188 protein-coding genes, 4 tRNA genes, 7 pseudogenes and 1 riboswitch are annotated in these 199,942 nt (G+C 70.8%); of the genes and pseudogenes, 95 read left to right on the top strand and 104 right to left on the bottom strand.

Features of this window, described 5'->3' with window-relative positions; all coding sequences use genetic code 11:
* Positions 1-96 precede the first annotated feature (96 nt).
* From ACGFH9_RS04645 to ACGFH9_RS04615, 7 genes are all read left to right on the top strand, one after another.
* Complete coding sequence (locus ACGFH9_RS04645) at positions 97-291, top strand: hypothetical protein (RefSeq protein WP_393215220.1); 195 nt, start codon at positions 97-99, stop codon at positions 289-291.
* A gap of 324 nt (positions 292-615) precedes the next feature.
* Entirely contained in the window at positions 616-2,859 is a 2,244-nt protein-coding gene (locus ACGFH9_RS04640; RefSeq protein ID WP_393215217.1) for a HelD family protein, read from the top strand.
* 135 nt (positions 2,860-2,994) lie between these two features.
* Complete coding sequence (locus ACGFH9_RS04635) at positions 2,995-3,633, top strand: transporter (RefSeq protein ID WP_393215214.1); 639 nt, start codon at positions 2,995-2,997, stop codon at positions 3,631-3,633.
* Complete coding sequence (locus ACGFH9_RS04630; protein ID WP_355235706.1) at positions 3,630-3,956, top strand: transcriptional regulator; 327 nt, start codon at positions 3,630-3,632, stop codon at positions 3,954-3,956. The genes ACGFH9_RS04635 and ACGFH9_RS04630 overlap by 4 nt, the downstream gene beginning before the upstream one ends.
* Entirely contained in the window at positions 3,953-4,876 is a 924-nt protein-coding gene (locus ACGFH9_RS04625; RefSeq protein WP_393215211.1) for an ABC transporter ATP-binding protein, read from the top strand. Before ACGFH9_RS04630 ends, ACGFH9_RS04625 begins: the two co-directional genes overlap by 4 nt.
* An 11-nt stretch (positions 4,877-4,887) precedes the next feature.
* Positions 4,888-5,625 (top strand): ABC transporter permease, encoded by a 738-nt coding sequence (locus ACGFH9_RS04620; RefSeq protein ID WP_393215208.1) that lies wholly within the window; start codon positions 4,888-4,890, stop codon positions 5,623-5,625.
* 94 nt (positions 5,626-5,719) lie between these two features.
* Positions 5,720-6,484 (top strand): VOC family protein, encoded by a 765-nt coding sequence (locus ACGFH9_RS04615; RefSeq protein WP_393215205.1) that lies wholly within the window; start codon positions 5,720-5,722, stop codon positions 6,482-6,484.
* A 14-nt stretch (positions 6,485-6,498) separates the two neighbouring features.
* Here the strand turns inward: ACGFH9_RS04615 and ACGFH9_RS04610 are convergent, their stop codons facing one another.
* The 4 genes from ACGFH9_RS04610 to ACGFH9_RS04595 form a co-directional block, all read right to left on the bottom strand.
* Entirely contained in the window at positions 6,499-7,287 is a 789-nt protein-coding gene (locus ACGFH9_RS04610; protein ID WP_393215202.1) for an ABC transporter ATP-binding protein, read from the bottom strand.
* Complete coding sequence (locus tag ACGFH9_RS04605; RefSeq protein WP_393215287.1) at positions 7,284-8,348, bottom strand: FecCD family ABC transporter permease; 1,065 nt, start codon at positions 8,346-8,348, stop codon at positions 7,284-7,286. Before ACGFH9_RS04605 ends, ACGFH9_RS04610 begins: the two co-directional genes overlap by 4 nt.
* A 154-nt stretch (positions 8,349-8,502) precedes the next feature.
* Entirely contained in the window at positions 8,503-9,432 is a 930-nt protein-coding gene (locus tag ACGFH9_RS04600) for an ABC transporter substrate-binding protein (protein ID WP_393215199.1), read from the bottom strand.
* A gap of 108 nt (positions 9,433-9,540) precedes the next feature.
* A riboswitch (cobalamin riboswitch) is annotated at positions 9,541-9,605 on the bottom strand.
* An 87-nt stretch (positions 9,606-9,692) separates the two neighbouring features.
* Positions 9,693-11,570, bottom strand: coding sequence for a M14 family zinc carboxypeptidase (locus tag ACGFH9_RS04595; protein WP_393215196.1), 1,878 nt, complete (start codon positions 11,568-11,570; stop codon positions 9,693-9,695).
* A 212-nt stretch (positions 11,571-11,782) separates the two neighbouring features.
* Here ACGFH9_RS04595 and ACGFH9_RS04590 point away from each other — a divergent pair, with 212 nt between their 5' ends.
* Positions 11,783-13,120, top strand: a complete 1,338-nt coding sequence (locus ACGFH9_RS04590; protein ID WP_393215193.1) for a C39 family peptidase — start codon at positions 11,783-11,785, stop codon at positions 13,118-13,120.
* A gap of 173 nt (positions 13,121-13,293) precedes the next feature.
* Here ACGFH9_RS04590 and ACGFH9_RS04585 read toward each other — a convergent pair whose 3' ends face one another.
* The 3 genes from ACGFH9_RS04585 to mqnE are packed head-to-tail and all read right to left on the bottom strand — an operon-like array spanning position 13,294 to position 15,258.
* Complete coding sequence (locus ACGFH9_RS04585) at positions 13,294-13,590, bottom strand: DUF4229 domain-containing protein (protein WP_393215190.1); 297 nt, start codon at positions 13,588-13,590, stop codon at positions 13,294-13,296.
* Positions 13,591-13,627: 37 nt separating this feature from the next.
* On the bottom strand, positions 13,628-14,065 hold the full coding sequence (locus tag ACGFH9_RS04580; RefSeq protein ID WP_393215187.1) for a hypothetical protein: 438 nt from the start codon (positions 14,063-14,065) through the stop codon (positions 13,628-13,630).
* A gap of 23 nt (positions 14,066-14,088) precedes the next feature.
* On the bottom strand, positions 14,089-15,258 hold the full coding sequence (gene mqnE, locus ACGFH9_RS04575) for an aminofutalosine synthase MqnE (protein WP_355247966.1): 1,170 nt from the start codon (positions 15,256-15,258) through the stop codon (positions 14,089-14,091).
* A 236-nt stretch (positions 15,259-15,494) separates the two neighbouring features.
* Here mqnE and ACGFH9_RS04570 point away from each other — a divergent pair, with 236 nt between their 5' ends.
* The 4 genes from ACGFH9_RS04570 (at position 15,495) to ACGFH9_RS04555 (ending at position 21,670) form a co-directional block, all read left to right on the top strand.
* Positions 15,495-17,057 (top strand): C40 family peptidase, encoded by a 1,563-nt coding sequence (locus ACGFH9_RS04570; protein ID WP_393215184.1) that lies wholly within the window; start codon positions 15,495-15,497, stop codon positions 17,055-17,057.
* Between the two features lie 112 nt (positions 17,058-17,169).
* Complete coding sequence (locus ACGFH9_RS04565) at positions 17,170-18,864, top strand: hypothetical protein (protein WP_393215181.1); 1,695 nt, start codon at positions 17,170-17,172, stop codon at positions 18,862-18,864.
* Positions 18,865-19,061: 197 nt separating this feature from the next.
* On the top strand, positions 19,062-20,933 hold the full coding sequence (locus tag ACGFH9_RS04560) for a DEAD/DEAH box helicase (RefSeq protein ID WP_393215178.1): 1,872 nt from the start codon (positions 19,062-19,064) through the stop codon (positions 20,931-20,933).
* A gap of 116 nt (positions 20,934-21,049) precedes the next feature.
* On the top strand, positions 21,050-21,670 hold the full coding sequence (locus tag ACGFH9_RS04555; protein WP_393215284.1) for a putative glycolipid-binding domain-containing protein: 621 nt from the start codon (positions 21,050-21,052) through the stop codon (positions 21,668-21,670).
* 12 nt (positions 21,671-21,682) lie between these two features.
* Here ACGFH9_RS04555 and ACGFH9_RS04550 read toward each other — a convergent pair whose 3' ends face one another.
* Positions 21,683-22,774 carry a PLP-dependent cysteine synthase family protein gene (locus ACGFH9_RS04550; RefSeq protein WP_393215175.1) on the bottom strand — a complete coding sequence of 364 codons (1,092 nt, stop codon included), beginning with the start codon at positions 22,772-22,774 and terminating at the stop codon, positions 21,683-21,685.
* Between the two features lie 22 nt (positions 22,775-22,796).
* Positions 22,797-23,255, bottom strand: a complete 459-nt coding sequence (locus tag ACGFH9_RS04545) for an Lrp/AsnC family transcriptional regulator (protein ID WP_393215172.1) — start codon at positions 23,253-23,255, stop codon at positions 22,797-22,799.
* A gap of 269 nt (positions 23,256-23,524) precedes the next feature.
* Between ACGFH9_RS04545 and ACGFH9_RS04540 the strand changes: the two genes are divergently transcribed.
* Positions 23,525-23,791, top strand: a complete 267-nt coding sequence (locus ACGFH9_RS04540; RefSeq protein WP_007454516.1) for a BldC family transcriptional regulator — start codon at positions 23,525-23,527, stop codon at positions 23,789-23,791.
* 94 nt (positions 23,792-23,885) lie between these two features.
* Here ACGFH9_RS04540 and ACGFH9_RS04535 read toward each other — a convergent pair whose 3' ends face one another.
* The gene (locus ACGFH9_RS04535) at positions 23,886-24,515 is read right to left on the bottom strand and encodes a UbiX family flavin prenyltransferase (RefSeq protein ID WP_393215168.1); all 630 of its coding nucleotides are present in this window, start codon (positions 24,513-24,515) and stop codon (positions 23,886-23,888) included.
* A gap of 161 nt (positions 24,516-24,676) precedes the next feature.
* On the opposite strand from ACGFH9_RS04535, the gene ACGFH9_RS04530 reads away from it, so the two are divergent.
* Entirely contained in the window at positions 24,677-25,645 is a 969-nt protein-coding gene (locus tag ACGFH9_RS04530) for a terpene synthase (protein ID WP_393215165.1), read from the top strand.
* On the opposite strand, the gene mqnP is transcribed toward ACGFH9_RS04530, so the two are convergent.
* Entirely contained in the window at positions 25,642-26,616 is a 975-nt protein-coding gene (gene mqnP / locus ACGFH9_RS04525; protein ID WP_393215162.1) for a menaquinone biosynthesis prenyltransferase MqnP, read from the bottom strand. The genes ACGFH9_RS04530 and mqnP overlap by 4 nt on opposite strands.
* Positions 26,616-28,073, bottom strand: coding sequence for a menaquinone biosynthesis decarboxylase (locus ACGFH9_RS04520; protein ID WP_393215159.1), 1,458 nt, complete (start codon positions 28,071-28,073; stop codon positions 26,616-26,618). Before ACGFH9_RS04520 ends, mqnP begins: the two co-directional genes overlap by 1 nt.
* Before the next feature lie 236 nt (positions 28,074-28,309).
* On the opposite strand from ACGFH9_RS04520, the gene ACGFH9_RS04515 reads away from it, so the two are divergent.
* Entirely contained in the window at positions 28,310-29,185 is an 876-nt protein-coding gene (locus ACGFH9_RS04515; RefSeq protein ID WP_393215156.1) for an alpha/beta fold hydrolase, read from the top strand.
* Between the two features lie 16 nt (positions 29,186-29,201).
* Here the strand turns inward: ACGFH9_RS04515 and ACGFH9_RS04510 are convergent, their stop codons facing one another.
* The 4 genes and pseudogenes from ACGFH9_RS04510 to ACGFH9_RS04495 form a co-directional block, all read right to left on the bottom strand.
* Positions 29,202-29,390 carry a DUF397 domain-containing protein gene (locus tag ACGFH9_RS04510; protein WP_393215153.1) on the bottom strand — a complete coding sequence of 63 codons (189 nt, stop codon included), beginning with the start codon at positions 29,388-29,390 and terminating at the stop codon, positions 29,202-29,204.
* Complete coding sequence (locus tag ACGFH9_RS04505) at positions 29,381-29,677, bottom strand: Scr1 family TA system antitoxin-like transcriptional regulator (protein ID WP_393215150.1); 297 nt, start codon at positions 29,675-29,677, stop codon at positions 29,381-29,383. Before ACGFH9_RS04505 ends, ACGFH9_RS04510 begins: the two co-directional genes overlap by 10 nt.
* 104 nt (positions 29,678-29,781) lie before the next feature.
* Positions 29,782-29,886 (bottom strand): annotated as a pseudogene (locus ACGFH9_RS04500) (Scr1 family TA system antitoxin-like transcriptional regulator); the annotation flags it as partial.
* A gap of 111 nt (positions 29,887-29,997) precedes the next feature.
* Positions 29,998-30,552 (bottom strand): carboxymuconolactone decarboxylase family protein, encoded by a 555-nt coding sequence (locus ACGFH9_RS04495; RefSeq protein ID WP_393215147.1) that lies wholly within the window; start codon positions 30,550-30,552, stop codon positions 29,998-30,000.
* 74 nt (positions 30,553-30,626) lie between these two features.
* Between ACGFH9_RS04495 and ACGFH9_RS04490 the strand changes: the two genes are divergently transcribed.
* Both ACGFH9_RS04490 and ACGFH9_RS04485 read left to right on the top strand, forming a co-directional pair.
* Complete coding sequence (locus tag ACGFH9_RS04490) at positions 30,627-31,103, top strand: MarR family winged helix-turn-helix transcriptional regulator (protein ID WP_393215144.1); 477 nt, start codon at positions 30,627-30,629, stop codon at positions 31,101-31,103.
* A 185-nt stretch (positions 31,104-31,288) separates the two neighbouring features.
* Positions 31,289-31,477: a hypothetical protein gene (locus tag ACGFH9_RS04485; RefSeq protein WP_393215141.1), complete on the top strand. Its 189-nt coding sequence runs from the start codon at positions 31,289-31,291 to the stop codon at positions 31,475-31,477.
* 46 nt (positions 31,478-31,523) lie between these two features.
* On the opposite strand, the gene ACGFH9_RS04480 is transcribed toward ACGFH9_RS04485, so the two are convergent.
* From ACGFH9_RS04480 to hemL, 7 genes are all read right to left on the bottom strand, one after another.
* Positions 31,524-33,005, bottom strand: coding sequence for an ATP-binding protein (locus ACGFH9_RS04480; protein WP_393215138.1), 1,482 nt, complete (start codon positions 33,003-33,005; stop codon positions 31,524-31,526).
* A gap of 68 nt (positions 33,006-33,073) precedes the next feature.
* Positions 33,074-34,051, bottom strand: coding sequence for a c-type cytochrome biogenesis protein CcsB (ccsB, locus tag ACGFH9_RS04475; protein ID WP_393215135.1), 978 nt, complete (start codon positions 34,049-34,051; stop codon positions 33,074-33,076).
* A complete protein-coding gene (locus ACGFH9_RS04470; protein ID WP_393215132.1) occupies positions 34,051-35,676 on the bottom strand; it encodes a cytochrome c biogenesis protein ResB in 1,626 nt (541 codons plus the stop codon). Before ACGFH9_RS04470 ends, ccsB begins: the two co-directional genes overlap by 1 nt.
* Positions 35,673-36,503 carry a cytochrome c biogenesis CcdA family protein gene (locus ACGFH9_RS04465; RefSeq protein WP_393215129.1) on the bottom strand — a complete coding sequence of 277 codons (831 nt, stop codon included), beginning with the start codon at positions 36,501-36,503 and terminating at the stop codon, positions 35,673-35,675. The genes ACGFH9_RS04470 and ACGFH9_RS04465 overlap by 4 nt, the downstream gene beginning before the upstream one ends.
* Positions 36,503-37,072, bottom strand: coding sequence for a TlpA family protein disulfide reductase (locus tag ACGFH9_RS04460; RefSeq protein WP_393215126.1), 570 nt, complete (start codon positions 37,070-37,072; stop codon positions 36,503-36,505). Before ACGFH9_RS04460 ends, ACGFH9_RS04465 begins: the two co-directional genes overlap by 1 nt.
* Positions 37,072-37,719, bottom strand: coding sequence for a histidine phosphatase family protein (locus tag ACGFH9_RS04455; protein ID WP_393215123.1), 648 nt, complete (start codon positions 37,717-37,719; stop codon positions 37,072-37,074). The genes ACGFH9_RS04460 and ACGFH9_RS04455 overlap by 1 nt, the downstream gene beginning before the upstream one ends.
* Positions 37,720-37,725: 6 nt before the next feature.
* Positions 37,726-39,063, bottom strand: coding sequence for a glutamate-1-semialdehyde 2,1-aminomutase (hemL, locus tag ACGFH9_RS04450; RefSeq protein WP_393215120.1), 1,338 nt, complete (start codon positions 39,061-39,063; stop codon positions 37,726-37,728).
* A gap of 155 nt (positions 39,064-39,218) precedes the next feature.
* Between hemL and ACGFH9_RS04445 the strand changes: the two genes are divergently transcribed.
* A complete protein-coding gene (locus ACGFH9_RS04445; protein WP_355004798.1) occupies positions 39,219-39,554 on the top strand; it encodes an STAS domain-containing protein in 336 nt (111 codons plus the stop codon).
* A gap of 119 nt (positions 39,555-39,673) precedes the next feature.
* Here ACGFH9_RS04445 and ACGFH9_RS04440 read toward each other — a convergent pair whose 3' ends face one another.
* Both ACGFH9_RS04440 and ACGFH9_RS04435 read right to left on the bottom strand, forming a co-directional pair.
* Positions 39,674-41,287: an ABC transporter permease gene (locus ACGFH9_RS04440; RefSeq protein ID WP_393215117.1), complete on the bottom strand. Its 1,614-nt coding sequence runs from the start codon at positions 41,285-41,287 to the stop codon at positions 39,674-39,676.
* Entirely contained in the window at positions 41,284-42,180 is an 897-nt protein-coding gene (locus ACGFH9_RS04435) for an ATP-binding cassette domain-containing protein (RefSeq protein ID WP_393215115.1), read from the bottom strand. The genes ACGFH9_RS04440 and ACGFH9_RS04435 overlap by 4 nt, the downstream gene beginning before the upstream one ends.
* A gap of 92 nt (positions 42,181-42,272) precedes the next feature.
* On the opposite strand from ACGFH9_RS04435, the gene ACGFH9_RS04430 reads away from it, so the two are divergent.
* Complete coding sequence (locus tag ACGFH9_RS04430) at positions 42,273-42,788, top strand: GbsR/MarR family transcriptional regulator (RefSeq protein WP_393215112.1); 516 nt, start codon at positions 42,273-42,275, stop codon at positions 42,786-42,788.
* Here ACGFH9_RS04430 and ACGFH9_RS04425 read toward each other — a convergent pair.
* Both ACGFH9_RS04425 and ACGFH9_RS04420 read right to left on the bottom strand, forming a co-directional pair.
* Entirely contained in the window at positions 42,780-43,334 is a 555-nt protein-coding gene (locus tag ACGFH9_RS04425) for a two-component system response regulator (protein ID WP_393215109.1), read from the bottom strand. The genes ACGFH9_RS04430 and ACGFH9_RS04425 overlap by 9 nt on opposite strands.
* Positions 43,331-47,698, bottom strand: a complete 4,368-nt coding sequence (locus tag ACGFH9_RS04420; protein WP_393215106.1) for a HAMP domain-containing protein — start codon at positions 47,696-47,698, stop codon at positions 43,331-43,333. The genes ACGFH9_RS04425 and ACGFH9_RS04420 overlap by 4 nt, the downstream gene beginning before the upstream one ends.
* A 292-nt stretch (positions 47,699-47,990) precedes the next feature.
* On the opposite strand from ACGFH9_RS04420, the gene ACGFH9_RS04415 reads away from it, so the two are divergent.
* A complete protein-coding gene (locus ACGFH9_RS04415; protein WP_393215103.1) occupies positions 47,991-50,060 on the top strand; it encodes a SpoIIE family protein phosphatase in 2,070 nt (689 codons plus the stop codon).
* Positions 50,061-50,148: 88 nt separating this feature from the next.
* Positions 50,149-56,637: a hypothetical protein gene (locus tag ACGFH9_RS04410; RefSeq protein ID WP_393215100.1), complete on the top strand. Its 6,489-nt coding sequence runs from the start codon at positions 50,149-50,151 to the stop codon at positions 56,635-56,637.
* A gap of 5 nt (positions 56,638-56,642) precedes the next feature.
* Here the strand turns inward: ACGFH9_RS04410 and ACGFH9_RS04405 are convergent, their stop codons facing one another.
* Positions 56,643-58,001 carry an FAD-binding oxidoreductase gene (locus ACGFH9_RS04405; protein WP_393215097.1) on the bottom strand — a complete coding sequence of 453 codons (1,359 nt, stop codon included), beginning with the start codon at positions 57,999-58,001 and terminating at the stop codon, positions 56,643-56,645.
* A gap of 96 nt (positions 58,002-58,097) precedes the next feature.
* Here ACGFH9_RS04405 and ACGFH9_RS04400 point away from each other — a divergent pair, with 96 nt between their 5' ends.
* Positions 58,098-60,194, top strand: coding sequence for a S9 family peptidase (locus tag ACGFH9_RS04400; RefSeq protein ID WP_393215094.1), 2,097 nt, complete (start codon positions 58,098-58,100; stop codon positions 60,192-60,194).
* Between the two features lie 148 nt (positions 60,195-60,342).
* Positions 60,343-60,528: a hypothetical protein gene (locus ACGFH9_RS04395; RefSeq protein ID WP_393215091.1), complete on the top strand. Its 186-nt coding sequence runs from the start codon at positions 60,343-60,345 to the stop codon at positions 60,526-60,528.
* Between the two features lie 37 nt (positions 60,529-60,565).
* Here ACGFH9_RS04395 and ACGFH9_RS04390 read toward each other — a convergent pair whose 3' ends face one another.
* The 9 genes from ACGFH9_RS04390 to ACGFH9_RS04350 form a co-directional block, all read right to left on the bottom strand.
* Positions 60,566-62,092 (bottom strand): FtsX-like permease family protein, encoded by a 1,527-nt coding sequence (locus ACGFH9_RS04390; protein WP_393215088.1) that lies wholly within the window; start codon positions 62,090-62,092, stop codon positions 60,566-60,568.
* Positions 62,089-62,790: an ABC transporter ATP-binding protein gene (locus ACGFH9_RS04385; protein ID WP_355623673.1), complete on the bottom strand. Its 702-nt coding sequence runs from the start codon at positions 62,788-62,790 to the stop codon at positions 62,089-62,091. The genes ACGFH9_RS04390 and ACGFH9_RS04385 overlap by 4 nt, the downstream gene beginning before the upstream one ends.
* Positions 62,787-63,323, bottom strand: coding sequence for a PadR family transcriptional regulator (locus ACGFH9_RS04380; RefSeq protein WP_393215084.1), 537 nt, complete (start codon positions 63,321-63,323; stop codon positions 62,787-62,789). The genes ACGFH9_RS04385 and ACGFH9_RS04380 overlap by 4 nt, the downstream gene beginning before the upstream one ends.
* A 135-nt stretch (positions 63,324-63,458) precedes the next feature.
* Entirely contained in the window at positions 63,459-64,997 is a 1,539-nt protein-coding gene (locus ACGFH9_RS04375) for a SpoIIE family protein phosphatase (RefSeq protein ID WP_393215281.1), read from the bottom strand.
* A 2-nt stretch (positions 64,998-64,999) separates the two neighbouring features.
* The gene (locus ACGFH9_RS04370) at positions 65,000-66,361 is read right to left on the bottom strand and encodes a sensor histidine kinase (RefSeq protein ID WP_393215081.1); all 1,362 of its coding nucleotides are present in this window, start codon (positions 66,359-66,361) and stop codon (positions 65,000-65,002) included.
* Positions 66,351-67,364, bottom strand: coding sequence for a SpoIIE family protein phosphatase (locus tag ACGFH9_RS04365; RefSeq protein WP_393215078.1), 1,014 nt, complete (start codon positions 67,362-67,364; stop codon positions 66,351-66,353). Before ACGFH9_RS04365 ends, ACGFH9_RS04370 begins: the two co-directional genes overlap by 11 nt.
* Positions 67,361-67,780 carry an anti-sigma regulatory factor gene (locus ACGFH9_RS04360; RefSeq protein WP_393215075.1) on the bottom strand — a complete coding sequence of 140 codons (420 nt, stop codon included), beginning with the start codon at positions 67,778-67,780 and terminating at the stop codon, positions 67,361-67,363. Before ACGFH9_RS04360 ends, ACGFH9_RS04365 begins: the two co-directional genes overlap by 4 nt.
* Positions 67,777-68,187, bottom strand: a complete 411-nt coding sequence (locus ACGFH9_RS04355) for an STAS domain-containing protein (RefSeq protein WP_393215072.1) — start codon at positions 68,185-68,187, stop codon at positions 67,777-67,779. Before ACGFH9_RS04355 ends, ACGFH9_RS04360 begins: the two co-directional genes overlap by 4 nt.
* A complete protein-coding gene (locus ACGFH9_RS04350; protein ID WP_393215069.1) occupies positions 68,187-69,047 on the bottom strand; it encodes an STAS domain-containing protein in 861 nt (286 codons plus the stop codon). Before ACGFH9_RS04350 ends, ACGFH9_RS04355 begins: the two co-directional genes overlap by 1 nt.
* 166 nt (positions 69,048-69,213) lie before the next feature.
* Here ACGFH9_RS04350 and ACGFH9_RS04345 point away from each other — a divergent pair, with 166 nt between their 5' ends.
* Complete coding sequence (locus tag ACGFH9_RS04345; RefSeq protein WP_007454464.1) at positions 69,214-69,570, top strand: STAS domain-containing protein; 357 nt, start codon at positions 69,214-69,216, stop codon at positions 69,568-69,570.
* Positions 69,571-69,583: 13 nt separating this feature from the next.
* Here ACGFH9_RS04345 and ACGFH9_RS04340 read toward each other — a convergent pair whose 3' ends face one another.
* A complete protein-coding gene (locus ACGFH9_RS04340; protein ID WP_393215065.1) occupies positions 69,584-70,870 on the bottom strand; it encodes an MFS transporter in 1,287 nt (428 codons plus the stop codon).
* Positions 70,871-70,920: 50 nt separating this feature from the next.
* Here ACGFH9_RS04340 and ACGFH9_RS04335 point away from each other — a divergent pair, with 50 nt between their 5' ends.
* The 4 genes from ACGFH9_RS04335 (at position 70,921) to ACGFH9_RS04320 (ending at position 72,875) form a co-directional block, all read left to right on the top strand.
* On the top strand, positions 70,921-71,616 hold the full coding sequence (locus ACGFH9_RS04335) for a FadR/GntR family transcriptional regulator (RefSeq protein ID WP_393215062.1): 696 nt from the start codon (positions 70,921-70,923) through the stop codon (positions 71,614-71,616).
* Between the two features lie 39 nt (positions 71,617-71,655).
* Positions 71,656-72,117 (top strand): large conductance mechanosensitive channel protein MscL, encoded by a 462-nt coding sequence (gene mscL / locus ACGFH9_RS04330; RefSeq protein WP_393215059.1) that lies wholly within the window; start codon positions 71,656-71,658, stop codon positions 72,115-72,117.
* Between the two features lie 81 nt (positions 72,118-72,198).
* Positions 72,199-72,450 carry a hypothetical protein gene (locus tag ACGFH9_RS04325; protein ID WP_355247437.1) on the top strand — a complete coding sequence of 84 codons (252 nt, stop codon included), beginning with the start codon at positions 72,199-72,201 and terminating at the stop codon, positions 72,448-72,450.
* Between the two features lie 56 nt (positions 72,451-72,506).
* Positions 72,507-72,875 carry a hypothetical protein gene (locus ACGFH9_RS04320; protein WP_355247434.1) on the top strand — a complete coding sequence of 123 codons (369 nt, stop codon included), beginning with the start codon at positions 72,507-72,509 and terminating at the stop codon, positions 72,873-72,875.
* A 69-nt stretch (positions 72,876-72,944) separates the two neighbouring features.
* On the opposite strand, the gene ACGFH9_RS04315 is transcribed toward ACGFH9_RS04320, so the two are convergent.
* Positions 72,945-74,156: a benzoate/H(+) symporter BenE family transporter gene (locus tag ACGFH9_RS04315; RefSeq protein ID WP_393215054.1), complete on the bottom strand. Its 1,212-nt coding sequence runs from the start codon at positions 74,154-74,156 to the stop codon at positions 72,945-72,947.
* 57 nt (positions 74,157-74,213) lie between these two features.
* On the opposite strand from ACGFH9_RS04315, the gene ACGFH9_RS04310 reads away from it, so the two are divergent.
* Positions 74,214-74,774: an XRE family transcriptional regulator gene (locus ACGFH9_RS04310; RefSeq protein WP_355247428.1), complete on the top strand. Its 561-nt coding sequence runs from the start codon at positions 74,214-74,216 to the stop codon at positions 74,772-74,774.
* Between the two features lie 7 nt (positions 74,775-74,781).
* Here the strand turns inward: ACGFH9_RS04310 and ACGFH9_RS04305 are convergent, their stop codons facing one another.
* Entirely contained in the window at positions 74,782-75,804 is a 1,023-nt protein-coding gene (locus tag ACGFH9_RS04305; RefSeq protein ID WP_393215050.1) for a LuxR C-terminal-related transcriptional regulator, read from the bottom strand.
* Between the two features lie 62 nt (positions 75,805-75,866).
* Between ACGFH9_RS04305 and ACGFH9_RS04300 the strand changes: the two genes are divergently transcribed.
* The 4 genes from ACGFH9_RS04300 to ACGFH9_RS04285 all read left to right on the top strand — a co-directional run bounded on the left by ACGFH9_RS04300 (position 75,867) and on the right by ACGFH9_RS04285 (position 79,876).
* Positions 75,867-76,586, top strand: coding sequence for a protein phosphatase 2C domain-containing protein (locus tag ACGFH9_RS04300; RefSeq protein ID WP_355247422.1), 720 nt, complete (start codon positions 75,867-75,869; stop codon positions 76,584-76,586).
* Positions 76,587-76,640: 54 nt separating this feature from the next.
* The gene (gene eis, locus ACGFH9_RS04295) at positions 76,641-77,831 is read left to right on the top strand and encodes an enhanced intracellular survival protein Eis (RefSeq protein ID WP_393215046.1); all 1,191 of its coding nucleotides are present in this window, start codon (positions 76,641-76,643) and stop codon (positions 77,829-77,831) included.
* A gap of 42 nt (positions 77,832-77,873) precedes the next feature.
* Positions 77,874-78,623 (top strand): ZIP family metal transporter, encoded by a 750-nt coding sequence (locus tag ACGFH9_RS04290; protein WP_393215043.1) that lies wholly within the window; start codon positions 77,874-77,876, stop codon positions 78,621-78,623.
* Between the two features lie 104 nt (positions 78,624-78,727).
* A complete protein-coding gene (locus tag ACGFH9_RS04285; protein WP_393215040.1) occupies positions 78,728-79,876 on the top strand; it encodes a hypothetical protein in 1,149 nt (382 codons plus the stop codon).
* A gap of 89 nt (positions 79,877-79,965) precedes the next feature.
* Here ACGFH9_RS04285 and ACGFH9_RS04280 read toward each other — a convergent pair whose 3' ends face one another.
* Positions 79,966-81,048, bottom strand: a complete 1,083-nt coding sequence (locus tag ACGFH9_RS04280) for an NAD-dependent epimerase/dehydratase family protein (RefSeq protein WP_393215278.1) — start codon at positions 81,046-81,048, stop codon at positions 79,966-79,968.
* A 134-nt stretch (positions 81,049-81,182) separates the two neighbouring features.
* Positions 81,183-81,485, bottom strand: a complete 303-nt coding sequence (locus ACGFH9_RS04275) for a hypothetical protein (protein WP_393215037.1) — start codon at positions 81,483-81,485, stop codon at positions 81,183-81,185.
* A 277-nt stretch (positions 81,486-81,762) separates the two neighbouring features.
* Between ACGFH9_RS04275 and ACGFH9_RS04270 the strand changes: the two genes are divergently transcribed.
* Positions 81,763-81,834, top strand: a tRNA-Lys gene (locus tag ACGFH9_RS04270).
* A 65-nt stretch (positions 81,835-81,899) separates the two neighbouring features.
* Here ACGFH9_RS04270 and ACGFH9_RS04265 read toward each other — a convergent pair.
* The 10 genes from ACGFH9_RS04265 to ACGFH9_RS04220 all read right to left on the bottom strand — a co-directional run bounded on the left by ACGFH9_RS04265 (position 81,900) and on the right by ACGFH9_RS04220 (position 88,639).
* The gene (locus tag ACGFH9_RS04265; protein ID WP_393215034.1) at positions 81,900-83,138 is read right to left on the bottom strand and encodes a tyrosine-type recombinase/integrase; all 1,239 of its coding nucleotides are present in this window, start codon (positions 83,136-83,138) and stop codon (positions 81,900-81,902) included.
* A 1-nt stretch (position 83,139) separates the two neighbouring features.
* Positions 83,140-83,325: a helix-turn-helix transcriptional regulator gene (locus tag ACGFH9_RS04260; protein WP_393215031.1), complete on the bottom strand. Its 186-nt coding sequence runs from the start codon at positions 83,323-83,325 to the stop codon at positions 83,140-83,142.
* Positions 83,322-84,617: a replication initiator gene (locus tag ACGFH9_RS04255; RefSeq protein ID WP_393215275.1), complete on the bottom strand. Its 1,296-nt coding sequence runs from the start codon at positions 84,615-84,617 to the stop codon at positions 83,322-83,324. Before ACGFH9_RS04255 ends, ACGFH9_RS04260 begins: the two co-directional genes overlap by 4 nt.
* A gap of 129 nt (positions 84,618-84,746) precedes the next feature.
* Positions 84,747-84,935, bottom strand: a complete 189-nt coding sequence (locus tag ACGFH9_RS04250) for a hypothetical protein (protein ID WP_393215028.1) — start codon at positions 84,933-84,935, stop codon at positions 84,747-84,749.
* A 90-nt stretch (positions 84,936-85,025) separates the two neighbouring features.
* On the bottom strand, positions 85,026-85,892 hold the full coding sequence (locus ACGFH9_RS04245) for a hypothetical protein (protein WP_393215025.1): 867 nt from the start codon (positions 85,890-85,892) through the stop codon (positions 85,026-85,028).
* A gap of 5 nt (positions 85,893-85,897) precedes the next feature.
* On the bottom strand, positions 85,898-86,986 hold the full coding sequence (locus ACGFH9_RS04240) for an FtsK/SpoIIIE domain-containing protein (RefSeq protein ID WP_393215272.1): 1,089 nt from the start codon (positions 86,984-86,986) through the stop codon (positions 85,898-85,900).
* A 382-nt stretch (positions 86,987-87,368) separates the two neighbouring features.
* On the bottom strand, positions 87,369-87,605 hold the full coding sequence (locus tag ACGFH9_RS04235) for a hypothetical protein (RefSeq protein WP_151488744.1): 237 nt from the start codon (positions 87,603-87,605) through the stop codon (positions 87,369-87,371).
* Complete coding sequence (locus tag ACGFH9_RS04230; protein WP_393215021.1) at positions 87,605-87,880, bottom strand: hypothetical protein; 276 nt, start codon at positions 87,878-87,880, stop codon at positions 87,605-87,607. The genes ACGFH9_RS04235 and ACGFH9_RS04230 overlap by 1 nt, the downstream gene beginning before the upstream one ends.
* Positions 87,881-87,979: 99 nt before the next feature.
* Entirely contained in the window at positions 87,980-88,102 is a 123-nt protein-coding gene (locus ACGFH9_RS04225; protein WP_393215018.1) for a hypothetical protein, read from the bottom strand.
* Positions 88,103-88,297: 195 nt separating this feature from the next.
* Entirely contained in the window at positions 88,298-88,639 is a 342-nt protein-coding gene (locus ACGFH9_RS04220; protein ID WP_393215015.1) for a hypothetical protein, read from the bottom strand.
* A 260-nt stretch (positions 88,640-88,899) separates the two neighbouring features.
* On the opposite strand from ACGFH9_RS04220, the gene ACGFH9_RS04215 reads away from it, so the two are divergent.
* The 3 genes from ACGFH9_RS04215 to ACGFH9_RS04205 all read left to right on the top strand — a co-directional run bounded on the left by ACGFH9_RS04215 (position 88,900) and on the right by ACGFH9_RS04205 (position 91,262).
* Positions 88,900-89,739 carry an AAA family ATPase gene (locus ACGFH9_RS04215; RefSeq protein WP_393215013.1) on the top strand — a complete coding sequence of 280 codons (840 nt, stop codon included), beginning with the start codon at positions 88,900-88,902 and terminating at the stop codon, positions 89,737-89,739.
* Positions 89,736-90,278 carry a kinase gene (locus ACGFH9_RS04210; RefSeq protein ID WP_393215010.1) on the top strand — a complete coding sequence of 181 codons (543 nt, stop codon included), beginning with the start codon at positions 89,736-89,738 and terminating at the stop codon, positions 90,276-90,278. The genes ACGFH9_RS04215 and ACGFH9_RS04210 overlap by 4 nt, the downstream gene beginning before the upstream one ends.
* Positions 90,279-90,731: 453 nt before the next feature.
* Complete coding sequence (locus ACGFH9_RS04205) at positions 90,732-91,262, top strand: hypothetical protein (RefSeq protein ID WP_393215007.1); 531 nt, start codon at positions 90,732-90,734, stop codon at positions 91,260-91,262.
* 320 nt (positions 91,263-91,582) lie between these two features.
* On the opposite strand, the gene ACGFH9_RS04200 is transcribed toward ACGFH9_RS04205, so the two are convergent.
* Entirely contained in the window at positions 91,583-91,852 is a 270-nt protein-coding gene (locus tag ACGFH9_RS04200) for a hypothetical protein (RefSeq protein ID WP_393215004.1), read from the bottom strand.
* 205 nt (positions 91,853-92,057) lie between these two features.
* Between ACGFH9_RS04200 and ACGFH9_RS04195 the strand changes: the two genes are divergently transcribed.
* The 3 genes from ACGFH9_RS04195 to ACGFH9_RS04185 all read left to right on the top strand — a co-directional run bounded on the left by ACGFH9_RS04195 (position 92,058) and on the right by ACGFH9_RS04185 (position 93,216).
* The gene (locus ACGFH9_RS04195; RefSeq protein WP_393215001.1) at positions 92,058-92,315 is read left to right on the top strand and encodes a GntR family transcriptional regulator; all 258 of its coding nucleotides are present in this window, start codon (positions 92,058-92,060) and stop codon (positions 92,313-92,315) included.
* 248 nt (positions 92,316-92,563) lie between these two features.
* Positions 92,564-92,818 (top strand): hypothetical protein, encoded by a 255-nt coding sequence (locus ACGFH9_RS04190; RefSeq protein ID WP_393214998.1) that lies wholly within the window; start codon positions 92,564-92,566, stop codon positions 92,816-92,818.
* A complete protein-coding gene (locus tag ACGFH9_RS04185; protein ID WP_393214993.1) occupies positions 92,800-93,216 on the top strand; it encodes a type II toxin-antitoxin system VapC family toxin in 417 nt (138 codons plus the stop codon). The genes ACGFH9_RS04190 and ACGFH9_RS04185 overlap by 19 nt, the downstream gene beginning before the upstream one ends.
* A 33-nt stretch (positions 93,217-93,249) precedes the next feature.
* Here ACGFH9_RS04185 and ACGFH9_RS04180 read toward each other — a convergent pair whose 3' ends face one another.
* The 5 genes from ACGFH9_RS04180 to ACGFH9_RS04160 are packed head-to-tail and all read right to left on the bottom strand — an operon-like array spanning position 93,250 to position 97,301.
* On the bottom strand, positions 93,250-93,822 hold the full coding sequence (locus tag ACGFH9_RS04180) for a hypothetical protein (protein WP_393214990.1): 573 nt from the start codon (positions 93,820-93,822) through the stop codon (positions 93,250-93,252).
* On the bottom strand, positions 93,819-95,141 hold the full coding sequence (locus ACGFH9_RS04175; RefSeq protein ID WP_393214987.1) for a hypothetical protein: 1,323 nt from the start codon (positions 95,139-95,141) through the stop codon (positions 93,819-93,821). The genes ACGFH9_RS04180 and ACGFH9_RS04175 overlap by 4 nt, the downstream gene beginning before the upstream one ends.
* A complete protein-coding gene (locus ACGFH9_RS04170; RefSeq protein WP_393214984.1) occupies positions 95,138-95,935 on the bottom strand; it encodes an ATP-binding cassette domain-containing protein in 798 nt (265 codons plus the stop codon). The genes ACGFH9_RS04175 and ACGFH9_RS04170 overlap by 4 nt, the downstream gene beginning before the upstream one ends.
* An 11-nt stretch (positions 95,936-95,946) precedes the next feature.
* Positions 95,947-96,753 carry a zf-HC2 domain-containing protein gene (locus tag ACGFH9_RS04165; protein WP_393214981.1) on the bottom strand — a complete coding sequence of 269 codons (807 nt, stop codon included), beginning with the start codon at positions 96,751-96,753 and terminating at the stop codon, positions 95,947-95,949.
* Entirely contained in the window at positions 96,750-97,301 is a 552-nt protein-coding gene (locus ACGFH9_RS04160) for a sigma-70 family RNA polymerase sigma factor (RefSeq protein ID WP_355246403.1), read from the bottom strand. The genes ACGFH9_RS04165 and ACGFH9_RS04160 overlap by 4 nt, the downstream gene beginning before the upstream one ends.
* 211 nt (positions 97,302-97,512) lie before the next feature.
* Here ACGFH9_RS04160 and ACGFH9_RS04155 point away from each other — a divergent pair.
* Positions 97,513-97,773, top strand: a pseudogene (locus ACGFH9_RS04155) (DALR anticodon-binding domain-containing protein); the annotation flags it as partial.
* 40 nt (positions 97,774-97,813) lie between these two features.
* Here the strand turns inward: ACGFH9_RS04155 and ACGFH9_RS04150 are convergent.
* Positions 97,814-99,064: an acyltransferase family protein gene (locus ACGFH9_RS04150; protein WP_393214977.1), complete on the bottom strand. Its 1,251-nt coding sequence runs from the start codon at positions 99,062-99,064 to the stop codon at positions 97,814-97,816.
* A gap of 259 nt (positions 99,065-99,323) precedes the next feature.
* On the opposite strand from ACGFH9_RS04150, the gene ACGFH9_RS04145 reads away from it, so the two are divergent.
* The 3 genes from ACGFH9_RS04145 to ACGFH9_RS04135 all read left to right on the top strand — a co-directional run bounded on the left by ACGFH9_RS04145 (position 99,324) and on the right by ACGFH9_RS04135 (position 103,889).
* Positions 99,324-100,094 carry an IclR family transcriptional regulator gene (locus ACGFH9_RS04145; RefSeq protein ID WP_393214974.1) on the top strand — a complete coding sequence of 257 codons (771 nt, stop codon included), beginning with the start codon at positions 99,324-99,326 and terminating at the stop codon, positions 100,092-100,094.
* Positions 100,095-100,440: 346 nt separating this feature from the next.
* A complete protein-coding gene (locus tag ACGFH9_RS04140; RefSeq protein WP_393215269.1) occupies positions 100,441-101,871 on the top strand; it encodes an extracellular solute-binding protein in 1,431 nt (476 codons plus the stop codon).
* A 101-nt stretch (positions 101,872-101,972) separates the two neighbouring features.
* Positions 101,973-103,889, top strand: a complete 1,917-nt coding sequence (locus ACGFH9_RS04135) for an ABC transporter permease subunit (RefSeq protein ID WP_393214971.1) — start codon at positions 101,973-101,975, stop codon at positions 103,887-103,889.
* Positions 103,890-103,899: 10 nt separating this feature from the next.
* Here the strand turns inward: ACGFH9_RS04135 and ACGFH9_RS04130 are convergent, their stop codons facing one another.
* A complete protein-coding gene (locus ACGFH9_RS04130) occupies positions 103,900-104,043 on the bottom strand; it encodes a hypothetical protein (RefSeq protein WP_393215293.1) in 144 nt (47 codons plus the stop codon).
* A 107-nt stretch (positions 104,044-104,150) separates the two neighbouring features.
* Positions 104,151-104,225: pseudogene (locus ACGFH9_RS04125) on the bottom strand (CDP-diacylglycerol diphosphatase); the annotation flags it as partial.
* A 253-nt stretch (positions 104,226-104,478) separates the two neighbouring features.
* On the opposite strand from ACGFH9_RS04125, the gene ACGFH9_RS04120 reads away from it, so the two are divergent.
* Together ACGFH9_RS04120 and ACGFH9_RS04115 are read left to right on the top strand one after the other, a co-directional pair.
* Complete coding sequence (locus ACGFH9_RS04120) at positions 104,479-104,973, top strand: hypothetical protein (protein WP_393214968.1); 495 nt, start codon at positions 104,479-104,481, stop codon at positions 104,971-104,973.
* A gap of 118 nt (positions 104,974-105,091) precedes the next feature.
* Positions 105,092-105,718, top strand: a complete 627-nt coding sequence (locus tag ACGFH9_RS04115; RefSeq protein ID WP_393214965.1) for a phosphatase PAP2 family protein — start codon at positions 105,092-105,094, stop codon at positions 105,716-105,718.
* 12 nt (positions 105,719-105,730) lie between these two features.
* Here ACGFH9_RS04115 and ACGFH9_RS04110 read toward each other — a convergent pair whose 3' ends face one another.
* Positions 105,731-106,480, bottom strand: a complete 750-nt coding sequence (locus ACGFH9_RS04110; RefSeq protein WP_393215266.1) for a prepilin peptidase — start codon at positions 106,478-106,480, stop codon at positions 105,731-105,733.
* Between the two features lie 631 nt (positions 106,481-107,111).
* Between ACGFH9_RS04110 and ACGFH9_RS04105 the strand changes: the two genes are divergently transcribed.
* From ACGFH9_RS04105 to ACGFH9_RS04050, 12 genes and pseudogenes are all read left to right on the top strand, one after another.
* Positions 107,112-107,678 carry a hypothetical protein gene (locus tag ACGFH9_RS04105; protein ID WP_393214962.1) on the top strand — a complete coding sequence of 189 codons (567 nt, stop codon included), beginning with the start codon at positions 107,112-107,114 and terminating at the stop codon, positions 107,676-107,678.
* 41 nt (positions 107,679-107,719) lie between these two features.
* Positions 107,720-108,589 carry a hypothetical protein gene (locus ACGFH9_RS04100; protein ID WP_393215263.1) on the top strand — a complete coding sequence of 290 codons (870 nt, stop codon included), beginning with the start codon at positions 107,720-107,722 and terminating at the stop codon, positions 108,587-108,589.
* 46 nt (positions 108,590-108,635) lie between these two features.
* Complete coding sequence (locus ACGFH9_RS04095; protein ID WP_393214959.1) at positions 108,636-109,295, top strand: SAF domain-containing protein; 660 nt, start codon at positions 108,636-108,638, stop codon at positions 109,293-109,295.
* 2 nt (positions 109,296-109,297) lie between these two features.
* Positions 109,298-110,098, top strand: coding sequence for a ParA family protein (locus tag ACGFH9_RS04090; RefSeq protein WP_393214956.1), 801 nt, complete (start codon positions 109,298-109,300; stop codon positions 110,096-110,098).
* Positions 110,088-111,629 carry a CpaF family protein gene (locus ACGFH9_RS04085; protein ID WP_393214953.1) on the top strand — a complete coding sequence of 514 codons (1,542 nt, stop codon included), beginning with the start codon at positions 110,088-110,090 and terminating at the stop codon, positions 111,627-111,629. The genes ACGFH9_RS04090 and ACGFH9_RS04085 overlap by 11 nt, the downstream gene beginning before the upstream one ends.
* Positions 111,590-112,536 (top strand): annotated as a pseudogene (locus ACGFH9_RS04080) (type II secretion system F family protein). The gene ACGFH9_RS04085 and the pseudogene ACGFH9_RS04080 overlap by 40 nt, the downstream one beginning before the upstream one ends.
* A 37-nt stretch (positions 112,537-112,573) precedes the next feature.
* Entirely contained in the window at positions 112,574-113,443 is an 870-nt protein-coding gene (locus ACGFH9_RS04075; RefSeq protein WP_393215260.1) for a type II secretion system F family protein, read from the top strand.
* Between the two features lie 29 nt (positions 113,444-113,472).
* Positions 113,473-113,676, top strand: a complete 204-nt coding sequence (locus tag ACGFH9_RS04070) for a hypothetical protein (RefSeq protein WP_393214950.1) — start codon at positions 113,473-113,475, stop codon at positions 113,674-113,676.
* A gap of 5 nt (positions 113,677-113,681) precedes the next feature.
* The gene (locus ACGFH9_RS04065) at positions 113,682-114,128 is read left to right on the top strand and encodes a TadE/TadG family type IV pilus assembly protein (RefSeq protein WP_393214947.1); all 447 of its coding nucleotides are present in this window, start codon (positions 113,682-113,684) and stop codon (positions 114,126-114,128) included.
* Positions 114,125-114,592 (top strand): TadE/TadG family type IV pilus assembly protein, encoded by a 468-nt coding sequence (locus ACGFH9_RS04060; RefSeq protein WP_393214944.1) that lies wholly within the window; start codon positions 114,125-114,127, stop codon positions 114,590-114,592. The genes ACGFH9_RS04065 and ACGFH9_RS04060 overlap by 4 nt, the downstream gene beginning before the upstream one ends.
* A complete protein-coding gene (locus ACGFH9_RS04055; protein ID WP_393214942.1) occupies positions 114,589-115,032 on the top strand; it encodes a pilus assembly protein TadG-related protein in 444 nt (147 codons plus the stop codon). The genes ACGFH9_RS04060 and ACGFH9_RS04055 overlap by 4 nt, the downstream gene beginning before the upstream one ends.
* Before the next feature lie 16 nt (positions 115,033-115,048).
* The gene (locus tag ACGFH9_RS04050) at positions 115,049-116,344 is read left to right on the top strand and encodes a LysM peptidoglycan-binding domain-containing protein (RefSeq protein WP_393214939.1); all 1,296 of its coding nucleotides are present in this window, start codon (positions 115,049-115,051) and stop codon (positions 116,342-116,344) included.
* A 163-nt stretch (positions 116,345-116,507) separates the two neighbouring features.
* Here ACGFH9_RS04050 and ACGFH9_RS04045 read toward each other — a convergent pair whose 3' ends face one another.
* Positions 116,508-117,362 (bottom strand): DUF2231 domain-containing protein, encoded by an 855-nt coding sequence (locus ACGFH9_RS04045; protein WP_393214936.1) that lies wholly within the window; start codon positions 117,360-117,362, stop codon positions 116,508-116,510.
* 186 nt (positions 117,363-117,548) lie between these two features.
* On the opposite strand from ACGFH9_RS04045, the gene ACGFH9_RS04040 reads away from it, so the two are divergent.
* Complete coding sequence (locus ACGFH9_RS04040; RefSeq protein WP_393214933.1) at positions 117,549-118,349, top strand: crotonase/enoyl-CoA hydratase family protein; 801 nt, start codon at positions 117,549-117,551, stop codon at positions 118,347-118,349.
* A gap of 1 nt (position 118,350) precedes the next feature.
* Here ACGFH9_RS04040 and ACGFH9_RS04035 read toward each other — a convergent pair whose 3' ends face one another.
* From ACGFH9_RS04035 to ACGFH9_RS03995, 9 genes and pseudogenes are all read right to left on the bottom strand, one after another.
* Positions 118,351-122,052 carry a discoidin domain-containing protein gene (locus ACGFH9_RS04035; protein WP_393214930.1) on the bottom strand — a complete coding sequence of 1,234 codons (3,702 nt, stop codon included), beginning with the start codon at positions 122,050-122,052 and terminating at the stop codon, positions 118,351-118,353.
* 134 nt (positions 122,053-122,186) lie between these two features.
* Positions 122,187-125,090, bottom strand: a complete 2,904-nt coding sequence (locus ACGFH9_RS04030) for a discoidin domain-containing protein (RefSeq protein ID WP_393214927.1) — start codon at positions 125,088-125,090, stop codon at positions 122,187-122,189.
* A 146-nt stretch (positions 125,091-125,236) separates the two neighbouring features.
* On the bottom strand, positions 125,237-126,895 hold the full coding sequence (locus ACGFH9_RS04025; RefSeq protein WP_393214924.1) for a glycoside hydrolase family 13 protein: 1,659 nt from the start codon (positions 126,893-126,895) through the stop codon (positions 125,237-125,239).
* 98 nt (positions 126,896-126,993) lie between these two features.
* On the bottom strand, positions 126,994-127,881 hold the full coding sequence (locus ACGFH9_RS04020; protein WP_393214921.1) for a carbohydrate ABC transporter permease: 888 nt from the start codon (positions 127,879-127,881) through the stop codon (positions 126,994-126,996).
* Positions 127,882-127,892: 11 nt separating this feature from the next.
* A complete protein-coding gene (locus tag ACGFH9_RS04015) occupies positions 127,893-128,849 on the bottom strand; it encodes a carbohydrate ABC transporter permease (RefSeq protein WP_393214918.1) in 957 nt (318 codons plus the stop codon).
* A gap of 82 nt (positions 128,850-128,931) precedes the next feature.
* Positions 128,932-130,311, bottom strand: a complete 1,380-nt coding sequence (locus ACGFH9_RS04010; RefSeq protein WP_393214915.1) for an ABC transporter substrate-binding protein — start codon at positions 130,309-130,311, stop codon at positions 128,932-128,934.
* A gap of 294 nt (positions 130,312-130,605) precedes the next feature.
* Positions 130,606-131,610: a LacI family DNA-binding transcriptional regulator gene (locus ACGFH9_RS04005; protein ID WP_393214912.1), complete on the bottom strand. Its 1,005-nt coding sequence runs from the start codon at positions 131,608-131,610 to the stop codon at positions 130,606-130,608.
* A gap of 94 nt (positions 131,611-131,704) precedes the next feature.
* Positions 131,705-132,082, bottom strand: a pseudogene (locus ACGFH9_RS04000) (NAD(P)/FAD-dependent oxidoreductase); the annotation flags it as partial.
* Between the two features lie 113 nt (positions 132,083-132,195).
* A pseudogene (locus tag ACGFH9_RS03995) lies at positions 132,196-133,180 on the bottom strand (dihydrolipoyl dehydrogenase family protein); the annotation flags it as partial.
* A gap of 90 nt (positions 133,181-133,270) precedes the next feature.
* Here ACGFH9_RS03995 and ACGFH9_RS03990 point away from each other — a divergent pair.
* Positions 133,271-134,347, top strand: a complete 1,077-nt coding sequence (locus tag ACGFH9_RS03990; RefSeq protein WP_393214909.1) for a serine hydrolase domain-containing protein — start codon at positions 133,271-133,273, stop codon at positions 134,345-134,347.
* Here ACGFH9_RS03990 and ACGFH9_RS03985 read toward each other — a convergent pair whose 3' ends face one another.
* Complete coding sequence (locus ACGFH9_RS03985) at positions 134,348-135,673, bottom strand: cryptochrome/photolyase family protein (RefSeq protein ID WP_393214906.1); 1,326 nt, start codon at positions 135,671-135,673, stop codon at positions 134,348-134,350.
* A complete protein-coding gene (locus ACGFH9_RS03980) occupies positions 135,670-136,593 on the bottom strand; it encodes a phytoene/squalene synthase family protein (protein WP_393214903.1) in 924 nt (307 codons plus the stop codon). Before ACGFH9_RS03980 ends, ACGFH9_RS03985 begins: the two co-directional genes overlap by 4 nt.
* Positions 136,594-136,657: 64 nt before the next feature.
* On the opposite strand from ACGFH9_RS03980, the gene ACGFH9_RS03975 reads away from it, so the two are divergent.
* The 8 genes from ACGFH9_RS03975 (at position 136,658) to ACGFH9_RS03940 (ending at position 142,236) form a co-directional block, all read left to right on the top strand.
* Complete coding sequence (locus tag ACGFH9_RS03975; RefSeq protein ID WP_393214900.1) at positions 136,658-137,800, top strand: polyprenyl synthetase family protein; 1,143 nt, start codon at positions 136,658-136,660, stop codon at positions 137,798-137,800.
* Positions 137,801-137,828: 28 nt separating this feature from the next.
* Positions 137,829-139,310, top strand: coding sequence for a phytoene desaturase family protein (crtI, locus tag ACGFH9_RS03970; RefSeq protein ID WP_393214897.1), 1,482 nt, complete (start codon positions 137,829-137,831; stop codon positions 139,308-139,310).
* Positions 139,307-139,927 (top strand): isopentenyl-diphosphate Delta-isomerase, encoded by a 621-nt coding sequence (gene idi / locus ACGFH9_RS03965; RefSeq protein ID WP_393214894.1) that lies wholly within the window; start codon positions 139,307-139,309, stop codon positions 139,925-139,927. Before crtI ends, idi begins: the two co-directional genes overlap by 4 nt.
* Positions 139,917-140,861 (top strand): MerR family transcriptional regulator, encoded by a 945-nt coding sequence (locus tag ACGFH9_RS03960; protein ID WP_393214891.1) that lies wholly within the window; start codon positions 139,917-139,919, stop codon positions 140,859-140,861. The genes idi and ACGFH9_RS03960 overlap by 11 nt, the downstream gene beginning before the upstream one ends.
* Before the next feature lie 75 nt (positions 140,862-140,936).
* A complete protein-coding gene (locus ACGFH9_RS03955; RefSeq protein WP_393214888.1) occupies positions 140,937-141,731 on the top strand; it encodes a polysaccharide deacetylase family protein in 795 nt (264 codons plus the stop codon).
* A gap of 154 nt (positions 141,732-141,885) precedes the next feature.
* Positions 141,886-141,958: transfer RNA gene (locus ACGFH9_RS03950), tRNA-Glu, on the top strand.
* A gap of 31 nt (positions 141,959-141,989) precedes the next feature.
* A tRNA-Asp gene (locus ACGFH9_RS03945) sits at positions 141,990-142,063 on the top strand.
* Between the two features lie 99 nt (positions 142,064-142,162).
* Positions 142,163-142,236: transfer RNA gene (locus ACGFH9_RS03940), tRNA-Phe, on the top strand.
* A gap of 224 nt (positions 142,237-142,460) precedes the next feature.
* On the opposite strand, the gene ACGFH9_RS03935 is transcribed toward ACGFH9_RS03940, so the two are convergent.
* The gene (locus ACGFH9_RS03935) at positions 142,461-143,453 is read right to left on the bottom strand and encodes a hypothetical protein (protein ID WP_393214885.1); all 993 of its coding nucleotides are present in this window, start codon (positions 143,451-143,453) and stop codon (positions 142,461-142,463) included.
* Positions 143,454-143,619: 166 nt separating this feature from the next.
* On the opposite strand from ACGFH9_RS03935, the gene ACGFH9_RS03930 reads away from it, so the two are divergent.
* The gene (locus ACGFH9_RS03930) at positions 143,620-144,141 is read left to right on the top strand and encodes an SRPBCC family protein (RefSeq protein ID WP_393214882.1); all 522 of its coding nucleotides are present in this window, start codon (positions 143,620-143,622) and stop codon (positions 144,139-144,141) included.
* 17 nt (positions 144,142-144,158) lie between these two features.
* Here ACGFH9_RS03930 and ACGFH9_RS03925 read toward each other — a convergent pair whose 3' ends face one another.
* Positions 144,159-144,863 (bottom strand): DUF2786 domain-containing protein, encoded by a 705-nt coding sequence (locus tag ACGFH9_RS03925; RefSeq protein WP_393214879.1) that lies wholly within the window; start codon positions 144,861-144,863, stop codon positions 144,159-144,161.
* An 87-nt stretch (positions 144,864-144,950) separates the two neighbouring features.
* Entirely contained in the window at positions 144,951-145,340 is a 390-nt protein-coding gene (locus ACGFH9_RS03920; protein WP_355617950.1) for a hypothetical protein, read from the bottom strand.
* Positions 145,341-145,494: 154 nt separating this feature from the next.
* Between ACGFH9_RS03920 and ACGFH9_RS03915 the strand changes: the two genes are divergently transcribed.
* The gene (locus ACGFH9_RS03915; protein ID WP_393214876.1) at positions 145,495-146,838 is read left to right on the top strand and encodes an ABC transporter substrate-binding protein; all 1,344 of its coding nucleotides are present in this window, start codon (positions 145,495-145,497) and stop codon (positions 146,836-146,838) included.
* Between the two features lie 97 nt (positions 146,839-146,935).
* Here the strand turns inward: ACGFH9_RS03915 and ACGFH9_RS03910 are convergent, their stop codons facing one another.
* Positions 146,936-147,679 (bottom strand): enoyl-CoA hydratase/isomerase family protein, encoded by a 744-nt coding sequence (locus ACGFH9_RS03910; protein WP_393214873.1) that lies wholly within the window; start codon positions 147,677-147,679, stop codon positions 146,936-146,938.
* Positions 147,676-148,533 (bottom strand): 3-hydroxyacyl-CoA dehydrogenase family protein, encoded by an 858-nt coding sequence (locus ACGFH9_RS03905; protein WP_393214870.1) that lies wholly within the window; start codon positions 148,531-148,533, stop codon positions 147,676-147,678. Before ACGFH9_RS03905 ends, ACGFH9_RS03910 begins: the two co-directional genes overlap by 4 nt.
* Positions 148,534-148,714: 181 nt before the next feature.
* Here ACGFH9_RS03905 and ACGFH9_RS03900 point away from each other — a divergent pair, with 181 nt between their 5' ends.
* The gene (locus tag ACGFH9_RS03900; protein ID WP_393214867.1) at positions 148,715-149,005 is read left to right on the top strand and encodes a hypothetical protein; all 291 of its coding nucleotides are present in this window, start codon (positions 148,715-148,717) and stop codon (positions 149,003-149,005) included.
* A gap of 45 nt (positions 149,006-149,050) precedes the next feature.
* Here ACGFH9_RS03900 and ACGFH9_RS03895 read toward each other — a convergent pair whose 3' ends face one another.
* Positions 149,051-149,830 (bottom strand): class I SAM-dependent methyltransferase, encoded by a 780-nt coding sequence (locus ACGFH9_RS03895; protein WP_393214864.1) that lies wholly within the window; start codon positions 149,828-149,830, stop codon positions 149,051-149,053.
* A gap of 53 nt (positions 149,831-149,883) precedes the next feature.
* Here ACGFH9_RS03895 and ACGFH9_RS03890 point away from each other — a divergent pair, with 53 nt between their 5' ends.
* The gene (locus ACGFH9_RS03890) at positions 149,884-150,279 is read left to right on the top strand and encodes a PPOX class F420-dependent oxidoreductase (RefSeq protein ID WP_393214861.1); all 396 of its coding nucleotides are present in this window, start codon (positions 149,884-149,886) and stop codon (positions 150,277-150,279) included.
* A gap of 106 nt (positions 150,280-150,385) precedes the next feature.
* On the opposite strand, the gene ACGFH9_RS03885 is transcribed toward ACGFH9_RS03890, so the two are convergent.
* Positions 150,386-150,595 carry a BldC family transcriptional regulator gene (locus tag ACGFH9_RS03885; RefSeq protein WP_007073996.1) on the bottom strand — a complete coding sequence of 70 codons (210 nt, stop codon included), beginning with the start codon at positions 150,593-150,595 and terminating at the stop codon, positions 150,386-150,388.
* Positions 150,596-150,846: 251 nt separating this feature from the next.
* Positions 150,847-151,686 carry a hypothetical protein gene (locus tag ACGFH9_RS03880; protein ID WP_393214858.1) on the bottom strand — a complete coding sequence of 280 codons (840 nt, stop codon included), beginning with the start codon at positions 151,684-151,686 and terminating at the stop codon, positions 150,847-150,849.
* A 193-nt stretch (positions 151,687-151,879) separates the two neighbouring features.
* On the opposite strand from ACGFH9_RS03880, the gene ACGFH9_RS03875 reads away from it, so the two are divergent.
* Positions 151,880-152,962 carry a Glu/Leu/Phe/Val dehydrogenase gene (locus ACGFH9_RS03875; protein ID WP_393214855.1) on the top strand — a complete coding sequence of 361 codons (1,083 nt, stop codon included), beginning with the start codon at positions 151,880-151,882 and terminating at the stop codon, positions 152,960-152,962.
* A 302-nt stretch (positions 152,963-153,264) separates the two neighbouring features.
* On the top strand, positions 153,265-153,480 hold the full coding sequence (locus ACGFH9_RS03870; protein ID WP_007454329.1) for a DUF3073 domain-containing protein: 216 nt from the start codon (positions 153,265-153,267) through the stop codon (positions 153,478-153,480).
* Positions 153,481-153,621: 141 nt separating this feature from the next.
* On the opposite strand, the gene amcA is transcribed toward ACGFH9_RS03870, so the two are convergent.
* The 5 genes from amcA to ACGFH9_RS03845 form a co-directional block, all read right to left on the bottom strand.
* Positions 153,622-153,858: a multiple cyclophane-containing RiPP AmcA gene (amcA, locus tag ACGFH9_RS03865; protein WP_355617941.1), complete on the bottom strand. Its 237-nt coding sequence runs from the start codon at positions 153,856-153,858 to the stop codon at positions 153,622-153,624.
* Complete coding sequence (gene amcB / locus ACGFH9_RS03860) at positions 153,827-154,930, bottom strand: cyclophane-forming radical SAM peptide maturase AmcB (RefSeq protein WP_393215257.1); 1,104 nt, start codon at positions 154,928-154,930, stop codon at positions 153,827-153,829. Before amcB ends, amcA begins: the two co-directional genes overlap by 32 nt.
* A gap of 126 nt (positions 154,931-155,056) precedes the next feature.
* Positions 155,057-156,211: a phosphoribosylformylglycinamidine cyclo-ligase gene (gene purM / locus ACGFH9_RS03855; protein WP_393214850.1), complete on the bottom strand. Its 1,155-nt coding sequence runs from the start codon at positions 156,209-156,211 to the stop codon at positions 155,057-155,059.
* A 62-nt stretch (positions 156,212-156,273) separates the two neighbouring features.
* Complete coding sequence (gene purF, locus ACGFH9_RS03850) at positions 156,274-157,812, bottom strand: amidophosphoribosyltransferase (protein WP_355246570.1); 1,539 nt, start codon at positions 157,810-157,812, stop codon at positions 156,274-156,276.
* Between the two features lie 168 nt (positions 157,813-157,980).
* Positions 157,981-158,334: a sterol carrier family protein gene (locus ACGFH9_RS03845; protein WP_393214847.1), complete on the bottom strand. Its 354-nt coding sequence runs from the start codon at positions 158,332-158,334 to the stop codon at positions 157,981-157,983.
* Positions 158,335-158,494: 160 nt separating this feature from the next.
* On the opposite strand from ACGFH9_RS03845, the gene ACGFH9_RS03840 reads away from it, so the two are divergent.
* Entirely contained in the window at positions 158,495-160,522 is a 2,028-nt protein-coding gene (locus tag ACGFH9_RS03840) for a carboxypeptidase-like regulatory domain-containing protein (protein WP_393214844.1), read from the top strand.
* Between the two features lie 256 nt (positions 160,523-160,778).
* Here the strand turns inward: ACGFH9_RS03840 and ACGFH9_RS03835 are convergent, their stop codons facing one another.
* The 4 genes from ACGFH9_RS03835 to purS are packed head-to-tail and all read right to left on the bottom strand — an operon-like array spanning position 160,779 to position 165,252.
* Entirely contained in the window at positions 160,779-161,534 is a 756-nt protein-coding gene (locus ACGFH9_RS03835; protein WP_393215253.1) for a 2-phosphosulfolactate phosphatase, read from the bottom strand.
* A 4-nt stretch (positions 161,535-161,538) separates the two neighbouring features.
* Positions 161,539-164,262, bottom strand: coding sequence for a phosphoribosylformylglycinamidine synthase subunit PurL (gene purL, locus ACGFH9_RS03830; RefSeq protein ID WP_393214841.1), 2,724 nt, complete (start codon positions 164,260-164,262; stop codon positions 161,539-161,541).
* A 46-nt stretch (positions 164,263-164,308) separates the two neighbouring features.
* Positions 164,309-164,992, bottom strand: a complete 684-nt coding sequence (gene purQ, locus ACGFH9_RS03825; protein ID WP_355245598.1) for a phosphoribosylformylglycinamidine synthase subunit PurQ — start codon at positions 164,990-164,992, stop codon at positions 164,309-164,311.
* Positions 164,989-165,252, bottom strand: coding sequence for a phosphoribosylformylglycinamidine synthase subunit PurS (purS, locus tag ACGFH9_RS03820; RefSeq protein WP_393214838.1), 264 nt, complete (start codon positions 165,250-165,252; stop codon positions 164,989-164,991). The genes purQ and purS overlap by 4 nt, the downstream gene beginning before the upstream one ends.
* Positions 165,253-165,608: 356 nt before the next feature.
* Here purS and ACGFH9_RS03815 point away from each other — a divergent pair, with 356 nt between their 5' ends.
* Both ACGFH9_RS03815 and ACGFH9_RS03810 read left to right on the top strand, forming a co-directional pair.
* The gene (locus ACGFH9_RS03815) at positions 165,609-166,292 is read left to right on the top strand and encodes a S1 family peptidase (protein ID WP_393214835.1); all 684 of its coding nucleotides are present in this window, start codon (positions 165,609-165,611) and stop codon (positions 166,290-166,292) included.
* Positions 166,293-166,315: 23 nt separating this feature from the next.
* Positions 166,316-166,880 (top strand): annotated as a pseudogene (locus tag ACGFH9_RS03810) (YbjQ family protein).
* A 118-nt stretch (positions 166,881-166,998) separates the two neighbouring features.
* Here the strand turns inward: ACGFH9_RS03810 and purB are convergent.
* The 3 genes from purB to ACGFH9_RS03795 all read right to left on the bottom strand — a co-directional run bounded on the left by purB (position 166,999) and on the right by ACGFH9_RS03795 (position 169,880).
* The gene (gene purB / locus ACGFH9_RS03805; RefSeq protein WP_393214832.1) at positions 166,999-168,423 is read right to left on the bottom strand and encodes an adenylosuccinate lyase; all 1,425 of its coding nucleotides are present in this window, start codon (positions 168,421-168,423) and stop codon (positions 166,999-167,001) included.
* A gap of 175 nt (positions 168,424-168,598) precedes the next feature.
* Positions 168,599-169,327 (bottom strand): GntR family transcriptional regulator, encoded by a 729-nt coding sequence (locus tag ACGFH9_RS03800; RefSeq protein ID WP_393214829.1) that lies wholly within the window; start codon positions 169,325-169,327, stop codon positions 168,599-168,601.
* 10 nt (positions 169,328-169,337) lie between these two features.
* Positions 169,338-169,880 (bottom strand): UTRA domain-containing protein, encoded by a 543-nt coding sequence (locus ACGFH9_RS03795; RefSeq protein ID WP_393214826.1) that lies wholly within the window; start codon positions 169,878-169,880, stop codon positions 169,338-169,340.
* Between the two features lie 288 nt (positions 169,881-170,168).
* On the opposite strand from ACGFH9_RS03795, the gene ACGFH9_RS03790 reads away from it, so the two are divergent.
* Entirely contained in the window at positions 170,169-170,627 is a 459-nt protein-coding gene (locus ACGFH9_RS03790; protein WP_393214823.1) for a hypothetical protein, read from the top strand.
* 73 nt (positions 170,628-170,700) lie between these two features.
* Here the strand turns inward: ACGFH9_RS03790 and ACGFH9_RS03785 are convergent, their stop codons facing one another.
* Positions 170,701-171,993, bottom strand: a complete 1,293-nt coding sequence (locus ACGFH9_RS03785) for an acetyl-CoA C-acetyltransferase (protein ID WP_393214820.1) — start codon at positions 171,991-171,993, stop codon at positions 170,701-170,703.
* 55 nt (positions 171,994-172,048) lie between these two features.
* Here ACGFH9_RS03785 and ACGFH9_RS03780 point away from each other — a divergent pair, with 55 nt between their 5' ends.
* The 7 genes from ACGFH9_RS03780 (at position 172,049) to ACGFH9_RS03750 (ending at position 179,196) form a co-directional block, all read left to right on the top strand.
* On the top strand, positions 172,049-173,431 hold the full coding sequence (locus tag ACGFH9_RS03780) for a 3-oxoacyl-ACP reductase (RefSeq protein WP_393214817.1): 1,383 nt from the start codon (positions 172,049-172,051) through the stop codon (positions 173,429-173,431).
* Between the two features lie 233 nt (positions 173,432-173,664).
* On the top strand, positions 173,665-174,480 hold the full coding sequence (locus ACGFH9_RS03775; protein WP_393215250.1) for a MaoC family dehydratase: 816 nt from the start codon (positions 173,665-173,667) through the stop codon (positions 174,478-174,480).
* Positions 174,481-174,576: 96 nt separating this feature from the next.
* Entirely contained in the window at positions 174,577-175,329 is a 753-nt protein-coding gene (locus tag ACGFH9_RS03770; RefSeq protein WP_393214814.1) for an NUDIX domain-containing protein, read from the top strand.
* Positions 175,326-176,291 carry a serine/threonine protein kinase gene (locus ACGFH9_RS03765; protein ID WP_393214811.1) on the top strand — a complete coding sequence of 322 codons (966 nt, stop codon included), beginning with the start codon at positions 175,326-175,328 and terminating at the stop codon, positions 176,289-176,291. The genes ACGFH9_RS03770 and ACGFH9_RS03765 overlap by 4 nt, the downstream gene beginning before the upstream one ends.
* A gap of 10 nt (positions 176,292-176,301) precedes the next feature.
* The gene (locus ACGFH9_RS03760; RefSeq protein ID WP_393214808.1) at positions 176,302-177,261 is read left to right on the top strand and encodes a hypothetical protein; all 960 of its coding nucleotides are present in this window, start codon (positions 176,302-176,304) and stop codon (positions 177,259-177,261) included.
* Positions 177,258-178,520 carry an adenylosuccinate synthetase gene (locus tag ACGFH9_RS03755; RefSeq protein ID WP_393214805.1) on the top strand — a complete coding sequence of 421 codons (1,263 nt, stop codon included), beginning with the start codon at positions 177,258-177,260 and terminating at the stop codon, positions 178,518-178,520. The genes ACGFH9_RS03760 and ACGFH9_RS03755 overlap by 4 nt, the downstream gene beginning before the upstream one ends.
* Positions 178,521-178,575: 55 nt before the next feature.
* Positions 178,576-179,196 carry a DedA family protein gene (locus ACGFH9_RS03750; RefSeq protein WP_393214802.1) on the top strand — a complete coding sequence of 207 codons (621 nt, stop codon included), beginning with the start codon at positions 178,576-178,578 and terminating at the stop codon, positions 179,194-179,196.
* Positions 179,197-179,199: 3 nt separating this feature from the next.
* Here the strand turns inward: ACGFH9_RS03750 and ACGFH9_RS03745 are convergent, their stop codons facing one another.
* On the bottom strand, positions 179,200-179,838 hold the full coding sequence (locus tag ACGFH9_RS03745) for a TetR/AcrR family transcriptional regulator (RefSeq protein WP_393214799.1): 639 nt from the start codon (positions 179,836-179,838) through the stop codon (positions 179,200-179,202).
* A 69-nt stretch (positions 179,839-179,907) separates the two neighbouring features.
* Between ACGFH9_RS03745 and ACGFH9_RS03740 the strand changes: the two genes are divergently transcribed.
* The 6 genes from ACGFH9_RS03740 to ACGFH9_RS03715 all read left to right on the top strand — a co-directional run bounded on the left by ACGFH9_RS03740 (position 179,908) and on the right by ACGFH9_RS03715 (position 185,938).
* Positions 179,908-180,360 (top strand): SCP2 sterol-binding domain-containing protein, encoded by a 453-nt coding sequence (locus tag ACGFH9_RS03740; RefSeq protein ID WP_393214796.1) that lies wholly within the window; start codon positions 179,908-179,910, stop codon positions 180,358-180,360.
* A gap of 1 nt (position 180,361) precedes the next feature.
* Complete coding sequence (locus ACGFH9_RS03735) at positions 180,362-181,576, top strand: acyl-CoA dehydrogenase family protein (protein WP_393214793.1); 1,215 nt, start codon at positions 180,362-180,364, stop codon at positions 181,574-181,576.
* A 179-nt stretch (positions 181,577-181,755) separates the two neighbouring features.
* On the top strand, positions 181,756-181,938 hold the full coding sequence (locus ACGFH9_RS03730) for a hypothetical protein (RefSeq protein ID WP_393214790.1): 183 nt from the start codon (positions 181,756-181,758) through the stop codon (positions 181,936-181,938).
* Between the two features lie 142 nt (positions 181,939-182,080).
* Positions 182,081-183,304 (top strand): tetratricopeptide repeat protein, encoded by a 1,224-nt coding sequence (locus ACGFH9_RS03725; RefSeq protein ID WP_393214788.1) that lies wholly within the window; start codon positions 182,081-182,083, stop codon positions 183,302-183,304.
* A gap of 14 nt (positions 183,305-183,318) precedes the next feature.
* Entirely contained in the window at positions 183,319-184,221 is a 903-nt protein-coding gene (locus ACGFH9_RS03720) for a JmjC domain-containing protein (protein ID WP_393214785.1), read from the top strand.
* A 154-nt stretch (positions 184,222-184,375) separates the two neighbouring features.
* Positions 184,376-185,938 (top strand): AMP-binding protein, encoded by a 1,563-nt coding sequence (locus tag ACGFH9_RS03715; protein WP_393214782.1) that lies wholly within the window; start codon positions 184,376-184,378, stop codon positions 185,936-185,938.
* 46 nt (positions 185,939-185,984) lie between these two features.
* Here ACGFH9_RS03715 and ACGFH9_RS03710 read toward each other — a convergent pair whose 3' ends face one another.
* Positions 185,985-186,626: a response regulator gene (locus ACGFH9_RS03710; RefSeq protein WP_393214779.1), complete on the bottom strand. Its 642-nt coding sequence runs from the start codon at positions 186,624-186,626 to the stop codon at positions 185,985-185,987.
* Complete coding sequence (locus ACGFH9_RS03705) at positions 186,623-187,750, bottom strand: sensor histidine kinase (RefSeq protein ID WP_393214776.1); 1,128 nt, start codon at positions 187,748-187,750, stop codon at positions 186,623-186,625. The genes ACGFH9_RS03710 and ACGFH9_RS03705 overlap by 4 nt, the downstream gene beginning before the upstream one ends.
* Before the next feature lie 146 nt (positions 187,751-187,896).
* On the opposite strand from ACGFH9_RS03705, the gene ACGFH9_RS03700 reads away from it, so the two are divergent.
* A complete protein-coding gene (locus ACGFH9_RS03700) occupies positions 187,897-188,964 on the top strand; it encodes a DUF418 domain-containing protein (RefSeq protein WP_393214773.1) in 1,068 nt (355 codons plus the stop codon).
* Between the two features lie 19 nt (positions 188,965-188,983).
* Here ACGFH9_RS03700 and purD read toward each other — a convergent pair whose 3' ends face one another.
* The 3 genes from purD to ACGFH9_RS03685 all read right to left on the bottom strand — a co-directional run bounded on the left by purD (position 188,984) and on the right by ACGFH9_RS03685 (position 192,836).
* Positions 188,984-190,234: a phosphoribosylamine--glycine ligase gene (gene purD / locus ACGFH9_RS03695; protein ID WP_393214770.1), complete on the bottom strand. Its 1,251-nt coding sequence runs from the start codon at positions 190,232-190,234 to the stop codon at positions 188,984-188,986.
* Between the two features lie 148 nt (positions 190,235-190,382).
* Positions 190,383-191,312: a type IV toxin-antitoxin system AbiEi family antitoxin domain-containing protein gene (locus ACGFH9_RS03690; protein WP_393214767.1), complete on the bottom strand. Its 930-nt coding sequence runs from the start codon at positions 191,310-191,312 to the stop codon at positions 190,383-190,385.
* 234 nt (positions 191,313-191,546) lie between these two features.
* Positions 191,547-192,836 carry an adenylosuccinate synthase gene (locus ACGFH9_RS03685; protein ID WP_393214764.1) on the bottom strand — a complete coding sequence of 430 codons (1,290 nt, stop codon included), beginning with the start codon at positions 192,834-192,836 and terminating at the stop codon, positions 191,547-191,549.
* A gap of 124 nt (positions 192,837-192,960) precedes the next feature.
* Here ACGFH9_RS03685 and ACGFH9_RS03680 point away from each other — a divergent pair, with 124 nt between their 5' ends.
* Positions 192,961-194,061 carry a hypothetical protein gene (locus ACGFH9_RS03680; RefSeq protein ID WP_393214761.1) on the top strand — a complete coding sequence of 367 codons (1,101 nt, stop codon included), beginning with the start codon at positions 192,961-192,963 and terminating at the stop codon, positions 194,059-194,061.
* 71 nt (positions 194,062-194,132) lie between these two features.
* A complete protein-coding gene (locus tag ACGFH9_RS03675; protein ID WP_393214758.1) occupies positions 194,133-196,406 on the top strand; it encodes a chromosome partitioning protein in 2,274 nt (757 codons plus the stop codon).
* 44 nt (positions 196,407-196,450) lie between these two features.
* Here the strand turns inward: ACGFH9_RS03675 and ACGFH9_RS03670 are convergent, their stop codons facing one another.
* Positions 196,451-196,879, bottom strand: a complete 429-nt coding sequence (locus tag ACGFH9_RS03670) for a DUF3151 domain-containing protein (protein WP_393214755.1) — start codon at positions 196,877-196,879, stop codon at positions 196,451-196,453.
* Positions 196,880-197,127: 248 nt separating this feature from the next.
* On the opposite strand from ACGFH9_RS03670, the gene ACGFH9_RS03665 reads away from it, so the two are divergent.
* The gene (locus tag ACGFH9_RS03665; RefSeq protein ID WP_393214752.1) at positions 197,128-198,321 is read left to right on the top strand and encodes an LOG family protein; all 1,194 of its coding nucleotides are present in this window, start codon (positions 197,128-197,130) and stop codon (positions 198,319-198,321) included.
* Positions 198,322-198,372: 51 nt separating this feature from the next.
* Here ACGFH9_RS03665 and fbaA read toward each other — a convergent pair whose 3' ends face one another.
* Together fbaA and ACGFH9_RS03655 are read right to left on the bottom strand one after the other, a co-directional pair.
* The gene (gene fbaA / locus ACGFH9_RS03660; protein ID WP_393214749.1) at positions 198,373-199,398 is read right to left on the bottom strand and encodes a class II fructose-bisphosphate aldolase; all 1,026 of its coding nucleotides are present in this window, start codon (positions 199,396-199,398) and stop codon (positions 198,373-198,375) included.
* Between the two features lie 135 nt (positions 199,399-199,533).
* The gene (locus ACGFH9_RS03655) at positions 199,534-199,917 is read right to left on the bottom strand and encodes a phage holin family protein (RefSeq protein WP_354860252.1); all 384 of its coding nucleotides are present in this window, start codon (positions 199,915-199,917) and stop codon (positions 199,534-199,536) included.
* Between the last annotated feature and the right edge of the window lie 25 nt (positions 199,918-199,942).

The following is a 199,942-nucleotide window of genomic DNA, read 5'->3' as shown; positions in this document are numbered from 1 at the left end:
CCGGTGCGGTGAAAGTCGCACGCCGGGTTCGGAGAGCGGCCCGGGGAAACGGAGCAGCGGCAACGCCGCCACCGCGCCCCGGGCCGACTCAACCATGTGCGCCACTGGGCCGACGGCGGCGCCACGACCCTGGGCAACGCGGTCCTGCTCTGCGGGCATCATCACCGAGTCCTGCACCAGGGCGATTGGGTCGTCCGCATCGCGTCGGACGGCCAGCCCGAATTCCTCCCACCCGCCTGGCTGGACCAGCTGCGCGCCCCACGCCGCAACCTCTACCACCGACGCTGCTGAGCACAAGCGGTTCTCCCGCCACACGTCACGGCACCCACACCGAGGCGACGCTCCCGCTCGCAGCTCGGCCCGGCAGGCGGCCCGGCAGGCGCGCGAGGGCGGGCGAGGTCGCGCGTTGCTGCCACACCGCCCGACGACGCGCGGACTCGTCCGGGTGGTTGGCTCGGTAATTCGGTGGAAGGGGCGGCCGGGAAGGCGTAGGGTTGCAGCCCGCTTGACGGCCGAGGTGAGCTGCACCGGAACGGACGTCGTCGCGCCGGGAGGTCGGCCATCCGCCCCCCGGAAACGCGAGCGAGCAGCAGATGTGAACGATGGGACGTCAGCATGCCCGCACCTGACCTCGACACGGATCTCGCGTCCGAACGCACTCACCTGGCCAACTCCCGCGCGGCCCTACGCCGGATGCGGGAGCGCGCCGAAGCCCTCTTCTCCACCGGTGACCAGGTCGCCGGCGACTCCTACGCGGCGGAGACCCTCGGCCGCACCCTCGCCCGCCGGGTCGCCGAACTGGCCGACGACCCCACCACGCCGCTGTTCTTCGGCCGCCTCGAATTCGGCGGACAGGCACCAGACGAGGACACCGCAACCGGCCTGACGCAGGCAACCAGCAACAGCCCGACCATCAGCAACCCGGCCAGCGCCAGCGCAAGCAGGAGTGCCGGCAGCCCAAGCGAGAGCAGCAGCGCATGCAGGAGTGCCGGCAGCGCGAGCAGCGGCAGCGGCAGCGGCAGCGGCAGCGGCAGCGGCAGCGAGCATGCTGGTCGGCGGTACCACGTCGGGCGGCGGCACGTCACCGACGAGCTTGGCGAGCCGCTGGTGCTGGACTGGCGGGCACCGGTCTCCCGCTCGTTCTACCGGGCCAGTGCTCGCGACCCGCAGGGGGTCGCGGTGCGGCGGCGGTTCGGGTTCAGCAACGGGGTGTTGACCAGTTTCGAGGATGAGCGGCTGGACCGGGGCGAGGAACTGGGCACGGCCAGTCGGATCCTGACGGCCGAGATCGAGCGACCGCGCGTCGGGCCGATGCGCGACATCGTCGCGACCATTCAGCCGGAGCAGGACGAGCTGGTCCGGGCCGACCTGGCGGACTCGATCTGCGTGCAGGGGGCACCGGGCACGGGTAAGACGGCGGTCGGCCTGCACCGGGCCGCGTACCTGCTCTACCTGCACCGGGAGCGGTTGCGGCGGTCAGGTGTGCTGATCGTGGGGCCGAACAGGGCGTTCCTGTCGTACATCGCGGCGGTGCTGCCGGCCCTGGGTGAGGTCGAGGTCGAGCAGGCCACCGTGGAGGAGCTGATCTCGCGGGTGCCGGTCCGGGCGGTGGAGTCGCCGGCCGCCGCCGCGCTGAAGCACGACGCGCGGATGGCGACGGTGCTCCACCGGGCCGTGCAGTCCCGGATCGGCACGCCGACCGACTCGATCACCGTCTCCGACGGCTCGTTCCGGTGGCGGATCGGGTTGGAGCCGCTGCACCGGATCGTCGAGGAGACCCGACGTGAGGGGCTGCCGTACGGCACCGGCCGGGAGCGGGTCAGGGCACGGGTGGTGAGTCTGCTGCAACGGCAGGCCGAGGCACGGCGGGCCGAGTCGCCCGGCGACGCGTGGCTGCGCCGGATGGGCCGGTGCCGGCCGGTGGTGGACTTCCTGGACGCGGTGTGGCCTGCGCTCACTCCGGAGGGGCTGGTGCACGGACTGCTCTCCGACCCGCCCCGGCTGGCCGCCGCAGCGGACGGGCTGCTCAGCGATGCCGAGCAGGAGCTGCTGGTCTGGGCGAAGCCGGCCCGTACGCCGAAGGCCACCCGTTGGACCGCCGCCGACGCCGTGCTCGTCGACGAGGCGGCCGGGCTGTTGGAGCGGCCCTCCGGGTTCGGGCACGTCGTGGTGGACGAGGCGCAGGACCTGTCCCCGATGCAGTGTCGGGCCATCGCGCGCCGCAGTGAGCACGGCTCGGTCACGCTGCTCGGTGACCTCGCGCAGGGCACCGCGCCGTGGGCGGCGACCGACTGGCGGGAGTCCCTGAGGCACCTGGGCAAGCCGGACGCCGTGGTGGTTCCGCTGACCGTCGGTTTCCGGGTGCCCGCCGCAGTCGTCGCGTTCGCCAACCTGCTGCTGCCGGCGCTCGCGGTGGACGTACCCCCGGCAGAGTCGCTGCGGCACGACGGCGGTCTGGATGTGCGTACCGTGGCCGATCTGACCGCGGCGACGGTGGCCGAGGTGCGCGCCGCGCTCGCACACGACGGCTCGGTCGGTGTGATCGCCGCGGACGACGCGGTCGACGGGCTGCGCGCGGCGCTGGCCGCCGACGGCGTCACCACCGCGACCGCCGACGATGTCACGGCCGCCCAGCGGGTCACGGTGGTGCCCGCGACGCTGGTCAAGGGCCTGGAGTACGACCACGTGGTGGTGGTCGAGCCGGCCGCGATAGTCGCGGCCGAGCCGCGTGGGCTGCACCGGCTGTACGTGGTGCTCACCCGCGCGGTGTCCCGGTTGTCGGTGCTGCACACCGAACCGTTGCCCGCGCCGCTGCCGACCGCGCCACAGGCCACACCGCTGGCGCCGGTACCGCTGTAGGTCGCTGTCGGACGTGCCCGGGAGTCGGACACGCAGCCCGGGCACTGTCGACCGGCGAGTGCCTGGCGTCTCTGTCGGCAACCGGGCAGTCGCACGGGGCACACGGCCTCGACTTTGCGCCTTAAAGTACTTTGCATGGGGCCCGACGACGACCTGCCACCCTCCGACGCCGCCACCGCACTCCGACTGATCGACGACCAGCGCGCAGAGACCGTTCGCCGGCTACAGCCCGACGCCCGGCTGCTCTACTGGCCGTGGGGCGTGGCCTGGTTGGTCGGCTTCGGGCTGTTCTTCCTGCGTTCCTCGCCGGGCGGTCGGGTGCTGGTCGCCCTGCCCGACTGGCTGCCCCTGACCGCGCTCTTCGCCCTGCTGATCGTCGCCGGGGCGATCCAGGCGGTGGCCAGTGCGCGGGCGTACGGGCAGGTGACCGGCGACTCGGCGGTGCGCGGCCGCTGGTACGGGTGCGCCTGGGCGCTGGGCTCGGTGAGCGTGTACGCGGCGCTCGGCCGGGTGTCCGAGCACCTGCCGCACGACCTGGCGGGCCTGCTCTGGTCGGCTGCGGCGGTCGGGTTCACCGGCGCGCTGCACATGGCCGGCGGCGCGATCTGGCTCGACCGGGACCTCTTCCGGCTGGGCGTCTGGATCAGCGTGATCAACGTGGTCGGCGCGATCGCCGGGCCCGGTTGGCACGCACTGGTCATCTCGGTGGCCGGTGGCGTCGGAATCCTGGTCGCCGGGACGATCGCCCGACTGCGCCAGCGAGGACGTTCATGACAGAACTCGACCCGGTCATCCACGCCCAGGCACGGCTGCGGGTGGTCGCCGCGCTCTCCGCGCTCGGCGACGGCGACCGGATCGCCTTTCCACGACTTCAGGAACTGCTCGCGATGACCGCCGGCAACCTCTCGGTCCACCTTCGCAAGCTGGAGGACGCCGGGTACGTCGAGATCAGCAAGACCCATCGCGGACGCACCCCGGTCACCCTCATCCGGCTCAGTCGGCGGGGTCGGCTGGCGTTCGAGGAGTACACCGAAGCGATCCGCACCCTGCTCGATCCCTCTCAGCTCGACTCCACAGTGTCGAAGGAGCAGTCATGACCCTCGCCCGCGCCGACCAGGTCAGCCGCCGGTACGGCGACGTCCTCGCCCTCGACCGCGTCGACCTGGAGGTCCGGGCCGGCGAACTGGTCGGCCTACTCGGCCCGAACGGCGCCGGCAAGAGCACCCTGATGAACCTGCTGGTCGGCCTGCGCAGGCCCACCTCCGGCCGGGTCGAGTTGAACGGCCGCGACCCGCGCGACCCGGAGGCTCGGCGGCAGATCGGCGTCACCCCGCAGGAGACCGGCCTTCCGGGCACGCTCCGGGTCGGCGAGGTCGTCGACTTCGTCTCCGCGCACTATCCCGACCCGGTGCCCCGGGGCGAGCTGCTCGACCGTTTCGGTCTGGGCGCCCTCGCCCGGCGGCAGACCGGCGGGCTCTCCGGCGGCCAGCGTCGCCGGCTTGCCGTGGCGCTGGCCTTCGTCGGCCGACCCCGGCTCGTCCTGCTCGACGAGCCGACGACCGGCCTCGACGTCACGGCCCGGCACACCCTGTGGGACGCGATCCGCGCGTTCCACGACGACGGCGGCACCGTCCTGTTGAGCAGCCACTACCTGGAGGAAGTGGAGGCGCTCGCCCGCCGCGTGGTGGTGATCGGGCAGGGCCGGGTGCTCGCCGACGACACCGTGGACGCCGTACGCGGCATCGTCGGCGTACGACGGGTCGGCCTGGTCACCGACGAGCTGCCCGATCTGCCCGGAGTCGTCCGCAGCGAACGGGTCGACGGACGTCTGCACCTGCTCACCACCGACGCCGACGAGCTGGTCCGCGCGCTGGTCCGCTCCCAGGTCGCCTTCACCGACCTGGAGGTCCGGTCCACCTCGCTGGAGGAGGCGTTCCTCGCCCTCACCAGCGGGACCGACACACCGGCTCAGGCCCCACCCGCTGCCGCCGCCAGCGGCCAACCCACCGCCGTCTGAGGAGGCGCACCGTGCAGCTCGCCCTGGTCCACGCCCGCTACCAGCTCCTGGAGATCATCCGGATTCCGGTGGCCGTCTTCGGCAGCGCCTTCTTCCCCGCCGCCGCCATGATCTTCTTCGTGGTCCCGTTCACGGGCGACGATTCGGTCGGCGCCACCTTCGCCACCGCGTCGATGATCACCTTCTCGGTGATGAGCGCCAACATCTTCCAGTACGGCGTCGGCGTCGCCGAGGACCGCGACCAGCCGTGGAATCCGTACACCCGGACCCTGCCGGCCGGGCCAGCGCCCCGGTTCGCTGGCCGGGTGCTGGCCGGTCTCGCGTTGACGTACCTGTCGCTGATCCCGGTCATGGTGATCGGCGCGACGCTGACCCCGGCCCGGGTCACCCCGACGGCGTTCCTGCTGACCGCCGTCATCGTGGCCGTCATCTCGGTGCCGTTCACGCTGATGGGCCTCGCCATCGGCTACTCGCTACCCAGCAAGGCGGCGATCGTGGTGGCGCAGGTCGTCTTCCTGCCGCTCGCGTTCGGCGGCGGGCTGCTCTCCGCCCCGGGGGACGCGCCCGGGTTCATCGAGACGATCGCGCCGTTCCTGCCCACCCGGGGCGCTGCCGAACTGATGTGGTGGGCGGTCGGCGGCTACCGGGTCGAACCGCTGGCGCTGATCATGCTCGGTGTCTGGGTGGTGCTCCTCGCCTCGCTCGCCGCCTGGGCGTACCGGCGGGACGAAGGTCGCCGGTTCAGCTGACGATTCGTCCGTTTCCGCCCCGTGCCACAGCGGGACGGTGCCAGGATTCCCGCAGGGGGCCCGCCCGTGGCCGCCGGCCGAGAGGGGTCTTGACGTGAGCACCGTCCCGCCGGGCACGCCGTGCTGGGCCGACCTGGCCACCCCGGACCTGACCGACGCGCGGCGCTTCTATCCCGAACTGTTCGGCTGGACCGGACGGGTGACCCCGGAGCCCGAGGCGGGCGGCTACACCGTCTTCCTGCTGGACGGCCGCCCGGTGGCCGGTGTGGGTCCGCCCGCCATCGAGGACCAGGTGCCGATCTGGTCCACGTACATCGCCACCGACGACGCCGCACTGGTCGCCGGCCGGGTCGAACGGGCCGGCGGGCAGGTCGTCGTACCGCCGTTCGAGGTGTTCGACAGGGGCTGGATGGCCGTGTTCGCCGACCCGGCGGGCGCCACGTTCAGCGTTTGGCAGCCGCTGGCGATGCCCGGCGCCGAGGTGTTCGACGTGCCCGGCGCGATGAGCTGGAACGAGCTGGTCACCCCCGACCCGGAGGGCGCGAAGGTCTTCTACGAGCTGGTGTTCGGCTGGCAGCCGGACGAGCAGCCGGTGGGCGGCATGACGTACACCGGGTGGCGGCTCGGCGAGCGGATCGTCGCCGGGATGATGCCGCCGCTGGGCGACGGCTACCCGGCCGACCTGCCGGCGTACTGGACGGTGTACTTCGCGGTGACCGACGCGGACGCCGCCGCAGCCCGCGCCTGCGAACTGGGCGGGACCATCCTGGTGCCGCCCCGGGACATCCCGACCGGCCGGTTCGCCGCCCTCCGCGACCCCCAGGGCGCTCTCTTCTCGGTCATCGACCTGGGCACCTGACCCGCAGTGTCCGGCTACGGGCGGGGGCGGACGGGGACCACCAGGGGGCCGTTGGTGCCGGGGACGACCCGGACGCTGGCCCGGTAGTGGGTGGCGAGGAGGTGTTCGGTCAGCACCTCGTGCGGCGTGCCGGTCGCCACCACCCGCCCGTCGGCGAGCATGACCAACCGGTCGGCGTACTCGCCGGCGAGGGAGAGGTCGTGCATGGTGGCGAGCACCGTCAGGCCGTGTGCGCGGCGCAACTGATCGACCAACTCCAGGACGTCCTGCTGATGGCCGATGTCCAGCGCGCTGGTCGGCTCGTCGAGCAGCAGCAGTGTCGCGCCCTGGGCGAGCGCGCGGGCGAGGAAGACCCGCTGTCGCTCGCCCCCGGAGAGGGTGGCCAGCTCACGGCGGTGGAAACCGGTGAGGTCCAGGCGGTCCAGCACGTCGTGGACGGCGTCCACGTCGGCGGCCGACTCACGACCGAGCGGGGGGATGTACGGGGTGCGGCCGAGCAGCACGTAGTCCAGGACCGACATGCCGGGCGGTACGACCGGGGACTGCGTCACCGTCGCCACCACCCGGGCGCGTTCGCGGCGGCGCAGCGCGGCGCTCGGCGTACCGAACAGGGAGATGGCGTCCGGCGCGGGCAGCAGGCCGCCGACGGCGCGCAACAGGGTCGATTTGCCGGCGCCGTTCGGGCCGATGATGGTGACCCACTCGCCGACGGCGACGGTGAGGTCGACGCCGGTGAGGATCGGCGTGCCGTCGAGGCTGACGTGCAGCTCGCGGACCTCGACGGCCGGCACCTCCGGAGTCACGTGAGCACCCGGCGGGCGGTCCGCAGCACGAGGACGAAGAACGGGCCGCCGAGCAGGGCGGTGACCACACCGATGGGCACCTCGGACGGGGCGACGGCGGTACGGGCGACCACGTCGGTCAGGGCCAGGAACGCGCCGCCGAACAGCAGCGACAGTGGCAGGATCACCCGGTAGCTCGATCCGGCGAGCAGTCGGACGGTGTGCGGCACGATGATGCCGACGAAGCCGATGAGACCGGTCGCCGAGACCGCTGCGGCGGTGCCCAGCGACGCGGCGGCGATCAGCAGGTAGCGGGAGCGCTGCGGGTGCAGCCCGAGGCTCCTCGCCTCGTCGTCGCCGACCGCGAGGACGTCCAGCTCACGGCGGTGCAGCAGGACGACCACGGTGGTCAGGGTGGCGTACGGCAGCACCAGCAGCACGTCGTGCCAGCCGGCCGTGGCGAGCCGGCCGAGCAGCCAGGAGTAGACCGGCTGGATGCTGTCCGAGTGCCGTTGCAGCAGGTACGTCTGCCCGGCGGAGAGGAACGCGGAGACCGCCACCCCCGCCAGGATCAGCATCGCCGGTGACCGGACCCGTCCGCCGGCCGCCCCGAGCAGGTAGGTCATCGTCACGGCGAGCAGCGAGCCGACGAACGCGGCAAGCGGAATGGTCAACGGCAGTCCGGAGATCGCGCCCTGCCGCCCGACGCCGCCGAGGGCGATCACCGCGGTGACCGCGAGGCCCGCGCCGGCGGCGACGCCGAGCAGGTACGGGTCGGCCAGCGGGTTGCGGAAGACGCCCTGGTAGCAGCCACCGGCGAGAGCGAGCAGACCGCCGACGAGCAGGCCCAGCACGACCCGGGGGAGCCGCAGTTCGGTGACGATGGCGATTTCCCGCTGGTTCAGTCCACTGTCGAGGTGCACCCCGGGGATCAGGTTGAGCAGTTCGGCGGCGACGCTGCCCGGTGGCAGACTGACCGGCCCGAGCGACACCCCGGCGACGAGCGCGACGAGCACCGCGATGACACCGGCGACCAGCCAGCGTTTACGCAGCCCGGCTGGCCGGGACGCCGCCGGGGGCAGCTCACCGGGCCGGTGCGCGGCGGGGGCCGGGCCACCCGGCCGGCGCGCGGCCGAGGGCGGCCCGGCCGGCCGGGACGAGGATCGCGTCCCGGCCGGCGGGATGTCGGGTGTCGGGGTGGCCACCGGCGGCGTCCCGGTCACCGACGGAGGTCGGTCACGCGGGCACCTTGGCGAACGCGTCGATGATCACCCGGAGCAGGTCCACGACGCGCGGGCCCCAGCGGGAGGCGATGTCGTCGTCCAGCATGACGACCTGGTTGTTCTTCACGGCGGTGAGCCCGGCCCAGCCGCTGCGGGCCTTGACCGAGTCGGCGTTCTGCTGGCAGCACTTGGAGTCGGCGAGGAAGACGAAGTCCGGGTCGGCCTTGACGATGACCTCCTGCGACAGCTGCGGGTAGCCGCCGTTCTTGCCGTCGGCGTCCGCCGGGTCCGCGATGTTGGTCAGGCCGACGAGGCTGTAGATCGAGCCGATGAAGGTCTTGCTCGTCGCGCTGTACAGCTCCGGGCCCAGCTCGTGGTAGTAGGTGAGCTTCTCGGTGCGCTGCGGCAGGTCCTTGACCAGCTTGGCGATGTCGTCCTTCATCCGCTTGGCGACGTCGGCGGCCTGGTCGGCGTGCCCGGTCAGGGTGCCCAGGTCGGTGATCTGCCGGTACGAGTCGTCGAGGGTGGTCGCCGCCGGCGTCAGGTACACCGGGATCTTCAGCTTGCCGAGCTGGTCGACGATCTTGTTGGTGTCGTTGGAGAGCACCACCAGGTCGGGGTTCTTGCCGGCGATCGCCTCGGCGTTCGGCTGAAAGCCGGACAGGTCGGTCTTGGGCGCGTCGGCCGGGTAGTTGGACTGGTCGTCGACGGCGCTCACCTGCGGGCCCGCGCCGATCGCGAAGAGCATCTCGGTGGCGGTGGGCGACAGCGACACGATCTTCTCGGGACGCTTGGCCAGGGTCAGCGCGCCGACCGTCACCGGGTAGCTGGCGGCCGCGGTGCCGGCGGCCGGCTTGTCGTCGGTCTTCTCGGCGCAGGCGCCGAGGGCGAGCGCGGCGACCGCGAGGGTCGCGGCGAACAGCCGAGGGGTACGTCTGAACATGGGGCCTCCTGTCGGTCGAGGAGTGTGGTGCTTCGCCGACAGGACTCGTACGCCCGCCCACGAGGCGCCCTTCCTCGAGAGCGCGTGTCGCGACCCCGCCGCAGGCGACCTGGCTCGTCCCCACCGTCAGGCGGGGCATCACAGTTGCGGGACAGCGCCGGTTTCACACCGGCTTCGCTGCGGAGTGGTCGATAAGACGGTAGCGCAGGCTCAGGAGCGTGTGGTGGGGCCCCGCAGGGGCGGTACGGGGCCCCACCCGCTCAGGAGGCCGTGATGGTGACGTTGTCCACAGCCGCTTCCACCAGACTCGCGCCGGAGGCGTCCGCCGCCTCGACCAGGATGCGGACGGACTGCCCGGCGTACGGGGTGAGGTTGAGGCTCGCCACCGTCCAGCTCCCGTTGCGGTTGGTGGCCGCACCTGCCTGGGTGAGCAGCGCCGTGGTGCCGCCGTTGTGCACCACGCTCACCCGCAGGTAGTCGGCCGACGAGGCGTTCGAGCCGTGCGCCAGGTACCAGGCCAGCGAGAGGGTCAGCGTGCCGGACGACGGCAGGGTCACCGCCGGCGACCGGGCGCTGGTCACGCCGCCGTCGACGTCGTAGTCACCGGCCGCCGACCCGGCGAGCCGGCCGGTGACCAGGTCGTTGGAGCCGGCGTACGCGGTGAGCTGCTTCGCTCCGGAGGAGGTGGTCGCCTGGGCGGCACCCACCTCGAACGCCCCGAGCGTCGCGGTGTCGGTGCCGAACGGGTTGGTCGTCCAGCCGGTGGCGGTCTCGAAGGTGTCCGACCAGACCGTGGTGCCGCCACCACCGCCGCAGTACTGCGACTGCTTGCCGATGGCCCGGTACGGGCAGTCCGCGTACTCGCTGAGCAGGAGAACGGCTTCGCGGTTGCGGGTGGTCTGTGCGGTGATCACCTCGTCGGGCGGGTAGAAGCCCCCGCCGCCGGACGAGCCGGGGTACATCTCGAAGGTGTAGGCCCAGATGTTGTGGGTGGCCCACATCCAGTCGAGGCTGTCCCCGTCGGTGATGTAGAGGTCGCTGGACTGCTCCGGGGTGTAGTTGTTGGTGGCCGCCATCTGCTGGCCGATGGTGGCGAAGGTGTTGTACTGGTCGGCGCTCATCCCGGTGGCGGTGTTCGCGGTGGTGTAGCCGTACGGCCAGAGCACCAGCTCCGAGTAGGTGTGGAAGTCGATGTTGGCTTTGATCTGCTGGGTGCCGCCGACGACACGGCTGTTGACGAAGTTGCGCAGCGCCTGTGTCTCGGGCGCCGAGAAGGCGGACGGGCCACGGTAGGTCTCCGACGACGTCGACCCGGAGGAGCCGCCGCAGCAGCCCCAGTTGTAGCCCCAGTTGCGGTTCAGGTCGGTGCCGACGTTCGACGAGCCGCTGTTGGGCTGGCGGTTCTTGCGCCAGGACCGGTACGACCCGGTGGCGATGTCGTACTCGCTGCCGTCCGGGTTGACGGTCGGCACGATCCAGATCTCCCGGCTGTTGACGATGCCGGTGATCCGGGAGTCGCTGCCGTAGCTGTCGGTGAAGAGGTCGAGCAGGTAGATCGCCATCTCGACGGTCAGGTGCTCACGGGCGTGCTGCTGGGAGTTGAACAGGATCTCCGGCTCGCTCTCGTCGGTGCCGACGTTGTCCGAGATCTTGACGGCCATCAGGTCGCGTCCCTCGTACGACGAACCGATGCTGATCTTGCGGGCGATCGCCGGGTGGTCGGCGACCACCTGGTTCACGACGGCGGTCAGTTCCGCGTAGTCGTGGTAGTTGGAGTCGGCGGGCGGAAACGCCAGCGTGCCCACCTCGCCGGCACCACGCTCGGCGTTGGGCGGTGGGGCGAGCGGCTCCAGCCGGAAGCCGAGCTTGCCGATGGCGGCAGCCTCGGCGGCGGTGGCCGAGACGTGCAGCACCCCGTGCTCGGAGTAGTCGATGGCGGCCCCGGTGCGGGCCACCGCGTTGCGGTCGGCGAGGGTCCGGGGCCCGAGCACCCGGTAGCCGGCGGCGGCCGACTCGGCGGTCCGGTCCGGCGCCGGCTGGGCGGCGACCGGTCCGGCGGCGACGGTGACGATTCCCAGTCCGGTGACGACGGCGAGCACCAGGACGCGGCGGAGAGAGTGAGGTGGGCGGAGGGCCATGGACTACCTCCTCAGAGGGCGGAGGATCCCGCTCGGTGATGCACACTTCACCACCAGTCACATGGTCATCTCAATATTGATCACCGCGAAATCCATCCCAGGTTGACCATCGCGGCGGCAATGATTTTCTATCGCTGAACATCTGGCGAAACTTCCTTGCAAGCGGAACACTGACCAGCGACGATGCCCCCACTCGACACCGCGGAGCACCCATGGCACCCTCCCGCCTGCACGCGGCCGCCCTCGCCGGCGTCAGCGCGCTCACCCTGCTCGCCACCACGGCCCCCGCCGCGGCGGCCCGGCCGGCCTCCCCCGCCCACGACGAGCAGATCACCTTCCAGGACTGGTCCGGACCCGCCGACTGGCACCACGGCAGCCAGGCCGGCACCCGCGTCGTGCCCGGCCCGCACGCCGGCGTCACCCTGAGCCGACCGGCCGGCACCACCGAGTACGCCGACCCGCACACCGGTGCCACCCGCACCTGGGAGTACGGCACCTGGACCTCACCCGTGACCCGGATCGGGTTCGACGCCACCGAGCTGATCGCCTCCTGGAACGCGCAGACCCCCGCCGGCACCTGGATCCAGGTCGAGATGCAGGGCGGCTACACCAACGGCGACCAGACCCCCTGGTACGTCCTGGGCCGCTGGGCCTCCGGCGACACCGACATCAAGCGGACCAGCGTCGACGGGCAGGGCGACCCCTGGTCGACGATCTGGACCGACACCTTCAGCATCGACGACGCCGACGCCGGGGTGCTGCTGCGGTCGTACCAGCTGCGGCTGACCCTCTACCGGGCACCCGGGCAGACCGCCGCCCCGGTGGTGCGGATGCTCGGCGCGATGAGCTCCACCGTGCCGGACCGGTTCACCGTCCCGCCGAGCGCCGGGCACATCGCCTGGGGTGTCGAGCTGCCGGTGCCCCGCTACTCGCAGAACGTCCACAAGGGGCACTACCCCGAGTACGACGGCGGTGGTGAGGCCTGGTGTTCGCCCACCTCCACCGAGATGGTCGTCGAGTACTGGGGACGCAAGCCGTCGGCCGCGGACACCTCCTGGGTGGACCCGACCTACCCCGACCCGACCGTCAACCACGCCGCCCGGATGACGTTCGACTACGCGTACGACGGCGCGGGCAACTGGCCGTTCAACACCGCGTACGCGGCCAGCTTCCCCGGCCTGGAGGGGCGGGTCACCCGGCTGCACTCACTGGACGAACTGGAACGCTTCATCGCCGCCGGCATCCCCGTGGTGACCAGCCAGTCCTTCCTGGCCAGCGAGCTGGACGGAGCGAACTACGGCACCTCCGGGCACCTCTTCGTGGTGGTCGGCTTCACCGCCGACGGCGACGTGATCGTCAACGACCCGGCCTCGTCCAGCAACGACGTCGTCCGCAACGTCTACAAGCGCACCCAGTTCGAGCAGATCTGGCTGCGCACCAAGCGCACCAACGCCAGCGGCGGAACCTCCGGCGGCTCCGGCGGCGTCGCCTACCTCATCAAGCCCGAGTCGAAGCCCTGGCCCAAGGTCCCCGGCTCCACCAACTGGTGACAAACCCCCCAGTGAACGCCGTCGATCCCCAGTGAACGCCGTTGATCATGAAGTTATTGCCCGACCGCTCGGCGTGTCGAGGCAATAACTTCATGATCAACGCTCGGGTTTCGGGGGGGGCGGGGGGCGGGGGCGGGGGGGTACTGCCCTGCGGCAGTGCGCGTCCGCGGGACCTACGGCTGCCGCCGCTCGCTCTCGTCGGACTGCTGGTCCTCGTCGGACTGCTGGTCCTCGCCGGCCAGGGCCGCGCGGAGGCGTTCCTTCTCCGCCTTACGCCGTTCCGTGGCCTCGGCCATCTCCTGGGCCATCTCGTCACGCCAGCCGCGCAGCAGGAAGAAGGAGAGCGCGGCGGAGAACGCCAGCGCCAGGATCAGCTTCAGGAAGACGTCCACGTCGACCAGCCAGAGGGCCGCCAGTACGGCGACGAACAGCCCGATCCGGCCCAGTGTGTACTTGAGCGCCGCGCTCACGTCTGCTCTCCGTTCTCCGCGCCCGTGGGCGGGTCATTCAGCCGGTCCGGCGGGCCAGCCAACGGACGCCGGGGAACCAGATCGTCGCGTACGCCACGGTGAACGCCGCCGCCGCCAACGCGCCGGACAGCAGCGGTGGCAGCCCGGCGCCCAGACCGGCGACCAACAGCCCCACAAGCACCCCGACAGCCGCCGCGACGAGCGCCGCCACCACCCGAGCCGCACCGAACGCCCAGGCCCGGAAGTCGTCCCAGAACAGCCAGGCCGGCAGGATCACCGCCAACCAACCGTTGGTGTGCCCGAAGTCGCCGGCGCCGAACGAGGAGAACGCCCACTCGAACAACACGAGCGCCAGCACGCCGATGACCAGGCCGGCCAGGCACACCCCGAGCAGGTCGCCCAGCGTACGGACGCGCCCCTCGGCATCCCGCCGGGGGAAGCTGCCCTGCTGCTCGGCACCACGTTGCTCGGTCATCGACTGCGAGGGTACGTGGTGCCTCAGGCCCAGACCTGCTGCGGCTCGGCGCGGCGCTCGGCCAGCGACGGCGCTTTGTCGTACTCCCGGACGACGTTGTAACGGGTGTCCCGCTCGACCGGCTGGAAACCGGCGTCCCAGATGAGGTGCAGCAGGTCGTCCCGGTGCATGGTGTTCGGGGTGCCGTACGAGTCGGCGTCGTGGGTGATCTTGTATTCGACCACCGAGCCGTCCAGGTCGTCCACGCCGAAGTTCAGCGAGAGCTGCGCCACCGAGAGGCCGTGCATCACCCAGAAGTTCTTCAGGTGCGGCACGTTGTCAAAGAGCAGCCGGGACACCGCGAACGTCTTCAGCGACTCGGCCGGCGAGGCCATCGTGGTCCGCGCCTGGATCCGGTTACGGATCTTGCCGTCCGCCGAGTCCACGAAGTCGTGCTGGTAGCGCAGCGGGATGAAGACCGCGAAGCCGCCGGTCTCGTCCTGCAACTCGCGCAGGCGCAGCACGTGGTCGACGCGGTGCCGGGGCTCCTCGATGTGGCCGTACAGCATGGTCGCGGGGGTCTTCATGCCCTTGCTGTGCGCCAGGGCGTGGATGCGCGACCAGTCCTCCCAGTGGCAGTTGTGGTCGACGATGTGCTGCCGGACCTCCCAGTCGAAGATCTCCGCGCCGCCACCCGTCAGTGACTCCAGGCCGGCGTCCATCAACTCGTCGAGGATCTCGTCGGCGCTCAGGCCACTGATCTTCTCGAACCACTGCACCTCGGTCGCGGTGAAGCACTTGAGCTTGACGTTCGGCAGGGCGGCCTTCAGCTCGCGCAGCACCTTGGGGTAATAGCGCCAGGGCAGCGTCGGGTGCAGACCGTTGACGATGTGCAGCTCGGTGAGCTGCTCGTCCTCCATCTCCTTGGCCTTGCGGACCGCCTCGTCGATGCGCATCGTGTACGCGTCCTTCTCGCCCGGCTTGCGCTGGAACGAGCAGTACGCACAGGACGCCGAGCAGACGTTGGTCAGGTTGAGGTGCCGGTTGACGTTGAACATCACCCGCTCACCGTTCAACTCGGTGCGCCGGTGGTGCGCCAGCCGCCCCAACCAGGTCAGGTCGTCGCTGTCGTAGAGGGCGATGCCGTCCTCCCGGGTCAGCCGCTCACCGGCGTACACCTTCGCTTCGAGCTCACGCTTGAGTCCGGCGTCCATGGCACGTCCCTTCCACCTGCGGTCCTCCCGAGGGTACGTCGGCCCTCCGGTGACCCCGGCGGCACGGTCGGCGACAGCGACCCACTTCACCGGACTCTCAGCCTCCCGTAACCCGCCGATGCATCGACATCACTGCCCTCGTGCGGTAAGACAAGGTGGGGCGGAACTCACACACTGGTACCGTCCCGACGGCCGCGCCCACCGAGCGCGGCGACGAGCACCGGACGGGGAGCGGAATGGTCGACAGCGGGCGCGGGCGACGGCAGCGACGACGGAGCCCGGTGATCTCGCCGGTGCTGCGCCCGAAGCTCTGGGCCGCCCTGCTCGGCGCGATCGCCGCCGCGGTACTGGCCACTCCCGCGTACGCCGAGCCGACAGTGCCCGCGACGGTGCCGGACACCGGTGCGCGCCCGCCGGCCATCGGCGCCCCGCAGGTGCCCGGCAACCCGCCCGGCGCCGGCGTCCCGGCACCGCCGGTGGTCAACCTTGGCAGCGGCCCGCTGGCCGCCCAGATCGCCGCCGCCGAAAGCCAGGTCGGCCTGCTCGGCGACCAACTACTGCTGACCCGTCAGAAACGGACCGACGCGCAGGCGCAGCTCGTCGCTGCCGGCAAGGTGCTGGCGGCCACGCAGGACGCCCTCCTCCGTGCCCAGCAGGCAGCCGACGCCGCAGCCTCGGACGCGGTCAAGGCAGCCGCCGCCCTGCCCCCGGGTGACTTCGTCGACGACATCCAGGGGCTGAGCCGCCTCCAGCGGATCAACCGGGGCGAGAAGGTCGAGGGCGCCAGCACCGCCGTGACCGGCGAGCTGGCTCGGGCCCGCGCCACCGAGCAGTCCGCCTACCAGGCACACACGGCGGCCAAGGCCGCCGTCGACGCCGCCGAGGCGGAGTTCACCACCGGTGAGAAGGCGCTGCAGACCGCCGAGGCCAGCCTGCTCAAGCTCCGCAGGGACAACGCCACCCAGCTGATCGCGCTCGAACGCCAGCAGGAGGCCGCCGATCAGCAGTTCGGATCGGGCTACGTCGCCGGCCAGAGCAGCAGCGGAATGTCCGCGCACCCGCGGGCGCTGGCTGCCGTCCGGTACGCGCTCGCCCAACTCGGTGACCCCTACAAGTGGTCCGAGGAGGGCCCGAACGAGTTCGACTGTTCGGGCCTGATGTGGGCCGCGTACCGGTCCCCGGGCGCCGACTACTTCGACCTGCCCCGGGTCTCCCGCGACCAGTACGCCGCCACCCGGGCACGCACCGTGCGGCCGACCGAGGCGCTCCCCGGCGACCTGATGTTCTTCGCCTCCGGCAGCAGCTGGACCACGATCCACCACGTCGCCATGTACATCGGCAACGGCAAGATGGTGCAGGCGCCCACCACCGGTGACGTGGTCAAGATCTCGGTGGTCGGCTGGTCCCGGCTCTACGCCGTGACCCGGGTGATCGGCGCGGTGCCCACTCCGAACGTGCCACTCCCGCCCGTGCCGCCGCCCGCCACCACCAAGCCGACGCCGCCCGCGAAGCCGACGACAACCCCCAAGCCGAGCCCCACCGGCAAGCCGACCACGAAGCCGACGCCCCCGCCGACGGGAACGGGTACGCCGACGCCCACCGGCACACCGAAGCCGACCGCTACGCCGAAGCCGACCGGCGGCACCTCGCCAACTCCGACGGGCAACCCGACCAACACGCCGACGACGCTGCCGACGCCGCCGACCACGGCACCGGCCAGCTCGTCGGCATCCGCGGGGTCCACGCCGTCCACCAGTCGGAGCGGGACGAGCAGCGACAGCCCGAGCGCGGGACGCTGATCCGCCACCCGGGCTCCGGCTGTCCGCCTGGGACGATCTGTGGCACGGTGACAACCAGGCACACCCGGTCCGATGTCACGGACCGGGTGCGAGCGTGGCGCGGAGGGCGGAGATGGCCGAGCAGAAAGATCCGGTGGAGGGTGTCGACCGTGACGTCGACCGGGCCGACGCGCCGAGGCTGACGACCTCGGATCCGACGACCGGTGCCGATACCGGCTCGGCGGCCGATGCCCCCAGCGCCGCACAGCCCAGCGCCGCACAGTCCAGCGCCGCACAGTCCAGCGCCGGCACGGACACCGCACCCACTGACGCTGCCGCGTCGGACACCGCGCCCACCGACGCCGCGACGGACAACGCCGCCGCCACGCTGCACACCGATGCCGTCGCGCCGCAGACGGGAGCGGACGCCGCGCAGCTGGAGGACGCCGTCGCCGACTCGGCGGCCGCTCCGGTCCGGGCGCGGGCCAGCGTCGTGACAGCTCCGGCACGCCCCGATGATCTTCCGGCGAGCGCTCCGGCCACCGCGACCACCTACCGTGCGACCGGCTCGGCCAGCACGCCGCCCGCGCAGCGGGACGGCTCGACCGCCAGCGCCAGCGTTCCGGCCTCGACCAGCGCCGCGGCCTCGGCGCGAGCCAGTGCCACGGTGCCCGGCAGCAGCCGGGTCGCGGCCGGCGACGAGGCCACGCCGGAGTCCCGGGCCAGCACGTCGGCCGTCTACCGGTCGGGACCGGTGAGTCCCGAACCGCCCGAGCCGGCACAGCCCCCGGAGCCCGCGCAGCCACCCGCGCCGCCGACCCCGGAGCCGACGCCGCCCGGGCCGGGCGAGCCGGAGCCCGCGCCGAGCCCGGGGCCGTACCCGCCCGGTCCGGCGCCGACGCCGAGCCCCTTCCCCACGCCGCCACCGGACCCGGTACCACCCGTGCCCGGGCCGCCCCTGCCACCACCCTCGCCGCTGCCGCCCGTCCCCGGACCCCCGACGCCACCGGTCCCCGGGCCGCCGATGCCGCCGCCCGGCCCGCCGGTGCCCGCGCCACCGCCGCCGCCCGGCCCGATGCCGGCACCACCGTTCCCGCCGCCTCCGGCGACGATCGGCACGCCGGGCGTACGGGCCAGCGCGTCGGTCTCCGCGCCGCCGGCCAACTCCGCCGGATGGACCGCCGCGTCGTCGGTGCGGGCCGACTCCGACGGGTACGCCCGCAGCACGTCGGCCGACCCGCAGGGGTGGGCCGCCTCGGTCTCGGCACCGCCGTCCGGTTGGCCGTCCGCGACGGACGCGGCACCGCGAACCTCCGGTGCGTCCTTCTCTGCCCCGACCGCCACCCAGCGGACGTCGGATGTCGCACCGCCAGCGCCGGGCAGCGCCTCGACCGCCCCTCCGGTGGTGCCCGCGCCCGCGCTGCCGACCTGGCCCCCGTCCACCACCACCCCACTGACCGGCGGTACGGACCACCGGACGACCACGCCGCCCGGCGGCCCCGAACGGCGGGACACGGTGGCTGGCAGTCGCGCCGGCAGCCGGGCTGGTGGCACCGGCCTGTCGGGCACGGTCTACGCCGGCGGCGACGGGCCGGGCTACACCACGATCGCCCTGCCGCCCAACGCGGCGGTGGAGAACTCCGGCTCGCTGACCGGGCACATCCTCGCTCAGGGCTGGGCGGAGACGCCGGCCGAGAGGTCCCGGAACACCCGCGTGGTGATCGTCCTGGTCGCCGCGTTGGGGCTCCTGATCGGGATCAGCGTGCTGGTCGTCCTCCTCGCCAACAATGCCCTGGACGGTCTGATGGGCAGCGTGCTCAACGGCTGACCCGCCGGCCGGTTGCGATGGTGAGTCCGCCCACTACGGTCGGTCAACCGACTGGCGGCTCCGCCGAACCGCCGTACACTGGTTGAGATCACTGACCTGGCGCGCCCGGTGCGCGCCCATGGGCGATCTTGCGGGCGATCCGGCGGCACAGCCGCGGCAGGCCATCGCGAAGATGCGCCCCGCTCGAAAGGCATTTGTTGACCACCTCTGCTGACCACAGCACCGTTCCGTCCGTTTTCGATTCCGCCCCGGCGGCGATCGACGCCCCCGAGACGTCCGACGCCGCCCCGACCGAGACCGCCGAGACGATCAGCTTCGCCGATCTGGGCCTGCCCGAGCCGTTGGTTCGCGCGCTGGCCCGACAGGGCATCGCCACTCCCTTCCCGATCCAGCAGGCAACCGTTCCGGACGCCCTCGCCGGCCGGGACGTGCTCGGTCGTGGGCAGACCGGGTCGGGCAAGACCCTCGCCTTCGGCCTTCCCCTGCTGGCCCGGGTCGCTGCCGGACGTCCGGCGCGGCCCCTGCGACCGCGCGCCCTGGTCCTCGTACCGACGCGCGAACTGGCCATGCAGGTCAACGACGCGCTCCTGCCGTTGGGCAAGTCGCTCAACGTGTTCCTGAAGACCACCGTCGGCGGCGTTCCGTACGACCGTCAGATCGACGCGCTCCGGCGCGGCGTGGAGATCATCGTGGCCACCCCGGGCCGGCTCGGCGACCTGATCGAGCGGGGCGTCTGCCAGCTCGACGACGTCGAGGTCACAGTGCTCGACGAGGCCGACCAGATGGCCGACATGGGCTTCCTGCCCGAGGTGACCGAGCTGCTGTCGAAGACGCCGGCCGGCAGTCAGCGGCTGCTCTTCTCGGCCACTCTCGACGGCGACGTCGACGCGCTGGTCAAGCGCTTCATGAACGACCCGGTGACGCACTCCACCGCGCCGTCGACCGCCTCGGTGTCCACCATGGACCACCACATGCTGCTGATCCCGCCGCACGACAAGTTCCCGGTGGCCGCCTCGATCGCGGCCCGGGACGGGCGGACCATGGTCTTCGCGCGTACGCAGATGGGCGTCGACCGGCTGGTCGAGCAGCTGGCCGCGGTCGGTGTACGGGCCGGCGGGCTGCACGGCGGCAAGACCCAGCGGATGCGGACCAAGACCCTGGCCGAGTTCCGCGAGGGTCGGATGAACGTCCTGGTCGCCACGGATGTGGCGGCCCGGGGCATCCACGTCGACGGCGTCACCCTGGTGCTGCACGTCGACCCGCCGAAGGACCCGAAGGACTACCTGCACCGCGCCGGTCGCACGGCCCGGGCGGGCGAGTCCGGCGCGGTCGCCACGCTGGTGCTGCCCAAGCAGCGCCGCACCACCCTCGCGATGCTGGAGAAGGCCGGCGTGGCACCGGCCGAGACCCGCGTCCGGGTCGGCGACCCGGTGCTGGCCGAGCTGATCGGCGCCCGTGAGCCCAGTGGCATCCCGGTGCGCGTCGAGGCGGAGCCCCGCGGGTTCGGTGACCGCGGCGGGCGACGGTTCGACGACCGCTCCGGCGGCCCGCGCCGGTTCGGCGACCGGCCGTCCGGCGAGCGGCGCTACGGCGACCGCCCGCAGGGCGAGCGGCGGTACAGCGACCGACCCACCGGCGAGCGACGCTACGGCGACCGCCCGCAGGGTGACCGGCAGTACGGCGACCGCCCGCAGGGCGACCGGCCGCGTTACGGCGACCGGCCCACCGGGGAACGGCGCTACGGCGACCGGCCGCAGACCGACCGGGGTGACCGACCGGCTGGCGAGCGGCGCTACAGCGACCGCCCGCAGGGCGACCGTCCGCGCTACGGGGACCGACCGACCGGTGAGCGCCGCTACGCCGACCGCCCGCAGGATGACCGGCAGTACGGCGATCGCCCCCAGGGCGAGCGGCGCTACGGCGACCGGCCGCAGGCCGACCGGGGTGACCGGCGCTTCGCGGACCGGGACACCCGGGGCGGCTACCGTTCCGAGGGCCGCGGTGGGGACGACCGGCCGCGTGACGACCGGCGGGGCTTCGGCGGGCGGCCGCCGGCGCGTACCCACTGATTCGGTGATCCACTGATCGACCCGGAACGCCGTCGCGGAGCATGTGCTCCGCGACGGCGTTCGCGCATGCCCTGCCGATGACGCGCGGGTCGCGTAACGTCCGGCTCATGGCGACCATGAGCAAGTCGATCTTCTGGTCCCGGACGGACACCGCTGGCAGCGAGCAGGCTCTGCTCGACGACGGCGACACGTTGACGGCGCGGGGCACACTTCTCGCCGTCGATCCGATTCCGTTCACCACCCGCTATCGGCTGACGACAGCGCCCGACCGGAGCACCGCCCGCGTCGAGGTCGAGGTCGAGGGATCAGGTTGGCTTCGCCGGGTGACCCTGGAACGGGCCACGTCCCGGTGGCGGGTGACCACCGCCGAGCAGGGCGACCTGGACGCGGCGCTGATCGCGGCCGGACACCCCCGGGCCGGTCTTCCCGGCACCGACGACCCGGATCGCCTCGCCGACGCGCTCGACGTCGACCTGAGCGGTTCGCCGCTGTTCAACGCCCTCCCGGTACGCCGGCTCGGGCTGACCGGTGGGCCGGCCGACATGCCGCGCCGGATCACCGTGGCGTGGATGCTGCTGCCCGGCCTGGAGGTGGTGCCGGCCGAGCAGATCTACACGGCGTTGGGGCCCGGCCGGGTCCGGTTCGCCAGCGGCACGTTCACGGCCGACATCGACCTGGACGCCGACGGGTACGTGGTGCGCTATCCCGGCCTGGCCGAAAGGATCGACCCGCGCTGAGGTCACACCCGCTCAGGCGGGCCAGGCCCCGGTGGTCAGGAAGCGCTCGACGGTGGCGGTGTGAGCGGCCAGGTCGAGGCCCTGGGCGGCCACCCAGTCGTCGGAGTAGTACGTGTCGGCGTACCGGTCGCCCGCGTCACAGATCAGGCTGACCACCGAGCCGGTCCGCCCCTCAGCCAGCATGTCGGCGATGAGGCCGAACGCGCCCCACAGGTTGGTGCCGGTGGAGCCGCCCACCCGACGGCCGAGCACCGCCGAGCCGGCGCGCATGGCGGCCAGCGAGGCCGCGTCCGGCACCTGGACCATCCGGTCCACGACCGAGGGCAGGAAGGACGCCTCGACGGTGGGGCGGCCGATTCCCTCGATGCGGGAGCCCTTGCCGGTGCGTACGGACCAGTCCGCGGCCACCCAGGCGGGATAGAAGGCGGAGTTCTCCGGGTCCACGACGCAGAGCTTGGTGGACAGGCGGCGGTAGCGGGCGTACCGGCCGATGGTGGCGCTGGTGCCGCCGGTGCCGGCGCCGACCACGATCCAGGCCGGGATGGGGTGCCGTTCCAGCTCCAACTGGGCGTAGATCGACTCGGCGATGTTGTTGTTGCCCCGCCAGTCGGTGGCCCGCTCGGCGTACGTGAACTGGTCCATGAAGTGGCCGCCGGAGTCCTCGGCCAGCCAGCGGGCCTCGACGACGACACCCGCCGGGTCGTCCACCAGGTGGCACCGGCCGCCCTGGAACTCGATCTGCGCGATCTTCTCGGGCGAGGTGGACGCGGGCATCACGGCGATGAACGGCAGTCCGAGCATGCGCGCGAAGTACGCCTCGGAGACCGCCGTGGAACCCGAGGATGCCTCGACGATCGTGGTGTGCGGCCCGATCCACCCGTTGCAGAGGCCGTAGAGGAACAGTGAGCGGGCCAGCCGGTGCTTCAGCGAGCCGGTGGGGTGCGACGACTCGTCCTTGAGGTAGAGGTCGATTCCCCAGGCCCGGGGCAGCGGAAGGGGCAGGAGGTGGGTGTCGGCCGAGCGGTTCGCGTCCGCTTCGACAGTGGCGATCGCTTCGGTCACCCAGCTACGGCTGGCCTCGTCGCACCGGTCGAGATGAGTCACGCTCGGAAACCTAGCAACTAGGTCAGGCGGGCTGCGGACCGACCGGCTGCGGGCGGTTCTCCCACTTGGTGGAGAGGGCGATGGCGGTACGGGTCGAGGCGACACCGGGTGTCCGGTTCAGCCGCACGATGAGCTGTTCCAGCTCGGCGATCGTGCCGACCCTGGCCTTGAGTAGGAACGACTCGACACCCGCCATGAAGTAGCAGGACTCGATCTCGGGCAGCACCCGCAGCGACTCCAGCATGTCGTCGGAGTCCGCGCCGGAGTCCTCGACGATGCCGATGAGCGCGGTGACGCCCAGCCCGATCGCCTCGGGCGCCACGTCCGCCCGGTAGCCCAGCACGACGCCGCTGCTCTCCAGCTTGCCGACGCGTTCGTGCACGGCCGGGGCGGAGAGGCCTACCTGCCGGGCCAGCTCGGCGTACGACAGACGGGCGTTGCCCCGCAGCAGGTCGACGAGGGTCAGGTCGATGGCATCCACGGAGAGTGACCTTAACGCGTTGGGCGTAACGCGAGTCCTTCGGCATCCGTTGGTCAGGACAGTGAGTAACTGTTCACAAACGGACGGTCTAGGTAGGGGTCGCACCAGTACCATTTACTAACTTCCCACTCAGTGCATTTTTCGCGTTTGGCGGACAGGCCAGGTCCCTGGTGCTGTAATTGCCATACGTCCCTCATGACGGCTCTGGGCTCGCACCAGCCGGGGGCAGTGTGTTCAGCCAGGGGCTTCGTCGACGCGAGGAGGGGGCTGTGGACACTGGAGATCGCCTGCTGACACCGGGTGAGGTCGCCGCGCTGTTTCGGGTGGACCCGAAAACTGTGACGAGATGGGCGGCGGCCGGCCGGATAGGAAGCATCCGGACTCCAGGCGGGCATCGCCGGTTTCGGGAATCCGAGGTGCGAGCCCTGCTTGAGGGGGAGGGCATGCTGGACGAGGTGGACGAGGTCGGAAAGCCACGCAACGTGGGTCCGGCCGCCTCCACCGGGCCGGGTCCGGCCAACGCCGGCATGTACTGAACTGGTGCGGACAACGTCAGGCGGACCGGGCGACAGTCCGGTCCGCGCACCACTGGAACATTCCTGACCGTTCAGCGCCGGGCCGCCTGACCGTTCAGCCTCGGGCCGCGCCGAGCTGGCCGGACCAGCGGCGGAACAGGGTGTGTGGCACGCCGAGCGCGTCCAGCACCTTGCCGGCCACGAAGTCGACCAGTTGCTGCGCGCTGGCCGCCGCGCCCGCGCCGTAGAAGCCGGGGCTGGCCGGGAGCACCACCGCGCCGGCGTCGTGCAACGCGATGAGGTGCTCCAGGTGGCTGCGGGTCACCGGGGTCTCCCGGGGCACCACCACCACCGGTCGGCGTTCCTTGAGGTTGACCTCGGCGGCGCGTTGCAGCAGGTCCTTGGAGAGCCCGATCGCGATGCCCGCACAGGCCGCCGTGCTGGCAGGGACCACGGCCATTCCGCGTACCCGGTAGGACCCGCTGCTGGGTCCGGCTGCCAGGTCGCCCGCCGGCCAGTGACGTACGTCCGCGTCGGTCAGGTCCCGGTCGAGCCACGTCGCCAGGTCCTCGGCCCAGTGCGCGTCGCGGAACGAGCGGCCGGTCTCGTCGAGCAGGGTGAGCCGCGCCGCGCGCGACACGATGAGGTCCACCGGTTCGCCCGCGTCGAGCAGCCCGCCGACGACGGCCGCCGCGTACGGCGTACCGGAGGCTCCGGATACGCCGACCACCCATGGTTCCCGCATGCCTCCAGCCTGCCTGGTCCGCGCCGCGTGCCGCTGGGCACCCCCGCGATCCGCCGCGCCGCGCCCGTCCGAGTTGTCCGGCCGGGTACGCGACTGTCCCGCCGACCTGACATGCTGCCGATGGCGATCTGCACTGGGAGCAGTTCGCACGGGAGGCATCGGTGGCGACCGGCGAGGTCCTCTGGGCGCTGCGCGCCGAGTTCCCGATCCCACCCCGGCTCTCGCCACACGCCGACCGGGTCCAGCAGTGGCTCGTCGACGTCCTGCCCGAGCTGGGTATGCCGCTGGACGACGCCGCGCTGCACCGGTTGGCCCGGGGAGGCTTCGCCCGGTACGCGGGACGCCTCTACCCGGACGCCAACGAGGTTGACCTGCGGGTGCTGACCGCCCTGTTCACCTGGTTCTTCCTCGTCGACGACGCCTGCGACGGCCCGAACCGGCTCCACCCGGAGCAGATCCGGGCGCTGCGCGACGGGACGCTGGCACTGCTGCACGACGGTCCCCGGCTCCGGCACGGCGGTTTGACCGGTCCGCTGCGGCGGCTGCTGGTGCTGGCCTGGCGGGAGCCGCGCAGGCGGATGCCGGCGCGGTGGCGGCTGCGCTTCGCCGACGCGGTGGCCCGGCACCTCGACGGCACCTGGCGGGAGGCGGCCAACAAGGAGGCCGACGCCCGTCCCGGCGTCGACGAGTACGTCGAGTTGCGGCGGTCCACCTCGGCGGCCGAGGTGTCGTATCCGCTGGTGGAGTTCGTCAGCGGCCGGTCCCTGCCCGATCCGGTCTACCACCATCCGCTGCTGCGGCAGATCGCCCGCACCGGCAACGACCTGCTCTCCTGGTACAACGACCTGGCCTCGCTCGAGAAGGACCGGGCCACCTCGGGCGGGCACAACCTGGTCGTGGCGACGCAGGCCGAGTTGGGCATCTCGTCGGAGGACGCGGTGCAGCGGGTGGCCGAGCGCTGGCGCGAGTCGATGCGGCGGTTCGTGGCGCTCCGCGCCGCCGTGCCGTCGTTCGGGCCGGCGTTGGACGAGGCCGTCACCGACCATCTCGACGGAGTCGCGTACGCCGTGCGCGGCACCATCGACTGGACCCTGGAGAGCGCCCGCTACCCGACGGCCGCCCAGCTTTAGGGCCGCAGGCCCAGGCGGATCACCAGGTCGAGCAGGGCGAAGACGAACAGCGCGATGCCGACGAACCCGTTGGCGGTGAAGAACGCCCGGTTGACCTTGCTGAGATCGGTCGGGCTGACCACCAGGTGCTGGTAGGCGAACGCGACGGCCGTCAACGCCAGGCCGACCCACCACAGCCAGCCGAACCCGATCAGCACGCCGAACCAGACGAAGAGCCCGAAGGTCACCACGTGCGTCACGGTGGAGGCGTGCAGGGCGAAGCGACGGCCGTACCGGGCGGGCACGCTGTGCACGCCGATCTGCTGGTCGATCTCGGAGTCCTGGCAGGCGTAGATGAGGTCGAAGCCGCCGATCCACAGCCCGACCGCCGCGCCGAGCACCCAGGCCGGCCCGGAGCCGTCCAGGGTGCCGGTGACCGCGAGCCAGGCGCCGACCGGGCCGACCGCCTGGGCGACAGCGAGGATGGCGTGCGGCCAGTTGGTGAACCGCTTGCCGTACGGGTAGACGACCAGCGGCACCACGGCGAGCGGCGCGAGCACCAGGCAGAGCGGGTTGAGCAGGGCGGCGGCGGCGAGGAACACCACGAGCGCGACGGCCGCGCCGGTCCAGGCCGTCCGCACGCTCACCGCCCCGGTGACCAGTTCCCGGCCGGCGGTACGCGGATTCCGCGCGTCGATCCGCCGGTCGAGAATGCGGTTGGCGGCCATCGCGAACGTCCGCGCCCCGACCATCGCCACGGTGATCAGCAACAGGTCGAGCCAGCGAACCCGCCCACCGCGAACCTGCATGGCGCTGAGCGCCGAGAGGAACGCGAACGGCAGAGCGAAGACGGAGTGCTCGATGGTGACAAGATCCAGGAAGGCACGCACCCTCCCCCGCGATCTTGCACTTTCTGCTGGGACATATGGGGAGGAAGGGCGCGAATCGTCGACAGGAGGTGCAAGATCGCGAGGGGTGTCGGGGGTCGTCATCAGATCCCGTACTCCTTCCAGCGCTTGTCGACCAGGGCGGTGACCTCGGGGGCCATGGTCATCTCCTCCGGCCAGCCGCGGGTGTAGCCCTCGGCCGGGAGCTTGCGGGTCGCGTCGACGCCCACCTTGCCGCCCCAGAACTGCTGGTACGACGAGTGGTCGAGGTGGTCCACCGGCCCCTCGGTGACCAGCAGGTCGCGGGCGTAGTCGACGTTGCCGAAGGCCCGGAACGCGACCTCGTTGTAGTCGTGCACGTCGCAGTCCTCGTCGACGATCACGATCAGCTTGGTGAGCGACATCAGGTGCGCGCCCCAGATCGCGTTCATCACCTTCTGCGCGTGCTTCGGGTAGCGCTTGCGGATCGACACGATCGCGCAGTTGTGGAACACCCCGGCGGCCGGCAGGTCGTAGTCGACGATATCCGGGATCAGCAGCTTGAGCAGCGGCTGGAAGATCCGCTCGGTGGCCTTGCCGAGGCCGTGGTCCTCCTGCGGCGGCTTCGAGGTGACGATCGAGTGGTAGACCGGGTTCCGCTGCATGGTCATCGCCTCGATGTGCAGCACCGGGAAAGGCTCGACCGGCGTGTAGAAGCCGGTGTGGTCGCCGAACGGCCCTTCGGGCAGCCGCTCGCCGGGCTCCAGGTAGCCCTCCAGCACGATCTGCGCGTGCGCCGGCACCTGCAACGGCACCGTGAGGCAGTCGACCATCTCCACCCGCTCGCCGCGCAGGAACCCCGCGAACAGGTATTCATCGATGTCACTGGGCAGCGGCGCGCTGGCCGCGTACGAGACGACCGGGTCGCAGCCGATCGCGACCGCGACCGGCAGGCGCTGGCCGAGCCGCTCGGCGACCGCGTGGTGTGCGGTCGAGTCCTTGTGGATCTGCCAGTGCATGCCCAGCGTGTTGCGGCCGTGCTGCTGAAGCCGGTAGAGGCCCAGGTTGCGCTTGCCGGTCTCCGGGTGCTTGGTGTGGGTCAGCCCGTAGTTGTGGAAGATCCCGCCGTCGTCGGGCCAGACCTGCAACCCCGGCAGCCGGCCCAGGTCGACGTCGTCGCCCCGGTAGACGACCTCCTGGCAGGGCGCAGTCTTGACCTTGCGCGGGGGCACCGACTTGAGCTGCATGATCTTGCCCAGGCCCTCGCGGATGCCGGACCAGCCGACCGGCAGCTCGGGCTTGATCAGCGCGCCGATCCGGGCGCCGACCTCGTCCAGCGACTCGACGCCGAGGGCCATCGCCATCCGCTTCTCGGTGCCGAACAGGTTGATCGCCACCGGCATCTCACCCCGGGTGGGGTGCTCGAACAGCAGGGCCGGACCACCGGCGCGCACCGTGCGGGTGACCACCTCGCTGATCTCCAGGGTCGGGTCGACCGGGACGTCGACCCGACGCAGCTCCCCCGCGCGCTCCAGCGCCGCGACGAAGTCCTTGAGATCGGTGTACGGGAAGCCACGAGCCATGTCGCCCAGTGTCCCGCACCGGGTGCGGCGCGGCCCACGCCGGGTGGTGTGACGCCCGCGATGGCCCGCCGTCACCTCTAGGTCAACTCGGGTTCCGTGAAACCGCGGTGTCCCCGGCCGCCCGACACGGCGACTTCAAGGAAGGCGAGTGGATCAACGCGCCCACGGGCATGGCCGGCCGTTCAGCGGGTAGCCGGACAGGCGGCAGCGGGCGGGGCGGCGGTCGGAGGCGGCGAATGGGTGGGGATCGGGTTCCGGCAGGGTTCACCGAGCAACGGGCACGGGTCGGTCGGATCACCATGAACTATGTCCGTGGTGGCAGCGGTCCACCGCTGGTGTTGCTGCACGGGTACCCGCAGTGTTGGTACATGTGGCGGCACCTGCTGCCCGAGTTGGGGCGATCCTTCGAGGTGGTCGCGCCCGACCTGCGCGGATTCGGGAGCAGCGACGCTCCGGCCGACGGGTACGACAAGAAGACCGTCGCCGCCGACCTGCACGGCCTGCTCGACCAACTCGGCGTGACCGGTGACCTGCGAGTGGTCGGGCACGACCTGGGGACGATGGTGGCGTACGCGTACACGGCTGCCCATCCTGAGCGGGTGAGCCGGTTGGTGCTCAGCGAGGCACCAATCCCGGACGAGAGCATCTACACCTTTCCCGCGCTCACCGCGGCCGGGCCGGCGGTGTGGAACTTCGGCTTCTTCACGCTCGACAACGGGCTGCCGGAGGAACTCGTCAGTGGGCGGGAATCGCTCTGGGTGGACCGGTTCACCGACGCCCTGATGGTGCACAAGGGCAGCATCGCCGCGCCGGACATCGAGGAGTTCGCCAGCCACCTGCGCGACCCGGCGCACCTGCGGGCGAGCTTCGCCCACTTTCGGGCGTTCGACCGGGACATCGCCGACAACGCTACGTACCGGGCCACGAAGCTCACCATGCCGGTGCTGGCCGTCGGCGCGTCGGCCAGCCTCGGCGGCCAGGTCGCCGAGCAGGTACGCCGGTACGCCGACACCGTTCGCGGCGAGGTGATCGACGACTGCGGGCACTGGCTGTACGAGGAGTGCCCGGACGAGATGCTCGCCCTGCTGCGCGACTTTCTCGGGGCGGCCTGAGCGGCAGCCCTCGGGGTCAGGGGGTGCGGGCCAGGTCGACGAAGGAGCGCCACCCGGTCGGGCTGAAGGTCAGCACGCCGCCGTCGCGGTCCTTGGAATCGCGGACGTGCACCCGGCCGGGCAGGTTGTCGGCGACCTCGACGCAGGCGCCGCTGTTGTTGCCACTGCGGGTGGACTTGCGCCAGTGAGCTCCGGTCAGATCCATGGCTTCACGATCTCCTCGAGCAGGTCGATGGACTGCTGCCGGGGCAGCGCGTCGCTGCGCAGACTCTCCCACCTTCCGAGCAGGGTCGCCACCTCGTTGTTCTCGTCGACGGCGGTGCCGCCGGTCTGGTTGTCGAGGAAGCCGAGCCAACTGCCGTCGGCGGTGCGACCGAGGATGAACGGCCCGAACAGGCCGGCGTGCAGCCCGACCTTCTGTGGCAGCACGTGCACCCGGATGTGTGGGCGGCGGGCGCATGCCACCAGGTGTCGGAGCTGGTCGGCCAGCACGCCGGCGCACCCCTCGGCGAAGCGTTGCAGCGCGGCAGCGCGGCCTCGTCGATCACGGCGGTGAGCTGCGGCGGGTGCTCCCGGTCGAGGATGGCCTGTCGCTCCAGGCGGGCGGCCACCAACTCCTCGACCCGCTCGGCGGTGAGCCCCAGGTCGAGCCGGAACACCGCGCGGGCGTAGTCGGCGGTCTGCGACAGGCCGGGAACCATCGTCGCCCCGAAGGACCGCAACTGGGTGGCCACCCGCTCGACCTCCAACCAGGGGCGGAACCACACCGGCTCGCCGTCGCGGCGGCCCAGCTCTGCGGTAACGCGGCTCGCTCAGGCTGCCGGCGTCCAGGCGTGGGCTGCCAGCGGCGGGTCCAGCGGCGCACGGGTGAGCCGGTTGGCGAAGGTCGACATGGTGTACGCCCCGACGCCGAGCACCACGTCCAGCGCCTGCCCGGGCTGGTAGCCGGCCCCCAGGAACGCGTCGAGCTGGTCGTCGGGCACCGCGCCCCGGTGCTTGAGCACGGCCAGCGTGAACTGACGCAGCGCCTCCAGTCGGCGCTCGGGCAGCTCCGTGCCGGCGCGCAGTGCGGTGATCAGCGCGGCGCTCGCGCCGATCTCAGTGATCTTGCCGGTGTGCAGGGCCACGCAGAAGTGGCATTCGTGGGAGGTGGAGGTGGTCAGGATGACCACCTCCCGCTCGACGGGCGCGAGGCTGGTCTGTTCGAAGCCCGCGCTGGCGGCGAGGAAGCCGCTGAGCAGCTGCGGCGACTCGGCCATCAGCGCCACCGGGGTGGGAAGCCAGCCGAACCGGCCCTGTACGCCCTCGACGGCCCGGCGGGCGGTGGTGGGCGCGGTCTCGGCGGTGTGGGGGATGAAGACGGACATGGTCACCTGCTTCCACGGCCTACGCCGTAAGATGGTCAACGTGGTTGACGAAATAGTAAATGTGGTTGTCGAACATGGCAACCTCTGATCCCGCCCGGCCCGGCTTCCAGCTCCCGCTGTTGCTGCTGGCCGGCTTCCGCACCCTGATCGACGACCTGCACGCCGAACTGGCCCGGCAGGGGCACCCCGAGCTGCGTCCCTTGCACGGCTTCGTGTTGCAGGCCGTCGGGGTGCACGGCACCACCGCCACCGAGCTGGGCCAACGGCTGGGCATCTCCAAGCAGGCCGCCGGCAAGACGGTCGACCGGCTGGTCGCCGTCGGCTACCTGGAACGGGTCGACGATCCCTCCGACGCCCGCCGCCGGCTGGTCCGGGTGACGGAACACGGCGCCAACGGGCTACGCCGCTCGGCGGAAGTGTTCGACCGGCTGCGCGAGCAGTGGGCCGGCGCCTTGGGCGAGGAGCGCGTCGCCGCCCTGGAGGACGACCTGCGCACGATGGCCTCGGCCAACTGGTTCCGCCTCGACGTGCCCGGCTGGTTCGGCGGCTGACCAGGATCGACACCAGATCGCCGACCTGGCGCCCTGCAGGGCGAATGATGCCGCCAGATCGTCGACCTGGAGTGGATCAAGACCGCGGGACGACGCCGGCGCGGCGGCGCGGCGTGCGTCAAGCCCTGCGGATACATCTCACCCGTCCTGGTCGAACAGCCGGACCCGGCGCCAGGCTGGTGGGCGTGTCGGATGCATACGTCGTCGGCGACCCGGACGGGTTGCCACCCCTGCTGGTCGCGGTACGCGACGCGATCGCCCGCGAACTGCACGCACAGGTGGCGCTGCGCAGTGAACGCATCGAACTGGTCGACGTACCCGAGGTCGCCTACCAGGTCACCCTGCGGGTCGACGAGACCCTGCGACACCGCTGACCACGAGTCTGAACCGCCGGATGGGAGGTAGGCGTGATCCCGGGTGTCATCCCCCCTGATAGAGGCGCGCCGGATCGACCAAGACGACATCCTGATCGCCGCCAGCTCGCCGCTGGAGGTCGTCCGTGAAGCCCGACCCGCTTACGAGCACGAGCCGGACGTGTCGCGCGTCCAGGCCAGGACGGCTGGTGAGGAGATCCCGTGCCCTCGTGAGCCGCTCCAGGTCGACCATCCCTAATGTCCTACCCCACTTGACCTCGCCAATCGCGAGGAGCGGCCGAGGGCTGTCGCCCATCGGTGGCTCACCGAACGCGACCAGATCGAGTTCCACGCTGGTTCGGCTAGCGGGGTCGGTAAGGACGGCGGCACTGGCCTCCGCGACGATGCCGCCGAGCGTGTCCGGTGCGGCGAAGCGCAGCGCCCACTGGCGGACGATCTCTTCGAAGGCCGGCCCCAGCACCGCTGCCGCGTACCGTCGCTGGGATCGACGCCAGACGTCCGCGCCGCGTCGCTGCTCCAACGCCGTCCATGCGGGTCGCATGATCGCCTGGTAGAAGCTGATGAGGGGTTCGGCGATGAGGTACCGGCTCCGGCCACTGCGCAAGGGGTCTGGTTCCCTCGTGAGGAGACCGGCGTCCTCCAACACGGTGAGTGGATGCTGCAGGTCGGTGGCCTTACGACCGATGTAGCCCGCGATTCCACCTCGGGTGCCGTTGCCGTCGGCGACCGCCGCGAGCACCGAGTGGTAGAGGGCGGTGTCGCGAAGGTCCGGATCCTCGGCCAGCAGGTAACGAGCCTCGCGGAACAGCGGACGCGCCGGGTTCAGCACGGCACGCACGACCCAGTCGTCGAAATCGGTTGGCCCGTCGGGGGCGTCGTCCTGGACGTACTCGCGTCGGTAGGCGGGTGTACCTCCGACGATCGCGAACACCCGGGCTGCGAGCAACGGATCGTCGATCCCCCAGAATCTCGCCGCCGCTCGGTAGTCAAGCGGCGCAACGGGCAACTCCAGCCCGGCCCGTCCGCGGAGTGGGGCCGAACCTGCCAGAAGCCCTCCCATGAACGAGAGCGCCGAACCGCACAGCAACAGGCGAGTTCGAGAGCCGGTGCGCTCGATCCGGCCCGGGGTGAGCGCATGCTGAATGACCGATGGGAGGTCGCGACTGGCGCGCGCCAGGTACGGGAACTCGTCGATCACCACCGTGACCGGGCGGTCCCGGCCCAGCGCGAGCAACGCGTCGACCGCGCTCGGCCAGTCGGCAAGGTGCAGTGGGCTCGGGGCTGCGGTATACCGGCCGAGCGCTTCCCCCAGGCGACGGAGCGACTCCGCCGACGTCGCCTCGGTCGCGCCGAAGTAGAAGCCCTGGGTGCTGCGGGCCAGCTCGTACAGGAGCAGAGTCTTACCCTGCCGGCGGCGGCCGCTGACCACGCCCAGCGTCGCGCCTTGTCGATCATCCGAGGCGAACCGGACCAGCTCCGCCCACTCGACGTCTCGGTCGAAGATCTCCGCTGGCTTGGCGAATTCCACGGTCACATCCCCACAGAATGTAGAACTACACTTCTAAGAAGTGTAGTTCTACATTTGCCAACTGCAGTTCAGTTCAGCCCACCGTATGAGTGCAGGCCGGTGAAGAAGATGTTCACGCCGAACAGGTTCATCAGCATGGTGAGGAAGCCGAGCACCGCGATCCAGGTGGCCACGTTCCGCTTCACGCTGGGAGTGGCCCGCGCGTGCAGGTAGCCGGCGTAGACCACCCAGGAGATGAAGGCCCAGGTCTCCTTCGGGTCCCAGCCCCACGGCCGACCCCAGGCCGCCTCGGCCCAGATCGCGCCGGCGATCACCGCGAACGTGAAGATCGGAAAGGCGAACGCGTGCAGCGCGAAGGTCAGCCGCTCCAGACTGACCGCCCCGGGCAGCCGCTTCGCCAAGGTGTAAGGGAAGCTCCGCTTGCCCTCCTCGTAGCCGTTGCGCATGAGGAAGCCGACGGCCGGCACCGCGCCGAGCAGGAAGATGCCGGACGCGAAGACGATCGTCGAGACGTGGATGACGAACCAGTACGAGTTCAGGGCCGGCACCAGCGGCACGATCGGCACGTAGAGGACCAACTCGGCGGTGGCCACCAGCAGCACCATGACGAGAGTGAGGAACAGCCCGAGCTTGCGCAGCGACGGCCGCTTCCAGAGCACCACCAGCCAGGCCGCGACCCCGATGAACGTCACCGTGAGCACGAACTCGTACATGTTGCCCCACGGCATGCGGTCCGCCGCGAGACCGCGGGTGACCAGCGCCGCGAGGTGCAGCACGGCGGCGAGCGCAGTGGTGCCCACCGCGACCAGCCCGGCGAGACGCGCCCGGCGCGCCGAGCCGCCCACAGACGGCGGGACCGGAGCGGGCGGCTCGTCGGCCACACCGCCGGCACCGCCGACCCCCGCGCCGACCAGCTCGCGGGCGGGCGACGCCACGGCCACCCGGGCACGCGCGTTGCCCAACGCGTACTCGACGGCGTGGCTGATCATCGCGATCAGGTACGTCAGGATCGCGAAGGTCACCAGATTGTCGGAGAGCGCGGACATCACTCGGTCCCTTCTCGCACACCGGCCCGCTCAGCCGCCCGTTCGTCACCGTTCACAGCGGCGATCAACTGGGCGAACTCGTCGGCGAACCCTGGATAGTCGGTGCGCGGCAACCCACCGGCCTCCACCAAGCTACTACCGTCCGTCGGAGATCCATTCGCGGGGTCGGCCGGCAGCAACCGGAACCAGACCCGGCGACGCCGCCCGAACAGCGAGCCCATCAGCCCGACCAGCAGGACACCGCAGCTCACCAGCAACGGCGTCGAGCCGGGATCGTGCCGGATGGAGAGCGTCACGTACCGCTCGGTGCCCAGGAACTCGACGGTCGTGCCGTCGTCAAGCGTCCACTTCTCGCCCTTGCGGAGCAGCTTGCTGCCGATCTCCTTGACCTTGCCGGCGCGCACCTGCCGCTGGTCGAGCTGGTAGACCGAGCCGGGGATGCCGGCGTCCATGCCGAGGTTGCCCCGGTAGGCGACCAGGTTCAGGGCCGGGTTGCGCTCGGTGGGGTACTCGGAGCGGACGAACGGGGCCTGCTGCGGCGCGGTGGGCAGGTAGATGCCGGTGAACGCCACCTGCTCGCCCGGTACCCGCCTGCCGGTGGCCGGGTCGACGTTCGCGTCCGGGAAGGCCGCCAGCCCCTCGCTGGTCAGGCCCATGTCTCCGGTGGTCAGGAAGGGCTCGTCACTGACCTGGCTGTTGCCGTACCGGTCGGTGTAGCGGATGACCGGTGCGTACCCGTGGCCGAGCAGGTAGACGCTCGCGTCGGCGAGGCGCAGCGGCGCGTTCACCGAGAAGTCCGCGCTGCGGGTCGGCTCGTCGGGGCCGTCGACGGTGACCCGGGCGTTGAAGAACTCCGGCTGGCCGGACGGCAGGAACCGGGCCTGGAAGTCGTCCAACCGCAGGCAGAAGCGGGGCAGGTCGTTGCTGTCCACGCGGGGGCCGAGCTTCGCCTCGGCGTACTGCTGGCGGGTGTTGCAGAACGCGTTGTCCGCGCCCGCCACCAGCAGGCGGTTGCCGCTCCACCCGTACCACGAGCCGAGCGCGACGCCGATCAGCACCGCGATCAGCGAGGTGTGGAACAGCAGGTTGCCGGTCTCCTTGAGGTAGCCCTTCTCGGCGGAGACCTCGTCGCCGCGTACCTCGACCCGCCAGCGGCGCTTGCGCAGCACCGCGGCGACGGCGTCCACGCCACCGGCCGACGCCGGCAGCACGGTGTGCTGCGGCAGCCGCTCCATCCGCTTCGGCGCGACGGGTGGGCGGGACCGCAGCGCCCGGAAGTGGTCGCGCAGCCGGGGCGTGATGCAGCCGATCAGTGACGTGAACAGCAGCAGGTAGATGGCTGAGAACCAGACCGAGCCGAAGACCTCGAACGCGCCGATCCGGTCCAGCCGGGGGGCCCAGTCCGGGTGGTCGACGAAGTACTGGTTGACCTTCTCCGGGCTGATCCCCCGCTGCGGCAGCACCGAGCCGGGGATCGCGGCGATCGCCAACAGGAAGAGCAGGATCAGCGCCGTACGCATGCTGGTGAGCTGCCGCCACGAGTTGCGCAGCAGGGCCAGCAGCCGGTTGGGCCGGCGGCGGGGCGCCGGGGCCTCGGCCTCCGGCCGCTCGTCGACGACCGTCATATGCTCACCTCGCCCACCCCGACGGTGGTCTGCAGCCAGATCACGAAGCTCTGCCATCCGCCGGTGACCAGCGCAAGGCCGATCAGGATGAGCAGCGCGCCGCCGATCCGGGTGACCCAACGGCTGTTGCGCCGGATGGCGCGGAACACCCCGAGCAGGCGCTGGAAGCCCAGCCCGAAGACGACGAACGGTATCCCCAACCCGAGGCAGTACGCCACGGCGAGCACCACGGCGCGGTCGCTCTGCCCGCTGGCGGTGGCCATGCCCATCACCGCACCGAGCGTCGGGCCGGTGCACGGCACCCAACTGAGCGCGAAGACCGCGCCGAAGACCGGCGCGCCGAGCAGACCGGCGGCCGGCAGCCGGGAGATCCGGAACTCGCGTTGCAGCGCGGGGATCATCCCGAGGTAGCCCAGGCCGAGCACGATGATCAACGCGCCGACGACGATCTCCAGTTGCCGCTCGTAGTCGAAGAAGACCCGCCCGATGCCGGCGAACAGGATCGCGGTGGCGACGAAGACCACTGTGAACCCGGCGACGAAGAGCAGCGTCCCGGCGAGCACCCGGCCCTTGACCGCCGCCGCCGGTGCCGTCCGCTCACGCAGCGCGACCCCGCCGCCCGCCTCAGCGCCGTCGGGTGCCGGCGTCGCCGCAGGCCGCCGGCCCTCGAGGTCCGCCCCGGCCAGACCGGTGACGTACGACAGGTAGCCGGGGACGAGTGGGAGCACGCACGGGGAGAGGAAGCTGACCAGGCCGGCGAGCGCCGCCGCGCCGATGGCGAGCACCAGCGGCCCGCTCCGGGCCAGCTCCTCGAACGTCTCGCCCATCAGTTCGACGCCGGCTTCTCGGCCGCGATCCGCTCGACGATCGGTCGCAGGCCCTCCTGCGTGACCGCCGCCCGGATCACCACGGCGACCCGGCCCTCCCGGTCGAGCACGACTGTCGCCGGGACGGTGTTCGGCGGGATGTCCAGGGCCAGCGCCAGCTTGCTCGGCGGGTCGAACAGGCTCGGATAGGTGACCCGTCCCTGCTCGAACGCCTTGGCCTTGTCCCGCGAATCCTGCACGTTGACGCCGAGGAAGCTCACGCCGGAACCCTTGGTGGCCTGGTAAACCGATTCCAGGTCGTCGGCCTCGGCCCGGCAGGGCGGGCACCAGGAGCCCCAGAAGTTGACGACGACAACCTGGCCGCGGGCCTCGCCGACGTCGTAGGTGCCGCCGGTGAGCAGCTCACCGGCGAGCTTCGGAGGCGCGGAGCGCTGGTCCGGCGCGCATTCGATGATGCCGTCGGAGGTGGTCGAGCAGGTCTTCTCCTGGCTCTTCGACGCCGTACAGCCGACCAGCGCCACCGTGGCGACGGCGGCGAGCAGACCGGCGGTCCACCTCCGGGCGGTCATCAGGCCCCCTTGGCCGTCCGGGCGGTAGCGGAGAGAGCGACGAGGTGCGCGGCCGGCTCGCTGTAGCCGATGCCCACCACCTTCGCGCCGTCGAAGTGGAACGAGGTGAGGCTCGCCAGCCCGCACTGGCGCTTGCGCGGGTCGTGCCAGAGCCGCTTGCGCTCGACGTGGCGGCGCAGCGTCCAGATCGGGAGCTGGTGCGACACGAGCACTGCCTCGCGGCCCTCGGCGGCGACCCGGGCGGCGTGCACGGCGGCGAACATCCGCTCGGCGATCACCCGGTACGCCTCGCCCCAGGACGGCGTCACCGGGTCGCGCAGCACCCACCAGTTGCGCGGGTCGCGGAAGGACCCGTCGCCCGGGGAGACCTTCTTGCCCTCGAACCAGTTCGCGCTCTCGATCAGCCGCTCGTCCACCCCGACCGGCAGCCCGAACTGGGCGGCGATCGGCTCGGCGGTCTGCTGGGCGCGCTCCAACGGGCTCGCCACGACGTGCACGATCTCCCGGTCGGCGAGGCCCGCCGCGGCGGCCTTGGCCATCTGCACGCCCAGCTCGGAGAGGCGGAAACCGGGCAGCCGCCCGTACAGGATCTGGTCGGGGTTGTGCACCTCGCCGTGCCGGAGCACGTGGACCACCGTCTTCGCCACTGTTTGTTACCCCCCGTGACCAGCCGCCGCAGCCGCGTTCGCCGCCGTCGGCAGCGCGGCGGCGATGTGCTCCAGAGCGGCGTCGTCGATCGCCGCCGACACGAACCACGACTCGAACGCGCTCGGCGGCAGGTAGACGCCGGCGGCGAGCATCGCGTGGAAGAACGCCTTGAACGCCGGCACCTGCTGGGTGCGCGCGCTGTCGTAGTCGACCACGTCGGCGTCGGTGAAGAAGATGGAGAACATGCTGCCCGCGTACGACAAATGGTGCGGGACCCCGGCGGCGGCCAGCGCGTCGGACGCGAGCTTGCCCACGACGGCGGCCGTGTCGTCGAGCTTGCGGTAGAGCGCGTCGTCGGCGAGCCGCAGGGTCGCCAGACCGGCGGCGCAGGCCAGCGGGTTACCGGACAGCGTGCCGGCCTGGTAGACCGGGCCGGCCGGCGCGAGACGCGCCATGATGTCCGCGCGCCCGCCGAACGCCGCGGCGGGCAGGCCACCACCCATGACCTTGCCGTACGTCCACAGGTCCGCGTCGGAGGCGTCGAGGCCGTGCCACCCGGCGCGGGAGACCCGGAACCCGGTCATCACCTCGTCCACGACGAGCAGTGCGCCGTGCGCGTGCGCGATCCGGGCGAGCTGCTGGTTGAAGCCGTCGCGGGGCGCGACCACGCCCATGTTGCCGGCGGCAGCCTCGGTGATCACGGCGGCGATGTGCGGCCCCTCGGCGGCGAACGCCTCCTCGACGGCCCGGATGTCGTTGTACGGCAGGACGATCGTCTCGCTGGCCGCCGCGCCGGTGACACCTGGCGAGTCGGGCAGGCCGAGGGTCGCCACGCCGGAGCCGGCGGAGGCGAGCAGCGCGTCGACGTGCCCGTGGTAGCAACCCGCGAACTTGACGATCTTGGAGCGGCCGGTGAAGCCCCGCGCCAGCCGGATCGCCGACATGGTGGCTTCGGTGCCGGAGTTGACCAGGCGGACCTGCTCCATCGGGGTCCGGTCGACAAGCTCCGCGGCCAACTCCACCTCACCCGGGGTGGGCGTGCCGAAGCTGGTGCCCCGGGCGGCAGCCGTCTGCACGGCGTCCACCACCTCCGGGTGGGCGTGCCCGAGGATCAGCGGTCCCCAGGAGCACACCAGGTCGACGTAGCGGCGACCGTCGGCGTCGTACAGCCACGGGCCCTCGCCACGGACCATGAAACGTGGGGTGCCGCCGACCGCCTGGAAGGCGCGCACGGGAGAGTTGACCCCGCCCGGCACGATGGCGCGGGCGCGGTCGAACAGGGCCTCGGAGGCCGGCGCGTCGGCCGGGTAGCGGCCAGATCCGGCGGAAACGATGTCGGTCACGATGTCGCCATTGTGTCAGCGCCGGACGCCCAACCGGCAGCCGCCCCGGGTTGGGGTTACCGGGCTCACCTGGCTTCGGTGCCCGATCGGGCCGGCTGAGAGGCGGCTCACCGCCTCGACAGGCCGGGTCGGCGGGATCGCGCTAGGCTGACCGGGTGGATCGTGCCGAACTGTCCATCACGCTACACCGGACGGGCGACGAAGCAGTGCTGCGCCTGGCCGGTGAGATCGACATGCTCACGGCGGCCCAGCTCTCCACCGTCGTCAACGAGGTGCTGGCCGACCCACCCCCGAAGATCATCCTCGACCTCGGCGGCGTCACCTTCTGCGACTCGCAGGGCCTGGGCACCCTCGTCGTACTCAGCCGCAAGGCCAGCCACGCGCAGAGCCTGCTGATGCTGACCCACGTGGGCGACTTCCTCATCCGGGTCCTGGACATCACCGGCCTGCGCAGCGCTCTGATGATCCGCAACGACCAACCCACCGGCTGACAGTTCCCCTGCCAGCGCGCCCGCCCCCAGGCGTTGATCATGAAGTTATTGCCAAAATTCGTCCCATTTGTCGGCAATAACTTCATGATCAACGCGTTTCGGCAGGTGATCACCGGTCTTCAGGGGGTGGGGACGTCTCGGGAGTTGAAGGCGCGCAGGGCCAGGGTCAGGAGGGCGGCCGACACCGCCGTCAGGGCGGCCAGGGGGGTTGCTGTCCAGTTGTCGCTCAGCACCTGCGGGGTGTGGGCGAACGGGGAGACGTCCAGCACCCACTGGCTCAGCTCCAGCACCGCGCCGAGCTGACCCAGCAGCAGACAGCCGGCGAGCACCGCCCAGGCAGCCCACGAGAACCGGGGCAGCCAGCCCACCAGCAGCGCCGCCACTCCGGCGAGCACCCACGCCGCCGGCACCTGGGCCAGACCCACGCCGAGCAGCCGGGGCACCTCACCGCCGACGTCACCGACGCTGAGGCCGTACGACAGTCCTGTCGCCACCCCTGTCACGGCCAGCACCACCACCGGGCCGAGCAGCGCGAAGAGCAGATGCGCCGCCAGCCAGCGGGATCTGCTCACCGCCGTGGCGAGCAACGGTTCGGCCCGGCCGGCGGTCTCCTCCGCCCGCGCCCGCAGCGCGGCCTGGATGCCGTAACCGGCGGCGGCCAGCGCGGTCAGGCTCAACGTGCTGCCGAGGTACGCCTCCGCCAGTGTCGACGAGCCACCCAGCCGTTCCAGGAGCTCGGCCATCTGCTCGTTGCCCTGCACGGCGTCGCCGGCCGCGTCCGCCGCGCCACCCAACACCAGACCGAGCAGCCCGAAGCCGACGGTCCAGCCGAGCAACTGGCCACGGTGCAGCCGCCAGGCCAGGCCGAGCGGGCCGGTCAGCCCGCCGCCCGCGGTGGCCGGGCCGAGCCGGGGTGGCAGCAGGCCGGCGCCCACGTCGCGACGCACCGAGACGGGGTACGCGACGAGCGCCACCACCACGCTGAACAGCACCGGCAGCAGCAGCACCCACCAGCGTTCACCGGCGAAGGAACGCGCCCGGGGCGCCCAGCCGAGCGGAGAGATCCAGCTCAACCACTCGGCGCTGCCGCCACTGCCACCGGACCCTCCGGCGTCGCCGCCAAGCCGCAGCGCGAACGCCAACCCGAGCACGCCCAGACCGATGCCGCGCGCCCCGCTGGCGCTCTGGGTGAGCTGCGCCGCCAGGCCGCCGACCGTGGCGAACGCGATGCCGGTCAGGGCGACGCCGGCGCCGAAGAGCAACGAACCCGCCCCCGGCAGACCCGCGGCGACCAGGCCACCGGCGATGAGCAGGCCGAGCAGCACATTCGCGGCGTACGTGACGAGCAGCGCCGCGGTCAGCCCGGCGTACCGGCCGAGGACCGTCGCGCCGAGCAGCTCCCGCCGGCCGGCCTCCTCCTCGGTACGGGTGTGCCGTACCACCGTCAGCACGCTCGCCAGGGCGGCGACCAACGCGAACAGGCCGGCCCGCTGGACGGTGAGCGCGCCGATGCTGTCGCCGTAGACCGGGCCGAGCAGCGCCACGATCGACGGGTTGCTCGCCGTACCGGCCAGGTAGGCGGCCCGCTCGGCTTCGGTCGGGTAGAGGCCGGTGTACACGCTGGCATAGCTGGCTGGGAGCACGGCCAGCAGCAGGATCCAGATCGGCAGCACGATCCGGTCCCGGCGCAGGATCAGCCGCACCAGGTGCCGGGTGCCGGTGATCGCGGTCATGAGCGCACCTGCTCGGCCTGGTAGTGCCGCAGGAACAGCTCCTCCAGCGTCGGCGGTTGGCTGACCAGGCTGCGTACGCCGATCTCGGTGAGCCGACGCAGCGCGACGTCCAGCGCGGCGTCCTCCACGTCGAAGCGCACCCGCTGCCCGTCCACCCGCAGGTCGTGCACGCCGGTGAGCTGCGCCAGCCCGTCGACCGGGCCGGTCAGCTCGGCCTCGATGGAGGTACGCCGCAGGTGCCGCAGCTCGCTGAGGGTGCCGGTCTCCACGTCCCGCCCGTTGCGGATGATCGTCACCCGGTCGCAGAGCGCCTCCACCTCGGCCAGGATGTGGCTGGAGAGCAGCACGGTGCGGCCGTCGGCCTTCGCCCGGCGTACCCAGTGTTGGAAGACCTCTTCCATGAGGGGGTCCAGGCCGGAGGTCGGCTCGTCCAGGATGAGGAGTTCGGCGTCCGACGCGAGGGCGGCCACCAGGCCGACCTTCTGCCGGTTGCCCTTGGAGTACGTCCGGCCCTTCTTGCGGGGGTCCAGCTCGAAGGAGTCGAGCAGTTCGGCCCGGCGGGCCGGGTCGAGGCCGCCGCGCATCCGGCCGAGCAGGTCGATGACCTCTCCGCCGGAGAGGTTGGGCCAGAGCGTCACGTCGCCCGGCACGTACGCCAGCCGTCGGTGCAGGGCCACCGCGTCGCGCCACGGATCGCCGCCGAGCAGGCGGACGGCCCCCGCGTCCGTCCGCAGCAGGCCGAGCAGCGCCCGGATGGCCGTCGACTTGCCGGCGCCGTTCGGGCCGAGGAAGCCGTGCACCTCGCCGGCGCGGACGGTCAGGTCCAGACCGTCCAGCGCCCGGACCTGACCGAAGGTCTTGACCAGGCCGGACACCTCAATCGGAGTCTCCATGTATCGGAAGCTACACTCGTTTCACAAAGTTGTGAAGACTGTGATATTCGAGGCACCATCGGTGCCCACGAGACGCGCAGGAGGGACCAGAGATGGCAGCCGCCGACGGCCACGACCCGGTGCACCTCTTCGTCGAACGGATGGCCCTCACGTTCGCCGAAGTCGGCTTCCCGCGGATGGCCGCCCGGGTGCTGTTCACCGTGATGAGCGCGGACGACCCGCTGACGGCTGCCGAGATCGGCGAACGACTCGGGGTCAGCGCGGCGGCGGTCAGCGGCGCGGTCCGCTATCTCACCCAGTTCGGCATGCTGGTCCGCGAGCCGGTCCCCCGCTCCCGCCGCGATCGTTACGGGATGCCGGAGAATCCCTGGTACGAGGGAACCATCACGAAGACCGCGATCTACAAGACGTTCATCGACGTGGCCGAGGGCGGCGTGGCGGCCCTCGACGGCCCGCACACGCCGGCCGGCGAACGGGTGGCCGAGATGCGCGACTTCTTCACCTTCGTGCAGGAAGAGATCGACTCACTGGGCGAGCGGTGGCGCGTCCGCCGGGCCCAGACCGGCCACCTGCGCCCCGGTGAGAGCGCAGCCGCCCCGTCAGGCTGAGCTGCCCCAGCGGACCTGCTCCAGCAGCTCCACCGCACGGTCCCGCGCCGCAAGGTCGTCGGAACGCAGCAGGGTGGTGGCCTCGTCCACCGCGTCGGTGAGTCGCCGCCACTGCGCGTCGCGCTCCCGCACCAGGTCCGACTGGGCGGCCAACTGCCGGGTCTTGACCCACAGCTCGACGAAGACCGACACCTTGGCCCGCAGCACCCACGGGTCGAACGGCTTGGTCAGGTAGTCGACGGCACCCACCTGGTAGCCCCGAAGGGCGAGCTGGGCGTCCCGGTCGGCGGCGGTGAGGAAGATGATCGGCACGTGCCGGGTGCGCTCCCGGCGCTTGATGTGGCTGGCCGTCTCGAAGCCGTCCATGTCCGGCATCTGCGCGTCCAGCAGGATCACCGCGAAGTCGTCCACCAGCAGCTGCTTGAGAGCCGCCTCGCCGCTCTCCACGGCCACCGACTGGACCGGCAGACCCTGGAGGATCGCCTCCAGGGCCATCAGGTTCTCCCGGCGGTCGTCCACGAGCAGCGCCTTGGCCATCTGGGTCACGAAGTCTCCTCGGTGCGGCTGCCACTGATCCAGGACGACATCAGCTCGATCAGGTCGTCCAGGTCGACCGGCTTGGTGATGTAGTCGCTCCCACCGGCGGCGAGCGCCGACTCGCGGTCACCCGGCATCGCCTTCGCGGTCAGGAAGACCACGGGAAGGTCGGCGAACCGATGGTTACGCCGGATCTGGCGGGTCGTCTCGTATCCGTCCTGGTCCGGCATCATGGCGTCCATCAGCACGATGTCCACCTCCGGGTGCTCGGCCAGCAGGCGGACGCCGTCCGCCCCGTTGTCCGAGTACAGCACGGTCATGCCGTGCAGCTCCAACGCGCTGGTCAGAGCGAAGACGTTGCGGACGTCGTCGTCCACGATCAGCACGGTGGCACCGTCCAACTGGCGCATGGCCGGTGCCTCCGGCCGCTCCGGCAACAGCTCCAGCGGCGGCATGAGCAGTGACGACGGCAGCCCGGCGCGCTGTGGCGACGGCGGCTGCGGTGCGACCACCGCGTCCGGGGCGAGGACCTGCGGCACGAACAACGTGAACGTCGAACCCTGACCGGGCGCCGACGAGACCGTGATGGTGCCACCGATCAGGCGCGCCAGGTCGCGGCTGATCGACAGGCCCAGTCCGGTGCCGCCGTAGCGACGGCTGGTCGTGCCGTCCGCCTGCTGGAACGCCTCGAAGATGATCGACAACTTGTCGTCGGAGATGCCGATCCCGGTGTCGATGACCGTGAACGCGATCACCTGCTGGGCGTTCGTCAGCGCGGGCACGTCGAACACCGCGTTCTCCGCCGCCGGGGCGATCCGCAGGGTCACCGCGCCGTTGTCGGTGAACTTCACCGCGTTGGAGAGCAGGTTGCGCAGGATCTGCTGCAACCGCTGCGCGTCGGTCACCAGCGCCGGCGGCAGGTCCTTGCTCACGCGTACCTGGAAGTCGAGGTTCTTCTCCTCGGCCTGCGGCGCGAACGCCTGCTCGACGAACCCGCGCAGCTCGGTGAAGCGGATCTCGGTGGGCTCGACGTCCATCCGACCCGCCTCGATCTTGGACAGGTCGAGGATGTCGTCGATCAGGCGCAACAGATCCGAGCCCGAGCCGTGGATGGTCCGGGCGAACTCGATCTGCTTCGGGCTGAGGTTCTGCTCCGAGTTCTCCGCGAGCAGGCGGGCCAGCAGGAGCAACGAGTTCAACGGCGTACGCAGCTCGTGGCTCATGTTGGCCAGGAACTCCGACTTGTACGCCGACGCCCGGGTGAGCTGCTGCGCCTTCTCCTCCAGCCCGAGACGGGCCAGCTCGATCTCCCGGTTCTTGGTCTCGATGTTGCCCTTCTGCTCGGAGAGCAGGGTGGCCTTCTCCTCCAGTTCGGCGTTGGTGCGCTGCAACTCCGCCGACTGCTCCTGCATCTCGTGGGCCAGCCGCTGCGACTGGGCCAGCAGCTCCTCCGTACGCCGGTTGGCCTGGATGGTGTTGACGGCGATGCCGATGGTGAGCACCAGCCGCTCCAGGAACGACAGGTGCAGCTCGGAGAAGGCGGACACGCTGGCGAACTCGATCACCCCGAGCAGCTCCCCCTCGAACAGCACGGGGAGCACCACCAGGTCGGTCGGCGGGGTCTCGGCCAGGCCGGAGCGCAGCGTGAGGCGGCTGTTCGGCGGGGCGCTGACCCGGATCGTCCGGCGCGAGAGGGCGGTCTGCCCGACCAGCCCCTCGCCCGGCCCGAAGGTCACGTCGTGCCCCCGCGCCACATAGCCGTACGACGAGGTCAACCGCAGCCGCATGCTGCCGTCGGTGTCGTCGGCGAGGAAGAACGCGCCGAGCTGGGCGTCGACCAGCGGAGTCACCTCCGTCATGATCATGCGGCAGACCTCGCCGAGGTCACGCTGACCCTGCAACAGGCCACCGATGCGGGCCAGGTTGGAGTCCAACCAGCCCTGCTCGGCGTTCTTCTTGGTCGTCTCCCGGAGGGTGACGATCATCTGGTTGATGTTGTCCTTCAGCTCGGCGACCTCGCCCTGCGCCTTGACCGCGATCCGCTGGGTCAGGTCGCCCCGGGTCACCGAGGTGGACACCTGGGCGATGGCCCGCAGCTGGGTGGTCAACGTCGAGGCGAGCTGGTTGACGTTCTCGGTCAGGTCCCGCCAGGTGCCGGAGACGCCCTTGACCTGCGCCTGACCACCCAGCTTGCCCTCGATACCGACCTCGCGGGCCACCCGGGTCACCTCGTCGGCGAACGACGAGAGCTGGTCCACCATCGTGTTGACAGTCGACTTCAGCTCCAGGATCTCGCCCTGGGCGTCCACGGTGATCTTCTGGCTCAGGTCGCCCTTCGCCACCGCCGTCGTCACCGAGGCGATGTTGCGGACCTGGCTGGTCAGGTTGGACGCCATCGAGTTCACGTTGTCGGTCAGGTCCCGCCACGTACCGGACACGCCCTTCACCTGCGCCTGACCACCGAGCTTGCCCTCGGTACCCACCTCGCGGGCCACCCGCGTCACCTCGTCGGCGAACGACGACAACTGGTCCACCATCGTGTTGACAGTCGACTTCAGCTCCAGGATCTCGCCCCGCGCGTCCACAGTGATCTTCTGCGACAGGTCACCCTTCGCCACCGCCGTCGAGACCTGGGCGATGTTGCGGACCTGGGCGGTCAGGTTCGACGCCATCGAGTTCACGTTGTCGGTCAGGTCGCGCCAGGTGCCGGCGACGCCACGTACCTGCGCCTGACCACCGAGCTTGCCCTCGGTACCCACCTCGCGGGCCACCCGCGTCACCTCGTCGGCGAACGACGACAACTGGTCGACCATCGTGTTGACAGTCGACTTCAACTCCAGGATCTCGCCCCGCGCGTCCACAGTGATCTTCTGCGACAGGTCACCCTTCGCCACCGCCGTGGTCACCGAGGCGATGTTGCGGACCTGACTGGTCAGGTTCGACGCCATCGAGTTGACGTTGTCGGTCAGGTCCCGCCACGTACCGGACACGCCCTTGACCTGCGCCTGCCCGCCCAGGTTGCCCTCGGTGCCCACCTCGCGCGCGACCCGCGTCACCTCGTCGGCGAACGACGAGAGCTGGTCCACCATCGTGTTGACGGTGTTCTTCAGCTCCAGGATCTCGCCCTGGGCGTCCACGGTGATCTTCTGCGACAGGTCACCGCGGGCCACCGCCGTCGAGACCTGGGAGATGTTCCGGACCTGGCTGGTCAGGTTGCCGGCCAACTGGTTGACGTTCTCGGTGAGGTCACGCCAGGTGCCCGAGACGCCGCGTACCTGTGCCTGACCGCCCAGCTTGCCCTCGATGCCCACCTCGCGGGCCACCCGCGTCACCTCGTCGGCGAACGACGAGAGCTGGTCCACCATCGTGTTGACGGTGTCCTTCAGCTCCAGGATCTCGCCCTGCGCCGCCACGGTGATCTTCTGCGACAGGTCACCGCGGGCCACCGCCGTCGAGACCTGCGCGATGTTGCGGACCTGGGCGGTCAGGTTCGACGCCATCGAGTTGACGCTGTCGGTCAGGTCCTTCCAGGTGCCCGCCACGTTCGGCACCTCGGCCTGGCCACCCAACTTGCCCTCGGTGCCCACCTCACGGGCCACCCGCGTCACCTGCTCGGCGAAGAGCCGCAGCGTGTCCGTGAGGTAGTTCATCGTGGCGGCCAACTCGGCCACCTCACCGCGCGCGCTGACCGTGATCTTCTGCGACAGGTCGCCCTTGGCCACCGCCGTCGCGACCTGCGAGATCGACCGCACCTGGCCGGTCAGGTTGGACGCCATCGTGTTGACCGAGTCGGTGAGGTCCTTCCACGTGCCGGCGACACCCCGCACGTCGGCCTGGCCACCCAACTTGCCCTCGGTGCCCACCTCACGGGCCACCCGGGTCACCTCGTTGGAGAACGACGACAACTGGTCGACCATCGTGTTCACGGTGCGGCCGATGCGCAGGTACTCACCGCGCAGCGGCCGACCGTCGATCTCCAGCGCCATGTGCTGGGACAGGTCGCCGTCGGCGACCGCCACGATGACCCGGGCGATCTCGGTCGTCGGCCGACCCAGGTCGTCGATCAGCGAGTTGATCGCCCGCTGCCCCTCCGCCCAGGAGCCGTCCAGCCCCTCGTCGTCCAGTCGTTCGGTGAGTCGGCCGTCCCGACCGACGATCCGGCTGATCCGCCGCAGGTCCAGGTACTGCCGCTCCTGGAGCGAGACCACCTCGTTGAAGGCGTCCGCCACCTCACCGGCCTTACCGGCGCGGCGGGGCAACCGGACTTTCAGATCACCGCGACGAACCCGTCGCAGCGCCTCGGTCAGCTCACCGAGAAGCGCGTCCTGGTCGGGCGCGGACGGATCCGCGTACGACTGCTTCGCCGTGGTCATGATGCCTCGCTCACCTGGGGGGGTCCGTGCCCGTACAGACACACCGGCACCCCATATTGTGCCCGCGCCGGCCGTAGTGCCAGGGTGCGCGACCCGCCGATCGGGCCCGGTCGGCCCGGCGATCCTCGCGCCGGGTGCCAACCCGACACAGACCTCGTCGAGTGGCGCTCGTCACGCGTCACGACGCTGTGCCGCACGCACTGGTCACCACACGGTAGCGCCGAGCGGCTCCGCGCCCCGTCGATCACGGATCGGCTTGGCACCCGGCGGGGCGACGGTGGAGGATACGGGGGTGTCAGCCGAGGCGGGGCCCGCGACGGCCGGGGCCCGGGACGGGGCCGTCCGGCGCGTCCGCCTGCCCGCCGATCGGCGTACGCCCGCCGCCGCCCGGGCGGTCGTCCGCTCGGTCCTCGCCGAGGCCCACCTCGACGACCTGGTCAACGAGGCTCTGCTGCTCACCACCGAGCTGACCACCAACGCCGTCGAGCACGCCGGCACCGAACTGGACATCGAGGTCGTGGCGGACGGTGTCGGACTCTCCGTGACCGTCTCCGACTTCGCGCCCAGCTCCGGCAACGACGAGCTGACCGTCGGCACCCGCAACGACACGAGCGAGATCGACGAGGTCTCCGAGCGCGGTCGCGGGCTGCTGCTCGTCGACCACTTCGCCAGCCGCTGGGGCACCACGTACCTGCCGACCGGCAAAGGCGTCTGGTTCCGCCTGGACCGGGCCGGGACCGAGCCGGGGGCCGGCGCCAGCGCGGGCGGCACGTCGATGGCGGGCAACCCCGGGGCCGTCGACGGCTCGGCGCCGAGCGCCGGCGCGATGAGCGAGCTCATGCAGACCGCCCCCGACATGTACGCGGACGACCCGCTGCCCGACTTCGCCACCAGCCTGCTCAACCGGGTCGCCGAGATGGTCGGCGCGGCCGGTGGAGCGGTACGCCTGGACCGGGGCGACGGGCAGGGCCGACAGTTGTTGGCCCGGTTCGGTCGGCAGCCCCGCCCCGACAGCGAGCTGCTGCGGGTGCCGCTGACGGTGCACCGCCCGTACACCGGGGAGTTGGAGCTGGACGCCGCGCCGTCGGCGTACGCCCGGCCGCTCGCGGTGCTCACCGCCGAGCGGCTGTCGCTGCACCTGGAGAACGACCGGCTGCGTCGGGCGGACGTCCGCCGGCAGGCGTGGCTGACGTTCCTCGCCGAGGCGAGCGAGCTGCTGGCCCAGTCGCTGGACGTCGAGCTGACGATGGCGCTGATCCCGCAGTTGGTGGTGCCCCGGCTGGGCCAGTGGTGCGCCGTGCACACCACCGACGAGTGGGGTCGGCTGCGGCTCGCGGCGGCCAGCCACGCCGACGAGTCGGTGCTGCCCCACCTGCACCGGGTGCTGGCGGAGACCGGCCCCGATTCCATCCAGGCCCGGCTGCGCGAGGCGTCCCGCAGCGCGGCGCAGATCCCGCTCGGCGGGCCGATGGAAGGCTTCGCGGTCCCACTGATCGCGCGCGGGCAGCGGCTCGGCACCCTCGCGGTGGGCCGGCACCAGCGGCACCGGCACGACCCGGACGAGGTGGCCGTCCTGGAGGACGTCGCGCGGCGGGCCGCGCTGGCGATCGAGAACGCCCGGATCCACGCCGAGCGCCGACGGGTCGCGCAGACGCTCCAACAGTCCCTGCTGCCGCCCGTCCTGCCGGTGGTGGAGGGCATCGGGTTCGCCGCCGAGTACGTGCCCACCGGCGACGACGCCGAGGTGGGTGGCGACTTCTACGACGTGGTGCCGCTGCCCGACGGGCGCTGGCTCGTGGTGATCGGCGACGTCTCGGGTAAGGGCGTCCAGGCGGCGGCGGTCACCGGGCTGGTACGCGACGTGATCCGGGTGCTGGTCGGCGACGGCAAGCCGCTGCCGGAGGCGCTGGCCCGCCTCAACGAGACGCTTGTCGAGCGGGGCGGCGGCCGATACTGCACGTTGGCCCTGGCGGCGGTCGGGCCGGGCGACGGCAACCACCTCGACGTCTCGCTGCACCTGGCCGGGCACGACCGGCCGGTGCTGCTGGCCAATGGAGGCGGTGCCCGGTTCGTCGGCGCCGGGGGCACTGCGCTGGGGCTGCTCGACACGATCACCTCACCGACGACGGAGATCACGCTCACTCCGGGCGACTCGCTGATCTTCTATACCGACGGGGTCACCGAGCGGCGGCGCGGCCGGGAGCTGTTCGGCACCGACCGGCTGCGGGACGCGGCAGCACCGCTGGCCGGCTACTCCGCCGACGTGGTCGCCGCGCGCCTGCGCGCCGCCACGATCAACTTCTCGGTCGAGCCACCCCGGGACGACATCGCCGTGCTGGTGCTCCGCAACGACGTGGTCTGAGCACACGTGGAATCAGCTTAGCGCCCTGTTCACAACTGACGGATTTTCCCCATCGTGATTGCGATCTGACGTAGGCACGGGAGATAAGATGCCGGAGATTGCCGAAGCAGATTGTGTCGAATGGCTCACCACCTATCTGCCGTCCGGTCAGTGGCTAGGCTTGGGTGACACTGCCATACCGGACCAGGTGTGGCACGCTCCGCAACTCTCGGACATACACCAGTTCCATATCGACACTGCCGTCCTCGATGCTGGGGTTGTCGATCAAGTCCTGCGTGGCACACCGTCGAGCGTGATCGACCGAACGGTGTACGTGCCGCCGGAGCCCACACTCGACTGGGCTACAGCGGTCGATCGCGCGGACAAGCTCGGTCTGCCGGTCCTCGTTCGCAACCCGACGTTCAACCTTCTGGATCAGCGGGTCGAGCAGTTCGCCGGTTACGGCGCCGACGCGGTAGTGGTGAAGCCCGCCACGGCGAGGGCTGCCGCGATCGAGCGCATTCCCCGATCCACCAGTTGGCTGAGCGCCCCTCCCCGCGCGGCGATGAACGTGTCTGAGCTGCAGGATCTAGTTCAAGACATCACTGATTCGCTCGACCCGAAGAACGACCCGAATGCGTGCACCGTGTTCCTGCACCGTCTCCGGGACAGCCTCTTCCCTTCCGGCGTGCGGGCCAGGGAGACGATGGACGACGCACGCGTCGGCACCTGGCGTGGCGAGATCGAATTCTCCGCTCCCACCAGGTGGCAGAGGGTGGACTCCGTCGAATCGATCACCGCGGCGCTGGCTCCGCTGAAACCGGGAAGCACAGCCTTCCTCCTCGTCGATCGGGCCCGCGGGAATGGCCACGCGGTTGCGATGTACAAGCTGGCCAACGGCGAGCTGCGGTGGGCGGACCTACCCACGCGCGATAGCCCGAGGGTCATTCCGGTGGCTGGCCCCGGAGAGCGAACAGCGGGTGCCGACCCGACCGAGGGCGGGGTGGCGCTGCGCGTACTGATCGCGGACGCCGCGGGGGGCCGCGTTCCCCTCGCCGACGCGGTCCAATCGTCCCCAGAGGTGCGGACACTCCTTGATCCGCCCACCAACCTTAAGTACGCGGGATCCGCCGTAACCGCCACGTTCCCCAACGGAATCCTGTTCAACACCTCAGGGCGAGCAAAAGACGTCGAGGATGGTGCACTCCTGGTACGACACCCCACGTCCGGATTTGAGATCGTCGTTCAATTTTCGAATTCTGGAAAATTTCGCCTCCCAAAAATCAAATTCGTTAGCTCAAATCTGCGGACCCTCCGGGACGGCTCGTATCATTACACCGATTCGACCATTGCAGCCAACGCCCTGGAGTCGATAGAAAAAACCATAGCAGAGCTGACGATCCGTCCTGGACACACCCTTCGGCCCACACCCCTGACGAGACTATTCCCGCCCCAAGCTGGACACGAAGTCACCCCCCTGGGCGAGGACGCGCTCATCGGTCAATATTTCGGACCAGCCGCGAACGGCACGCGGTCCACCTTGGAAATGGAGGTGAGCACGCAGGGGCTTTATCCCTTCCTCCAAAAGGTCCAGAGCGGAGCGCGGCGAAAGGCGGCAGCTCGACATCTAGAAGATGGCCTGTTACTCGGAAACGAACTGAAAGCCAGATTATTCGTGTGGCGCGAGTTCGGTCCCGACGCATTGCGCATGACTCCGTGGGACGACGAGGAATTCATGAAACACCTTGTCGAGGATCGGGCAGGGTCGGAGTTGGCCGGCTATGCCGCGCTTCTCTACTCCCATGCGGCCGCCTACGCGCATAGTGCTGCCCGGGCGGGTCAGAGTCCACCTGATGACTACCTGGCTGCTTCTTCCCGAACCGCCATGCCCGAAATTCGATCCTGGCTACCCGTCGAAGTACAGGAATATCTCGAATTCGATCAGACATTCATCGAGTACGCGTTTCGGAGTAGGTCCAGCCGGGCGATCGAGGAGATCGAGAAAGTAGGCATCAGGGGCATCGGAGGACAGGAAGAACAAATACCTGATGCCGCTGTGATGGATTTTCTCACTGAAGGAATCGTTGGCGAACGACTCACCCGCGCAGAAGCTGATAAACTTCCTCCGGACATTTTCGCCATCCGCACTGGAACGCTGCCGCTCGCCAACCTGGAGGTGCGGTCCGACAGCGACGAAGGTCACCATAAAAGCCTCGTCGACATGCTTCGCGAACGGGCGGAGCTCACCGAGATAGCCGGCGCAGAATTCGCAACTCAGCTCTACGATACGCCGGCTTTCATAGACGGACCCTCCGACTTTCTGGAATTCGCGGCGCAGCCTCGCGATGCGCGGAGTTCCACTGTCGAATTCAAGGGCAGGGCCGCTGCGAGGGACGCCGTAACGCGGATTCGCCACGAGGCGAATCCGAGGACCGCGTTTATGCGTGCAGACCTCACACGTGTGTTCCCGCCGGCACGCCTCAACTTCACCCGCCGGCACCACGGTCTTAGGCAGATCGAACTGCGTGGGATCAGCGGCCTGGCCCAACGTATCGTCGATGTCTTCGACGCAGCCGGACCGCTAGAGCTACAGATCGAGGGTGGCGGCAACGGCGGGGCGGCGGGGCAGGCATGGAATACCGGCTGGGATCGAGCAAATGCCATCGCCCAGGCACTCATGCCCAAGGTCTGGCGGCTATTGGCTGAGCGCCGCGCCGATTCGAATGCCATCACCGTCAAGCTGCACAGCCGCGCCGCCGGGGCGTCAGCTGCGCCCGGCACCCGCCTGGCAACGTCCGAGGACCATCGAGCGGGCTTCGTCTGGCTGCAACCGCAGACCGACCGCACTATGTCTAACGCCAGCCCGAACGCCGGCCAGGTGACGGATGCCGGCCAGGTGACGAATGCCGGCCAGGTGACGGAACTGGTCCGGACAGCTCTACGAAATCTCGCTCCGGTTACCAGCGGACACACCGAGTTGGCAGCGAGATTCTTCCATCTGCTCGCCGGCAGCCAGTGGGCAGCCACGCGTTGGAGCGAAGAGCCGATGTCCCATCGTCAGCTAACCCTTCTCCATCCAGGTGCCGTTACAGAGGTGCTACTGGCAGACCAGCGGGTGTTCATCGCCCTTCGTCCCGTTTCCGACGAGCCACCGATCTTCCTGACGCCGGCAGGAATCAAAACCGAACTTCCGCAGGTTGAGCGCCTCCGGCTGCGACTCGCTCGTAATGGCGGCCTCGCTCAGGTGGACTTGAGCCGGCCAGGGATGGCGCGAGCGTTTTTCGCTGGCCTACCCTTCGCTGCGGCGGGCCCGGCAGCACAAATAGATTTTCCTAAATCAGCCGGTGGCCGGCAGGATCATGCAACGCAGAGTCAGACCGTCGCGGATTCACTGGAAAGTTGGTTGAAACAGAACCACCTAGCGGTCTCGCCCGACGAGCTGAACGCGTTTCTGGCCGTAAACCCTCCGCTCATCGATCGACTCGACCCGCTGATCCCTGAGGCGGCGGTCCGTGGTCTGGCCCTCAAATTCGTGGCGAGGGATCAGCCCACTTCCGGACATCATGAACTCTTCGACCAGGTGAACGGCGAGCTGACCAGGCGCGGACGTCCAACCCAGACCTATGACGCCATGTTGGTAGCTCTGGAGGAGAGACGGCAGCCGGGCCGACCGCAGGACCCCGTCGCGCAGCTCCTCAACCATTTCGATCCACCTGAGCCAGCACATTTAGTCGCAACACCGGCGCAACCGAGCGGTGTGCATCACCCTACCGGGCAGGACAGACCTGCCATCGGCACAGCCGAGCACGACCGCACGGCGGTGCGTGAGGCGCAGGTGAGCATCGGCGGGCTGTATGACCTCCTGAAGCACGTGTCGTTCCTTACAACGCGACCAGCCGCGAGACGTCATCTAGGCGATGCTCTGGAGTTCGGCGACGAGTTGGCCGCCCGATTCGTCGTCTGGCGCGAGCTCGGCGAGCAAATGGTCAAGCTGACACCATCGGGCGGCGAGGGAATCATCGAGCACATCGCCCAAGATCGGGACGCGCGGCGGTTGGCTGGCTACGCCGCCTTGCTCTACGCCCACGCAGCGGCGTTCGCTCAAAGCGCTGTCTATGAAGGCGAGCCCCCGCCGGAGCACATTCTGGGGGTCAGGTCCCGCAGCGCCATGGGCGACATCCGGGACAGGTTGCCCCTTCAATTGCACGACTACCTCGAGTTCGATCACCGATTCATCGAGGATGCATTTGTCAAGAGGTCCCAGGAGGCAATCGATGGGATCGAGGGCCTGCGTGCTGCGAGATTCGACCTGCGATATCGTGAGCTCCACGGACCGGGCGAGGAAACGTTCGTCAAGTTCGCAACCGTGCCAATCCACGGTGACTACCGTGCCGGCCCAGAGTACGAGCACCAAACGTCACGGCAGCCTGGCTTCTCAGCCCTGGATTATCTGAACCGGGGGCTACAACCGGTTTCAGAAGCAGCACCCAGCTACTGGCCGGGTGTGAACGCCGAGCCGGGTGGCGCCCTGAGCTTCGCCCCTGAAGGCGAACTCACACGGATCACCGTGGACGTGCCCGCCTACACAGACTGGACGCCCGACACCACAAGTCGTCTTCAACAGGAGGAGCTCGACGACCTCACCAAGGAAGCTGCCGACATTGATTTAATCGATCAACGTCTTTTTGTTAAACACTTCGACCCGACGTCCGTGACGCAATTCATGGACCAGTTGATCCGTGAGCATTACGACAACGGACATACCCGACTCACGTCCAGCGGGAGCGGGATCGACCAGGGATTACTCAAAGCCGGATTACACCTGTTCGGCCCCGCCCGGCGCACGGACGAGTGGTATCGCATCGAAGAATTCGCCAAAGCCTCCGGTCGTCCGCTGATCGGCCTTGTGTCGGACGACGAAAATGGCAACACCTTCACCGGACTTAATCACACACTGAATCTCATTCTTGATGATGTGACTCCCGCGAACGCGGTGATTGTCGTCCTGGGGCGAAGTTCAGAAATCGACGAAGCGCTCTTCGGGAGAAAGCTAGCGGTCATCCGCAGGTCCGCGCCAGCGGCAGAATCAGGGCCGCTCGAGTTTCACCCGGGTCACGGATGGTATAGCGCGAACGGCTGGCAGCTCACCAGCCCGGCCGGCCCGACGACCTCCGTCGGACCTCTACTGAACAGTGAGACGATCGAAGCGGCACTTGGGCAACTGCCCACGCATCCACTCAGCTATCGCGGTGAAGCGGCTACTGCGGAACGTCGGGTGGCCGATCGACCGGTCAGGTTCACCCCTAGGCAGCGGCAACTATTCGACGAGGTGAACCACGCGCTGAGCTCAGCTGGTCTTCCAGACCACACGTACGATGCAATCTTTGCTGTTTGGCGGGATTTTCAATCGAAGGACAAGTCGAGGAACCCTCTCCAGACGCTCGTAGACCACTTCAGGGAAGGGTCGGACTCTTCCCTTGTCAGGCCCTGGCAGGCCAGCACCGACGGCGACGGACGCCCCGCCGTAATCAGCGGCCAGGTGACGGCGTCCAAGGCACCGGCACACCACGGCGTCGACGACCGCCCACTGACTACCGACATGGGGTTGCCGCCGGGCAGTCGCGCGGGGAGTGAAAACAACCGCCTCTACTGGGTCGGCCCTGAACCGTCACTTTCACTGGCGACGGTACTTCGCAGGCTCACCGACGAGTCGGACGCCCCGGTCATCTTCCTGGGTGGCCGTTTAGGTGAGCGCGCGCCGGCCGACAACATAGCCAAACTTCGACGTCTGGCCCAACTGTTCGCCCTCAACAAGCAGCGATTTGTCGTGGTTACCGAGGCGCTAGTTGACGGTTCACTCGCGGGCCTGTCCGAGGAGTTCGGCTTCAGCATCATGCGTCGCATTCCAGAAGGCCTGAACAATCCCTGGGTAATACGTCTTAGCGACGGCGGCACCGCGAGCGAAAAAGAGATACATCACCCAACCGGGCAGCTACTCGCGGCGGCAACCGGGTTCGCAAAGCCGAGCAAGGACACGACCAGTCCCGCCGTCGCCATGCTACTACTCGCGCCGAACCGAGCCGCGCAGATCACAGCCCTAAATAAACTCAGGGCTCAGCTCAACACTTCGCAGGCGCGTAAGGAAGTGTCAGCGATCGCCGAAAAAGACACGGGCGACCGCTATTTCCGTGGTTACCTCCCGCTGTTTGGCGAGCTCGGCGCGCCGAGCACGGCTGAATACGTGCTCGACTACAAGGATGAGCTGGATGATGCTACGGCCCGAAAGAAACTGTTGTTCGACGGCCAGAGTCGTGGCGTCTCCATCGATCAGCGGGTGCAGCTCATCAGCGAGTCCGGCGACGCGGTCGTCGGCGCGAAAGTTGTTATGGAAGCGGTCCGCCTCCTGGAAACCGAGGGCCTGGATAAAGCGGTCGAGCATCTAAAGGGCCGCCCGACGGTCGCCGAGAAGCAGGAATGGGCCGAAGCCCTGCGCGAACTCGCGGGAAACAGCGTCGATAAACAGGAGCAATACTACCCACTTGCCACCGCCATCTTTAATTGCTCACCAGTCACGGCCGGGCCAGCCGGCGGTGAGTGACGCCCTCACAGGCCGCCAGGCAGGCGACCGGGGGCCAGCCGACGCCCCGGGTCGAGGCGCTCCTTCGCGGCGCGGAGCTGGACCAGGCCGGCCAGTTCGCCCCACAGGTCGACGGCCTGGCGGACCGCCGCCGGCGCGGAGACGACCACGCAGCGGCCCTGCCGGGCCAGCAGCACCCCGCGGACGGCGGCCAGGATGGACGCCACCCGATCGGGTGGCACGGCACCGGGCAGAGCCGCGTGCACCACGCCCAGACCGGCCGATCCCCGCACCGGCACGGGAGCGCCGGCCGCGTCGCGCAGCGCGTACACGGCGGCGTGCAGATCGCTGATCGGCACCTCGAGCCGTAGCGCGGTGTCGCCGGGCGCGAAGGGGTAACGGCGCCACCACGGTGGTGCCGAGTGGGCGACGGTCGCCTCGCCGTGCAGCAGGCCGACCAGCCGCTCGGCGCGTTCGTTGACCTCGGCCGGGCCGCCTTCGAGCAGCACGACGAGACTGCCCGCCCGGGACGGCGCGCCGGACCGGCCGGACATCGACGGGTGGCGCTCGCGGGCCGTTGCGGACGGGTGGCCCGGCGGGTAGACGGTGCGCGGCCGGGGCCGCCCACCTGGCAGGTCCAGCTCGATGGCCGCCGGGTCGAGGCGGGCAGCGAGGATCCCCCGGATCAGCTCGTGGACCTCCAGTGGAGTCCACACCGGCCGGGACACCCAGAGCCGACTGGCTGGGACGGGCTGCACCCGCAGGCTCGCCGAGACCAGCACGCCGAGCGCCCCCTGCGATCCACAGAGCAGCCGGGCCAGGTCGAGCCCCGGCGCGCCGCCGCCGGCACTGACCAGCTCGCCGTCGGAGGCCAGATAGCGGACGCCGACGAGCTGGTCGCACGGGCTGCCGTGGCGGTGTCGCAGTGGCCCCGCCTCCCCGGCGGCGAGCACCCCGCCGAGTGTCGCGCCCGGCGAGGGGGCGTCCATCGCGAGCCGCTGCCCGGTGCGCTCCAGAGTGGCCTGTACGGCACGCAGCGGAGTGCCCGCGCCCACCTCGGCCAGCGGGTCACCCACCGGCTCGTGGCCGATGCCGGCGAGTCGGCCGGTGTCGAGCATGATGTCGACCTGCGTCGGGGTCGCACCCCAGTCGATCTTCGTGCCGGCGCCGCGGGGCACCACCGCCAGGTCGTGTACGGCGGCCAGCCGCAGCACCTCGGCCGCGGCATGCGGACCTCCCGGTACCGCAACCCAACGGGCGGGCCGCCCGGCCACCTCGTCGGCCGGGCCGGCGAGTCGGGCGAACGGCGGACCGCAGATCGCGGTCAATCGTCGGGTGATCTCGAGGGCTCCGGACCGGCCGAGGGAACTCGCTGCTGCCGCCATGGCGGCTATCGTACATGTGTTCGAAAGGCGAGGTGACGCTATTCGGGATGCCACTGGTCCGGCACGTAGGGTGAGCCGGCCGGTAACGTGGCCGCCGTGACCACCGAGACTGCCCCGCCCGCGGCGAAGCGGGTGCCCAGCGAGCGCACCCACCACGGCGACACCGTCGTCGACGAGTACGCCTGGCTCGCCGCCAAGGACGACCCGGAGACGATCGCCTACCTGACCGCCGAGAACGCGTACACCGAGGAGCGCACCGCGCACCTGGCCGCCCTCCGCACGGAACTGTTCGAGGAGACCCGCCAGCGCACCCGGGAGACGGACCTCTCGGTGCCCACCCGCAAGGGCGGGTACTGGTACTACACCCGGACGATCGAGGGCCAGCAGTACGGCGTGCACTGCCGACGCGCGGTCCGCGACGGCGAGTCCGACCCGCCGGTCAGCGCGGACGGCGCCCCCCTCGACGGCGAGGAGGTGCTGCTCGACGGCAACCTGCTGGCCGAGGGGCACGACTTCTTCTCGCTGGGCGCGTTCGACGTCAGCCCCGACGGACGCTGGCTGGCGTACTCGACGGACTTCTCCGGCGACGAGCGCTTCACGCTGCGCGTCAAGGACCTGACCACCGGCGAACTGCTGCCCGACGAGGTGCCCGACACGTTCTACGGCACCGCCTGGTCGGCCGACGCGTCGGTGCTGTTCTACGTGACGGTCGACGACGCCTGGCGGCCGAACCGGGTCTGGCGGCACACGATCGGCGCCGCGGCGGCCGACGACGTGGTGGTGCACCAGGAGGACGACGAGCGGTTCTGGGTGGGCGTCGAGCTGACCCGGTCGGAGAAGTTCATCCTCGTCGACATCCACAGCAAGGTCACCAGCGAGGTGCTGGTGATCCCGGCGGGCAACCCCACCGGCGCCCCGGCCGTGATCGCGCCACGCCGGCAGGGCGTCGAGTACGCGGTGGAGCACCACGGCCACCGATTCCTGATCCTGCACAACGACGGCGCGGAGGACTTCGCGCTGGCGTTCACCTCGGCGGACACCCCTGGTGACTGGGTGCCGCTGATCGACCACACTCCGGGCACCCGCCTGGAGGCGGTGGACGCGTTCGCGAACCACCTGGTGGTGTCCCTGCGCACCGACGGGCTCACCGGCCTGCGGGTACTGCCGATCGGCAGCGACGACGGGTACGACATCGACTTCCCCGAGCCGCTCTACAGCGTCGGTCTGGACGCGAACCCGGAGTACCGCACCGGGCAGGTCCGCCTGCGCTACTCCTCGCTGGTCACCCCCGACTCGGTGTACGACTACGACCTGGTGACCCGGCAGATGGTGCTGCGCAAGCAGAAGCCGGTGCTGCCCGGCCCGGACGGCCGACCGTACGACCCGGCCGAGTACGAGCAGCACCGCGACTGGGCGCTCGCCGACGACGGCACCCGCGTACCGATCTCGCTGGTCTGCCGCGTCGGTACGCCCCGGGACGGCTCGGCCCCCTGCGAGCTGTACGGCTACGGCTCGTACGAGGCCAGCATGGACCCGTGGTTCTCGGTGGCCCGACTGTCCCTGCTGGACCGGGGCGTGGTCTTCGCCGTGGCGCACACCCGCGGTGGTGGCGAGATGGGCCGGCGCTGGTACGACCAGGGCAAGATGCTGGCGAAGAAGAACACGTTCACCGACTTCGTCGCCTGCGCCCGGCACCTGGTCAAGGCTGGTTGGACGGCAAGCGACCGGCTGGTGGCCCGGGGCGCGTCGGCCGGCGGTCTGCTGATGGGAGCTGTCGCCAACCTCGCCCCGGACGCGTTCACCGGGATCGTCGCGCAGGTGCCGTTCGTGGACGCGCTCACCTCGATCCTCGACCCGTCGCTGCCGCTGACCGTCACCGAGTGGGAGGAGTGGGGCAACCCCCTCGAGGACCCCGAGGTGTACGCGTACATGAAGTCGTACACGCCGTACGAGAACATCGCGGCGGTCGACTACCCGGCGATCCTCGCGGTGACCAGCCTCAACGACACGCGGGTCCTCTACTCCGAGCCGGCGAAGTGGATCGCGCGGCTGCGGGCGACCGCACCGCAGGGCGACTACCTGCTCAAGACCGAGATGGGCGCCGGGCACGGTGGCCCGAGCGGTCGCTACGACGCCTGGCGTGAGGAGGCGTTCATCAACGCCTGGATCCTGGACCGGCTGGGCCGCGCCTGACTGACGCCGCGTCCCCCTGATCACGCTCGATCCTGGATGTAGTCCCCTCGACGGCTCGGGAGGCCACTGTTTCCAGGATCGAGCGCGATCATGACTGGTCAGGCGTCGTCCGGGCCGAGCCGAAGTCGCCACGGCCTAGACTTCCGGCGTGACCGGGGCAACAGAGAATGACGGCGGGTCGGCCGACGAGATCCACCGGCCGAGCATCGCGGTCCTCGCCCGGGACCGTCGCGTCTGGCTGATCCTCGCCGTGGTCGCCGGCCTTCTGGTGTGCTGCTGCTCGGCCGTCGTCGGCACGCTCGTCGCGCTCTCCGCCGGCCTGCTCAGCGCCTGACGCCGCCCGACGACGGCCACGGCGGGCCATCCCGGCTTCAGGCCGTGCGCAGCTCGTCCACCGCCGTGCTCACCCGCAGGAAGAGCAGGCCGACGCCGACCGTCACCAGCACCGCTGCCAGGGCGCCGGCGCCGAGCCAGGCCAGCTGTTCCAGGGGTACGGCGATCGCCCGCTCCGCCCCGGCGGTCTGCACGATCCGGGTGTACTGGTCGCGGGTGGCCGGATCGTCGCAGAGCGCCGCGCTGGCGTCGCAGACCTCGATCGACGACCCGCTCGTGGAGATGCTGCGAAAGAGCCCGCGGCCGAGCAGCAAGCCCACGGTGAGCGCCAGCAGGATCGCCGGCACGGCCGGGGTGAGCGCCTGCAAGGCCACCGATGCGCTGAGCGTGCTGCGGGGCACGCCGGTGGCGACCAGCGCGGCGTACGCGCGTCGACGTGCGACGATTCCCTCGACCAGCGCGACGATCAGGCCGCCCGCCGCGATCAGCACCGCCACCGCGACAGCGGCGTCGACCAGGTCCATGGTCGACAGGTAGAACGGGTTGGCGCCGCCGTCGTCCACCCCGGCGAGGCGGTTCTGCTCCCGTTTTAGCGCGTCCTGGGCGACGAAGTAGGCACGCTGGGCCGCCGCGCCGGCACCGAAGATCACGGCGGCCAGTAAGGCGGCGAAGGTCCGGCTGCCCGCCCACGGGTCGGCCATCAGCCGGCCCGCCGCGAGCAGCGCCGACGCGCCGCGGGCGTGCCGGCGCAGCAACCGTCCGCAGGTGTGCGAGATCCAGCCGGTGCCGATGACCACCCCGATCATCGCGGTGAGCCCACCGACCAGGAACAGCAGCGGCACCAGCCAGCCCAACACCACGCCGTTGCCCTCGAACCGGTACACCACCGGTCGTACGGCGACGAAGGAGGCCAGGCCCAGGCCGATCAGCAGCCCGGCCCAGGGGCGCGGACCCCGTTCGCGGGTGGCCTTGCGACTGACCCCGAGTGGGCTGGTCGTGACCGTCCGCAGCATCAGGACGGTGGCCAGCGCCGCGATGACCGGCAGACCCAGCACCACCGCGACCAGCGCGCCGACCGGCGGCAGCACGTCGGTGGGTAGGGCCAGCCGACCCTGGCCGTCGGGCCGGTGCAGCAGCTCGCGGCCGACCAGGTAGACACCCAGCCCCGCGAGGGTGCCGAGCAGGCTGGCCAGGCCGGTCTCCAGCACCGCCAGGCGGGTGACCTGACCGGGGGTGGCGCCGGCAAGCCGGAGCGCGGCGAGCCGCCGGTCCCGGGCGGGCGCGCCGAGCCGGGCACACTGGCCGGCCAGCGCCAGCACCGGGACGGCCAGCATCAGCAGCGCGAACGCCGTCCCGCCACGCAGTCCCGGCTCCCGCAGCAGCGCGTTGCGGTACTGCTCGGACTCCGCCCAGGCGTCACCGGCCGGTTTCTGAATGGCCAGCACGGTGAGCGCCGCCAGCCCGGCCAGCGTCGCCAGCAGGGCACTGAGCGCGGTCAGCACCACCCGCGCCGTGTCGGTCCGGTTACCGGCCAGCGCGAGCCGCACCAGCGTCGCCGGCCTCACCGGGCGCCGCCCGCCAACGGCACGTCGAGCCCCAGGCCGGTGTGGTCCACCAGGCCGTCGCGCAGCACGATCTCCCGATCGGCGTACGCGGCGATCCGCGGCTCGTGCGTGACCAGTACGACGGAGGTCCGTTGCTCACGTGCGAGCCGGACGAGTTGAGTGAGGACCTGCTCGCCGGTGAGCGTGTCCAGCGCGCCGGTCGGCTCGTCCGCGAAGAGCACCCGTGGCTCGGTGACCAGGGCCCGTGCCGTTGCGCACCGCTGCTGCTGACCGCCGGACATTCCACCGGGCCGGAGGTCGGCCATGTCGGCCACCCCGAACCGTTCCAGCCAGGTGAGCGCCGCCGTCCGTGCCTCTCGCCGCCCCGTGCCGGCGAGGAGCAGGGGCAGGGCCACGTTCTCGGCGGCGGTCAGCTCGGCGACCAACTGCCCGAACTGGAACAGCACGCCGAACTCGGTGCGTCGTAGCCGGGACCGGGCCGCCTCCGACCAGGTGTCGATCCGGTTGCCGCGCCAGGTGACCTCGCCCGCGTCGGGACGGAGGATCCCGGCCAGGCAGTGCAGCAGGGTCGACTTGCCGCAGCCACTCGGGCCGGTGACCGCGACGATCTCGCCCTCGGCCACGTCGAACGTCACACCGCGCAGGGCGGGCGTCTGGCCGTACGCCCGGACCACGCCGCGAGCCTGGAGTTGCGTCACGCGTGCACCTCCCGGTGCCAGTCGGCGACCCGGCCCAGGGTGGTGTGCAACCACCGCAGGTCCGCGTCGAGGTGGGAGATCGCGAAGTCGGCCGCGACCACGTCGTTGAGGGTGGCGGCCGGGGCGGTCTTGACCGCCGTCAGCTCCCGCAGCCGCGCGGTGTGTGCGGCGCGTTGGGCGACCAGGTACGACCGGGCCCGGTCGACGTCGGCGACCAGCAGCGCCACCACGACCTTGGCGAACAGGGTGCTGGCCACGTACGGCATCGGTGCTTCCACAGCCGACAGCCAGCGATCCAACGTGGACCGGCCCTCGTCGGTCAGCGCGTACGCCGTGCGGTCCGGACCGGAGGCGCGGTCCTGACCCGCAGTGGCCACCAGGCCGTCCCGCTCAAGGCGACCGAGGGTCGCGTAGACCTGCCCGAAGGCCAACGGTCGAGCCCGTGGCAGCCGCTGGTCATGCGCACGCTTGAGCTCGTACCCGTGCCGACTCCCCCCAGCCAGCAACCCGAGCAGAACATGCGGCGTAGACACCCGCCCCACTATTCACCCAGCGAATACCCAAGTCAACAACCCACCCACCTCGCACCGTTGATCATGAAGTTATTGCCCTGACACGCCGGCCCAGGGAACAACAACTTCATGATCAACGGCCCAGAAGGTGGGGTGTTAGTGGCGGCGGAGGACTACTACGGCTACGTCGTCCTGGATCTTGTCGGGGGCCAGTTCGACAAGCAGGCGGGCGCAGAAGTCGTCCAGGTTGTCGTCCACCGTGGCCGACACCGCGGCCAGCGCGGCCAACCCCTCGTCGATGGTGGCGTCCCGGCGCTCGATCAGCCCGTCGGTGTAGAACACCAGCGTGGCACCGGCCGGCACGACGAACTCCAGGTCGGCCGGTCGGGGCGCGCGGACGCCGAGCAGGGGTGCCGAGTGCTGCACGAACTCGATGGTGCCGTCGCGGTGCAGCAGCGGCGGCAGATGACCGGCGCTGGCCAGCCGGACCCGCCCGCTCGGCGGGTGCAGCAGCAGGACGCAGAGCGTGGCCAGTTCGTCCGGCAGCAGGGTACGCATCAGCTCGTTGACACGGTGCAGGATCTCGCCGGGTTGGTGCCCCTCGACGGCGTACGCCCGCACCGCGTGCCGCAGCTCGGCCATCACGGTGGCCGCGTGCAGCGAGTGGCCTGCGACGTCGCCGATCGCCAGCAGGAGGTGGCCGTCGAGCATCACCAGCTCATAGAAGTCGCCGCCCACCTCGGTCTGGGCGCTGGCAGGCTCGTAGCGCACCGCGAGGTCCAGTCCGGCGACCGTGGGCAGGCTGCGCGGGAGCAGGCTGCGCTGGAGTGTGACGGCGATCCGGTGCTCCTCGTCGAAGGAGCGCTGTGCCTCGACCGCAGCCGCCACCGCCTGGGCGAGCTGCACGAGCACGGGAGTTCGGGCGGTCTGGGTGGCGGTGGGGACCACCACGTACAGCGGTGCCCGGTCCTCGCGCAGCCGGGCCGCGGCCACGGTCACGGTGTCGTCCGCGGGCCAGGTGAGCAGTCCCCAGTTCTCCGGGGGTTCCACCCGGACGGTGGCACCGGTGGGCACTCCGGTGTCGTCGACGACCCACGGCACGATGGCGGCGTCGGCGCCGGGGCCTGCGCAGACACCCGCGATGCAGTCACCGTCGAACGTCTCGGCGATCACGGCGGCGGGGCTCTTGAAGATCTGCGCGGCCCCCTCCGCGGCGACTTCGAGCAGCCGCGCGAAGGTCGATGCGGCGTGCACCGCGACGGTGGTGTCGGCGAGGCCCAGCAGCCGCTCGGCGAGCAGTTCGGCACGCTGCCGGGCCTGGTAGTAGCGCAGGACGGCCCGGGAGGTGGCGATCAGCTCCTCCGGCTCGATCGGCTCGGCCAGGTAGGCGTCCGCACCTCGGGTCAGCCCCTGTGCCCGGTCGGCGACGTCCACGGCGTGCGCGGAGACGTGGATCACCGGCATCGCCGGGTGTGCCGCCTTGATCCGCTCGCACACCTCGTAGCCACTCAGGTCGGGTAGCCGGACATCGAGCACCACCAGGTCGACCCGGTCGGTCTCGACCCGGGCCAGCGCCTCGGTGCCGCTCTCCGCTTCGAGCACGGTGTACCCGGCCCGACTGAGCCAACTGACCAGCAGGTAACGCTTGGTACGACTGTCATCGACCACCAGGACGGTCGTCGGCCCGCCGTCCACCGTCACGCTCCGCCTGTGGGCAGGGAGACGGTGAACGTACTGCCCCGGCCGGGCTCGCTGGCGAGCTCCAACGTGCCACCGAGCAGGGTCACCAGTCGCCGCGCGTACGGCAGGCCGAGACCGGTGCCGCCGACCCGGGTCGCGCCCGGCACCTGGTAGAACTCCTCGAAGATCCGATCTTGCAGCTCGGGCGCGATGCCCGGACCCGTGTCGCTGACCTCGAAGTTCCAGCGGTCGTCGCGGCGTCGGGCGCTCAGCCGTACCTCGCCACGTTCGGTGAACTTCAACGCGTTGTGCAGCAGGTTGCGCAGCACCTGTCCGAGCAGCACCTCGTCCGTGCGGAGCACGGCCGGCGCGGTCGGCTCCTCGACCGTCAACTCCACCTCGGGCCGGGTGGCCAGCGCCCGCATGGTGCCGCGCAGCTGGCCGAAGACCGAGCGCAGGTCCACGTCCGCCCAGTCCGGCTCGATCCGGCCGGACTCGGCCTTGGCGAGGTCCAGCAGTTCGTTCACCAGCCCGAGCAGATCCTCCGCCGAGGAGCGGATGAGACCGACCTGGCGGACCTGTTCGGTGGTGAGAGGGTCGGAGGAGGAGTCGGCGAGCAGGCGCCCCAGCCCGATGATCGCGGTGACCGGGGCACGCAGCTCGTGGCTCACATTGGCCAGGAACCGGCTCTTCGACTCGCTCGCGGCGCGCAGTTGAGCCGACTTCTCGTCCAGCTCGGCGTAGAGGGCGACCACCCCGCGGTTGGTCTCCTCCAGCTCCTCGGTGAGCTGGTTGTAGAGCGCCAGCACACCACGGTTGGTCTCGGCCAGTTCCTCGTTCAGTACGGCCAGCTCGTCGCGCTGGCTGCGTACCTCGTCGAGTGCCGCGATGAGCTGCCCGTTCTGCACGGTCAGTTCGTCAAGCGCGCTGCCCGGCGCGATGCGACCGAGTTCGGCACGGAACTCGGTCAGCCGCTCCGGGGTCGGGATCGGCGCGTTCGCCGGGACTCTGCGGGACATCCTTACGACCGTAACCCCCTCGACCGTCGTGACGCTCAGAGTGTCGACCAGGCGGGACACCGCACCGGACTGCGGCTCGTAGCGGCCGTCGGGTAGCTGGGCCACGGGCGCCAGGTCGGCGCGGAGGTGGAAGCGGCCGTCGGACCCCGCGTCGATGTGGAAGGTGACGTCCGCGCCGCCGGTCAGCCGCAGCAGGTCCCGGGCGACCTCACTGAGAGCCGTGGCGATCCGCACCTGATCCTGGTGTTCGAGGCCCACCACGCCGGCCACCTCGCGGCCGCGCTGGCGGATGACGAAGATGTCCTGTTCGACGCGCAGCGCCATCTGTAACAGCGGCACCGAGGCCGGATCAACGCTCATGCCCGGACCTCGCCACCAGGACGCAGGCGTCGTCGCGCCGCGTTCCGGCGTCGCGCAGCAGGGTTGCCGCCAGCACCAGCGGGGACCGTTCGACGAGGCCCGGATAGTCGGCCAACCGCCAACGGTCGACGACGCCGTCGCTGTGCATGACGAGCCGGGAGCCGGGCCCGAACGGGTAGTCGTAGCCGCGCACCGTCGGCCGCTGGTGGCCGGCGATGCCGGGTAGCGACACGAGCCCCCGGCGCTGGCCGTCACCGTCGACGATCACGCCGGAGATGTTGCCGAGCCCCGCGTAGTGCAGCACGCCGTCCGCCAGTTCGGCGACCGCGAGCGCCGCACCACGGGTGTGCGACATGCTGCGGTGCAGGTGGTTGACCACGGCCGCCGGGGCGCCAGCCGGAGCGTTGCGGAAGGCGGCGAGCGCGGCCTCGGTGGCGGCGGCGGCCAGCGGGCCGTGCCCCAGACCGTCACTGACGAGCACCTGGCGCCGGCCGTCGGCGAGCCGGACGGCGTACCCGTCGCCGCTGACCGTCTCGCCGGGGATCGGCCGGGTGAGACCACCGGCCCAGGACGGTGACGCCGATTCGGCCGGCCAGACCTGGACGGCGAAGACGGTCCCCTTGCCGGGCAGGGAGTACCCGTCGAACCAGCTCGTCTGCCGGACGATGGCGCCGAGGCCGATGCCGAGCGTGCCGGTGGTGGAGTGGCCGTCCCGGGAGGAGACGGTGAGGTCGGCCATACCGGGCCCGGAGTCGATGGCGATCAGCTCCACGCCGGCCTGCCCGGCACGGCGGACCGGCCGCAGCAGCAGGACGCCGTTGTCGGCGTGCTTGACGAGGTTGCTCGTCAGTTCGGCGGCGACGATGGCCAGGTCCGCGATGCGGGCCGCACCCATCTCGATCTGCTCGCCGAGGCGTTCCGCGGCGCGTCGTACGGCGCTGGCCGCGCTGCTGGCCTCCACGCGGAACCAGATGCCACTGTCGGTGACAGCGTCGCCGTTCACCGGGACCACTTGGTGACGGTGATCCGCGTCCCGTTCTCCGCCGACGTCTCGATCTCGAACTCGTCGACCAGTCGGCGGGACCCGCTGAGGCCGAGGCCGAGGCCGCCGCCGGTGGTGTAACCGTCGGTCAGGGCGAGATCGAGGTCCGCGATGCCCGGGCCGGAGTCGGCGAAGACGATCCGCAGGCCCTTGCGTCGGCCGTTGTCGACGGTCGTGACCTCCACCGTGCCACCGCCGCCGTAGACCAGTGTGTTGCGGGCCAGCTCGCTCGCCGCGGTGACCACCTTGGTCTGGTCGACGAGCGACAGCTTGACGGCGACCGCCACCGCACGGACGAGTTGCCGCACGCGGACCACGTCCTCGTCGCTGCGGACCGACTGCGCCTGCGGGTGGCCCAGGTCGATGCCCGTGGTCACGGCGTGGCCGTCTCGGCGTCCGGATCGTCGTCGAGCTGGTAGGCGAGCTCGTCGGCGTTGGCCGCCGCGATCAGCTCCATGCCGCGCTCGACGTTCAGCGCGGTACGGATGCCGTTCAGCGACAGCCCCAGTTCGACAAGTGTGATGGCGACGGCGGGCCGCATGCCGACCACGACCGTCTCCGCGTCGAGGACCTTGGAGATCGATGCGATGGTGGAGAGCATCCGACCGACGAACGAGTCGACGATGTCCAGCGCGGTGATGTCGATGATGACGCCGTGGCAGCCGGTGGCCACGATCCGCTCGGCGAGATCGTCCTGGAGCTGGAGCGCCGTCTGGTCGGACATGTCGAGCTGGATGGAGACGAGCAGGATGTCACCGATCTTGAGGATCGGTACGCGTTCCATCAGGCGTCCCTGCGTGACTGACGGCGGGCGGTCTCGACGCCGGTGAGCCGCAGCACGTGGCGCAGCGCGTCGGCGAGGCTGGCCTTGGTGGCGATGTCACCGAACTCGATGCCGAGCGCCACGATCGTCTGGGCGATCTGCGGCCGGATGCCGGAGATGATGCAGTCGGCGCCCATCAGCCGGGCGGCCACCACGGTCTTCAGGATGTGCTGGGCGACCTGGGTGTCCACCGCCGGTACGCCGGTGATGTCGATGATCGCGTACGGCGAGCCGGTGTCGACAAGGGTCTGGAGCAACCGCTCCATGACCACCTGGGCGCGGGCCGAGTCCAGGGTGCCGACCAGCGGGACGGCGACCACGCCCTCCCAGAGCTTGACCACCGGGGTGGAGAGTTCGAGCAGCTGCTCGGCCTGGTCGGCGATCAGGCTCTCGCGGGTGCGGACGAAGCTCTCGAAGGTGAACAGGCCCAGCTCGTCGACCAGCTTGGAGAAGGCGACGTAGTCGTGCAGCGCGTCGGCGGTGCCGGACTCCTGCACCAGGTCGGCCAGCACGTCCTTGAGCGCGAAGACGCTGATCGTCGTCTCGGTGGCGGAGAAGCCCTGTCGGGCCCGCCCCCGCGACAGCTCGGACAGCGCGGCGCGCAGCTCGCCGGCGCTCTCGGCGGACAGGTCGAAGCCGCCCTGCTCGGCGGCACCGATGATCACCCGGTGCAGGTCCTCGACCTGTCGGCGCAGCTCGGCGTGGCTCAGCCGACCCCGTAGCGAGCTGGCAACGATGTCGGTCCACCGCTGCGTGACCTGCTCGGCGTGGCCGCCCAGCAGTGCGGCGAGCCGACCACTTTCCTCGGCGTTCAACGCCATCGCGAAAACCCCCCTCGACCTGGACCGGCCGGACTCTATCACCGGGGTCTGCACAACTACTTGCTCCGTAGCAATGGAATGACCATGACCACCGGTTGCCGGCTCCCGTTCGGCGCGCGACCCCGGTCGTGGGATACCGTTCCCCCGATAACAGGAGGTCTGGCGAATGTCCCTGACGGTGCACACGGAACAACGCGGCGACGTGGTCGTCGTGTCGGTCGCGGGCGAGCTGGACATGGCAACCGCACCGCAGTTGCAGGACCAGATCACCGACCTGCTCGACAAGGGCCGTAACCGGCTGGTGTTCGACCTGGCGGACGTCTCGTTCTGCGACTCGACCGGTCTGTCGGTGTTCGTTCGCGCCAAGAACAGCTGCGACGAGGCCGGCGGTGTGGTGCGGCTGGCCGCCCCCCAGCGTGGCGTGCTGCGCATCCTCGAGGTGAGCGGGCTCGTCGAGGTGCTGCACACCTATCCGACGGTGGACGAGGCCGTCGCCGGCGAACCGACACCTGCGTCCTCCTGACCACCGTTTCGACCTACTCGTCCTCGACCTCGTCCTCGACGTAGCGGGGACGGGCGATCGCCATGCCCGCCGCCGTCTGCACGGCGAGCGCGGCCAGCAGGAACCCGATCGGCGCCGTCCACCCGCCGGTGATCTCGTAGAGGATGCCGACCGTCAGCGGGCCGAGGGCGGCGATCACGTACCCGGTGCTCTGCGCGAACGCGGAGAGCGCGACGGTCCCCTCGGCGGTGCGCGCGCGCAGGCCGAGGGCAGCCAAGATCATCGGGAACGAGCCCTGGCCGATCGCCAACAGGAACACCCAGAGCAGGGCACCGCCGTGCGGGGCGACTGCCAGGCCCAGGTAGGCCAGAGCCGACGCGACGGACAGCCCGATCACCAGTGGGCGCAAGGTGTCCAGCCGACCGGCCATGGTGGGCATCAGCAGCGCGATCGGCACGCCGAGCGCGGTCACACCGGCCAGCAGCAGTCCGGCCGACTCCGGCCGGTAACCGGCGTCCCGGAACAGTTGGGCCAACCAACCCATGACCGCGTACCCGCTGAGCGACTGCGCCCCGAAGTACACGGCCATCGCCCAGCCCAGGCGCGTCCGCGCCGGCCGCACCCGTGTCGGCACGGCGGAGCCCGTCGGGGCCGCGCGTCGTGCGTCGGCTCGGGTCCGCAGCGCCAGCGGCACCCACGGGAGTACGGCCAGCGCGGCCAGCCCGGCCCAGATGCCCAGCCCAGCGCGCCAGGAGCCAAAGGCATGCGCGATCGGCACGGCGGCCGCCGCGGCGACCGAGGTCCCGAGGGTCAACGCCATCGTGTACGCCCCGGTGACCAGACCGGTGCGGTGCGGGAAGTGCTGCTTGACCAGCATCGGCATCAGGACGTTGGCGACCGCGATGCCGGCCAGTGCCAGCGTGCTGGTGAGCACGAAGATCCAGGCGGATTCGGTGACGGCCCGGAGGACCTGGCCGGCGGTGAGGGCCAGCATGGCGACCACAAGCACCCGGGCGGGAGCCACCCGACGCACCAGCCACGGGGTGAGAGCGCCGAGGCCGGCGAACGCGATGGTCGGCAGGGTGGTGACCAGGCCGGCCATGGCTCCGGAGAATCCCAGCCCATCGCGGACCTCGTCGAGCAGGGCGCCGAGGCTCGTCACCAGGGTGCGCAGGTTGAGTGCGACCAGCAGCATCGCGACCAGTACAAGCGCGCCACCGGTCGCCGGGCGGGTGCGACTGCCTGCGGACTCAGGTCCCGGACTGGTGTCGACGACGCCGGGAGGGGGTGGGGCCGGAGCGGCGACGGGTGGCGTGTTCATGACCATTAACCTATAGTCATGGGATGAATTTGAGACCGGGGGTGTAACCAGTGCCACTCTCGGTCGATTCCCCCTCCACGCCGCCACCGGTGGCACCCCGCGGCCACCGCGTCCGGCAGACCATCGAGCAGCTCCGGGCCCGGATCCTGGGCGGGGAATGGCCGGTCGGTGGGCGCATTCCCACTGAACCCCAACTCGTGGCCGCCCTGGGCGTGGGGCGCAACACGGTCCGCGAGGCGGTCCGTGCCCTGGTGCACGCCGGGGTGCTGGAATGTCGGCAGGGTTCCGGCACGTACGTGGTGTCCACCGACGAACTGGCGCCGGTCGTGGCGCGACGGCTCGGCGACGACCGGATGGTCGAGGCCGTCGAAGTGCGACGCGCGTTCGAGGTGGAGGCTGCCCGGCTTGCCGCGCTGAGGCGTACACCGGAGGACCTGGTGGAGCTCGACGGCGCGCTCGCCGACCGCGAGGCGGCCTGGCGCGGCGGCCGGGTCGACGTGTTCATCGAGGCCGACGCGGCGCTGCACGTCGCGGTGGTCGCCGCCGCGCACAACTCGATGCTCGCCGACCTGTACGCCTCGGTCGGCACCGCCCTACACGGCACTCTCGCTCATGTGATGGGCGACGCACTGACCCCCGAGCGCTATGTCGATCACACTCGGCTGGTCGAGGCGATCCGGGCCGGCGACCCCGGCCGCGCGGCGATCGAGGCCGGCGCTTTTCTGGAGCTTCCCACTGGGGCATAGGTTGTCCGCGACGGAAAATCGGACACCTCGGGAGTACGGATGCTCAAGGGCTTCAAAGACTTCATCATGCGCGGCAACGTCGTCGACCTGGCGGTCGGCATCGTGATCGGCGCCGCGTTCACGGGCGTGGTCACCCAACTCACCAAGTCGTTCCTCGAACCCCTGATCAAGGCGATCGGCGGGGGCACCGCCCTCAGCGCCGGGAGGTGGAAGCTCAGCGAGGGCAACTACGTGGACTGGGCGGCATTCATCAACGCCGTGATCACGTTCCTGCTCACCGCCGCGGTGCTCTACTTCTTCGTGGTGTTCCCGATGAACAAGCTGGCCGAGCGGCGGCAGCGGGGCGAGGAGCCGCCGCCGGCCGCGCCGAGCGAGGAGGTCAAGCTGCTCACCGAGATCCGGGACGCGCTGGTCTCCGCCGGTCACACCACCCCGGGCCAGCAGCGCGGGGCGCTGGACGACGTGCTGGGCCGCCGGACGGAACCGCCGACGCAGCGCTGACCCGAACGGATGCACATCGGCCCCTGCGGGAATCCCGCAGGGGCCGCACCTTCTCGTACGTGTGTTCGATAGAGTCCCGCCATGGAGCAGCGGAAGCACTGGTGGAACGGGAAATGGGGGCGGCTGGCCCGGCGGGACGTCTTCCTCCGGGTGGACGCCGATCGGTGGCATGTCGAGCAGCGGGCCGGCGGCGCCGAGGGCATTTCCCGGTTCTACGAGTACGGCAGCGCGGACGAGGCCGAGGAGACCGTCCGGGCGCTGCTCGACGGCACGGACACCTGGCGGGAGCTGTCCCCGCGCCCACCGGGCGGCTGGACTCTCCCCACCAGTTGAGTGCGCGGCTCCGGAGGCGGCGTTTAGTGGCGCGCCGCCCCGGGAACCGCTGAGAGATGGACCAGCAGGACGAGCAGCAGGTGACCATCTCTCGGATCACCACCGGGATGCCGGTGATCGACGTCGCCGGCACCGAGATCGGGACCGTGGACCTGGTCCAGCGGGGCGACCCGAACGCGGTGACGGTGCAGACCCCGACTGCCGACCCGGGCAGCAGCCTGGACGAGCTGATCGAGGCGACGGCGGTCGAGGAGCCGGACGTGCCGGCCGACCTGGCGGCGCGTCTGTTGCACACCGGCTACCTGAAGGTCTCCACCGAGTCGGCCGACGGTGCCGTGTACGTCCCGGCCGACCGGATCGCCGCCGTAGCGGAGGGTCGGGTACGACTCGCTGTCGGCGTGGCCGACCTGCCAGCCGAGGGGTGAGCCCGTCGCCCTGATCGACACCGGGTTCACGCAAACCGGGGCGTCACCGCAGCCCGGACACCCCGCCTTTCACGAACCCGAGTGGATCAGGCCGGAAGGCTCGGTCGGGGTAGGCGACACGGGCCGGGTCGGGCGGCGGCGGAAGAGCAGCAGCATGAGGCAGCCGGCGACCAGCCCCCAGAACGCGCCTCCCACGCCGATCAGCGTCACCCCGGACGCCGTCACCACGAAGGTGACCACGGCGGCCTCCCGGGCCTGGGGGTCGGTCACCGCCGCGGCGAGCGCGGTGGCGAGCGCGCCCAGCAGGGCCAGTCCGGCGACGGCCTCGATGAGGATCGGCGGCGCGACCGCGACCAGGGCTGTAGCGACGCCAGCGCCCAGCCCGAGCAGGGCGAGCCCGACGCCGGCGGTGACCGAGGCGACCCACCGGCGCTCCGGGTCCGGATGGGCGTCGGGGCCGGCGGCCAGCGCGGCGGTGATCGCCGCGAGGTTCACGGCGTGTCCGCCGGCGGGAGCGGCCAGCAGGCTGGCCAGCCCGGTGGCTCGCAGCGCGGCGCCGAACGGCGGCCGGTAACCGTAGCCGACCAGCACCGCCATGCCGGGTACGTTCTGCGCCGCCATCGTGACCAGGAACAGCGGAAGGGCCAGTCCGACGAGCGCCGACGCGTTCCAGGCGGGCACGGTCAGGGTGACCGACGGGATCAGCGCGGCACCGCTCAGGCCGGCCGGCGGCGCGGTCAGCGCGATCGCCACCACTGCCACCAGCAGCGCGCCGGGCACCGCCCAGCGGCGGGCGAACCGGTGCAGCAGCAGCCAGCCGGCCACCACCGGGCCGGCCACGGTGGGCAGCTCGACGAGCGCCCGGACCGGGGCGGTGCACAGTGGCAGCAGCACTCCGGCGAGCATCGCGCCGGCGACCGGCTTGGGGATGGCGGCCGCCGCCCGGCTCAGCGGCGGGAAGAGACCGGCCGCGACGATCAGCAGGCCGGAGACGAGGAAGGCACCCACCGCGACCGGCCACCCTCCGGGCGGCGGCCCGGTCGCCACCAGTAGGGCCGCGCCCGGCGTCGACCAGGCGACGCTCATCGGGATACGGTGCCGCCAGCCCAGCCAGGCGGCGGCGAGCCCGCACGTCACGCAGAGGGCCAGCAGGCCGGAGGCCGCCTGCGCGTCCGACGCGCCGACCGCGCGGAGCCCGGCCAGCACGACGGTGAACGAACTGGCGAAGCCGACCAGCGCGGTCACCACGCCGGCCAGCACCGGTTGCGCGCGCCCGCCCATGCCACCACCCTTCGAGCGTTCCGTTTACGGAACGACAGCGTGTAGCACGATAGCCGGATGCCGCAGCAACCACCAGCGGGCCGACCGGGCCTCGACGTGGACCCCGCCGTCGTCGGTCGGCGCGTACGCGCCCTGCGCGAGGAGCGCGAGATCTCGCTGTCCACACTGGCCCGGCGCGCCGGCATCGGAAAGGCGACCCTGTCCGGCCTGGAGAACGGCACCCGCAACCCGACCCTGGAGACGCTCTGGGCCGTCACGGCGCAGCTCGGCGTACCGTTCACCGCCCTGCTCGCCGATCCGGCACCCGGGCCCGTCGCGCACGGCACCGCCGTCACCGCCACCCTGCTGGAGGTGTTCACCGACACCGACGCGACCTACGAGCTGTACCGGATGCGCGTCGCGCCGGGCGTCGTGCAGACCTCCCCCGCCCACCAGCCGGGCGTCACCGAACACATCACCGTCTTCGCCGGGGTGCTGCGGGCCGGCCCGGCCGACGCGCCACTGACCGCCCCGGCCGGCGATCACCTCCGCTGGGTCTCCGACGTGCCGCACACGTACGCGGCGGTGGGCGACGAGGAGGTCGCCGCGAGCCTGCTGCTGCGCTACCCCCGCCGCTGAGCCCGGCTCAGTCCACCGGGGCGGGGACCGGCAACCGCCGACGTACCGCCCAGAGCGCCACCTCGGTCCGCGACGCCGAACCGGTCTTGCGCAGCAGGTTCGACACGTGCACGGTCACCGTGCGGACCGAGATGCCCAGCGCCTTCGCGACCTGCTTGTTCGACATCCCGTTGACCAGGCAGCCCAGCACCTCGACCTCCCGGGCGGTCAACTCGACATCGACCGCCGCCGCCGGGCCGAGGTGCGTACGCGGTCCGGGTAACCGCCGCAGCAACGCGTCCGGCCCCTCCCCGGCGTACGCGGCCAGCAACTCGGTCAACGCGTACGGGTTGCCGCCGGTGTGTCGCCAGACCGAGGTGACCAGCCGTTCCGACGGGCTGCCGTCCGCGTACACCTGGGTCAGCACTTCGGCGACCTCGGCCGGGCGCAGCGGGCCGAGGTGTTGACGGATGACGCCGCGTACCCCGCACAGGCGCGCCAACGCGCGGCGGGTGAGATCCGGGGCCACCGCGTCGGCGGCGGGCCGGCTGGCGACGACCAGCAGCGCCGGCAGCTCGGCCACGGTGGCCAGCTCACCGACCAGGTTGACGCTGGCCGGGTCGAGCGCGTGCAGGTCGTCCACGACCAGCACGGCCGGGCCGGTGCCCACCAGCAACTGGACGGTACGGACGGCGAGACGCAGCAGGGTGCCCGGGGCGTACCGCTCGCGGGGCGCGGTGGGCTGCTGGGCGAGCCACGCCAGCGCGTCGGCCGGCAGGGCGAGCGATCCGGTGTCGCGGCCGGTGAGCACCGCCGCCAACCAGTCGTACGGGGCTGGGCCGTGCACCCGGGCGGCTCCCGAGAGCACCACTGCCGGACGCGGAATGAAGGCGTCCACCGCGGCGGCTACCAGCAGACTCTTACCCACGCCGGCCGCGCCGGTGAGCACCGCGACGGTCGGCGCGCGGCGCTCGGCGGCCGCCACGGCGGACCATGCCCGGTCGAGCTCGGCGAGCTCGCCGGCGCGTCCGACCATGGACACCGGCATCATTTCTCAACCCTACGCAGTAGTGCGTAGAGACGAAGGCGGGGTGTTCTTGGCAAGCTTGCACCATGACGCTGATCCTCCGCTCGGCCATCCTCAACGACATCGGCCTGGTCCGCACCAACAACGAGGACTCGGCCCTCGCCGGTGACCGCCTGATCGCCGTCGCCGACGGCATGGGTGGCCTGCCCGCGGGCGAGGTGGCGAGCGAGATCGTGATCCGCATCCTCGACGAGCTGACGCCGCCCACCGACCCGGACGAGGCCGCAGACGCGCTCCGTGCCGTGGTGAGCACCGCCAACCAGCGCATCCACGCCGCCATCACCGTCGACCCGGCCCGCGAGGGGATGGGCACCACGCTCACCGCCGCGCTGCTGGCCACCGAGACGCTGGTGCTGGCCCAGGTCGGCGACTCCCGCTGCTACCTGCTGCGCGACGGGGAGCTGACCCAGCTCACCCGTGACGACACGTTCGTGCAGGCGCTCGTCGACCAGGGCACCCTCTCCCCCGACCAGGCCCGGCACCACCCGCAGCGTTCCCTGGTGACCCGGGCCGTGCAGGGCGCGGACACCCCACCGGCGGTCGGCGTCCTCACCGTGGTCCCCGGCGACCGGCTGCTGCTGTGCAGCGACGGGCTCTCCGACTACGTCGAGGAGAACGACATCGCGGCGGCGCTGGGCATGTACTCCGACCGGCAGCAGTGCGGCGAGCAGTTGGTGAAGCTGGCTCACCACGCCGGCGCTCCCGACAACGTCACGGTCGTCGTCTCGGACGTCACCACCCGCTGACCCGATCCGGCCAATCCGGTTGCTCCGCTCATTTCGACGGGTTGAGATGAGCGGATGACCATCCGCCGGGTGTCCGCCGAGGACCGCCTCACCACCAGCTTCCCGCTGGCCGCTTACGCGTTCGAGTCGTCACCGCTGGGTGCCGCCCGGGTCGAGCAGTTCCGCGACTACCTGCCCTACAGCGAGGGCAACACGACGCTCATCGTCGAGGAGGGCGGCGACACGCTCGCCGCCGCCTCGGCCATTGCGATGCGGCAGAACCTGCGGGGCGTGGTGCTGCCGATGGCCGGCGTCGCCGGGGTGGCCACCCATCCGCTGGCCCGCCGGCAGGGGCACGTACGGACGCTGCTGCACCAGCTACTCGACGAGATGCGCGACGAGGGGCACACGGTCAGCGCGCTCTACCCGTTCCGGCCCAGCTTCTACGCCCGGTTCGGCTACGTGGGGCTGCCCAAGCCGCGCACGGTCACCTTCACCCCTGCCGATCTGGGGCCACTCCTGCGCGCCGAACTCCCCGGAGAGGTGGGCTGGGAGCGGATCGGGGCGGGCTACCCGACGTGGCGCGCGTTCACCGAGCGCTGCCTGCGGGACCGGCACGGTTTCTCGCTGTTCCCGGACTACCGGGCGGTCGGGTTGCGCGACCGCGACGAGCACTGGCTGCTCACCGCCCGGGTGGACGGCGAGGTGACCGGCGCGCTCACCTACCGGATCGACGAGCACGGCGGCACGTTGCACGGCAGCGAACTGCTCGCCACCGACCCGCTCGCCCGGATGCTGCTGCTGCAGTTCCTCGCCCGGCACGTCGACCAGGTCGAACGGGTGAGCGTCCAGGTCCCGCCGGACGAGCTGCCCGAGCTGTGGCTCACCGACCTGGACGTACACGTCGAGGCGCGGGCGGGCCGTCCGGGCTCGTCGGCGCCGATGGCCCGGCTCCTGTCGCTGGACGCGCTGCACGGGCTGCCCGTCGGGGCGGGCCGGGTCCGGGTCGAGCTGACCGGGGACCGCTGGCTCGCCGGCACGCACCTGCTGGACGGCACGGCCGGCATCCTGGAGGTCGTTGCCGGCGACAGCGGCCCGGCGCCCACCACCACGCTCACCGCGGCGGGACTCTCCGCCCTGGCGTACGGAGTGCTGGACCCGTCGGAGCTGCCGTTGCGAGGGCTGGGCGAGGTCCCGGTCGACGCCGCCGCCGAGCTGCGCGGCATCTTCCCGCGCGCGGTGCCGTACCTCTTCGCCGACTTCTGAGCACGTTTTGCCGTCCCCACCCGAGCGGGTACGGTCCCCGGAATGCCAGAGTGGTTACAGGCGGGTGGATGGGGACTGCTGGCCGGGTCGGCGCTGCTGATCGGTGCGGCGGTCGGTTGGTTCGCGCGGGTGCCCCAACGACTCATCGCGTCGGTCATGGCGTTCGGTGCGGGGGTCCTGCTCTCCGCCGTCGCGTACGAGCTGATCGAGGTCGCGCACGACCAGGGCGGCTTGCTGCCCACGGTGCTCGGCGCGGCCGGCGGCGCGGGCGCGTACACCCTCGCCAACGTGGCCCTGGCCCGGCGCGGCGCGCGGAACCGAAAGCGCTCGGGCGGTCAGCAGCCGTCCGAGGGTGAACACCCCGGGTCCGGGTCGGCCATCGCCGTGGGGGCGCTCCTGGACGGCGTACCCGAATCGGTCGTGATCGGCGCGAGCCTGCTGGCCGGCGGCGCGGTCAGCCTGGTCACGGTCGTGGCGGTGTTCCTCAGCAACATCCCGGAGGGGCTGTCCAGCGCGGCCGGCATGCGCCAGGCCGGCCGGACCCGACGGTACGTGTTCCTGCTGTGGACCGGGATCGCGCTGATCAGCGGGCTCGCCGCGCTGGTCGGCAACACGCTGCTCGGCGGCGCGCCACCGGAGGTGCTGGCCGCCATCACCGCGCTGGCCGCCGGAGCGATCCTCGCCATGATCACCGACACGATGGTTCCGGAGGCGTTCGAGGACGCCCACCTGCTCGTCGGTCTCATCACGGTCGCCGGCTTCCTGACCGCGTTCGCCCTCTCCCACGCCTGACCGGGCCCGCGCGGGCCGTTGTCCGTCGGTTCGTTACTCAGCGACGCATTAAACCGGCACGGCTGATTCGTCGACCCGCCGTCACGACGCCCTAGAGTCACGGGGTGCGCATGACGTCGCTTGCCGCCCTGCTCGTCCTCGGTGTCGCCACCGCGACCCTGCCCGCGTGCGCGTCCGACAAGCCGACGCCGACCGCCACGCCGCAGAGCGTGGCGACCGGCGACCAGGACGTCGTGCCGGCGGGACGCGACGCCCTCGGCGGTCCGGGGGCCGGCGCCAGCCCGAAGCCCGCCGCGAAGGTCGCCGCGGCCGGCAATCCGAACGGCCACGCGAGCGTGCCCACCGAGGCCCGTGCCGTGGACACCTCGAAGCCGACCCGGACCATCGGCACCGGCACCCCGGCGAGCTGCACCTCGGCAGCCGTGGTGAAGGCCGTCGCCGCCGGTGGTGTCATCGCGTTCAACTGCGGACCGGCCCCGGTGACGATCAAGATGGCCGCCACCGCGAAGGTCCGCAACGCCAACGGACCCAGGGTCGTGCTGGACGGCGGTGGCAAGGTCACCCTCAGCGGCCAGGGGCAGCGCCGCATCCTCTACATGAACACCTGCGACGAGGCCCAGGGCTGGACCACTTCGCACTGCCAGAACCAGGACCACCCGCAACTCACCGTGCAGAACCTGACCTTCGCCGACGGCAACTCCACCGGCGACAAGGCCGAGGGCGGTGGCGGCGGCGCGATCTTCGTACGTGGTGGCCGGCTCAAGGTCGTCAACTCACGCTTCGTCCACAACCGCTGCGACCGCACCGGCCCGGACCTGGGCGGCGCGGCCGTGCGGGTGCTCAGCCAGTACGAGAACAAGCCGGTGTACGTCGTGAGCAGCACCTTCGACGGCGGCTCCTGCTCGAACGGCGGGGCGCTGAGCAGCATCGGCGTGTCGTGGACGGTGCTGAACAGCTTGTTCAGGAACAACGAGGCGATCGGCAACGGCGCCAACCCGGCCAAGTCGGGCAGCCCCGGCGGTGGCAGCGGCGGCGCGATCTACTGCGACGGCAACGAGTTCGCGGTCCGCATCGCTGGCACGATCATCGAGAACAACAAGGCCAACGAGGGCGGCGGAGCGATCTTCTTCGTCAGCAACAACCGCACCGGCACGATGAAGATCGAAAGCTCGACCCTGGGCCGCAACCCGAGCGGCAAGTTCGAGACCCCCGGCCACCCCGGCATCTTCTTCCTGGGCGCAAACCTGAGCTGACCGCCCTTCAGCGCCGCCCTTTTGGCGCGGTGATCAAGAGGTTTGCGTCAGATCTCGCCTGCCTGGTGACGCGAACCTCTTGATCACCGTCAGTAGGGGTTGCCCTGGCCTGGGGGTTTGCCCGCTAGGAGGCCGGTGGGGCGGCCGGGCTGCTGGGACGCGGCGGACAGGGGCGGGCTGGCGGTGTGTTCACCACCGGCCATGCCGGCAAACAGCTCCTTGAGCGCGGTCAGCGCGTCGATCTTGGGTGTCCAACCCAACTCGGTCTCCGCCCGCTCGCTGGACATCAACGGCGCGTTCAGACCCAGCTCGACCCAGCCCGCGTCGACCGGTTGCAGCCGCGCCCGCCACGTCAGGGCCGCCGCCACCCGCAGCACCGGCGCCGCGACCGGCACCGTCCAACCGTGGAAGTGCCGAGCCACCAGCTCCGGAGTCAGCACGGGGTCCGCGGCGACATTGAAAGCGCCGCGCGCATCACCCATGACCGCCCTGGCGTACGCGTCAGCCACATCGTCGGCATGCACCGCCTGCATCCGCAGCCGCCGGTTCGTGGGTACGAGGGGAATCCGCCCGAAGCGCAGGAGTCGTACCGGCGCGAACGGGCCGAGAAAATAACGGGTGATCTCCACGCCGGCGTCCCTCTGGAAGATCAACCCGGGCCGCAGCCGTACCACCCGCACGGCCGGGTGCTCCCGCTCCAACCCGTCCAGCAGCGCCTCGACCTCCGCCTTGTGCTCGCTGTACGACGATCCGGACACCCCGGTGGTCGGCCACCGCTCGCTGATCGGGTGGTCCTTCGGACCGGGCGCGTACGTGCCGACCGACGACGCGTACACCAACGCCGGCACCCCGGCACGCGCCACCGCGTCGAACACCGCCCGACTGCCGTCGACGTTGGTCCGGCGCAGCACCCGCTGATCGTGGCTGGGCTGGATCTGCCAGGCCAGGTGCACCACCGCGTCCGCGCCGGCGAAGATCTCGGCCATCTGGGCCGGAGCAGTCGGCGCGCCAATGTCGCAGGAGTGCCACTCCACCTGGTCGTACGGCGTACCGGCATCCGGGCCGGGCAACCGCCGAGCCACCCCGGCCAACTCCACACCGCGCTCCCGGCGCAGCCGCCGCAGCACCGCCGTACCGACGTTGCCGCTCGCCCCCACCACCACGATCCGCATGCCCGACCCGTACCCGCCCAGCAGGCCCTCAACCACCGTCCGTCCCAGCTTCGGGCCGCTTGATCGACTCGGCCTCCCGGAAACCGGGGCGTCCCGGCCACTCGCACGCCCCGCCCTCCCGGAAGCCGAGTCGATCAAGGGCGAGGGGAGTTCCGGACCCAGCCGTGCTTCTCCTTGCCGCGCCGGCCAGTCGTGGCCGCCAGGCAGCGCGGGCAGATCCAACCCACCGCGTCAGTTTCGGTGAGCACGTCGGTGCCCGAGTAGTCGAAGCGCACGTGCGGAAAGCGACGCAGCCGGGTACGGCTCAGGGCCAGGCCGCAGACCGTCTGGTTCTGGCCGGGCAGCCAGGCGTGCACCTCCCCGCCCGGCTGACGTACGCCGTCCGGCCCGATCTCCTCCCCGGACGCCGCCACGGCCGGGCTGCCGGTCGCCCTCATGACCGTTTCCATTCCCCGACCACCCCTGGCCATGCACGCCCGCCCACCGCTCGACCCGCTCCACCGCCCGTTTCTTGATCCACTCCACCCACTCGCTGCTTGACCCACTCCACGGCTCGCTGCTTGACCCACTCCACATCGCCGACCTGGGGCTATCCCCCGCCCCGGACACCGCCACAGCGCCGGTCTGGTGTTGATCAGGTGCGCTGACGAGGTGGCGACGACCGGCCGGAAGCCGAGAGCCGGCATCGCCGACTGTCAGGTAACCTGAGCGCGCGGGCCGCTAGCTCAATGGCAGAGCTGTGGACTTTTAATCCATAGGTTCAGGGTTCGAGTCCCTGGCGGCCCACTCTTTACCCCTTCTGAGCTGCGAAAACGTCTGGTGAAGATCATCGGGCACAACCAGGGCACAACCTAGATCCGATCTTGGCCGGTGGAGGGTTCCCGCCGCTGGCCGTCTGCCTGCCGCAGGAGGTTGCCGACCAGGCCGCGCGGGCGGTCCTTCTTCGGCAGCCAGTGGACGTAGGTCTCCAGCGTGATCCGCAAGTTGGCGTGCCGTAGCGCCTTCTGCACCTCCTGGGGCTCAACGCCGTTGCTCATCAGCGTCGTAGCGAAGAAGTGACGCAGGGAGTGGAAGGTTCCTTCCTTCGGCCAGCCGGCCGCCTCGCGCCAGCCCGCCCACAACTCCGACCAGTAAGTGTCGGTCAGCAGCTTCCCTCGGGCCGAGGTGAACACGACGGCTACCGGACGAGTCAGCCGCTCTCCTGTGGTGATGTCGGGAAGCTCGAACTCGACCGGACCGACGTCGCCGAGATGTGCGGTCAGCTCCTCGGCGACCACAGCGTCCAGGTCTACCGTGCCAGTGGAACCGCTCTTAGGCTGCGAGAGGTAGAAGCCGCCGAAGTGCTCCGGCGAGTGCCGCAACTGCTGAACGACGTGCAGCTCTCCACGGTCGTAGTTCGCACAGCGCGTCCCAGCCTCCAGGCCCAACACCTCACCGAGGCGAAGCCCCTCCCCTGCCCCCAACCAAACAGCGGCCCGGAAACGGCGTGGCACCACCTCAGCGAGCTTGAGCACCTGGTCGCCGGTGGGAACCCACTTCGGTGCCCGCGACAGACCACGCAGGATTTGCGCGAGCTTCACCCCGTTGCAGGGGTTGTCGGGAATAACCTTGTCGATAACGGCGGCGTTCATGATGGTCTTGAACAGCCCGAAGTACAGACTGACTGACGACTTCGGTGTGCCGTCATCGAGTAGCCGGCCCAGCCAGGCCAGCACGTCCGTGAGGTTGATGGACCCGATGGGCTTCTCGCCGAAGACGGGCAGGATGTGCTTACGCAGGTTCTGCGGGATACGCCGCCGCGTCTCCGTGGCCCAACCTGACTCCCTCGATTCCCGCCACCGCTGCGCGTACTCAGCGAACACCAGCCGGTCTATGTCCCGCTTGGCCTTCACCTCGGCCGCGACGCCCGAACGGCATTCCAAGTCGAAGGCTTCCGCGTCAACCTTGCGCTCAAACAGTCGTTCCCGGGGCTCGTCGGCGGCGTCGGTGTAGCGCACTCGCCACCGCTTGCCGCGACCGTGCCGCTTCGAGGGGAGCCGCTTCTTATCTGGCCCGCGCTTCGTCAGGTACCACAGGTCATCGATGGGCATGTCAGGCCGCCTTGTCAGTGAACCAGGCCCGCACGTCGGCGGGGTCGTAGCGGAGGTGTCGGCCGACACGAGACGCGCGGGGGCCGGTTCGGCGGTGACGCCATTGGTAGAGGGTGCCGACGGGGATGCCGAGGAACGCCGAGACGTCGGTGACGCTCCACAGGCGTTCGGTGGTGGGGGTGGTCATCGGGGTTCCTTTCTGGCGTTCTGTCGTGCCGCTCGAATGCGGTCACCAATCGCGGTGGCAAGTTCGAGCTGTTCGGGGGTGTCGTAGCCGATTCCGAGGATCTGCCAGTCATTGACGACCAAGACGTCGGTTTCTTCGGGCAGACCGGCGTCGCTAAGTGCCGTGCGGATCTGGTGAGTTCGACGCTCAGCGCGCAGGTTCTTGAAGGTCGTGGAGTAGATCCGCGATTTGGTAAGAAAGTGGCCTCGAAAGCCGAGCATGTGCGCCCAGTGACGCAGTTTCAGATCGGCGTATTGGTCGAGTCCGCCGAGGTCCCACGCGGTTTGGATCATCGCCCGGTGATGCGCGGAGACCTGTAGCCGGTCGATGTGCATCTGTGAGCGGATGCGCCGGTCTCCGGTCTCGGTGGCACCGGTGCCTTTCGTGGCGTACTTGGCGATGTAGCCGGCTAGCCGGGTGTCGGCCACGGCCTGGTCCTCGTCGTCGTCCGCGTCGTCGATGCCGATGTCGGTGGTCGTGATGTCCTTGACGTCGACCTGCTTTCCCCACCGCAGAGGCAGCGAGGTCCCGTCCGGTCGGATGGTGTCCAGCTCGACGGAGGAAGCCGCGGCCCGCACCGCGTCCGTGAAAACGTCGGGGGTGAGCCACACCGGGGGTGACGAGTCCGGCCCGGTGGGGCCATCGGCGCGGATGACCGCGTGGAAGTGCACCAGGCCGCGCCGCTGGTACTCGGCGACTTTGGCGTAGGAGATGCGCAGGTGTGCGCTGGAGGCGCGGACGGTGAGTCCGCCAGCGGCGGCGACGGCGCGGCGTAGCGCGATGGTGAACCGGTGCCAGAGTTGGCCGCTGTGCGCCTGCCACAGCACGGCTCCGGTGTAGTCGTAGGTTGCCGGGTCGATCGGGCTACCCAGGAGCGGAAGTCCTTCGGGGTGCCAGCGTCCGCAGGAGCACGGCCGCTTGCCGGGCCGGTTGTGCACCGGGCCGAACGATGGGGCGGTGAGGGTGACGAACAGCCGCGTGGACCGGGCGACGGTGTCCGGAACGCCTTTGCCGCCGGCTATGCCCGCGTGAATGAGGTGCCAAGCGTCGGCGGCGTACCGGTCGGCGCAGGTCGGGCAGACGGCCGCACGGCGGGTGCCGCAGGACGCCCAGACCTTGCCGTGTCGGGAGGCGATCAGATCACCGCTGCCGGTGTGGCGAACCTCGAACTTGCCGACCAGCCGGACCGGTTGCCGGCAGCCTTTGACGCTCTCGACGCCGGTCCGCCATTCCTTGTAGGCGGGGGTGCGCATCCATTGCGTTAGGGCCGCTTCGGCGTCGTATGCCGGGCGTGGGGGTAGCGCCATCAGGTTTCTCCTTTCGGAGACGGACCTGCCGTGCTTCAGCGCGGGAAGCACGGCAGGTTGGGGCGAGAGGGGAGCTCAATGGGTGCTGCGGGTGACCGCGCGTCGGGCCGGGAACTCGTCGAGGACCTGTTGCATCTCTTCGGCGCTCATCTCGTGGCGTCGGGCGTAGCTGGCGAGAAGTCGGCGGGCGTCGTTGCGGTTGCTGACGCCGAGGTGTCGAAGGGCATCGCTGGCCGTGGTTGTGGTCGTGTGGTCGGAGGGCATAGTCAGTCCGCCTGGTGGGTGAGAGCGAGCAGGGGAGGGGCCTGCCGTGCGAGCGCAGAAGCACGGCAGGCCCGAGCCGGACGGGGTGAGTTAGTGGGCGTGGCCGTTGAGCGCGGGGGTAAGCCGTTCGGCAACCCGCGCGGCGATCGGCAGAGGCAGCCGGGTAGCCCGCTGGATGTCAGCGGCGGTAACCGGTGCGTCCAGCTCCATCACGAGCTGCTGAATCTGGGCCTGCATCCCGGTCGGAATTCCGAGCCCGTCCAACGCCGCAGGTTGCACAGCAGCAGCGGGTGCTACGGCGACCGGTTCCGCCATGTCGGCCGGCACGAGAGCCGGAGCCGGAGCCGGAGCCGGAGCGGGTGCCGGAGCCGGGACGGGTGCTGGGGTGGGGGTGAGGGTGACGGCCCGGCGTGCTTGGGTGCAGCGTGCCTGCACGATCGGCATGACTTCGGCGAGGAAGAACACGAGGATCGGGACCATGAAGTGCGCGGCGAGCATGCCCGCGCTGATGCCGCCTTCGCGGGGGAACACCGCCGGGATCACGTTCATGACGAGGGTGGAGCCGAGTAGGAACCGCTTGAGCCAGTCGACGGCCCGGGAGTCGATGTCGATGCTTCGGGCGATCATCGCGGCTTCCCAGCGCAGGATCGTGATGAGGATGCCGACAAGGCACGGCTCGACGCCCCAGCAGCCCCACCACACCGGATCGGCGGGGGTGAGGTGACCGGCGAGGAAGTCTTGAACGCCGGTTGTGGTGAACGCCGATCCGACGGCGAGGAACAGCCACAGGCAGCGGGTGACGCTCTGGCGTAGCCGTTCGATGTCCACGATGTCCAGCGCGGAATCCTTCTCCAGCTCGTGGAGCTGACGAGCCACGTCGAGGCGTTTGGTCAGCTTCCGAACCGGCCGAGGCGGTTTGGCGTCCTGCGGCGTGTCGCTGTTGTTGTTGCTGGGCAAGGGATTCACCCCGCCGTCGTGGTGCTGAGTTCGGTGTGGGGCCAGCCGGCGACCCGCACGAGCTCGGCGATGTCGGCGTCGTCGCAGTACGCCGCCCGCACCCGCATCGGGGTCCGCGAGCGCTGTTTGACCACGAACCCGATACCGGCCGACGCGGCCTCGTTGGGGATCTCGTCGGCCAGAGCGCCCCGGCGGCGCATGTCCTCACCAAGGACCATGTCGACGTGTCCGGCCGAGGTGGCCCGCAGGCACACCCGCAGGGAGAACAGATCCCGTTGCGGGATCACGTCCTTGGTGGGCTCCTGAAGCGCGCCGATCACGCTGCCGCCCAACGCCCGAGCCTGCGACAGGATCAGCGGAAACACCGCCTGGACGCCCTTGGTGAGTGACCGGTCGCCGTACCCGGTCACCGCGCCGAGCTCGTCAATGATCAACAGGTCCAGGGGGGTTTCGCGGGACATCTCGAACGTGCGCCGACCCTGCTCCGCAAGGACCTTCTTACGGTCCTGCATCACGCTCCAGAACCCGGACACCACGTCCACGATGTCGGCATCGGCTTCGGCGTACCGGTACGACACCGACCGCAGGGCGTTGAGTTCGGTGCCCTTGGGGTTGACCACGTGCAGCCGGACCAGGCCGTCACGGATCAGCGGCGCGCAGGCCCGCAACGCCATCCACGTCACCGAGTTCTTACCCGAACCCGTCGCTCCGGAGATCAGCCAGTGTTGACCGATCAGCGGCGCGTACCAGTCGTTGCCGTACTCCGTCTCACCCAGATACACCCGCCCGAGGCTCGCCGCGTCCGCGTCTGCCGGCAGGTCCGGCGGAACGATCACCTGCCCGAACGGCTCCGAGCGCTGCACGATCAACGCGATCACCTGCGGGCGAACCTTCTCAATACCGACCCGCTCTGCCTTGAGCGCCACCGCCAGGGCCTCGGCCGCCTCTTCCCACAGCTTCGGGGTCTGGCCCAGCAGCAGCCGCACGTAGACCGTCTCGGTGGACGGGGAGTGCGACCGGATGCGGATGATGCGCGGGGTGTTGATCACGCCGGTGACCCGGTGCACCGTGACCAGGCCGCACGCCTCGGTCACCCGAGCCCACGCCGGACCCACGTACACCCGCGACAGCCACCGCCGACGCCACGCCCGCAACCTCGGTGCCGCCACCGTCGCCCAGGAGTCCGGGTGGCCCCGGTACCAGCCCACGCCCGCCGCGAGCACACCCGCCGCCACACCACCGGTCGTGGTCGGTCCGAAGTGCGCGACGCCAGCGGTCACCGCCGCCGGAGCGGCCACGAAACCCGGGTGCCGTGCGGCCCACCCCGCGACCCGCCATTCCCACCCCTGATTACGCTGCTTCCCCACTACCACACACCGCCTCAAAAATTCAGAAAGTCATCTCGAAATGGGCACGCGAAAAGGCCCGGACCAGACAACGCCGATCCGGGCCTTTTCGGGGTCGAACAACTACCTGTCAGCGCACCGCCGCGAACAACTTCCTCGCCCGCGTCGTGGCCTGCTTCGCCTTGTCGGTTTCCTCCATCCACGGAGCCGCTTCCTCCAGGAGGATCAGCAGCACCGCAACCGCCCGACGAAGGTCGTCGTAATGCTTCATGTAGCGGTACCGCTCGGGCATTCCCTTCATCGACCCGCGAAGCAACCGCATCGCCTGATCAATACCGTCATAGGTGTCACTGACCCGATAGGACATCAATTCACCTTCCACGGCTTCGCGATCAAATCCGCCTCGTACGTCTTCACCCGCGTCATGAACGCCCGCAGCACATCAACGGTCTGCTTGTGCGCGTCCTCCAAATCCTCCACTCGGGCCGCGAACTGGTACAGCGTCCCCGCAGGCGGCTCACACGCCTTGATCAGGCTGTTCACCCCGTCCAGCAGCAACGCCAAACCCTGCGCGTTGCCGACCAGCGCCTCATAGCGAGACCGGCCCGTCCACGACTTCACGATCTCCGGCACCACATCCACACGCCGCCCCTTTCCGGTTGGCAGCCCACCCATTCGGCAGGCACCACCCGCCCCCGAAAACGTGCTCCAAGGGGCGGATAGAAACCACCGACCAGGCGACTACTCCCGACCGGACAGACGCCACACCCGACGCCAACGCCGCGTCTCACGACGAATCAGACCAACGTTCACCAACACCGACACCATCAGCAGGCCGATAAGGATCAACTCGAAATCAGACATCACAACCTCCTTTCGAAAATCTAATCAGTAAATTGTTTAATGAGCGATTTTAGGCAAGAATCTAGCCACTGTGGAATTGTCAAATAGCAAGCTTGTCCAGGATGCGACCGAATGCCGGCCGTATTGCCTTGACAAGAAGTGCCCCGACCCGACTCGAACGGATCACCCACCAGAAAAGGGGCGGGGCGAAAAGCTCTACTTGGCAGCCGGCTTAGTGACCGGCTTGACGCCCTTCGCCTTCCACGACAGCCCCGACTTGCCGTCACGCTCCCAGTGCGACACCGTGGCCCCGATCAGCTCCACGAGGTCACCCTCATCGATCTGCCCCGGGTCGGCCGACAGCGTGATCTTCAGTTCCTCACCCTTGCCCCGGTAGCCGTCCTCGGTAGCAACAGGCTTGGCGAACACCGCCACCGTGTACAGCGGGTCACTCGTGCCGTACGCCGTAAGCACCTTCCCATCCTGATCCGCCTTGATCGACGGCTCCTCCACCACCCGCAGCTTGAAGCCGCTCATGTTCACCGGGATGTTCCGCATGTCGCCTCGTTCTCCTTCGGCTTGTCTCTCGTTGTTCTCGCGTGTCTCGTCGGCTTCAGCCGGGCACTACGTCCACACCTGCTCCGCCCGATGTAACAGATCGGAGCAGCTTGGATCAGAGCGTAACAGGTTGATTCAGTGTGGGTCAACAGATACACTCTGATTCATATTCAAGCCGTCTGAGCTGCGAGAACTCGATGGGCAGGCCGGCGGAGAGTGCCCTCGTCGCTAGGCGACCAGTTGCTAAGACAAGGAGTCCGATGACCGCCCAGTCAGACCCGCAGGACGTGCTACAGAGGGGGACGAGCGCTCTCGTCATCGCGCAGGCGATCCGGAACGACATTCAGGCCGGCCGGTTCGCTCATGGGCGGCAGCTGCCCGGCACCAGGGCGCTCGCTGAATCCTGGAAGACCAGCGTTGCCACGATCAATCGGGCAATGTCGATCCTCGCGGATGAAGGGCTGGTCATCAACCGCGCGCGCTCCAGCCGAATCGTCAACAACCCCGAAGGAGCCGCAAGCAAGGCGGGGTCCCGAGTGATCCTCATTGGGGGGTACGCAGGTTCAGGTAAGACGGAGCTTGGGCGCATCATCGCTCGCCAAGCAGGTTGGGCAATCCTCGACAAGGACACGACTACGCGGCCAGTGGTCGAGGCGGCGCTTGAGCGGCTGGGGCAGTCCCCGCATGATCGAGAGTCGGAGACCTATCTGACACTCATTAGGCCGGCGGAATACGAGGCCCTACTTGCGGCTATGACAGAGAACTTGCAATGTGGCTCATCCGTGATTGTGACAGCGCCGTTCATTATGGAACTTCGCGATAAAGCATGGTGTGACCGATTGGCGGCTACCGTTGCTGCCCACAATGGGACGCTCCAGGTCGTCTGGGTGCGCTGCGACGCGGAGACTATGCAAATGTACATCCGGCGTCGCGGGGCTGCGCGAGATGACTACAAGCTCGGAAACTGGGCGGAATACGTCAGTCGCCTCGATCTCGCTTTTGAGCCCAAGATCCCGCATGCAATAGTTGACAACTCCGCAGGGGCTAAGCCGCTGCAAGACCAGGCAGCGGAGCTAATTAGTAAGCTTGCGCAGCGATGAGGAAAGGCCTGATTCTCTACGGCGCTCCAGCCACCGGCAAGGACACTATTACCGCTGAGCTCGTTCGCGGTGAACCCCTGTTCGAGCACTTCATGCGCCTCAAGGCTGGTGGCGGAAGGAGCACAGGCTATCGAATGATCAGCCAAGAAGAAGCCGAGCGCCTGCGCCGGAGCTCCGGAATGATTCTGTGGGAGAACAGTCGGTACGGCTCAACATACTTTGTTGATCGCCCAGGACTTGAGCGGATTTGGAGCTCGGGCCGCGTCCCAGTTGTCCACCTTGGCCAGGCCGAGGCCGTTGCAGCAGTAGCCGGCGATTCCACGCTAAATACGCGCTGGACGGTGGTTGAACTGTACTGCCAGCCGGCCATGCTCTATGACCGCATCCGGTCTCGGGGGACAGGAGACGACGCTCAGCGCTTCGCGGCAGTTGAACAAACGGCTCGCCTTCCGTATGCAGACATCAGAATCGACACCGGCTCTGCATCCGTAGCCGAAGCTGCGAAAATGATTGTCCAGCACCTACGACGCGTTTCGTAACCGCGTGCAAGCTACTCCATCTCTCCGGAGCGAAAGGCTGGAGCATGGAGTGTGTTCAGACTTTCTTTACTTGGTCAAGGGCGGGCCTTCGGCCCGCCGCCGTGTCGCGCCGGGGCGCGCGTGCGGCCTGGCGGCCGGTCACGCCCCGGCGCACACGGCGCGGTGGTGGAAAGCCGTAGACATGGCTACGCGGCAAGGCGGGCCGGCGGCGATGGCCGCCAGGAGCACGGCAGTTCTGGCGCTGGCCTCGACGGGATGCCCGCGCGGCCGTGGGCGCTTCGGGTGCGTCGGGCTCCGCGTTGCGGGGCGCGCTTCCGGCTGCGTCTGTGGCTCAGCTTTGGAGACCGAGAGGCGTGGTTACCCGGTTGCCGACTCGCGGTGACCGCTCGCCCTGGCGGGGATGCTGCCGCGCCGTCGTGGTCGTCATTCGGTGGCTGGGCTACCGTGCCACGGGTGATCTTGGGGGAGGAACCGCGACGCCGCCGGCCGCGCCGTTGGGTGATCTATCTGGCGATCGGGCTAGCTCTGTGTGTGGGCGGTCCGGCTGTTGCTGGTGTGAGCTGGTTCGCCGTGAAGACAGCGGATGCCGACAGGGGGCAGGCAGCGCCCGACGCCGCCGTGAACGTCTTCATGCTGGCCCTGTCATCCGGGGAGGAGATCGGGCTACGGGCGGTACTGGCACCGCAGCAGCGAGACGAGCTACTCGATGAGTGGCGCGATCTCCGGCGCGACATCACTCGGACCGACCCGCTGCCGTCGAAGGTCAGCGCGGGCGTATTCGACGTTGAGGACCAGGGCGGCGACCGCGCCCAGGTGGTGACGCGCGTTCAAGTGGTGTGGTGGGGCGATGACGGCATGTCGATGACCGGCACCCCGCGTCCGTGGCAGTTCGAGGCTCGCCGCGACGGTGGAGGGTGGCGGGTCTGGAGCGTCGACCCCTACCCGTGGTGTGGTGGTCACGTCCGCGCCGATGCCTGCCGATGAGCGTGAAGTTATTCGAGTATTGACCCGACGCAGACTGAAGGGCCGGCCCCTGACCAGGGAATCCGGCCCTTCTGCGTCAGTGCGTGCCTCCGGCGGGGGCCTCAGGCTCCGGGATGGCCAGGGGTGACCAGGAGACGCGGCGGGAGGGTGGTTGAGGGGGAAGCCATCCCGTCGCCATCGTCCCAGGCTAAGCCGAGCAGATCCGCCCTCCTGGTCCAAGGTCGTTCAGTCGTGGAGTGCTCCACCTTGGTCCAGGAGGGCGGACCCGCTCCACGGCGTGTGGGACGACGGTGACGCGATGGCAAAGGCAGTGCAGCGTGCTACGTCGATCGCCAGACGGGGTGCAGACCGGCTAGCTGAACGAAGATCTCTCGCTTGTCGACGGCGTTGCCCCGGTCATCGAGCTGGTAGCCCGTCACCCAGGCCCAGCCCCGATAGGTCGGCTTCGGGCACACCGAGATCACCCGAAACCGGAACCGCTGCCGCAGGAACTGCACCGAAGCTTCACGGTCAATCCATAGTTCCTCGCCGGGCTTGGGCGAGCGGGGCTGCGGTCTGGCCCACGCGCGGCCCTCCTGCTCGGTAGGCATGCCGGCCCCTTCCCGCTCGAAGGTTGCCCTGCCCGGCCGAGTCAAAGAAGCCCAGCCGGGCAGGGGGCACCGCCGCACCGGGGCGAGTTCGGGTCCTCTACGACCAGCACAGCGGGTTATCCGCACCGTACCAATCGTGGTCTACCTACGTCTAGCTACGTAGAAGGTTGATGGCGCAAGTGTGGAGACTTCTAGCGTCAGGCGTATGGAGTTCGACCCGGACGCGCACATCGACCACGGCGCACCGCTGCCGCCCTACCGCCAACTGGCCGGCATCCTCGCGGCCCGGGTCCAGCGCGGAGACTGGCAACCCAACCGGGCAATCCCGTCGGAGGCGCACTTGGTGCAGGAGTACGGCGTCGCTCGGGCGACCGTGCGACGTGCGATCGCCGTCCTGGTTGATCAGGGTGCGCTGTTCGTGGTCCCACAGAGAGGCACCTTCGTCAAGCCCGAAGGCCAATAGCCTTCGATGCCCCCGCATGATCATCGGGCACAGATCCGGCACAATTGAGCTCGGAAAGGCACGTAAAACGTCGAGAGGCGTCGAGGAATGCCGCCCTGGTCAGCGGCCAGTTCTGTCCGATTCAGGATGATCTACGCTGCACGAGAGGGGTTCAGGGTTCGAGTCCCTGGCGGCCCACTCTCCCGCAGTTCAATTGGCCGCCCTCGTATCTCCTGGTGAACGAGTGGTGCTGCATGCATAATGCATGCATGGTTGCTCTCCAGATTCGGGACGTGCCGGAGGAAGTACGAGATGCCCTGGCGGCGCAGGCCAAGGCGCGCGGGCTGTCCCTCCAGGCGTACCTGCTGGATCTGGTGGAGACGCAGGCTCGGCGGCTGCGCAACACGGCTGCCCTTGATCGCTTCGCCGGCCGATCCGACGGTGCTCGCGCCCTGCCGGGGGAGAGCGCGGCCGAGTTGGACGAGCAACGGGAGCAGCGCGGACCATGGGGAAGCGCTGCATGATCGTCGTGGATGCGTCTGTTCTGGCCGACGCCCTGGTCGACGACGGGTCGGTCGGCGACGCGGCGCGAGCGGAGTTGACCGCAGATCCGCACTGGGCCGCACCGAGCCATCTGCTGGTCGAGGTCATGTCCGTGATCACGGGCAAGGTCCTCGGCGGCAAGCTGGGCCTTGCCCGAGCTCAGGAGGCGATCAGCACCCTGCCTTCGTTGGTCATCGACGAGGTTGCCGTCGCTGTGCTGCTCGACCGGATGTGGCAGTTGCGGGGCAATGTCACGGCGTACGACGCGGCTTACGTCGCGGCGGCGGAGTTGTTGGCCTGCCCACTCGTGACCGGTGATGGTCGGCTCGCCAAGGCCAGCGGCGCCCGCTGCGAGTTCCGACTGCTTGCGGTGTCCTGAGCGCTGGCGACCGAGCGGGAGTCGATTGCACCGTCACTCGCGTCGGGCGGCTCCGCGCATCGCGTACGCCACGATGCCCGTGATCGCCAGGACGGCCGCGACTGCCGCCGCCGACCGACTGTCGTGGGGTTGGCCGGGCCAGGTGGCGAGCGCCCCCCACGTGCCCGGCTGGGGGAACATGGCGGCGACGACCGCCCACCCCATGGGCAGGAACCAGGCGCGGGCCGCGCCTGAGACCGTCGCGCAGAGCGCGGTCAGGCCCAGCAGGCCGACGGCATCGCGGACCACCAGTGCGGCGGGGCCGAAACGGGCGCCGGTGGTCTGGGTGGCGAGGAGCACGACGAGTACGAGCGCCAGTGCGGCCAGCAGGTGCAGCGCTCGCCGCCACGGCCAGTACAGCGCGGCCGTGCGTTCCAGGTCTTCGTCCGGGGCGGCCAGGGTGGTCGACAGGACGGCCACCATCAGCATGACCGTCAGGACGACGAGCAGAAGGATGGCGTCGCGCTCCTTCGCGAGCGTCAGCCACAGCGCCCAGATCAGGGCTGCGGCGCCCACGGACGCGGCCAGCGCCAGGGGTACGCGTCGTGCGCGGAGGTGCAGGATCATCGCGACAGCAGTCCGGTGGAGTCCTGGCACGCCAGGATCGCGTCGCGTACCGCCGTCACGCGGGAGAGCGCCTCCGGGGCCGGCAGCTTCTGCAAGCCCTGCCACAGTGCGACCGCCTCGGCATTGAGCTGCGGATCCTCCTCGATCATTTCGGGGATGACACCGACGTCGGAGACCGGCTCGCGGCCGAGCAGGTGGTAGGCGGCGGCCCGTTCGACCGCGCTGTTGCGCTCGCAGTCCGGGCCGCCGTATCCGGCGCCCAGGCCGAACACCATCTCCGGGACCACGGCGTCGGGATGGGCCAGGCCGCCGTGGTCGTCGATCCGGACGTCGATCTCGACGATGTCGCCGTCGCGGCCGGGCACCTCCCCGATGAGGAAGGCCCGCCTGTCCTCGTGCGCCTGCGTGGGGGCGTGCGGCATCTTGGCGAGGGTGGAGAGGCCCTGGCGGGCGAGCGGGGTCAGCGCGTCCAGCACGTTCGCGTTGACCCGGGTGACGCAGACCTTCGGCGCGTCGTCGGTGCAGACGAGTTCACGGGCGACGGGGTCGACCGGCGCGACGAGCGCCGCCTCGTCGCGGGGGACGATCGCCGCCGCGACGCCGAAGCCGAGCAGCACCGGCAGTACGGCGGCCACCGAGGCCCGGGGACCTTGGGCAACCAGCAGGAGTACGCCGGTCAGCGCGAGCCCGGCCATGAAGATGGCGAGCACGGCGGTGACCCGCGGGTCGATGGTCTGGAACGGGTAGATCGGGGTGCTGCCGTACGCGGGTGACAGGATCGCGCCCATCCAGTCCGGCCGCATGATCGCGGTGAAGAAGACCAGCAGCACACCTGCCACGGCGAGCACGGGGGCCGTCACCAGAGCGGGTAGCAGCCGCCCGATACCCAGTCCGAGCCAGGCGGCCGCGACCAGGGAGAACGCACCGACGATCGCGATGGCGACGACGTCCGGTGGGACGTACGCGGCGGTGGAGGCGATCCGCATGCCGCCCGCGCCGAGAACCAGCAGGAACGCGAGCCCGAGCGCGGCTCCCATCGCGACGAGGAGCGGAAGCATCCGGCCGGCGCGGGACCGGGGTGTGGTGGCGAACAGTTCCCCGACCTTGGCCCGGTGCTCGCGGCGGCCCTGCCACGCGCCGGCGGCGAGGGCGATCGGCCAGAGCAGGAGCATGTACTCCTTGATGGTCAGGGTGAGGGACATCCATCCTTCCGACCAGCGTCCCGGGGCGATGTAGAGGGCGGCGACGCCGACCGCCAACGCGAGCAGCGCGGCACCGGCCGCGGCGGAGCGCCGGAGTTCGATCCGCAGGACGCTCATCGGATGGCCTCCTCGTGGCGGCGGAGCAGCGCGGAGTAGCCGCGTTCGGCGGGGCTGTCGCCCGGGTGCCGTTCGTCGCCCTCGCCGGCCAGGGCGGCCGGGGTGCCCTGCCACACCAACCGGCCCTCGTTGATCAGCACCACCTCGGTACAGGCGGCGACCACGTCCTCGACGAGGTGGGTGGAGACCAGCACGCAGGCGTCCGTACCCAGGTCCCGCAGCAACTCCCGCAGGTCGAGGCGTTGCTCGGGGTCGAGGCCGACGGTCGGCTCGTCCAGCAGCAGCACCCGCGGGTCGTTGACGATGGCCTGGGCGACGCCCGCCCGGCGCAGCATCCCGCCGGAGAGTGTCCGGAGGCGGGCGTCGGCCTTGGCGCTGAGCCCGACGCGGTCGATCGCGCGCTGCGCGGCCGTCGGGATGTCGGGCTTCGGCATCTCCTTCAACCAGGCCATGTACGACACGAACTCGCGCACGGTGAACCGCGGGTAGTAGCCGAAGTGCTGCGGCAGATAGCCCAGTCCCCGCCGGGCCTGGCGCAGGTCGGCGCGGCCGTCCACCGAACTGCCGAGCAGGGTGAGCCGGCCTCCGGACGGCTTGAGCACCGTGGCGAGGGCACGCATCAACGTCGTCTTGCCCGCGCCGTTGCGCCCCAGCAGGCCGTGGACCCCGGTGGCCAGGCTCAGGTCGAGCCCGTCGACGGCCAGGTGCCGGCCGGCCCGTACCTTCAGCCCCTCGGCGTGGATGGCCCAGGGGTGGATGGTGGTGGCCGTCTCGGCCGTGCTCACCGCTCGCATGATTGTTCCCTTCAGAACGAGGTGAGGCGCCGGAAGCTGTTGGCGCGAAGGAGAGTCAGGGCGGCCAGCACGACAGTGGCGACGGCCCAGCCGCCGACGGCTGCTGGTTCCAGGAGCACCGGCAGTTTGGCGGTCGCGAGGCTGGGCGCGACCACGACGGCGGCCCAGGCCACCATCAGGCCGACCGCGGCGCGGCGGACGCCGACGAGGGAGCCGAGCAGCAGTGTGGCGGCGGTGAAGGCCAGGCACGGCAACAGCATCAGCGCCGGGTTCACCCGGCTGGCGCCGTAGACGGCGAACGCGGCGAGCACCGGGATGACGAGGACGAGCACCGCGGCGGTACGACGCAGGAGCATCACCAGACCGGCCGAGGGGGTGCCGACCACCAGTTCCCAGGCCGGATCGCCGCGTCTGCTCCACGCCGCCGCGACGCCGGGAAGCGGCGCCAGGGGTGCCAGCAGCAGCACGATCGACGGCAACTCGGACAGGAAGTACGTGAGCGTGGCCGCGGTGCCGAGCACGCCGGCGGTCATGGCGACCCAGGGCAGCAGCGCCGCCACGAACCAGCGCTGCCGGAGCGGCGTACGGAGGAAGCTCCGGGACCGTGGGGCGGGGCCGGCGGCGATCGACCGGTCGACGGCTGCCGCGACCTCGGCGACCAGGGCGCGCGACTCGGCCGTGGTGCTGCCGGCGAGGCGGGCGCGGCAGTCCGCGCAGGTCTCCAGGTGCACCTCGATCGACCAGACGGTCGCCTCGTCGAGGCCGGCATCGCCGTCGGCGTACCGGTCGATGTCGTTGAGGGTGGGATGCGTGGTCATGACAGGGCCTCCCGCAGGACGATCCGGGCGCGACGGATCCGGGACTTGACGGTGTTCTCGGGTACGCCCAGCAGCACGGACGTCTCGCGGACGGTGAAGCCGTCCAGGACGGTGGCTCGCAGCACCGCCCGGACCTCGGGTGGCAGCACGGCGAGGGCCTGTTCGAGTTCCTGCCCCACCCGGCCGGCCAGCACCTCGTCCTCGGCGGCGGGCACGACCATCTCGACCGGATGCACCTGCGGCACCCGTGCCTGCCGGGAGCGCCGCCGGAACGCGTCGACCAGGCGGTGCGCGGCGATGGTCCACAACCAGCCGACGGCGCTACCGCTGACCTGGTCGCCGGCGAAGCTGCCCGCCGCCCGCCACACCGTCAGGTAGGTCTCCTGGAGGACGTCGGCGACCACGTCCGCGTCGGCGCACCGGCGCCGCAGCCGCACCTCCAACCAGGGCGCGGTACGCCGGTAGAGCTCGTCGAACGCGCGCCGGTCACCGTGGGCCACCCGGCGGACGAGTTCCTGCTCGTCCGCCGCGTCCAGGCTTCGTCTCACGCCAGGTAAGACGACGACCCCCTCGTGATCGGGTCCCAAGAGACTGTGACCGCCGTCACTATGGCTGCCACGGTCGGATGGCAATGACGTTGCGCGGCCCCCGGGTCGGCTGGTTAGGCTAGCGCCATGTCCAGCTCGTACGCGTTCCCGACGGCGTCCCCCGACGTCCTGTTCGGCGCGCTGCGACGCCGGCGGTCCGACGACCGCCCGCGCTGAGCATTCCTCACCTGCGACCGAACTTGTCGGCTTCGGTCGGGTGGTCGGCGAGGTGGCGAAGAACCTGGAGTTCCATCACCTCGCCAGCTACCTGTACCGGCTGGCTGCGGCATTCAGCGCGTTCTACGAACGCTGCCCCCTGCTGCGGGCGGAGAAGCCGGTCCGGGACAGCCGGCTGGTGCTCTGCGATCTGACCGCTCGGGTGCTCCGGCAGGGCCTGCACCTGCTCGGCATACGAACCCCCGAACGATTGTGAACCGAGCAGCGGAACCGGACTTACCCGGTCGCCTCCCGGATCATCGGACGTCGTAACTCCCGGTGCTGCGATAGACGCCAGGCTCGAATTCGTGGCTCATGACCCCTTGCCCGGTCAGGACGACCTCGGTGGGCTGCTCCGATGCCGCAGCCAGCTCCTGCGGCTCCTGAACCGCGGGCGGCGTGGGCGTCGCAGGCGGAGCAGGCGGCACGCGGAGCGGATAGAGATTGCGCAGGAAACGTTCCACCGGGTGTTCGATCCAGCGGTAGCAGGCCCATGCCAGGGCGATGCCCATCACCGTCCAGATCAGGAGGACCTTGAGGTTCGTCCAGCTCGCAGGGCTGGCCTTCACCGTGCCCATCAGCCAATGGATGACCGACAGGTGCACCAGGTAGAAGGCATAGGACCAGGCGCCGAGGGCGACGAGTGGTTTGCTCCGGAAGATCGAGGGCCGTCCGGAGACGTCGCGGATCGCGGCCGCGAGGACCACCAGGACGCAGGCGGGCACGAGGCCCTGCTGGGACCAGTGCGGACCCCACCAGCCCAGCCGAGCGCCCCACCACAGCAGTAGCACCGAGGCGGGCACCGTCGACAGGGCGAGCCACAGGTTGAGTTTCGGCCGCCATCCGCGAAGGAGTGCGGCGGCGGCGATCATTCCCAGTAGGAATTCGATGAATCGGATCGGCGGGAAGCGGATATACCAGGAGAACTGGATCCAATACTGCTTCGGATCGATGAGATCCTGCACAGAGAACCAGTAGGCCCACTCGATGAACAGGCCGGTCGCCGCGAGGATCGCGAGCGCTGGCAGCCGCAGTCGCAGCAGCGGCCGGATGACGAACGGGAAGAGCAGGTAGAAGAAGGCTTCGCAGGAGACCGACCACGCGACCGGGTTCGCAATGGGGGAGTCAGCCGGAGGAAACCACGACTCGGTGAGCGACAGGCTCAGCAGAGTGCGCTTCCAGGATTCGTGCCAAACCTGGTCGAAGCTGACCCACGCGATGGCGGTGCTGACCACGAGCGCGGGCCAGACCCGGGCGAAACGGCGCCAGTAGAACGTCCCGGTGCCCACCTTGAGAGAGAACGACCAGGTGAGCACGAAGCCCGAAAGGACGTAGAAGAACGTGACCCCGGCGTCGCCGAAGCGGAAGAATTCACCGAGCTTGATGCCGTAGACGGTGGGCAGCTTGATGATCTGGTTCGCGTGGAACAGAAAGACGGCGAACGCAGCGAACCAGCGCAAGCCGGTCAATGATTCAACCCGAGGCATGCGTTCTTTGGCGGAATTCATCGTGATCTGGCACCTTTTGGGGCATCGGCCTGTCCGGGGGTCGGCTGGGCGCTCCAGGCATGATGCCAGGCATTCCACTGCAGCGGCAGAGGGGCCTGTCGGCCACCAGCCCTTCGGCACCGGGCAGCGCAGGCACTCTGAGGTCGCCGGTCAGCAGCCTCTCCGGTCTCCCTCTGGAGCTGACGTGGCTATCCTCTTCAAATGCTGGCCCGTGTGGAGATCGTTGACGCGGGTCCGGCATTTCGAAGGGACCAGCGACATGCCCCGTGTGGTACCGGCAGTTATCCGCGCACTCGACGTCCTCGAACTGTTCCTGGACTGCCCCCAACTGTCGGCCCGCCAGGTGATGGAGCGGCTCGACCTGCCGCGTACCACCGTCCACGAACTGCTCGTGACGCTCGAGGCTCGCTCGTACCTGATCTCGGTGCCGGGTCAGCCGGTGCAGTATCGGCTCGGCATGCCGCTGTTCCAGCTCGGCGCGGCGTTCGCGGGCCGGCTCGATCTGGTACGCGAGGCGCAGGGCGTCGCGCGGGACGTGGCTGCCCGGTGTGACGAGGCGGTGCACGTGGCGGTGCTCGACGGCGCGGACGTCATCTACCTTGTCAAGTTCGACAGCACGCACCCGGTTCGGATGGTGTCCGGGGTCGGGCTGCGGCTGCCCGCGCACTGCACGGCGGTCGGCAAGGTCCTGCTGTCGGCTCTCGATCCGGCCGACCTGGACGCCGTGCTGTTGAAGGATCCCCTGCCGGGCATGACGCCGGAGAGCATCACCGACCCGGAGCTACTCCGTGCGCACCTCGACCGTGTCCGGGCGGACGGCATCGCGGTCGACGTCGGCGAGTCGGACACCGCGATGCGCTGCGTCGCGGCCGCGATCCGGGACCACTCCGGCACCGTCATCGCCGCGATGAGCCTGTCCGCGCCGATCATCCGGTGGACGCCCGAGGTGCAGGTGGAGTGGACCAGGCTGGTTCGCGAAGGCGCCGCCACGCTGTCCGCCCGCATGGGCTACCGGGTCCAGTCCCGGTAACGAACCTCCCGCTTTCGGTTCGAAACACCATCGAAACATTGACATCGGTCGCCGGACTGCTCTAGCGTCGCACCACTCGATGCGGTATATCGAACCTAGTTCGAAATCTCGAACGGCGGTGGTCACGTGACACGACCGAACTGGAACGTCAGCGCCACTGTCTCGGCCTCGTCGCCGATCGCCTCAACCTCATCGCGCCACCGTGGCGAGCTTCGAACGAACTGATCTCGGCGGGCGACCCTCCGTGGTCGCCGCAACAGGAAACCCAACTGGAGACACGGCGGCGTTCGCCAGGTACGCCTTCGGCGTGCAGCCGTGCGCGGGGAGATGAAGGAGGCGGGTGTCCATGGAGGACAAGATGGGTTGGTCTCGGCGCGGCGTTCTGGGGATGGGGGTGGGAGTGCTCGGCGCGGCCGGTCTGGCCGCGTGTGGGGACACCTCCAAGTCGCCGACAAAGGTGCAGGCCGAGGTCCCGCAGGAGCTGATCGACGCCGCCGCGTCGATGAAGGGCTCCTCGATGGGGATGTTGTCGCAGAAGCTCTACTCGACGGCGGCGAACGACGCCCTCGACAGCTCGATCAAGAAGTTCGCCGACACCACCGGCACGAAGATCGAGAACAGTCTGGTCCAGGCCGACGCCGGTGACGTGGTGGCCAAGATCGACGCCGAGGTCAAGGGCGGCGTGGCACGTGACCTGGCGTTCATGACCGACTCCCGGTTCGTCGCGCAGTTCCAGGCGCTCGGCGACCTGGAGGACGTCACCGACGTCGTCCAGGCGCTGACCGCCAAGTACGGCGAGCCGTGCGCGGAGGCCAAGAACTTCTGCGTCTTCGACGGCAAGTGGTTCGCGATCCCCTACCACTTCATCGGCATCGGGTCGTTCCTGCGCAAGGACTGGATGCAGGGGAAGGGCATCACGCCCAAGGACATCTACAGCTGGGAGGAGCTGCGGGACGTCTGCCTGGAGATCTCCGACCCCGGCAAGCGCCGGTTCGGCTGGGGCATGACGATCAACCGGTCCGGTGACGCCAACGGCATGATCGAGGCGCTGATCAACGCGTACGGCGGGTCGATCGCCTCCAACGACGGCCGGAAGGTCTCGTTCGAGTCACCGGAGACGGTGCAGGCGGTGACCTTCCTGGGCGACATCTACACCAATCCCAAGTACAAGCCGATGCTGCCGCCGGGGATCGCGAGCTGGACCGACACCAGCAACAACGAGAACTGGCTCGCCGGCATCCTCGGCTACACCCGCAACCAGTTCAGCGTCTACGCGGACTCGCGGACCAAGAAGAACCCGGTACACGCCAACACCCACGTGTTCTCCGACTGCATCGGACCGGCCACGAACAATCCGCTGCTGCTCGGCCAGTCGCAGGGCTTCGTCGTCTTCAAGGGCGCCAAGAATCCCGCGCTCGCCAAACTCCTGGCGCAGTACCTGGTCAGCGCGCCCGCGCTGCTCGGGGTGGCGAAGGAGGCACCCGGCCTGGTGATGCCCGCCTGGGAGAAGGTCTGGGACGCGGACCCGTTCTTCACCAGCGGCGACCCGGCGTTCCCCATGCTGCGCAAGATCACCCAGTTGCAGCTGCCGTTGAACACGAAGAACGGCCTGGCCTTCCCACAGAAGGCCAGCGCCGGCCAGCAGGCCGTCGGCTCGGCCTACGTCCTCACCGACATGATGCAGCAGGTCGTGCAGGGCACCGCGCCCGCGCAGGCCGTGAAGGCGGCCCACACGAAGATGGTGCAGATCTTCAACCAGCAGGGGCTGCCGCAGTGAGAACGCTCCGCCCCACGCGGGTCCCGGCGACGAGGACGTCCTCGTCGCCGGGATCCGGCTCCCTCACGGCGACCCAGCGCCGGCTGGGTCGTGACTGGCGAATGGCGGCGCTGTTCCTGACGCCGATGGCCGTGCTGGTCGGCGGCCTCGTCCTCGTACCGATCGCCCGGTCGATCGTCACCAGCACCACCGAACGGCACGGGCAGGAGTCCGTGTTCGTCGGCCTGGACAACTACCTCCACCTCGTCGGCGACGACCAGTTCCACACGGGCGTGGTGAACTCGTTCGTCTTCACCGCGTACGCCGAGATCTTCAAGGTCGTGCTCGGGCTGGCCGCGGCCCTGCTGCTGCACCACCGACGCCGCGGGCGGGCGGTGCTGGCGGGGTTGCTCCTGGTGCCGTGGGTGGTGCCGACAGTGGTGACGGCGTTCAGCTGGCGCGCGCTGCTCGACCCGATCTTCGGCAGCGTCAACAACCTGCTCACCGCCACCGGAATCGGACCGCTGCTGGTCGACCTGCACCTGGTCGACAGCTGGCCCGCGGGCTGGCTGTCCGACCCGTCCCTGGCCATGCCCTCGGTGATCCTCGTCAACGTCTGGAAGGGGGTGCCGTTCTTCACGGTGTGCTTCCTCGCCGGGCTGAAGGCCATCCCGGCCGACCTCTACGAGGCGGCGACCATCGACGGGGCCTCGGCCTGGCAGCGGTTCGCCAACGTGACGCTGCCCGGGCTGCGCCACGTCATCACCGTGACGGTGACCCTGTCGTCGATCTGGACGTTCAACAACTTCGATCTCGTCTGGCTGCTGACCCAGGGTGGCCCGGGTGACGTGACAGCGCCGTACGTGCTCGTCGCGTACTCGAAGGCGATCCTGCAGTTGCAGTACGGCGCGGGCGCGGCGGTCACGCTCGTCATGCTGCCGGTCATCGGCGGGCTGGTGTTCGTCCTGGTCCGGCTGCTGCGCCAGGACTCGGGGGCGAAACTGCCCCGAGTGCGACGCACGGCGCTCCGGATCGGTACGCGGGCACGCAAGGCCCTGCCGTGGGTGATCACCGCGGTGGTCACCGGCCTGCTGATCTGGGCGTCGCCGGACATCTTCTGGAAGGCAGCGGTCGTCCTCGGGGTGATCCTGCTGATCGCGGCGGCGGTCGGTCGGGTGGTGTCGACCCTCCAGTCGCGCGGCGGTCGTCGGGCGTCGTCGACGGTGTCGAGCCTGGGCTCCTGGGTCGCGCTCGCCGGGCTGCTCTTCTTCGTGCTGGGCCCGCTGTACTGGATCAGCGTCACGGCCTTCAAGTCCGAGGGCCAGGTCGTCATGCGTACGGACGACCTGTGGCCGACGCCCTGGACCACGGAGCAGTTCACCGCCCTGTTCGCCAACCAGCCGTTCGGTCGCTGGTACCTCAACACCCTGCTGGTGTCCGCGGCGTCCACGGCGGTGGCGCTGGTCTGCGCCGCCCTCGCGGGGTACGCGTTGGCCCGGCTGCGGTTCCGTGGGGCGCAGGGCTTCACCGTCACGGTGCTGCTCACCTACGTGATGCCGGGCGCGCTGCTGTTCATCCCGCTCTACCAGATGCTCATCGGCGTGCGGCTCACCGACTCGTTGTGGTCGCTGGTGGTGACGTACCCGACGTTCACGCTTCCGTTCGCCACATGGCTGCTGGTCGGCTACTTCTCCTCGATCCCGGTGGAGCTCGAGGAGGCCGCGCTCGTCGACGGCTGCACCCGCCTACAGGCGTTCGGCCGGGTGGTGCTGCCGCTGGCCAGGCCGGGGTTGCTGGCGGTTGCGCTCTTCACCCTGACCAACGCCTGGAACGAGTTCCTGTTCGCCTTCGTGTTCATCACGAAGGACGAGTACAAGACGCTGCCGGTGGGGATGCAGTCGATGATCGCCGGAGACGTCGTACCGCAGGGACAGCTCGCCGCGGCCTCGCTGCTCGTCAGCATCCCTGTGGTGATCATGTACGCGCTCGGGCAGCGCTTCCTGACCGAAGGACTGACCGCCGGAGCGGTGAAGGGCTGACCTACGGAGATCAGGTGTACGCGAGCAGGAAGTCGACGGTCCCCGTACCGCCGGGCTGGCCCTGCGGGGTCTGAAGAGCGGGCTCACTGTTGATGACGTAGAACCCGCCGTTGCCGACCAGGCGAGGGGTGACCGCCATCGCCTGGTGGGCCATGTTCGCCCCGGTGGATCGTACGACGAAGTCGCGCAGTTCGCCGGGTTGTTGCCGATCGCGTTGTCGCAGTTGTTGAGCTGCGTCTGGATACCACTGTGGATACCCGCCAGGTGGATGTGCAGTTGGTCCTGCTGGCGGGCGTCGGCCGAGTTGATCCCGAGCCCGATGTTCGGGTACACCACATGCGACGGCTGCCCCGGCTGAGCGTTGATCCAGGCGTCCAGCCAGTAGTTCGGCGCGGCTCGCCATCTGTCCGTCGTACCACCCGGGACCCGCCGTCCGAGGCAAAAGCGCCTCCGCGACGGTGGCCGACCCCCGCCGCCGATGGGAACGCCCGAGGCGACGACCCGCCCGCCCCTCCTGTCGTTGATCCGGCTGCACCCCTGGTCAGCGCCGACCACGGTGGGGGCACCGACGCACCGAGGAGAGACGCCGATGACCAGTCAACGGGAGACCGTACGGGTCGACCACGACCTGTTCCGCGCCGTGTACGACTCGCCCGCGTCACTACCCGGCCGGCACCGGTGGACCACCCCGGAGTCGGACGTCCGGCGTCTGGAGAAGCTGCTCGGCATGCCGACGCGGACGATCGGCGCCCCGCTCTGGGTCAGCGGTGACGAACCGGACTGCCCGAAGTGCGGCCGGCGGATCACCTGGTACGACATCGTCTCCTCGGCGGTGACCGGCCTGCACGACAAGGGCATGATCGCCGAGGTCATCCTCGGCGACCACAAGTACGTCAACACCGAGGTCCCGGACGCCATCCCCGGGGTGCACTGCGCCGACTGCCACACCGCCATCGACGGCCTGCGCAGCTTCAAGTGCCACAACTGGGCGTACGCCTTCGAGGCGCTGGAGGCCGTCCGGGAGCGCATGGCCGGCGGACCCGGCCCGACCCAGCGCGTGGCCGAGGGCCCCGCACCGACCTGAGCCCACGCCGAGCGGCCCGACGCCGGCGATCCACAGGCGCTCCCTCCGACACATGCGCTGCCGCGTTTCCAAGGTGCCCCCAAGATGAACGCGGTATGAAGGTGTGGTGAGGTGATTCATGACCGACAACGGCAGTACGGACGTCCCAGAGATCAGCGCCGAGTGGTACCACGACATCGTCGATGCCGCCGCCGGCACCCCGCATCCGGTGCAGTGGTTCGTCGAGCACGCCACCGAGGGGGTGATCCTGCTGCTCGGCGCGCTGCTGGTGGTGGCCGCGCTGCGCCGCCTGGCCGGCGGCCCGCACGACCGGGCGCTCGCCCTCGTCGCGCCACTGCCGACTCTCCTGGCGTACGCGGGCAGCGAATTCCTCAAGACCGTGGTGGACGAGGATCGGCCGTGCCGGACGGTGGGCCGGGCGATCATCGCCGGCGCCTGTCCACCGCCGGGTGACTACTCGTTCCCGAGCAACCACGCCACCCTGGCCGGCGCGCTGGCGATCACCACCCTGCTGCTGTCCCGGCGGCTCGGGCTGTTCGCGCTGCCGCTGGCCGTACTGGCCGCGTTCTCCCGGGTCTTCGTGGGCGTGCACTACCCGCACGACGTGGCCGCGGGGCTGCTGCTCGGCACCCTGGTCGCCCTGGTCGCCACTCCACTGCTGGCCCGCCCGGTCGCCGAGGCGCTGCGTCGCCGCACCGATGCCCGTCGTCCGGTACCCGACCTGGCCGGCCGACCCCGCCCGTAGACCCGCGAGAGCTCAGGTGGCCAGGAGCGCGCCCGCCGTGCCGAGGAGCAGGAACGGTCCGAACGGGAGGTGGGTGGTCCATCGGACCCGCCGTGTTACCAGCAGCCCGAGGCTCACCAGCGCGGACAGCCCGAACGTCAGCAGCAGCCCGAGCACGAGGACGGGCCAGCCGTACCAGCCGAGCAGCGCGCCCACGCTGAGCGCCAGCTTGGCGTCGCCCAGCCCGAAGCCCCGACGACCGAGCAGCAGAGTGCTGGCGGCGAAGAACAGCGCCAACCCCGCACCGGCGGTGACAGCTCGCGCCCAGGAGCCCACGCCGGCGTCGGTGAGCGCCGCCGCGCCGAGCAACAGCCATGTCCCGGCAGCCGCGGGCAGGGTGAGTCGGTCGGGTAGCCGGTGCACGGCCAGATCGACGACGACCGCCGGCAGGGTCCAGCCCAGCCACCACACCAGAGCCGGCAGCGCTCCGGGCGGCGGGCCGGCGAGCACGAGCAGCGCCACGGCGGCGAGCGCGGCAACCTCGATCGCGCCGGGCGGCGGCCCGACCCGGGCGTGACACCGGCCGCACCGGCCCGCCGGGCCGAGCGCCGGCCACGGCCTGGTCAGGCTGACCACGGCCCCGCAGGCGTCGCAGCCGGTCCGGCTGGGGGCATTCGGGGGTACGGCGTGACGCACGACCGCCAACCGCAGCAGCGGGGTGGCGAGCAGGGATGCCAGCACGGGCGCGAACCGGAGACGACGGGCACCCGTGACCGGCTCCACCTCGGTGCCTGGGCAGTCGGCCGACGCGGACGGTTGGCCGGGTGGTTCAGCCGTCAGCGCCACGTCGACCCCGCCGAACGTCCGGCAGCCACCCCGAAAGGTGAACACGGATCGTGACTGAACGTTCGCTCGGGTGTAGCGGATGACGCGGAAAGGGACGTCTGCCACCGGCGGCTCCCGCCTCTGGTGGGAACCAACGGCACGCGCCGAGGCGTGACCCGAGGTGCGGGTCGAAGGCCGGCACACGGGCGGGATGTCCCACTCCCGCAAGGGGCGCAGGGGTCACGACGGACCGACCCGGGCCGACATTGCCAGACCATCGGCGCCCCCTCGACCGGTCGCCGTCCGGAGTGCGGCTCGGACACCTGCCACCACCACCCATCATCACGCAGAGTGTTCGGTTGAATTACCTCTGTTGCATCGGCGATCGTGAGCTTATGCTCGCCCCTTGGGTGTGACGCAAGCCTCACCTCGACGACCGGAGAACACGGGACCTTGCATTTGTAGAAGATCCGCAACGGTGAATGCAGAAGCGAAATGAACGGTCGGATGTACTGATCCGGGCGCGCTTCCGCATGCTCGACAACGGCGTCTCGTCGCCACGTCGGGCGATCACGAGGAGGGTTCGGCGGTGCGCGGACGGCAGCTCAGACGAGCGGCAACCTGCCTGCTGGCGATCGTGGCGGCAGTGACGGTGACCGCCTGCGGCAGCGAGCAGGAAGCCGTCGAACGACCGGCATCGGGGCAGGGCGACGGAGCACGGACGGATACGGGTGCCGAACGCGCCGCGGCGGAGAAGGCGGCACTCGAGGCGTACTCCGGATACCTCACGGCCTCGCGCACGGCGAGTCGGCGCAGCGATCCGCACGCGCCGGAACTGTCCAGATTTCTCGCAGATCCACTGTTGACTCGGGTGCAATTGTCCATTCGCGACGCTAAGGAGCACGGCGCGATGCGTACCGGGACATTGAGATCCGATCCCACCGTGACGTCCGTCGACCTCGACTCCGACCCGGCCACCGTGGAGATCCAGGACTGCCTGGACGCGACCGGATACCGGCTGGTCTACACCAAGGACCAGAAGGTGGTTCCCGGCAGCGGTGGCGGCAGGCACCTGGCCACCGCCACCGCCACCCGCTATCCGGACGGCCGGTGGCTGATCAGCTCGGGTTCCGCGCACCAGGACCAGCCGTGCTGACCCGGCGGGCCCTCGCGGGGGTCGGCCTGGCGCTGCTGCTGATGGTCGGCGGGACCCTGCCGGCCGCCGCCGCACGGCGCGCCGGCCCGGGTGTGGAGTGCCCGCCCGGCCAACCGGACTGCAACGTCTGGGACGACGAGCCGGGCCACCCGGGCGACCCCGGCGGTGGTGGAGACAACGGCGGCGGCAACTCCGGTGGCGGGGGCGGGGGCGGTGTCTGCCAGTGGGGTGGCCGGACGATCCCCTGCTACGACGACCTGCTGGGCTGGTTCAACAACGGCGACGGCTGCTACTACAAGCTCGCCGAGCCGCAACCGCCTGCCGACGAGGGTCAGCAGTGGTACGTGCGGACCTGCAACGGCGGCGATCTCGGCGCCCAGGACACCCTGCCGCTCGACGGGCCTCCGCCCGGCTTCGGCGCTCCGCCGGACCCGGAGGAGCTGGCCCGGCGGGCCCTCGCGTCGATCAAGCTGCTGCCGGCACGGCTCAAGGTCGCCCCCCGCAAGGACGTCGGCCCCGGCCTGGTCGGGCTGCCGGTCTGGATGTGGGCCACCCCGAGCGCCAGCTACTTCGGGCCGCTGAACGCCTCCGCGTCCGACCGTGGACTGACCGTCTCGATCGAGGCCAAGGTCGACCGGATCGTCTGGAGCATGGGCAACGGCGACACGGTCACCTGCACCAAGCCCGGTACCCCGTACGACCCGAAGGGCAGGCGCGCCGGCCGCACCTCACCGGACTGCGGTTACGACCGGGGCTACCCGAAGGCCGGCACCTACCGGGTGGGCGCCACCACGTACTGGACGGTCCGCTGGTGGACCGACAACGGCGTCGAGGGCGACCCGATCGCGCAGACCCGGACCAGCGGCACCGTGCCGGTCCAGATCAGGGAGCTCCAGGTGGTGACCAGGTGAACGCGCCGGTTCTGCGAGCCCCACAGCCACGAATGGAGATCGAACGGTGAGTGTGGCGACGCGTAACGCGACCGGGCCGGTGGACGCGCCGGTCAGCCCGCCGAAGGTGGTCCGGCAGCGCCGCGTCCGCCCCGGGCTGCTGGGTCTCGCCGTCCTCCTGATCGCCCTCGGTGGGCTGGGGGCCGCGTTCGCGGTCACCTCGGTCCGGGCCACCGGTAGCTACCTCGCGGTGGCCCGGCCGGTGGAGGTCGGACGGGAGATCAGCGCGGCCGACCTGATCACCGTGCAGGTCGCCGGCGGCCAGGGGCTGCGCCCGGTGCCCGCCGGACGGCTGGACGAGGTGGTCGGTAAGCGGGCCGCCGTGGCGCTGGTGCCGGGCACCCTGCTCACCCTCGGGCAGATCACCGACGACCCGCTGCTCGGCCCCGGGCAGCAGCAGATCGCGCTCGGTCTGAAGACCGCCCAGGTGCCGGCCCGCGAGCTGCACCCCGGTGACAAGGTGTTGCTGGTCAGCACTCCGGACGACAACGCCACCGCGGCCGCCGCCGCGTCCGGCACCCGGTTCAACGCCACCGTCATCGACATGGTCACCTCGACGAACGACGAGAAGGTGCTGTACCTGGCGCTCCTCGTCCGGGACGTACCCGCCGTGGTGGCGCTGGCCGCCCAGGAGCGGATCGCCGTCGTGCTGACCGAGGCGGCCTGATCATGGCGATCATCGCGTTGGTGTCGGCGAAGGGGTCGCCTGGCGTGACCACCTCCGCGCTGGCCTGCGCGCTGACGTGGCACCGCCGGCTGGTCCTCGCCGAGTGCGACCCGGCCGGCGGATCGATCCTCGCCGGATATCTGGGCGGTCAGCTGGACGGCCCACGTGGCATCGGGGAGTTGGCCGTCGGCGAGCTGCGCGACGGCAACCTGGAGACCGCGTTCTGGTCCCAACTGGTCGACCTGGACGCGCCGCGCCGGGAACGGCTGCTGCTGCCCGGCCTGGTCGATCCGACGCAGGCCGGCAGCGTCACCCCGCTCTGGCAGCGCTTCGCCGACTACTTCAACGCCCTGGACCAGGGCACCCCCGGCTACGACGTGCTTGTCGACTGCGGCCGACTGCACGTCAACGGTCCACCGTGGCCGCTGCTGCGGGCCGCCTCGGTGGTGCTGCTGGTGACCCGGGCCCAACTGCCCGACCTGTCCGGGACGCGGGCGGCGGTCACCGCGATCGAGCGGGACTTCGCCGAACACCGGGTGCCGCCGGGCACCCTGCGGCTGCTGCTGGTGGGCGACGGGCACGGGCGCGCCGAGATCAGTCGCGGGCTGAAGCTGCCGGTGATCGCCCGGCTGCCGCACGACCCGCGTACCGCAGGGGTGCTCGCCCTCGGCGGGACCGTACGGGCCGGACGGCCGCTGCTGCGCGCGGCGACCGCGCTGGAGGTGCCGATCGGGGCGCTGCTGGAACGCCGGCGGGCACGACTGGCCTGGCCGGTGCAGCAGGGGGTGCCGGATGCGGTTTGAACCAGTCTCCGCCGACCCGCGCCAGCAGCCGCCGGGCGCGACGTCCACCGCGCCGCCGCTGACCCCGGCGAACGGCCGGCACCACCACGTGACGCCGATGCCGCAGCCGGCCCCGTCGGCCACGCCGCCACCCGACGCCGCGCCCCGGCCCCGGATGGACTTCCACGTGGTCCGGGAGCTGCGCCGGGAACTCACCGAACGCCTCACCCTGTGGCAGCGCGGCCGCGAGTTCACCGTCGACGAGGAGGACACCGAGCGCGCCCGGCTGGCCGTCCAGGTGGTCGCCGAGTACGCCGACGCGGTCCGCCGGGCCGGCACGCCGATGGCCGCCGGTGAGGAGCGCCTGCTGCTCGACCAGGTGACCGCCGAGCTGGTCGGGCTCGGCCGGCTACAGACCCTCCTGGTCGACGACACCATCGAGGAGGTGCACATCCTCGGCTGTGACCAGGTGCGCATCACCCGGCACGGCGGTGGGGTGGACTGGGGTGAGCCGATCGCCGACAGTGACGCCGAGCTGGTGGAGATCCTCCAGGCGGCGGCGCGGCGGGCCGGTGCGACGGAACGGTCGCTGTCCACCGTGAAGCCCACCCTCGACCTGCAACTGCCCGACGGCAGTCGGCTGGCCGCGGTGTTCCTGGTCAGCCACCGGCCGTACGCGGTGATCCGCAAGCACAACACCCTGGACGTGAGCCTCGACGACGTGGCCGGTAGCCGGGGCGACCTGGACGAGATGATCGACCCGTTGCTGCGCGACTTCCTGCGTGCGGCGATGCGCGCCGGGTTGAACATCATGGTCGCCGGGCTGGCCGGCGCCGGTAAGACCACGATCATCCGCGCGTTGATGAACGAGATCCCGCCCGACGAGCCGTACGTGCTGCTGGAGGAGAGCCGGGAACTGCTGCCGGCCCGCCGTCGGGAACGGCACCGGGCGGTGATGAGCTTCGAGGCCCGCGAGGGGCACGGCGAGCGCGGCTTCGACGGCCGCCCGGCGGGCGAGGTGACGATCGCCGACCTGATCCCGCTGTCGCTGCGGATGGGCGTCCTGCGGATCATCGTGGGCGAGGTGCGGTCCCGCGAGATCGTGCCGATGCTCCAGGCGATGACCACCAGCCGGGGGTCGATGTGCACGATCCACGCCCGTACGGCCGCCGGGGTGGGCGAGCGGATCGTCGAGCTGGCGCTGGCCCATGGCCGCGAGATGACCGTCGACCAGGCGCGCCGGATGGCCGGCAATGCCCTCGACCTGATCGTCTACGTCACCGTCGAGGACGAGAGCGCGATCGGCGGGCGTAAGCACCGGTTCGTCTCGCACGTGGAGGAGGTGATCGGAGCCGGCGAGGCCGGACGGATCACCACCACCACCGTCTTCGGCCCCGGTCCGGACGGCCGCGCGGTCCCCCGACACCTGCCCGAACGGGTCCGCGACCAGTTGCTCCGCGTGGGATACGACGTCCGACTGCTGACCCGGTGGATCGAGGCCGGCACCGGCGCCTGGCGGCGACCCCGGCAGACCCGACTGGCCCGGCGGTGACCTGATGGGAAACAGCCTGGAGTTGATCGCGGTGGTCTCCGGGGCCGCCTGCGTGGCAGGGCTCCTGCTCGCGGTTGTCGCACTGGTGGGCACCCGTCGACCCGCCGGCCCAGCTCCGGGGGCGGGGCCTGGCCTCAGCCGCCTCTGGCGCGGCTCCGGCGCCACCCCCGCCGAGCGGCGGTCCTACCAGACGTTGCTGCTCGTGGCAGTGGTCGCCGGCGCGTTGGCGTTCCTGCTCACCGGGCTACCGGTGGTGGGCCTGCTGGTGGCGGTGGCGGTGCCCGGAACGCCGTGGCTGTTCGCGGTGGGTAAGGCCGAGCAGCGGGCGATCGCCCGGATCGAGGCCGTCGGCGAGTGGACCCGTCGACTCAAGGACGTCTCGGGTACGGGCCAGGGCCTCCAACAGTCGATCATCACCACGATCGGCAGCGTGCCGCCCGTGATCGAGGACGAGGTACGAGTGCTCGCCGCCCGGTTGCAGGCCGGCTGGCTGGCCCGCTCCGCGCTGCTCGCGTTCGCCGACGAGATCGGCGACCCGGTCTGCGACCAGGTGGTGGCGGCGCTGATCCTGCACCTCACCGACCGGGGCGAACGGCTCGGCGACGTACTCGGTTCGATCGCCGGTGCGGCCGCCGCAGAGGTGGCGACCCGCCGGGAGATCGAGGCCAAGCGCACCCAGCCACGGTTCGCGGTCCGCTTCCTCACCGGCATGACACTGGCGACGCTGGCGTACGGGCTGGTCAACACCGAGTACATCAAGCCGTACGGGACGCCGGTCGGTCAGGTCGTGATGGCCGCGCTGGGCGCCGCCTTCATCGGCCTGCTGGCCTGGGTCCGCTCGATGAGTCAGCCGCAGCGGCCGGCCCGGTTCCTACCGGCGCCCGACCCACAGGAGGTCATCGCGTGAGCGTGAGTGGCACCGCGCCCAGAGGGGGAACGCGGTGATCGTCAACTGGCTCCTCGGCATCGCCGTGTCCGGTGGGGCGGCGATCGGGCTGGGCGTGTTCCTGGTGATCCGTGAGCTGGTGCCGGCCACTCCCGCGCTCGGGCCGGCACTGCGCCGCCTGCACCAACCGCCGGGCACCGGGCGGGTGGCTGCTCCCGCCTCCCGCCGGTTGGACTGGCTGACCGGGCTGTCCCGCTGGCTGCGACCGCCGCACCGGCAGCTCGCCCTGATCGGTCAGACCTCCGAGCAGTACGCGCTGTCGGTGCTGCTGTCCGCCCTGATCGGCCTGGCCGCGCCGGCCCTGCTCGTGATGGCGCTGTTCGTCCTCGGCATCTCGCTGCCACTGGCCGTACCGGTGCTCGGCAGCCTCGGCCTGGCGTTGATCGCCGGCCTGCTGGCACACCAGTCGGTGCTGACCAAGGCGAACGCCGCCCGCGACGAGTTCCGTCAGGCCGTGTGCACGTACCTGGATCTGGTGGCCCTGCAACTCTCCGCCGCGCACGGGCCGGTGCAGTCGCTGGAGCGGGCCGCCGCCGTCTGCGACGGCTGGGTGTTCGACCGCCTGCAGGAGGCGCTGCGGATCGCCCAGATGCAGATGCACGCGCCCTGGGACGAGCTGCGCGACCTCGCCGACAAGATCGGCATTCCGGAGCTGGGCGATGTCGGCGCGATCATGCGCTCCTCGGGCAGCGAGGGCGCACAGGTGCACGAGACCCTGCGCAGCCGGGCGGACTCGCTGCGCGACCAGATCCGCACCGACGGCCTGGCCCGCGCCGAGGGCGTCACCAGCAAGCTCGACATTCCGGGCGCGTTGCTCGTCTTCGTGCTGCTCGGCTTCGTCGTCTACCCGTTCGTGGTCCGCATCTGAATCGAACCCCCCGAGAAAAGGAGTACGCCATGCACATCCTCACCTACCTGCACGTCGTGCTGACGACGCGCCTCGCCGAACTCCGTCGCGACGGCGAGCGCGGCGACAGCCCGGTACCGACCGCCGTGATCATCATGGGTCTCGTCTTCGTGGCGACCGTCGTCACGGGCCTGGCCCTCGCCCGGGCCAGAGGCTGGATGAACGCCATCCAGGCACCCGCGAACCCGCAGTAACCGGCATGCGCCGAGCCGCTTTCCCGAGGTGGCGCCGAGCGGTTCCCGCCGCCCGGCGTCGCCTCGTGGCCGGCGATCGGGAGCGGGGTGCCAACCCGGTGGAGCTGGCCGTGGTGATGCCGCTGATCCTGGTGCTCTTGTTCGCCTCGCTCCAGATCGCTGCCGTCTTCCTGGCCCGCTCCACGGCGCTGAACGCCGCCCAGAGCGGGGTCAACGCCCAACGGCGCTACAACGCGTCCGATGGCGCCGGGGTGACCAGCGCCCGCCGGTTCCTGGCCACCACCGGCGATTGGCTGCTGGGCTGGGACGCCGGCGGCGGTCCGAACTGTGTGACAAGCGAGGTCGACGTGACCTGCACGGTGACCGGTCGGTCCCTGTCGGTCGTACCCGGCGTGCGCTTCGCGATCCGGCAGACCGCGCACGGGCCGGTGGAGCGGGTGACAGCGCCGTGATCCGGGCCGCCGAGCGGGGCTCGGTCTCCATCGAGGTCGCGGTGCTCGCGCCCGCGTTCATCGCGTTGATGGTGCTGGCCGGCGTGGCCGGACGCAGCGCGGTGGCGGCAGAGACCATCGACGCCGCCGCGCACGATGCGGCCCGCGCCGCCTCGATCTCCCGCAACGCCGCCGACGGCCGCGAGGAAGCGCGTAACGCGGTTCAGCGGCAGCTGGACTGGCGAGGGCTGAGCTGCACCGACACTCCGACCCTGACGTTCAGCGGCTCGGTCGGCCGGGAGACCACCAGCTTCGACGAGGCCTACGGCAGCGCGCTCGGCCAGAACGTGACGGTCACCGTCACTGTCGCGTGCCGGGTGTCCTTCCGGGATCTGCGACTCAACGCCGTGCCCGGGATGCCCAGCGAGAACCGCATCGAGGCCAGCTTCACCTCCCCACTGGACCGCTACCGGAGTCGACGATGAACGTCCGTACGCTCTCCGGCGACCACGGCCGGGTCAGCATCTTCCTGGCCGTGGCGATGGTCGGCGTACTGGCCATCGTGGGCCTCTCGTTCGACGGCGCGGGCCAGCTCCGCACGCTGCAGCACGCCAACAATCTGGCCGCGGAGGCGGCCCGCGCGGGCGGGCAGGCCATCGACCGGGCCACCGCGATCGAGGGCGGGCCGACGCGGATCAACCAGCCGCAGGCCCGCGCGGCGGTCGCCGACTATCTTGCCGCCGCCGGCACCACCAGCCACACCGTGAGCTTCCCGCGGATCGCCGGGGAGACCGTCGTCCGGGTACGCCTCACGATCACCTACCGCCGCTCGATGCTCGGCCTGTTCGGCTTGGCCAACCAGGTCACCGTCACCGGTGAGGCGACCGCGCGGGCCATCACCACAGGCCCAGCCCCGGCCCCATAGGAAGGAAGGCAGCCATATGTCCGCATCGGGTCGGTCCGTCGTACGGCGGACGGGACGCGTCCTCACCGGCCTCGGCGCGCTCGTCGTGCTCTGCGCTCTGGTGGCGGGTGCGCCGATCGCGTTGCTCGCCTTCGCCGGCAATCCCCTGCCCGACCATCTGCCCACTCTCGCCGAGGTGGGAACCGTCCTGACCAGCCGGGACGACGGGCAACTCTTCCTGCGGGCCCTGGCGCTCGCCGGTTGGTTCGGCTGGGCCACGTTCACCTTCTCGGTCCTCGTCGAGTTGGTCGCGCAGATCCTGCGCCGGCCCGCGCCGAAGCTGCCCGGAATGAGCCGCCAACAACGGGCCGCCGCCGCGCTGGTCGGTTCGGTCGCCCTGGTCCTCGCGGCCAGTCCGGCCGCCGCCAGCGCCGCGGCGATCTACACCGGTCCGGCGTACGCCCAGTCGAGCACGTCGACGAGCGCCGCCCGACTGCCCGAAGGTGGGCCGCTCGGGCTGGCCGGGAGTGGGCCGCTCGGCCTGGTCGCGCCCGGCGGCCCGAGCGCTGGTGAGCAGGTGGCACCGGTGTATCGCGTGGCGCGCGGCGACTATCTCGGCGAGGTGGCCGAGCGGTACCTCGAAGAGTTCGACGACTATCGACAGCTCGCCAAGCTGAACCGGCTGGACGACCCGGATCGGATTCGTCCCGGCCAACTGCTCCGGCTGCCGGCGGAGGCCACCGACCAGGGCGCCCACCCGCACGCCACCGGCAAACTCGTCGGCCGGCCCGCCACGCCCAAGCCACCGGCTCAGCGACCGGCACCCGAGCAGACCGCGCCGGAGCAGACCACGCCGGCACCCCCCGGCGGTACGGAGTCGACAGGTCAGGTGCCCTCGATGACCGTCGGCGCGGCTCGGGCCGGAACCACCGACCGGGTGAACCGTCCGCTCGCGGTGTCCGCCGTGCTGGCCGTCGCGAGCATCGTGGGCGCACAGATCGGCGCGGTTCTCGGGCTGCGCCGCCGCCCCGCCACCGCCGGTGCCACCCCCCGGTTGGTCGCGGCTGCCCGCGCACCCCGGCGCGGCGCGGATCGCAGTGGCGGCAGCTCCCGCAGCGGTCGGAGCAGCGGTGCCGCCTGGGCTGCCAGCCGTGCGGCCGCCGCCACCGGGAGCACAGCGCCGCCGACCGGAGGCCCGGCCGCGAGTGCCGAACCGGGCAGGACCGGTGAGCAGGACTGGACGGGTCGTGACCAGCGCGGACTGCCCGCCGACGGACCCGGCTGGGATGCCGTGCCGGATGAGCCGTCGAGCGGGCGGCACCGACGGAGCTGACCGGTCGCGCGACCGCACGCGGCGGCGGGTGGTCTGGGAAGCGACATACCTCAGAGGTATATCTATGACTCTGCGGTATATCGACTGTGAGCGACACCAGCCGGACGGCGTCCGGTGGAGGTCACCCCAGCCGACGGCGTCCGGTCGCGCTCGGCGGAGCGAGTCAGGGCAGGCGGGTCTGCAGGACGCCATCCTGGACGCGGGTGGGCAGGATCTGCTGGTCGTTGCCGGAGGGCCCCTGCATGACCTCACCGCCGTTGAGCCGGAAGGCGCTGCCGTGCCAGGGACAGACCACGCAGGCGTGACCGTCGATCTCCTGGACCTCGCCCTCGCCCAACGGGCCGCTCTGGTGCGGGCAGCGCTCCAGCATCACGGTGACCTCGTCACCGTGGCGGTAGAGGATCACCGAGATGTCGTCGTCCACCTCGCGGGTGATCAGCGTGCGCTGCGGCAGGCTGGCCATGTCGACCAGCGAGTGCCACCCGTCGCTCATCCGGTGCAGCTCGGACACGCTCTGGTTGACCTGGGCGCCCTGCTTGTACGCCAGGTGTCCACCGATGTACGCGCCGAGGCTGACGGCGGAGAGGCCGAGGAACCCGAGCGCCTTACCGACACCGCTCCGTCCGGAGAGCCGCGCCGCCAGCGATCCGGCGTAGAGCCCGACACCGACGGTGTTCGCGGCGGCGTGCACGAGGCCGACCCGGCGCTGGTCCCGGGAGAGCGCCGCCCAGTCGTTCAACCCGGCGACCGCCGCCGGCAGCGCGCTGACCGTCCCCAGGCCGAGCAGCACGGTGGCCGGCCGGCGCTGCCCCGGCATCAGGTCCAGCACGGCGGCGCTGATCCACGCCCCGACCGGCACCTGCACCATGGCCGGGTGCAGCGGGTGCCCCAGCGTCACGCCGTGCAGCAGGTCCCGCAGCCGGCGCGGTCGCAGCGTCGCCAGGACCACCTTCTGCAACCGGTCACCGGCGCGGTCCAGTCGGGAGTCCTGTTCCACCTTCGTCAATAGCTCTCGCACAGGTACCGACTTCCCGGCGATCGCCATCACAAACCGACCACCGGCGACAAACCTGCCGCGTCCCCCTTTACCGCCGATCTTGCCCTTTCTGTCGCCAGGAAATGGGGCAGAAACCGCGAAACGGCAAACGAAACTGCAAGATCGACGAGGATTGTGGGGTGCGGGCCCGGCGGGCATGCTGGCGGGATGGCTGTGCGGGTGGAACGGGTCGGGGCCGTCAGCACTGTGATCGTGGATCGTCCTGGGGCTCGGAACGCTGTGGACGGGGCCACCGCTCGGGCGCTGGCGGACGCCTTCCGCGCCTTCGACGCGGACCCGGACGCGGCGGTGGCTGTGCTCTGGGGTGCCGGTGGCACCTTCTGCTCCGGTGCCGACCTCAAGGCGATCGGCACGCCGCGCGGCAACCGCGTCGAGCCGGAGGGGGACGGCCCGATGGGTCCGACCCGGATGGTGCTGAGCAAGCCGGTGACCGCGGCGATCTCCGGGTACGCGGTGGCCGGTGGCCTGGAGTTGGCCCTCTGGTGTGACCTGCGGGTCGCCGAACCCGACGCCACGCTCGGGGTGTTCTGCCGTCGCTGGGGAGTACCGCTCATCGACGGCGGGACGGTCCGGCTGCCCCGGTTGATCGGGGAGAGCCGCGCGATGGACCTGATCCTCACCGGGCGGGCGGTACCGGCCGACGAGGCGTACGCCATGGGGTTGGTCAACCGGGTGGTGCCGCCGGGCCAGGCGCGGGCGGCGGCCGAGGAACTGGCGGCGGCGATCGCCCGGCACCCGCAGACCTGCCTGCGTAACGACCGGGCCTCCGTGCTGGTCGGCGCGGGGCGGCCAGCGGCGGAGGCGCTCGCGACCGAGTTCGCGTACGGCATGGGTTCGCTGGCCACCGACGCTGCGGCCGGCGCGGCCCGGTTCGCCGCGGGCGCGGGCCGGCACGGCACGACGCCGCCGGGAGGGTGGGACCCCCCGACGGCGTCGGCTACCGGGTGACTCAGTTGCGGTTGATGGTGAAGGTCGTGGTCGGGTTCTGGATGTCCACGGCGTTGTTGCTCAGCCGCAGGTTGGTGAAGGTCACCGACCCGACGGCAGGACCCTGCCCGGATTCCGGCATGGGGTTGGCCCAGATACCGAAGCCGGACTTGGCGTCGTAGGCGTCACCGCTCTTGCGGGCGCCGCTGATGGAGATGTTGGTGAAGACCGTGTCGGTGATCGGGTTCTGCGGCTGCCCACCGACGTAGTTGGTCTGGAACATGATGCCGCTGTAGGTCGGGTCGACGATGTCCACGTCGCTGACGCGGATGCCCTGGAACACCTTCGAGGCGGAGAACACCCAGATCGCCGGGAAGGTCTGTCCGCCCCAGAAGTGTCCACCGGCCCGCACGATCGAGATGTTCTCGAAGCGGGTCGGCGGGCTCGCGCCGAAGCCGTTCATCGGGTAGCCGAAGTCGAGCGAGCTGATGGTGATACCGGAGTAGACGAGCGTGTCCGCGATGTAGATGTTGCGGAACGTGTTGCCGTAGCCGCCGTAGACGGCCACACCGGCGGCCCGCCAGGTCAGGGTCGACGTCAGGTTCTCGTAGATGTTGTCCCTCATGTCGGCGCCGCCCGCATCGATCGCCGAGAACAGCGCGAAGCTGTCGTCACCGGTGGCCCGGGCGTCGTTGTTGCTGACCAGGTTGTTGGTGCTGCCGTTGGTCATGTTGACGCCGTCGGCGAACAGGTTGCGGATCCGCGAGTTCCTGATCGTCATGTAGTCGGTGTTGGCGCCCCAGTACAGGCAGACGTGGTGCTCGGCCCAGATGTTGTCGATCACGATGTTCGACACGTTGGAGAAGTCGAACACCTTGCCCGGACCGTCGATCCGCGAGGTGTAGTTGCCGAAGTACGCGAAGTTCTTGAACGACGAGCCGGCCGCCGAGTTCTCGGCCCGGAAGCCGATGTCGGTGTTCTCCTGGCCGGACGGCGCGTTGAACCGGGTGTACCAGGGGCCGGCACCGGTCACCTGGACCGCCTTGCCGTACACCTGGAACTTCGACGAGGTGGAGTAGTTGCCGGCCGGCAGGTAGACACCGATCAGGTTGCCGGTGGTGTCCATCCGGACCCGGTCCAGGGCGTTCTGCACGTCCTGGTGGGTGAAGCCGGTCGGAGTGGCGTAGCGCGCCGAGTCCGGGTTGGCGATCGGCGAGACCTGCTCGGTGTTGATGAAGTCGATCGCGTACGTGGTCGTGTTGGCCGCGTCCTTCTGCAGGCGGATCTTGCTGCCGGCGGGCACGGTCGAGTTGAGCATGACGTTGGCTTCGTCGTAGATGTGCCGCGGTCCGCCCGCGCTCGGCGAGTTGCCCGGGCTGGTCTCGTTGCCGTACAGCCAGGCGTAGCGGGACGTCAGGTCGATGGCCTTGTGGAACGTGCCGTTGACGTAGACGTTCAGCGTCGAGTTGATGCCCCCGCCGCCGGCCGCGTCCGGGATGGAGAAGCGGGTGACGAGCGTGTTGGTGCTGGCCCGGGTGGTGAACTCGACGTAGGCACCGGTCGAGTTCAGGGTCACCGCACGCCGACCGGACGCCTCACCGGCCAGGTCGCCGACGGTCCGGTTCGGGCCCACGACTGCCGCGCCGCCGCCGACCGCGCCGTCCTCGGCCTCGTACATGTCGTACGGCATGTTGGCGCCACGCCCGACGAAGAGCGGCTGGTCGGAGGTGTTGTTGGTCTGCTTGACCGGCAGTTCGTTGGCGTCGGCGGCGAGCACGACCCGAACGGTGTACTTGCCGTTCGCGGCCGTCCAGGTGCCCAGGTTGACCGGGCCGACCGTCGCCCCGGCGTTGATGACACCGGAGTACGAGCCGGTCAGGGTACGGACCACCGTGCCGGACTCGTTGAGGACGGTGAGCGTGATGCCGTGGGACCCGGACGCGGACGCGACGCTGCCGGCGTTGCGGATCGACACGGAGAACGTGACGGTGTTGCCGGCCGACGGGTTCCCCGGCGACCAGGCGACCGAGGAGGCGACCAGGTCACTCGTGGCGACCGGGCTCACGACCAGCGGGCTGGGGTTGGAGTAGCTGTTGTTGGTGTCGTCCTGCTCGACGACGGTGTTCGACTCGTCGACCTTCGCGCTGAGCGGGTAGCTGCCCGCGTCGCGGGTGCCGATGCTGGCGCTGACCGTGGTCGACGCACCGGCCGCGAGGGCACCGACGGACGCGGTGCCGACCCGGGTGGAGCCCAGGTAGAAGTTGACGTTGGTCGCGGCGGAGGCCGCCGAGCCCGCGTTCCGCACGGTCGCCGAGAGCGTGATGGTGCTGGTCTCGACGGGCGCGGACGGGCTGACCGACATGCCGGTCACGGTGAGGTCCGGGTTCGGCGCGGGGGTGCCGAAGACCTGGAACTCGGCCACCTGACCGGCCGGTGCGCCGGTGTTCGAGGCGATCGAGAGGCGTACGTCGGCCGCTGCCCCGCTGACCGGGATGGTCACCGTGTTGCCGCTGCCCGGGTTGAAGGTGTAGTTCGTCGCGCCGACCAGGGTGGTGAAGCTCGACGAACTCTGGTCCCGGCCGAGCACTGTGATGTTCTGGGTACGCGTGCCCCACGCCGAGTCCGGGTTCAGCTTCAACACGACCGAGCTGAGGCTGGCGTTCGCGCCGAGCTGCACGGTCAGCGTGCTCGGGTTGCCGTTGCCCTCCCAGTAGGTGGCCACGTTGTTGTCGTTGGCGTTGGTCGCCACGAACGTGTGCACGTATCCGGAGGCGGTGATCGGCTTGCCGACCGCCAGGTTGCTCCCGGTGGGCGGGTTGCCGGTGCCGGTGCGGGTGACCGTGTTGCTGTTCGACGACTGGTTGCCGGCCGCGTCCTTGGCCCGCACGTAGTACGAGACCGTGGCGCTGTCCGCCTGGCTGTCGGTGTACGTCAACGTCGAGCCGCCGACGCTGCCGCGCAGCGCGCCGTTGGCGTAGACGTCGTAGCCGGTGACCCCGACGTTGTCGCTCGACGCCGACCAGGTGAGGCGGATCTGCCCGCTGGCCGGCTGCGTGTAGGCCAGGTTGCCGGGAGCGCTGGGAGCCTGGGTGTCGGTGCTGCCGCTGGAGCCGTACACCTCGACCTCGGAGAGCTGCGCCGCCGGCCAGCCGGTGTTGCCGGTGACCTGCACCCGTACGTAGCGGGTGCTGGCGGCGGTGAAGCTGACGGTCACGGTGTTGCCGCTGCTCGGGTTGAAGGTGTAGTCGGCCGACGACTTCAGGGTGCTGAAGGACGAGCCGTTGGTGGAGCCGAGAACCGAGAGCGTCTGCGTACGCGTCTGCCAGTCCGACGACGGCGGCAGCTTGAGCACCACCCGGTCCACACCGATCGTGGCACCCAGGTCGGCCTGGATCCACTGGGGGAACGCGTTGTTGGCGCTCTCCCAGTAGGTCGAGGCGTTGCCGTCGTTGGCGTTGCTCGCCACGTAGTTCTGGTTGTAGCTGCTGGCGGTCATGGTCGCCGAGAGTCCGGCGAGCAGGGCCGCGCGGGCGGAGCCCGCCGGGGCGGAGGCGGGCGTCGCTGCCGGTGCCGCGGTCGCGGGGGTGACGGCGGGAACGGCGGCGAGGAGCAGTCCGGCGAGCGCGCCGGCGAGCAGTCGCTGGCGACGTCCTCGACCGGTCGGGTGGGCGGAACCGGGCGAGCCGGTTCGCGGGGTGCCTCGGGTAGGGCCGTTTCTGGACATCGGTGGCTACACCTCTTTCGGGGGTGGTGTGGGGTGCGTTGCCCGGTGACGGGTGCAGGGGTACGCCCGTCGTGCCGCGACAGGTGGGGGACGGTGCGGTGGTCCCCGCCCTGGTAGGGGCGGGGACCACCGGCCTAGCTGGAGTAGACCTCGAACTCGCTGAGCTGACCGGCGGGCCAGCCGGTGTTGCCGGTGACGGTCAGGCGCAGATATCGCTGGCTGGTGGCCGTGAAGGTCACGGTGACCGTGTTGCCGCTGGACGGGTTGAAGGTGTAGCCGGTCGACGACTTCAACGTGCCGTACGACGAGCCGTCGGTGGAGCCCAGCACCGCAAGCGTCTGCGTGCGGGTCTGCCAGGCCGACGACGGTGGCAGCTTCAGCACGACCCGGGACACCGTTCGGGCGGCGCCCAGGTCGACGGTCAACGACTGCGGGAACGCGTTGTTGGCGCTCTCCCAGTAGGTGTTGGCGTTGCCGTCCACCGCGTTGGACCCGGCGTACACGTCGGAGTGGCTGGTCTCGGTGATCGACCGTCCGGCCGCGAGGTTGCCGCTGGGGGCAGGCGTGGTCGGGGGCGGGGTGGTGGTCGGCGGCGCGGTGGTGGGCGGTGCCGTGGTCGGCGTGCCGCCGTACACCTCGACCTCACTGAGCTGGGCGGCCGGCCAGCCGGTGTTGCCGGTCACGGTGACCCGGATGTAGCGACGGTTACCGGAGGGCAGCCCGATCGACACGGTGTTGCCCGAGCCGGGTGCGAAGACCCGACCGGCCGACGACGCCAGGGTGCCGTACGACGAGCCGTCGGTCGAGCCGAGCACCGACAGCGTCTCGGTGCGCTGCTCCCAGCCGGCGGGCAGCTTGAGCACCACCCGGTCCACCGAGCGGACCGCGCCCAGATCGATCGTGACCGACTGCGGGAAGGCGTTGTTGGCGCTCTCCCAGTAGGTGGAGGCGTTGCCGTCCACCACGTTGCCGGCGGTGTAGCTCTGGTTGGTGCTGGTCGCGGTCGCCGACCGGTTGAGCGCCAGGTTCCCACCGGAGGGCGGAGGGGTCGTCGGAGGAGCGGTGGTCGGGGGCGCGGTGGTGGGCGGCGCGGTGGTCGGGCCGGTGGTCGGGCCGGTGGTCGGCGGGGTGCTCGGTCCACCACCCCACTGCGGTTCCGGCCACGGGCCGCAGTACGGGGTCGGGGTGTACCAGCCCGAGTTGCCCGAGCCCTGGGTGATCTGGAAGCCGCCACCCACGCAGTTGTGCATCGGGTTGCTCTGCGCGATGTTGGTGGCCCGCACGTTGGTGAACGACACCTGGCTGGGCGCCTGCACCTGGAGCGCGTACGTGCCGGCGCCGTCGATGCGTACGTTGGTGAGGTTGATCCCGCTGGTCTGGCCCTCGATCCAGTGCAGCGCCGCGTACGAGCTGTCCAGGATGTCGGTGTCGGTGATGTTGATGGTGGCCTGCTGGAACGCCTCGTTGAGGGCGGAGAACCAGATCGCCCCGACGCCGAAGTTCCAGTTGTAGTCCGAGTTGCCGTTACGGATCAGGGTGTTCCGGGCGATCGTCCAGGTGCCTCGGACCGCGGTGTCACCCTGCACGCCCGGGTAGCGGTTGGCGACGTGGATGCCCCCGCCGTTGGTCAACGAGTCGGCCGTGACGTTATCGGTGATCTTGATGTCCCGGCCGCCGTAGCTGACCAGGTGGTTCGCCAGCAGCGTCACGCCGATGGTGTTGTGCGTGAACGAGTTGTTGACGTTCGGCACGCTCTGCGCCCACATGGCGAGGGCGTCGTCACCGGTGTTGCGGACGAACGTGTTGGTCACCGTCGAGTTGGTGACGCCGGTGTGGAAGTTCACCCCGTCGGCGGTCTGGTCGAGGATGCGGCTGTTGCGGATGGTGAAGTTGTCCATCGGGCCGTCCATCCACGCGCCGACCTTGGTGTTCTCCAACCAGAGGTTGTCGACCACCGAGTTGGTCATCGCCCCGCCGAGCGCGTTGACCTGGTCGTCGTCCATCCGCTCGCGGATGTCGCCGATGATGGCGAAGTCCCGCAGGGTGACGTTGCGGCTCGGCCCGTTCGCCTCGTGCGACCGGATCTCACCGGTGTAACCGCCGCCGGGGACGTACTTGCCGTAGATGCCCGCCGCCCGCTTCCGGTCGGTGGGGTGCCGGCCGCCGAGCACCGAGTACCAGGGGCCCGCGCCGCGCAGGGTCACCCCGTCGACCACCACGTGGTCCCAGAGGGTGAACGTGCCGGTCGGAATCCACACCGCCCGGCCCTGGGCCTTTCCGGCGTCGACCGCCGCCTGGAACTTCGCGGTCGAGTCGGTCGCACCGGTCGGGTCCGCGCCGAAGTCGGTGACCACGTCGATGACACCGGAGGGCTTGGCGGTCGGCGCGACCAGCTCGAAGTCGGCCAGGTCGATCGTGAAGGTGGGCGACTGGGCCGTCGAGGACACCTGCAACCGGATCTTCGTGCCGGCCGGCTGGGTGCTGCCGAACAACGCCCGGGTCTCGTCGTAGAAGTGGTGCGGGTTCGTGTCACCCGGGTTGTTGTTGAACGGATATCCGCCGTAGTACCAGCCGTACTTCGACGTGACCGGGACCGACTTCAGCAGGTTGCCATTGGCCCGCAGGTCGATGGCGGCGTCCCGGCCGGTGCCGGCCGAGTTGTCCGGCAGGCTGTACCGGAAGGTGACCGCGTTGGCCGGGGCGGTGAGGGTGAACTCGACGTACTCACCGACGGCGTCGAGGGTGACCGCCTCCCGGCCGGACGCCTCCGACGGAAGCGTGCCGTAGCGCCGGTCCGGGCCGATCTTCGTGCCGTTGTGGGCCGCCCTCTCCGCCTCCTGTTCGAGGAACGGGACGGTGGCGCCACGGCCGGAGATGTCGAACGGGGACAACCCGGCCGCCGAGGCCGGGGTGGCACCGCCGGTGACCGCGAGGGCGGTCAGCGAGGTGGCGGCGAGCAGGGTGGCGGCGATGGCGGCCAACCCTGTCCGGGCCGGGTGGCGAAGATGGTGCGGGGTGCCGGTGGTGTGGTTGGCCATGAGCGGCGCTCTCCCTTTCGTCAGGCAGGCCAGATCCCCCGTGTCGGTGCGGTGTGGCGGTCCCTCGTACTCCTTTCGTGAGCGCGGTGCGTGGGTGGTGTGGTGCCGGCGGTCGGGACGGGACCGCCGGCACCACGTCGATCGGGTCAGGTCAGGGCGGCGTCCGCGCGCGGTCCGTCCACCTCTTCGGGGGTACGCAGCCAGACGGCGGTGTCCGACGGCAGCAGCCCGTCGTCGAGTGGGCCGCTGGCCAGCAGCAACTCGCCCTCGGCGGGCAACGGCACCGCTGCGTCGGTGAGGTTGACCAGGCAGCGGAAGCCACCGCCGCGGCTGAACGCCAGCACGCCGTCCGGGGCGGGCAGCCAGGTCAGCTCGCCGTCGCCGAGCGCTGCCTCGGCCCGCCGGATGTGGATCGCGTCCCGGTACAGCTCCAGCATCGAGGCCGCGTCGCCGGTCTGCGCCAGCGCCGTCCGGTCCTTCCAGTCGGCGGGCTGGGGCAGCCAGGGCGCTGCCGAGCCGTCGGGACTGAACCCGAACGGCGGCTCGTCACCGGCCCAGGGCAGCGGCACCCGGCAGCCGTCGCGACCGGGGTCGACGCGGCCGGAGCGTTCCCACATCGGGTCCTGCCGCAGCGCGTACGGGATGTCCTCGACCTCCCAGAGGCCCAGCTCCTCGCCCTGGTAGACGTAGGCGGCGCCGGGCAGCGACAGCGACAGCAGCGCGGCGGCCCGCGCCCGGCGGGTGCCCAGCTCCAGGTCGGTCGGTATCCCCTCGCGCTTGGCGGCGAAGCTGAACGTGGTGTCCGCCCGGCCGTAGCGGGTCACGTGCCGGGTCACGTCGTGGTTGGAGAGCACCCAGGTGGCCGGCGCACCGACCGGCGCGTGCGCGCTCAGCGTGCCGTCGATGCTCTCCCGCAGCGCCGAGGCGTCCCAGGCGCAGCCGAGGAAGTCGAAGTTGAACGCCGCGTGCAGCTCGTCGGGGCGCAGGTAGTTGGCGAACCGTTGCCGGTCCGGCAGCCACACCTCACCGATCAGCGCGCGATCGGCGTAGGAGTCGGCGACGCGACGCCAGCCCCGGTAGATGTCGTGTACCCCGTCGAGGTCGTGGAACGGGTGCGGTCGGTCGGGCTCGACCTCCGGCAGCGTCCCGTCCTTCACCAGCAGACCGGCGGAGTCGATCCGGATGCCGTCCACGCCCCGGTCGAACCAGAACCGCAGGATGTCCTCGAATTCGGCCCGCACCCGGGGGTGGTCCCAGTTGAAATCCGGCTGCTGGGGTGCGAAGAGGTGCAGGTACCAGTCGCCGGGCGTGCCGTCCGGGTTGGTGGTGCGGGTCCAGGTCTCGCCACCGAACTCGCCGACCCAGTCGGTGGGTCGCTGGTCGCCGTTCGGGCCCCGCCCCGGACGGAACCAGAACAGGTCCCGCTCGGGTGCTCCCGGGCCGCCGGCCAGCGCGGCCTGGAACCACGGGTGCGCGTCGGAGCAGTGGTTGGGCACCACGTCGACGATCGTGCGGATACCCAGGTCGTGCGCCTCGGCGATCAACGCCTCGACCTCGGCGAGCGTGCCGAAGACCGGATCGATGTCGCGGTAGTCGGACACGTCGTACCCGGCGTCGGCCATGGGCGACGGATACCAGGGACTGAACCAGATCGCGTCGATGCCAAGCGCGGACAGGTGGTTCAGGCGGGACCGGATACCTGCGATGTCACCGATGCCGTCACCGTTACCGTCGGCGAAACTGCGTGGGTACACCTGGTAGATAACCGCTCCACGCCACCACGGACTGCTGTCTGCTGTGGACACGAGCACCTGCTTTCTGCGTCAGTACGTCGCCGGGTACGCCGGTGGCGATTGCGTGTCGGACGAACGGCCGTTGTTCGCTCCGCTGTCTGCGGGGATGGCTACCCCTTGATGCTTCCGGCGGTCAGGCCAGACATGATGTTCCGCTGGAAGATCAGAAAGACGATAAGGGTCGGGATGGCGGCGATGACCGACGCGGCGATCACGACGTTCATGGGCGTACCGCCCGCGAAGGAGTAGATGCCGACACTGACCGTCCGGGTCTCCGGTGAGGGCATGACCAGCTTCGGCCAGAGGAAGTCCTTCCAGACCGCCGTCATGGCCAGAATCGCGACGACTCCGAGGATCGGGCGCGACATCGGCAGGATGATCGACCAGAGCGTACGCAGCGACGTCGCGCCGTCCACCAGAGCCGCCGCCATCAACTCCTCGGGGATCGAGTCGAAGAATCGCTTCAGCAGAAAGATGTTGAACGCGTTTGCCACCAGTGGCAGCCAGATGGCGAACGGCGAGTCGAGCAGATTGATGTGCAGGATCGGAAGGTCGATCACTGTCACGTACTGGGGGACGATGAGCACCATGGCCGGGATCATCAGTGTGGCGAGCATCAGCCCGAGGATCACGTTGCCGAAGATCGGTCGCAGTTTCGACAACGAGTACGCGGCGGCCGCGTCGAGGACGAGCTGGAACAGCACCGCGCCGATCGCGTAGTAGAACGTGTTGAACAGCAGCTTGGCGAGTTCGAGATTGTTCCAGGCGTCGATGTAGTTCTGCGGCTTCGGGTCCTTCGGAAACAGCGTGGGCGGGGTCTGCGCGATCTCCTGGCCGGACTTGAGCGCGCCGGTGACCATCCAGTAGAGCGGTCCGAGGAAGACGAGCGTGAACGCCGTCACGACGACGACCAGCAGCGTCCAGTAGATGATCCGCCCGCGCCCCCGGCTGATCTGGGCATGGGAGATGAGGGTCCGGGTCCCGGAATCCTGTGCCATTGGGCGCCGTCCTAGTCCTGTTTCGCAGTCAGCCGCACGTACACGGCGGAGAAGCCGGCCAGCACCACGAGCATGAGCACGCCCAGTGCGGCAGCTCCGTTGAGGTCGTTCTGGAAGAACCCGTGCTGGTAGATGAGGTAGGCCACGGTGGTCGCGGAATCCTCCGCGCCCGCACCGTTGGCGAGGATCAGTGGCTCGATGAAGAGCTGCATGGTGGCGACGATCTGGATCATCGCCAGGAGGGCGAGGATGAGCCGGGTCTGCGGGATCGTCACGTGGCGGATGCGCTTGAAGATCCCGGCGCCGTCGAGTTCGGCAGCCTCGTACAGCTCGCCGGGGATGTTCTGTAGCGACGCCAGGTAGATCAGGACCGCGCCACCCATGTTCATCCAGGTGGACGCGATCACCATGGCCGGCATCGTCATCTCCGGCGACTGCATCCACTGTGAGGTCGGCAGGTGCAGCGCCTTGAGGATCGCGTTGAACAGCCCCGCCTCGCTGGGGTCGTACGCGTAGAACTTGAAGAGGTAGAGGGCCGAGGCCGGCGGCAGCATCACCGGCAGGTAGACCAGGATCCGCAGGTAGCCCTTGGCGTGCCGGAACTCGTTGAGCAGGATCGCCACGAAGAACGGCACCGCGTACCCGAGCACGAGCGCGAGCAGCGTGAAGTAGAACGTGTTCTTCCACGCGGGCCAGAAGCTGGGGTCGGCGATGAGACGGGAGTAGTTGTCCCAGCCCACCCAGGTCGTCTCGCCGCGCCTGGTCCGCTGGAAGCTCATGACGACGCCGCGGACCATCGGATACCAGGAGAAGACCACGAAGCAGAGCACGGCGCCGATCAGGAAGGCGTGCCCGGTCAGATTGTCCCGTACCTTACGGCCGAGGCTCGTACGCTTCGGCGGTGCCGTGTACGACGGCATCGGGCGACCCGGCTTCCCGGGGGCCTGGGGGGCGGCGGTGATCGCCACGACACACTCCTGCGCAGGTCGGTGAGGCGGACGGTGCGGCGCGGGGTGTGGGGGCCGGTGCGACGGCCCCCACACCTGCGGATCAGCTCTCCGCGGCCAGGAGCTGGTTGACCTTCTCTTCGGCCGTCTTGAGCAGCGCGTCGATGTTCGCGTTCGGGTTCGTCAGCACCCCGGACATCGCGGCGTCGAGCACCGCGTAGACCGCCTGGGCGTTACGCGGCTCGCCCTTGATCGGCACCGGGGTCGCCTCGAAGAGCGCGAAGTTGGTGGTGTCGACGTTGGCGTTGGCCTTGCGCAGTTCGAGTTCCTGCTTCTGGACCTCACTGCCGTTGGCGAACAGCAGCGGCTGCGGCAGACCCACCGGGTAGTTCTGCGGCTTGGCCCGCACGTAGTCGAACTGGCCCTTGCCCGGGGTCAGCTTCTGGTAGGCGATCCACTTCAGACCGGCCTTGACCTGCTCGGGAGAGAGGCCCTTCTTGAAGAAGTAACCCTCGCCGCCGCCGAGCGTGCCCTTCGCCGGACCGTCCTGGCCGGGCAGCGGGCTCATCGCCCAGTCCTGGAACTTGCCCTGGAACTGGCTGACGATCGCCTGGGTGGCGTCCGGTGCGCCGATGAACATGCCGACCTTGCCCGCGCCGGCGTTGGTGAGCAGGTCACCCCACTGGAGCAGCTGGCGGGAGCCCATGCTGTTGTCGCCGTACCGCATGTCCTTGATGTTCTGCAGGACCTGCTTGCCCATCGGGTTGTTGAAGTCGGCCTTCTTGCCGTCGGCCGTGAGCACCTGACCGCCCTGCGAGTAGAGCAGCGAGGTGAAGTGCCAGCCGCCGGTGTTGCCGGCGCTGTACTCCGAGTAGCCGGCGATGCCGTTGCCGAGGCCGGAGATCTTCTTGGCGGCGGTCCGGACCTCGCCCCAGGTCTTGGGCGGGCTGTTGACGTCCAGCCCGGCCTTCTGGAACAGGACCTTGTTGTAGACGAGGCCCATCGAGTAGTTCTTCACCGGTACGGCGTAGAGCTTGCCGCCGTCGGTGAAGACCTCCTTGAGCGCCGGGTCGACGCTGTCCCAGGTGGAGATCGTGTCCTTGTTGACGTACTGGGAGATGTCCATCGCCTGACCGGAGTCGAGCACCTGCTGCAGATCCGTCATGTAGCCGTAGAACACGTCGGTCACGGTGCCGCCGGCCAGACGGGCGGTGAAGTCCGGCGGGTTGTTGCACTGCTCGCCGACGCTCACGCTCTTGATGGTGATGTCCGGGTTCTGCCTCTGGAACTCGGCGACATCGTCGTTCCAGTTCTTCAGCAGCTCTTTCTGGGCGCCGACCGGCTGGCAGTCCACGGTGATGGTGACCTTGCCGCCGGCGGACGTGTCCTTGTCGTCACTCTTCGTGGAGCATGCCGTGAGGCTGAGCCCCAGGCCGGCCACGAGCGCCAGCGTCGCAGCCCTTCGGTATTGCGATACGGACATCTGTCCATCCCTTCGGGAACGGGGTGCCTCCAGGAGATGCGCTGATCTGCGGTGATGCGACCTGACGCCCTGTAGCTGCGCCGGAGCCAGGTGTGAGTGGAGTCACTGTAACGAGGACGACTCATTTCAGCAAGGTGTCGACCGTGTTCTGAAAAGACACGACAGCCTGACGGCAGGGGACGACAAAACTAGGGATTGGGTGCGGTATGTCCGGACTTGAGTACCAAAAAGGCCGCCGACCGCGAGAGCGGTCGACGGCCTCGAAGGCGGTCGATCAGTACGTCGGGAGCACGGTCAGCGGCCGGGCGCGGGCCCAGTGGAGCCGCGGACCACCAGTTCGGGCTCGAACAGCAGCTCGTCCTGGAGGACGCCGGCACCCTCGATCTGGGTCACCAGCAGGTCCACCGCAGCCTGTCCCATCGTCTCGATCGGCTGCCGAACGGTGGTCAGCGGCGGATCGGTGCAGGTCATGAACGCGGAGTCGTCGAAGCCCACCACCGAGATGTCCGTCGGCACCGCGCGACCCAGGCGCCGGGCGGCCCGGATCGTGCCCAGGGCCAGGACATCGCTGGCGCAGATGATGCCGGTGACGCCACGCTCGACCAGTTTGGTCGCGGCGACCCGCGCGCCCTCCATCGAGAAACTGGACCGCTCGACGCACTCCCGCTCGGCGTCACCCCAGTCCGCGGCCTGGACCATCGCGTCCAGCTTGCGGCGGGACGGCACGTGCCCCTCCGGGCCGAGCACCATCCCGATCCGCTCGTGGCCGAGGGAGCGCAGGTGTCCGTACGCCTGCTCCACCGCCACCGCGTCGTCGGTCGACACCCGGGGAAAGCCCAACTCGTCCACACCGGCGTTGACCAGCACCACCGGAAGGCCCCGATCGGTCAGCCGCCGGTAGTGGTCGTGCCGGGCGTCGGCAAGCGCGTACGAGCCGCCGGCGAAGATCACGCCGGACACCTGGTGGTCGAGGAGCATCTCCACGTAGTCCATCTCGGACACGCCGCCGATGGTGCGGGCGCAGAGCGCCGGCGTGTAGCCGCGCTGGGCGAGGGTCCCGGTGACCACCTCGGCGAGTGCCGGGAAGATCGGGTTCTGCAACTCGGGCAGCACCAGCCCGACCAGCCGTGCACGCTCCCCGCGCAGCTTGGTCGGCCGCTCGTAGCCGAGCACGTCCAGCGCGGTCAGCACGGCTGTGCGGGTCGCCTCGGAGACGCCGTCCCGACCGTTGAGCACCCGGCTGACGGTGGCCTCGCTGACGCCCGCCTTCTTGGCAACTTCAGTCAACCGCTTGGTCACGGCCGCAATCGTACGTCACGCGATTGAAAGAAATGAACCGCGATTGAGGCAAGATTTGCGGCCCGACGGTCGCTTCCTGCTCGGCGCCCGACAGTCAGGACAGGTCGCGCAGCGCGTCCTCGATGGCACGGTGGAACGTGGGGTACGCGTAGATCATGTGCCGCAGTTGGCTCAGCGGCACCGCCGCGTGCACTGCCACCACCAACGCGGACAGCACCTCACCACCGGCCGGGCCGACCGACGTCGCGCCGATCAGCACGCCCTGGTCGGCGTCCGCGACGAGCTTGATGAAGCCCTCGTCACCCACCCGGTGGATCCAGCCCCGGGTCGAGCTGCCCAGCTTGGTGAACCCGACCTGCACGTTGATGCCGCGATCACGGGCCTGCCGCTCGGTCAACCCCACGGCACCCACCTCGGGATCGGTGAAGGTCACCCGGGGCAACGCGCGGTAGTCGGCGCGCGGGACGGTACCGGCCGACCCGCTCGATCCGCTGGCGGCCAGCGAACTCGAGGAGCCCATCGCGCCGCCGACGACGCTGGCGGTCCCGCTGGCGTCCGGCCCGGCCGTCGCCTGCCGGTAGTGGGCGAGCACGTCGGAGACCACGATGGCCGCCTGGTACATGGCGATGTGGGTGAACGCTCCCTCGCCGGTCAGGTCGCCCACTGCCCAGATGCCGCTGGTGACGTGCATCCGGTCGTCGACCGGCAGGTAACGCTGGGTGGCGTCCACACCGACGGTGTCCAGCCCCAACTCCTCCAGGTGCGCCCGACGGCCGGTCACCACGAGCAGTCGCTCGGCGGCGAACTCGGACCCACCGCCGCCGTGCAGCGTGAAACGGTCGCCGTCGTGCTCGACCCGCTCGGCGCGTACACCGGTGTGGATCTCGACGCCGTCGGCGCGGAGCGCCGTGGCGGCCACCTCGGACGCCTCCGGCTCCTCCACGGCCAGCACCCGGTCCAACGCCTCCACCACCGTGACGCGGACGCCGAAGCGCGCGAAGACCTGGGCCAGTTCCAGTCCGATCGCGCCACCGCCGAGCACCAGCAGCGACTCCGGCAGCTCCTCGACCTCGATCGCCTGGTGGTTGGTCCAGTACGGCGTGTCGGCCAAACCGTCGATCGGCGGCACCGACGGCCGGGTGCCGGTGCCCAGGACGACGCCGTGCCGGGCCTGGAACACCTGGTCACCGACTCGGACACGCCCCGGACCGTCGAGCCGGCCACTGCCGCGGACGAACCGGCCGCCCTTGCCGGTGAAGCGGTCGACCGCGACCTCGTCGTCCCAACTGTCGGTGGCTTCCTCGCGGATGCGCTTCGCCACCGGCGCCCAGTCCGGCCGCACCTGCGCGGTGCCCGCGAGTCCGTCGACCCGGCGCGCCTCGGCCAGCGCGTTCGCGGCCCTGATCATCATCTTGCTCGGGATGCAGCCCCAGTACGGGCACTCGCCGCCGACGAGGTCCCGTTCGACGCCGACGACGCTCAGGCCGGCCTCGGCGAGCCGTTCGGCCACCTCCTCGCCACCGACCCCGAGCCCCACCACGACAACATCCACCAGCTCCGGCTCTGCCACCCCGACAGCATCCCCCAGCGGTCCCGCCCCGACCACGGGGGCCCGGAAAAGTCGGCGGGGTCACGGCGCCGCAGCACCTACGGTGAGCGGATGCACGCACGCTTCGCGCCCGTCCGGGACTGCTTCCACGACCTGCTTGCCTCCGGCCGGGAGACCGGTGCCAGCCTCACAATCTGGTACGACGGCCAGCAGGTGCTCGACCTGGTCGGCGGATTCCGCAGCGGCGACGGCCCGTCCGGTCAGCCGTGGCGACCGGACACCCTGGTCAACGTCTACTCGGTCGGCAAGCCGGTGGCCGCGCTGTGCCTGCTGCTGCTCGTCGACCGGGGGCGCGTCGACCTGGACTCGTCCGTCGCGGAGTACTGGCCGGAGTTCCGCACCCCGGCCACCGTGCGACAGGTCCTGTCGCACACCGCCGGGCTGCCGGCCTTCCCCGTGCCCCGGCCGGCCACCGCGATCGCGGACTGGGTGCTGCTCGTCGGCGACCTGGCCGCCGCCGACCCCGAATGGCCGCCGGGAACGCTGGCCGCCGAGCACGCCTGGACGTACGGCCACCTGGTGGGCGAGCTGGTCCGCCGGGTGGACGGCCGGAGCGTGGGCCGCTTCCTGGCCGACGAGATCGCCGGCCCGTGGCAGCTCGACCTCGGGTTCGGGCTGGCCGAGGCGGACCAGCGGCGCTGCGCGGACCTGCGCTACGGCGACCCGCAGTGGCCGATCCGCAAGCTCGGCGAGCCGGAATCGCTACGCGCGAGGGCGCTGGGCAACCCGGCCGGCGGGCTGGACCTCGCCGTGCTGAACAGCCCCCTGTGGCGGGGCGCCCAGATGCCGGCGGTCAACCTGCACGCCACGTCCGTCGGCCTGGGCCGGCTCTACGCGGGTCTGCTGGCCGGCGGCGTCCTGGACGGCGTACGGCTGTTCAGCCCCGGCCTTCTCGACGAGGCGACCCGGGTCCAGTACGACGGCCCGGACATGCTGCTCGACCGCCGGGTCCGGTGGACGCTGGGCATGCAGTGGGAGCCCGACCTCAGTTGGGGCATGGGCGGGCTCGGCGGCAGCAGCGCGTGGGCCGACCCGGCGCGCGACTACACGTTGGCGTACGTCACCGCACAGCTCGCCGAGCACGACCGGGTCGACGAGCTGGCCGAGGCACTGCACTCCTGCCTCTGATCAGCGCAACCAGACCGGATCGGTGCCGGGCACGGTGAGCGGCGGCGGATAGTCCAGCGTGCGGCGAAGATCGTCGGGCAGCTTCCACGGCTGGTGGATGGCCTTGCCCGACACCTGCGCCAGCTCCGGCACCCACCGTCGTACGTAGTCACCGGCCGGGTCGTACCGCTCGGCCTGCCGGACCGGGTTGAACCCCCGGTACGGCTTGGTGTCGTTGCCGGTGCCGGCGACCCACTGCCAGTTGCCCGAGTTGTTGGCCACGTCCCCGTCGAGGAGCCAGCGGAAGAAGACCTGCACGCCGGGCCGCCAGTCCTGCCTCAGGTGTTTGGTCAGGTAGCCGGCGGTGATCAGCCGAGCCCGGTTGTGCTGCCAACCCTGTGCCCGCATCTGCCGCATCCCGGCGTCCACGATCGGCATGCCCGTGCGGCCCTCGGCCCAGGCGGCGAGGGCGTCGTCGTCGTAGCGCCACTCTTCGGTGGCGCCCGTGCGGTAGGCGGCCGTGGAGATCTGCGGGAAGGCTGCGGTGACCTGGTAGTAGAAGTCGCGCCAGCAGATCTGCCGCACGAACGGCCCGGACCGGTCACCGGCGCGGTTGGCGACCGACAGCGGCGACACGCAGCCGAAGCGCAGGTACGGGCTGAGTCGGGAGGTGTCGTCGCCGGCCATGTCGTCGTGCTGGTCGTCGTACCGGCCAAGCTCGGGCAGCCAGTCGGTGAGCCGCTGCCGGGCGACACGTTCGCCGCCGACGGCCGCGTCCGGTGACTCCCCCGCCGGCGGGGCCGGCAACCGACCCACGCTCACCCCGTCGGGCAGCGCGACCCGGCGGGGCGCGGCCAACTCCTCGCGCCACTGCGCGGCGGCCCACGCGCGGTGGTACGGGCTGAACACCCGGTAGTGGTCACCTCCACCGCCGGGCCGCAGGGCGCCCGGCTCGACGACCGTCAGCCCCGGAAAGAGCCGCAGGTGCAGCCGGTGCCGCTCGCACTCGGCACGCAACCGACTCTCCCGCCGGTGGGCGTAGTGGCTGACGTCGGCGGAGAGCGCCACGGCGGTGGCACCGACCTTGCCGGCCAGCCGGATCGTCTCCGCCACCGGGTCGCCGCGCCGCACCACCAGGTCGCCGCCGCGCTCGCGCAGCGCGTCACGTAGGTCGGCGAGGGCCTGGTGCAGGAACCGGGTGCGATTGGCCGACAACCCGGCCAGGGTCGGATCGAGCACGTACAGCGGCACCACCCGGTCGAAGGCCGCGCAGGTGGTGGCCAGCGCCGGGTGGTCGTGCACCCGCAGGTCGCGGGTGAGAAGCACGACCGCGGTGCCCCCGGTCACCGGGCCGCCGGCTGGACCGTCGGGCCCGGGATGGTGACCGGGGTACCCGTCGACGTCAGCAGAGCGCGGGCGGCAACCGCCATCCGTCGCCGCTGCGGTACCAGGGCTCGACGGGCGAAGACGTCGTAGTCCTGGGCGGCCACCTCGTCGAGGATGCCGCCGTAGAGCGCGTACGCGGTGCGCATGCACGCCTGCGAGGCGGGAGCGAGCATGGTGATGCCCGGCGCGGCGGCGGCGTAGTGCGCCTGGGCGCGGGTCACCTCGTACTCGATCAGCTCGCGCGTGCGGGGCGTGCCGCGCCCCCGGTCGCGGGCCTCGAGCAGCTCCTCGCGGGTGACGCCGAACTTCGCCAGGTCCTCGTCGGGGAGGTAGGTGCGGCCCCGGTCGAGGTCCTCGGCGACGTCCCGGATGAAGTTGGTGAGCTGGAAGGCGAAGCCGAGCTGCCGGGCCGGTTCACGGGCCGCGGCCGGGTCGGTGCTGCCCAGGATCGGCAGCATCATCGTCCCGATGACCGCCGCCGAGCCCTCCATGTAGTCGAGCAGGTGGTCGTACGTCGGGTACGAGGTGACCGTCAGGTCCATCGCCATGCTCTTGAGAAACGACGCGAAGTCGTCCCGGTCGAGATCGAAGATGGCGATCGTGTGCAGCACGGCCGGCAGCAACTCGTCCTCGACCGGCGCGCCGTGCAGGCCGGCGACGAACCTGCTGGCCCAGTCGTCGAGCAGGGCGGCCCGCTCGGCCGGCGGCAGGTCCTCGGTGCTGTCGACGATCTCGTCGGCGTAGCGCGTGAATCCGTAGAGAGCGTGCACATGTCGTCGTTTCCACGCGGGAAGCAGCCGGGTGGCGAGATAGTAAGTGCGGCCATGGCGTTTGTGCAGCTCACGGCACCGGTCATAGGCAGCGGTGAGATCGGTTTCCACCGGCCCTCCTCAAATATCGACGCACCAATCGACGCAACTCGTACCCTAGGGTACGCTCGCCCACATGGCCAACGACGCAGTTGCGGGCAACGCGGTACGTGTGGCACCGGCGGGCCCGGGCGAGCGGGACGATCCGGTCCGCGCCGTCCTGGCCGCGTACACCCAAGACCTGGTCACGGCGGTCGACGAGACCCTCTCCACATTCCTCACCGCCGAGGTCGACGCGCTCAGCGAGATCGACGCAGCCATGGGCGGATTCGCGTCCGCCGCACGCGCGGCAGCGCTCTCCGGCGGCAAGCGGATCCGGTCCACGTTCGCCTACTGGGGCTGGCGCGGCGCGGTCGACGGCAACGAGCCGCTCCCACCGGTACTGCCCGCGCTGGCCGCCCTCGAACTGCTGCACACCTTCGCGCTGGTCCACGACGACGTGATGGACGCCTCCACCACCCGTCGTGGCCGGCCCACCGCACACGTCGCGCTCGCCGCCCAGCACGTCGCCGCCGGCCACCGGGGCGACCCCGACCGGTTCGGCGAGGCAGCCGCCGTCCTGATCGGCGACCTCTGCATGGTCTGGGCCGACAAGCTGCTCGCCCGCGCCACCATCACCCCGGCCCGGCTGTTCGAGGTCCGTCGCTGCTACGACCAGATGCGGGTCGAGACGGTCGCCGGTCAGTACCTCGACGTACTCGGCGAGAACGACCCCGACAGCTGGTCGGTCGACCGGGCACTGCGCGTGGCCCGCTACAAGACCGCCAGCTACACCGTGCAGCGCCCGCTGCTCTTCGGCGCCTGCCTGGCCGGGGTCACGGCCGACGTCGCGCTGGTCACCGCGTACACCCGCTACGGCCTGGCCGTCGGCGAGGCGTTCCAGCTCCGCGACGACCTGCTCGGCGTCTACGGCGACCCCGCGGCGACCGGCAAGCCGGCCGGCGACGACCTCCGCACCGGCAAGCCGACCACGCTGCTCATGCTCGCCCGGCAGCTGGCCACGCCCGGCCAGCTCCGCGCCTTGGAGCAGACGGACGGCGAGCCGGCCGAACGGCTCGCCGACCTGGTCGCCGAGACCGGTGCGGTGGCCCGGGTGGAGCGGATGATCGCCCAGCGGGTGGGCGACGCCCTGGCCGCGCTCGACAGCGCGCCCGTGGACCACACGGCGCGTACCGCGCTGACCGGACTGGCCACCGCTGCCACGAGCCGGCGGGCCTGATGACCGAAAATCTCGAGGAGGTGGTCACGTGCGCACGGTGACCGGACGGACGGACCGGGTCGTTGTCGTGGGCGCCGGGCTGGGCGGGCTCGCCTGCGCGCTGCACCTCGCCGGCAGCGGCCGGCAGGTGACGGTGCTGGAACGCGAGCCGGTCCCCGGTGGGCGCGCCGGACGGCTCGCGGTCGGCGGCTACGAGTTCGACACCGGCCCGACCGTGCTCACCATGCCCGACCTCATCGCCGAGGCGCTCGGAGCGGTCGGCGAGGAGCTGCACGACTGGCTCGACCTCACTCCGCTGGACCCGGCCTACCGGGCGTACTACCCGGACGGGTCGACCCTCGACGTACTGACCGACACCACCCGGATGGCGGCCGAGATCTCCCGGGTCTGCGGTCCCCGCGAGGCCGACGGCTACCTGCGCTTCGTCGACTACGCGCGGGAGCTGTGGAGGCTGGAGCGGGCCGACTTCATCGAGCGCAACCTGGACGCGCCGACCGACCTGCTCACCGGCAACCTGCTCAAGCTGCTCACCGGCGGGGCCTTCCGCCGCCTCCAGACCAAGATCAACCAGTTCTTCCGGGACCCTCGTACCCAGCGGATCTTCTCCTTCCAGGCGATGTACGCCGGCCTCGCGCCGCACGACGCGCTGGCCATCTACGCGGTCATCGCGTACCTCGACTCGGTGGCCGGGGTCTACTTCCCCCGCGGCGGCATCCACGCGGTCTCCCGGGCGATGGCCGGCGCGGCCGAGAAGCACGGCGTGCAGATCCGGTACGACACCACGGTGACCCGGGTGGAGACCGCTAACGGCCGGGCCACCGGCGTGCTCACCGCCGACGGCGAACTGGTGCCCGCGGACGTGGTGGTGCTCAACCCGGACCTGCCGGTCGCCTACCGGGACCTGCTCCCCGCCGCGCCCGCACGACGCCTCACCTACTCGCCGTCCTGCGTCGTCCTGCACGTCGGCTCGCGGCAGGGCTATGCGAAGATCGCCCACCACAACATCCACTTCGGACGCGCGTGGAAGGGCACCTTCGATGAGGTCATCCGCAGGGGCGAGTTGATGACCGATCCGTCGCTGCTGGTCACCAACCCCAGCCGCACCGACCCGTCGGTGGCGCCGCCGGACCGGCACACCTACTACGTGCTCGCGCCCGTGCCGAACCTCGCCCGAGCGCCCTTCGAGTGGCGCGGCGACCTGACCCAGCGCTACGGCGACCAGCTCATCGGCACCCTGGAGGAGCGCGGGTACGTCGGCTTCGGCGCCGGCGTGGAGGTGTTGCAGGCGATCACCCCCGCCGAGTGGGCCGAGCAGGGCATGGCCGCCGGGACGCCGTTCGCCGCCGCGCACACGCTCTTCCAGACCGGGCCGTTCCGCCCGTCGAACCTGCACCGCCAGCTGTCGAACGTCGTCTTCGTCGGCTCGGGAACCCAACCCGGCGTGGGTGTGCCGATGGTGTTGATCTCCGGCAAGCTGGCCGCCGGCCGGATCACGGGAGAGGGACGATGAGCACCCGCGAGGACCATCTCGTCGAGCTGGTCGACGACGCCGGGCAGGCCCACGGTGACACCACCGTCGCCGAAGCCCACCAGCCGCCGGGGAAACTGCACCGGGCCTTCTCGGTGGTGCTCGTCAACCCGGACGGCCAGGTGCTGCTGCAACGACGGGCCGCGGTCAAGACCCGCTTTCCGCTGCGATGGGCGAACTCCTGCTGCGGCCACCCCCGGCCGGGCGAAGCACTCACCGAGGCGGCCAACCGGCGGCTGCACGAGGAACTGGGCACCGGCCCGGTCGAGCTGACCGAGGTGGGCGTCTACGTCTACTACGCCGAGGACCCGACCACCGGTCGCGTCGAGTTCGAGTACGACCACGTGCTGCGCGGCGAGTTCCTGCCCGGCGCGCCGCTCGAGCCCGACCCGGACGAGGTGGCCGAAGTGCGCTGGGCCGACCCGGCCACCCTGGAAACCGAACTCGACCGAGACCCCCGGTCGTACGCACCCTGGCTGGGCGGGGTGGTGAACCGTCTGCTGCGGCCCTCGGGTTCTCCGTCGGACGTGCCCGGCTCCACCATGGCCCCGCCCGGATCGCCGGCGGACGACGCGGCGGAGCGGTCGGGTGGCCGATGAGGCGCTGAGCGCGGGCGCCGTCGCGCGCCGGCTGGGGGTCGCGGTCACCACGCTGCGTACCTGGCACCAGCGCTACGGGCTCGGGCCCAGCGAGCACGTGCCCGGCCATCACCGTCGGTACACGCCAGCCGACCTGGCTCGCCTCGAAACGATGCGGCGGTTGACCGCCGAGGGCGTCAGCCCCGCCGAGGCGGCCCGGTGGGCCCGGCAGGCACCGGACCGGACGTCCGTGGACTCCGTCGCCCGGGGTCGAACCCGACCGTCGAGCCGCGACGGCGGCGGCGCGATCCCGGTGGGACGCGCCGGCCCGGCGGCCCGGGGCCTGGCCCGCGCCGCCATGCGGCTGGACGCGGCGGCTATCAACGACACGATCGCGCACACCATCGTCACCAGTGGAGTCGTCGCCACCTGGGAGACTCTGCTGCGGCCCGTGCTGGCCGGCATCGGTGACCGACATGTCGCCACCTCCGGCCTCATCGAGGTGGAACACCTGGTCTCCCGGTGCGTGTCGGAGGCGTTCGCCGCGGCCGGCCGGGCCAACGCGCCCGCCGGACCCGCCCGGATACTGCTCTCCTGCGCGGACGAGGAGCAGCACACCCTCCCCCTGGAAGCACTTGCCGCCGCGCTCGCCGAGGCCGGGGTGAGCTACCGGATGCTGGGTGCCCGTATGCCGGTGGCAGCCCTCGTCGAGGCGGTCAACCGGACCGGGCCCGCCGCGGTGGTGCTCTGGTCACACTCCAGGGCCACCGCCGACCCGGCCCAGCTCAACGCCCTGCTCGCCGCGCCCCGCCGCCCGCTGCTGATCCTCGCCGCCGGCCCGGGCTGGCGAGCCGACGGCCTGCCCGCCGGGGTGGTCCGGCCGGTCGACCTGGCCGAGGCGGTCTCGCTGGCGGTGGCGGTCCGTGATTCGCTGGACCAGTCGCGGGAGGCCTGACCGACCTGTCGGCTCCCCGGGGGCGTCCACTACCGTCGAGAGGTCCGCCCACCCCGACCCTCCGGGAGCGAACAGATGCAAGCCCGCGCCGCCCTGGCGTCCGTCCTCGCCGTGGTGCTGGTCTTGTCCGGTTGCGCTCAGCCAGACAGCGCCATCCACGCCACCGGCCGACCGCAGCCCGTCCAGTCGGCCAGCGGACCCACTCCGAAGCCCACCCCGTCACCCAGCCCCACCCACGCCAAGCCCACAAAGCCACCGCTGCGGCCCCTGCCGACGAAGCTGCCAGCCGGGCTGCGGCGCAACACCGGCGTACGACCCGTGGCGCTGACCTTCGACGACGGGCCCAGCCCGGCGTGGACGCCGAAGGTGCTCGACCAACTGAAGGCGGCCCACGTCACGGCCACCTTCTGCGTGGTGGGCCTCGAAGCCCAACGACACCCCGAGCTGATCCGGCGGATCGTCCGGGAGGGCCACCAACTGTGCAACCACAGTTGGCGTCACGACCTCGACCTCGCCCGCCGGCCGGTCGCCGACATCAAGGCCGATCTGGCCCGCACCAACAAGGCCATCCAGACGGCCGCGCCGGGCACCCCGGTGTCCTTCTACCGCCAGCCCGGCGGTCGGTGGACGCAGGAGGTCCTCGACGTCGCCAAGGAGCTCGGCATGCGCCCGCTGCACTGGGCCGTCGACCCGCAGGACTGGGACAAGCCCACCGCCACCACGATCGCCAAGCGGGTCCACAACGCGGCACGTCCCGGCTCCATCGTGCTGCTGCACGACGGGGGCGGTAACCGGGCCGCGACGCTCGCCGCCTGCCCCCACCTGATCGCCGACCTGAAGCACCGCTACGGCATCACCCGCCTCAAGTAGATGCACCCTGAACTGCGGTTATCCGGTCCACGACGACCCCGGCCATACCGGTTTTGTCGACCGGCCAGGCATCACGTATGCTTTCCAAGCCTCCGGCGGGGCCGGATGGGAGCAAGTCCGCTTGAAGTTGCGAATGTGCAATGATGGCGGGGCCGCCCTCATCGTCTAGCGGCCCAGGACGCCGCCCTTTCAAGGCGGTAGCACGGGTTCGAATCCCGTTGGGGGCACGACCGGCGCAAGTCGGAGCAACACAAGCTAGGTCCTGTGGAGCAGTTGGAGTGCTCGCCGCCCTGTCAAGGCGGAGGTCGCGGGTTCAAGTCCCGTCAGGACCGCAGCGCTGACGCCGCGCATAGCGCGGCGTTCTGCGTATCGGAGCGCGTGATCCTGGAAGCAGTTCGATCTGCTGACGGGTAGCATGAGCCGAGCAATACGGCCAGGTAGCTCAGTTGGTACGAGCGTCCGACTGAAAATCGGAAGGTCGGCGGTTCGACCCCGCCCCTGGCCACATAGCCTTTCGCCGGGCTACAGAGGTCCCCACCAGCGATTACGCCGGTGGGGATCTTGCTTTTGCGCCCTCTCCGCGTTGATCGACGTAGCCGATGTGGCGGCATCCGGTCGCTGCGATCCCGCCACTTCGCCGCAGTGGAGTCAATCACTCCGCTTCAGCGCGAGATCTTGGACAGTTTCCGTTCGGGTCGAACGGAAACTGTCCAAGATCTCCGCGTTCGGTCACTGGTCCCGGTGGCCCTGTTGGCGGTGCTGGGCGATCCCGCCCTGGATCGCCTCCCACACGCTGCGTCCGGCCTGCCGGATGCTCTCTCCCGCCTGCTCGGCGAGTTGCGCCGCGCTCTGGGCCGCCGCCTGCGCCCCGCCCGCAACACCACCACCGCTCTGCTCGCCGCTTCCGCTGCCGCCCTGCTGACCAGCGGCCTGCCGCTCGCCACCCCGCTGGCCACCGCCTTCCGGACCGCCAGCACGCTGCTGGCCGCCACCCTGCTGGCCTCCGCCCTGCTGACCACCGTCACCTCGCGGGCCGCCGCCACCCTGCTGGCCGCCGCCCTGCTGCGCGCTGCCCCGCTGGCCACCGCCTTGCGGGCCGCCGCCCGGACCACCGCCGCCCGGACCACCGCCGCCGGCCGTTCTGCCCTCATGCTGGCCCGAATCACCTGGTCCGCCGGACGGACCCGGAGCGGGGGTCGAGATGGGCGGACCGGTCGACGGACTCACCGGGCGGGCCGGTCGTGCCCGTGTCTGGTCGCCGGCTACCACACCCGCCTGCCGGGCCAGTTCGTCGCGGACGTCGCCGTGCTGCGCGCGAGCGGTGATCTCGGCGGCGCTGGCCGCCAACTGCTCGCTACTGCGGTTCACGTCGTCGAGCGCGCCGCTGCCCGCCCGAGCGAGGGATTCGATGACCTGCGGGTTGTTGTCGATGGTGTCGAGCGCGCGGCCCAGGAGTGTCACCAGCTGCTCCAGTCGGACCCGTAGCTGCGCCTCGGCGTGCACCCCGTCGATGTCGAGCTCGACGCCGTGCAGGTGGACCCGTACGCCGGCGTCGAGTTGGAGGAGGTTGGCCAGCCGGGCGCGCAGCGAGATGTCGGCGTCCAGCCCGTCCACGACGAGGCGGATCGAGTCGACCGAGACGTTCGGGATGTCGAGGAGGACGTCGGGTTCTCCGGTATCGACGTGCCGGTCCGGCCTCCGCTGCTGCGCGTTCTCGCTCATGCTCTCCCGCTCTGCCCGTACGCCGACCCGGTCGTCCGGGCCGTCCGGGCGCGGTTACCCGCTTTCCGGAGGGGCATCCCGTCCGTGACGACGCGGCAACCCACTGTCTGGAACGGGGTGCCTACGAAGCTGCACACCGAGGCCTCAGCCGGTATGGTCCGGGCCTATGGGACAGGGGATGGCTGATCCGGCCGACATTCGGCAGGACCTGGAGCGGTTCTCCTTACGGTGCAGTCTCCTCGTCCCCGGTCCCGCCGAGCGGGCGTTCGCGGTTTTCACCGACGAGCTGACCGAGTGGTGGGTCACCGAGTACACCTGGTCGGGTCCGCAGGCTCTCGCCGAGCTGGGCATGGAGCCGCGGGCCGGCGGCATGCTCTACGAGATCGGCCCGTACGGCTTCCGCGCCGACTGGGGACGGGTGCTCACCTGGGATCCGCCTCGACGGTTGGTCTTCGCCTGGCAACTCGGTCCGGACCGGGTGCCGGTGCCGGACCCGGCGAAGGCGAGCGAGGTCGAGGTGCTGTTCCTGGCCGACGGGCCCGAACGGACCCGGGTCGAGCTGGAGCACCGGCATTTCGACCGGCACGGCGAGGCGGCCGAGGGCTACCGCAAGGCGCTCACGGCGGGCTGGCACGAGTTGCTCACCCGCTATCTCGCCACGGTGTCACGCGGTCAGCACACCGCCTGAGCCTTCCCGGCACAGGCTCACCGGTCCAGTTGTCGACCCACCCGGGCGGTGTCGAGATTCCGGCCGCCCAGGTGGGCGCGGCTGCCCGCCTCGGCGCCGGAACCGAAGCCGGTGCCGCCGAGTCGGCGGGCCGGAGCGGTACGCAGTCGTGGGTACTCCTCGGTGAGCCTCCGCTGCACCCGGTCGGAGCGATCGGCCAGCACCAACGCCATCGAGGGCGCACCTGACTCGCTGGCCGCCGCCGACTCGGCCGCCCAGAGTCGGCCCCCGATCACCTCCGCGAAGCCGGCGAGCCAGGACCGGCGGAAGGCGGCCGGGTGGTCGTCCACGGGCACCGCTGTGGCGGCCAGGCCGTGCGCGGCCTGCACGAGCAGCGAGGTGAAGAGCAGGTCCACGCGTTCGAGGTCGCTGGCGAAGCCGAACAGATGCGCGACGAACCCGTTGCCCTGCTTGCGCCGGACGCAGCGGCAGCGCAGCGGCTCGGCGACCGCCGCGAGCAGACCGACCTTGTCCCGGGCGTACGGAGCGACGATGTCGAGGACGCGGTCACCGACCGGATCGGTGGTCGGGTCCCGGACCGCGAGCAGCGCCCTGTCGACGCCGTAACGGGCGATCAACTCGGTCGCCTTGGCGGTGAACGCCGCTGACTCGGCGGGCGTGCAGGCCGGGTCCTCGGCCTGGGCGAGCAGCTTGCGCACCTTGCTGAGCATGGCCTCGGACATGCCACAGAGCTACCACACCCGTCCGACGATCCGGGACCGCGCCAGGACCGCCCCGCGCGGGCGCGGTGCCCACGGCGGGTGCCGTGTTCACGCGGCCCGGCTGCGCAGGGTGGCGATGGTCGAACCGGCGAGCGTGAGCAGGCAGTCGGAGAGCTGCCCGTCCGCCGCGGCCGCCCCGAACAGGGCCTCGCCGGTGGGTACGTCCCGGTTGGCGTAGGCGCTCACGAAGCGGGCCACCCAGCGGGTGTCGTAGTCCGCCTGCTCGATGCCCGGGAAGTCCAGCGCACATCCGGTGCTCGGCGCGGCGTCACCGACCATCGTCGCGGCCAGGCACCAGGCGACCCCGTACGCCCCGGACAGGCCGGCCCGGTCGACGACCGCGTCGAACGCACCTGTCACCGCGTCTCCATCGCCGGCCAGCGCCGAGCGGAGCACGGCGGTCGCGTCGTCGAACGTCTGCTGTGGTAGGTCCGTCACCCGGCGCACAGTAGGACGGGGGGTCAAGCCCCCATCTTCCGTCACTCTGCGTGTTCAACGCGAGCGACCTACGCATTACGCCGCCTCCACGGTCCCGCGCTCGGCCTCGGCACGCTAATGTGCGCAGCGGACCTTCGCCGGAGGAAGGACGACCATGCTCGTATCACGCCGCTCGCGGGTGACCACACTGGCTGCCTGCGCGACGATCCTGCTCGCCACGAGCGCCTGCGGGGATGACAAGGCCGACGAGGGCAGCGCCCAACAGGTGCGCCTCTACGGCACGGACGGCAACATGTACAACGCCTTTCCTGCGGAGTTGAAGGAACGGGCCAGTCTCGTCGACGGAATGAAGGGCACCACGCCACTCGTTCCGCTGCCCGACGACTTCAAGAACCGGCTACGGGCCATCGATCCGGCGCTGAAGGACTACATCTACTCCGGCGAGACGTACGACGCGATCGTGATCACCGTGCTCGCCTCGCAGCTGGCTGGAAGCACCGACCCGGCGGCCATCACCAAGCAGATCACCGCAGTGACCAACAACGGTCAGCGCTGCGAAGACCCGGCGAGTTGCCTCGCACTGGCCCGCAACGGGCAGGACATCGAGTACCGCGGTGTCTCGCTGAACCGCGCCGGCTTCACCGACAAGGGTGAGCCGGCCACCGCGAGCTACGCCACGCTGACTTTCGACGGGGACCGGATCAACGACGGGAAGACCGAGTTCGTCGGTTCCGGCAATGAGTCTGCGGCGAGCACCGAGACGCCGCCGAAGCCGAAGAAACAGCGCCCGGGCGGCGACACCGACCAGAAGCCACTGATCCTGGGCGGCCTGCTGCCAAAGACCGGTGACCTCGCTTTCGCCTACCCGCCGATCGCCGCTGGCGCTGCCCTGGCGATAAGGGAGATCAACGCCGCCGGCGGCGCGCTGGGCAAGCCGGTGACCTGGCTCGACGGCGACGACGGCACCAACCTGGCGGTGGCCAAGAGCACGGTGGCCAAGCACGTGACGGACGGCGTCAGCGTGATCATCGGCTCGGGTAGCTCGGGCATCTCCCGGGCCGTGCTGCCGGACGTGATAGAGGCCGGGAAGATCCTCTTCTCCCCGTGCAACACCGCCAGCAGCCTGACCGACATAGACGATCAGGGCCGCTTCTTCCGCACCGCCCCGCCGGACAGCCTCCAGGGCCGGGCGCTGGCCGACGTGATCCTCCGTGACGGGTCGCAGAAGATTGCCATCGTGGCCCGCAAGGACTCCTACGGTGAGGGCCTGCAGGGCAGCGTCCGCGACGAGCTGACCAAGGCCGGTATCGCCGACGACCGGCTCAAGTTGATCACGTACGAGCCGCCAGCCGACGCGACGGCACCGCCGATCGACTTCAGCAGCGGCGCGAAGGAGATCAAGGCATTCGGGGCGGACGCCGTCGTCGTCATCGGGTTCGGTGAGTCGGCTCAGGTGATCCGGGCGCTCGCCGACTCCGGGGTGCAGATCCGGCACTGAGCACCACCCGCGAACCACGACGCACCACCTGCGGACCACCACGCACCACGACGGCCGCACCGGCCCCACTGCCGGTGCGGCCGTTCCCGTAGCCGCGTCAGCGGGCCCGGCGGCGTTCGAGGAACTCGGTCATGCGGCGGTGCTTCTCCTCGTCCTCGAAGAGCACCGCCTGACTCACCAGGTCGAGCTGCGGGTGCGCGGCGGCGGGCGCGTCGACGGCCAACTTGGTGAGCCGCAGCGCCAGCGGCGATGCCTGCGCCATGTCGTCCAACAGGCCGTGCGCCGTCGTCAGCAGCTCACCGGGCTCGTCCACCACCCGGTTCACCAACCCGATCCGCAGCGCCTCCGCCGCGTCCACCCGGCGGCCGGTGAACAGCAGTTCCTTGGCCCTGCCCTCGCCGACGAGGGCGGGCAGTCGGTGGGTCGCGCCAGCGCCGGCCAGAATGCCCAGGCGCACCTCCGGCTGACCGAAGACCGCACGGGCCGTGCACACCCGAAGATCGCAGGCGTACGCCAGCTCCGCGCCACCGCCCAGCGCCGGCCCGTCGACGGCGGCCACGCTCGGCATGGGCAGTGCCCTGATCCGGGCGAAGGCCGCCGAGTTGATCGCGGCCAGCGCGTCCGTGCGGCCCCGCTCACGGAGCTGACCGATGTCGGCGCCACCGGCGAAGATGCCCTCCGCGCCGCCGGTCAGGAGCAGCAGCCGGGGCCGTGCCTCCAACTCGGCGCAGACCTGGTGCAGCTCGGCGATCAGGTCGGCGTCGATGGCGTTGCGCTTCTCCGGCCGGGCGAGCGTCACCACCAGCCGGTCCGGCCGTTCCTCGATCCGCAGACCGCTCATTGCTTGACACCCGCTTCCCAGCGGTAGAAGCCGTGCCCGGACTTCTTGCCCAGCCGCCCGGCGGCCACCATCTCCACCAGCAGTTCCGGCGGCGCGAAGCGGTCCCCGTACGCGGCCTGGAGGGTGCGGGCGATGTCGAGGCGCACGTCCAGTCCGACCAGGTCGGTGAGTTCCAGCGGCCCGATCGGGTGCCGGTAGCCGAGCACCATCGCCTTGTCGATGTCGGCCGGGCTGGCCACCTGGTCGGCGACCATCCGGATCGCCTCCAACCCGAGGGTCACCCCGAGTCGGGAGGTGGCGAAGCCGGGCATGTCGCGTACGACGACGGGGTCCTTGCCCAGCCGCCCGGCGAGCGCGACGGCCGCGGCGGTGGTCTCCTGGGCGGTGGCCGGGCCGACCACGATCTCCAGCAGCGTCATCGCCCAGACCGGGTTGAAGAAGTGCAGGCCGAGGAAGCGCTCGGGCGCGTCCAGACCTGCGGCCAGCTCACCGATGGCGATGCTGGACGTGTTGCTGCCGAGCAGGGCCGGGTCCAGGGCGGCGACGTCGCGCAGCACCGCCCGCTTGAGGTCCAGGCGCTCCGGCACCGCCTCCACGATCACCTCCGGAGCGGGAGCGACCTCGGCGAGGCTCGGGCGCAGGGTCACCCGCTGCCGGTTGGCGGCGGCCTCGTCGGCGGTCAGCTTGCCGCGCTGCACCGCCCGCTCCCACAGGTCGGCGAGCCGGGTCAGCGCGGTCGCCCCCCGGTCGGCGTCCACCTCGACCAGCTCGACGGCGTGGCCGGCGCCGGCCGCCACGTACGCGATGCCGAGCCCCATCGTGCCCGCACCGACGACCACGAAACGATCGTTCACCACGCCTCCCTGTCCGCCGGCCCGGCAGCGCGCGGGGTTCCCGCAGCGCCGGCCCGGGTGCTCGGCCCGTTGCGCTCGCTCATGGTGCGACCCTAGACAGCACGCCGACCCCGCCCATGCGTGGGGGAGCGCGGGATCGGGTACGTACGGCCCGTCAACCAAAGGGAAGGACCGCATCGAGATGAGCCAGGCACCGGAGAGCGTCACCTCCGACTCCGAGACCGTGGAGACCCGGGGCGACGAGCGGGTCGAGCTGCTGCGCGCCGACACCAACAACGACGGCAAGACCGACGTGTGGGTGGTGGACACCGACGGCGACGGCAAGGCCGACCTGTTCCAGTTCGACACCGACGGTGACGGCAAGGTGGACATCACCATGGTCGACATCGACGAGGACGGCACCCCCGACGAGGTGGTCGACGGCGACGGCGGCCTCCCGCCCGAGCCGCTGCCCCCGACCGTCCAGGTCTGAGCCGTACGACGGCTCCTGCGCTCGATGCGAGGCAGGAGCCGTCGCTCAGCCGGTGAAACGCAGGGTGGCCAGATAGTAGGGGGCGTCGCGCTCGTCCACATCGGTCAGCCGCCAGCGACTGCCGTGCACCAGTTCGGCGAACTCGTCGGGCGAGCAGACCAGGTAGTCGAACCATTCGGTGCCCAGCTCCCGGTAGCGCAGCCGGAGCCGTAGCTGGCCACCGAGCCGACCCCGACGCCGGTTGCGCTCGTGGTAGCCGGTGTGTACGGGGTCGCGGGTGCCGTACGGGTTGGTGCCGTGCGCGATGATCTGCGCTCCCGGCCGTGCCAACGCGGCGAGCGCGGCCAGGAACCCCGGCGCCCGCTCGCGCCCCTCGAACAACCCGAGGTTGTTGCCGAGCAGCAGGAAGGTGTCGTAGCTCCGGCCGTCGGCGACGTGCGTGTCCACCGTCCCGTGCACCAGCCGTCGTACGCCACGACGTCGACTCACGTCGAGCGCACCCGCCGACGTGTCCAGTCCGGTGACGGGTACGCCGCGGTCCTGGAGCAGCAGCGCGATCCGGCCCGCCCCCGTGCCGACGTCGAGCGTCTCGCCCCGGGCCCGGTCGACGGCCCGCTGGTCGTACGGCTGCCAGTCGGCCGGCCCGTCGAGGTAGTGGGCCGCCGGAGCGCCGTTGATCAGACCGTCGTCCCGTTCGATGATCTCGATGACCGGCCGGGGCAGTCGGCCGCCGACCATGGGCCGGGGGCCGACCCCGGTCGCCACGGCGAGCGCGTCCCGCAGCAGTTCACCGACCACGTCACCGACTAGCGGTTCCCCCGTCACGCCGTTCACGCTATCTGGCCGCTCAGTGGCCCGCAGCGGCCTATCCTGGCGGCGTGACCATGCTGGACCGGCTGTCGGCCGAGAAGTACATCCTGCTCACGACCTTCCGTAAGGACGGCCGTGCGGTGCCCACCCCGGTCTGGTCGGTCCGCGACGGAGACGCGCTGGCCGTGTGGACCCGTGCCGACTCGGGGAAGGTCAAGCGGATCCGCCACAACGGCGAGGTGACCGTGGCGCCCTGCGACGTACGGGGTCGACCGCATGGCGCGGAGGTGCCCGCCCACGCGACCCTCTACGGCGGTCGTGACACGGGTCGGGTCCGCGACCTGCTCAAACACAAGTACCGCCTCATCGGTCGACTGAGCCTGCTGGGCAGCCGCCTGCGTCGCGGCGAGGGCGGCACGGTCGGCATCCGGGTGACGTTGACCGGGCCCGACGACGGCGACTGACCCGCTGCCGACTGACGCGCCGCCGTCCAGGGCCGGGCCGGGGAGCGGACAGCGAAAGGGGCGGCGGACCGAAGTCCACCGCCCCTTTCTGGAAACCTCTATCGGGTCAGTCGCCCTGCCGCTGCTGCGGGATCTGGCCCTGCAACAGCGCCCTGACCTCCGACTCGCGGTATCGACGGTGGCCACCCAGAGTGCGGATGGCGCTGAGCTTGCCCGCCTTCGCCCACCGGGTCACCGTCTTCGGGTCGACACGGAACATCGACGCCACCTCGGCCGGTGTGAGCAGCGGCTCTGGTTCGTGCGTTCGCGATGCCATCGGTCACTCCTCCACATGTATAGACATCGGCCGGGGTCCCGCCGGCCGACGCGTCTCCCATGGTCCGGCTAGTCCCCGATGTCCGACATGGGCCGAACGGATGAAGGTCCCTAGACGGACGGATGAACCATGCCCGATTTTTACGACTTTCACACGGCAGAAAGTACCTTATTAGGACTCATGATCACGGTTCGTGATGCGTCAACTACGAGACACCCTCGCCTTGGGAGCGCTCCTAGAGGCAATTTGCGTTAATTGCACCGCTCTAGCAACTGCACGGCGCGCCAGCGGGCCACCAGCTTGTCGTAGGCGGCCGACGCCTCGTCCGCCTCACCCCGGGACAGCCCGGCGAGGCCGGCGGCGACCAGCTCCGGCGAGTCGTCCGCGGCGAGAGTCTCGTCGGAGAGCAGGTCGACCAGGCCGCCGTAGTCCAGTTCCACCACCGAGCGCGGGTGGAACTCCTCCAGCCAGCGGGCCGCCTCCTCCACCGCTTCGGTGATCGGCGCCTCGCCCACCGACTTGCGCAGCACCGACAACGCCCGCGACGAGCGACGACGCGCCTTGGAGATCTCCGTCCGGTAGCGCAGCGTCCGCCGGCCCGGCTGCGTGACGAAGTCCCGCTCCGTCGGGTCGAAGAGCACGAACCACCGCAGGGGTACGCCCCAGGTCGCGATCTGCTCGTGCACCCGGGGCACCCCGTGCTCCAGCACCCGGGCGCCGCTGCGCCAGTCGTCCACGACCGCCCGGGCCTGCCCGGCGAGCACCGGCGGCACGAACGCGTCGGCGAGCACCGAGGGCACCCCGTCCCGGGCGTTGAGCGCCGCCTCAGCGACCCGGATCCGCAGGTTCCAGGGGCAGACCAGCAGGCTGTCGTCCGCCTCCAGGACGTACGCCTCCTCGGGCAGGTCGGGTAGGCGGGTCCAGCCCGCGCCCAACGCCTCGATCACCGCCGTCCGCTGGCGGCCGGGTCCCTCGACCGGGGCGACCGCCCGCCCCTCCGAGACGTAGCGACGCCAGTAACTCTGCCGGTCCCGGTCGAAGGCGGTCAGCGGCTCGTACACGCGCAGGTAAGAAGCGAAGAGCGACGGCACCGCGCGATCCTCCCACGAACCGCACCCCGGTGCGGCCAGCGGTCGGACCGCGCGCGCCGCACCGTGGGACGGCGGCGGCGCGTCGGGCGGCCGCACGGCGGCCGATACTAGGCTCGATCACACCGGCAGCATCCCCGCCGGGGTTCACCAGGTCCGCGTCCCACAAGGACGCACACCACCGTAGGAGCCAGCCATGGGCGTATTCGCGAGCACCGACGATCCGGTATCGACCGGTCACGAACAGGTCGTCTTCTGCCAGGACAAGCAGAGCGGCCTCAAGGCGATCATCGGGATCTACTCCACCGCGCTGGGGCCCGCGCTCGGCGGCACCCGCTTCTACCCGTACGCCAGCGAGGACGACGCGCTCGCCGACGTGCTCGACCTGTCCCGCGGGATGGCCTACAAGAACGCGCTCGCCGGCCTGGACCTCGGCGGCGGCAAGGCCGTCATCTGGGGTGACCCGGAGCAGATCAAGAGCGAGGCGCTGCTGCGCGCGTACGGTCGCTTCGTGGAGTCGCTGGCGGGCCGCTACTACACCGCCTGCGACGTCGGCACCTACGTGCCCGACATGGACGTCATCGCCCGCGAGACCCGGTACGTGACCGGCCGCAGCGTGGAGCACGGCGGCGCCGGCGACTCGTCGATCCTCACCGCGTGGGGTGTCTTCCAGGGGATGCGGGCCGCCGCCGAACACGTCTGGGGCACGCCGAGCCTGAGCGGCCGCCGCGTCGGTGTCGCCGGGCTGGGCAAGGTCGGTAAGTACCTGACCGCGCACCTGCTGGACGACGGTGCCGAGGTGGTCGCCACGGACGTCAACCCGAAGGCGCTGGCCTGGGCACGCGCCACCCACCCGCAGGTCACCCTGGTGGACGACGCGACCGCGCTGGTCGCGGCGGACATCGACGTGTACGCCCCGTGCGCGCTGGGCGGCGCGCTGAACGACGACACCGTTCCGGCGCTGCGCGCCAAGGTGGTGACCGGTGCGGCGAACAACCAGCTCGCACACCCGGGCATCGAGAAGCTGCTGGCCGACCGGGGCATCCTCTACGCGCCGGACTACGTGGTCAACGCCGGCGGGGTCATCCAGGTGGCCGACGAGATCGAGGGCTTCAACTTCGACCGGGCGAAGCTGCGGGCCACCCGGATCTACGACACCACCCGGGAGATCCTGCGGCTCGCGGACGCGGAGGGCGTGCCGCCGGCGGTCGCCGCGGACCGGTTGGCCGAGCGCCGGATGGCCGACGTCGGGCGACTGCACGCCATCCACCTGCGCTGATCCGTTCCGGGGGCGGATCGACCGGGATCCGCCTCCGGGCCTCCCGCGCGGGCCCGACTCGGTAAGCTGAGGTCCGGGTCACGTTTGGCATGTTTTGCCCGGTGTCACGGGCGCTCTCCGTTCCGCTCCTTACCGAGTACACTGGGTGACGGCCGGATCGCCGCGACGCGCAGAGCCGGCCGGCGGTAACCCGAGGTGCCGAACGATGGCATCCCCATGTACCGTAAGAGCCACGAGAGATGCCTGACGTCATCGGGGCCCGCCTTCGGGCTGCCCCGCATTCTGTGCGAGGGGGTCGAGCCATGGGGCGCGGCCGTGCTAAGGCCAAGCAGACAAAGGTGGCCCGGGAGTTGAAGTACCACTCCCCGAACACCGACCTCACCGCCTTGCAGCGCGAACTGGCGGGTGCTGGTAAGTCTGAGCACCACTTCGACGACGACTCAAAAGAGTTCGTCGACGACGATGATGAGAATCATGCGGACGACGACCCGGATCCCTGGGTCCGCCCGACCCGCTGACCTCTCGACGTAGCTGAGCACGCGGTAACCCCCGCGTGCTCACGCATGTGCCCTTCGGGAGCGAGATCGGTGCCGATCATCAGGGGCCTGCCCTGGCCGGGAATCACTCCGACCGCCGACAGGCCCCTGATCACGGCCGCCCTAGCGCGGCCGGTTGTTCCAGTTGTAGAAGGTCGGGATGTTCTCGAAGTGGTTCCACGCGCAGACCGCGCTGACGCCGTCTCCGCCCGGCACCTCCGCCCGCAGCCGCCGCGCGTCCGCGGCCTCCTGTAGCAGCGCGACAAGCCCGGGGGCGGCCTCCCGCACGCGTTCGGTGACTCTGTCCGTGGCATCGTCCGCTTCGCGCTCAGGCCGCCGGTGACTGGTGGTCTCGGGCATGCTCCAACACTCCCTCCAATAGGCGGATCTTGCTGTTGCGGCAGTGCTCGGTCTCCGTACCGTCAAAACGCCCCAGCTCGAAGTAACGGTTGGCGGCATGACCGCCGCCACAGAAGCCGAAGTAGGGGCACGACGCACGACACGCCTCCACCCCCGCCAGGAACTCGCCGACCCACGGCGTCGACACCGCACCGGCCAGGATCTGGGCCAGCGGGGTGGTCAGCACGTTCCCACTGCTGAAGTCGCCGTAGCGTGGGTCGGTGAAGCCGGCCAACTCCGGGGAGAGCACCGTCACCGAGCCGTCGTGCCCGATGGTCGGGATGGGATCCAGCCGGCGGGGCAGCACACCGTCCACCGAGCCGTCGAGGACCGCCCCCGCGTACCGGAGTGACCACTCGACCTCGCGAAGGTGGATGCGCGGCGCCCGCCTCCAGGCCGTCACCAACTCGGCCCAGAACGTGGTCACCGCCGCCGGGTCGTGGCTGTTGTCGCGGGTGTTGACGCCTTCGGTCTCCTCGATGTTGATGCCCAGCACATCGCAGCCCAGCTCGAGGAAGTAGTCGTACAGCTCCGCGGCGAGCCCCGGCGTCGGCCGGGACACCACGGCCAGCGCGGAGAAGGGCAGGTCGTGCCGGCGCAGGGCGGCCACACCCCGCAAAATCCGGTCGTACGCCGGCTGACCGCCACGGTTGACCCGGTCGACGTTGTGCTCCCGGGGACCGTCCACGCTCACGCTCACCCGCATCTCGTGCCGGGCGAAGAACTCGCACCACTCGTCGTCGATCAGCGTGGCATTCGTCTGCACATGGTGCTCGACCTCGGGCCCGAAGGGTGCCATCAGCGCCGCAAGGTGCTCCCGGCCGGTCGCGAGCGGCTCGCCGCCGTGCCACACCACCGAGAAGCGACCCGACGACGCCCACGGGTTGACCGCCGCCGCCACCGCCTCGGCCACGGACACCGACATGCGCCGGTCGACGGCCCGGAACGGCAGGTAGCAGTACGCGCAGTCGAGATTGCACAGTGTGGTGGGCTGCATGACGACGTACGACGGGACCGCGGCAAGACCGCGCATCCCGCTGAAGGGCAGTTCCCCAGCAGCCATCACCCTCCTCCGCCGAGCCCGAGCCTTTCAGGCTAGGCGGCGCTGGCCACTCGGGTGAAGCCCTGATCAGGTACCCGTACGATCACCGGAGCGTGATCACCCTCGGGTGTGCTGACCCACCATCTGCACGTTGCCGGTGCCCTCGATGATCTCGCCGGCCTGCCAGGCCTCGACGCCCCGACCCGTCAGCGTGGCCAGGGCGCGATCCGCGTCCTCGGCCGAGACGATCGCGAACATGCCGACGCCCATGTTGAACGTCGACTCCATGTCCTGGTCGTCGATCCGGCCCTTCGACTGGATCAGGTCGAAGATCGGCTGTGGCTTCCAGGTGGACCGGTTGACCACCGCGTCGACGTGCTCGGGGAGCACCCGCACGAGGTTGCCCGGGATGCCGCCGCCGGTGATGTGCGACAGCGCCCGCACCTCGGCCTCGGCGATCAGCTTCAGGCAGTCCTTGGCGTAGATCTTGGTCGGGGTCAACAGCTCCTCACCGAGGGTCCGCTGCCGGCCGAAGTCGTCGATCACGATGTCCAGCCGCATCCGGGCGGCGCCCAGCAGCACGTGCCGGACCAGCGAGTAGCCGTTGGAGTGCAGGCCGGAGGAGCGCATGGCGATGACGACGTCACCCACCTCGACGCGGTCCGGGCTGAGGATGTCGGCCTCCTCGACCACACCGACACCGGTCGCGGAGATGTCGTACTCGTCCGGGCGCAGCACGCCCGGGTGCTCGGCGGTCTCGCCGCCCAGCAGCGCGCAGCCCGCGTACCGGCAGCCGTCGGCGATGCCCGCACCGATCTCGGCCACCTTGTCCGGGACGACCTCGCCCGTCGCGATGTAGTCGAGCAGGAACAGCGGCTCGGCACCGCAGGCCACCAGGTCGTCGACGACCATCGCGACCAGGTCGATGCCGACCGTGTCGTGGATGTCCATCTGCTGGGCGATGACCAGCTTGGTGCCGACACCGTCCGTGGAGGAGGCCAGGATGGGGTTCTTGTACTTCTTCGTGTCCAACCGGAACAGGCCGGCGAAGCCGCCCAGGTCACCCAGCACCTCGGGCCGCCGGGTCTCGCGAACCTTGGACTTCAGCAGCTCCACCGCGCGGTCGCCCGCGTCGATGGAGACCCCGGCGTCGGCGTACGAGACCGAGCGTTTGCCCCTCTGACGGCCGGCACCGCCCGTCCACGGCTGGTGGTCGCTGCCAGCGCTGTTCGGGCTGCTTCCTGCGCCGCTGCGCTCGGACACGTGCGTCACGGTTCTCCCCTTTTGTGGTCCTCGGTGCCGCACCGGCGGTGGCCGGGCCGCGCCAGTTGGTGCTACGGGCGGTTAGCGGTCACGCCACCCGGAGTGGCGACGAGCGGGCCGAAGCTGTCCGGGGCCTCCGACGTCGCGGTCGCGACCCGGCGGCCCATACCTTCCAGCACGTGCTTGCCGATCAGATTGCCAGCCGGAAGCTCGATCGGGTACTCCCCATCGAAACACGCCCGACACAGTCGGGTCTTCGGCTGCTCGGTCGCTGCGATCAGGCCGGCAAGCGAAACATAACCAAGCGTGTCGGCACCGATGGAGCGCCGGATGCCGTCGTTGTCCAACCCGTTGGCCAGCAGCTCCGCCCGCGTGGCGAAGTCGATGCCGTAGAAGCACGGCCAGCTGACCGGTGGGGAGGAGATCCGGACGTGCACCTCGAGCGCTCCCGCCTCGCGCAGCATCCGGACGATGGCACGCTGCGTGTTGCCGCGCACGATCGAGTCGTCCACGACGACCAGGCGCTTGCCGCGGACGTTCTGCCGCAGGGGGTTGAGCTTGAGTCGGATGCCGAGCTGACGCAGGGTCTGCGACGGCTGGATGAAGGTACGCCCCACGTACGGGTTCTTCATGAGGCCCGCGCCGTAGGTGATGCCGGACGCCTCCGCGTAGCCGATAGCGGCCGGGGTGCCGGACTCGGGCACCGGGATGACCAGGTCGGCCTCGACCGGGTGCTCCTTGGCCAACTGCCGGCCGATCTGCACCCGCGCCGCGTGCACGTTACGCCCGGCGATGGTCGCGTCCGGGCGGGCGATGTAGACGTACTCGAAGAGGCAGCCCTTCGGCTCCGGCGCGGCGAACCGGGTCGAACGCAGCCCTTCCTCGTCGATCGCGATCAGCTCGCCGGGCTCGACCTCGCGCACCACGCTCGCGCCCACGATGTCCAGGGCGGCGGTCTCGCTCGCCACCACCCAGCCACGCTCCAGCCGACCGAGCACCAGCGGGCGTACGCCGTGCGCGTCGCGGGCCGCGTACAGCGTCGACTCGTCCATGAAGACGAAGCTGAACGCCCCGCGCAGCTGCGGCAGCACCTCGAGCGCGGCAGCCTCGACCGACAGGTCGGGGCGGCTGGCCAGCAGCATCGTCACCAGCGAGGTGTCGTTGGTCGAGCCGTCCGCGACGAGGCCGCGCTCGGCGACCTCCTTCTCCAGCTCCGCGGTGTTGACCAGGTTGCCGTTGTGGGCCAGCGCGATGGTCGTGCCCGAATCGGTCGACCGGATGGTCGGCTGGGCGTTCTCCCAGTTGGACGCACCGGTCGTCGAGTATCGGGCGTGCCCGATCGCCAGGTGGCCACGCAGGCTCGCCAGGGTGGGCTCGTCGAAGACCTGGGCCACCAGGCCGAGGTCCTTGTAGACCACCACGCCCGAGCCATCGCTGACCGCGATGCCCGCCGCCTCCTGGCCGCGATGCTGGAGGGCGTAGAGGCCGAAATAGGTCAGATTGGCGACCTCTTCGCCGGGGGCCCAGACGCCGAAGACGCCGCAGGCGTCCTGGGGGCCAGGTCGTTGGGGATCAAGGTCGTGGCTCAGCCGGCCGTCGCCTCGGGGCACTACCGCTCCCTCATGCTGGTCTGGACCGGCCTGGCGGGGATCACGGGTCGGATCCACATTCCTCGGCCGGGACCACTGTCGTCGCCTGACAGTGTACGCGAGTCGACGTCGATACAGATAGTCACGATTCCGCTGCCGAGAGTAGCGATCACACGGACATCGGGGCAGCTAGAGGGGCAGATAAGCCGAGATGTCCCCCCGAACGCCGCTCACCTGAACACGACCCTCGGCCACCGCACCGACCCACGCGAGCCGGCCCGTGGCGAGTTCCAGCCACGTCTGCGGCGACATCTCGACCACGTTCGGCGGGGTTCCTCTGGTGTGTCGAGGACCGGGGACGCACTGAATCGCACCGTATGGTGGGACGCGCACCTCCACCGATCGGCCGGGGGCGCGCTCCGCGAGTACGGCCAACAACGACCGGACCGCCTCCCGGAGTACCGGCCGTTCGGGCGTACGACCCTCGTCAAGCGCCGACAACGCCACGTCGACGGCGGCGGACTTACTGTGCGGAGAGGACACGACGGGACGATACGACCCACAGGTGAAGCACCCGACGCTGGCCCTGGGTCGCGCCGGCACAGTGAGACAAGGCATAGTGGCCGACGGCGTATTCGTACCGTGATGATCCCCGGCCCGGCGCCCCGCCGGTAAAGGGAAGTCAGCCCGGAAGGCGGTGGACGTGTCAACACACCGACGTGCCTGGAAGCAGCGGGCCGGTGTGGTCGTAGCGCTGGTTGCAGGCGCTCTGCTCGCCGTCCCCGCCACACCGGCAATGGCCGCAGAGGTCGAGGTCTCCCCCGGCGCGGTCACCGTGAACGCGGGTAGCGACGCCACGATCACGGTGCGCGTCACCGGAGGCAATGAGGACGAGTCGGCGAAGGTCAGTCTCTCCGGCCTGCCGTCCGGCGTCAGCTGCGCCAGCGGCTGTGGCGACGTCAAGCTCACCGGCGGCGGCCTGGGCGGCCCGAAGGGGTCGGTGCTGGTCCGCATCGCGGCCAACGACAACGCCGGCGACGCGACCACGACCATCACGGTGGCGGTCGAGGCCGCTTCGGGCCCGGACACCGCCACCGTCTCGCTGACCGTCAAGGGCAAGGCCGCACCGCCCACTCAGCAGCAGAACCAGACGGTGAAGTCGGTCTCCGGCAAGGTGGTCAAGAAGGCCGACGGCGACCCGGTGCCGAACGCGTTCGTCGTCCTTCAGGACACCGGCGGCCACCGCTACGACGCCGTCGCCGACAACAGCGGCAACTTCCGGTTCACCGGTAGCAGCCAGGCCCCGATCAGCCCAGGTCGGATCGACCTGGGGGCGTCCTCGGAGAACATCAAGGCCTTCAAGAGCTTCAACGCGAGCGCCGGGCAGACCGTCACCGGCCAGCGGATCGTCTTGGAGGTCAAGGTCGAGGTGACGCCCAGCGCCACCCCGTCGCCCACCGCCGATGCCACCCCCACCGAGGAGGCGACCGAGGAGGGTGCCGAGGAGCAGCCCTCCGAGGAGGCCAGCCCGGGTGCCCCGGCGAACGCCAGCAACGAGGACGACGGTGGCGGCTTCGGCTCGTACCTGATCATCCTGCTCGGAGGCCTGCTCGTCGCGGCCGGCGTCGGCACGATCGTCCTGCTGTGGATGAAGCGCCGCGAGAGCGGCGACGACGACGAGCCGGCGGTGGCTGGCGCGGCCGGTCCCGCTGGCGCGGTACCGGCGGCCCGTGGGGCCTTCCACGGCGCCGACGACCAGACCCGCGTGGTCAACCGTGGCGGCGGGCCCGACCCGACCATGGTCGGCGGCGCGGCACTGAGCGAGGCGCCGACGATGATGCACCGCCCGGTCGTCGACGACGTACCGCCGGACCCGTACGGCGCGCCCGCCCAGCCCTACGGGGCGGCGGACCAGCAGGGTTGGGGTGGCTCCGGCTACGACGAGGAGCCCGCCCAGGGCGGCTACGGCGGTTACGGCAACGCCCCGGCCTCGGGTGGTGGCTACGGCACGTCGGCGACGCCCGACGGCGGCTACGGTGGCGGCGCGGCGGACGGCTACGGCGCCGCACCCGGTTCCGGAGCGGGCTACGGCGGTGCCGCGGCCCCGGGCGCCGGCTACGGTGCCGCCCCCTCCTCCGGGGGCGGCTACGGCAGCCGTGACTACACCGCGCCGGCCGGCGCCGGGGGTTACCCGCCGGCTCCCGCTGGTGGGGCGGCAGGCTACGGCGAACGCTTCGACGAGCCGACCGGCCGGTACACCGGCGACAGCACGCAGTACCCGGCGCCGGCAGACCCGTACGCCACCGGCGTGTACCAGCCGGAGCAGGCACCGGGCTACGGCCAGCCTGATCCGACCACGCCGTACGGCGGCGGCGGTCGGGGGGCGGAGCCGAGCGGCGGCTACGGCCAGCAGACCGGCGCGTACGACCAGGGTGGCTACGGCCAGCCCGCCGGCGGATACGACCAGGGCGGCAACTACGGCCAGGAGCCCCCGCAGCAACGCGGCAGCTACGACGACCGTGGCTACGACCAGGGCGGATACGGCCAGCCCGCCGGCGGATACGACCAGGGCGGCAACTACGGCCAGGAGCCCCCGCAGCAACGCGGCAGCTACGACGACCGTGGTTACGACCAGGGCGGATACGGTCAGCAGCAGGGTGGCCGGGCCCGGTCGGACGCTCCCCCGCCCACTGAGCGCGGCGGTCGACGCCTCGACTGGCTGGACGACTGACCGGCACCACCACAACGCACACAGGAACGGCCGCCCGGAAAACCAGGCGGCCGTTCCGCTGTCACCTGCCCCCCCACCCCACCCCCCACCTCGTTGATCATGAAGTTATTGCCCCGACACGCCGGCTGCGCGGGCAATAACTTCATGATCAACGGGGTGTGGGGGGGTGGGGGGTGGGGGGGTGGGGGGTGGGGTGGGGGTGGGGGGACGCCGGCGGGTCGGGTCGGGCACGCGGGCCGGCCGGCCGGTCTTGCGGTCAGGCGGCGGAGAAGACGCCCTGGCGGAGCACCGGTACGACATCGGAGACGCCCACCTGGACGGCGATGTCGACGTCGGCTTCGAAACCGCCTTCGGTCAACTCTCGACCGGACACACTGCCGCGCACCGCTGCGGGTACGTCCGGAGTGCTGGCCAGCGCGGCGAGCGCCATGGCCGCCTCCACGGAGAGGCCGCCCGGCACCCCGGACAACGCGTCCAGCACGCTTGCCGCGCCGAGCTGGTCCTCGACCGACGGGCGCAGCGACCCGTCCGGCCACCGCTCGCCGGAGGCGATGACGCCGATCGGGACATCAGTCGTCCCGTACCCCTGGCGGCGCAGCCAACGCCCGACGGCGCTGGCGTTACGCAGACACGCCGCGACCACCGGCAGCCCGGTGGCGCTGGCGGCGGCGCTGATGGCCGAACCGTTCGGCGAGGGCAGCACCAGGTCCGCGACGATCGGCGCGGCGCTCAGCGCGGCCGGCGAGAGCGACCACGGATGGTCCGCTGTCACCCGGCGGCGACCGACCGCCGCCACCGCGCCGACCCGCAGTGCGTACTCGGCGGCCTGCTCGCCCCACGGGAAGGGATGCACCCGCATGCCCCGGGCGACCGCCACCTCCACGGCGGTGGTGAACGAGAGCACGTCCACCACCACCAGCGCCGCGCAGACCCGGCCGAGCTCGGCCGCCCCGGTCAGGCCCCAGTCGAACCTGGCACCTGACCCGGGCTGGCCGTAGACGGCCGCCGCCAACGCCTCAGCGCTTGTCAGGCGACGGCTCGGTGGCACCGGAGTCAGACCCGGACGGCTGCTCCGACCCGACCGGGTCGACAGCTCCGGTCTGCGGAGACGGGCCGGCCGACGCGATCGGCTCGGAGAGCACCTCCGACGCGTCCACCGGCTCGGCCGGGGCGGTCGGCAGCGGCACGGCCTCGACCGCACCCGCCACTCCGGCGGCCGGCGCGGGCACCTCCGCGACAGCGGGCTCAGGCGTCGCACCAGCGGCCGGCTGGGACGTACCGTCGGCGGCCGGAACCTCGACGGCGGCGGTGCCGCCGAAGAGGCGCGGAAGCGTCTCGGTGTGCGCGGCGCGCAGCTCGTCCAGACCGATCCGGAACTGCCCGCGCACCTCGAGCGCACCGCCGGACGGGTCGGTCACACCGATCAGCTCGAACGGCACGCCCCGCTCGGCGCAGAGCGCGGCGAACGCCTTGTCGTGGCCAGGCGGCACCGACACCAGCGCCCGCGTCGCGGACTCACTGAACAGGTAGACGAAGGGCATCGAGCCCTCGGCGAACTGCTCCGGCACGGCGATCCGCGCGCCGACGCCACGCCGCAGGCAGGACTCGACCAGGCTCTGGGCGAGACCACCGTCGGACAGGTCGTGCGCCGAGCTGAGGTGGCCCACCCGGGCGGCCTCGGCCAGCAGGTCGGCCAGCGCCTTCTCGCGGAGAAGGTCGACCTGCGGCGGGATGCCGCCGAGGTGCTCGTGCGTCACCCAGGCCCACTCCGAGCCGGACAGCTCCACGTTCGTCTCACCGAGCAGGTAGAGCTGGTCGTGGTCGCCGCCGGGACGCGGGACGAAGCCCATCGGCACCCGGTCGGCCACGTTGTCCAGCACGCCCAGCACACCGACCACCGGGGTCGGGTGGATGGCCGCCGCGCCGGTCTGGTTGTAGAAGCTGACGTTGCCGCCGGTCACCGGGATACCCAGCTCCAGGCAACCGTCCGCCAGGCCGCGCACAGCCTCGGCGAACTGCCACATCACGCCCGGGTCCTCCGGCGAGCCGAAGTTGAGGCAGTTGGTGACGGCGATCGGCTTCGCGCCGGTCACCGCCACGTTGCGGTACGCCTCGGCGAGGGCCAGCTTGGTGCCGTGGTACGGGTCGAGCCGGGCGTACCGGCCGTTGCCGTCGACCGACAGCGCCACACCGAGCCCGGTCTGCTCGTCGATGCGGATCACGCCGCCGTCCTCCGGCTGGGCGAGCACGGTGTTGCCCAGCACGTAGCGGTCGTACTGCTCGGTGACCCACGTCTTGTCGGCCAGGTTCGGCGACGCGATCATGCGCAACAGGGTCTCCCGCAGCGCGTCCGGGTCGGACGGTCGCGGCAGCGTCTCGGCACGGTCGGCCTGGAGCAGGATCAGGTCGGCCGGCTCACGCATGGGTCGGGCGTAGACCGGGCCGTCGTCCACCAGCGAACCCGGCGGAACGTCGACGACCAGGTGGTCCTGCCAGGTGATCAGCAGCCGACCGGGGCGGCCGTCCGGCTCCGGGGCGGTGACCTCACCGATCGCGGTGCCGAGGACGCCCCACTTCTCGCAGGTCTTGAGCACCGCGTCGAGCTTGTCCGGCTCGACGACCAGCAGCATCCGCTCCTGCGACTCGCTGGCCAGGATCTCGTGCGGGTCCATCGAGGGCTCGCGCAGCGGCACCCGCTCCAGCCAGACCCGCATGCCGGTGCCGGCAGCGGCGGCGGTCTCGGTGAGCGCGCAGGTCAGCCCGGCGCCGCCCAGGTCCTGGATGCCGACGACGAGCTGGCCGTCGTACAGCTCCAGGCATGCTTCGATCAACAGCTTCTCGGTGAACGGGTCGCCGACCTGCACGGCCGGGCGACGGGCCTCGCTGCCCTCGTCGAAGGTGGCGCTGGCCAGCACCGACACGCCGCCGATGCCGTCCCGGCCGGTCTTGGCGCCCATCAGCACCACGACGTTGCCGGGGCCGGCGGCGGCCTTGTTCTGCAGCCGGTCGACCGGCAGGACGCCCAGGCAGAGCGCGTTGAGCAGCGGGTTGCCCTGGTAGGACGGGTCGAAGACCAGCTCGCCACCGATGTTGGGCAGGCCCAGGCAGTTGCCGTAGCCGCCGACGCCGGCGACCACGCCGGTGAGCACCCGGGCGGTGTCCGGGTGGTCCGCCGCACCGAAGCGCAGCGGGTCCATGACCGCGATCGGGCGGGCGCCCATGGCGAGGATGTCCCGGACGATGCCGCCGACGCCGGTCGCCGCGCCCTGGTACGGCTCGACGAAGCTCGGGTGGTTGTGCGACTCGACCTTGAAGGTCACCGCCAGCTTGTCGGAGACCTGCACGACACCGGCGTTCTCACCGATGCCGGCGAGCAGCCGGTCGCTCTGCGGGGCCTTCTCGCCGAACTGGCGCAGGTGCACCTTGCTCGACTTGTAGGAGCAGTGCTCGCTCCACATGATCGAGTACATCGCCAGCTCGGATTGGGTGGGGCGACGGCCGAGGATCTGCCGGATCCGGTCGTACTCGTCGTCACGCAGGCCCAGCTCGGTGTACGGCTGCAACTCGCCCGGGGTGCCACCGGCGCGCGGCACGGTGTCCACGCCGTCGGTCCAGTCGGCGGTTGCCGGCTGCGCGGGGGCGGCCGCCGGAGCGGTGGGCTGCGCCAGCGGCTCGGTCGGCTGCACCGGGGCGGAGTACGCCTCCGGAGTGTCCCGTACCGGGTCCGGGTGGGTGGTCATGACCTCTCCTCGCTGCGCTCGTGCCCGCCAGACTCGCTCCTCGCGGTCATGCTGGCGCCCCGACCAGGTGCTTGAGGACCGAGGTGAAGAAGCCGAGGCCGTCCAGCGAGGGGCCGGTGAGCGCCTCCACCGCGTGCTCCGGGTGCGGCATGATGCCGACCACGTTGCCGGCGGGGTTGGTGATCGCGGCGATGTCGCGCTGCGACCCGTTCGGGTTGCCGCCGACGTAGCGGGCGACGACCCGGCCCTCGGCCTCGAGCTGGTCCAGCGTCGCGGTGTCCGCGACGTAGCAGCCCTCACCGTTCTTGACCGGGATGAGCACCTCCTGGCCAGCCTGGAACGCGTTGGTCCACGCGGTACCGGCCGACTCGATGCGCAGGACCTGGTCCCGGTTGCGGAAGTGCAGGTGCTGGTTGCGGGTGAGCGCGCCCGGCAGCAGGTGCGCCTCGCAGAGGATCTGGAACCCGTTGCAGATGCCGAGCACCGGCAGTCCACCCTTGGCGGCGTCCACGATCGTCTCCATCACCGGGGCGAATCGGGCGATGGCGCCGCAGCGCAGGTAGTCACCGTAGGAGAACCCGCCGGGCAGGACGACAGCGTCCACACCGTGCAGATCCTCGTCGCCGTGCCAGAGCCGGACCGGCTCGGCGCCGGCGATCCGGACGGCGCGGGCCGCGTCCCCGTCGTCGAGCGAGCCGGGGAAGGTGACCACACCGACCCGGGCGGTCACGAGCGGGCGTCCGCGGTCTCGCCGGTCTCGACCAGGCGGACGGTGAAGTCCTCGATGACCGGGTTGGCGAGCAACTTGTCGGCGATCTCCCGGGCCCGGTCCAGGTCCGGTTCACCGGTGAAGTCGATCTCGATCCGCCTGCCGATCCGAACTGAGGCGACGTCGCTGACGCCGAGCCGGGGCAGCGCGTTTGCGACGGCCTGGCCCTGCGGATCGAGGATCTCGGGCTTGAGCATGACGTCGACGACGACGCGAGGCACTGGGCACTCCTGACTGTGTACGCAGTTGGGTGCCGACCCACAACGGGCGAGCGCAGCCAGCCTACCTGGCAGATTCCGCCGCGGACGCACCGGCCGGGCGCAGTTCCGGCAGTGATCCACATAACGGGCGGCAGAAGAGCCCGGCAACGCGGGACAGGCCGTCCCACCAGGGGATATACAGCGCGGAGGGTAGCCGAATCGTTACATTGGACGATCTCGATCGGCTTCTTGAAAACAATGCTCGCCGGCCCTAGAGTACATCGACGTGGCTCGATGCCAGTGACGGCGGGGACCTCCCGCCGTCGCCACCGGGCACCCGGCGACCCCGGGCCCCCACCCCTCCAAGGAGTCCACCGATGCGCGTTCGTCCCCTGCTCGCCCTGATCAGCACCGCGCTGGCCGGCACCCTCGCCGCCGCGTCCGGCGCGTCCGCCACCCCGGCTGGCCCCCAACCCATCATCGGCGGCGGCACCGTGTCGTCCGCCCCCTGGGCCGCCGCCGTGCTGAGCAACGGATCGTTCACCTGTTCGGGCAGCGTGATCGCCGCGCAGTGGGTGCTCACCGCCCGCCACTGCATCAGCGGCACGATGTCCGTACGGGTCGGCAGCGTCTACCGCGCCTCGGGTGGGGTCACCCGTACCGTCAGCGCCACCTACACCCGTAACGACCTGGCCCTCATGCGCCTCTCCAGCACGGTCAGCACCTCGGCGGTGTCCCTGGCGAGCAGCAACCCGCCGGTCGGCTCGACCAACTCGATCTACGGGTGGGGCATGACCTGCTACAGCGGCTGCTCCGCGTCCAGCCAGCTCAAGACCGCCACCGTCCAGGTGACCAGCACCAACGTCACCGACGCGTACGGCGGGCAGGCCATCCGCAGCACCCGGATCAACGGCAACGCCTGGCGGGGCGACTCGGGCGGCCCACAGTTCTACAACGGCCAGCAGGTCGGCGTGGCCTCCACGGCCGACGGCTACAACATCCAGAACTACGGCAGCGTCGCGTACAACCGGGCCTGGATCACCTCGGTGGCCGGTGTCTGACGGTTAGCGCCCCTGCGGTGCGGATGGTCGGCGGCGCGCCGGCCGTCCGCGCCGCGTCGTTTTGCAGCATCCGATCAGGTGAACACGGGCACACGATCGGGTCGCGCCACTCCTGACAGCATCGGAAACGTGCTGGTCGTGACGACAGAGCAACTGCCCGGCTACGAGATCCGCCAGATTCTCGGTGAGGTGGTGTCATCGATGGCCAGGACGCGCAACCCGTACCGCGAGGGGGTCAAGAACCTGCGCGGTGGCGCGTACGACCCGATGGCGCCGGACAACCTGACCCGGTGGCGTACCGACTCGGTGACCCGCCTCGGCGAGGAGGCCCTGCGGCTCGGCGCGAACGCCGTGATCGGCATGCGCTTCGACAGCCGGGACTGCGGCGAGATGTGGATGGAGATCTGCGCGTACGGCACGGCGGTTGTCGCGGTACCCACGATGCCCGAGGTCATGCCGGCCGACCAGCCGGCGGTCGCGGCCGAGACCGCCACCGACCCGGCGTTCGCGGAGTCCCTGGGCGGCATCGCCGAACCAGCGAGCGCCCCAACCCTGCGAACAGCCGCCGAAACCCCCACCGGCGACTAGGCCCACCCGACCAGACCCGGTTGATCATGAAGTTATTGCCCTACGCGTCGGCGTGTCGTGGCAATAACTTCATGATCAACGGGCCAAACCGGGGGGCGCGGGAGCAGGGAGAGGGGGGTTAGAGGATCGGGGGTGGGGTGTAGGTGGCTGCTTCGGGGTGGGTTTCCACCACCTTGGTGATTCTGCGGGTCACCTGCTCCACCTGGGTCTTTGCCGCTCCTACGAAGGCCGTGCGGTCGGCTACCAGGGTGTCGATGTCGGCGCGGGACAGGCCGAGGCGGCCGTCGTCGGCCAGGCGGTCGAACAGGTCGTTCTCCGGAGCACCCTTCTCGCGCATGGCCAGCGCCACCGCCACCGCGTGCTCCTTGATCACCTCGTGGGCGACCTCCCGGCCGACACCGCGCCGGACCGCCGCCACCAGGATCTTGGTGGTCGCCAGGAAGGGCAGGAAGCGCTCCAACTCCCGGTTGATGACCGCCGGGTACGCGCCGAACTCGTCGAGCACCGTCAGGAAGGTCTGGAACAGCCCGTCGGCGGCGAAGAACGCGTCCGGCAGAGCCACCCGACGGACCACCGAGCAGGACACGTCCCCCTCGTTCCACTGGTCGCCGGCCAGCTCGCCGACCATCGACAGGTAACCCCGGATGATCACCGCGAAGCCGTTCACCCGCTCCGACGAGCGGGTGTTCATCTTGTGCGGCATCGCGCTGGAGCCGACCTGACCCGGCTTGAAGCCCTCGGTGACCAGCTCCTGGCCGACCATCAGCCGGATCGTGGTGGCCAGCGACGACGGCGCGGCGGCGGTCTGCGCCAACGCGGCCAGCACGTCGAAGTCCAGCGAGCGCGGGTAGACCTGCCCGACGCTGTCCAGCACCCGCGCGAAGCCCAGGTGCTCGGCGACGCGTCGCTCCAGCTCGGCCACCTTGTCGGCGTCACCGTCGAAGAGGTCGAGCTGGTCGGCTGCCGTGCCGACCGGCCCCTTGATGCCGCGCAGCGGGTAGCGGGCGATCAGCTCCTCCAGCCGCTCGTACGCGATGAGCAGTTCCTCCGCCGCCGACGCGAAGCGCTTGCCCAGCGTGGTCGCCTGCGCCGCCACGTTGTGCGAGCGGCCGGTCATGACCAGCTCGGAGTGCTCGTACGCGAGCCACGCCAGCCGCGCCAGGGTGGCCACCACCCGGTCCCGGATCAGCTCCAACGAGGCGCGCACCTGAAGCTGCTCGACGTTCTCGGTGAGATCCCGCGACGTCATCCCCTTGTGCACGTGCTCGTGCCCGGCCAGCGCGCTGAACTCCTCGATGCGGGCCTTCACGTCGTGCCGGGTGACCCGCTCCCGCTCGGCGATCGACGCGAGGTCGACGTGGTCGAGCACGCGCTCGTACGCCTCGACCACACCGTCCGGTACGGCCACGCCCAGGTCACGCTGCGCACGGAGCACGGCGAGCCACAGCCGCCGTTCCATCCGGACCTTCTCCTCGGGCGACCAGAGGGCGACCAACTCGGGCGAGGCGTACCGGTTGGCGAGCACGTTCGGGATCGTCGTCACGTACCTCATTGTCCGTCACCCGCCCGAGCCTGCCGGGACCGGGCCGGCTCGGGTGGGAGTCCGCGCGCCCCAGGTCAGGGCAGCTCGTAGATGATCACCGGTCCAGGTCCGCCGCCGCGAGCGTGCTGAACCGATCAGCGTCCAGCGCTCCGAAATGGCGGTCACGCTGCGCGGGCTATGCGCTGTCCGGCTGGATCTCCTGGTGGTATTCCAGCTCGTGCAGGTGACCGCCCTTGATCAGGACTGATACCTCGACCGGATCCCCGTGCACCGAGCGGATCACCCGGAACTGCCGGATCACCGGAACCTGCGGCGGCAACGCCAGGATCTCCACCTCTTGGGTGGTCGGCATACGGACGGACAGCCGGTCGACGAGGTCTCGCTGTGTGTGCCCCAGGTCGGCGAGCGCCCGAGGGATTCCGCCAACGAGCTTCTTGCGCGACGAGATTGCGGTGCCTCGGCCGATCGCGACCGGGTAGTACGACCACGACACCTCCACCGGCTCGCCGTCGTGCGAGAGCAGGCGATGACGGAGGATGGCGGGCTCGTCGTCCGCGACACCGAGAGCAAGCGCCACATCGGTGGGCGGTCGTACCTCGGCCACGTCGAGCAGGTGGTAGGTGTACCCATCACGTGCGGGCGGGACGTATGCGTCGACCGCTATGACCAACGGTTGGCGGTCCCGGACGTAGACCCCCTTGCCGACCTGGCTGTGGAGATAACCCTCCGCCTTGAGGGAGGTCAGTGCCCGCTGCACGGTCGCGTTCGCCACCGAATACTGGTCGATCAACTGAGCTGTCGACGGCAACTGCGACCCGGACGGCAGCTCGCCGGACATGATTCGCGCTCGGATGTCGGCAGCGATTTGCTCATGCCGCGGCCGATCGTCGCTCCTGCGAGCCAAAACGGCCTCCCTATGCGATCGACGATTCGTACCGAAGGCGACGACCTCCGGGGGTCATGGTCATGACGCTCAGCTCGACTGGCAAGCCGTCATCGGTACTGAGCACGCGAGTCAGCCCGAGGACCCAGTCGTCCTCACGTAGTTGCAGTAACGACCGTTCCACCTCGGTCGCCCTCCGCGTGTAGACGTCCTCGCTCACCTGTCGTGGCCGGTATCCCAGCTCGGCGAGCAGAGTGACTGCCCCGCCGCGAATCTTGCGCAATTCTGCAAGGCCAGTGTCGCGAGCGATGGTCGCCGGGTAGAGGGATGTCGTCAACTCCACCGGCCGCCCGTCCAGCAACATCATTCGACGGCGTTGGATCACCGGCGCATCGGCGTCCAGGTGCAGCGCATCGGCCAACTCGGCCGCCGGAACGATCTCGCTGACGTCGAGCAGGCGCTGCGTACCCACTCCGCCGTTCTGCGCGGCCTCCGCTCCCCAGGCTTCGGCCTCGCCGGGCCTCCGTGGCGTCACGTAGGGAGTGGAGACGCTGATCCATTCGAGGTCACTCAAGATCCGCTCCTTCGCCGCATCCGAGCCATCTCTCTCGCACCCACAGTAGATGCCAACGATCCCACCTTCAGTCCTTGATGCCTTTCGCATATGGCAGTAAGGTTACGTCACAGCCGACCAATCCGCCGACCGCACTTCCCTGCTGTCGTGGGGACCTGCTGCGTTCCACTCGTGCCGACAGGAGCGTGAGATGACGTTCGACTGGTATCGCCTGCTCGATGCGCCGTTTGCCGCTCCGCTGGCGTACCGGATCGCGTCGTGACCCGCTGTCGGCCGCCCGTCGTCCGGGTGGGTGATGTCATCACCGTCGCCGAGCAGCACTACTGCTACGGGCTGGGTCGGCTGGTCCTGCGGGTGATCGAGGTGGGCCGACGCGAACGGCACAGCGACGGCATCTGGCTCCACCTGCGCGGCATCGAGTTGGGCACGCCTGGCGGTCCGCGTCAACGCCGGGTGCTGGTGCGCCTGGCTGCCCTACATGTACGACCCGCCGGGCGGGCGGCGGAGCCAGGGATTCCTAAGCCGCATGTCCCCATCCGGCCGACCTGGAACTGCGCCGGCTGCGGACAGGAATGGCCGTGCCCGAACCGCCGACGCCGACTGCTCATCGAGTACGCGCACGACCGGTTGTCGCTGACGTTCCACCTCGGTCTACACCTGGCGGAGGCGGCAGTCGACCTGCCGGACCTCTCCGCCAAGAGGCTGCACGCCCGGTTCCTCGGCTGGACACGGCCCCGCCGATCGTGACCGAGCACGAACGGGGCGGGATGTCCCAGTGTCTTCTAATAAGAAACACTGGGACATCGCGGCGGACCCTCGGTCAACGCTCCAGGATCGCCGTCACGCCCTGGCCGCCGGCCGCGCAGATGGAGATCAGCCCGCGTCCGCTGCCCTTGGCGGCGAGCAGCTTGGCAAGCGTGGCGACGATCCGCCCACCGGTCGCGGCGAAGGGGTGCCCGGCAGCCAGCGAGGAGCCGTTCACGTTGAGCCGGTCGGTGTCGATCGCGCCCAGCGGGGCGTCCAGGCCGAGCCGGTCCTTGCAGAACTCCGGCGACTCCCAGGCGGCGAGGGTGGCCAGCACCTGCGAGGCGAACGCCTCGTGGATCTCGTAGTAGTCGAAGTCCTGCAACGTCAGCCCGGCGCGGGCCAGCATCCGGGGCACCGCGTACGCGGGTGCCATCAGCAGGCCCTCGTCGCCGTGCACGAAGTCGACGGCAGCCGTCTCGGACCAGCTGAACCAGGCCAGCACCGGCAGGTTGTGCGCGTTCGCCCACTCCTCGCTGGCCAGCAGCACGGTCGACGCACCGTCGGTGAGCGGCGAGGAGTTGCCGGCGGTCATGGTGGCCTGTTCGGCGTCCGGGCCGCGGGTGCCGAAGACCGGCTTGAGCGCGCCGAGCTTCTCCACGCTCGTGTCGGGCCGGAGGTTCTGGTCGCGGGTGAGCCCCAGGTACGGCGTCATCAGGTCGTCGAAGAAACTCCGGTCGTACGCGGCGGCGAGCCGTTGGTGCGAGCGCAGCGCCAACTCGTCCTGGGAGCGCCTGTCGATCTGCCAGTGCAGGGCGGTGCGGGCGGCGTGGTCCCCCATGGACAGGCCGGTACGCGGTTCGGCGTTGCGGGGGATGTCCGGCTTGAACGGCTGGAGCGGGCGCAGTTTCGCGGCGATCTTCAGCCGCTGGCCGACCGTGCGGGCGGAGTTGAGTTTGAGCAGCGTGCGCCGCATCTCCTCGTTGACGGCGAGGGGCGCGTCGGAGGTGGTGTCGACACCGCCGGCGATACCCACGTCGAGCTGACCGAGGGCGATCTTGTTGGCGACGAGGATCGCGGCCTCCAGGCCGGTGCCGCAGGCCTGCTGGATGTCGTACGCCGGGGTGTGCGGGTCGAGCCGGGACCCGAGCACCACCTCGCGGGTGAGGTTGAAGTCGCGGGAGTGCTTGAGCACGGCACCGGCGACCACCTCGCCGACCCGCTGCCCGGCCAGCCCGTAGCGGGCGATCAGACCGTCCAGCGCCGCGCCGAGCAGGTCGGCGTTGGACGCGTCCGCGTAGCGGGAGTTGGAACGGGCGAAGGGGATGCGGTTGCCCCCGATGACCGCGACCCTCCGGATGCTCTGCACGATCCGCCTCCTCGACAAGTGTTGCTCGAACCCTACTCGCCAGTAGGCTACGCCCATGACCGACAGGTACGCGAGCTTCGTCCAATCGGCCGCCGGCCGCGCGCTGGTCAAGCGCCTCGGGCTGCCCGACCCGCCGCGACTGCGCCGACACCAGCCCGGCGACCCGCTGCTGCCCGGGCCGGCGCTGCTCGGCGCGGCCGACGGCGGCCGACTCACCGAGCCGGTCAGGACGATCCTGACCACCGCCGGGGTCGAGCTGCGCGACGCCGGCACGGTCGCTGCCGAGGATCGCTTCGGCGCCCTGGTGTACGACGCCACCGGCATCACCGACTCGACGCAACTGCGCCAGCTCTACGACTTCTTCCACCCGCACGCCCGCACCCTGCTGCCCAGCGGTCGGGTGATCGTGCTCGGCACTCCGCCGCAGGAGTGCCCGACGCCGCGCGAGGCGACGGCCCAGCGGGCCCTGGAAGGGCTGGTCCGCAGCATCGGCAAGGAGTTCGGCCGGGGCAGCACGGCCCAGCTCGTCCAGGCGACCGGGAACGGCGGTATCGCGGCGGACGGCCCGGCCCACTCACCTGGCACAACCACGAGCCTTACATCGACTATCCGGTTCATCCTGTCCGGCCGGTCCGCGTACGTCTCGGGGCAGGTCGTCCGGGTCGGCGCGGGAACGGCGACCGCCCCGGCCGACTGGGACCGGCCGCTGGACGGGCAGGTCGTGCTGGTCACCGGGGCGGCCCGGGGCATCGGCGCGGCCCTGGCCCGGGTCCTCGCCCGCGACGGCGCGCAGGTCGTCGCGCTGGACGTGCCGGCGGCCGGGGACGCCCTCGCCGTGGTGGCGAACGACATCGGCGGTACGGCGGTGCAGCTCGACCTGACCGCGCCGGACGCGCCGACCCGGCTCGCCGACCACCTGGCCACCCGGCACGGGCGGGTCGACGCGGTGGTGCACAACGCCGGCATCACCCGGGACAAGACGCTCGGCCGGATGGACGCCGACCGGTGGGACCAGGTCATCGACGTCAACCTGTCCAGTCAGGAGCGGATCAACGACGTGCTGCTGGAACGGAAGCTGATTCCGGCGGGCGGACGGATCATCGGGGTGTCCTCGATCGCCGGGATCGCCGGCAACCGGGGGCAGACCAACTACGCCACCAGCAAGGCCGGCGTGATCGGGCTTGTCGACTCGCTCGCCCCGACCCTGCGCGACCGGGGGATCAGCGTCAACGCGGTGGCGCCCGGCTTCATCGAGACCCGGATGACCGCCCGCATCCCGCTCGTCGTGCGCGAGGCGGGCCGACGGATGAACAGCCTGGCCCAGGGTGGGCTGCCGGTGGACGTGGCCGAGACGATCGGCTGGCTGGCGTGGCCGGCGAGCGGCGCGATCAGCGGCAACGTGGTCCGCGTCTGCGGCCAGAGCCTGCTGGGGGCGTGATGGCCAGGAACAGGGAGCCGGACGACCTGTCGGTCCACGAGCTGATCGAGGGTCCGACCGAGATCCTGTCGCGGGAGACCCTGGACGCGATCCGCCGGCCGGAGTCCGCCGACGCCGACCTGGGCGGCGAGCAGACGCACGATCTGAGCGCGTCGGCGGCCCAGGTGACCAGTGACCTCGGCGGCGACCGGCCGGCCGGCACTGGTGGCCGGGAACGCGTCGAGCTGGCCCGGATGCCGGCGGCCGGGGCGCTGTACCGGCGGGCCGTGTTCGGCGCGCTGCCGGGCCTCGGCCGGGGACGGGGTGGGAGCGACCTGCCGGCGGTCGAGTTCGCCGTGCAGGGAGTGGAGGTCGACCGGACACACCTGGCCGACTACGACCGGGTCTGCGGGTTCCGGCTCACCGACCAGCTGCCCGCGACGTACCCGCACGTGCTGGGCTTTCCGCTAGCCCTGCGGCTGATGACCGCACCCGGCTTCCCCATCGCGCTGACCGGCGTGGTGCACGTCGGCAACCGGATCACCACGCACCGCCCGATCACCGCCGACGAGGTCCTCGACTTCACGACGTACGCGCAGGACCTGCGCCCGCACGACCGGGGGCGGCAGGTCGACGTGGTGCTGGTCGGCTCGGTGGACGGGGAGGAGGTCTGGCGCGGCGTCTCGACGTACCTGGGTCGGGAACGCACACCGGGCGGGCGCGAGCGGGGCGAGCGTCCGGCCGCGCCCACGGCCACGGCCCGGTGGCGGGTCGAACCCCGCGTGGGCACCGAGTACGCGCGCGTCTCCGGGGACCACAATCCGATCCACACCTCCTGGCTCGGTGCACGACTGTTCGGCTTCCGCCGGCCGATCGCGCACGGCATGTGGAGCAAGGCGCGCTGCCTCGCGGCGATGCAGACGCGACTGCCCGACGCCCACACCGTCGAGGTGGCCTTCAAGCTGCCTGTACCGCTGCCGAGCACGGTGAACTTCGCCGTCCTGCCGGACGACGGGTTCGCCCTGCACGACTCGCAGGGCCGGCCGCACCTGGTGGGTCTCGTGCGCTGACGCGCCCCTGCCGATCCGATCCGAGGGGTTGGCAGGGGCGCACGTCTGCGCTAAGTTGTTCTCACAGCGAGATGTTCTCAAGGTGAGAGAGACGCGATGAACGAGCAGGATTTCCTGGCCGCGTACGACCCACGGGCCTATCCGTCGGTCGCCGTGACCGTCGACGTGGTGGCGCTGACCATCCGCGACGACGCGCTGCACCTGCTGCTGATCCGACGCGGCGAGGCACCCTTCGCGGGGCACTGGGCGCTGCCCGGCGGCTTCGTCCGCCCCGACGAGGACCTGACCACCGGCGCCCGACGGGAGCTGGCCGAGGAGACCGGGCTCGGCGGCGAGGGGCTTCGGCGCGTACACCTGGAGCAGTTGGGCAGCTACGGCGCTCCCGACCGGGACCCGCGGATGCGCGTCGTCTCGATCGCCCACCTCGCGTTCGCTGCCGACCTGCCGGAACCGGCGGCCGGCACGGACGCCGACGAGGCGATCTGGCTGCCGGTGACCGCGCTGAGCAGCCGGCAGCTCGCCTTCGACCACGGCCGCATCATCGACGACGCGCTGGAGCGTGCCCGCTCCAAGCTGGAGTACACGCCGCTGGCCACGCGCTTCCTCGCCGCCGAGTTCACGATCAGCGAGCTGCGGGCCGTCTACGAGACGGTCTGGGGTCACCCGCTGCACGCCGGCAACTTCCACCGCAAGGTGCTCTCCGTGCCGGGCTTCGTGGAGAGCACCGGCGCGAGCACCGAGCGCGGCGGCACCCGGGGTGGCCCCCGCGCACGGCTCTACCGGGCCGGCGACGCCCGACTGCTGCACCCGGCGCTGCTGCGACCCGCCCACGAGGAGACGGTGCGGTGAGGACCACCGAGGCCATCGACCTGGTCACGGCCGCCCGCACCGACGCCGACCTGTTCGGCACCGACCAGCCGGGCCGCCGCTACCGCGAGCTGGTCGCGGCCCTGCACCCCGACCGGCTGCCGACAGACCCGGGGGTACGCGCCGAAGCTCTCGACGCGTTCGTCCACGTCACGACCCGGTGGCAGGCCCGGCGGACGACAGTCCTCGGCGACTACCGGCTCGCTGCGCCGGCTCACTCGGGCGACCTGGCCGACCTCTACGACGTGGGTGACGATCGGCTGCTCAAGCTCCCCCGGCAACCCACCGACAACGACCTGATGGCCCGCGAGGCGCACGCCCTGCACACCATCGCCGAGCGCGGCGACCCGCGCTACCTGCCGTACGTGCCCCGACTCGTCGACGAGTTCCGGCACCGCGACGCCGCGACCGGTGCGGAACGGCGGATCACCGTGCTGGCCACCGCGCCCGGCCTGCACGACCTCGACGAGGTGCGGCGCGCGTACCCCGACGGGTTGGACGCCCGGGACGCGGCCTGGATGTGGCGGCGGCTACTGGTGGCACTCGGCCTGGCCCACCGGGCCGGCATCGTGCACGGCGCGGTCCTGCCGCGGCACGTGCTGATCGAGCCGGACGCCCACGGCGTGGTGCTCGTCGACTGGTGCTTCTCGACCCCGACGGGCCGCACGATCCCGGCGCTCGTGCCGGGCCACGAGGACTGGTATCCGGAGGAGGTGCCGCGCAGGCGGCCCTGCGGTCCGGGCACCGACATCGCGATGGCCAGCCGGTGCATGAGCTGGCTGATGGGGCCACGCGCACCCCGTGAGCTGGACACCTTCGCGCAGGGCTGCCAGCAGCGATCCCTGCACGCCCGACCCGACGACGCCTGGCGTCTGCTGCGCGAACTCGACCAGGTGCTGGACCGGCTCTACGGCCCACGCACCTTCCGACCCTTCACCCTCTAGAGGAGCTGTCATGGGCAGTGGAACCTGGTCCACCGACGTGTACGACGCCGCCGACCGTTACCGGCGCAGGACCGGCCGCAGCGCGTTCTCCTACAGCGACAGCGGTGCGCGCACCGTGCACGCCTCGCTCGACCCGCGCGGCGCGAGCCGGGAGAGCCGCGACTCCACCGAGCACCCGCAGTCGACGCCCATCGCGGTGCTCTTCGACGTGACCGGCTCGATGCGTACGGTGCCGCGCGTCCTGCAAACCAAGCTGCCGCAGCTCCTCGGGCTGCTGCAACGGCAGGGCTACGCCAGCGACCCGCAGATCATGTTCGGCGCGATCGGCGACGCCACCTGCGACCGGGTTCCGTTGCAGGTGGGCCAGTTCGAGTCGGACAACCGGATGGACGACGACCTCGGCCGGATCGTCCTCGAAGGCGGCGGCGGCGGGCAGATGACCGAGTCGTACGAGCTGTCCATGTACTTCATGGCCCGGCACACCGCCACCGACAACTGGGACAAGCGCGGCCGACGCGGCTACCTGTTCATCATCGGCGACGAACTGGCGTACCCACGGGTCGACGCCCGGGAGGTGGCCGGCCTGATCGGCGACGACCTGGGTGAGGACGTGCCCCTGCGGCAGGTCGTCGACGAGGTGACCCGGCGATGGGACACGTACTACCTGCTCCCCGCCGGCAGCCACTACGCCGGCAACGCGAAGGTGTTGGACTTCTGGCGGGACCTGCTCGGGCAGAACGCCGTCGTGCTCGACGACCTGGACGCGGTCTGCGAGACCATCGCGCTCACCATCGGCCTCGGTGAGCAGGCGATCGACCTGGACGAGGGCCTGCGCCACCTGGACCACGCCGGCTCCGGGGCCACCGGGACCGTGTCGAAGGCGCTGGCCCGGCTCGGCCGGGGACGACGGGCCGAGGTGTCGACGCTGCCGACGTTCACCGACACCGCGGGCGGGGTGACCCGGCTGTGAGGCACGTGGCGGTGGTCGACCTCGGCTACGGCGACGCGGGCAAGGGCACCGTCGTGGACTGGCTCTGCGCCACCCGGCCCGTGCACACGGTGGTCCGCTTCAACGGGGGCGCGCAGGCGGCACACAACGTCGTGCTGCGCGACGGGCGGCACCACACGTTCGCCCAGTTCGGCGCGGGCACATTCCATCCCGGTGTCGGTACGCACCTGTCCCGGCACGTGGTGGTGGACCCGCTCGCCCTGGCCGCAGAGGCCGACCATCTCGCCACGATCGGGGTGCCCGACGCGCTGGACCGACTGACCGTCGACTCCGAGGCGCTGCTCGCCACCCCGTACCACCGGGCCGCCAACCGGGCCCGGGAGATCGCCCGGGGCGCCGACCGGCACGGCTCCTGCGGGTTGGGGGTGGGCGAGACCGTCGCGTACGGGCTCGCCCACCCCGACGACGCGCCCCGGGTCGCCGACTGCCGGCATCCGGCTCTGCTGCGCCGCCGGTTGAGCGTCCTGCGGGACCGACTGACCGCCGAACTCGGCCCGCTGGACGCGCCGCCCGTCGAGGACTGCCTGCCCGCGTTCACCGGGTTCGCCGACCGGGTCGCCATCGTCGACCGAAGCTGGCTCGCAGCGGCGCTGCGCACCGGGACCTGCGTCTTCGAGGGCGCACAGGGGGTGTTGCTGGACGAGTGGCACGGCTTCCACCCGTACACCACCTGGAGCACCACCACGTTCGCCAACGTCGACAGCCTGCTCGCCGAGGCGGGCCTGACCGGCGAGGTGACCCGGATCGGTGTACTGCGCGTGGTCACCACCCGGCACGGGCCCGGCCCACTGGTGACCGAGGACCCGGCCCTGCCCTTCGCCGACAGGCACAACCCGACGAACCCGTGGCAGGGCCGGTTCCGGTTCGGCCACTTCGACGCGGTCGCCCACCGGTACGCCCTCGCGGCGGCCGGCGGTGTCGACGGCCTGGCGCTGACCCACCTCGACCTCACCGGCCCCGACCTGCGGATCTGCCGCCGCTACGACACCGGCGACCGACTCACCCCCGGCCCACCCGGCGACCTGGACCGGCAGGCCGCGCTCACCGACCGCCTCCTGCGGTCCCGTCCGGTGTACGAAAACCCGCCGGCCGACTGGGCCGAGGCGGTCGGCGCGGAGCTGGATACGCCGGTGGTGCTGACCTCACACGGGCCCACCGCCGACGACAAGAGGGCGCACGGTCCGCTGCTCCACCCACCGGCACTGATCAGCGCGGGCTGAGGCGTCTTCCGGCGACTCGGCCACCGGGCCGGTCGTACCCGGCGAGCATGGGGGGATGGACGCCCTGCTCGACCTCCTCCGTGGGACGGTCACCTCACCGTGGGTGTACCTGGTGATCTTCGGGCTCACCGCAGTCGACGCGTTCTTCCCGGCGGTGCCCGGCGAGGCAGCCGTGATCACCGCCGGGGTGCTGTCCGCCAGCGGCGGTCACCCCAGCCTGACCCTCGTGATCGCCAGCGCCGGCGTCGGCGCGCTGGTCGGCGACCACATCTCGTACGCCATCGGGCGCGGCGGCGGCGCGAGCCGGCTGGCCCGGCTACCCGACGGCAGCCGCCGGCGGGCCAGCTCCGAGTGGGCCCGGCGCGCGGTGGACCGCCGGGGCGGGATGATCCTGACCACCAGCCGGTACGTGCCGGGAGGCCGGACCGCCGTCACCCTCACCATGGGCGCGGTGGGCTATCCCCGCCGCGCGTTCCTGCTGTACGACAGCATCGGGGCGTTCACCTGGGCGGTGTACTGCGGGCTGCTCGGCTACTTCGGCGGCCTGGCCTTCGAGCGGGACCCCGTGAAGGGCGTGCTGGTCGGTGTGGGCGTCTCACTGGTCATCACCTTCGGCCTGGAAGGGCTCCGCTGGCTGCGCCGCCACGCGCACCGACGGGCCGCCTCCCGGCGCTGACCGTCAGTCCGTCGGTGGACGCCAGGTGACGCCGTGCAGGAGCTGGGCGGCGCCGAGCCAGGCCACGTTCATCATCCGGGTGGCCGTCTTCTCGGGGTCCGCCTCCGGGTGGTCCGCGAGCCAGTCGGCCAGCGACTCCGTCGCGCCGACCAGGGCGTACGCGACGACCTCCAGGTCGACGGCGGCGATCTCGCGGCCCTCGTCGCGCAGCGCGTGGTCGAGCATCCCGGCGACCACCTCGACCAGCCGGGCGCGCATGGTGGCCAGTTCACCCGCGAACGGCTGCTCGCCACGGGCCTGACGGTAGAGCACCGCCCAGCCGTCGCGGTGTGCGCCCACGAAGCCGAAGAACGCGCGCAGCCCACGCCAGAGCCGCTCGTCGGCCGGCAGGTCGGGGGCCGCCGCCCCGGCGATGGCCTGCATCATCCGGGTCCCCTCCCGGTGCAGGCAGGCGACGAACAGCTCCTCCTTGGTGCCGAGGTACGCGTACACCATCGGTTTGGAGATGCCGGCGTCCTCCGCGATCTCGTCCATGCTGGCGGCGTGGAAGCCGCGCCGGGAGAAGACCTTGACGGCCGCGTCGAGCATCTGCTGCTCGCGGACGGCGCGCGGCAGGCGCTTGAACGCGGGAGGCGTGGACACCTTGCGAGCATACCTACTCGTGCGTAGGGTTACGCACGAGTAGCCAAATCCTCCGGAAGGCGCACCCTGATGACTGACTTCGACCCGGCCAACTTCGCCAACGTCGGCCCCAAGGAGTTCGCCCAGCTGGTCAAGTCCACCCCGGACGACAAGATCGCCCAGGTGATGGCCGGTGACCTGCGCGGCAAGGTCCTGGGCGAGGTGTTCGGCCGGATGCCGTCGCTGTTCCGCGCGGACCGGGCCGGCTCCGCCAACGCGGTCATCCACTGGATCATCACCGGTCGCCCGGACGGCGGCAGCGACACCTACGAGGTGGTCATCGCCGACGGCAAGTGCGAGGTGCACGAGACCCCGCAGCACGACCCGAAGCTGAGCCTCACCATGGGCCCGGTCGAGTTCCTGAAGATCGTCTCCGGTGGCGCCAACCCGGTGATGATGTTCATGACTGGCAAGCTGAAGGCGAAGGGCGACCTGGGCCTCGCCGCCAACATCGCCAACCTGTTCGACATCCCCAAGGCCTGACATGGCCGAGTTCTCGCTCGACCTGAACGAGGAACAGCGGGATCTGCGCGACTGGGTGCACGGCTTCGCCGCCGAGGTCGTGCGCCCGGCCGCCGCCGAGTGGGACGAGCGGGAGGACACCCCGTGGCCGGTGATCCAGGAGGCCGCCAAGGTCGGCCTCTACGGCTTCGAGTTCCTCGCCACCTGCTGGGCCGACCCGACCGGACTGTCCCTGCCCATCGCCAGCGAGGAACTCTTCTGGGGTGACGCCGGCATCGGCCTGAGCATCTTCGGCACCTCGCTCGCCGTCGCCGCCATCTACGGCACCGGCACCCCGGACCAGATGGTCGAGTGGGTGCCGCAGTGCTTCGGCGACGTCGACTCGCCAGCCGTCGCCGCGTTCTGCAGTAGCGAACCCGAGGCCGGTTCCGACGTCAGCGCGATGCGCACCCGCGCCGTCTACGACGAGGCGAGCGACGAGTGGGTGCTCACCGGCCAGAAGGCGTACGCGACCAACGGCGGTATCGCCGGAGTGCACGTGGTCACCGCCTCCGTCGACCCCACGCTCGGCTCGCGCGGCCAGGCGGCGTTCGTCGTACCGCCGGGCACCCCCGGTCTGGCCGCGACCCGCAAGCTACGCAAGCTCGGCCTGCGCGCGTCGCACACCGCCGACGTCTTCCTCGACGAGGTACGTGTGCCCGGCCGCTGCCTGCTCGGCGGCAAGGACGCCCTCGACGAGCGGCTGGCCCGCGCCCGCTCCGGGCAACGGGCCACCGGGCAGGCCGCCATGCGTACCTTCGAGCTGTCCCGACCCACCGTCGGCGCACAGGCGCTCGGCGTGGCCCGGGCCGCCTACGAGTACGCCCTCGACTACGCGAAGGACCGCGTCCAGTTCGGACGCCCGATCATCGAGAACCAGGCGGTCGCGTTCGCGCTGGCCGACATGCGGATGGAGATCGACGCGGCCCGGCTGCTGGTGTGGCGTGCCTCCTGGATGGGTCGCAACAACCGCCCGTTCACCGCGGGTGAGGGCTCGATGTCCAAGCTCAAGGCCGGCGAGGTGGCGGTGTCGGTCACCGAGAAGGCGGTGCAGTTGCTCGGCGGGGCCGGCTTCCTGCGCGACCACCCCGTCGAACGCTGGTACCGCGACGCCAAGATCTACACCATTTTCGAGGGTACGTCCGAGATCCAGCGACTGGTCATCTCTCGGGCGATCTCCGGCATGCAGATCCGCTGACCCGCCCGGGCGTCGCCCTACGTGCCACAGGCCCGTCAAGCTCCCGTCAGGAAAGCGGGGATATGCGTCAAGAAGACGTGAAGGATGGCGTCCACTGACTCTTTCCCGAGCAATGCTCCTCTAGCGGCAAGAAGCCCGACAACGCTTCGATCGACTGCCGAATCCAGAAGGAGTTGACAATGGAACAGTCCGAATCCGTCAAGAAGGTTCAGGCCAAGCGGATCGCCCTCGGTGTGGTCGCCGCGGCCGCGCTCGGTGGCGCGATCGCCGCCCCCGCCGTCGCCGCGACCCAGTCGCACCAGGACACCACCCAACAGATGGCGTGGGACCGCGAGCTGCACGGCGAGCCCTACTACATCTGACGATCGACGCGCTAGCCGCAGGCCCGCCCATCGTGGGTCCTGGTCCCCACCAGCCCCGGCGGGCCTGCGGCTACCGCCCTCGCGACTGATCCCAACAACGGCGCTGGCCGCGACCCGGCATTGCCGAAGGAATCTCACGACGATGGAACTGCCGAAATACCAAGCAGCGCCCGGCGCGCAGGCGCTGACCGAGCGGCTGATGTCGCTCACCACCGCCAGCCAGCCGGCTGCCTGCCCCGTCTACGTCGGTCTGGGCGCGCCGGTCACCCGCTCCACCAACCTCGCGCTCATTACCTACGGCATCGCCCGCCACCTGGTCGACGGGACAGCGCACCTGGTCCCCGCCTTCAACACCTTTCCGCAACCCGAGCGGCGCATCCTCGACGCCGCCAGCTGGGATCGGGTCGACGCCACGAGCAGCGATTTCGCCGCGATGCCTGTGGACCTCGCCAGTGAGCTGTGGTGGCTCGTGGACGAGGCCTGCCGAGCCCCCTGCACCCTGACACCTCAGGAACGCTGCGTGGCGAGTGACCTCATGCTGCGCCTGGGGTACCCGTGGCGGGCCGGCGCGATCCTCGGCCTCCTCGACGCGGGGATCGCCGATCACCCCGTCAACCCCGAGACGGCCCGCGCCGAACTGGCCGTCCTGCTGCGGCTGCACCCTGGTGCGTACCCGCTGCTCGAAGAGTGGGCATTGCGGGCCGCGTCCGACCCAGCCGTCCCACCCGAGACCCGGGTCCGGCTCGCCAACTACGTCGTCGTCGCCAACGGCAAGCGCGGAGCCGACGTGCCAGCCCTGCATCGGGCCGTCGACCTCGGACGGCGGGCGATGACGGAGGTGACCCCGATCGGGATGGACAGCCACCTCACCGAGCACACGTTCTACCGGGCCGTCGCCTACGAGCCGTACCTGCGCGGGGATATGCCACGCGCGATGGAACTCCTCGACCGGGCCGCTGCCGCCCTGGCGCGGGCCGAGCCGGAGACCGGGCCGCTGGCGCTCCTATCCTGGAAGGACCACGCCTTTCCGATGTACGAAACCCTTGCCAGGACCCTGCTCGGCCAGGGCCGGATCGGCGAGGCGCTGAAGGCTACGAGCACGCTGACCGCCATCAGCCCGTACGACCATCGGGTGTGGGAAGCGCAGGCCAAGGCGCTGGTCGCCGCCAACGACCTCCTCGGCGCCATCCGCGCCTGGGAGCAGGTCCTCCCGCAGGGAGGGCTCCCGGTCGCGTCAGCCGCCTTCTACCTCGGCTGGGCACACCGGCAGCTCGGCGACGTCGGACTGGCCCGCGACTATCTCGCCCTTTCCCGATCCGTCGACCCCACACCCGCGATTCTCACCGAGCAAATGGCGATCCTGTGACGGAAGTGAATACGATGGACGACAGTGTGATCCTCCGCGATCTGGTCGGAGATGTCCCGGCTTTCCTCGCGGAATCGTGGCAGCGGGTTCCGAGGGTCCTGCGTCCGGCACAACCCCCGGTGGGTGTCTTCACCGTGCGGGACCTGGAGTGCACGCTCGCCGGGGGTCTGCTCCGAGTTCCCTACCTCGCCGTCCTCGGGGCGGGTGAGAACCCGGTGGACGGAATCGTGGCACCCCGGACCGTCGCCGACCGGCACCTGGCCGACCATGTGGACCCGGAGAAGGTCTCCCGGCGGGTGGCCGAGGGCGCGAGTGTGTTACTGCGCAACATCGAGCACTGGCACGCTCCGACTGCTGCGCTGGCCTACGAGCTCGGCACCGACCTGGGGCGCCCCGTCGAGGCGTTCTTCTTCCTCACACCTGCCGAGCGCCAGGCTCTCCCGCCGCACCGCGACGACGCCGACGTGTTCGTAATCCAGGTACAGGGAGAGAAGGAGTGGACGGTCCACCCCATGCCGATGGACGGGCAGTGGGACCGCGGCCGAGCCGAGCAGCCTGGGGAGGTCGTGCTGCGGACCAGGCTGGTGCCGGGAGAGGTGCTCTACCTGCCACGGGGCGCCGCGCACAGCGCGGTGGCGGTCGATGGATCCACCTCCGCCCACCTGTCGTTGACCGTACGGGACATCGGGGTTGCCCACCTGGGCGCGGTCGTGCAGCAGTACCTCGCAGCGGGCCTGGAGTTGCCTCCCCGCCCAGTCGATGACAGTGGGCTGCTCGACGCGGCAGCCCGGCTGCTGGAGCATCAGCGCGCCCGACTGGCCGAGCTGACCCCGCAGGAGCTGCTCGACGCCGCACGCACGGCGACCCTCGCGCTGCGCCACCAGCCGTCGGCCACGCCGAACCTCGGCGGGGCGTGAGACTGGAAGGCGGCTTCCACTAACCCACGATCCGTGCCGTCTTCGTCACCCCATGCCGACACCGGCTGGGCCTGGTGTCAGGCCGGGTGCATGATCAAGGACGACGCCCCGATGGACGGGGTCGTCCGCGTACCACCCCGAGGAGGTCTGCGGCATGGACCTGCCGTTCGTCGTCGCCACGCTGTCCCGGCGCGGTCTGCTCACTCCGGGCCGCCCGTTCCGGATCGCGTCGCAACTCAACGCGTTGCGCACCTGGGGGTGGAGTCTCGCCGGCGAGTTACGCCAGGCGGCAGCCCGAGACCCGGGCCGGCCGGCGATCATCAACGAGGACGGCGTCGAACTGACCTATCAGACGCTTCTCGACCGGGCCGAACGCACGGCCCGGTCGATGCGGTCCGGGCTCGGCGTGCAGCCAGGCGACCGGATCGGCCTGCTCTGCCGCAACCACCACGGCCTGATCGAGACGATCGTCGCCGCCAGCCTGCTCGGCGCCGACGCGGTCCTGGTCAACACCGGGCTCTCCGCCGCACAGCTGAGCACCGTCACCGAGGAACAGCGGCTGCGGGTGCTGGTGCACGACGACGAGTTCGCCGACAGGGTCCTCGGGCTGCCCGCCGAGCTGCACCGGGTCGACGAGAGCGCGCGCGAGGAGCTGGTGGCCGGGGCACTGCCCGGCGAGCTACACCCGCCGGAGCGCGACGGGCGGATCATCGTGCTCACCTCGGGCACCACAGGCGCGCCCAAGGGCGCCCGCCGGCCCACACCTGGTGGCTTCGGACCGCTCGTGTCCATCATCGACCGCATTCCACTGCACGCCAAGAACCGGGTGCTGATCGCCGCCCCGATCTTCCACACCTGGGGGTTCGCGGCCCTGCAGATGTGCTTCGCACTGCGGGCCACCATCGTGCTGCACCGCCGCTTCGACCCGGCCGCCACACTCGCCGCCCTGGTGACGCACCGCTGCGATGCCCTCTTCGCCGTACCCGTGATGCTCCAGCGCCTGCTGGAAGTGCCCCCGCCGGACCCACGCCCGACACTCAAGGTCGTCGCGGTCAGCGGATCGGCCCTGCCCGGCGGACTCGCCCCGAAGTTCAATGACGTGTACGGGGACGTCCTCTACAACCTGTACGGGTCCACCGAGGTCTCCTGGGCGTCCATCGCCGGCCCGGTGGACCTGCGCCAGGCGCCCACCACCGCCGGCCGACCGCCGCGCGGCACCCGCCTGGAGATGCTCGACGCCGACGGCCAGCCGGTCCAGCAAGGACAGGTCGGCCGCATCTTCGTCGGCAACGAGATGCTCTTCGAGGGCTACACCTCCGGCGCCACCCGGGAGACCCGCGACGGGCTGCTCGACACCGGCGACCTCGGCCGGCTCAACTCCGACGGGCTGCTCTTCGTCGACGGCCGCGCCGACGACATGATCGTCTCCGGTGGCGAGAACGTGTTCCCGTCCGAGCTGGAGGACCTGCTCGCCCAGCTACCGCAGGTACGCGAGGCCGCCGTGATCGGCGTACCCGACCCCGAGTACGGCCAGCGCCTGGCCGCGTTCCTCGCCCTGCACCCCGGCGAGACGCTCGACTCCGCGGCGGTCCGCGAGTACGTCCGGCACTACCTGGCCCGGTTCTCCGTACCCCGGGACGTGGTCTTCGTGAAGTACCTGCCCCGCAACGCCACCGGCAAGGTGCTCGCGCGCGAGTTGCGCCGCTACTACGGCTGAGTCGGCCAGGAGTCGTGACCCGACCCGGGCGGCCCGACGGCCGGCCTCACCGACGGCGGCCCAGACCCGCCTCCTGCGCCAGCAACGCCGCCTGGGTCCGGTTGGCGCAACCGAGCTTGACCAGAAGCCGGGAGACGTAGCCCTTGACGGTGGCCTCGGACAGGTGCAGGCGGCGGGCGATCTGCTGGTTCGACCGGCCGGCCCCGAGGCTCTCCAGCACCTCCACCTCCCGCTCGGTGAGCGACAGAAGCAGGTCACGGGCACGCTGGCTCGGCACCGTCTGCGCGACGAGGCGGTCAGCCGCCACCGCGGAGAGCACCGTGTGCCCTGCGGCCGCCACCCGCACCAGGGCGAGCAGGTCGTCGGGCGACGTCGACTTGAGCAGGAAACCGGCCGCCCCGGCCCGGAGCGCGCCGGTCACGTAGTCGTCCAGGTCGAACGTGGTGAGAGCCAGGACCCGTGGCGGCGACGGCAGGGTCATGATCCGCTCGGTGGCCCTGATCCCGTCGACGCCCGGCATCCGCAGGTCCATCAGCACCACGTCGGGCCGTAGTCGCACCGCAGCCTCCACAGCGTCCGCCCCGTCGTACGCCTCGCCGACGACCGTCAGGTCCGGCGCGGAACCGAGGATCGTGCGCAGGTGGGCACAGACCATCCGCTCGTCGTCCACGACGAGTACCCGGATCACGACCGCACCGGCAGCATCGCGTGGACGGCGAAGCCACCCGGCGCCGTCGCTCCGGCCGCGAACGTCCCGCCGAGCACCTCGACGCGGTGCCGCAACCCGGCCAGGCCGGTGCCACCGCCGGCGGCAGCCAGGGCAGCGTCGGGTGAGCGACCCGCCGGGGTGTTCGACACCGTGACGCGCACCGTCTGCGCGCCGTACTCGATCGACACGGTGGCGGCGGCACCCGGCGCGTGCTTGTGCACGTTCGTCAGCGACTCCTGGATCAGCCGGAACAGCGTCCTCCGCACCGTCGGAGCGAGCCCCTGCGGGTCGCCCACTTCGGAGAGCCGCACCGGTAGACCGACCGCACGGGAATCATCGACCAACCGGACCAGCTCGGGTGTGTCGTCCGGGACCGGATCAACCCGTGGATGTCCGTCCTCGCCCCGCAGCACCCCCACCAGGTCGCGCAGCTCCGTCAGAGCCTGGCAGCCGTTCGCCCGCAGTTCCTCGGCCGCCGCCCGGGCCGTCGGATCGGTGGTGGTGACCCGAAGCGCGCCCGCCTGCAACACCATGAGGTTGATCCGGTGGGTGACCACGTCGTGCATCTCGGCGGCAAGCCGCACCCGTTCCTCGGCGCGCGCCTGATCGGCCAGGAGCAAGCGCTCCCGCTCGGCCCGCTCCGCCCGGTCGGTCAACTCCGCCAGCAGGCTCCGCCGGGCCCGGACGTACATGCCCAGGACCGCTGCGGCGAGGATGACAGTCGGCGCGGTGAACGGGTCGGCGATCGACCAGGCGCTCGCCCCCACCAGGAACGCCGCCGTCAGCAGCCCGATCACCGTCCACTGTCGCCACCGCCGACCCCGTCCGTACGCCGTCACCGCATACGGAACGAGGACGGCGGCCCAGGCCGGCGCGAAGAGACTGATCCCGGCGATGGTCAGCGCTGCGGTGTACGGGCGTTGCCGACGAACCAGCAGCACGACCGCGGCGGCCACCTGCGCGGCCACGTAGGCCCAGGCAGGTGCGGGGATCAGCTTGGTGTCGACGTCCGGATCCGCCAGTTCCAGCCCACCGCCGGCCGCCGTCGCCACGAGCGCGAGCAGCACGTCCACGGCGACCCGGAACACCCGGCCTCGGCCCATGGCAGCAGGGTAACCGGGCGCCCGGAAAACGGCCTGCCGCGCGTGCGGGGAGCCGACGAAACCACGACCGGCATACGACGAAAGGAGGTGGCGGTCACGACTTTCTCCGCTGACGACACTCGGCGACCCCACGGTGGGATCGACCCATGACCGAATCGGTACGGACGACTGACCGACCACCGGCACCGACCGACGTCTCCACCGTCGGGCCGCGTATCGGCGCGCTGGACGCGCTGCGCGGCTTCGCGCTCTGCGGCATCCTGATCATCAACATCTACCAGCAGGTCGTCTTCCGCGGCGAGGCGGCCGGCACCTCGACGCGGCTGCCGGAGGCGGTGCAACTGCTCTTCTACGAGCGGTTCTACCCGATCTTCTCGATCCTGTTCGGTGTCGGCTTCGGCATCTTCCTCCGACGCGCCGCGACCCGGACCAGCCGGCCCCGGGTGGTGCTGGCCCGCCGACTGGTCGTCCTCCTGCTGATCGGTGTCGCACACTTCGTCGTCCACCCCGGCGAGGCGCTGACCGCGTACGCGTTGGCCGGTCTTCTCGTGCTGCTGCCGCTGAGTTACCTCGGCGGGCGCACGGCCCTCGTCGTCGCGGTACTGCTGCTGCTCGTCGGCGCGCAACTCGTCGTCGGTTACGGGCCCATCCCGGGCCTGCTCGCCCTCGGCTACGCGCTGGCGGCGCTGGGCGTACCGGCCGCCCTTGAGCGTCGCACCGGACGGGTGGCGATCGCATTCGTCGTCTTCGCCGCGCTCGCGGTGACCTGGATCGTGCTGACCATCCGCGACGTGGACCTGCCAACCGTCAACGTCCTCGGCGGACCAGGCGGCGGCGTGAGCCTGCTACCCCCGCTCGCCGGCATCGCCACCGGCCTCGCGTACTGCTGCGGTCTGCTACTGCTGCTACACACGCCGGCCGGGCCGGCGCTCTCCGCGGTGTTGTCGCCAATGGGCCGGATGGCCCTGACGAACTACCTGAGCGCCACCGCACTGTTCCTGCTCGCCGGTCCGCCGCTGGGCATCGACAGCACCCGCGACCTGCCCCGCATTGTGGGACTCACCGTCGCCATCATCGTCGTTCAGGCGGTGTGGAGCGTGCTCTGGCTGCGAACGTTCCGCTACGGCCCGGTCGAGTGGGCGTGGCGCTGCCTGACGTGGTGGCGACGGGCGCCGATCAGACGTCGAGGCGCGGAGCCGACGACCCCGGCCTGACCCACGCCGACCGACGGCTTCAGGCGGGAATCGTGATCCGGTGGTCGATCGCGGCGGCGGCGATGTCGGTGCGGTGCTGCGAGCCCGCCAGCTCCACCCCGTCCACCAGCGCGTACGCCGCGTCCCGAGCGGCCGCCAGGTCGGGGCCGGTGGCCGTACCGCAGAGGACCCGACCGCCGGCGGACAGCAACGCGCCGTCGCCGGCCCGGCGGACGGTGCCCGCGTGGATGACGCCCGGCCGGTCCGCACCGGTGATCACATCGCCGGTACGCGGCGCGGCAGGATAGCCCTGCGCGGCGAGCACCACGGTGACCGCGGCACCGTCCCGCCAGCGCAGCGGCGGGTGCTCGGCGAGCGTGCCGGTGGCCGCCGCGTGCAACAACCCGCCCAACGGCGTCTCCAGCAGCGCGAGCACCACCTGGGTCTCCGGGTCACCGAAGCGCGCGTTGAACTCGATCACCCGGGGGCCGGCGGCGGTCATCGCGAGGCCGACATAGAGCAGACCCGCGAACGGCGTGCCCCGGTGGCGCAACTCGGCCAGCGTCGGGTGGACCACGTCGCGCATGACGTCGTCGACGAGACCCGGCGGCGCCCAGGGCAGCGGCGCGTACGCTCCCATGCCACCCGTGTTCGGGCCGGTGTCGCCGTCGCCGATCCGCTTGAAGTCCTGCGCGGGCAGCAGCGGCAGGGCGGCCTCGCCGTCGGTGACCACGAACAGGCTGACCTCCGGCCCGTCGAGGAACTCCTCGACCACGACCCGGCCACACTCCGCAGCGTGCGCCAGCGCGGCGGACCGGTCGTCGGTCACCACCACGCCCTTGCCGGCGGCGAGACCGTCGTCCTTCACCACGTACGGCGCGCCGAACTCGTCGAGCGCCCGCGCGGTGCTCTCCTCGTCCGTGCAGACGTACGCCCGGGCGGTCGGCACACCGGCGGCGGTCATCACGTCCTTGGCGAACGCCTTCGAACCCTCCAACTGGGCGGCCTCGGCCGACGGCCCGAACACGGCGATGCCCTTGGCGCGTACGGCGTCGGCGACACCGGCGACCAGCGGCGCCTCCGGACCGATAACCACCAGGTCAGCAGCGATCTCCACCGCCAACGCCGCGACGGCGGCCGGATCGGTCGCGGTGACGGACCGCAGCTCGGCCACCTCGGCGATCCCCGGATTACCGGGAGCGGCGATCAACGCGTCGACAGCCGGATCACGCACCAGCCCGAGGGCGAGCGCATGCTCACGCCCCCCACCACCCACCAAGAGAACCCGCACAACCCGCCACCCTACCGCCCCCCCGCCCCGCCCGCCCCGCCGACCCCCGCCCGGCCCCCGCCGGCCCCCGCCGGCCCCCGCCGGCCCCCGCCGGTGATCATGAAGTTATTGCCCACCACCTCGGCGTGTCGGGGCAATAACTTCATGATCAGCGGTGTCGGGCTGCGGCCATCGCCTGTCGGACGCTCCACGGGATGTAGTCCGGGCGCAGGGTGTCCTGCCAGGTGAAACGGAGCACGGTCCAGCCTGCGTTCACCAGGCGGTTCTGACGGTGCCGGTCGGCGAACACGGCATCTGGCAGGCCATGCGGGTCACGACCGTCGGCCTCGGCGATGAGCTGGTAACCACGCCATCCGAGGTCGCCGATGCCCAACAGGTAGCCGTCGTCGTCCCGTACCTCGAGTTGCAGCGCATCGGGCGGCACCCCGCCATCGACGCATCGGAGCCGGGCGCGGGTCTCAAGGGGTGACTGAGCCCGCCCGTCCACCTCAGCGAGGAAGGCACGCGCCGCGATCGCACCCCTCCGCCCACGGATCAGGCGCGGCAGGGCGAGCAAATCTTCGGCTGTCACCAGCCGACGGTTCAATGCCGAATCCAGCACACTCACCGCTGAGAAGCGATCGACCCGAAGACTCACGTCAGCAAGAGTCCTGAGCGGTTCGGTCGCGATAAGTCCGTCCACCCGAACAAGTTGCTCGGACGGGATGACCAACTGGTGGACCACCACCTCGGGATGGGCGATTCGAGCCGGCCTGGCAGTCGGCCCAGGCACCGACAGGTGAATCGAGTCGGTGGCCCGCAAACCAGCCAGCCCGTGCAGTTCAGCGGCTGTCGCGAGCACGGCCGCGGCCGACGGCCCGAACGATTCCAGCGCTGCCCTGATCCGCGCACGGCGCGGCACCCCGCCATACAGGTCGGCGTCCACGAGATAGCTGCCACGCGCTACGACCCGCCAGTGGCCGGCACGGCAGAGCCGCTGCACCTCGTGGGTGGTGAAGCCGGCGGCGCGTGCCTGCCGGAGCGTCACAATCCCGTCGCGCGAGCGAGCGAGGCGCCGCACGGCATCCAGGGCATCCATCCGGTCACCCTGGCCGACCAGAGAACCGCCCGGAACCCCCTGTGGACAACCAACGACACCCTGTGGATAAGTCGGCCGGCTTGATGGGTTGATCATGAAGTTATTGCCACGACACGCCGAGGCGGCGGGCAATAACTTCATGATCAACGAGGTTCGGGGCCGGGGGGCCGGGGGGCCGGGGGGCCGGGGGGCCGGGGGGCCGGGGGGCCGGGGGGCCGGGGGGGCCGGGGGGGGTTAGGGGAGGAGGGGGTGTTGGACTACGTTTTCTTCTCGGCCTGGGCCTACGCCGATGACGCTCACCCTCGTGTTGCAGAGTTCCTCTACGCGGGCGATGTAGCGGCGGGCGTTCTCCGGCAGGTCCTCGGGGGTGCGGACCTTGGTGATGTCCTCCCACCACCCGTCCAACTCCTCGTACACCGGCGTGGCGTGGTGGAAGTCCGTCTGACTCATCGGCATGTCGTCGACCCGCTTGCCGTTGATCTCGTAGCCGACGCAGATCGGCACCTTCGGCAGCCCGGTGAGCACGTCCAGCTTGGTGATGACCAGGTCGGTGACGCCGTTGAGGCGGCAGGCGTACCGGGCCACGACCGCGTCGAACCACCCGCAGCGGCGCTCCCGGCCGGTGGTCGTGCCGTACTCGGCGCCGATCTTGCGCAGGTGCGCGCCGTTGGCGTCGAACAGCTCGGTGGGGAACGGCCCGGCACCCACCCGGGTGGTGTACGCCTTGCTCACCGCGATCACCTGGTTGATCGCGGTCGGCGGGATGCCGGCGCCCACGCAGGCGCCACCGGCGGTCGGGTTGGACGAGGTCACGAAGGGGTACGTGCCGTGGTCCATGTCGAGCATGGTGGCCTGCGCGCCCTCCAGCAGCACCGTCTCGCCCTGGTCCAGCGCGTCCCAGAGCATCGCCCGGGTCTCCGCGATGTACGGCTTGAGCCGCTCCGCGTACTCCAGGTACTCCTCGACGGTCGCCTCGAGGTCGATCGCCTTGCGGTTGTAGACCTTGAACAGGATCTGGTTCTTCTCGCGCAGCGCGAGTTCCAGCTTCTTGCGCAGGATGCCCGGGTCGAGCAGGTCCTGGAGTCGGATGCCGATCCGGGCGACCTTGTCGCCGTACGCGGGGCCGATGCCCCGGCCGGTGGTGCCGATCCGGGACGAACCGAGGTAGCGCTCGATCACCCGGTCCAACGCCCGGTGGTGCGGCATGATGAGGTGCGCGTCACCGGAGATCCGCAGCCGGGACACGTCGACGCCGCGCTCGGCCAGGCCGTCGATCTCGGCGAGCAGCACCTTCGGGTCGACCACCACACCGTTGCCGATGACGATCATCGCGTTCGGCGAGAGCGCTCCGGACGGCATCAGGTGCAGTGCGTACTTCTGGCCGTCCGGGGTGATCACCGTGTGGCCGGCGTTGTTGCCGCCGGAGTAGCGCACGACGTAGTCGACCCGCTCACCCAGCAGGTCGGTAACCTTGCCCTTGCCCTCGTCGCCCCACTGAGCGCCGATGAGCACGATCGCTGGCATCTTTTCCGCCTCCAGAAGGCTCGGGTGCCAGGTGGCGACCGGTTGGCGAGCCCGGGGTGTCAGGTTAACAAGTAGTGACGGCGCGACCGGCAGGGGTCGCGTCGAGAGGCAGGAGGCTCCTTCGGTGTACGACGTGGTGCTGCTCACCCTCGCGTCGGAGCGGGACGCTTCCGGCGGTTGCGGCAGCGGCGGGGCCTGCTGCGGCGGCGCGACCGGATCCAACACCGGCGCCGACGCGGCCGGCACCGCGACGAGCGCCGACGCGGCAGGCACCGCGACGAGCGCCGACGCGGCGACCGGCACCGGCACCGACACCGGCGGCACGCCGGGCGACGCCGACAGTTGTGCCAACGATCGGCCCCGGGTGCCGGTGCTGGCCTGCGCCGATGCGCTGACCGCCCGGGGGGCGCGTGTGCAGACGGTCACCGCCCGCTCGGACGCGGAGATCGACGCCGTACTCGCTCAGCTCGACGGACCACCCCGTCCGGACGGCCTCACCTGGCCGGACACGGACGGCAAGACCCGGCTGGTCGTCGCCACGGCCAGCGACGGTCAGTTGCGCGCCGTGCTGCGCCGGCTGGTCCGCCGGTACGCGCCAGCGCCGAGTCGCCGCCCGGTGGACCTGCGTGACGACCGGACCCTGCCCGACCTGCCCCCGGTCGCCGTACTCCCTCTCGACCCGGCGCGCGGCGGCACCCAGCGGGACCTGGCCGCGCAGCTCGGGTTGCCCCGGGATCCGGCTGCCGTGGCCGCGGCGGTGCTGGACGGCACGCCCCGGCGGCTGGACCTGCTGCGTAACGACGGCGGCTCGGTGACCCTGGACGGCGCACTACTCGGGGCCGCCGACGAGGCGGGCCGCCCGCTGCACTGGCGGGCCCGGGTGGAGGTCGACGACACCATCCTCACCGACGGTGAGGAACCGCTTCTGGCCTGCGCGGTCGGCAACGCCGGCGGCCACGCGTCGCTCGACGACGTGACGTTGCTGGCCGCGCCGGACCCGACGGACGGTCAGGTCGAGGTCGCGGTGGCCGTCCCGGTGGTCGTCCGCTCGGCCCTGGGTCGCAAGCGGGTACGCCTCGAAGTGCGGCGGGCCCGCGGACGGGCGGTGTCGGTGCTGCCCCGTGAGGGAAAGGTGCCTTACCTCGACGATGGTGTCGAGGGTGAGCTGACCCGCAAGCGCTCGTGGTGGGTCGAGCCGGGTGCCTGGGCGGTCTGGGTGGTCTGACCCCGGTTGCGCCGACCGTCACTGGTCGGCCGGTGGGCCTATCCTCGCAGGAGGACTGGGGAGGAACCGTAATGGACAAGAACGCCGACCGGGCGCAGGTGCCCGGCCAGCAGCCGGTGCCGGAGCGGGACATCGAACCACTCTGGCCACCCGATCCGACCGAGCAGGGCGCGGGTGAGGTGGTGCCGCCGTGGGCGGCGGTCGCCAAACAGCGGAGCAACCCGTCGCCGTCCGCGCCATCGGCCATCTCGCCGCCGGTCACCGCACCGCCGATCGCCGCGCCGCCGGTCGGGCGTCCGCCGGTCCCCGGGCAGCCGGGCGCTGCGGCCCTGCCCCCGCCGTCTCCGTCGGATTACCCGTCGCTGACCGGGGCGGTGCCGCCACCGAGCGGTTGGGGAGCCAACGGCCCAGGCGGACCGGGCGCACCGGGCACGGGCTGGGCACCGGCGCAGCCGAGCTGGCCGCCGGCCGACCCGCCGGCCGCTCCACCCGCTTCGACGGCGTCGCCCACCGCCCCCGCTCCGTCGACGGCACCGCTTCCGCCTGCCGTTGGCGGACTCGTCGGTCCCGGCAACGACTCGTCGCCGTCGACCACCGGTACGCCAACCACCGACAGCGCCACGCCGAACCCCGCCCCCGCAGCCTCGGCGAGCACCTCCGCGTCGTCGGGTGATGCGGGCGGGGCAGCAGGCACCGGGGCAACAGGTGCCGCGCCCGGCCCGGGTGCGGTCCCCGGGCCGTCGGCCGTGTCGAGCGGCGTCGACCTGGACCTGCCCTTCTCCCTGGACCACCCGCCGGCGGCAGTCGCAGCCGCCGACCGAGCGGCCACCCCAGACCCAGGCGCGGCAACCCCAGGCACGGCAGGCCCGGCCCCCGCAGGCCCAGGCACCGCAGGCCCAGGAACGGCGAACCCGACCGCCGCAGGGCCGGGAGCGGAACCGGCGTCGCCGAGTGGCGGGGAGAGCGTGCCTGCCGTCGGGGCTGCGCGGCCGGCGGCCGAATCGCCCTGGGCGTATCCACCGCAGCGGCCGGCCAGCCCGCACCCGTCGGCAGAGGACCAGGCCAGCATCCCGCCGCCGATTCCCGCCCCGCCTGTTCCGCCACCGCCGACGCCCGCCGTCGACAATGGTGGTGCGGTGGGGCAGACGTACGCCGGGCAGGCCTACACCGGGCAGACGTACTCGACGGCGATCCCTGGTCAGGCCGGCCCGGCACCGGTCGCCCCGCCGCAGCAGGACGCGGTGCCGGCCCCGCCGCCCGGGCCGTTCCCACCGTCGCCGGGCTGGTATCCGCCACCGTGGCAGCAGGGCACGGCCGCTGTGTCGCCGGCCCCGCCGCAGCAGTACCAGGAGACCGACCCGGTGGCGCGCGTGCCGGCCACGGGCTACCCGGACGCCACGTGGACGCCGGAGACCACTGCCGCGCCGACGGCCGAGGACTTCGCCCGCCGCCGGCAGGTACGGCCCGCCGACCCGGTGGCCACCATGGGCGTACGCGCGGTGGTCAACAAGATGGGTCTGCTCCGGCTCTCGCCGGGACGGCACGAGCAGGAGCTCAAGCGGGACATCGAGATGGTGCGCCGCAACTTCGGTGGGCTGCGGCAGGTGACAGTCGTCAACCCGAAGGGCGGCGCCGGTAAGACGGTGGCCATCCTGCTACTCGCGATGACGTTCGGGCAGAAGCGCGGCGGCTACGTGCTGGCGTGGGACAACAACGAGACCCAGGGCACCCTCGGGATGCGCGCCCAGCAGGACTTCCACTCCCGCACGGTGCGGGACATGCTGCGTGACCTCGGGCAGTTCCAGGGCGCGCACGGGCGGGTCGGCGACCTGTCGCAGTACGTTCGCTCGCAGGGCGAGGGCATGTTCGACGTGCTCGCCTCGGACGAGTCGGCCACCGGTGGCGAGATGCTGACCGCTGCCGCGTTCGCCGAGATCCGCGAGGTGGTCAGCCGGTTCTACAAGTTGATTTTCGTGGACACCGGGAACAACGTCCGGGCGCAGAACTGGCAGGCGTCGATGGATGCCACCGACCAACTCGTGGTCACCATGTCCGCGCGTAACGACTCGGCGGAGACCGCTGCCCGGATGCTCGACCATCTGGAGCAGAGCGGCCGGCAGCGGCTGGTCCGGCAGGCGGTCACCGTGGTGTCGATGCCGCCGTCCCGCAAGGAGATCGACCTGCCGGCCATCCAGGAGCACTTCGCGGCCCGGACCAGGGCGGTGCTGCTGGCGCCGTACGAGCGGCTCATCGACAGCGGCGAGCCGATCCGGTACGGCGGTCTGTCCTCGGCCACCCGGGACGCCTGGCTGAAGATCGCCGCAGCGGTCGCCGAAGGGCTCTGACCGGCCGACGGCCGGCCCGGTGTCGGGCCGGCCGTCGAAGCGGGTCAGTTGCTGGCGAGCGCGTCCGCCGCTGCCGGGTCGCAGTCGCGCAGGAACTGGGCGCAGCGGGCCGCCTCGTCGGCCTCGCCGATCTCGTCGGCAGCCCGGGAGAGCACGTACAGGCAGCGCAGGAAGCCCCGGTTGGGCTCGTGCGACCACGGCACGGGCCCGTGGCCCTTCCAGCCGTTGCGGCGGAGCTGGTCCAGGCCACGGTGGTAGCCGGTGCGCGCGTACGCGTACGCCGTCACCACCGCGCCGGCCGCGAACGCCCGGGCCGCGAGCGCGCCCCAGGCCGCGCTGTAGGTCGGGAAGCGGGCCGCGACCTCGGCGTACGCCTCGTCGGTGCCGGCCTCCTGGGCGGCGGCCAGGGCGGCGTCGGCCTCGTCGTTCGCGGGCAGGAGGGTGGCCGGTGGCTCCGGCAAAAGGTTCTGCATCGCCCCATTCAACCCGCTGGACAGGGCGACACGCGAGCGGGTCGGCCGACGCGTTCCGCTGAACGGCTGAGGAGTTCATCACGCCTGCGGCCTATGCCGCCGCCAGGTGTTTTCCACTACAACTAATGGTCCGGAGCCTCCCCAGGAACCGGTTACGCAGGAGCCCGGTGGCCACGACCACCGGGCTCCTGTCGCGTCCTGGACCGCCCGGGGTTTGGCCGACCCCGCCGAAGGGGCAGGATGGCCGGGTGCCGACCCCACCGCCCACGGACGTCATCGAACCCCACCTGCACGCGAACGAGATCCAGACCCGGGACGAGTTCGACCGGCAGTTGACGACCGGCAGCCTGACCGGGCTGACCGTGCAGGGGCTGCGCCTCGATCTCGCTCCGGTGCCCGACCTGACCGGCATCGAGGTCACCGGCACCCTCTTCGTCGGCTGCCGGTTCGCCTCCCGGGACGTCGGCGCCGATCTGGTTCGGCGCGGCGCGAACGTGGTGCCGCCGTTCTCCGGGCTGCCGTATCCGACCCAGCCGGCGCACCTCTACACCCCGGACGACCTCGCCGCCGGGTTCGTCGAGGGCGGGTTCGCCGGGATGTACGACACCCGGGTGTACGAGCACTACCGGGCGCACGGCGGCGCGCTGCCGGACGTGAAGGAGGCGCTCGGCCAGCGGCTGCACGACCACGGCGTGGACAACGCGCTGGGCGATGCCACCCGGGCCTGGCTGGCGGCGCACGGGTCGCAGTCGGTGGTGGGCATCATGGGCGGGCACGCGGTGCGGCGCGGCAGTCCCGCGTACCGGATGGCGGCAGTGCTGGGTCGGGAGCTGGCGCGGGCCGACCGGCTGGTGGTCACCGGCGGTGGTCCGGGGGTGATGGAGGCCGCGAACCTCGGCGCGTACCTGGCAGACCGCCCGGCGGCGGACCTGACGGCGGCGATCGACCTGCTGGCCACCGCGCCCGACTTCACCGACCACCACCGGTACACGGGGGTCGCGTTGACGGTCCGACAGCGGTACGCGGGCGTGCCCCGCCAGCGGGGCGACGATCCTGGCTGGGCGCGCAGCGGCGGACTGGCCATCCCGACCTGGTTGTACGGGCACGAGCCGGCGAACCTGTTCGCGGGACGGATCGCGAAGTACTTCTCGAACGCGATCCGGGAGGACACCATCCTGCGCCTCGCCCGGGGGGGCATCGTGTTCGCGCCGGGGCGGGCGGGCACAGTGCAGGAGGTGTTCCAGGCGGCCACCAAGACCTACTACGGCACCGACGGGGCCAGCGGCGCGTACATCTTCCTGGACCGTGACTACTGGACGCGGGAGCTTCCGGTGGAGGCACTGTTGCGCCCGCTGCTGGCCGCCTCGCCGTTCGGTGACCTGTCGTCGACGATCCACCTCACCGACGACGTCTACGAGGCCGTCCACCTGTTGACGACCTGAACGACGACGGCCGGCCCCCACGCGGGAGGCCGGCCGTCGCTGCGTACGTCGTTACTTGGTCATCGTGGTGCCGGTGGAGCGCAGGTCCTCGCAGGCCTGCACGACACGGGCTGCCAGGCCGGCCTCGGCGGCCTTGCCCCAGGCGCGCGGGTCGTACTGCTTCTTGTTGCCGACCTCGCCGTCGATCTTCAGCACGCCGTCGTAGTTGCGCAGCATGTGGTCGGCGACGGGCCGGGTGAAGGCGTACTGGGTGTCGGTGTCGATGTTCATCTTCACCACGCCGTAGTCGAGAGCCTCACGGATCTCGCTCAGCAGGGAGCCCGAGCCACCGTGGAAGACCAGGCTCAGCGGCTTGTCCTTGCCGTACTTCGCGCCGACCGCCTCCTGGATCTGGTTGAGGATCTCCGGGCGGAGCTTGACGTTGCCCGGCTTGTAGACGCCGTGCACGTTGCCGAAGGTCAGCGCCGCCATGTAGCGGCCCTTCTCGCCGAGGCCGAGCGCCTCGACCATGGCCAGACCGTCATCGGTGGTGGTGTAGAGCTTGTCGTTGATGGCGTTCTCGACGCCGTCCTCCTCGCCACCGACGACGCCGACCTCGATCTCCAGGACGATCTTGGCCTTGGCGGCCTCGTCGAGGAGCTGGGAGGCGATCTGCAGGTTCTCGGCGACCGGCACGGCCGAGCCGTCCCACATGTGCGACTGGTAGAGCGGCTCCTCGCCGCGCTTCACGCGCTCCTGCGAGATGGCCATCAGCGGACGCACGAACTTGTCCAGCTTGTCCTTCGGGCAGTGGTCCGTGTGCAGGGCGACGTTGACCGAGTACTTCTTGGCCACCTCGTGCGCGTATGCGGCGAACGCCACCGCGCCGGTGACCATGTCCTTGATCGACGGACCGGACAGGTACTCGGCACCACCGGTGGAGACCTGGATGATGCCGTCGCTCTCCGCGTCGGCGAAGCCCTTGAGCGCCGCGTTCAGCGTCTGGGAGGAGGTCACGTTGATCGCGGGGTACGCGTACCGGCCAGCCTTGGCGCGGTCCAGCATCTCCGCGTAGGCCTCGGGGGAAGCGATGGGCATGTGATGTGCTCCTTACTTACCACTCTCGGCCGTGCTGGCCGCTGTTGTTCGTCTGTGCGCCGGACCGCGCTGTCCTCCGCCCGGCAGTATCCCGCAGGTGAGGTGCGCAGGACCAACCGAGGGGGTGTCAGCCGCTCACCGGGTGTCCAGACGGTCCGGCACGATGACGCTGATCAGCCAGGTGACCACGGTCATCACGATCGCTCCCCAGAACGCCGCCCAGAAACCGTCCACCTGGAACGGCAGGTCGAGTCCGCGGGCGATCCGGTCGGTGAGCAGGAAGAGCAGCGCGTTGACCACCAGGGCGAACAGGCCGAGCGTCAGCAGGTAGAACACACAGCCGACCACCCGGATGATCGGCTTGAGCACCGCGTTGATCACGCCGAAGATGAGCGCCACCACGATCAGCGTGAGCACGGTGTTGCCACCCGAACGGCCGTGCACGTCGACGCCGGGCACGATCAGCGTGGTCACCCACAACGCGACAGCGGTGATCGCCAGTCGGATGAGGAAGCCCACGGCACCATCCTGGCACCGGCGCGCA

It is taken from the genome of Micromonospora sp. NPDC049102, assembly GCF_043197485.1.
GTDB lineage: Bacteria > Actinomycetota > Actinomycetes > Mycobacteriales > Micromonosporaceae > Micromonospora.
The sequence above is the reverse complement of the archived record's forward strand: the minus strand, read 5'-3'. Positions and strand labels throughout refer to the sequence as shown.

Bases quoted from the DNA above. Each gene is read 5' to 3' on its own strand.
- ACGFH9_RS04640 (WP_393215217.1), top strand. From the start codon at position 616: ATGCCCGCACCTGACCTCGACACGGATCTCGCGTCCGAACGCACTCAC.
- ACGFH9_RS04635 (WP_393215214.1), top strand. From the start codon at position 2,995: ATGGGGCCCGACGACGACCTGCCACCCTCCGACGCCGCCACCGCACTC.
- ACGFH9_RS04630 (WP_355235706.1), top strand. From the start codon at position 3,630: ATGACAGAACTCGACCCGGTCATCCACGCCCAGGCACGGCTGCGGGTG.
- ACGFH9_RS04625 (WP_393215211.1), top strand. From the start codon at position 3,953: ATGACCCTCGCCCGCGCCGACCAGGTCAGCCGCCGGTACGGCGACGTC.
- ACGFH9_RS04600 (WP_393215199.1), bottom strand. From the start codon at position 9,432: ATGTTCAGACGTACCCCTCGGCTGTTCGCCGCGACCCTCGCGGTCGCC.
- ACGFH9_RS04595 (WP_393215196.1), bottom strand. From the start codon at position 11,570: ATGGCCCTCCGCCCACCTCACTCTCTCCGCCGCGTCCTGGTGCTCGCC.
- ACGFH9_RS04590 (WP_393215193.1), top strand. From the start codon at position 11,783: ATGGCACCCTCCCGCCTGCACGCGGCCGCCCTCGCCGGCGTCAGCGCG.
- ACGFH9_RS04580 (WP_393215187.1), bottom strand. From the start codon at position 14,065: ATGACCGAGCAACGTGGTGCCGAGCAGCAGGGCAGCTTCCCCCGGCGG.
- mqnE (WP_355247966.1), bottom strand. From the start codon at position 15,258: ATGGACGCCGGACTCAAGCGTGAGCTCGAAGCGAAGGTGTACGCCGGT.
- ACGFH9_RS04570 (WP_393215184.1), top strand. From the start codon at position 15,495: ATGGTCGACAGCGGGCGCGGGCGACGGCAGCGACGACGGAGCCCGGTG.
- ACGFH9_RS04565 (WP_393215181.1), top strand. From the start codon at position 17,170: ATGGCCGAGCAGAAAGATCCGGTGGAGGGTGTCGACCGTGACGTCGAC.
- ACGFH9_RS04555 (WP_393215284.1), top strand. From the start codon at position 21,050: ATGAGCAAGTCGATCTTCTGGTCCCGGACGGACACCGCTGGCAGCGAG.
- ACGFH9_RS04535 (WP_393215168.1), bottom strand. From the start codon at position 24,515: ATGCGGGAACCATGGGTGGTCGGCGTATCCGGAGCCTCCGGTACGCCG.
- mqnP (WP_393215162.1), bottom strand. From the start codon at position 26,616: ATGACGACCCCCGACACCCCTCGCGATCTTGCACCTCCTGTCGACGAT.
- ACGFH9_RS04520 (WP_393215159.1), bottom strand. From the start codon at position 28,073: ATGGCTCGTGGCTTCCCGTACACCGATCTCAAGGACTTCGTCGCGGCG.
- ACGFH9_RS04515 (WP_393215156.1), top strand. From the start codon at position 28,310: ATGGGTGGGGATCGGGTTCCGGCAGGGTTCACCGAGCAACGGGCACGG.
- ACGFH9_RS04510 (WP_393215153.1), bottom strand. From the start codon at position 29,390: ATGGATCTGACCGGAGCTCACTGGCGCAAGTCCACCCGCAGTGGCAAC.
- ACGFH9_RS04495 (WP_393215147.1), bottom strand. From the start codon at position 30,552: ATGTCCGTCTTCATCCCCCACACCGCCGAGACCGCGCCCACCACCGCC.
- ACGFH9_RS04490 (WP_393215144.1), top strand. From the start codon at position 30,627: ATGGCAACCTCTGATCCCGCCCGGCCCGGCTTCCAGCTCCCGCTGTTG.
- ccsB (WP_393215135.1), bottom strand. From the start codon at position 34,051: ATGTCCGCGCTCTCCGACAATCTGGTGACCTTCGCGATCCTGACGTAC.
- ACGFH9_RS04470 (WP_393215132.1), bottom strand. From the start codon at position 35,676: ATGACGGTCGTCGACGAGCGGCCGGAGGCCGAGGCCCCGGCGCCCCGC.
- ACGFH9_RS04465 (WP_393215129.1), bottom strand. From the start codon at position 36,503: ATGGGCGAGACGTTCGAGGAGCTGGCCCGGAGCGGGCCGCTGGTGCTC.
- ACGFH9_RS04460 (WP_393215126.1), bottom strand. From the start codon at position 37,072: ATGACCGCCCGGAGGTGGACCGCCGGTCTGCTCGCCGCCGTCGCCACG.
- ACGFH9_RS04440 (WP_393215117.1), bottom strand. From the start codon at position 41,287: ATGACCGCGATCACCGGCACCCGGCACCTGGTGCGGCTGATCCTGCGC.
- ACGFH9_RS04435 (WP_393215115.1), bottom strand. From the start codon at position 42,180: ATGGAGACTCCGATTGAGGTGTCCGGCCTGGTCAAGACCTTCGGTCAG.
- ACGFH9_RS04430 (WP_393215112.1), top strand. From the start codon at position 42,273: ATGGCAGCCGCCGACGGCCACGACCCGGTGCACCTCTTCGTCGAACGG.
- ACGFH9_RS04420 (WP_393215106.1), bottom strand. From the start codon at position 47,698: ATGACCACGGCGAAGCAGTCGTACGCGGATCCGTCCGCGCCCGACCAG.
- ACGFH9_RS04410 (WP_393215100.1), top strand. From the start codon at position 50,149: ATGCCGGAGATTGCCGAAGCAGATTGTGTCGAATGGCTCACCACCTAT.
- ACGFH9_RS04405 (WP_393215097.1), bottom strand. From the start codon at position 58,001: ATGGCGGCAGCAGCGAGTTCCCTCGGCCGGTCCGGAGCCCTCGAGATC.
- ACGFH9_RS04370 (WP_393215081.1), bottom strand. From the start codon at position 66,361: ATGAGCGTTGATCCGGCCTCGGTGCCGCTGTTACAGATGGCGCTGCGC.
- ACGFH9_RS04355 (WP_393215072.1), bottom strand. From the start codon at position 68,187: ATGGAACGCGTACCGATCCTCAAGATCGGTGACATCCTGCTCGTCTCC.
- ACGFH9_RS04350 (WP_393215069.1), bottom strand. From the start codon at position 69,047: ATGGCGTTGAACGCCGAGGAAAGTGGTCGGCTCGCCGCACTGCTGGGC.
- ACGFH9_RS04345 (WP_007454464.1), top strand. From the start codon at position 69,214: ATGTCCCTGACGGTGCACACGGAACAACGCGGCGACGTGGTCGTCGTG.
- ACGFH9_RS04340 (WP_393215065.1), bottom strand. From the start codon at position 70,870: ATGAACACGCCACCCGTCGCCGCTCCGGCCCCACCCCCTCCCGGCGTC.
- mscL (WP_393215059.1), top strand. From the start codon at position 71,656: ATGCTCAAGGGCTTCAAAGACTTCATCATGCGCGGCAACGTCGTCGAC.
- ACGFH9_RS04325 (WP_355247437.1), top strand. From the start codon at position 72,199: ATGGAGCAGCGGAAGCACTGGTGGAACGGGAAATGGGGGCGGCTGGCC.
- ACGFH9_RS04320 (WP_355247434.1), top strand. From the start codon at position 72,507: ATGGACCAGCAGGACGAGCAGCAGGTGACCATCTCTCGGATCACCACC.
- ACGFH9_RS04315 (WP_393215054.1), bottom strand. From the start codon at position 74,156: ATGGGCGGGCGCGCGCAACCGGTGCTGGCCGGCGTGGTGACCGCGCTG.
- ACGFH9_RS04310 (WP_355247428.1), top strand. From the start codon at position 74,214: ATGCCGCAGCAACCACCAGCGGGCCGACCGGGCCTCGACGTGGACCCC.
- ACGFH9_RS04305 (WP_393215050.1), bottom strand. From the start codon at position 75,804: ATGATGCCGGTGTCCATGGTCGGACGCGCCGGCGAGCTCGCCGAGCTC.
- ACGFH9_RS04300 (WP_355247422.1), top strand. From the start codon at position 75,867: ATGACGCTGATCCTCCGCTCGGCCATCCTCAACGACATCGGCCTGGTC.
- eis (WP_393215046.1), top strand. From the start codon at position 76,641: ATGACCATCCGCCGGGTGTCCGCCGAGGACCGCCTCACCACCAGCTTC.
- ACGFH9_RS04290 (WP_393215043.1), top strand. From the start codon at position 77,874: ATGCCAGAGTGGTTACAGGCGGGTGGATGGGGACTGCTGGCCGGGTCG.
- ACGFH9_RS04280 (WP_393215278.1), bottom strand. From the start codon at position 81,048: ATGCGGATCGTGGTGGTGGGGGCGAGCGGCAACGTCGGTACGGCGGTG.
- ACGFH9_RS04275 (WP_393215037.1), bottom strand. From the start codon at position 81,485: ATGAGGGCGACCGGCAGCCCGGCCGTGGCGGCGTCCGGGGAGGAGATC.
- ACGFH9_RS04265 (WP_393215034.1), bottom strand. From the start codon at position 83,138: ATGCCCATCGATGACCTGTGGTACCTGACGAAGCGCGGGCCAGATAAG.
- ACGFH9_RS04260 (WP_393215031.1), bottom strand. From the start codon at position 83,325: ATGACCACCCCCACCACCGAACGCCTGTGGAGCGTCACCGACGTCTCG.
- ACGFH9_RS04255 (WP_393215275.1), bottom strand. From the start codon at position 84,617: ATGCGCACCCCCGCCTACAAGGAATGGCGGACCGGCGTCGAGAGCGTC.
- ACGFH9_RS04250 (WP_393215028.1), bottom strand. From the start codon at position 84,935: ATGCCCTCCGACCACACGACCACAACCACGGCCAGCGATGCCCTTCGA.
- ACGFH9_RS04235 (WP_151488744.1), bottom strand. From the start codon at position 87,605: ATGTCCTATCGGGTCAGTGACACCTATGACGGTATTGATCAGGCGATG.
- ACGFH9_RS04225 (WP_393215018.1), bottom strand. From the start codon at position 88,102: ATGTCTGATTTCGAGTTGATCCTTATCGGCCTGCTGATGGTGTCGGTG.
- ACGFH9_RS04220 (WP_393215015.1), bottom strand. From the start codon at position 88,639: ATGCGGAACATCCCGGTGAACATGAGCGGCTTCAAGCTGCGGGTGGTG.
- ACGFH9_RS04215 (WP_393215013.1), top strand. From the start codon at position 88,900: ATGACCGCCCAGTCAGACCCGCAGGACGTGCTACAGAGGGGGACGAGC.
- ACGFH9_RS04210 (WP_393215010.1), top strand. From the start codon at position 89,736: ATGAGGAAAGGCCTGATTCTCTACGGCGCTCCAGCCACCGGCAAGGAC.
- ACGFH9_RS04200 (WP_393215004.1), bottom strand. From the start codon at position 91,852: ATGCCTACCGAGCAGGAGGGCCGCGCGTGGGCCAGACCGCAGCCCCGC.
- ACGFH9_RS04195 (WP_393215001.1), top strand. From the start codon at position 92,058: ATGGAGTTCGACCCGGACGCGCACATCGACCACGGCGCACCGCTGCCG.
- ACGFH9_RS04190 (WP_393214998.1), top strand. From the start codon at position 92,564: ATGGTTGCTCTCCAGATTCGGGACGTGCCGGAGGAAGTACGAGATGCC.
- ACGFH9_RS04185 (WP_393214993.1), top strand. From the start codon at position 92,800: ATGGGGAAGCGCTGCATGATCGTCGTGGATGCGTCTGTTCTGGCCGAC.
- ACGFH9_RS04180 (WP_393214990.1), bottom strand. From the start codon at position 93,822: ATGATCCTGCACCTCCGCGCACGACGCGTACCCCTGGCGCTGGCCGCG.
- ACGFH9_RS04175 (WP_393214987.1), bottom strand. From the start codon at position 95,141: ATGAGCGTCCTGCGGATCGAACTCCGGCGCTCCGCCGCGGCCGGTGCC.
- ACGFH9_RS04170 (WP_393214984.1), bottom strand. From the start codon at position 95,935: ATGCGAGCGGTGAGCACGGCCGAGACGGCCACCACCATCCACCCCTGG.
- ACGFH9_RS04165 (WP_393214981.1), bottom strand. From the start codon at position 96,753: ATGACCACGCATCCCACCCTCAACGACATCGACCGGTACGCCGACGGC.
- ACGFH9_RS04150 (WP_393214977.1), bottom strand. From the start codon at position 99,064: ATGAATTCCGCCAAAGAACGCATGCCTCGGGTTGAATCATTGACCGGC.
- ACGFH9_RS04145 (WP_393214974.1), top strand. From the start codon at position 99,324: ATGCCCCGTGTGGTACCGGCAGTTATCCGCGCACTCGACGTCCTCGAA.
- ACGFH9_RS04140 (WP_393215269.1), top strand. From the start codon at position 100,441: ATGGAGGACAAGATGGGTTGGTCTCGGCGCGGCGTTCTGGGGATGGGG.
- ACGFH9_RS04135 (WP_393214971.1), top strand. From the start codon at position 101,973: ATGGCGGCGCTGTTCCTGACGCCGATGGCCGTGCTGGTCGGCGGCCTC.
- ACGFH9_RS04130 (WP_393215293.1), bottom strand. From the start codon at position 104,043: ATGGCCCACCAGGCGATGGCGGTCACCCCTCGCCTGGTCGGCAACGGC.
- ACGFH9_RS04120 (WP_393214968.1), top strand. From the start codon at position 104,479: ATGACCAGTCAACGGGAGACCGTACGGGTCGACCACGACCTGTTCCGC.
- ACGFH9_RS04115 (WP_393214965.1), top strand. From the start codon at position 105,092: ATGACCGACAACGGCAGTACGGACGTCCCAGAGATCAGCGCCGAGTGG.
- ACGFH9_RS04100 (WP_393215263.1), top strand. From the start codon at position 107,720: ATGGTCGGCGGGACCCTGCCGGCCGCCGCCGCACGGCGCGCCGGCCCG.
- ACGFH9_RS04090 (WP_393214956.1), top strand. From the start codon at position 109,298: ATGGCGATCATCGCGTTGGTGTCGGCGAAGGGGTCGCCTGGCGTGACC.
- ACGFH9_RS04085 (WP_393214953.1), top strand. From the start codon at position 110,088: ATGCGGTTTGAACCAGTCTCCGCCGACCCGCGCCAGCAGCCGCCGGGC.
- ACGFH9_RS04070 (WP_393214950.1), top strand. From the start codon at position 113,473: ATGCACATCCTCACCTACCTGCACGTCGTGCTGACGACGCGCCTCGCC.
- ACGFH9_RS04065 (WP_393214947.1), top strand. From the start codon at position 113,682: ATGCGCCGAGCCGCTTTCCCGAGGTGGCGCCGAGCGGTTCCCGCCGCC.
- ACGFH9_RS04055 (WP_393214942.1), top strand. From the start codon at position 114,589: ATGAACGTCCGTACGCTCTCCGGCGACCACGGCCGGGTCAGCATCTTC.
- ACGFH9_RS04050 (WP_393214939.1), top strand. From the start codon at position 115,049: ATGTCCGCATCGGGTCGGTCCGTCGTACGGCGGACGGGACGCGTCCTC.
- ACGFH9_RS04040 (WP_393214933.1), top strand. From the start codon at position 117,549: ATGGCTGTGCGGGTGGAACGGGTCGGGGCCGTCAGCACTGTGATCGTG.
- ACGFH9_RS04035 (WP_393214930.1), bottom strand. From the start codon at position 122,052: ATGTCCAGAAACGGCCCTACCCGAGGCACCCCGCGAACCGGCTCGCCC.
- ACGFH9_RS04030 (WP_393214927.1), bottom strand. From the start codon at position 125,090: ATGGCCAACCACACCACCGGCACCCCGCACCATCTTCGCCACCCGGCC.
- ACGFH9_RS04020 (WP_393214921.1), bottom strand. From the start codon at position 127,881: ATGGCACAGGATTCCGGGACCCGGACCCTCATCTCCCATGCCCAGATC.
- ACGFH9_RS04010 (WP_393214915.1), bottom strand. From the start codon at position 130,311: ATGTCCGTATCGCAATACCGAAGGGCTGCGACGCTGGCGCTCGTGGCC.
- ACGFH9_RS03990 (WP_393214909.1), top strand. From the start codon at position 133,271: ATGCACGCACGCTTCGCGCCCGTCCGGGACTGCTTCCACGACCTGCTT.
- ACGFH9_RS03975 (WP_393214900.1), top strand. From the start codon at position 136,658: ATGGCCAACGACGCAGTTGCGGGCAACGCGGTACGTGTGGCACCGGCG.
- idi (WP_393214894.1), top strand. From the start codon at position 139,307: ATGAGCACCCGCGAGGACCATCTCGTCGAGCTGGTCGACGACGCCGGG.
- ACGFH9_RS03955 (WP_393214888.1), top strand. From the start codon at position 140,937: ATGCAAGCCCGCGCCGCCCTGGCGTCCGTCCTCGCCGTGGTGCTGGTC.
- ACGFH9_RS03935 (WP_393214885.1), bottom strand. From the start codon at position 143,453: ATGAGCGAGAACGCGCAGCAGCGGAGGCCGGACCGGCACGTCGATACC.
- ACGFH9_RS03930 (WP_393214882.1), top strand. From the start codon at position 143,620: ATGGGACAGGGGATGGCTGATCCGGCCGACATTCGGCAGGACCTGGAG.
- ACGFH9_RS03925 (WP_393214879.1), bottom strand. From the start codon at position 144,863: ATGTCCGAGGCCATGCTCAGCAAGGTGCGCAAGCTGCTCGCCCAGGCC.
- ACGFH9_RS03915 (WP_393214876.1), top strand. From the start codon at position 145,495: ATGCTCGTATCACGCCGCTCGCGGGTGACCACACTGGCTGCCTGCGCG.
- ACGFH9_RS03910 (WP_393214873.1), bottom strand. From the start codon at position 147,679: ATGAGCGGTCTGCGGATCGAGGAACGGCCGGACCGGCTGGTGGTGACG.
- ACGFH9_RS03900 (WP_393214867.1), top strand. From the start codon at position 148,715: ATGAGCCAGGCACCGGAGAGCGTCACCTCCGACTCCGAGACCGTGGAG.
- ACGFH9_RS03885 (WP_007073996.1), bottom strand. From the start codon at position 150,595: ATGGCATCGCGAACGCACGAACCAGAGCCGCTGCTCACACCGGCCGAG.
- ACGFH9_RS03875 (WP_393214855.1), top strand. From the start codon at position 151,880: ATGGGCGTATTCGCGAGCACCGACGATCCGGTATCGACCGGTCACGAA.
- ACGFH9_RS03870 (WP_007454329.1), top strand. From the start codon at position 153,265: ATGGGGCGCGGCCGTGCTAAGGCCAAGCAGACAAAGGTGGCCCGGGAG.
- amcA (WP_355617941.1), bottom strand. From the start codon at position 153,858: ATGCCCGAGACCACCAGTCACCGGCGGCCTGAGCGCGAAGCGGACGAT.
- amcB (WP_393215257.1), bottom strand. From the start codon at position 154,930: ATGCGCGGTCTTGCCGCGGTCCCGTCGTACGTCGTCATGCAGCCCACC.
- purL (WP_393214841.1), bottom strand. From the start codon at position 164,262: ATGACCACCCACCCGGACCCGGTACGGGACACTCCGGAGGCGTACTCC.
- ACGFH9_RS03815 (WP_393214835.1), top strand. From the start codon at position 165,609: ATGCGCGTTCGTCCCCTGCTCGCCCTGATCAGCACCGCGCTGGCCGGC.
- ACGFH9_RS03780 (WP_393214817.1), top strand. From the start codon at position 172,049: ATGACCGACAGGTACGCGAGCTTCGTCCAATCGGCCGCCGGCCGCGCG.
- ACGFH9_RS03775 (WP_393215250.1), top strand. From the start codon at position 173,665: ATGCCGGCGGCCGGGGCGCTGTACCGGCGGGCCGTGTTCGGCGCGCTG.
- ACGFH9_RS03770 (WP_393214814.1), top strand. From the start codon at position 174,577: ATGAACGAGCAGGATTTCCTGGCCGCGTACGACCCACGGGCCTATCCG.
- ACGFH9_RS03760 (WP_393214808.1), top strand. From the start codon at position 176,302: ATGGGCAGTGGAACCTGGTCCACCGACGTGTACGACGCCGCCGACCGT.
- ACGFH9_RS03750 (WP_393214802.1), top strand. From the start codon at position 178,576: ATGGACGCCCTGCTCGACCTCCTCCGTGGGACGGTCACCTCACCGTGG.
- ACGFH9_RS03740 (WP_393214796.1), top strand. From the start codon at position 179,908: ATGACTGACTTCGACCCGGCCAACTTCGCCAACGTCGGCCCCAAGGAG.
- ACGFH9_RS03735 (WP_393214793.1), top strand. From the start codon at position 180,362: ATGGCCGAGTTCTCGCTCGACCTGAACGAGGAACAGCGGGATCTGCGC.
- ACGFH9_RS03730 (WP_393214790.1), top strand. From the start codon at position 181,756: ATGGAACAGTCCGAATCCGTCAAGAAGGTTCAGGCCAAGCGGATCGCC.
- ACGFH9_RS03725 (WP_393214788.1), top strand. From the start codon at position 182,081: ATGGAACTGCCGAAATACCAAGCAGCGCCCGGCGCGCAGGCGCTGACC.
- ACGFH9_RS03720 (WP_393214785.1), top strand. From the start codon at position 183,319: ATGGACGACAGTGTGATCCTCCGCGATCTGGTCGGAGATGTCCCGGCT.
- ACGFH9_RS03715 (WP_393214782.1), top strand. From the start codon at position 184,376: ATGGACCTGCCGTTCGTCGTCGCCACGCTGTCCCGGCGCGGTCTGCTC.
- ACGFH9_RS03705 (WP_393214776.1), bottom strand. From the start codon at position 187,750: ATGGGCCGAGGCCGGGTGTTCCGGGTCGCCGTGGACGTGCTGCTCGCG.
- ACGFH9_RS03700 (WP_393214773.1), top strand. From the start codon at position 187,897: ATGACCGAATCGGTACGGACGACTGACCGACCACCGGCACCGACCGAC.
- ACGFH9_RS03690 (WP_393214767.1), bottom strand. From the start codon at position 191,312: ATGGATGCCCTGGATGCCGTGCGGCGCCTCGCTCGCTCGCGCGACGGG.
- ACGFH9_RS03685 (WP_393214764.1), bottom strand. From the start codon at position 192,836: ATGCCAGCGATCGTGCTCATCGGCGCTCAGTGGGGCGACGAGGGCAAG.
- ACGFH9_RS03675 (WP_393214758.1), top strand. From the start codon at position 194,133: ATGGACAAGAACGCCGACCGGGCGCAGGTGCCCGGCCAGCAGCCGGTG.
- ACGFH9_RS03670 (WP_393214755.1), bottom strand. From the start codon at position 196,879: ATGCAGAACCTTTTGCCGGAGCCACCGGCCACCCTCCTGCCCGCGAAC.
- fbaA (WP_393214749.1), bottom strand. From the start codon at position 199,398: ATGCCCATCGCTTCCCCCGAGGCCTACGCGGAGATGCTGGACCGCGCC.